A 218,197-nucleotide genomic window follows, 5' to 3' on the forward strand; every position below is an offset into this window, starting at 1 on the left:
CTCGCGTCCACTGTGTTGGTTCTGAAACCACGAACAACCCCATGCAGGTCACGCATGGTGCGGTTGTCAGTTTCATAGTGTTTCGGTGGTCATAGCGTAGGGGAAACGCCCGGTTACATTCCGAACCCGGAAGCTAAGCCTTACAGCGCCGATGGTACTGCAGGGGGGACCCTGTGGGAGAGTAGGACGCCGCCGAACAATTCTTGAAGAGAAAGCCCCCGTGCCATTCGGTACGGGGGCTTTCTGCGTTTCCGGTGCGTCCCCGGTGCGTCCTTCTACGGCTGTACCAACCCCGTTTCATACGCGCAGATCACCGCCTGGACCCGGTCCCGCGAACCCGTCTTCGCGAGGACGCGGCCCACGTGGGTCTTCACCGTTGACTCGGCGAGGTGGAGACGCGCGGCGATCTCCGTGTTCGTCCAGCCCTTTCCGATGACCGTCAGGATCTCCCGCTCGCGGTCCGTCAGCGCGGCCAGCCGGGGGTCGGGCGGCGAGGACACGGACGAGGACGCGGTGCTGCCGGCGGGGAGATGGTGGACATAGGCGTCCAGCAGGCGGCGGGTGAGGGCAGGGGCCACCACGGCGTCTCCGGAGGCGACAGCCCGTATGCCGGAGAGGAGGTCCTCCGGCTGGGCGTCCTTGACGAGGAAACCGGAGGCTCCGGCGCGGAGTCCCGCGTAGGCGTACTCGTCCAGGTCGAACGTGGTGAGGATGAGGACGCGGGTGCGGTCGCCGGAGGCGGTGATGCGTCGGGTGGCCTCGATGCCGTCCAGACCGGGCATGCGGACGTCCATCAGCACGACGTCCGGTCGGAGCTCCGCGGCCTTGCGGACCGCTTCCGTGCCGTTCGCGGCCTCGTCCAGGACCGTCATGTCGTCCTGGCTCTCCAGCAGCATGCGGAATCCGAAGCGCTGGAGCGGCTGGTCGTCGGCGATCAGGACGGTGGTCACGGGGTGGAATCCTCCGGGAGGAGAAGGTGGACGCGCCAGCCGCGTTGTGGGTGCGGGCGCGGGCCGGCTTCCAGGGTGCCGCCGTACAGCGCTGTGCGTTCCCGCATTCCGGTGAGTCCCCGGCCGCCGTTCGTCGTCGGGGCGCAGCCGCGGCCGGTGTCGGTGACGGTGAGCGTCACCGCTCCCGAGGCGGCGTAGGACAGGGCGATGTCGGCGGTGGCGTCCGGGCCGGCGTGCTTGAGGGTGTTGGTGAGGGCTTCCTGGATGACGCGGTAGAGGGTGAGCTGCCGGCCGGGGGAGATGGCCGGGTCGCCCTCGACGGTCGCCCGGACGGGCAGTCCGGCGCGTCGGACACCGTCGAGGAGGCGGTCGAGGTCGGTGAGCGCCGGCTGGGGGGTGAGGTCGGCGGGGGCGGGCTCGTCGTCGCGCAGGACGTCCAGCAGGCGGCGCAGCTCGGTGAGGGCCTGCCTGCTGGTGCCCGCGATGGCGTCCAGGGCCTGTGCGGCACGCTCGGGGGACTTGGCGGCGGCGTAGCGGCCGCCGTCGGCGAGGCCCGTGATGACGGACAGGTTGTGGCCGATGATGTCGTGCATCTCCCGGGCTATCCGGGTGCGTTCGGCGGCCGCGGCGAGGCGGGCCTGCTGGTCGCGTTCGATCTCCAGGCGGTGTGCGCGGTCCTCCAGGGCCACGGTGTGGTCGCGGCGGGTGCGGACCGTGACGCCGACGGCGACCGCGACGAGGAGGGACATCAGGTGCGGACCGAGCTCCTCGTCGGCGGGGCCCTTCGGATGGCGCAGGACCGTCAGGACGACCGGGGCCGTCGACACCGCCGCCACCCACCACAGGGAGCGCAGCGGGCGGCGCAGGGTGATGTGGAAGACGACGAGCAGGTGGAGGAGGGCCGCCTGGAGGAGGGCTCCCGTCCAGGCGTTGACCAGCAGGGCCGGCGTCATCACCAGCAGCACCGCGCGGGGGTGGGCACGGCGTCGGAGGAGAGGGACGGTCAGCGCGAGACTGAGGGCGAGGACCAGGCCGTCGGGAACGCCGGGGTTCCGGGTGATGCGGGTCCAGCCGCCGCCGTAGAAGTCGATGAGGGCGGCCGTCGTCCAGAAGGCCGTGAGGTGCAGGTCCCAGAGGAGCGGGCGGCGCCGGTCGACGGCGCGCACCCGCTGCACGGTCCGCTGGAGGTACTGGGTGATGGGCTCCGCTGTCTGGTCCTCCGGCACGCGGTCCATGGTGCTGGTCGCGCCGCTCGTGCGGAAGAGCGTCATACGTCCCGTCGCCTGAGCAGGAGGGCCGCCAGGGCGAGGCTTCCCGCCGTCCACAGGGCCATCGAGAGGAGGGCCGCGCCGGGTGAGGGCATGCCGGGCTGCGGGGTGGCGTGGGTGAGGGCTTCGACGGCCTTGGCGGGGAAGTGGCGGGCGGCGTCGTCGACGACGTCGTAGGGGATCAGGGGGAGGAGTTCCGGCAGGATCATCGTGAGCCCGATCAGGGCGCCGATGCCGGCCGGGACCGAGCGGAGCATCGAGCCGAGCGCCAGGGCGAGGACGCCGAGGAGGGCGAGCCCCGCGGCGTTGGTGACGAGGGCCCGGGCCACGCCGGGGTCGGTGAGGGACGCGGCGTGCGCGGTGTCGGCGAGGAAGGTCTGCGCGAGGGGGAAGGTGACGAGGTTGGTGGTGAGCACGGTGAGGAAGCCGGCGCAGGCCAGCACGGCGGCCTTGGACCAGAGCACCGGCAGCCTGCGGGGCACGGCGGTCATGGTGGCCCGGATCTGGCCGGTGGAGTGCTCGCCGGCGGTGGTCAGGACGCCGAGGGTGCCGAGCACGACGTAGGTGAACTGCATGCCGAGCAGGATCATCAGGACGGTGTCGATGTCGTCGTCACCGCCGCCGTCCTCGTAGCTCGCGGCGACGAGCAGGCCGGTGCCGAGGGTGAGGACGACGGTGAGGCCGAGGCCGATCCAGGTGGAGCGGAGCGTCGTCAGCTTGTGCCACTCGGAGCGCAGGACGCGGGCCGGGGTGACCCGGTGGAGGTCGGTGGTGGTCATGCGGCTGCTCCCTGAGGGCCGGTGTACTCGACGGCGTCGTGGGTGAGGGTCATGAAGGCGTCCTCCAGCGAGGACGTGGACGGGGTGAGTTCGTAGAGGGGGATGTTGTGGGCGGCGGCGGTGCGGCCGATGTGTTCGGCGGTGGTGCCGCGGATGTCCAGCGCCCCGGCGGTGTCCGTGATGTCGACGCCCGGGGCTTGGAGCAGGGCGGTGAGGGCGTTCGGGTCGGGGGTGACCACGCGGACCGAGCCCGCCCCCGAGTCCCGTACGAAGTCGGTGACCGTGGTGTCGGCGAGGAGACGGCCGCGGCCGATGACGATCAGGTGGTCGGCGGTCAGGGCCATTTCGCTCATGAGGTGGGAGGAGACCAGGACGGTGCGGCCCTCGGCGGCGAGGGACTTGAGGAGGGTGCGGATCCACCGGACGCCCTCGGGGTCGAGGCCGTTGACCGGTTCGTCGAGGACGAGGGTGGCCGGGTCGCCCAGCAGCGCGGCGGCGATGCCGAGGCGTTGGCCCATGCCGAGGGAGAAGCCCTTGACCCTGCGGTCCGCCACCTCGGTGAGACCGGTGAGGTCCAGGACCTCGTCGACGCGCCGCTTCGGCAGGCCGTGCGTGAGGGCCAGGCCGCGCAGGTGGTGGCGGGCGGTGCGGCCGGGGTGGACGGATCGGGCCTCCAGGAGGGCGCCGACCTCGGTGAGGGGCGCGGGGTGGGCGGCGTAGGAGCGGCCGGCGACGGTGACTGTGCCGGACGTCGGGGCGTCCAGGCCGAGGATCATCCGCATGGTGGTGGACTTGCCGGCGCCGTTCGGGCCGAGGAAGCCGGTCACGGTGCCGGGGCGGACGGTGAAGGTCAGGTCGTCGACGGCCGTCTTCCCGTTCCTGCCGCCGTAGCGTTTCGTGAGGTGCTGCGCCGTAATCATGGGTCGATGCTCGTCGGCGCGGGGGCGGCGGGCGTCGGACGGCGGCCTTATTCCCTTGTGGGGCCGTGGTACCCGGGTACTACCGTGGCCGCATGAGCTACAAGGTCCGTTCCCTGCATGCAGACGAGTGGCCCCGGGCCAAGGCCTTGCGGCTGGAGGCGCTGCGGGATCCCGTGGCGTCCCTCGCCTTCATGGAGACCTACGAGTCCGCCGCCGCCGAGCCCGACTCCTTCTGGCAGGGGCGGGCCGAGCGCAGTGCCGCAGGGGCGTCCGGGGCGCAGCAGATCATCGCCGAGGGGCCGGACGGGGAGTGGGTCGGGACGGTCACCGTGCTGATGGAGGAGGCCGGGGGCACGGACTGGGCCGGGCTGCCCGTCGAGCGGCTCCAGGGGCATCTGGTCGGGGTGTACGTGCAGCCGGGGCACCGGGGGATCGGGCTCACGGAGGTGCTGTTCGACGCCGGGCTCGAGTGGGCGTGGGCGCGGGGCGCCGAGCGGGTGCGGCTGCTGGTGCACGAGGACAACGCGCGGGCGCTGCGGGCCTACCGCAAGGCCGGGTTCACCGAGACCGGGGTGACGACGACGCTGGGCCCCGAGCCGGGCGAGCGGGAACTGGAGCTGGCCGTGGAGCGGCCGGACCCGGAGTCAGACGGGTAGTTCCGCGTGCGGCCAGCGGGCGCGGGCCTGTTCGCGGGAGCGGAGGAGGGCGACCGTGGGCATGCCGCGCTCGGGGCCGGCCGCGAGGAGGTCCGGGAGCTGGGGGAGGGGCGCCACCGCCGCCACGTCGTCGAGGACGAGGGTGAATGGTGGGTCGAGCCGACCGGAGGATGACCGTTCGGCCATGCGCCGGCCGTGCTCGACCACGTACGAGACGAGCGCCGTCAGCAAAGGCATGGCACCCGGGCCGGTGCGCGGATCCTCGATGGATTCGCCCACGACGTAAAGCGTTCCCCCTTCGTGGATGAAGGAATCCAAGGCGAGGGCATCACTTCGGTGCGGATTGCAGGCTTCGCGGACGTTGACCGTGGAGAGGGCCGCCAGCGCACGCGCCGTCAGCTGCTGGGCCATGTCCCGGCGTTCGGGGTGCGCGGTGAGCGTCGCCTCGAGCTCGCCCGCGGAGCCGGAGGCCGCCTTGGGGTGGGTGCGCAGGACCCGTACGGCGTCCTGGACCTGGAGGCCCTGCGCCCAGCGGTGGACGTGGCGGACGGTGCGGCCGTCGACGGCGGCCGCGTGCAGGTAGCTGCGCAGCAGCAGTTCGGCGGTGTCGGCGAGCTGCTGGTCGAGCCGTGAGGTGGGGCGTACGGGGGCGAGGAGCGCGGCCGCGCGGGCGGTGGCGGTGTCCTTGTCCTCGCAGCCGGCGGTGGGCGACCAGTGGAGGCGGGCCGGGGTGTCGCAGAGGTGCGTCGGGTCGTAGAGGTGCGTGGGGCCGAGCTTGGCGCGGGCGTCCTTGGTGTCGTACCAGAGGGTCGGGTTGGACGTGAGGACGAGGGCGGGGCCTTCGGCGTCGCGTACGGCCTGGGCGGCGGCGGTGTGGCGGGTGGCCGGGGGGCCGTAGTGGAGGCCGGGGGTGGTCGTCTCCGCGGTGGGCGGAGGGGCCGGGGCGGGTTCGGGGGGCCGCGGGGCGGGGACCTCGTGGACCGGTGCGGGCTCGGGGGCGGGTGTCGGCTGGGGCTCGGGTGCCGGTTCCGGTGCCGGTTCCGGCATCGGCTTCGGTTCGGGCATCGGCTGCGGGGAGGCGGGTGCCTCCGTCGCCCGCACCTCCGCCCGCCCCCGCGCCCGTACCGCCCGCCAGCGGGCCACCGTGCCCAGGACGAACACGGTGAGGACCACCACGATCATCAGCTGGCCGATGAGCAGGCCCCAGAAGAGGCCGTAGCCGGAGAGGTCGGCGGGCGGGGTGTCGGGCCAGGCGCCGGGGACGTCGTGCGGGCTGGCGATCAGGTGGCGCATGGCGAGCGGGGTGTGGGTGAAGGAGAGGCCGGACGGCCAGTGGCCGTGGGCGAAGAGGCCCGCGAGGCCGGTGGCCGTCCACACCATCGCCGTCATGCCGAGGAGGAACGCGAGCACCCCGACGAGCAGTCCGTCCGGGATGCCGCCGCTCTGGCCGCCGCCGTGCCCGCGCCGCTCGTCCGGTCTCACGCGTCCCCCTCCTGCCGTTCCTACGCCACCGTGGACTCGGAGTCCCCGACGTGCTGTTCCATGAAGGCCGCCGCCCGCTCCTCCGCCTCCAGCTCGGCGGCGCGCAGGGCGTCGTCGGCGAGGTCGGAGGACGACTCGGTCATCGCGCGGTCGGTGAAGACCAGGGGGCGTTCCGTCTCGGTGACCAGGTGTTTGACGACCTGGACGTTGCCGTTGACGTCCCAGACCGCGATGCCGGGGGTGAGCGTCGGGATGATCTCCACGGCCCACCGGGGCAGGCCGAGCACCCGGCCCGTGGCCCGAGCCTCGTCCGCCTTCTGGGCGTAGATGGTGCGGGTCGAGGCCATCTTCAGGATGGCCGCGGCCTCCTTGGCCGCCGCTCCGTCCACCACGTCGGACAGGTGGTGGACGACCGCGACGAAGGACAGGCCGAGGCGCCGGCCGAACTTGAGCAGCCGCTGGAACAGCTGCGCCACGAACGGGCTGTTGATGATGTGCCAGGCCTCCTCGACCAGGAAGATGCGCTTCTTCCGGTCGGGGCGGATCCAGGTGTGCTCCAGCCACACGCCCACGATCGCCATGAGGATCGGCATGGCGATGGAGTTGCGGTCGATGTGGGACAGGTCGAAGACGATGAGCGGGGCGTCCAGGTCGATGCCGACGGTCGTCGGGCCGTCGAACATGCCGCGCAGGTCACCGTCGACCAGGCGGTCCAGGACCAGCGCGACGTCCAGGCCCCACGCCCGGACGTCGTCTATGGCGACGTTCATCGCCTCGGCCGACTCCGGTTCGGGGTGGCGGAGCTGGTCGACGATGTCGGAGAGCACCGGCTGGCGTTCGACGACGGTCTCGTTGACGTAGGCGTGGGCGACCTTCAGGGCGAAGCCGGAGCGCTCGTCGAGGCTGTGCCCCATGGCGACCTCGATGATGGTGCGCAGCAGCGCCAGCTGGCCCGTCGTGGTGATGGACGGGTCGAGCGGGTTGAGCCGGATGCCGTGGTCCAGGGCGGCCATCGGGTCGAGCCGGATGGGGGTGATGCCGAGTTCCTGCGCGACGAGGTTCCACTCGCCGACGCCGTCCTCGCCCTGTGCGTCCAGGACGACGACCTGGCGGTCGCGGAAGCGCAGCTGGCGCAGGACGTACGTCTTCTCCAGCGCGGACTTGCCGTTGCCGGACTCGCCGAGGACCAGCCAGTGGGGGGCGGGGAGCTGCTGGCCGTAGAGCTGGAAGGGGTCGTAGATGTAGCCCTTCCCGGAGTAGACCTCGCGGCCGATGATGACGCCGGAGTCGCCGAGGCCGGGCGCGGCGGTCGGCAGGTACACCGCCTGCGCCTGGCCCGTGGACGTGCGTACCGGCAGCCGGGTCGTCTCGACCTTCCCGAACAGGAAGGACGTGAAGGCGTCGGTGACGACGGACAGCGGATCCCGCATCTTCAGCTCAGCCCCTACCTACGAATGCCGGTGGCGAACGGGAGAGTGTTCACGAACGCGCGGTGGTGCTCGCGGTCGCACCACTCCAGCTTCAGGTACGACTTTCCGGCCGAGGCCCGTATCGTCCGCTTGTCGCGGGCCAGGGCCTCGGGTGTGCGGGAGGAGACGGTGATGTAGCCGACCAGGTTGACGCCCGCGGCGCCGCTGGCGAGGTCCTCGCCGCGCTGGTCGAGCCTGCTGTGCGCGGCGACGTCGCGGGGGTCGACGGTGCGGTTCATCTTGGCGGCGCGGGACGCCTCCGCCTCGTCGTTGGTCTTCTCGGTCAGCATGCGCTCGATGGCGACCTCGGTGGGTTCGAGGTCCATCGTGACGGCGACCGTGCGGATCACGTCCGGGGTGTGGACGAGCAGCGGCGCGAGGAAGTTCACGCCGACCGGGGTCATCGGCCACTCCTTCACCCAGGCCGTGGCGTGGCACCAGGGGGCGCGGGTGGCGGACTCGCGGGTCTTGGCCTGGAGGTAGGTGGGTTCCGTGGCGTCCAGCTCGGCCGGCCAGGCGTTGCGCCGGGACATGGCCTGGATGTGGTCGATCGGGTGGTCCGGGTCGTACATGGAGTGGACCAGCGAGGACAGCCTGCTCTGGCCGAGCGGCTGGCGTACGCGGATGTCGGCCTCCTGGAGCCGGGAGCAGATGTCGGTCAGCTCGCGGGCCATGACGACGGCGAGGCCCGCGTCCCGGTCGACCCGGCCGCCGCCCTGGCTGCGCATGGCGCGGGCCATGGTGTTGGCCTCGGCGGCCAGTTCGCGGGTGTAGTGCATGCAGGCGACGAGGTAGGCGCGGTGCTGCTCGCTGCTGGTCGACACCATCGACTGGAGCTGGTCGTACGACTGCTGGAGCCAGGCGGGCGCCCTGTCGTCGCCGCGTACGGCGACGTCCTTGGCGTGCGCGTCGGGGTCGGCGGGCAGGGTGCGGGCGAGCATCTGGAGGCGGGTGACGAAGCCGTCGCCGTTCGCCACGTGCTTGAGCAGCGTGCCGAAGCGGTCGACGAGGGCCTCCTGGTCCTCGGAGTCGCGCAGGCCGACGCCGGGGCCCTCGATCTCGATGGCGGCGGTGACGGTCCTGCGGTCGGCGTGCAGCAGCACGGCGATCTCGTCGGGCCCGAACGGCGCGGCCAGCCAGGTGATCCTGCCGATGCCGGGCGGCGGGCCGACCTCCACCTCGCGGCCGTCGAGCCGGGTGCCGGCCTCGACGACCCCGGAGCGGTAGGTGGCGCCGCGGCGCAGGGTGCGCTTGTAACTGCGGTTGATCTCGAACCACTTGTAGAACGTGCGGTGCTTGTACGGCACGTACACGGCGGCCAGCGCGAGCATCGGCAGGCCCGCCAGCAGCACGATCCGCACGGACAGGACGGGGACGAGGAGCCCGCACATCATGCCGAGGAACGCGCCGATGACGATGAGCGCGATCTCACCGGTCTCGCGATTGCGGCCGACGATCGCGTTCGGCCGGGCGCGGCCGATCAGATACGTACGGCGGGGCGTGACCGCGGGGGACAGATGGGACTCGGTCGTCAACGCCCTTCACCTCCCGTGCGATTGGTACTGCTGTTGCGGGTGCCGGCGTGCGGTGTGTTCACCGGGCTCGCCGACCGGGGCTGGGGTGCGGCGGAGGGGACGGATCCGCCGCCGCCCGAGGGGCGGGAGCTGTGCGCGGCCACTCCCCCGGAGGCGGGGTTGGCCGGGCGGGGCGCGGAGGACTGGCCGCCGCCGTGGTTGTCGGCGCGGGTGCTGTGGGTCTTGATGCCCTGGGCGACCAGGGTGGCCGGGGAGCTGATGACGGCGGCCGCCTTGCCCTCGGCGCCCTGCATGATGCGGTTGTTGCGGGAGCCGGCGATCTCGTCGCCGAAGCCGGGGACGAAGCGGTAGATCATCGCCGAGGCGAAGATGGCGAGCAGGATGATCGCCAGTCCGGAGACCACGGCGGAGAAGGCGTCCGGGCCCTCGTCCGCGGAGAGCGCGCCGGCCAGGCCGAGCACGATCACGATGACCGGCTTCACCATGATCACGGCGATCATGATGCCCGCCCAGCGGCGGACGTGGCCCCACAGGTTCTTGTCGACCAGGCCCGCGTAGACGACGGTGCCGAGGAGGGCGCCGACGTAGAGCAGGGCGGCGCGGATCACCAGCTCCAGCCAGAGGACGCCGGCGGCGAGGATGGAGACGAGGGAGACGACGATCAGCATGATCGGGCCGCCGCCGATGTCGTCGCCCTTCTCCAGGGCGCCGGAGAACGTCCCGAAGAACGTGTCCGTCTGGTCGCCCGTCGCCTTCGCCAGCACGTCGGTGACGCCGTCGGTCGCGGAGACGACGGTGTAGAGGATCAGCGGGGTGAAGGCGGAGGCGAGCACGGTCAGCCAGAGGAAGCCGATCGCCTCGGACAGGGCGGTGGTCAGCGGCACACCGCGGACGGCCCGCTTGGCGACCGCGAGCAGCCACAGCAGCAGGGTGAGGATCGTCGACGCGGCGAAGACGACGGCGTACTGCTGGAGGAACGTGTCGTTGGTGAAGTCCACCTTCGCGGTGTCCTCGACGGCGGCGCTGAGCTGCTTGACCGTCCAGGACGCGGCGTCGGCGCAGCCGCGGGCGAGGGAGGCGAGGGGGTCGAGGGCGGAGGTGGGGTCGTTGAGGGTGGAGCGGCCTCCACCTCCTCCGGAGCCGCCTTCGTCCCGCTCGCAGTACTGCTTCGCAGGGCCGATGAGAAGGTCGCAGGGGTCGTCACTTGGCGCGGGAGTGGGCGCCGCGACGGCGCGCCCGGCCAGTCCGACGGCGGCCGCCGGGACAGCGGCGACCACTGCGGCGAGCTTGAGTACGCGACGCGGGCTACCGGGCATATGTGAACCCTCCGTACTCCTCGACAGCCTTGCTGATCTCTTCAGAGCTGGCGGCCCTGTCGTCTCCGGGGACCGGAGCAGGGCCGTCCTTCTGGGTGTCGGCGGAGATCTTCCAGTCCCCGTCGATCCACTGCAGTTCGAAGGTCCAGGTCTTCCAGGTGGTGGTCACCGGGTCGGTCGACTTCTCGCCGGACATGCCGATCAGGCCCATGTACCAGACCGCCACGCGGGCGTTGTTGTCGTCGTACTGCTCGACCCTCGTACCGACCGGAATGGTGCGCGAGACGAAGGTGCTGCCCTGCGGAGGGTTGCCGTTCGCATCGAGACCCAGCTTGCTCAGGAAGTCCGCGGAGTAGGCCTGGTCCATCGCGGGGCGGAGCTTCTCCGCGGCATCGGGGGTGTAGATGGCCCCGAGGATGGAGTGCCGGCTGTCCTCTTTGAACATGCCGTCAGAACCCAGCACTACGGAGTAGTTGGCCGCCGCACTCTCCGCCCCCTGCCGGTCGTGGGCGAAGCCCGCCGGGATGCCGGCCGCGCCCGGGGAGACCGGCTTCTCGCCCGACGCGGCCGTCGCCGCCGCCTTGGGGGAGTCCGCCCCCTCCTCCGCGTCGGAATCCCCGCCTCCACGGTTCGCGAAGGCGATGGCCGCGATGAGGAGGACCACCACGCCGACGACGGTGACCAGGCTGCGCGACGACGACCGGCCGTTTCTGCGCGCGCCGCCGTACGGGTCGCCGCTCGCCTCTGGCAGGCGGGTGCGGGTCCGGCCCGTGTCGTCTCCGAGACTCATGCCGCGTACGCCCCCTCAGCGTCGTGCGGGAACACCTCGTACTCCGTGTACTCCACGTACGACGGTAGCCGTACCGGCCGCCGCTCGGGCGTGGTGTGGTGACTGGACATCAGGGAAACGCAACCTCAGCCGGTGGGCACGACGGGCGGGTGGGATGGAGGGGATGCCGGGCGTGCCCGGTCGGGACCGATGGTGCGGGGTCAGACGGCCATGCCGTACACGATGGTGAACAGGGTGCCGAGTGAGCCGATGATGAAAACGCCCGTGAGCCCCGCGATGATGAGGCCCTTGCCCTGTTCGGCGGAGAAGGTGTCCCTCAACGCGGTGGCGCCGATGCGCTGCTTGGCCGCCCCCCAGATGGCGATGCCGAGGCAGATGAGGATGGCGACCGCCATGACCACTTCGATCATCACCTTGGCCTCGTTGCCCAGGCTGCCGAAGGGGCCCCAGTCCGGAGCGATCCCGCCGATGATGGTGTTGATGTCTCCCTCGTCGGCCGCAAAGAGCATGTAAGTCACCGCCCCTGTATGGGTAGTTCCGCATCCTCTGCGGGGGTGCAGAGGTCAGGCCTCATTGTCGCCGACGATGACGCCGTCGTATGTCGACTTGACGTCATCTGTTGGCGGGTTTCGTAGGAATAGCTTGCCACCGGCGCGCGCCGGACTCCGGGAGGGGCGCGCTCCGACGGGTGAAGAGTCGTATCGTCACTCTGTGTATCACGCTGGGTGATGCATCACAACGAACCGTGACGTCTTCCGTTCCGGCATCGGAGCGCGCCGACGGCTATGCCGTGAAGTGGTCGAACTCGCCCGCGCGTACGCCCTGGACGAAGGCGTCCCAGCGGCGGCGGTCGGTGGTGACGGCGGGGGCGCCGGGGACTCCCGGAGTGTGGAGACGGACGGTGTCGCCGTCGCCGGCGGTGGTCACTTCGAGGGCGGGAGCCTTAACGGCCTGCTGGGGTTCTCCCTTGAGGGAGTGGAGAAGGGCGCGGAAGGCGTCGGGGGTGGTGGTGAGGATCGCTCCGCCGGGGTCGGCGGACTCGGTTATGTGGATCCCGGCGGGGCCGGCGGCCACGTGCACGCAGGAGTCTCCCGAGCCGCACAGAGATGACTTCTGCCAGTTGAGTCCGGACATCGCGTTTCCTCTCACAGGTCTCGGATGAGGTGGTGGATGACGTCGCGTGACTTGTCCGGGGCGAGCGCCCTTGAGTCCAAACGGTCGAGCAGAACGCGGTACATGTCCAGTTGAGCCTCGGCATCGAGGAACACGGGCCCGTGGGACTGATCGAGATGGACGGTGTCGAGCTGGGGGATGGGGCCGTGCGAGTAGAAGATCGACTGCCCCGACCCCGGGAAACCTCCGGCGGTGAACGGCAGCACTCGGATGGTGATGTGCTCACGCTCGCTCATGTCCAGCAGGTGTTGCAGCTGCGCGCGGGCGGTCACTGGGCCGCCGAACTGCATGCGCAGCGCTGCCTCGTGGATCACGGCGTGGTACGGGACGGCGGAGTCTCGGTACAGCACGGCCTGGCGCTTGATGCGGAAGGACACCCGGTGCTCGATGTCCGGCGGTGGGAACTCGGGCACGACCTGCCGGAACAGTTCGCGTGCGTGTTCGGTGGTCTGTAGCAGGCCGGGGATGTGGACGGTCACGGCGCTACGTAGGTGAGTCGCGTGGTGCTCGACTTCGGCCAGGTTCAACAGCGCGGCGGGGAGGATTTCGCGGTACTCCTCCCACCAGCCGCGCTTGCGGTCCGCGGCCATGTCGCTGAGGGCTTGGACGAGCGCCGGATCGCCGCACTTGTAGTGGTGCGCCAGCGTACGTACCCGTTCCGGGCTCACACCGATGCGACCGGCTTCCGTATTGCTGATCTGGTTCTGCTTCACGCCGAGCAGTTGACCGGCCTCTGTGGCGGTGAGTCCCGCGCGCTCGCGCAGTTTCCGCAGCTCGGAGCCAAGTCGGAGCTGGCGGCCTGTCGGGCTGGTTCTCACGTTTCCTGACGCCCCCTCGGCGCTACGGTCACCCACTCGGGTGGAAGCTAATGCAGATCTAGAGATCTGGCTAATGCGTTAGCTGAACGCGGCTAGCTTGGTTACCAGGCGCCCCGCCCAGAAGCGCACCGATCGACGGGTCGGCATGCCACTGGGCACCTGTTCGCACGCACCCAACAGACCCCGCTGATCGGAGACTTCCATGTCCACCGTAGCCCCGCCCTGGTCCTACACCCTCCACCTCTCGCGCGATCCACGCTCACCGGGGATTGCCCGCTCGACCCTGCGGTCCGTCCTGGCCGCCTACAAGCTCGGCGGGCTCGCCCCCACGGCCGAACTGCTCGCCTCGGAGCTGCTGACCAATGCCCATCTGCACACCGGCGGCCCCTACGCGCTCCACATCAGCCCCACGGCGTCCGGGCAGCTCCGGCTGGGGGTGTGGGACAAGGACCCGACCGTCCCCTCCGGGCTGGGTGCCGGGTTCGCGCACGGCGTCATGCCGGACGAAGGCTCGGAAGGCGGACGGGGCCTGGCCCTCGTACGGGCGTACGCCGACGCCTGGGGCGCCTCGCCGCTGGGGGATACGGAAGGACCGTCCGGCGGGAAGGTGCTGTGGGCGGAATGCGGATGGCGCGGGCCGTCGTAGCGACCGCGCCAAAGTCCTCCGTGATCATCCCGAAGGGCGGGTGCCGCCTCTACACTGATGCCCGGCGGTGGACTGCCGGACGGCGAAGGGCGGTTGACGGTGCGTAAGGCATGGATCGCGGCAGGGATCGCCGTCAGCTCCACGCTCGCCTTCGTGATGCTGCTCGCCGTAGGGGTCTACGTCATCGCCGGGAATCTCGCCGGCGGAGTGGGCGGCGGTGCGGGCAAGGCGCTCGCCAAGGGGAGTGTGCCGGCCGCGTACCAGGCACTCGTGCAGAAGTGGGGCAACTACTGCCCTGCCATCAACCCGGCCCTGCTCGCCGCCCAGCTGTACCAGGAGAGCGGGTTCAACCCGAAGGCGCAGAGCCAGGCGGCGGCGCAGGGCATCGCCCAGTTCATCCCCGGCACCTGGGCCACGCACGGGATCGACGGGGACGGGGACGGGGACCGTGACGTGTGGGACCCGCAGGACGCGATCCCCTCGGCGGCGGCGTACGACTGCGCGCTCGCGTCGTATGTGAAGGACGTCGGCGGGAATCTGACCGAAAACATGCTCGCCTCGTACAACGCGGGGGCGTACGCGGTGATCAAGTACGGGGGTGTTCCGCCGTACGAGGAGACGCAGAACTACGTCAAGCGCATCCGCGCGCTGGAGGAGAGCTTCGCCGCGCCCGTGGGCCGGGTGGATCCCTCGCGGCAGGCCGCCGGGGCCATCGCGTACGCGCAGAAGAAGCTCGGGACGCTGTACCTGTGGGGCGGTAACGGCACGCCTGAGCAGGGCGGACGGTTCGACTGCTCGGGGCTGACCAAGGCCGCGTACGAGAGTGTGGGGATCGAGCTGCCCCGGGTGGCGAACGACCAGTACAACGCGGGTCCGCATCCGGACCGGGACGAGCTGCTGCCCGGTGATCTGGTGTTCTTCTCGGACGACCTGACCAATTCACGGGCCATCCGGCATGTGGGCATTTATGTCGGCGGCGGGTACATGATCGACGCGCCCCGGACCGGGGCCGTGATCCGATTCGACCCGATCGACACTCCTGACTACTTTGGTGCCACCCGGGTCACGGAAGATGGCGCGAAAGCGCTCCCCACGACGGTGTGAGCGGAACGACAAACGCCCCCCTGAACTGCGAAGACGCATCTCTCTTCGATAACGTCTGCGTGATCTTTCGGTGGAGTGTGGAACGTATCAGCGGGGACCGTGCGTTCCTGTTCTCGTAGCCGAGCGGACGAGCGGATCTACAGACCACGGGGGTGGCAGACACGGCGCGCGTCCGCGTGCCGGACGACATGACGAAGGGGCCGCAGCACCATGGCTGGACTCGCCGATTCCGGGTCGAACCCCGACGTCGACCTGCTCTACGACATCAACGGCCTGGCCAAGGCCGCCCCGACGTGGCTCGACCACGTCATGGAGTTCGTCGGTGAGTACGGGGTGCTCTTCGGCCTCGTCGCGATGGTGCTGTGGTGCTGGTGGGGCGTGCGCAAGCGCGGCGGTCCTGACGCCGCGTCATCGGTGGCGGCCCTCGTGTGGGCGCCGCTCGCGGCGGGTGTCGCGGTCCTGGTGAACGTGCCCATCCGCGGATTCGTCGAGCGGCCACGGCCGTTCAAGGACCACGAAGGGCTCGAGGTGCTCGTCGACGGCAAGGACGACTTCTCGTTCGTGAGCGACCACGCGACGCTCTGCATGGCGCTGGCGGTGGGTCTGTTCCTGGCCAACCGGCGCTTCGGCCTGGTCGCCCTGGTGCTGGGTCTGATCGGCGGTTTCATCCGCGTCTACATGGGCGTGCACTACCCGACCGACGTGGTGGGCGGCCTGGCGCTGGGCACGGCGGTCGCGCTGCTGCTGTCGCCGCTCGCGATGGCGCTGCTGACGCCGCTGATGCGGGCGGTGGAGCGGTCGCCGAAGGGCAGCTGGCTGATCGCGGCGCGGCCGCAGGGGCAGCGCCGGCGGGTGGCCGAGCGGAGCAGGGGCCGGGCCGCGGGCTCCGAGCCCGAGGAGCGGGACCTGGCGGCCTGACGACGACACGACCGCACGGCCAGGGCCCGTGATCTCCGTCCAGTGGACGGGTGGTCACGGGCCCTCGGTCTGTCCCGAAGGGCTCAGAGGGCCTGCGGGGTCGTGAAGACGCGGTCCGGGTCGTAGCGGCGCTTCAGCCGGGACAGGCGCGGGGCGGCGTCGCCGTAGTAGGCGCGGCGCCAGTCGGTGAGGCCGGGGTCGGTGTAGTTCTGGTACGCGGCGCCGGACGCGTGGGGGTGCAGGGCCCGGTGAGTGTCCGTCAGCCATGCCCGGATCGCCGCGCCGTCGCCGCTGTCGGGGTTCCAGGACGCGAGGTATTGGGCGAGCACGCGGGAGCGGCGGTGGACGAACGCCGTCGCGGTGGGCGCGACCCGGTTGACGGCGCCGCCGAGGGCGGTGAGCGCGATGCTCGCCGAGCCGCCGCGGGCCGCCCCGGTCCGGTCGAGGAGGGTCCGGATGCCGGCGTCGTCGAGGGGGCGGTCGTAGAAGTCGGAGCGGGCCGTGTACGTCTCGCGGGCCAGGGCGCCCTCGGGGCTGCGGCCGGGCGTCTCGCCGGGCAGGGCGCACCGGTCACCGGCGAACGAGGTGCAGCCGGCGTAGAGCTCCATCGACTCCTGGTAGGAGCGGCGGCGCAGCGAGACGCTGCTCGCGGAGGCGCCGATGCGGTCGGCGAGCCGGTCGACGGCGTTCTGCGCGTCGCCGTAGGTCCCGAGGGAGAAGACGGTGACGGAGACGGAGGGGCCGCCGCCGGTGTTGTCCAGGTGGAGGGCGGACCAGATCTCGTCGGGCTGGTCCGGGCCCCAGTCCTGCCAGGCCGCGACCACGGCGGCGGCCCGCTCCCACGGCCAGGTGAGGTAGCCGGTGACGGCGCTCGGGGCGGGGCGGGTGCGGAAGCGGAACTCGGTGACGACGCCGAACTGGGCGTTGCCCGCGCCGCGCAGCGCCCAGAACAGGTCCGGGTGCTCGGAGTCGGAGGCGGTGAGTTGCCGGCCGTCGGCGGTGACCACGGTGGCCTCGGTGAGGCTGTCGCAGGTCAGACCGTAGGCGCGGGAGGTGACGCCGTGGCCGCCGCCGAGCGTGAGCCCGGCGATGCCGACCGTGGGGCAGGAGCCGCCGGGGACGGTGAGCCCGCGCGCGGTGAGGGTGCGGTAGACGTCGATCAGCCGGGCGCCGGCGCCGATGACGGCGGTGTCGCCCTCGACGCGGATGTCGCGCAGCTCGGAGACGTCGACGATCAGGCGGCCGTCGCCGGAGGACCAGCCCGCGTACGAGTGGCCGCCGCTCCGCACGGCGAGCGGGACGGCGTGCTCGCGGGCGTGGGTGAGGGCGGTGCGGATGTCGTCGGCGTGCCGGACGTAGGCGACGGCGGCGGGCCGGAGGGTGTCGAAGCGGGTGTTGTACAGGCGGTGCGCGGTGGTCCAGTCGGCGTCGCCGGGACGGACCAGGCGGCCGTCGAGGTGCCCGGCCAGGGAGGTCCAGTCGGCGGGCGTCGCCGGGCGCGGGGTCCTGGACGGGCGGCGGGGCGAGGGGACGCGGGACGACGGGGCGCGTGAGGTGGGGGGCGCGGGCCGGGGCTCCGGGGAGGTGCACGCGGAGGACACGGCCGCGGTGGTGAGCGCGGCGGCGGCGCCGGCGACGAAGGTGCGGCGGTTCACGGGCGGCCTTCCGGACGTGGGGTGGGGGGTGGCCGGTCACCGGGCCCCGGTCGGGGCGGCCGGCCGGGAGACCTGGCGGGGGACCGGGTGGGGGACCGGGTGGGGGACTGGACGGGGAACCGGACGGGGGCCATTCTCGGCACCCCGCCGGGGCCGCGTCACTCCCCCGTGTGGTTTTCGGCGTCCCTGCGGGCCTGGCTCCTGGCTCTGCGGGCCGGGCCGCGCCATCCGCAGGTGCAGCGGGCCGTGCAGAAGGGCCCCTGCTCGGTGGTGGTCGTGATGTGGGGCCGGGCGTCCGGCGCGTCGTCCTGATGCGGCACGCCGCCCACGGTAACGCCCGCCGGGCCGCGTGACGGGGCCCATGACCGGTCGTTAACGCCACTGACAGCGGTCCGTGGTCGGACGGAGCGGGGGTAGGCAGGGATGGCGCGACGGCGACAGCACAGGCGGGCGCACGGTGCGACGGTCGTGGTCGGGGCCGTCTGCTGTCTCGGGCTCGGGGCCGCCGGATGCGCGCGCAGCGACGCCGTCGCGCAGGGGCCGCCGGCCGGCGATCCGGTGGAGGTGCTGCGCACGGCCGCCGACGCGCTGGTGGAGGCCGGGAGTTCCCAGACGCGCACCTCGCTGGAGATGGCCACCGGGGGCACCCGGGTCACCATCCGCGGCGAGGGCGTCTACGACTACCGCAAGCGGCTCGGGCGGCTGAAGGTGCGGCTGCCGCAGGATCCCGCGGGCGCCGCCGAGGGCCGGCCGATCACCGAACTGCTCGCCCCCGGCGCCCTCTACATGAAGAACCGGGGCGCCGGGGTGCCCGACGACAAGTGGGTGCGGGTGGACACCGCGACGCTGTCCGACGGGAACCTGGTCACCGGCGGGGCGACCGATCCGTTCGCGGCGGCCGAGGTGCTGCGCGGCACGCGCGCGGCGACGTTCGTCGGGCGGACCGAGGTGGCGGGGGCGCGCGTGCGGCACTACCGCGGCACCGCCGATTTGGAGGCGGCCTCGCAGGCGGCGTCGGAGGTCAACCGGGGGCCGTTGGGCGCGGCGGCGAAAGGGTTCGCCACCGCGCGGGTGCCGTTCGACGTGTATCTCGACGACGAGGGGCGGATCCGCAAGATCCGGCACCGGTTCAGCTTCGTGAACGGCGAGCGGAAGGAGCCCGTCGCGGTCGCCTCCACCACCCTGCTGTACGACTTCGGCGCCCCGGCCGACGTGCGGCTTCCCGCGGACGGGGACATCTACGCCGGGCGGATCGCCCAGGAGTGAGCGGCGCCGGCGGGCCGGGGACGGGGGCCGTGGTGACCGGGCCGAACTAGCCCTTCCGTGCCATGCGCGGTCCGTAGGGCGCTCCCTACTCTAGGAAGTCGGTGACGACAGAGTGAGGTGAGGCGCGTGGCTCCGCTCGGGAGGGGGACTGTTCCGGTCCAGGATCACGTGGCGCTCGCCGAGATCGAGCTGTGCGGCGAGCTGATCATCGCCGCGTCCAACGCGGAGGACCGGCTGAGCCTGGAGAGCATCGACGAGGTGCTGCGGGTGGCCGAGGCGCGCACGGACACCGCCGGGCCCTGAGCCCCCGGCCACCGCGGAAGGGTCAGGTCCGCAGCATGCGGGCGATGGCCTGTGTGGCCTCCTTGACCTTCGCGTCGATCTCGTCGCCGCCTTTGACGGCCGCGTCCGCGACGCAGTGGCGCAGGTGCTCCTCCAGCAGTTGCAGCGCGAACGACTGCAGCGCCTTGGTGGAGGCGGACACCTGGGTGAGTATGTCGATGCAGTAGACGTCCTCGTCGACCATCCGCTGAAGGCCCCGGATCTGGCCCTCGATGCGGCGCAGCCGCTTGAGGTGCTCCTGCTTCTGGTGGTGGTAGCCGTGAATCCCGCGGTCGTGATCGGTCACGATGTCCGTTACGTCCGTCACACCCGTCGCGCCCGGGGCGCCCACGGCGGGCGCGGCCCCGGCGGCGCCGTCCGCGTCCGGGGAGGAGGGCGCGTGCGCGCCGGTTCCGGTGGTGGTCATCGCGTCCTCCTGCTGTCCTGATGGGCGCTATATACCCCTGGTGGGTATATAGTACAGAACTTCGCCGTGCGAGGGACGGGCGGTCCGCGCCGCACGGCAGGTCCGCCGAGGAGCTCCTGTCGCCCCCGTACTCATCACTGTGCCCGATGGGCGACACTGGGGGGCGGCCGTTACAGGTGGCCGGATGATGCGCCTAGCATCAGCCTGACCGAAACCGACGCATACCGAGGACCCCACGTGCGCTTTCGTCTGACCCCCAGGGAGACGAGCTTCTACGACATGTTCGCCGCGTCCGCGGACAACATCGTCACGGGCTCCAAGCTCCTGATGGAACTGCTCGGGGCGGACCCCTCCGCCCGGGCCGAGATCGCAGAGCGTATGCGGGCCGCGGAACACGCAGGTGACGACGCCACGCACGCGATCTTCCACCAGCTGAACTCCTCGTTCATCACGCCGTTCGACCGCGAGGACATCTACGCCCTGGCGTCCTCCCTCGACGACATCATGGACTTCATGGAGGAGGCCGTCGACCTGGTCGTCCTCTACAACGTCGAGGAACTGCCCAAGGGCGTCGAGCAGCAGATCGAGGTCCTGGCACGGGCCGCGGAGCTCACCGCGGAGGCCATGCCGCACCTGCGCACCATGGAGAACCTCACCGAGTACTGGATCGAGGTCAACCGGCTGGAGAACCAGGCCGACCAGATCCACCGCAAGCTGCTCGCCCACCTCTTCAACGGCAAGTACGACGCCATCGAGGTGCTGAAGCTCAAGCAGATCGTGGACGTACTGGAGGAGGCGGCGGACGCCTTCGAGCACGTGGCGAACACGGTGGAGACCATCGCCGTCAAGGAGTCCTGAGCCTTTCATGGACACCTTCGCTCTGATCCTGACCGTCGGGGTCGCGCTCTTCTTCACCTACACCAACGGTTTCCACGACTCGGCCAACGCGATCGCCACGTCCGTCTCCACGCGTGCGCTGACGCCCCGCGCGGCGCTCGCGATGGCGGCCGTGATGAACCTGGCCGGCGCCTTCCTGGGGTCCGGGGTCGCCAAGACCGTCAGTGAGGGGCTGATCGAGACGCCCGAAGGGTCGAAGGGGATGGGGATCCTCTTCGCCGCCCTGATCGGCGCCATCGTCTGGAACCTGATCACCTGGTACTTCGGCCTGCCCTCGTCGTCGTCCCACGCCCTGTTCGGCGGCATGGTCGGCGCCGCACTGGCCGGCGGGACGACGGTGTACTGGCACGGCGTCGTCGACAAGATCGTCATCCCGATGTTCGTGTCGCCCGTCGTCGGCCTGATCGCCGGCTACCTGGTGATGACGGCGATCCTGTGGATGTTCCGGCGGGCCAACCCGCACAAGGCGAAGCGGGGCTTCCGCATCGCGCAGACGGTGTCCGCGGCCGGCATGGCTCTCGGCCACGGCCTCCAGGACGCGCAGAAGACCATGGGCATCGTGGTGATGGCCCTGGTCATCGCCGACGTCGAGGACTACGGCGACCCGATCCCGGTCTGGGTGAAGATCGCCTGTGCGCTGATGCTGTCCCTCGGCACCTACGCGGGCGGCTGGCGCATCATGCGCACCCTCGGCCGGAAGATCATCGAGCTGGACCCGCCGCAGGGCTTCGCCGCCGAGACCACCGGCGCGTCCATCATGTTCGGCTCCGCCTTCATCTTCCACGCGCCGATCTCCACCACCCACGTGATCACCTCCGCGATCATGGGCGTCGGCGCCACCAAGCGCGTCAACGCCGTGCGCTGGGGCGTCGCCAAGAACATCGTCCTCGGCTGGTTCATCACCATGCCGGCCGCCGCCCTGATGGCCGCGGCCTGCTTCGGAATCGTGCATCTCGTCGCCCTGTAGATCTCTCTGTAGATCTTTGCGCCGGCACGTGGAAGGGCCCGCCCCCGTTGAGTGGGGGCGGGCCCTTCCCTGCCTCGCGGCGGCACCGCCATGCAGCGTCGCGAGGAGTCCCGTGAGGAGTCCGGTCAGCCGAAGCGGCCCGAGATGTAGTCCTCGGTGGCCTGGACCGACGGGTTGGAGAAGATCCGCTCCGTGTCGTCGATCTCGATCAGCTTGCCGGGCTTGCCGACCGCCGCCAGGTTGAAGAACGCCGTGCGGTCCGAGACACGCGCCGCCTGCTGCATGTTGTGCGTCACGATGACGATCGTGAAGCGCTCCTTCAGCTCGCCGATCAGGTCCTCGATGGCGAGGGTGGAGATCGGGTCCAGGGCGGAGCAGGGCTCGTCCATCAGCAGCACGTTCGGCTCGACCGCGATCGCGCGGGCGATGCACAGACGCTGCTGCTGGCCGCCGGAGAGGCCCGAGCCGGGCTTGTTCAGCCGGTCCTTGACCTCGTTCCACAGGTTCGCGCCCCTGAGGGACTTCTCGACGACGTCGTCCAGCTGGGACTTGCGGTACTTGCCGTTCAGCCGGAGGCCCGCCGCCACGTTGTCGTACACCGACATGGTGGGGAACGGGTTCGGGCGCTGGAAGACCATGCCGACCTCGCGCCGCACGGCCACCGGGTCGATGCCCGCGCCGTACAGGTTCTCGTCGTCGAGCATGACCTTGCCGTCGACCCGGCCGCCCGGGGTCACCTCGTGCATGCGGTTCAGGGTGCGCAGGAAGGTCGACTTGCCGCAGCCGGAGGGGCCGATGAAGGCCGTCACGGAGCGGGGCTCGATGGTCATCGAGATGTCCTCGATGGCCAGGAAGGATCCGTAGTAGGCGTTGAGGCCGCTGACGTCGATGCGCTTGGCCATGGGTATCACTGCTTCTTTCGGGTCGCTGACGACTGGTGGGGGAAGCCGGTCAGCGACCGGTCTTGGGGGCCTTCCAGCGGGCTATGCCGCGGGCCACCAGGTTGAGGATCATGATGAACGCGATCAGCGTCAGGGCCGCCGCCCAGGCACGGTCGTACGCCGCCTCGGAGCCGTTGGTGTACTGGAGGTAGATGTACATCGGCAGGGAGGCCTGCGGGTCCTGGAACGGGTTGGCGTTGATGAAGTTCGTGCCCCACACCAGGAGCAGCACGGGGGCCGTCTCGCCGGTGATGCGGGCGATCGCGAGCATCACGCCGGTGGTGATGCCGCCGATGGACGTCGGCAGGACCACCTTGAGGATGGTGCGCCACTTGGGGACGCCCAGGGCGAGGGACGCCTCGCGCAGCTCGTTGGGGACGAGCTTGAGCATCTCCTCCGTGGAGCGGACCACCACGGGGATCATCAGGATGGACAGCGCCATCGAGCCGGCGAAGCCGGAGTAGCCCATGCCGAGGATCAGGATCCACAGGCTGAGGATGAACAGGCCCGCGACGATGGACGGGATGCCCGTCATCACGTCGACGAAGAAGGTCACGGCCTTCGCGAGCCGGCCCCGGCCGTACTCGACCAGGTAGATCGCGGTGAGCACGCCGACCGGCACGGAGATCGCGGTGGCGAGGCCGACCTGCTCCAGGGTGCCCAGCAGGGCGTGGTAGATGCCGCCGCCCGGCTCGGTGTCGGCGACGACGCCCATCGAGTGGCTGAGGAAGTAGCCGTCGAAGACCTCGATGCCCCGCCTGACGGTCTCCCAGGTCAGCGAGGCGAGCGGGATGACCGCCAGCAGGAACGCCACCCACACCAGGCTGGTCGCGGTGCGGTCCCGGGCCTGCCGGCGCCCCTCGACCTTGGCGGACACGGCGAACGAGCCGCCGACGAACAGCAGCGCCGCGATCAGCGCCCACTGGATGTCGCTGTCCAGCCCGGCCGCGGCGCTGATGCCGTACCCGAGCGCGGCGGAGGCGCCGGCGACGGCCCAGGGGAACCACTTCGGCAGGGTCGCCCCGCGCAGCGAGCTCGCCGGGCGGGTGTCGTGCAGTGCGTGACTCATGCGTTGGCCCCCGAGTACTCCTTGCGGCGGGCGATGATCAGCCGGGCCGCGCCGTTGACCAGCAGCGTGATGACGAACAGCACGAGACCGGAGGCGATCAGCGCGTCCCGGCCCATCTCGGTGGCCTCGTTGAACTTGCTGGCGATGTTCTGGGCGAAGGTGCCGCCGCCCGGGTCGAGCAGGCTGGCGTTGATCGTGAAGCTCGGGGAGAGCACCATGGCGACGGCCATCGTTTCGCCGAGGGCGCGGCCGAGGCCCAGCATCGACGCGGAGATCACGCCGGAGCGGCCGAACGGCAGCACCGACATGCGGATGACCTCCCAGCGGGTGGCGCCGAGGGCCAGGGCGGCCTCCTCGTGCATCCGCGGGACCTGGCGGAAGACCTCACGGCTGACGTTGGTGATGATCGGCAGGATCATCACCGCCAGCAGGATGCCGACGGTGAACAGCGAGCGCGGGGCGCCGTCGTTCCACTCCAGGATCCCGGTCCAGCCGAGGTAGTCGTCGAGCCAGCCGTACAGGCCGTCCAGGTGCGGCACCAGGACGAGGGCGCCCCACAGGCCGTAGACGATGGACGGGACGGCGGCGAGCAGGTCGATCACGTAGCCGATGGGGCCGCCGAGGCGGCGCGGGGCGTAGTGGGTGATGAACAGGGCGATCGCGACGGCGACCGGCACGGCGATGACCATGGCGATGACCGACGACACGACCGTGCCGAACGCCAGGACCGCGATGCCGAACTCCGGCGGGACGCCGCTGGGGTTCCACTCGAAGGTGGTGAAGAAGTTGGCCTCGTCCTCGGAGATGGCCAGCGTGGCGCGGTAGGTGAGGAACGCCGCGATGGCGGCCATGAGGACCAGGACGAAGATGCCGGACCCCCGGGACAGCCCGAGGAAGATCCGGTCGCCGGGGCGGGTGACGCCGCGCGCGGCGCTGCTGTCCGCGGGCGCGGCGGCCGGGCCGGGCTCCGGCGGTGCGGCGGGTTTCTGCGTGGTGATGTCCATCGGATTCTCCGGTCTGCGGAGCCGCGGGGCCCGGCCGGCTCGGTCGGAGCCGTCCGGAGCCTCACGGCTCCTGTTGGCGGTGCACCGGACGGTGCGGCCCGGCCCGGGGTCGGGCGCGGGCCGCACACTCGGGTCAGCTGAGGCCGGCGATGGTCTCGCGGACCTTGGTGATGATCTCCGTCGGCATCGGGGCGTAGCCGGCGTCCGCCAGCTGGGCCTGACCGTCCTCGGAGGCCACGTAGTTCAGGAAGGACTTGGTGGCGGGCAGGGTGTCGGCCTTGTTGCCCTTGTCGCAGACGATCTCGTACGTCACCAGGACGATCGGGTAGGCGCCCTCGGCGGTCGGGGTGTAGTCGAGCTCCAGCGCGAGGTCCTTGCCGGTGCCGACGACCTTGGCGGCGCCGATGGCGGCGGTGGCGTTCTCGATGGTCGCCTTCACCGGCTCGGTGGCCTCGGTCTTGATGTCGACGGTCTTGATGCCGTCGGCGGCGTAGGACAGCTCGAAGTACGAGATGGCGCCGTTGGTCTGCTTCACCTGCTGGGCGACACCGGAGGAGCCCTGCGCGGACTGGCCGCCCTCGGCCTCCCAGGACTTGCCCGGCTCGTACGTCCAGTCCTTGGGCGCGGCGGCCTTCAGGTACTTGGTGAAGTTGTCCGTGGTGCCGGACTCGTCGGAGCGGTGGAACGCCTGGATCTTCAGGTCGGGAAGCTCGACGCCGTTGTTCAGCTTGGCGATCGCCGGGTCGTTCCACTTGGTGATCTTGTTGTCGAAGATCTTCGCCAGGGTGGAGGCGTCCAGGGTGAGGGCGTCCACACCGGGGACGTTGTAGCCGACCGCGATCGGGCCGCCCACCATCGGCAGGTCGATGCCCTGGCCGTCGGTGCACACCTTCTTCGACGCCTCGACCTCTTCGGGCTTCAGCGCCGAGTCCGAACCGGCGAACGCCGTCTGGCCCTGCGTGAACGCGGTGATGCCGGCGCCCGAACCGGTCGGGTTGTAGTTGATCTGCACGTCCTTGCAGGCCGCGGTGTACTGCTTCACCCAGGCGTCGATGGCGTTCTTCTGGGCGGAGGAGCCGGACGCCTGGAGCTGGCCCTTGGCGTCGCCGCAGTCGATGTTGCCGGCCTGCGCGGTCGCGGAGGCGCCGCCGCCCTCGCCGCCGCCGGTGTCGTCGGAGCCGCACGCCGTGAGGGCCAGGGCGCCGGTGACGGCGAGAGCACCGAGAGCGAGGGCCCGCCGGTTCATGCGCTGAAGCTTCACTTTTGTTCCTTCCAGTGGCCGCCGTCCTGAATTCGGCGGCGTGCGAAGTGGGGTGAGGCGGGTCGCCTCGTCCGGTAAGCGTTCGTGTACGGGCGATCCGCACCGCGTAAGGCCGAAATTAGGCAGAACAGGTGAAGCGGCCGATGGGCGTACATGAACGAGGGGTGAACCCCTGAGGACGGTGCGGTGAGGCCGCGGCGCGGGCGCTGTCAGCGGGCCGGACGGAGGGTGTCGAGGAGGGCGTCCACGAGGCCGGCGTCCATCGGCGAGGTGAGGTGGCGGCGGGCCGCGTCCGGGGGCAGCCAGAGGACGCGGTCGACCTCGTCGTTGGGCGCGAACGTGCCGGAGACCGCCTCGGCCGCCCAGTAGCGGACCCGCTTGGGGTGCCCGTTCGCGAGATAGCGGGTGCTGGGCAGCTCGGCGGCCGGCACGGCGGTGTACCCCGTCTCCTCGGCGACCTCGCGCAGCGCGCCCGCGAGCGCGTCCTCGCCGCGCTTCAGCTTGCCCTTCGGCCAGGACCAGTCGTCGTACTTGGGCCGGTGGACCAGGCACAGCTCCAGCTCGGCGGTGACGGGCGAGCGGCGCCACAGGACGCAGCCGGCCGCCTCGACGGTGAGGCCGCTTCTGGCGGTTCGGGTGGTGCGCACCGGGTGCCTCCCTGTCGCGCGGCGTTCCTACGGCGTGCCGGCGGGCGGCTTCTGCCAGGCCCGCTGGAACGCGTACCGCGCCGCCTCCACCTCATGCCGCTGGTCGGCGTGGAGCACGCCCAGCGCGTACGCCGTGGCCGGGGCGATCCTCGGCGTACGGGCCGCGTGCGCGGCGGCGGCCGCGGCCTCGGCCGCGTCACGGTGCCGGTCCAGCGCCTCGCCCGCCGCGCGCAGCCGGGGGTCGTCGCCCGCGGCGGGGTGCAGCACCTCCTGGGCGTAGCGGTGCAGGCGGAGCAGGAGCCGCACCTGGTGCCAGGGGGCGTCCTGCGGGTGCGGGGCGGGATCGGGGGACAGGCCGTGCACCAGCGCCTCGGCGTTGTACGGGCTGCCGGCGGTGAGGAGGGGCAGCGCGGCGACGGCGTCCGCGAGCCGCTCACGCGCCGCGTCGGCCAGCGGGCGCAGATCGGCGCCCTCGGCCGCCGCGGCCAGCGGGACCTCGCTGGCCAGCACGGCCACCTGGTCGGCGACGGCATGGAACCGCGCCGACCCGAGCGCCTGGAGGGCGGTGGAGTGCGCCCGCGTCCGAGCGAGCGTGAGCTGCCGCTCCAGCAGGGCGCCGGCCTTGGCGGCCCCCACGGTGAGGGGCGCCCGGCCACCACGGGCGCCGTCGCGTTGAGCCCCGGCGGCGTCGCGCTGCGCCCCGGCGGCGCGGGGGCGGGTGTCGTGCGCGGCGGTCCGGGCCTCGCCCGCTGCGGTGCGGGCGTCGTCGGTGCGGGGGCGGCCGGTGGTCCCCGGCTCGCCTCCGGTGCGCGGGCGGCCGGTGGTTCCGGGCTCGTCCCCGGGGCGGGGGCGGCCGGTGGTCCCGGGCTCGCCCCCGATGCGCGGACGGTCGGTGGTCCCGGGCTCGCCTCCGGTGCGCGGGCGGCCGGTGGTCCGGGGCTCCTCCCCGGCGCGCGGGCGGTCGGTGGCGCGGCGGTCGTCCGGGGCCGGGACGGTGGCGGTCACGGTGGCGGCCCGACGTGCCACGGCGGGCCGCGCACCGGCGGCCCGGACGGGGGCCTGGGCGGCAGTCGCGGGGGCGGGACGGAGGACGTCCGACGGGGCGTCGGCGGCGGGTGCGGGTGTGGCGGGGACGGGCCGGGTGGCCGGTACGCCGGGGGTGCGGGCAGGCGCCGGGGTTTCCGGCGAGCCCTCGGCCGAGCTCGGCGGCCGGCCGCCGGGTGACGCTGCGGCTTCGCCGGTGACGCGGGACGCTGTCGCGCCGTAGTCGTCAACACGAGCGGCGCCTCGCGGCCCGGCGTCGGCCGAGGTCCCACGGCCGTCCGGGGCGGGCTGCGCCGCGACGGCCGCGGGGGCCCCGGAGGCGTCCCGAGCAGCGGGCCGGGTGGCAGTCCCCAGGCCGTCCTCGGCGGAAGCCGAAAGCCTCCCGTCGGTAGAGGCGACCGCCGACGCGGGCCCGCCCGAGGTGTGAGGGGCGGTCGTGTCGGCGCGGACGCCGGACGCGCCTCGCGGGGCGTCGGCGGGCGAGGTCGCGCGGGTGTCAGGGGCGGGCTGCGGTGCGGAGGTCGCGTGGGACCCGGTGGGGTCCGCAGCGGCGGGGCGCGTGGCGGCCGGCGCGCCCGCCGCGTGGCCACGGGCCGAGGTCTCTTGGCCGTACGCGGCCGGATTCGCCGGCTCCCCGCCAGGGGAAGCTGTGCGTCCGCCGCGGGTGCGGGACGCGCTTCGCGGCCCGGCGTCGGCCGAGGCCGGCCGCCCGGCGGGGGCGGCCCCCGCAGAGGCCGGGGCCTCGGCGGAGGCGGAGGGCCGGCGCGGCGGCCGGGCCGCGGGGGGTGTCGGGGCCGCCGGGCCCGAGAGGCGGTGGAGGGCTTCCAGGAGGCGGGTGAGGCGGGTCGTGCAGGCGTCCTCCTGGGAGAGGGTGCCCGAGACCCAGGCGAGCTCCGGGCCCAGGGTCTGGGACCAGGCCGGGTCCAGGAGCGGCTGGAAGGTGTAGAGGCCCGCGCTGATCCTGCGGGCCGCGCGCCTCAGCGCGCGGGCCGCCTCCGCGGACTCCTCCGGTGTCGCCGCGCCCCGGTGGAGGCGCAGCGCGCGGAGGAACTCGGTCGCCCGCTCCCGCAGATGCCGGGCCAGGACGTCCGCCGGGTCATGGTGCTGCTGTGCCACGCCGGCGCCTCCGGGCGTCAATGAGCGTCTCCTGGATGTTGCGCAGGGGCTGGCCGTCCGCGTCCGTGGAGTGCCGGGTCCATTCGCCGTCCGCACCGAGGTGCCAGGACGCGGTGGTGTCGGACATCCCGGTCTCCAGCAGCCGGTTGAGGGCGGCCCGGTGCGCCGGGTCGGTGACCCGTACCATCGCCTCGATCCGCCGGTCGAGGTTGCGGTGCATCATGTCGGCGCTGCCGATCCACACCTCGGGCTCGCCGCCGTTGCCGAAGGCGAACACACGGGAGTGTTCGAGGAAGCGGCCGAGGACGGACCGCACCCGCACGTTCTCCGACAGCCCCGGCACGCCGGGCCGGATCGCGCAGATGCCGCGCACCCAGATGTCGACCGGCACGCCGGCCTGGGACGCCCGGTAGCAGGCGTCGACGACGGCCTCGTCGACCATCGAGTTGACCTTGATGCGCACGTACGCGGGCCGCCCGGCGCGGTGGTGCTGCGCCTCCTTGTCGATCCGTGAGATCAGGCCGTCCCGCAGGGACTTGGGGGCGACCAGCAGCCGCCGGTAGGTCTCACGCCGGGAGTAGCCGGAGAGGCGGTTGAACAGGTCGGAGAGGTCCGCGCCGACCTGCGGGTCCGCGGTGAGCAGCCCGAGGTCCTCGTACAGCCGGGCCGTCTTCGGGTGGTAGTTGCCAGTGCCGACGTGGCTGTAGCGCCGAAGCGTCTCGCCCTCCTGACGGACCACCAGCGACAGCTTGCAGTGGGTCTTCAGGCCGACCAGGCCGTACACGACGTGGCAGCCGGCCTCCTCCAGCTTGCGCGCCCACTTGATGTTGGCGTGCTCGTCGAAGCGGGCCTTGATCTCGACCAGCACCAGGACCTGCTTGCCGGACTCGGCGGCGTCGATGAGGGCGTCCACTATCGGGGAGTCGCCGGAGGTCCGGTACAGGGTCTGCTTGATGGCCAGCACGTCCGGGTCGCCGGCCGCCTGCTCCAGGAACGCCTGCACGGAGGTCGAGAACGAGTCGTACGGGTGGTGCAGCAGCACGTCCCGGCTGCGCAGCGCGGCGAAGATGTCCGGCGCGGACGCCGACTCCACCTCGGCCAGGTCGCGGTGGGTGCCGGCGACGAACTTCGGGTACTTCAGCTCGGGCCGGTCCAGGCTGTGGATGCGGAACAGGCCGGTCAGGTCGAGCGGGCCGGGCAGCGGGTACACCTCGGCCTCGGAGATCTTCAGCTCGCGCACGAGCAGGTCCAGGACCTCGCGGTCGATGGACTCCTCGACCTCCAGCCGTACCGGCGGGCCGAAGCGGCGCCGCATGAGCTCCTTCTCCAGGGCCTGGAGCAGGTTCTCCGCGTCGTCCTCCTCGACCTCGAGGTCCTCGTTGCGGGTGAGCCGGAAGGCGTGGTGCTCCAGCACCTCCATGCCCGGGAACAGCTCCTCCAGGTGGGCGGCGATGACGTCCTCGATGGGGACGTACCGGCCGGGGGAGCACTCCAGGAAACGGGACAGCAGCGGCGGCACCTTCACCCGGGCGAAGTGCTTGTGCCCGGTGACCGGGTTGCGCACGACGACGGCCAGGTTCAGCGACAGGCCCGAGATGTACGGGAAGGGGTGCGCCGGGTCGACCGCGAGCGGGGTCAGCACCGGGAAGATCTGGTGCCGGAACAGGGTGAACAGGCGGGCCTGTTCCTTCTCCGCCAGCTCGTTCCAGCGGACCAGGTGGATGCCCTCCTCCGCGAGGGCGGGGGCGACGTCCTCGTGGTAGCAGGCGGCGTGCCGGGCCATCAGCTCACGGGAGCGGGCCCAGATCATCTCCAGCACCTCGCGCGGCTGGAGGCCGGAGGCGGAGCGGGTGGCCACGCCGGTGGCTATGCGCCGCTTGAGGCCCGCCACCCGGACCATGAAGAACTCGTCCAGGTTGCTGGCGAAGATCGCGAGGAAGTTCGCCCGCTCCAGCAGCGGGGTGTCGGGATCCTCGGCCAGTTCGAGCACCCGCTCGTTGAACGCCAGCCAACTGCGCTCGCGGTCGAGGAAACGGCCCTGGGGCAGCGGGACGGCGCCCTCCGTGAGCGCCTCCTCGTAGCCGTCCAGGTCGGCGTCGATGTCGGGTTCCAGATCGGACACCGCTCCGGCCACGGTGTGCGGCCGGTGCGCGGCGATGGAGCCCACGGAGGGCTGCGCGTGCTGGACCTGTGCCTGGGTGTTGGGCTGGCTCATGACCCCATTCTTCCGCGCGAAGGGCGTCACGGGCGCGTCGGAAAGCGCGGGTGGGAGCGGTGGGGGCCCTGAGGCGCTCCCGTACCGTCCGTTCACCCCGCGGGGTGAGGGCTCTGGCGCGGCGGGTCGCATTCACCGAGCGTCGCAAGGCCGTCTGAATCCGTGGTTACGGCGACATGACGTCCAGGGCAGCGGGCGGTGGCCCGCGGGGGTGTTCCGGCCGGGACACGGCAAGGGGGCGTGCCCGCGTGGACACACCCCCTTGTCGTGTCCCGCGCGTCAGCCCCGCGCCGTCCCCGTGGTGCGGCGCACCACCTGGAACGCCGCGTACGTCAGCAGGGCGGCGACGGCGAGCAGGATGCCGGAGGCGACCAGCTGGAGCGGCCAGAAGTGGCTCTCGGGGTGGAAGTCCCGGTAGAAGCTGACGGCGCCCAGCTCGTCCAGGGTCGCGCGGCAGCCGTGCATCGAGCCGCTGACGCAGGGCGCCGCCAGCCGGTCGCCGTCGGCGGTCAGGACGCCCTCGCCGACATGGAGGCCCGATCCGGACGGGCCGGTCGCCAGGTCGCTGACCTTGGTGACCGGGGACCACAGATGCGGCAGGGCGGTGTGCACGAGGGCCCACAGCACGCCGAGCGCGACGGCGGCCGTGGCGAGCGCGGCCATGGCCCGGCGCAGCAGCAGTCCCGCGAGGACGCCGAGGGCCAGTCCGGCGAGCGCGAGGGCCAACGGGACGGTGCCGTTGGCGTAGAAGGTGGCGGCGTCGTGCCACGGCTTGGTGTGGTCGACACGGTTCTCGCCCGCGGTCCACGCCATGCGGTGCAGCCAGGCCGTCAGGCCCGTCGCCGTGAGGGTCAGCACGGCCGGGAGGGCGAGCCGGTGGGCCAGCCAGCGGGCCGGGGAGACGCTCTGGGTCCAGGCGAGGCGGGCCGTGCCGGACTCCAGCTCGCGCCCGGTCAGCGAGCCGCCGGCCCAGGCGGCGACCAGGAACGGCAGGACGAGCACGGCGAACGTCGTGTAGTTGTACAGGTCCTTGTAGGCCAGGATCGAGTCTTGGTCGTAGGAGCAGCGCGGGGTGAAGCCGCAGGCGTCGTACTCCTTCCAGGCGGCCGCCGAGGCGTCGGTGAGCGGGCCGCCGAGCCACAGCAGTGCCGCGCCGAGCAGCAGCGTGACCGCCGCGCCGGTGACGACGGCCGGGCGGTGCAGCCGCAGCAGCCAGCGCAGCTGGCGGGACGCGGCGCCGGTGCGGGCGGCGGGAGGAGCGGCCGGCGTGGTGGTCAGGGCGGCGGTCATGCGGCGGCCTCCGTGGTCTCGGGCGCGGGGGTCAGGGCCGGGGCCGTGGGGTTGCGCAGGTAGGACAGGACGAGGTCCTCGAGGGACGGCGTGCCGGTACGCCAGTCGGCGGGCAGCGCGCCGGCCGGGCGGATCAGCGCGCCGAGCTGGCGGCCGGTGGTGCGGGACTCGACGACCTCGTGCGGCGCGAGGTCGGCCGCGGCGGGGGCGGTCACCCGGGTGTGGGCGGCCAGCAGGTCGTCGATGTCGCCGTCGAGCCGGATCCGGCCGCCGCCGACCAGCAGCAGGTGGTCGCAGGAGTCCTCCAGCTCGGCGACGACGTGCGAGGACATCACGATGGTGGTGCCGTGGGCGGCGGCCTCGCCCATCAGAAGACCCATCAGTTCGTGCCGGGCCAGCGGGTCGAGGTCGGCCATCGGCTCGTCGAGCAGCAGCAGTTCGGGCCGCTTGCCCAGGGCGAGGGCGAGCGCGACCCGGGTGCGCTGGCCGCCGGAGAGGGCGCGGATCCGCCGGTCCGGGTCCAGGTCGCCGCCGGCCACGACCCGCCGCGCGGTGTCCGCGTCCCAGCGGCCGGGGTTGAGGTCGGCGCCCATCAGCAGCGTCTCGGCCACCGTGAGCTGCGGGTACAGCGGCTTGTCCTGGTCGACGAAGCCCACCCGGGCGCGGGCGGCGGCCGGGGCGGCGCCGAGCACGCGGACGGTTCCCTCGGTGGGCGCGAGCAGCCCGGCGGCCAGCGCGAGGAGGGTGGACTTGCCGGCGCCGTTGGGGCCGACGACGGCGCACACGCGTCCGGCGGGCAGCCGGAAGGAACAGTCGCGCAGCGCCCAGGCGCGCCGGCCGAAGCGCTTGCCGAGCGCGTCCGCCTCGAGGGCCGGGACGGTCATGACGGGTCTCCCTGTGGGGTGTGCGCAGGCGCGGGGTGCGCGGCCTGCTGCGGATAGTGCGTCTCGATGACGGCGGTGAACAGCGCGGCGACGTCCTCCCGTTCCAGCCCGGACCGCCGGGCCCGGGCGGCCCAGTCCTCCAGCTCCGCGCGCAGCGGGGAGTCGGCGGGGGCCGCGCCGAGGGAGCGGCGCACGAAGGTGCCGAGGCCGCGCCGGGCCTCGACCAGGCCCTCGCGCTCCAGCTCCCGGTACGCCTTGAGCACCGTGTTCGGGTTGACGGCCGTGGCCTCCACGACCTCGCGGGCCGTGGGCAGCTTGTCGCCGGGGGCCAGCATGCCGAGCCGGATCGCCTGCTTGGTCTGCTGCACGATCTGGACGTAGGTGGCCACGCCGCTGCGCCGGTCGATGCGGTAGTCGACCACTCGACAACCACCCTTTCACTAATTGAGTAGTGAAAGGGTGGTGCAGAGGGGGTGCGAAAGTCAACCGCGGATCCGATCGCGAACCCGGCCGCGGATCCGATCGTGAATTCGGCCGCGGATCCGTGAACCGATCGGCAGGGCCCGTCCGATGAGGAGACGTGAGCGAGATGAGAAGCGACGGCGAGCTGCTGCGCGCCGTCACGGCCGACGGCGACCGGCGCGCCTTCGAGGAGCTGTACCGCAGGTACGCGCCGTGGCTGACCGCGCGCATGCGCACCCGGTGCGCCGACGCGGCCCTCGTCGACGACGTCGTGCAGGAGACCTTCCTCGCGGTGTGGCGCGGCACGGCCCGCTGGCGCGAGGACGCGGCGGGCGCGGACGCCGCCGGCTGGCTGTGGCGGATCGCCTCACGCCGGCTGGTCGACGCCCTGCGCGGGGCCGGGGCGCGGGGGCGGCTGCGGCAGACGCTGGCGCGGCTGCGCCACCGGGACGAGGTGTCGGCGGAGGAGCGCGTGCTCGCGGGGGTCGAGCACGGGGACCTCGCCGGCGCCCTGGTGCGGCTGTCGCCGGAGCTGCGCGCGGTGCTCCAGGCGACCGTGGTCGACGGGCTGACCACCCGTGAGGCCGCGGTCCTGCTCGGCATCCCGCCGGGCACGGTCAAGACGCGGGCGATGCGGGCCCGCAGGCAACTCCGGGAGGCGCTGGCATGACGTACGAGGACACGCGCTGGCACGTGCCGGAGGACGACCTGCGGGCCTACGCGCGCGGCGGGCTGGAGCCGCCCGCGCTGTGGTCGGCCGACACCCACCTGACCGCGTGCGCGCACTGCCGTACCGTCCTCGCGGGCCTCGGCGACCCCGTCGCCCTGGACGCCGGCTGGGAGCGGCTGGACGCCGAACTCGACGCGCCCCGGCCCGGACCGCTGGAGTCGCTGCTGCTGCGGCTCGGCGTCCCCGGCCACACGGCCCGGCTGCTGGTCGCCACCCCGGCGCTGCGCCGCTCCTGGCTGGGCGCGGTGACCGCCGTGCTGCTGCTCACCGCGGCCGTCACCGCCGGGCACGCCGAGGGCGGCCGGCCCACCCTCTTCCTCGCCCTCGCCCCGCTGCTGCCGCTCGCCGGGGTGGCGCTGTCGTACGGGCCGAGGACGGACCCGACGTACGAGATGGCCGTGGTCGCGCCCCTGCACGGCTTCCGGCTGCTGATGATCCGCACGGTCGCCGTGCTGACCGCCGCCCTGGGCCTGAACGGCCTGGCCACGCTCGCCCTGCCCGGGTACGGGCTGCTCGCCCTGAGCTGGCTGCTGCCCGCGCTCGCCCTCACCGCCACGGCGCTCGCCCTGTCGGCCCGGCTCGGCGCCGTCCTGGCGCCCGCGCTGACCGGCGGCGGCTGGGTCGCGCTGCTGCTCGTGGCGGACGCGGTCCGCTCCGGCGGCCAGGAGACCCTCGCCCCGTTCACCGCGGCCGGACAGGGCGTGGCCGCGGCCGTCGCCGTGCTCGCCGCCGGACTGCTGGTCCTGCTCCGGGACCGCTTCGACCTCAGCCGGGACCCCGTGGTCTGACCGCGCCCGGCTTCCCGCCGGCCGGGGCGCGACCGCCCCGGCCCCCACCACCTGTCACGGGAGTTCCCCATGTCCCCCACCGTCTCGGCCTCCGGGCTGAGCCTCCACTACGGCGCCACCCGCGCCCTGGACGACGTGTCGCTGCGGCTGTCCCCCGGCGTCACCGGGCTGCTCGGCCCCAACGGCGCGGGCAAGACCACGCTGCTGCGGGTCCTCGCCACCGCCGTGCCGGCCGACCGGGGCGCCTTCACCGTGCTCGGCCACGACCCCGGCACCTCGCGCGGCCGCCAGGAGGTCCGCCGCCGGCTCGGCTACCTGCCGCAGACGCCCGGCTTCCACCCCGACTTCACCGCCTTCGAGTTCGTCGACTACGTGGCGATCCTCAAGGAGCTGACCGACCGCGCCGCCCGCCACCGCGAGGTGCGGCGGGTGCTCGACGAGGTCGGCCTGGGCGACGTGCGCGGCAAGCGGATCCGCAAGCTGTCCGGCGGCATGCGCCAGCGGGTCGCGCTGGCGGCGGCGCTGGTCGGCGACCCGGCGTTCCTCGTCCTCGACGAGCCCACCGTCGGCCTCGACCCCGAACAGCGCATGCGGTTCCGCGAGTTGATCGCGACCGCCGGCGAGGGCCGGACGGTGCTGCTGTCCACCCACCAGACCGAGGACGTGGCGATGCTCTGCCACCGGGTCGTCGTCCTGGCCGGCGGCACCGTCCGCTTCGACGGCACCCCCGCCGAGCTGACGGCACGGGCCGCGGGACGGGTCTGGAGCAGCGAGGACCGCGACCCGGGCGCCCTGGCCGGCTGGCGCACCGGACTCGGCACCTTCCGCAACGTGGGCGACCCGCCCTCCGGCGCGGACCTCCTCGAACCGACCCTCGAGGACGGCTACCTGCTCACCCTGGACGGCGCGGGCGCGGAGGTGACCGCATGACCACGGCCACCACCACGGCCCCGGCCGCCCCGGCCCCCGTGACCTCCCCGCCCGCCGCCTCCTGGGCGGCCGTGTCGGCCCTCGCCCGCTTCGAGACGGGCAGGCTCCTCACGCGCGTGCCGGTGCTCGTCGCCCTCGCGGTGTACGTGGCGTGGACCGTGTGGCGCACCCGCGTCTCGTTCGACGGCTTCCCCGCGCTCCAGGACGCCGACCGCGCCACCCAGGGCGGGCCGCTGCTGGTCGGCCTCGCGGTGCTGCTGAGCGCCAACCAGGCCGTGCTGCGCTCCCGGCGCCACGACACCGACCGGCACCTCTCCGTGCTGGTGCTCCCGCGCTGGGGGCGCACGGTCGCGCACCTGCTGTCCGTCGGGGCGGCGGCCCTCGTCGTCGCGGTGTGCGTGGGCGGGCAGTTCGCCTGGGAGGCGCTCAAGCCGGGCGCGGTCGGGCACGGCTCGCCGGCCGAACTCCTCGTCGGCCCGCTGTCCGTGCTGCTCCTCGGCGGGTTCGGGGTGCTGCTGGCCCGGCTGGTCGGCGCGCCCTTCGCGGCGCCGCTGCTGATCGTCGTCCTGCTCTTCCTCGCCACCTTCCTCACCGGCTTCTCCGGTGACGGCTGGACGCGGTGGCTGATGCCGTCCGTCGGCACGTACAGCGTCGTCACCCTGCCCTCCGACCTGATCGGCCGCCCCGCCGCGTGGCACGCCCTCTATCTGGGCGGCTTCGCGCTGACCCTGATGGCGGCGGCGGTGCTGCTGTCCGGCGGGGCCCGGCTGCGGACCGCGCAGGCCACGGTCGCCGCGGCGGTGGCGCTGACCCTCGTCGGCGTGGTCGGCCAGTCCCGGGACGTGCCGGAGGAGATCACCGAGGCGCGCGTCCGGGCCTCGGTCACCCCGGAGAAGCTCCACACCTGCGTCGAACGGGGCGCCACGACGTACTGCGCCTTCCCCGAGTGGGTGCCGCGCACCGACGACTGGGCCGGCGCCGTCGACGACGTCCGCGCCCTGGCCGGAGGCGACGCGCAGGACCGCCCGCTGGTGGTACGGCAGCGCGTCGAGGCGCGCTACGGCCTGGACGCCGACACGATCCTCGCCCCGCTCACCCGCCCCGGCGACGTGACCGTCGGGACGGCCTGGGGCGGCAACCGGGTGCCCGAGTTCACGATCGCGGTGGCCGGGGTGCTGGTCACCGGCTCCGAGGACACGGTGGCCGAGCTGTGCGACGGCCGCATGGTCACCGTGATGTGGCTGGCCCTCGCGGGCCGCCCCGACCCGGTCGCGGACCTGCGCCGGGTGCGGATCGACGACAGCGACACCGGGTCGGCGATCGTCGTCTCGCAGACGGAGCCCCTGCGCATGACTGCCGCCCACACGGAACTGCTGCGCGAACTGCTGGAGCTGCCGCGCGAGAAGACCGCCGCGAAGGTGAAGGCCGCTTGGGCCGAGCTGACCGCCCCGAAGGTGACGACGGACCGGGTGGCGCGGGTGCTGGGCCTGGAGAAGCCGGAGGGGGAGGACGAGTGTCTGTGACCGGAACCCGGGCGCCCGGAGACACCCCGGTGCGCGAGGCCCGGCGGGGCGTCCTCGCCGTCCAGCTGATACGCCCCGTCGCCCGCGCCGTGCCCTGGCGGGCGCTCGTCGCGGGCGGGGTGCCCGGACTGCTGGCCGCCGCGCTGCCCAGGCTGGCCGGCGACGACGTCACCCCCTGGGCCGGAGTGACCGCCCTGCGGGCCGCCGCCCTGTGCGGTGCGCTGGGCGCCGCGTTCCTGCTGGACGACCCGGCCCGGCGGACCACCGCCGCCGTGCCCGTGCGCCGCGCCCTGCGGCACGCGCTCAGGTACGCGCTCCTGGTGCCGCTCGCCGCCGCGTGGTGGACGGCGGCCCTGCTGCTGGTCCCCCAGGAGGCGCGGCCCCCGGCCGGGGACGTCACGCTGGAGGCGGCGACGGCCCTCGCGCTCGCCCTGGCCGGCGCGTCCTTCGCGGTGCGCCGCCGGGGCTCCGGCCGGCCGGGTCAGGCGGTCGCCGCGGCCCTGGTGGTGGCCGCGGTCCTGGCGCCGCTGCTGAGCCCCCCGCACTGGGCGCTGTTCACCGTGCCCGACGATCCGCGCTGGGCGGACGGCCACGGTCACTGGACGCTGCTGCTGTGCGCGGCGCTCCTTGCGGTCGCGGTGTGCTGCGCCGAACCGGTCCGCCGGCGCACGCTCCGGACGCTCAGGTCTCCGTCCGGTACATCAGGTCCGTCTCGTGGGTGACGAAGCCCAGCCGCTCGTAGACCGACACCGCCGCCTTGTTGTCGGCGTCGACGTACAGCATCGCGGTGGGCAGGCCACGGTCCGCGAGGTGCCGCAGCCCGATCGTCGTCAGCGCCTTGCCGAGCCCCCCGCCCTGGGCGCCAGGGGCGACGCCGAGGACGTACACCTCGCCCAGGCCCTCGTCCGCGTGCACCTTGGTCCAGTGGAAGCCGGTCAGGTGCCCGTCACGCTCCGCGAGGAAGAAGCCCTCCGGGTCGAACCACGGCTCGGCCTTGCGGTCGTCGAGGTCCCGCTGGGTGAGGGAGCCCTGCTCGGGGTGGTGGGCGAACGCGGCGGCGTTCAGCGCGAGCCAGGCCGCGTCGTCCCGGCCGGGCTCGAAGGTGCGCACGGTCACGCCCTCGGGCAGCACCGGGTCGGGCAGGTCGAGTCCCGCCAACGGCCGCCGCATCTGCCGTAGTTCGCGGAACAGCGTCAGCCCGAGCACCTGGGCCAGGTGCCGGGCGGCGGAGTGCCCGCCGTGCGCCCACACCCGCAGCCGCTTGCCCGACGCGGCGAGCAGCGCCGTGCCGAGCGCCCGCCCGTGCCCCTGCCCCCGGTAGGAGGGGTGCACCACCAGCTCCGCGGCGGGCGGCTCCACCGGGTCGGTGTCCTCCAACTGGGCGTACCCGACGAGGTCCTCGTCGACCGTCAGCAGCAGATGCGAGACGCCCTCCCGCTCCCCGCCGCGCAGTTGCAGCCGGCCCTGCTCGGACACGGCCTGCTGGCCGTCGGCGCGCGCCGCCTCGTCGAGCAGCGCGAGAACCGCGTCGACCTGCGCCTGGTCGAGCACGGTGTACGTCTGGAGCGAACGGGGGCGGCCGGGCCGGGAGAACGCGTCGCTGGTCATGCGTACGAGGGTACGAGGACGAGGGGACGGCGCGGCGAGGGGGCGGCGGCGTGGCGCGCACGGCCCGCGACGGCGGCGGCGGGAAAGATAAACCAGGTCGTAACCCGGAAGCCCCTGTCGCGCTACGCGCGTTGACCCTAGGCTGCGCCGGTACCCACTCGCACCGACAGGGGGGCGTATGCCAGCCACATCCCCGGCGCACCCGCGCCGCAGACGCCGTACGAACCGTCTCCTCGTGACCGCCGCCGGTGTCCTCACCGTCGGCGCCCTGGCCGCCGCGGCCCTGCCCGGGGCGGCGAGCGCGGGCGAGCAGGGCGGCAAGGGCCACGGCCACGGCCACCAGCACGGCCGCTACCAGGACGTGCAGCTGCTGTCCTTCAACGACCTGCACGGCAACCTGGAGCCGCCCACCGGCTCCTCCGGCCGGGTCACCGAACTCCAGCCGGACGGCACGACGAAGACGATCGACGCGGGCGGCGCCGAGTACCTGGCGACGCACCTGCGCCAGGCCCGCAAGGGCAACGCGTACTCCATCACCGCGGCCGGCGGCGACATGGTCGGCGCGTCCCCGCTGATCTCGGGCCTGTTCCACGACGAGCCCACCATCGAGGCGCTCAACAAGCTCGACCTGGACGTCACCTCCGTCGGCAACCACGAGTTCGACGAGGGCGCCAAGGAGCTGTCCCGCCTCCAGAACGGCGGCTGCCACCCGACGGACGGCTGCTACACCGACAAGAAGTTCCAGGGCGCCGACTTCCCGTACCTGTCGGCCAACGTCCTGAACGAGAAGACCGAGAAGCCTCTCCTCAAGCCCTACTGGGTGTGGAAGAAGAGGGACGTCAAGGTCGGCTTCATCGGCGTGACCCTCGAGGGCACCCCGAACATCGTGTCCGCCGAGGGCGTCAAGGGCCTCGTCTTCAAGGACGAGGTCGAGACGATCAACAAGTACGCCAAGGAGCTGCGCCGCAAGGGCGTGAAGTCCATCGTGGCGCTGATCCACGAGGGCGGCTTCCCGGCCTCGCAGAACTACAACTACGACTGCGACGCCCCGGGCGCCGGCGACGGCATCTCCGGCCCCATCGCGGACATCGCGAAGAACGTCTCGCCCGAGGTGGACGCGCTGGTCACCGGCCACACCCACAACGCGTACGTCTGCACCATCCCCGACCCGGCGGGCAACCCCCGCATGGTCACCTCCGCCGCCTCCTTCGGCCGGCTCTACACCGACACCACGCTGACGTACGACCGCCGGACCGGCGACATCGCCCGTACGGCCGTGAAGTCCGCGAACCACGTGGTGTCCCGGGACGTCCCCAAGGCGCCCGACATGACCCGCCTGATCGACAAGTGGAACACCCTCGCCGCCCCGATCGGCAACCGCCCGATCGGCTACATCTCCGGCGACGTCGTCAAGGACGGCACCGAGTCCCCGCTGGGCGACCTCATCGCCGACGCGCAGCTGGCGTACGCCCGCACGCTCGACCCGGAGACCGACCTCGCGCTGATGAACCCGGGCGGCATCCGCGCCTCCCTCACCTACGCGGCGAGCGGCGGCGAGGGCGACGGCGTGGTGACCTTCGCGGAGGCGTTCACGGTCCAGCCGTTCGCCAACACGGTCAACCTGCAGACCTTCACCGGCGAGCAGCTGATCCAGGCGCTCAAGGAGCAGGTCGGCGGCTCCAACGAGGCGGCCCCGAAGATCCTCCAGGTGTCCGGCGGCCTCACCTACACCCTGGACCTGACGAAGTCCGGGGCCGACCGCGTGGTCACGGACTCGATCCGGCTGAACGGTGAGGCGATCGACCCGTCGGCGAGCTACCGCGTCGCGACGAACAGCTTCCTCGCGGGCGGCGGCGACGGCTTCGCCACGCTCGGCCAGGGCGCCGACGAACTGGTCGGCGACGACGACCTGAAGGCCCTGGAGCAGTACCTGACCGCCAACTCCTCGGCCGGCTCCCCGCTGGCCCCGCCGGCGGCGGACCGCATCACGATCGTCCGGTAGACCCGCGTCACGGACAGGGCCGGCGCACACCACACGGTGGGCGCCGGCCCTTTTCGTGTTCCAGCGCTCGGCGTCTTCTAGCCCTCGGCGTCCCACACCACCGCCTGGGCGACGATCACCCGCTCACCGTCGAAGGTCACGGCCGGCCCCTCGTGCAGCCGGTACCCCAGCGCCAGCGCCTCGCTGACCCGTCGGCAGAACGCGGAGTCGTCGGGCCCGGTCAGGACGCGGTAGACGGGCAGCCCGTCCGGTGGATTCGCCATGCGCCCCAGCGTTTCACGCGGCGCCGGGAACACCCGGGGGAGGGGTCGGGGCGCCCGGGAGGCGGATGGCGGCGGTGGTGCCGCCGCCCTCGGCCGGGGTGAGCGCGACCGTGCCGCCCGCCTGCTGCACCGTGCGCGCCACGATGGACAGCCCGAGTCCGGAGCCGGGCAGGGCGCGGGCGCCGGGGGAGCGCCAGAAGCGGTCGAAGACGTGCGGGAGTTCGTCGGCCGCGATGCCGGGGCCGTGGTCCCGGACGGTGAGCACGCCGTCGGCGAGCCGCACCTCGACCGTGCCGCCCGGCGGGCTGAACTTCACCGCGTTGTCCAGCACGTTGACCACCGCCCGCTCCAGCGCCGCCGGTTCGGCCCGCACGTACCAGGGACGCAGATCGGCCGTGACGGTCAGCTCCGGGCCGCGCAGCCGGGCCCGGCGCAGGGCCGCCTCCACCACGTCCTGCCAGGCGACGATCTCCACGCGGCCCGCCTGATGGCCCGGGTCCGGGCGGGACAGCTCCTGGAGGTCCCCGATCAGCGCGGCCAGCTCCGTCATCTGCGCCTTCACCGAGTCGAGCAGCGCCTTGCGGTCGGCGGGAGGAAGCGGCCGCCCGGTGTCCTCGCTGCGGGTCAGCAGCTCGATGTTGGTGCGCAGCGAGGTGAGCGGGGTGCGCAGCTCGTGCCCGGCGTCCGCGATGAGCTGCTGCTGGAGGTCGCGGGAGCTGGCGAGCGCGGACGTCATGGAGTTGAAGGAGCGCGACAGACGCGCGATCTCGTCCTCCGCCTCCTCCTCCACGGGGATGCGGACGCCCAGGTCCTCGGTGCGGGCGACGTGTTCGACGGCCTCGGTGAGCTTGTCGACCGGGCGCAGTCCGGTCCGCGCCACGGCGAGCCCCGCGGCGGCCGAGCCGAGCACCCCGACGCCGGACACCAGCAGCAGGATCAGCGCCAGGTCGTTCAGCGTGGACTGCGTGCCCTTCAGCGGGACCGCCACGATCACGGCCGCGTGGGTGCTGGTCAGCGTGGACGGGTCGTTGATGACCAGCGGCAGGGTCAGCGCCCGGACGTCGTCGCCGTCCTGGTCGGTGCCGTCACGGAAGATGCCGCTCGACCCGCCGGCCGCGTTCTCGATCACCCGGCGGTCCGACGCGGTGACCTTCACGCTCCCCACCGAGCTGGGGAACAGGCAGACCGTGCCGTCCTCCTTGACCACCTGCGAGTACGTGTACTGGAAACCGCCCGAGCCGTTGTCGCGCGGGGTGTCCGTGCAGTCGGTGAGGGCGCTGCGGATCTCGTCCACCCGCTGCGGGCCCTGGAGCACGGTCGCCTTCTTCAGATCCTCGTCGACCTGCTCGTACAGCTTGCCCTGGACGATGAACCAGCAGGTCACCGACACCGCGGCCACCGCGAACGCGACGGCGGCGGCGACCAGCAGGGACAGCCGCGCCCGGATCGGCAGGGCGCGGAAACGGCGCACCGGTCCGCTCACTCCGCGCCGCCCTGCCGCAGCACGTACCCCACCCCCCGCACCGTGTGCACCAGGCGCGGCTCGCCGCCCGCCTCGGTCTTGCGGCGCAGGTACATCACGTACACGTCCAGCGAGTTGGACGACGGCTCGAAGTCGAAGCCCCACACCGCCTTCAGGATCTGCTCCCGGGTCAGCACCTGACGCGGGTGCGCCATGAACATCTCCAGCAGCGTGAACTCCGTGCGGGTCAGCTCCACGGGGCGTGCGGCCCGGGTCACCTCCCGCGTGGCCAGGTTCATGGTCAGGTCGGCGAAGGTGAGGACGTCGTCGGTCTCCGCGGACGCGGCCACCGCCGCCGCGTACGAGCTGCGCCGCAGCAGCGCCCGGATCCGCGCGAACAGCTCGTCCAGCTCGAACGGCTTCACCAGGTAGTCGTCCGCCCCCGCGTCCAGCCCCGTCACCCGGTCGCCCACGGTGTCCCGCGCCGTCAGCATCAGGATCGGCGTGGTGTCGCCGGTGGCGCGGATACGGCGGGCGGCGGTCAGGCCGTCCATCCGGGGCATCTGGATGTCGAGCACGAGGAGGTCGGGCCGGCGGGCCGCCGTCTTCTCCAGGGCGTCCACGCCGTCGACGGCCTCCTCGGTGTCGTATCCCTCGAACGCCAGGCTGCGCCGGAGTGCTTCGCGCACCGCCGGCTCGTCGTCGACGATCAGGATGCGCTGCGGGGCACGGTCGCCGTCTGCGGGGCTCATCGGGTGGCGGGTCCTTCGTCTGCGCGCCGCGCGTCGGGCGCGGCGGGGGAGGGGAGAGGCTGAGGGATCGGTCGGGCTGTCGGAGCTGTCAGAGCTGTCGGGGTGGGTCGGGCTGTCGGGGCTGTCGGATCCTCAGCGTCGCATGTTTCCCGGTTCGCGCGTCAGCTGCCCGCACCGGCCCGCAGCTCCGGCAGGTCCGCCTTGAGCGTGTTCACCGGGATCGCGAAGCCCAGGCCCACGCTGCCCGCCGTGGACGACTCCGCGCCGCTCGGCGCGTACATCGCGGAGTTGATGCCGATGATGTTGCCGTTCATGTCGATCAGCGCGCCGCCGGAGTTGCCCGGGTTCAGCGAGGCGTCGGTCTGGATGGCCTTGTACGTGGTCGTGGAGCCGCCGGTGTCGCCGTTGAACTCCTGACCCTCGAACTCGAAGGGCCAGCCGCCGCCGCGCTGCCACTGCTGCTGCCCCTGGCTCTCGTCCGTGGACACCGTCACGTCCCGGTCGAGCGCGGAGACGATGCCGCTGGTCACCGTGCCGGTGAGACCCTCGGGCGAGCCGATCGCGACGACCTGGTCGCCGACCTGCACGCCGTCCGAGTTGCCGAGCGTGGCGGCCTTGAGACCGGAGGCGTCCTCCAGCTTGATCAGCGCCAGGTCCTTGGCGGGGTCGGTGCCGACGACCTGGGCGCTGTAGGTCTTGCCGTCGCTCGTCCGCACCTGGATCTGCGAGGCGCCGGCCACCACGTGGTTGTTGGTGACGACCTCGCCGTCCTCGGTGACGATCACCCCGGACCCGGTGGCCGAACCGGACGACGAGGCGGCCTTGATCTCCACGATGCTGGGGCTGACCGCCTTGGCGACCCCGGCGACGGTGCCCTTGAGGGAGGCCGGCACCACGTCGGTGTCCGCGGCGGAGGACGCGGCGACCCCGGTGGCGGAGCCGCCGGTCAGCTCCTGCACCCCGTAGGCGGTGGTGCCGCCGACCGCGGCGGCGACGATCGCCACGGCGACGAGCAGCTTGGCGGGGCCTCGGCTGCGTCGGTGCGCGGGAGTGGCGGGTGCTGCGAAGGCCGCGGGGGTCGCGGCGGCCGGGGGAGCCGCGGGGACGCCCGCGGGCTGCGGGGCGTGGGCCGGCGGGGGCGGCCACTCGGGGTTCACCGGGGACGGACCGTACTCGGGGACGCCACTCGGGCGGGAGTTCTCGCTCATGCCTGAGAGCGTCCCGCCGGAGGATGAGAGCTTCGTGAGGGAGGGCTGAGAAGCCCGGCAGAAGTGTGTATGCCCGATATAAGGACGTGAGGGGTCCTGCCCCTGCCCCCTAGGAACAGCCGCAGGACTGGCGGAGGACCAGGCGGGACGGGAAGACCTTCAACCGCTCCCGGCGGGAGCCGGCCACGCGGAGGCCGTCGTCCAGGACCAGGTCGACCGCCGCGCGGGCCATCGCCGAGCGGTCGGAGGCGACCGTGGTCAGCGGCGGGTCGGCCAGCGCCGCCTCCTTGATGTCGTCGAACCCGGCGACCGCCAGCTCGCCGGGCACGTCGATGCGCAGCTCACGCGCGGCGCGCAGCACACCGATGGCCTGGTCGTCGGTGGAGCAGAAGATCGCGGGCGGCCGGCGCGGCCCCGACAGGATCTCCAGCGCGACCCGGTAGGCGTCGTAGCGGTTGTACGGGGCCTCGAAGAGGCGCCCCTGAGTGGCTATCCCGGCCTCGTCCATCGCGCGCCGCCAGCCCTCGACGTGGTCGGAGACCGGGTCGCCGACGGAGGGCGTCTCCGCCGTACCGCCGACACAGGCGACGTACTCGTAGCCGTGCTCCAGCAGATGGCGCACGGCGAGCTGCGCGCCGCCGAGGTCGTCGGTGACGACGGCGACGTCGTCGATCGCCTCCGGCCGCTCGTGCAGCAGCACCAGCCGGGCGTCCCACGCCTCGATCTCCGCCGCGGCCAGGTCGTTGAGCGCGTGGCTGACCAGGATCAGGCCCGAGACCCGCATGCCGAGGAAGGCGCGCAGATAGTGGACCTCGCGCTCGGCGATGTAGTCGGAGTTCCCGACCAGCACCATTTTCCCGCGCTCGGACGCGGCCTGTTCCACCGCGTGCGCCATCTCGCCGAAGAACGGCTGACGGGCGTCCGGCACGATCAGGCCTATGAGATCCGTGCGCCGGGACGCCATCGCCTGGGCGACGCGGTCGGGCCGGTACCCCAGCTCCTTGATCGCTGCGAGCACCCGCTCGCGCGTGGCCGGGGCGACCGGCCGGGGTCCGTTGTTGATGACATAGCTGACGACCGCGGTCGACGTCCCCGCCAGTCGCGCCACATCATCCCTGGTTACCTTGGCCACGCGCGGAGTCTACGCGGATATATCCCCTCCGGGCAGGGCGTGCCGGAGGTTGTGAACAGCGGGAACGGCAGAAGAGCGGCGGATGAGCGCCGGAAGGGCGGAAGAACGGCTCGTCTGCGCGAGCGCGCCGCTCATGCGTGCGACCCTCAGGCCTTCGCCCGTGCCCCGTCGGCGTCCCGCGCGGCCGTCTCGTCCGCTTCCGCCGCCTTTTGCCGGGCGCCCTTCGCCTTGGCCTCCTCGGCCGCGCGCTCCACCTTCTCCGGCGTAACGAATCGATAACCCACGTTCCGCACGGTGCCGATCAGCGACTCGTGCTCCGGGCCGAGCTTGGCGCGCAGACGGCGTACGTGCACGTCGACCGTGCGGGTGCCGCCGAAGTAGTCGTAGCCCCAGACCTCCTGGAGCAGCTGGGCGCGGGTGAACACCCGGCCGGGGTGCTGCGCGAGATACTTCAGCAGCTCGAACTCCTTGAAGGTCAGGTCCAGGACCCGGCCCTTCAGCTTCGCGGAGTACGTCGCCTCGTCCACGGAGAGGTCGCCGTTGCGGATCTCCATCGGGGAGTCGTCGTTGACGATCTGCTGGCGGCCCATGGCGAGGCGCAGCCGCGCCTCCACCTCGGCCGGGCCGGCGGTGTCCAGGAGGACGTCGTCGATGCCCCAGTCCGCGGTGACCGCGGCGAGGCCGCCCTCGGTCACGACCAGGACGAGGGGGCAGCCGGGGCCCGTGGAGCGCAGCAGCTGGCACAGGCTGCGGACCTGCGGAAGATCACGGCGGCCGTCGATGAGGATGACGTCGGCGCCGGGGGTGTCCACCAGCGCGGGGCCCTCCGCGGGCGCGACCCGGACGTTGTGCAGGAGCAGACCGAGGGCGGGGAGCACCTCCGTCGACGGCTGGAGCGCGTTGGTCAGGAGAAGGAGAGAACTCATCGGGTCGCCTCACCTGCTCGGATCATGGCCGCCCGGATCGTGGCCGCCTGGATCACGGCCGCCTGGATCGCGGCCGGCCGGAACACGGCCGTCCTGCGTTCGTGCACGGTTCGCTCGCCCATAACGTCTGGTTCCTCCTCGGTCCCTGCGAGGACGTTTACGGCATTGCTGCGTGCGTTCGACGGCCTGTACACCGGCGGTTTCCCGCGTTCGTATACAACACTTCCGAAAGCACAAAAGGACCCGGGGGCTTCGCTGCCCGAGTCCTCTTCGCAGCAGAATAGCCGACATGGGCACCGATGGGGCAGGTCATGTGGCGCGATCCACCATTCGTCCATATTCCGAGACACGGAATGTGACACGAGGCGGGGCGCCGATACGGACGTTCTTGCACACGGCGGACGGTGTGGCGATCGATTCCGTATACGAACCGGGGGGCGTTGTATACGGCCCTGACCCGGAGAACGGTGCGGGTGAATTCCGGGATGTCTCCCAGGGGGCCGAGGGGCCCGTTCTCGTGGTCGCGCACGGGTTCACCGGGGACGTGGACCGGCCCCACGTGCGGCGCGTCGCGCGGGCCTTCGCGCGGTACGGCGCCGTCGTCACCTTCTCCTTCCGCGGTCACGGGCGGTCCGGCGGACGGTCCACCGTGGGCGACCGGGAGGTGCTCGACCTCGCGGCGGCGGTCGCGTGGGCGCGGGAGCTGGGGCACACGCGGGTGATCACCGTGGGGTTCTCCATGGGCGGCTCGGTGGTGCTGCGGCACGCGGCGCTGGACGCGGGCGCGGTGGACGCCGTCGTCTCCGTGAGCGCGCCGGCGCGGTGGTTCTACCGGGGGACCGCGCCCATGCGGCGGCTGCACTGGCTGGTGACCCGGCCCTCCGGACGGCTGGTCGGGCGCTACGGGCTGCGCACCCGTATCCACCACCGCCAGTGGGACCCCGTGCCGCTGTCCCCCGTCGAGGCCGTGCCGCGGATCGCGCCGACGCCGCTGCTGGTCGTGCACGGCGACCAGGACGCCTACTTCCCGCTCGACCACCCCCGGATGCTCGCGGACGCCGCCGGCGAGCACGGGGAGCTGTGGATCGAGCACGGCATGGGGCACGCCGAGAACGCGGCGCCCGAGCCGCTGTTGGGGCGGATCGGGGACTGGGCGGTCGCACGGGCGGGCTAGCCTGAGCGTGTTCATCGGTGTGCGTCGGTGTTCGTCGGTGTCCACCGGGTCCACCGGGTCCACCGGGTTCACCGCGTCACCGTGTTCACCGGCAACCGATCGAGGAATCAGCAGATGGCAAAGGTCACGGTGCGGTACTGGGCCGCCGCCAAGGCCGCGGCGGGGGTGGCCGAGGAGCCGTACGACGCGGGCACGCTCGCCGACGCGCTCGCCGCCGTGCGCGAGCGGCATCCCGGCGAGCTCACTCGCGTGCTGCTGAGGTGCTCGTTCCTCGTCGACGGTGATCCCGTGGGTAAGCGCGCGCATGAGACGGTACGGCTGGCCGACGGCGGCACGGTCGAGGTGCTTCCGCCGTTCGCAGGAGGGTGAGGGATGACGAACCAGCCGTATGGGGGCTACGGGGCGCAGGAACCGTATGCGCCGTACCAGCAGCCGCAGACGCAGGCGCAGGCGTGGCCCGGGCAGGGGCAGGGACTGGGGCCCGGGCAGGGGTACGACGATCCGTACGCGGATCAGCAGCACACGCAGCAGTGGCAGGGGCAGACGTGGGAGACGCAGATGCAGCCGCCGGTCGCGCCGGTGACCGCGGCTGAGGAGACGTCGTATCTGCCGCCGCAGGGGGTTGCGGAGCCTGCTCCCGTGGCTGGGGTGGAGCCGGAGCCCGGGTACGGGCCGGCCACGCTTGCCGGGAACGCCCGGGTGACCGACGCGCAGCGCGCCCGGGCCGAGGGGCGGTCGCCGATCATCGAGCCCGGGATGCAGCCCGCGGTGCTGACGGCGGTGCTGGGGCTGCTGCTGGCGGGCGGGGCCGCGCTGGGGACGTACGCGCTGCTCGTGCCGCTGGTGGTGTTGCAGGGCGTGACCGCGGCCGGGTGGTTCCGGCTCAACGGGATGTGGCCGGCGCGGCAGGGCATCGCGCTCGGGTTCCTGGGGGCGCTGGTCGCGGACGCGGCGATGCTGGTCGCGGACCGGTCGCCGGGGGTGATCCTGGGGACGCTGGGGGTGTGGGTGCTGCTGTCGCTGATGCTGCAGCTGCGGTCGCACGCGGACCCCGACGAGCGGATGTACGGCCTGATGGCGACGGTGGTCGCGGCGGCGCTGGCGATCGCGGCGGGCGGATACCTGGCGGCGGACGCGGACGCGGTGGTCGTGGGGGCGGTCGCGGTGGCGGCGGCGATGGTCGCGCGGGCGCTGCCGTTGCCGACGGCGGTGTCGGTGGTGGTCGCGCTGGCGGTGGCCGGCGGGGCCGGGTTCGCGGTCGGCGGGATGGAGACGGACGGGGCGCTGATGGGGGCCGGGGCGGCGGTCTGCGCGCTGATCGGCCACAGGGTGGCGAGCTACGACTACCCGTCCCGCTTCGTCCACTTCACCGCGGGCGTCGCGCTGCCGCTGGCCGCGGCGGGCCCGGCGGTCTACATCCTGGGCCGAGTCTTCGCCTGAGGCGCGGATGCCTGCGGCGCAGGGTTCTGTCCGGTGGGGGTTGCGGCCGGACGCCTGCGGCGCAGGGTTGCGGTCCGGTGGGGGCGGGCGTAGCGCCTACGGCCGGTGGGTGGTGCGGGGCCGCGGCGGGGGTGGACGTCCTCGGTCTGGCGCGAGAGTGCGAGTTCACGAGGTACGGGACGAGGACGCGCCAGCCGCTGCGGGCGCCCACCCCCACCCCGCCCCCTCCCCGCCGTACGCGAGCCGCGGGCAGTCGCCCGCCAACCGCGGGCATTCGTGCCGCCTGGGGCGGCACGGGTGGGCGCGGCGGCACCTCGCTGGCGCCGAGTAGCGCCAACACCCCCCGGCCCAGCACCGACGCCGGTGCCTGTCGCACCCGCCCCACAGTCCCCGCACCGACGGGCGTCCCAAGGGCATCGCCCTCGGGTCCCCGCATCGACAGGGCGTCCCAAGGGCACCGCCCTTGGAGAACCCCCTGTCACAGGTGATCCACAATCCCCGCCACTCCCACCACCCCCGCACTACGCTCCCGTGAAGACGGCCACCGGCCGCCGGCCAAGTACACGTCAGGTGGGGGACTCCGCATGCGCGCACTGCGAATACTGTTGATCATCGCCGTGATACTCGGCGCCATCTTCGTCGCCGTCGACCGCATCGCCGTCCACCTCGCCGAGGGCGAGGCCGCAGACCGCCTCCGCGCCTCCGAGGGCCTGGCCTCCACCCCCGACGTGGACATCAACGGCTTCCCCTTCCTCACCCAGGTCCTCGGCGGCTCGCTCGACGAGGTGCAGGTCGGCATCTCGGACTACGAGGCCGGCGCCGGGGAGGGCGGCAAGACCATCCGCATCGCCGACCTCCGCGCCGACCTCAAGGGCGTCGAGTTCTCCGGCGACTTCGGTTCCGCCGTCGCCGACAGCGCCACCGGCACGGCCACCCTCTCCTACGACGAGCTGCTGCGGACCGCCAAGGCCGAGCCCACGCAGGTGGCGCCGGGCATCACCGCCGAGGTGGTGGCGCTGTCCGACGGCGGGAACGGAAAGATCAAGGTCGCGCTGGAGACCACCGTGCTCGGCACGAAGCTGCCCGAGCCGGTGCCCGTCCTCAGCTCGGTGACCGTGGTCGACGGGAACACCGTGCGGGTGCGGGCCGACGCGCTGCCGGTGCTGGGCGGGGTGGAGATCGCCGAGTCGCGGGTGCGGCGGATCACCGACTTCGAGCAGAAGATCGACGGACTGCCCGGCGGGATCAGCCTGGAGAAGGTCCAGGCGGCCGAGGACGGCGTGGAGGTCACGGTGACGGGTGAGGACGTACGGCTGGCCGGATAGGCGGGTGTCCGGTGGGCGAGACGGGGGCGTCCGCTGGACAGATGGGGTGGCTCGGGCCACGGGCCGGCGAGCGCTCGGGCGGGTGGATTTGCCGCCCGTTGTATCGCGGGGTGGACGATCTCGTCTCAGAATGCGACACACCGGTGACAGGGCCGCCCGTCCCTCCCTACGATCGACCCCATGCAGTGTCAGACGAGCGTCCTCCGTCCGAGGGGACAGGCGGATCTCACGAAGCGGCGGGCAGTGGACCTGTGCCGTGTCGCCGCCATGCTCTGTCGCACCTTCTGAGCGGACGCGTCCTCCGTCCGCATTCCCGTTCCGTTCCCTGATCAGGGGACCCGTGCGCCGCCCCGGCCTGGGCGCCGCGCACCCCCGTACGCTCACGCCCCCCGCAACTGCCCCGGAGGAGAACAGCATGGCTCGCAGCGACGTCCTGGTCGACGCCGATTGGCTCCAGGAGCACCTGGACGACCCGACCATCGCGATCGTCGAGGTGGACGAGGACACGTCCGCCTACGACAAGAACCACATCAAGAACGCCGTCCGCATCGACTGGACCAAGGACCTCCAGGACCCGGTCCGCCGTGACTTCGTCGACCAGGCCGGCTTCGAGAAGCTCCTGTCCGAGAAGGGCATCGCCAACGACCACACGGTCGTCCTGTACGGCGGCAACAACAACTGGTTCGCCTCGTACGCGTACTGGTACTTCAAGCTGTACGGCCACGAGAACGTCAAGCTCCTCGACGGCGGCCGCAAGAAGTGGGAGCTCGACGCCCGCGAGCTGGTCCCCGGCGACGAGGTGCCGGAGCGCCCGAAGACCGACTACAAGGCGAAGCCGCAGGACACGTCCATCCGTGCCTTCCGCGACGACGTCGTGAACGCGATCGGCGCGCAGAACCTGGTCGACGTGCGGTCGCCCGACGAGTTCTCCGGCAAGCTGCTCGCCCCGGCCCACCTGCCGCAGGAGCAGTCGCAGCGCCCCGGCCACGTGCCGAGCGCGAAGAACATCCCGTGGTCCAAGAACGCCAACGACGACGGCACCTTCAGGTCCGACGACGAGCTCAAGGAGCTCTACGCCGGCGAGGACGTCGACCTGGCCAAGGACACCATCGCCTACTGCCGCATCGGTGAGCGCTCCGCGCTGACCTGGTTCGTGCTGCACGAGCTGCTCGGCGTGGAGAACGTCAAGAACTACGACGGCTCCTGGACCGAGTACGGCTCCCTCGTCGGCGTGCCGATCGAGCTCGGCTCCGGCAAGTAATCCCTCCCCGACCGACCTCTCAGGAGTAAGACATGTGCGGTGCGAAGGCCGGCGGCCCGGACGCCTCGACGATCAAGCCCGGTGAGACCACCATCCAGGGTCAGGTGACCCGCGACGGCGAGCCGGTGACGGGGTACGTCCGGCTGCTCGACTCGACCGGCGAGTTCACCGCGGAGGTCCCGACCTCCGCGACCGGACAGTTCCGCTTCTACGCGGCGGAGGGCACCTGGACCGTCCGCGCCCTGGTGCCCGGCGGCACCGCCGACCGCACGGTCGTCGCCCAGCAGGGCGGCCTGGCCGAGGTCGCGATCGCGGTCTGAGCAGCCGTACGAAGGGCCGCGTCCGTCGGACGCGGCCCTTCTTCATGTCCGGACCTACGCTGGAGGTATGTACGCGCGCAGGCGGCACGCCTACTTCCTGCTGATGGGCGTTTGCGTCGGGCTGTTCGTCCTGGCCTGGGGCGTCGTACGCCTCTGGTCGGTGCCCGCCGCCGTGGCGATGTGCCTGGTCGCCATGGTGATCCCGCCGGTCGCCGCGATGGTCGCCAACCGGCGCGGCCCCGACGACCGCTGGTGGGACGATCCGTCCGGCGACCCGCAGTCCGACGAGTGGTGGGACGAGCTCGACGGCAAGAAGGGGCCCCGATAGGCGACTCAGTACACGAGGGCCTGGGTGTCGTCCGCCAGGGCCTCCTGCACGAAGACCTGCGCGCCCGCGATCCGCACGCCCTCGACGACGTCCTTCTCCGTGATGTCCCGGCGCGCCGCGCACTGCGTGCACAGCGTGACCCGGCCGGCCGCGAGGACGGAGTCCAGCAGGTCCGGCAGCGGAGCGGAGTGCGGCAGCTCGAACTCGGCGGCCCGGCCCGGCAGCGCGAACCACGCCGACTCCCCGGTGAGCCACAGGGACACCTCGACGCCGCTGGCCGCCGCCACCGCGGCCACCGTGAACGCCTGAGAACAGCGCTCGGGTGCGTCGGCCCCGGCGGTCACCTTGATCACGAGCTTCTTCGCCATGACCGCATGGTAGCCAGGGGCCCACCTCGCACGACGGTGGCCGCACCCCGCCGCGTAAGCTGGGGGCCGGCCCCGTGCAACCCTCGCAACCCGCTCAAGGAGCACCCCGTGATCGCCTTCTTCGAAACCCTGCTGGTCCTGGTCTGTGTCGGCGTCCTCGCCTTCGCCGGGCTGACCGTGAAGAAGCTGTTCCAGGGCCAGCGCTGACCGCGACCAGGAAGTACCCCTCATGATCGAGATCCCGTCCGACCTGCACAAGGACCTCGTCCCGCTCGCCTTCCTCCTCGGCAACTGGGCGGGCGCCGGCGTGCACGACTTCCCCGGTGCCGAGAAGTGCAACTTCGGCCAGGAGGTCACCTTCACCCACGACGGGCGGAACTTCCTGGAGTACACCTCGCACACCTGGGTGCTCGACGGCGACGGCAACAAGGTGCGTCCGCTGGAGTCGGAGCACGGCTACTGGCGCATCGACGCCGACCGCAAGGTCGAGGTGACGATGGTCCGCGACGACGGCGTCGTCGAGGTCTGGTACGGCGAGATGGCCGACAAGAAGCCGCAGATCGACCTGGTGACGGACGCCGTGGCGCGCACCGCCGCCTCCGGCCCGTACACCGGCGGCAAGCGTCTTTACGGCTACGTCAAGAGCGACCTGATGTGGGTCGGCGAGAAGCAGACCCCCGAGGTCGAGCTGCGCCCCTACATGTCGGCGCACCTGAAGAAGGTCGTCACCCCGGAGGAGGTCGAGCGCTGGGCCAAGGCCCTGCCCGACGACATGCCGGACGACGGCATCGCGTTCTTCAAGTAGGCCGTTCGGCCCCGGGATGATCCACACGGCAGGGCCTAGACTCGTGGTGTGGTGAGCACCGACTGGAAGAGCGACCTCAGGCAGCGCGGCTACCGGCTGACGCCCCAGCGCCAGCTCGTGCTCGAAGCCGTCGACACCCTGGAGCACGCGACCCCCGACGAGATCCTCGTGGAAGTGAGGAAGACCGCGTCGGGGGTCAACATCTCCACCGTGTACCGCACGCTGGAGCTGCTGGAGGAGCTGGGCCTGGTCAGCCACGCCCACCTCGGGCACGGCGCGCCGACCTACCACCTCGCCGACCGCCACCACCACCTGCACCTGGTCTGCCGCGACTGCACCAAGGTGATCGAGGCGGACGTGGAGGTGGCCGCCGAGTTCACGGAGAAGCTGCGGGACACCTTCGGCTTCGACACGGACATGAAGCACTTCGCGATCTTCGGCCGGTGCCAGGACTGTTCCCTGAAGACTTCAACTACCGAGTCGTAGGCTAGGCGTATGAAAAGCCCCCTGCTGACCCTGCCCGGCGCCGTCCCCGCCGAGGGCGTGGACGAAGGCGTGGCCGCCCACTACGGCGACCTGTTCCGTGAGCAGCGCGCCCTCGCCGACGGCACCGGCTTCGTCGACCTGTCGCACCGCGGGGTCGTCACCGTCTCCGGCCCCGAGCGGCTCGGCTGGCTCCACCTGCTGCTCACCCAGCACGTGCAGGAGCTGCCGCCGCACCAGGCCACCGAGGCGCTGATCCTGTCCGCCAACGGCCACATCGAGCACGCGCTCTACCTGGTCGACGACGGGGAGACGACCTGGGCCCACGTCGAGCCCGGCACCCAGGAGGCGCTGGTCGCGTACCTGGAGTCGATGAAGTTCTTCTACCGGGTCGAGGTCGCCGACCGCACCGAGGACATCGCGGTGCTGCACCTGCCCGCCGGGTCCATCGCCGAGGCGCCCGAGGGCGTGGCGGTGCGCGAGACGCCGTACGGCAGGGACCTGTTCCTGCCCCGCGACGGCCTGGAGGAGTACGCGCGCACGGCCGGCCCCGCCGCCGGGCTCCTCGCCTACGAGGCGCTGCGCGTCGAGCAGCACCGGCCCCGGCTCGGCTTCGAGACGGACCACCGCACCATCCCGCACGAGCTGGGCTGGATCGGCTCCGCCGTGCATCTGCAGAAGGGCTGCTACCGGGGCCAGGAGACGGTCGCCCGGGTGCAGAACCTGGGCAAACCGCCGCGCCGGCTGGTCTTCCTGCACCTGGACGGCAGCGAGGTGCACCTGCCCGTGCCGGGCACCGAGCTGCGTCTCGCGGACGACGGCCCGGACGGCCGGAAGATCGGCTTCATCACGACCTCCGTACGCCACCACGAGCTGGGCCCGGTCGCCCTCGCCCTGGTGAAGCGGAACGTCCCGGTGGACGCCCCGCTGCTGGCCGGGGACACGGCCGCCGCGCAGGAGACCGTCGTCGAACCCTGAGCCGCGCGGCCCGGGCGGCCCGGGCGGCTCACTTCTCCGGCAGCCTCACATCTCCAGCAGCACGGTGAACGGGCCGTCGTTCGTCAGCGACACCCGCATCTGCGCGCCGAACCGGCCCGTCGCCACCGTCGCGCCCAACGCGCGCAGCCGCGCCACCACCTCGTCGACCAGGGGCTCGGCGAGGTCGCCGGGGGCGGCCGCGTTCCAGGTGGGGCGGCGGCCCTTGCGGGCGTCCCCGTAGAGGGTGAACTGGCTGATCACCAGGAGCGGGGCGCCGGTGTCGCTGCACGACCGCTCGTCCTTCAGCATCCGGATCGACCACAGCTTGCGGGCGAGCTGCGCCGCCTTCTCCTTGGTGTCCTCGTGGGTGACGCCGACCAGGACGCACAGGCCCTCGCCCGCGATCTCCCCGACGGTCTCTCCGTCCACCACGACGCTCGCGCCGTCCACCCTCTGCACCACTGCACGCATACGCCCATGATGCCGGTCGGCGAACAGACGCCCGACGGCAGCCCGCGATCCACCCCGGTCGGGCTATTTTTACTCCTTAGCGCCCATCTGGGGCGGATCGGGGCCACTCGCTCACGTTGCGGCCGCTCGGGGTGGCACGATGCTGGCACATGCCGGTCGAGGGGACGGTTGAGGCACATGAGCACACCGGGGATCGGGCAGTCGTCTGCGGCTGTCGCGTTGACCCAAGGGGGCACCGGGGAGCGGGAGTTCCGCCGGCCGCCCACGCAGCGCACGGACAGCCCCGCGCTGCCCGGGAAAGGGGCGGAGGACGATCTGACCGGGCTGAGCCTGGCCGCGCTGCGCGCGATGCGGCGGGACGCGCAGCGCGACGAGGCCGATCTCAGCTATGTACGGCGGCTGCTCCAGGGGCGGATCGACATCCTGCGCGCGGAGCTGGCCCGGCGTGACCTGCCGGAAGGGGTGCCCGCGGCTCTCACGCCGGGGGAGACCTCGGTCGTGGAGCGGCTGCCGGAAATTCTGCGGGACACGCCCGCGCGCCACCGGTCCTCCGCGCGCCATCTGACGCTGGGCACACCGCGGGGCGAGGAGTACCGGCGGCTGGCCGCCGAGATGCTCGCCGAGGTGGAGCTCTCCGACCTGGGCGCGCGCACGGACGGCGAGCTGCACACCGCGATGGGCCGGCTGGTGGGCTACGAGCAGCAGGTGTCGCGCCGCCGGCAGCGGCTCCAGCGCACCGCCGACGCGTGCGGGGCGGAGATCACCCGCCGCTACCGGGAGGGGGAGGCGCAGGTCGACGACCTGCTGATGTGACCTGAGGGGCGGGGAAAACCACGTCGACACCCGCCCGGGGGCCGACCTACCGTGAGGCCCATGACCTCCCGTGCCGACATCGACGTCCGCCCCATCGACGAGTCCGAGTTCCCCGACTGGAGCCGGGCCATGAACGTCGGGTTCCTCCGGGAACCGACCATCAGCGAGGAGTTCCTCGAGGCGCGCCGGGCGCAGTACACGCCCGGCCGCACGGTGGGCGCCTTCGACGACGGGCGGTGTGTCGCCACCTTCCGTTCCTTCGCGCAGGAGCTCACCGCGGTCGGCGGGGCGGCCGTGCCGGCCGACGCGGTCACGAACGTCACCGTCTCCCCGACCCACCGCCGGCGCGGGCTGCTGACCCGGATGATGGCCCAGGACCTGGCGGCGGCGAAGGAGCGCGGGGACGTCGTCGCCACGCTGATCGCCGCCGAGTACCCGATCTACGGGCGGTACGGCTTCGGCCCGGCCACCTGGGCCACCGAGTGGACGATCGACGTGCCGCGCGCCGGGCTCGACCCGCGCTGGGCGGGCCCGGAGGACGGCGGCCGGCTCGACCTGGTCGACGCCGAGGACATCCGCAAGCTCGGCCCCGAGCTGCACGCGCGGCTGCGCCGGTCCCAGCCGGGCGCGGTCAGCCGCGACGAGCTGTGGTGGCAGCTCACCACCGGCGCCGTGCGCTTCCTTCCCGGGTTCCGCGAGCCCTTCTACGTCGTGTACCGCTCGGCCGCCGGCGAGGTGGAGGGCATGGCCGCCTACACCACGGACGACACCTGGGGCGACGCCAAGCAGCCGCTGAACACCGCCAAGGTGAAGTGGCTGACCGGGGTGACCCCGGCCGCCGAGCGGGCGCTGTGGCGGTACCTGTGCTCGATCGACTGGGTGGTCCGGGTCAAGAGCGGCTACCGGGCGCCCGACGACCTGCTTCCGCACTTCTTGCCCGACCCGCGCGCCGCCGCCGTCACCACCCATGCCGACTTCCTGTGGGTGCGGATTCTCGACGTCGTACGGGCGATGGAGGCGCGGACGTACGGGGCCGCGGGGACGCTGGTGCTCGAGGTGGCCGACGCGGGCGGGCCGGCCGGCGGGCGGTACCGGGTGGAGGCGTCGGCCGACGGCGCGGGGACCTGCGCGCCGACGACCGAGAACCCGGATCTCTCCCTGGACGTGGCGGACCTGGCGACGCTGTGGCTGGGGGACGAGTCGGCGGTGCGGCTGGTGGCGCTGGGCCGGGCCCGGGAAGAACGAGCGGGCGCCGCCCGTGAGGCCGACGCCCTGCTGCGTACGTCCAGGCGACCGTGGTGCCCGGACATCTTCTGAGTGCTGTCGCTGTCCTGAGTGCTGAGTGCTGCTGCTTCCTCCTTCCGCCGGCGGACGGGTGGGCGTGATCGTGCATCCGTAGCGAGCTGTTCAGTTGTGGTTGTGGTTGTGGTGGTGCTGCCCGTCGGCGGGCTCCCGGCTCCCCTCCGGAAGGGAGCCCGGCCGGCGGTCCGTGCGGAGTGCCGTCAGCCGGACTGGGCGAACAGCATCACGAGGATGACCGCGCCGATGCCGCTGATCATGGTGGAGCGCGCCTTGATGCCCACGGTGAGGGCGACGAAGGCGATGATCCCCATCGGGCCGTACTTCCACTGGACGAGTTGCTCGAACCCGATGGCCAGGGCGGCGACGACGACGGCGACGAGCGGCATGGCGGTCCCCCTTTGTCCGGTGGCCTCCCCACCGCCTCCCTGGTATGCCAACCCCTCTGTGGGTCTGCCAGGTTGGGCGAGTTGGTGACCAACTTGTTCTTAGTTATCTCCACTTGGAAGAGTCCTATAACCACCCTCCTCTGAACTGCCGCAAGATGGCGAGAAGTTGTACTGTTTGGCCGTGGAGCCGGAACACGCCTCCGTCAACGGACGGAAGAAGCCACAGCGGCCACAGCGGACGCATCGTGAGGTGGCCGACGAGCTGCGCGCCCGGATCCGGTCCGGAGCGCTGCGGCCGGGCCAGCGCATGCCCACGCAGGCCCAGCTGGCCGCCGAGTTCGGCGTCGAACGGCAGGCCGTGCGGGGCGCGTTGCGCATCCTTCAGTCGGAACATCTGCTGACCAACGTCTCCAAAGGGGCGCCCGCGACGGTCGCCGACCGCGCCGACCGCGTTCCGGCGGGCCCCGCGGCGCCTCCGCAGCCCACCACCGTGGCGCTCGCACCCCGGATAGCCTCGGCCTTCGAGGCGGAGCACGTGGAGATCGACGCCGTCTGCCTCACCGCCGTCTCCCTCACCCTCGCCATCGGGGAGCCGCTGCGGCAGATCCACGCGGGGCGGCTGAAACCGGCCAAGGTCGACGTCCGTGTGCTGCTGCCCAGCCGGAACATCGACCTGGCCTTCCCGGTGCCGGTCGGCGGGCGGCAGGGGGACGAGGACCCGGTGCACGAGCGCTGGCTGGCCCAGCGCAACGCCCAGGGCCAGGTGCTCCGCCACAACCTGCGGGCCCTGCGCGCGACGCACGGGATCGACGTGCGGGTGACCTTCCGGGCACTGCCCTTCACGCCGCCGGTGAAGCTGTATCTGCTCAACAACGCCGAGGCACTGTTCGCCTACTACACGGTGACCCGCACCGAGGCGCTGATCGGCCAGGAGAGCCTGCCGACGTACGACGCGCAGGGCGTACGGTCGATGCTGTTCGCCTTCGAGCAGGGCACGGGACTGCGGGACACGACCTTCGTGGAACAGTCCCAGCTGTGGTTCAACGCACTGTGGGAGACGATCAGTTCGGAGCTGGAGCTCACGGACTGACGTCTCCCACAGGGGTCGGTACGGGCCTGCCACGGTCCCGTGGCGGCCGGGGCGGGCCGGTCACAGGGCCGGGCGGGCCACGAGCAGCGCGAGCAGCACCGCTCCGGCGGAGCTGATGCCCGGCCGGTTCGCGTGGATGCCCACGGTGACCAGCAGCAGACCGAGGAGGCCGGCCGCGCCGTACCTCCACTGGACGAGCTGCTCGGCGGTGACGGCGACGACGGCGGAGATCAGGGCGATGACGGGCATGGTGTACCCCCTTCGGGCGGTGGAGGCGGTGGAGGCGGTGGATCGTCTGGCGGGCGAGGGAGCGGAACGCTAACTTCCGCCAACTCCCCCAAGTTGGCAACCAACTCTGATTAAGTTGTCCCCACTTGGCTCCTACTCATAAACAACTTTCAAACAACTCCCCTTAGATGGATCAAAGTTGTAGCGTTTGGTCGTGGCCCAGGAGAACGTGTCAGTGAACGGCAGCAGCAGGCTCTCGGCCCAGGAGATCGCCGACATCCTGCGGGAACGCATCCGCGGGGGTGAGCTGAAGGCGGGCGACCGGCTGCCCACGCAGGCCGAGCTGGCCGAGGAGTTCGGCGTGGAGCGCGGCACCGTGCGCCAGGCCCTGCGCGCCCTCCAGGACGACGGCCTCCTCAGCAACGTCAGCAAGGGCAGCCCGCCCCGGATCGCCGCGCCCGCGCCCGCCCGGGAGGAGCCCCAGCCGACGATGGTGGGGCTGGCGCCGCGCCTGACGGAGGCGTTCTCCACGCCCCGGGTACGGATCGACGCCGTGTGCCTCACCGCGGAGAGCTTCATGCTGGCGGTGGGCGAGCCGGTCCGGCACATCCACGAGGGACGCCTGCGCCCCGAGGCGATCGACGTCCGCATCATGCTGCCGTCCCGGCGGATCAACCTCGCCTTCCCCGTGCCGGTCGACGGCCGCGACGGCGACGAGGACCCCGTGCACGAACGGTGGCTGGCCCAGCGCAACTCCCAGGCCCGCGTGCTCCAGCACAACCTCCAGGCGCTGCGCGCCACGCACGGCGTCGACGTGCACGTGACCTTCCGGGCGCTGCCCTTCACCCCGCCGGTGAAGCTGTACCTGCTCAACGGCGAGGAAGCGCTGATCGGTTACTACATGCTGACCCGGCGCGAGGAGGAGTGGGAGAGCCAGACCCTGGAGATGTACGACGCCCTCGGCTCCGCCTCCCTCCTCTTCTCCTTCGCCAAGCGGGCCGGCCGGCGGGACCAGGCGTTCGTGGAGGAATCCCAGAAGTGGTTCGACGCCCTCTGGGAAACCATCACGACGGACCTGACACTCTCCTAGTGACTTCTGAGACGCAGCAGACTGAACCGGTGACAACCGAGACCGAGACGGAACCGAACGACCTGCGGAACCTGATCGAAGGCGCCCGGGTCGTGCTGTGGGACTTCGACGGCCCCGTCTGCCGGCTGTTCGCGGGCCACTCGGCGGAACGGGTGGCCCGGGACCTGGTGGAGTGGCTGGAGGGGCAGGGCCTGCACGGCCTGCTCGCGGAGTCCGAGCGCGAGTCCCTCGACCCGCACGCCGTCCTGCGCGCCGTGGACCGCCGGCACCCCGGCAGCGACCTCGTCGCGGAACTCGAGGAACGCCTCACCCAGGAGGAGCTGAAGGCCGCGGCCTCCGCCCGGCCCACTCCTTACGCCGACCCCCTGGTCCGCACCTGGACGGCGGTGGGCGCCCGCCTGGCCATCACCACGAACAACTCGCCGCGGGTGGTGCGTGAGTACCTCACGACACGGGGCCTGCTGGAGTGCTTCGCCCCGCACATCTACGGCCGCACGCAGGAACTCCGTCACCTGAAACCGCATCCGCACTGCATCCACCGGGCCCTGAACGCGATGGGCGCCGCCCCGTCGACGGCCCTGATGATCGGGGACACCCCCTCCGACTTCCAGGCCGCGCGGGCCGCGGGGGTTCCGTTCCTCGGTTATGCCCGCAACGAGCGGAAGAACAAGGTGCTGCGGGACGCGGGGGCGGAGATGATCGTCGACTCGCTGGAACCGGTGCTGAAGCTGGTGCGGGAGCCGCGTCAGGCCTGAATCATCAGGGCGGTGAGCAGGACGGCTGTTTTCCGGCAGGACCGTGGGGAGTTGGTTCGTCGGCGGACTCGAAGCGGTACGTTGCCGGCGTGGCCGGTAGGGGTGGCGAGTCGGGCGGCGGCGGGCGGGAGGCCCAGCGGGTCGCCGACGAGTTGCGCGCGCGGATAGGACACGTTTACCCCCTCCACGCCTTCCTGCCGGCGCAGCGCGCCCTCGCCGTGGAACTGGGCGTCTCCCGTGACACGGTGCAGCGGGCGCTGCGGGAGCTGAGCAACGAGGGATGGATCGAGTCGCGGCGCGGCAGCGGCTCGCGGGTCGTCAAGGTCCAGCGCATCCAGTCGTCGACGGCCAAGGCGACACGCGTGCGCGGTCAAGTGACGCCGGCCCCCTTCATCAGCGAGGCGTTCGAGCAGCCGGAGGTCACGCTCGACGTCTACACCCTCACATCGGAGTCCCTGGACGCCCACATCCGGCTCCAGTCGGAGCGCATCCGCGGTGGCTTCATCTCGCCCCAGCGCATCACCCTCCGTATGCTCCTTCCGGACCCGTCACTTCCGCTGCCGTACCCGCGGGTGAAGGAGGACCCGGACGACTCCCGGATGCGGGCGCGGCTGCGTGCCATCACGGAGACGCACACGGCCTCTCTGGTCGGCGCGCTGAGGGACCTCCAGACCGAGGGCCTGGTCCCCTCCGTCGACGTGCGCATACGACAGGCCCCGCTCACCCCGACCTTCAAGTTCTACCTGTTCAACGCGGTCGAGGCGCTGCACGGCATGTACGAGATCATCGAGCGGCAGCTGGAGCTGGAGGACGGCGAGGTGGTGACCGCGCTGGACGTGCTGGGGCTGGGAGCCACGCTCACTCATCACGTCAAGGACCCAGCCGATCCGGGAGCGCCCGGCACCGTGTTCGTGGACACCATGCAGCAGTGATTCGACTCGGTTTGGAACCACCTCGCCCAGTGACGTGGTGCTGTACGATTCCGGCCACCGATTGAGCAAAAGCTCCACCCCCGTTCGTACCAGGGAGCACATCAGCGACCGGAACGGGCTTCCGTACCTTCGGGCACTTGGGTGACACCCCCCGTCCCGGCGCCGGACGCCATGCGGTTGACTTCCGCATGCGGATACGGAGGCCGCATGCCTACCGTCATTTGTGTCTCCCTCGTACGTCACGGAGCGGCCAGTGGGCGCACCACCTCTTCCCCGACCGGCCCTCGGGGTGCCCACCGCGCCGGACGACTGGCTGCGCGGCTTCGTGGCACGCGCCACCCGGAACGGCACGGCCACCAGCGGTCATCACAACCAGAACTATGTGCTGCCGCTGATGGAGGCGGAGGCGCGCCTGCTGGGCCGTGAGCCGGGGACGTCGGTGACGGTGCGCATCCGCCGGGCCGAGGCGCTGCCGGTGGTGATCAGGACCTGGGACAACGAGGACGAGATCCTCGGGGCGGTGAAGGACGCGCTGCCGCACGTGCCGCAATGTCTCGCCAAGGGCCCCGGTTTCGCCGTCCACAGCTATGTGGAAGGCGTGCCCCTGTCCAGCGTCTGTGGGAACGGCAAACCTCTCGACACGTTGCTCATCCGTGCTCTGGTTGGTCTGCTTGCGCAGATGGCGCAGGTCAGGCGTGCCACTCTGCCCGCGCTACCGCCCCACTGGCCGAGCAACGACACCGACAGCCAGGCGTTCCTGCGCACCCTCGCCCACCTCGCCGACCGGCAGATCCGCCGGCCCAACTGGACTGCGTTCGGTGGACTGTTCGCGGCGCTGGGCATCCCGGAGGACGCCCTGGTCCGGCTGGCCGAGCGCACCCCCGTCATGGCGAGGCGGCCGTACAGCCTGCTCCACGCCGACCTGCACCGCGACAACGTGATCGTCTCCTACGGCGAATCGCTTCCTCTGGTCTGTGTCGACTGGGAGTTGGCGACGTACGGCGACCCCCTCCACGACCTGGCGACCCACCTGGTGCGCATGCACTACCCGGAGCACCAGTGGCCTGAGGTGGTTCACGCCTGGGAGGAGGCCGTGCGCCGCATCCGCCCGGCGGCCGTCAACGGGCTGGCCAAGGACCTCCAGCACTACCTCGACTTCGAGCGCGCGCAGTCCGTGTTCCCGGACGTGATGCGGGCCGCGCGGTCCCTCGAACAGGCGTACTCGCAGAACAACCTCGACGAGGCGACGGCCGAGGTGGACCGGGCGCTGCGCGCGGCCGCGCGCCCGCTCGGCCTGCGGAGCGTGCCCGGGCCGAAGGAGATCGAGCGGGCCCTGTTCCGCTGGCTGGTGTCGCGCGGCGTGCGGCGCGCCGAGGTCGTCGGATGGCTGCCGGACCGGCGCCTCCCGCTGCCGGACTACTTCGGTGAGAGGGAGGTCCTCGACGCCCTGACGGTGGAGGGCGCGGCCCCGGCCGGCCGCGTCTTCAAGGGCACGGCTCACCTCAACACCGTGGTCCGGGTCCCGGGAGTCTGCCACCCGGTCGTCGTACGGCGCATGCTGCCCGACGTCACCCGGCGGGAACCGAACTTCCTCAGCGAGCATGCGGTGCTGCGCAGTATCGAGGAAGCAGGCATCGTCGTGAACGCGCCGAAGGTTCTGGCGCTGGGCGAGACGTACCCGAACGACCCCTTCGCGATTCACACCTACATGGGTCCGGAGGACATCGACCGGCCCCCGAACCATCCGGTGCACGGCCTTCTGCCCCACGAGGCGGACATGTTGGTGGACCAGCTCTGTGCCCTGGCCCAGGTGGACTACAAGCAGCTCGACCCGGCGGCCGGCGAGCCGGGCTTCCACCGCTGGCTCACGGGCGAACTGGTCCGCCTGGTCGCCGAGCTCCCCAGGAAGACACAGCAGCTCGCGCGGCAGCTGGGCCTCCCGGACGCGGGCCGGCTCGACCAGATCCTGTCCCGGCAGGAGGTCAGCCATCGCCGGCCCTCCCTCCTCCACGGCGACCTCAACCCGTGGAACCTGGTGCGCCGGGACGGCGGGCTGAACCTCATCGACTGGGAGATGGCCCTGATCGGCGACCCCCTGTACGACCTGGTCCGTCACATGCACCTCACCCCGACCCGCCCGGAGATCCGGGACCGCATGTTCCGCCGCTGGGAGCGCAGCCTCCCGGCCGCGTACACGCGTGACTGGCAGCAGGACTGGCAGGTGTACCGGCGTCTTGAAGCCGTTCGGTCCGCATACGTGGACCTCGACCGCATCGTCTCCCGGGATGGTCTCGACGCCCCCAACGTCCGCCGCGCGGTCGCCTCGTACGGGGTGACCCTCGCGGTCGCCACCGGCGCCTTGGGCCTTCCCGTCCGTGCCACGACGAACCCCTACCTTGCCCGCGCCCTCGTCTAGAGGGAGCATGTCAAGCCGGTAGCTCGCATGCGTGTCGGTGCGACACACGGAGGGGGGCTCGGCATGCCAGAGCGGGGGATGACCGGCGGAGGTATGGCACAGCGGTTACGCCGAACGCAGGAGCGCTTTGAGCCGCTGGTCACGCGCTTCATTCTCGGGGGAATCTTCGTTGTCGGGCTGGTCGCCCAATTCGTGCAGCCGGTAGGGGACGCGATAGAGGGCAAGGCGTACCTCGGCGGAGCTTTGCTCAGCCTGGTCGGGTACGTGCTGTACGACGCGGTGAAAGATCTCTCCAGCTCCGTGCGGCAACCTGCGCCTGCATCGGTGAACTCCAGCGATCTTGGTGAGTTCGTCAGCGAGGCGTTCAAGGCCCGCAAGGTGGAGGTCAGCTTCCTCGGTTACACGGGGGAGACCCTGCAACACGAGCTCTACAACCGACTGAGGGCCCTGGCGGTCAATCCTGGACAGACACGTGAGGTGTCGATACGGATGCTCGTGCCGGATTTCGAACAGCCCATGGCTGTCCCCGCCCGCGTCGGGCCGGACGGGCAGCATGTGGACGATCCGGCATTCCGGGACCGCCTGCTCCGACGATGTGAGGAGTACGAAGGAGTCCTTTCCGGACTCGCGGACCAGCTCAACCGGCACGGAAACCTCGCTGTCCGGTGCGAGTACCGCTTCTATCCGGGAATACCCGGCCAGAAGATCTGCATCTTCAACCGGGTGCAGGTACTGCACGGCTTCTACGACCTGTCGGTCCGCATGCGTCTCCAGCGCACCGGCCCCGAGTACTACGACCCCAAGGGCTACACCACGGACCTCAACGTCTGCTCGCCCGGCACCGCCGCCTCCGACCCCGTCGTGACGATGTGGAACAAGCATTTCGACGACCTCTGGGCGCTCGCCTCCGTGCCCGGCTGGCGGCGCAGCGCAGCCGCGTGACCAGGCCGGCCGGGCCGGCTCACGCGTCCTCGTCCTCCACCGGCGGCATCAGCGCCCGCAGCCACCGCTCCGTCTGCGCGACGTGCGCCTCCGCCGCGCCCGCCGCCGCGCCCGGGTCGCGGTCGGCGATGGCGGTGGCGAGGACGCGGTGGTCGGCGTCGCTCTTGCGGCGGAGGTCGGGGCCCTCGGGGAGGGTGAAGACCTGGTACTTGCGGGAGCGGGCGCGGAAGACCGCGAGGAGGGAGGCCAGGGTGGGGTTGCCGGCCGCGCGGGCGATCTCCGCGTGGAAGCGGTGGTCCAGCTCGGACGCCTCCGTCGGGTCCTCCGTGGCCTCCATCGCCTCGATGAGGGAGAACAGCGTCCCGATCGTCTCGGGGGTGGCCCGGGCCGCCGCCTGCGCCGCCACGTGCGCCTCCAGGACGCGGCGGATCTCGTAGACCTCCAGCAGGCCCGGCAGGGGCAGGAGTTGGAGGGTCAGGGACAGGCTGCCGATCAGGTCCTCGGGGCGCAGCTGCGAGACGTACGTGCCCGAGCCGTGGCGCGGCTCGATCACGCCCAGCGCCGCCAGCATCCGGACCGCCTCGCGCAACGAGCCCCGGGAGACGCCGAGTTCCTCGCAGAGGTCCGCCTCGGGCGGAATGCGCTCCCCGGCGCCGAGCCGCCCCGTGGCGATCATGTGGCGCAGGCCGTGGAACGCCTTGTCGACTGCCGACATCCGTTGCCTCCCCTGGCGGGCCGCGTCCGGCGCGCCCGCCCGAAGTGCACTGTAGCGGGCGGAGAGGTCAGATGACTTCGGTGCAACATTCCCGAGTCATCTGATTTCTTGTGGCTCACAGGTCTTGTCATGGCCGAAAATGCCGTGCCACCATCCCGAGTCATCATACGTCTTGGCCTTCGGGTCTCCCGTTGGTCCGATGTCCCTCGCGGATGGGAGTCATGTGAGCGAGACCGACGTCAGCACCGCGCCCCGCCCCCTGCTGCTGGCCGACGGCCGGCCCGCGGTGGACGCGTGGTCCCTGGACCCCGCTCTGCGCCACCTCAACCACGGTTCCTTCGGCGCCGTCCCCCTGGTCGCCCAGGAGCGGCAGAACGCGCTGCGGGCGGAGATGGAGCGGGCGCCGGTGGTGTGGTTCCCCGAGCTGCCGGGGCGGATCGCGGCGGCCCGGACCGGTATCGCCGCGTTCCTCGGCGCGGACGCGGGCGACCTCGCCCTGGTGCCCAACGCCAGCGCCGGCGTGAGCGTCGTGTACGCGAACCTGGAGCAGAGGGCCGGCGGCGAGATCGTCGTCACCGACCACGGCTACGGCGCCGTCACCATGGGCGCCGAACGCCTCGCCCGCCGCTGGGGCGGCCGGGTCCGCACCGCGCGGGTGCCGCTGGACGCGGACGAGGAGCAGGCGTACGAGGCGGTGATGGCCGAGGTCGGCGACGCCACCGGCCTCGTCGTCGTCGACCAGATCACCTCGGCGACCGCCCGCAGGCTCCCCGTGGAGCGGATCGGCGCGGAGGCGGCCCGGCGCGGTGTCCCGTTCCTCGTCGACGCCGCCCACGCACCCGCCCTGCTCGCCGCCCCCCTCGATGGCCTGACCTGCGACTTCTGGGCGGGCAACCTCCACAAGTGGGCCTGCGCCCCGCGCGGCACCGCCGCCCTGGTCGCCCGCGGCCCGCTCCGCGACGGCCTCCACCCGCTGATCGACTCCTGGGGCGCGCCCGACCCGTACCCGGACCGGTTCGACCAGCAGGGCACGCTCGACGCCACCAACTACCTCGCCGCGCAGACCGCGTTGGACTTCGTCGACAGCACCTGGGGCTGGGACACGGCCCGCCGCTACATGGACGAGCTGGCCTCGTACGGCGAGCGGGTGGTGGCCGCCGCCGTCACCGCGCTGACCGGCGAGGACGCCCGCGTGGACGTCGGGATGCCGGTGCCGGGCATGCGGCTGGTGCGGCTGCCGGACGGTCTGGCCGACAGCCGGGTCGCCGCGGACGCGCTGCGCGACCGGGCGGCGGCGGAGCTGGGCGTCGAGGCCGCGTTCACCGCGTTCGGCGGCACCGGCTACGTACGGCTGTCCGCGCATCTCTACAACACCGCCGAGGACTACGAGTACTTCGCCGAGCGGTGCGTGCCCCTGCTCGGCGAGTGGGCCCGCGCCGCCCGCCCCTGAGCCCCCCGATGTCCCGATCCTCCGATCCCTCCATCCTCCGCACCCCCCGTCTCTGCGCCTCCCCCCGCCCGTCGCCCCCGTCCCCGAAGGAAGAGGTCAGCACGATGAGAAGAAGGACGGCAGCTCTCGCGCTCGGCACCGCCGCCGCGATGGTCCTGACCGGCTGCTCCACCATGAGCCCCGGTGAGAGCGGAACGGTCACCCTCAACATGGTGGAGAGCCTGACCAACCCCGCCCGCACCGATCTGCTCGAGGAGCTGATCGCCGACTTCGAGAAGCAGAACCCCAAGATCAAGATCAAGCTGGTCTCGCCGCCCACCGAGCAGGCCGACCAGAAGCTTCAGCAGATGCTCCAGTCGGGCAGCGGCGTCGACGTCCTGGAGGTCCGCGACATCACCGTCGGCCCCTGGGCGAACAACGGCTGGCTGTACGACATGAAGAAGGACCTGGCCGGCTGGAAGGGCTGGGAGGCGCTGACCGACAACGCCGTCGCGGCCTCCGAGGACGACAAGGGCCGCACGTTCTTCGTGCCGTACGGCTTCTACGGGCTGAGCCTCTTCCACCGCACCGACCTGATCGAGGAGGCCGGCTTCGACAAGCCCCCGGCCACCTGGGACGAGCTGCTGGAGCAGGCGTCGAAGATCCACGACCCGTCGTCGCGCCGGTACGGCTACGCCTTCCGCGGCGGCGCCAACGCGCACAGCAACGCCACGGCCGCCATCGAGGCGTACGTCGCCGACCGGATCGACCCGGCCAACGGCTATCTGCTGAAGGACGGTACGACGATCTTCTCGGCGCCCGAGGCGCTGGACGCGATGGAGATGTACCTGAAGCTGTTCAAGGAGGCGTCGCCGAAGTCGTCGGTGGCCTGGGGCTACCCGGAGATGGTGGAGGGTTTCTCCAACGGTTCGACCGCGTTCCTGCTCCAGGACCCCGAGGTCATCGCCACCGTCTCGGAGTCGAAGTCGATCGACGCGAACCAGTGGAGCACCGCGCCGCTGATGGCCGGGCCCACCGGGAAGACCGTGCAGCCGCTGGCGACCGCCGGGTGGGGTGTCGCGGAGGGCAGCGAGCACAAGGCCGAGGCCGTGAAGCTGGTGCAGTTCCTCTCCGAGGGTGAGGCGTCGACGCGGTTCACCAAGGGGAACAGCCTGGTGCCGATCCTGAAGGCGGCGGCCGAGGACGAGTTCTACCGCACGGGTCCGTGGGCCAGCTACGTCACCATGACGGAGAACCCGGACCGGTACCTGGTCGTCACCCAGCCGCGCGGGGTCGCGTGGTGGACGGAGTGGCAGCAGCGCGCCGACACGGACGTGCAGAAGATGATCCTCGGCAAGCTCACGCCGAAGGAGCTGCTGGCCGGCTGGGACGCGTACTGGACCGAGAAGTGGAAGAAGTGACCATGTCCGGTACGTCCACGCCCACGTCCGGCGTGACCGCGGCGCCCTCCGTCCGCAAGGAGGGCGCCCGCCCGGGGCCGGGCGGCGCGGGAGGCCGCAGGCGGCGGGAGTTCACCGCCCGGCGCGGTCTGGTCGTCGCCGCGTTCATGGCGCCGGCGGCGGTCTTCGTGGCGGTGTTCACCTACTACCCGATGATCGCCGGCAGCCAGATGGCGTTCCGGAACTGGAACCTCACCGACCTCACGGACACCTCGTGGGTGGGGATCAAGAACTTCCGGGAGGTCTTCACCGACCCCGCGTGGGGCACGGTGCTGAGCAACACCGCGCTGTGGGTGGTCGGTTCGATCGTGCCGCAGCTGGTGATCGGGTTCGCGCTCGCGCTGTGGCTGCGGCGCAGGTTCCGCCTCCGCGGGCTCTACCAGGCGCTGATCTTCTTCCCGTGGGCGATCTCCGGGTTCCTCATCGGCATCCTGTTCCGCTGGATGTTCAACAGCGAGTTCGGCGTCGTCAACGACCTGCTCCAGCGGGCGGGCCTGATCGACGAGCCGGTCGCCTGGCTGGCCGACCCCGACACCGCCATGATCGCCGTGCTGGTCGCCAACGTCTGGTACGGGGTGACCTTCTTCGCGATCATGATCCTGGCCGCGCTCCAGTCGATCCCGGACGAGCTGTACGAGGCGGCGGCGCTGGACGGCGCGGGCAAGGCGCGGACGCTGTTCCGGATCACCATCCCGTACATCCGCGTGACGCTGGTGCTCACGGTGCTGCTGCGGGTCATCTGGATCTTCAACTTCCCCGACCTGATCTTCGGCATGACCGGGGGCGGGCCGAACGACGAGACGCACATCGTGACCACCTGGATGATCAAGATCACGCAGCAGGGCGACTACGGCAAGGCGTCCGCGCTGGGCCTGCTGGTGGTGGCGGTGCTGCTGGTGTTCGCCACGTTCTTCCTGACGGCGACACGGGAGCGGGGCGGCGGCCGTCGGGGCGCCGGAAGGACCGGGAAGCGAGGGGTGCGGGCATGATCGGCAAGGAAACCTCGGCCGGCCGGGCCGCGAAGTTCACCTTCCTCGGGCTCTGGCTCGTCTTCTCCCTCTTCCCGCTCTACTGGATCACCGTCACGTCCCTGAAGGACCCCGGTGACATCTTCACCTTCCCGATCGCCTACTGGCCCGAGCGGTTCTCCCTGGAGAACTACCAAGGCCTGTTCGGCAAGGCGGACTTCGGCACGTACCTGGTGAACAGCCTGGTCGTGTCGACCGTCGCGGGCGCGGTGGCCACCGCCGTCTCGACGCTCTCGGCGTACGTCCTCGCCCGGTTCGAGTTCCGCAGCAAGTCCGCGCTGCTGATGGCGTTCCTGGTCACGCAGATGATCCCGTCGTTCATCGCGCTGGGCCCGCTGTACCTGCTGATGACCGACCTCCGGCTGGTCGACAACCCGCTCGGGCTGATCCTGGTCTACATCGCCGTGTGCATCCCCTTCTGCACGGTGATGCTGCGCGGCTTCTTCGAGAACGTCCCGGACGCGCTGGAGGAGGCCGCGATGATCGACGGCCTGTCCCGGCTCGGGGCGCTGCTGCGGGTGCTGCTGCCGGTGATGCGGCCGGGGATCGTCGCCGCGTTCATCTTCAACTTCGTCAACTGCTGGAACGAGCTGTTCCTTTCGGTGACGCTGATGAACAGCGACGAGAACAAGACGGTGCCGACCGCGCTCAACGGCTTCATCTCCAGCTTCAACATCGACTGGGGTTCGATGTCCGCGGCGGCGGTGCTGACGATCCTGCCGACGATGGTGCTGTTCGCCTTCGCCAGCCGGCACATCGTGCAGGGGCTGACGGCGGGGGCGGTGAAGGGCTGATCACGGGGTGGCGCGGTCCGGGCGCTCGGCGGCCTCCCGCGCCGCCCGGTCCAGCCGGGCGCGGTAGGCCGCCCACCAGGCGGGATCGGCCGACGGCAGGCTGGTGGCTCCCGGCCGCTCGCCCGTCGCGCCGTCCAGGTGCTCTCGCAGGATGTCGGCGTGGCCCGCGTGCCGGCTGGTGTCGGCGATGACGCGGACCACGGCGTGGTGCAGGGTCAGCCCGGCGCGGTCCTCCGGCCACCACGGCACCGTGCCGGTGGTGTCCAACGGCAGCGCCGCGATCGTGGCGTCCGCGTGCGCCCAGGCCCGCCGGTACAGCCCGACGACGTCGCCGCGCGTCTCGTCCGGGCCGGCCCACATGTCCGCGTTGACCTCCGCCCCCTCCGCGAGCCACGGCAGCGGCTCCCCGGAGGGCCGCCCGAACGTGTCCCCGAGGTACCCGAGTTCGACCCCGGCCGCGTGCTTCACCAGCCCGAGCAGATTGGTCCCGGTCGGCGTCAGCGGCCGCCGGACGTCGTACTCGGACAGCCCTTCCAGCTTCCACAGCAGCGCGTCCCGCGCCTCCTGGAGATAGCGGTGCAGGTCGGCCTTGGCGGCATCAGAGAGCGTCGTCATGGGGCCAGTGTGTCGGCAAGCGGCTCCTCGGTCCCTCCAGTCGCTTCGAGAATCGCCGCGAGGCGGCTGCGGCACTCCCGCGCGAACTCCGGGAAGGTGTGCCAGTAGTACGGGATGCCGGCGACGGCGACCGCGATCGCCCAGGCGCGGGCGCGGAGCCAGGTCGGGGTGTCGAGAGCCAGGGCGTCCCAGTAGGCGCGGCGGGCCTCGGGCGGGAGGTCCCAGACGGGGGCGTGCTCGGCGTCGGGGAGGCCGACGGAGAGCGCGCCGAAGTCGATCACGGCGTGGAGCGCGCCGTCGCGGGCCAGGAGGTTGGCCGGTCTGAGGTCGCCGTGGAGCCAGACGTGCGGTCCGGCGGGGTCGGGCAGGGCGAGCGCCTCCCGCCACAGCCGCTCCAGCGTGTCGACGTCGAGGTCTAGCCCCTCGACGCCCCGGCACGCGTCGAAGCACGGCCGGACCCACTCGTCGCACGGCGCCAGGGTGCCCCCGCGATACCAGGACAGGCCGTCCTCCCGCGTCGCCCCCATCAGGTCGACGCGGTGCAACTCCCGTACGAACTCCGCCAGGTCCGCGCCGAAGGCGTCCCAGTCGCGGACCGTGTCCGGGCCGACGTCCTCGCCGTCGATCCAGCGGTGGACGGCCCAGGGGACCGGGTAGGCGTCGGTGGGCGTCCCGGCGTGCACGGGTTCCGGCACCCGGCGGGGGAGACGGGGCGCGAGAAGGGGCAGCCATCGCTGCTCCTTGCGCAGCGACGGCCCGCCGTCCGCCGTGCGGGGCAGGCGGACCAGCAGGTCGTCGCCCAGCCGGTACATGGTGTTGTCCGTGCCCGCGCCGGCGGCCCGCAGCGGCAGGTCCGCCCATCGCGGGCACTGCGCCCGCAGCAGCGACCGGACGAGGTCCTCGTCGACGGCGATCTCGTTCTCGTGCAGCGACGTCACCCGGGAAGTCTGGTCCCCACGCCGAGCGGGAGGCCACCGCTTTTCGGGGGTGCCGTCCGCGCCACCGCCCCTAGCCGGCAGTCTGCCCGTCGTACCCGAAGTCGTACGTGAACCGGTACCCCGCGCAGTCCGTGAGACGGACGTAACCGAGGCGCTGGTACAGGGCGTTGCTGGTCGGGTTGGCCGGGTCCGCGTACAGGACGACGTCCGTGGCGCCCGCGTGGAGTGCCGCCCGGCTCACGGCGGCCGTCACCGCGCCCGCGTGGCCGTGGCCCCGGTGGCGGGCCGGGGTGTAGACGGGGTCGACGCGGACCATGCCGCCGGTGACCGGGGTGACGGCCGCCATGGAGACGGGGGTGCCGTCCTGGGTCCGCCAGAAGGTGAAGTGCCGGTCGCCGAAGCGGGAGCGGGTCCAGTCGCCGGCGTCGATCAGGTCGATCGACGGCTGTTCGCCGACCTCGACGCAGAACTCCCGGCACCAGTCCACCACGAGGTCGCGCTCCGCCGCCCCCGCGGCCTGGGCCCGGCCCTCCGGGTGCGGGCGGGGCGGGGTGAGCGTGCCGAGGCGGTAGAGGTGCGTGTGCCAGAACAGCTCGGGCGTCGCGCCGGTGTGTTTCCGCCAGGCCGAGGCGAAGGCGTCGGCGGTGTCCTGGTCGGCGACGACCTGGGCGGGGGAGTGGCCGTCGGCCGCCAGGCGGGCGGCGAGGGCGCCGGCGTCGTCGGGGGTCAGCGGGGTGAGGCCGAGACGGCCGCGCGGGGTGAGGTAGCAGACCGCGCGGACCTCGCCCCCCGTCTCCAGCCGGCCGAGGACGCAGGGGCCCGCGCCGGGGAGGCGGAGCTGGCGGAGCTTCTCGACGTCCGTCAGCGGTGTGGTGTGCAGGGCGGGCCGTGAGCGCAGGAGGTCGCCGGCCCGGGTGAGGAAGTCCTCGACGTCGGTGGTGAGATGCCAGTGGTCCGGGAGCATGCCTCATCGTGCCGGACGCGGGACCGGGCGAGCGGGGGTTCGCGCCGATCCCGCCGACGGGTGACCGGAATGCCTACGGCTGTTCCACCACGTCCGCGACCACACAGCTCACGTTGTCCGGGCCGCCCGACGCGTTGGCCAGGTCGACGAGCGCGCGGACGGCCGCCTCGGGCTCGGGCGTGCCGGAGAGCACGCGGTGGACGTCCCCGGCGGGCACGACCGTGGACAGGCCGTCGGAGCAGAGGAGGTAGCGGTCGCCGGCGCGGGCGTCGTGCAGGCGCAGGTCGGGCGTGGAGTCGGCGCCCCGGCCCAGGGCGCGCATCAGCAGGGACCGCTGCGGGTGCGAGGCGGCCTCCTCGGGGGTGAGGCGCCCCTCGTCGATCAGCGACTGCACCACCGTGTGGTCGTGGGTGATCTGGAACAGCTCCCCGTCGCGCAGGAGATGGACGCGGGAGTCGCCGATGTGGACGAGGGCGAGCTGCGAGCCGGTCCACAGCATCGCGGTGAGGGTGGTGCCGGCGTCGGTGTCGTCGTCGCCGGGCGCGGAGACGCCGTGCACGGCCTGTTCGGCGCGGCCGAGGGCGTCCTCGAGGGCGCCCAGCAGGTCGCCCGCCGGGACGGTCTCCGTCTCGAGACTGCGCAGGGCTTCGACGGCGGCCGCGCCGGCGGGGGCGCCGCCGCTGCCGTAGCCGTCGGCGACGGCGAGCAGGCGGGAGCTCGCGTAGGCGGTGTCCTGGTTGCTCGCGCGGACGCGCCCGGTGTCGGACAGGGCGGCGTAACGGAGCGCGAGGGGTGCGGTGGTGCGGGACATGGTGGGGTCCTTCCCGGTCAGATGGTCGACGAGGAAGGCCGCCAGGTCCCGCCGCGCGGCCGTGTCGGCCTCGACCCGCGCCCAGTACGCCCGGATCTCGCCGGCCGCCTCGCCCGCCTCCAGGGCGCAGACCCGCCGGATACGGGCGAGCGGCATGCCCAGCCGCCGGAGCCAGGCGACCAGCCGGGCCTGCTCCAGCTGCTGTGGCGCGTAACGGCGGTACCCGGTGTCCGGGTCGACGCGGGCGGGAGTCAGCAGACCGAGCTCGTCGTACAGCCGCAGCGCCTTCGGCGACAGCCGGGACGCCTTCGCGAACGCCCCGATGGTCAGCAGCTCCATGCGTGTCCCTCCTCGTACCGGGCCCGTCGCCCGGCACCTCGATGCTGGGCGCTCCCCTTGGGTGAAGGTCAACAGCGGGCTCGACGCGTGGCCGATCCGGTCCCACGTCAGGTCCGGCACCCGGACGGAACCGGTGCACCGACCGGCAACCGGTGACCCTCACCTGCGGCTGTGAGGGTGGCCGGCAGTTGCCTAGAAGCCTCCGTGAGGCCGTGCTGGGGAGAAAGTACGTCAAATGCTGCGCCAGGACCGCTCCAGCCGCCGAGGATGGTCGGATGACGACCACTTCGCAGGCTCGTTCCTTCGACAAGGCCGCTGCCGGCTATGCGGCGAACCGTCCTTCGTATCCGCCCACCTTGCTCGACGCGGTCGAGGAACTCGCCGGCCGCCCCTTGAAAGACGCCCGCGTCGCGGACATCGGCGCCGGTACGGGGCTGGCGACCGCGCTCCTCCATGCCCGTGGTGCCCACGTCGTCGCGGTCGAGCCCGGCCCCGCGATGGCCACCCAGTTCCGTCTCGCACTGCCCGACGTCCCGGTCGTGCTCGGTGACGGCGACACTCTGCCACTGGCTTCGGAGTCCGTCGACGTCCTCACCTATGCCCAGGCCTGGCATTGGACCGACCCGCACAAGTCCGTCCCCGAAGCCCTTCGAGTACTGCGCCCCGGCGGCGCACTCGCTCTCTGGTGGAACGACGCGGACAGCACTGTGGGCTGGATCGCCGCCCAGGACGCCCGCCTGCGCCGCCTCTTCGGCGCCGAGGACGGCGAACCGGACCCCATGGCGCGATTCCGCCGCCTGCCGCCCGAACTGACCTTCCTCACCCGGCAGGTGTCGTGGACAAGGAGCGTCCCGCTCGAAACGCATCTCGCGAATCTCGCCAGCTACTCCGACTTCCTCGTCCTCGGCGAAGACGCCACCGAGACGTTCCTGGCCGCGGAGAGGGACATCCTGACCGAGACCTTCCCGGACGGGACGGTCGAGGAGTGCTACGTGGTCAGCCTGGCCGTCACCACCCGTTGACACCGGAGCAGGCCAACGGGCGGGTCCGTTCCGCGCCGGCGCCCTGACGACTGCGAGCCCCGCGCAACCGCTCGGACGACGATCTCGCGGCGCAGCCCGCCTCACCCGGAGCTGACCAGCTGGAACGCGAGACCGGCCCGCCCTCGGCGCGGATCACGTTGGCGAAGTACTCGCGTGCGGTCGTCCGCGACGGACTGATGACCAATACCCGAAGTGGGCTCAACGGCCTTACCCGTCGTCCCGCATCACTCGTCAGAACACGAAGGAGTTGTGCGGTTCCGGATCGGTCCGGAACAACCGGGCCAGCTGCCCGATCGCGCCGTCGGCGTGCGGGGTGATGTGGCCCGCATACGCCAGGTCGTGCGCCGACATGCCGCCGAAGTAGAGCGAACCGAGCGCCTGGACCGTGATGGTCATGTCCGCCACCCGGTTGGTCGGAACACACGTCACCGCAGCACCGTCTGCCCGGAGATGCCAAGTCCGGTTGTTCGCCGGGCACATCCGGTCGCCGTCGATGGTGAACCTCAGCTCGCCAGATGTGTCGTACGACCGTTGTGTCAAGGCGAGGGGGACGTCGAGAAGACGCGCCCACAGGTTGTCCGATTGGCGGGTGATGCGCATCGCGCGTGGGTTCGTGAGCATCCACCGCAAGGGTTCGTCGCGTGGACGGCCGGGTGCCACGATGGTCTTGGTGAGATCGAAGTCGATCAGCACACTCCACAGGGCGCGGTAGGCCGTCGGATTCGTCGCCTCCAGGGCTTCCACGACGAGCGTTCCCGCGTTGTCCGCCGTCGAGGACCACGGCAGTCGGAAGTTGGCGATGCCGTCTGCCTCGCCGCGCTGGTCACGGTGGACGAGATACCGCATGGGTCCGTTCGTGCCGTCTGCTTCGTCGGACAGCCCGTCCCAGCGTCCGGGGCGGGGAGTGAGCTCACCGACGCGGTATGCACGCACGCCCGCGTGCACCACGGGCCATGCCGCCCTCGCCTGCCTGGCGTCGATCAGCTCCAGCGACCCGGGATCGGTCTTTGCTGGAAGGAGGGTGGCTTCGTGACGGGCCAACTCCCACCGGACGCGGTAGGTCGCCGGCGAGAATCCGTACCGCCCGTAAATGCTGCCTTCGCTCGCGCTGAGCATCGCCAACGGCTCGCCTCGGTCCAAGGCCGATGCGAACATGGCCTGCATCATCTGCCGCAAGTAACCGCGTCGGCGGTGGGTCGCGATCACCCCGGTGGCAGTGACGCCGGCCATCCTGACCGTCCCCCCGCCGGAGACGGTCACCTCGAAGGAGAGGGTGGCCGACGCGCCGACGCATGTGCCATCGACGAACGTCGCGATCGGGTGGAAGGACTCATCTTCGACATCGGCCTCTGCCCACTCATCGAGCTGCTCTGCGGTCGCGGGGGCGCGCTGCGGGGGCCACGGCTCGGGACCACCATGCCACGCAGCGTCTGCCGGCTCCCACTTCGGCAGCCCGTTCGCGAACGGCAATACCCGGTAGTACGCGGCCATTTCATCTGGTCGTGGCGGGCGGACCTGAGTCACCATGCCGGACATTGCATCCGCCACCCCGCCGACCGGCAACCGAATATCTGCCCATGAGCAACGAGAGTTCATCGGTAGATCCCGCGACGCGAATCGCACCGAGGAGACGAGTTGATCACGGAGTACCAGCAGAAGCGGCGCGAGCGCTACCTCGCCGCCCCCGTCCTGCCGACCCCGGAGCCGTGGCAGCCGGTGCTGGACCGCGGAACGCCCATCGGGGGCCTCCTCGGTATCGGATTCGCCGTTCATCCCGACAGCGGACACGACCTCGTCATGGTCGTGTCCAGCGACGGCCACGGACTCTTCGACGCGGTCACCGGCGAGAAGATCGCCCGCGACAGGGACCCCGACCTCGAAACGAGCACGCCCGATGCCCACCCGGACCTCGTCTGCCCCGGGCTCGGCCCGATCGCAGGCGCCCCGGTGCGCATCGCCGGTCTCTTCGGCGGCGGCCTGCACAGCACCACACCGGACGGCTGGACCCTGGACGTCGTCAGCCCCGACTGGCCGCACGACCGCGTCATCCTCTCCGCCGACGGCGGGTCCCACACAGGCCCGGCAGGAGGAACGTGGTGGCACATCTTCCACTCCGAGTACTCGGAACTCCGCGCGGCCGGGTTCTCTCCCTCCGGCCTGACCCTGGCGGTCGCCACCAGCAGTGACCTCACCCTCTGGACCCGACCTGAGCTCCACTCCAACGACTGAGACAACGGGACCGCACGCGAGGACGACAGATGGACCGGCGTGGGCCTTCACGCTCTTCCTCGCCGACGACGCCGGCGCGGTCCTCGCCTGCACGGGAGTCCGCCAAGCCGAGCGGTGACAGTTGTCCTGCTCAGGTGACCACTGTCTTGCTCGGTCACAGCGGATCGCGCGGAGAGGTAGCGCACTCTTGCAAGCAGGGTGCTTGCAATTGTTAGCGCGGTGCGTCATGGTGGAGGGCATGGCATCCCTGAACGTCGGCGGTCTCGGTGAGTATCTGCGCGAGCAGCGGCGCAACGCGCAGTTGTCGCTGCGGCAGCTCGCCGACGCCGCCGGGGTGTCCAATCCGTACCTGAGCCAGATCGAGCGCGGGCTGCGCAAGCCCAGCGCGGAGGTGCTCCAGCAGGTCGCCAAGGCGCTGCGCATCTCCGCCGAGACGCTGTACGTCCGTGCCGGGATCCTCGACGCGGAGCGTGACCGGGACGAGGTCGAGACGCGCGCCGTGATCCTCGCCGATCCCACCCTGACCGAGCGCCAGAAGCAGGTGCTCCTGCAGATCTACGAGTCCTTCCGCAAGGAGAACGGATTCGGGGGCACCGAAGACGGTGAGGTGGATCCCGTCGGGTCCCAGCCGGGCACGGAGGCCTCCACCAGCAAGGGCGGCAGACCCGCCGAGCGCCCCGGCCCCGAGGCCGGCGGCGACGACAGCGGTCCGCGACGGACGGCCGGCTGAGCCGGCCAGGGCACCGGCCGCCCGCCGCGGACCACACAGACCCTCAGCCGAAACGACATCCGGGAGGACCATCACCATGGCCATCACCGACGACCTGCGCAAGACCTTCAGCGACCCCAAGCCGCTCTACTTCGCCGCCGGCACCGCCGACCTGGCGCTGCAGCAGGCCAGGAAGGTGCCGGCCCTGGTGGAGCAGCTGCGCACCGAGGCCCCGGCCCGTATCGAGGCCGTGCGCGGCACCGACCCCAAGGCCGTCCAGGAGCGGGTGACCGTCCGCGTCCGGGAGACGCAGGAGACCCTTCAGGCCAAGGCCAACGAGCTGTTCGGGACGATCGACACCGACCTGAAGAAGCTCGGCGAGACCGCCCAGGACCTGGCGCTGCGCAGCGTGGGCGTGGCCGCCGAGTACGCGGTCAAGGCCCGCGAGACCTACGAGAAGCTCGCCGAGCACGGTGAGCAGGCCGTGAAGACCTGGCGCGGCGACGCCGCCGAGGGCATCGAGGACATCGCGGTGGCCGTCGAGCCGTCGGCCGAGCCGAAGCCGGCGGCCGCCCCGAAGCCGGCGGCCGCCCCGGCCGGGGCCAAGGCGGCCGAGAAGCCTGTCGAGGCCAAGCCGGCGGAGGTCACGCCGGCCGAGGCCGCTGCGAAGAAGCCCGCCGCCCCGAAGAAGGCCCCGGCCGCCCGCAAGGCCACGGCGAAGAAGACCACGCCGCCCGCCAAGTGAGCGGCGCCGGACCGCGCTGAGCGGTACGGACGGGGAGGAACGGTACGGGCCGGGCACTTACGCGGTGCCCGGCCCGTTCTTCCGGGTAGCCGACCGGCGTATGCGGGTACGGTGACGGCGGGAAGACGACGTGGCGCCCGTCGGCGGCGCGGCAAGGACGACGGCGCGGTGGACGAGCCGATTACGGGTGGTGGACGTAGTGCTGATGCAGGGCTTCGCTAACTTCATGTGGCTGTTGAGCATGGCTCTGATCCTGTTCAGCGGTTTCGCGCTGATCGACGCCGCCGTCCGCCGTGAGGACGCCTACCGCGCGGCGGACAAGAAGACCAAGCCGTTCTGGCTGATCATCCTGGGGCTCGCCTTCGTGGTGAACCTGATCTTCAACATCCTGTCGTTCCTGCCGATCATCGGCCTGATCGCGACGATCGTGTACATGGTGGACGTGCGGCCCGCGCTGCGTGGCCTGCCGGGTGGCGGCCGGTCCCGCCGGGGCTCCAGCAGTGACGGCCCGTACGGGCCCTACAACGGCGGGCGCTGACCCCTGAAGGCGCTGCTGTGACCGCGCCCGAAGGGGCGCGGGCACCTGCGCGAACGGCCCCGGACGGCCCGCGGCCGTCCCGATGCCTCAGCGGGTCCGGTCCAGCAGCAGTACCGCCACGTCGTCCGTCAGCTCGCCGCCGTTGAGGTCGCGGACCTCGTTGACGGCCGTGCGCAGCAGCTCCTCACCGCTCAGGCCCTCGGCGAGCCTGCGGCGGATCATCTCCACCATGCCGTCCTGGCCCAGCCGCTCGCCGGTGTCGCCGACCCGGCCCTCGATCAGACCGTCGGTGTAGAGCATGAGGCTCCACTCGGCGCCCAGCTCCACCTGCATCCGCGGCCAGCGGGCGCCCGGCAGCAGCCCGAGCGCCGGGCCGTTGTTGTCGTACGGCAGCAGCCGCGCCGGCACGCCGGGGCGGGCCAGCAGCGGTGACGGGTGGCCGGCCAGGCACAGGCCCGCCCGGCGGCCGTCCGGGGCGATGTCCACCGTGCACAGCGTCGCGAAGATCTCGTCGTCCGGACGCTCGTGCTCCAGCACCTGCTGGAGCGTGCTCAGCAGCTGGTCCCCGCACAGCCCGGCCAGGGTCAGCGCCCGCCAGGCGATGCGCAGCTCCACGCCGAGCGCCGCCTCGTCCGGGCCGTGCCCGCAGACGTCGCCGATCATGGCGTGCACGGTCCCGTCGGGCGTGCGGACCACGTCGTAGAAGTCGCCGCCGAGCAGGGCGCGCGAGCGGCCGGGCCGGTAGCGGGCGGCGAACCGCAGCGGGGAGCCGTCCAGCAGCGGCGTCGGCAGCAGGCCGCGCTCGAGGCGGCGGTTCTCCTGGGCGCGCAGCCGGCCCTCGGCGAGCCGCCGCTCCGCGGAGTCGGACCGCTTGCGCTCCACCGCGTAGCGGATGGCGCGGCTCAGCAGTCGGCCGTCCAGCTCGTCGCGGACCAGGTAGTCCTGTGCGCCGACCCGTACGGCCTCGGCGCCGCGCTCGGTGTCGTCCGCGCCGGTGAGGGCGAGGACGGCGTGCCGGGGCGCCAGTTCCAGGACGTGCCGCAGGACGGCCAGCTCGTCGCCGTCGTCCGCCCGGCCGGGCGCGGGCAGTGCCAGGTCCAGCAGGATGCAGTGGACGTCGTCGGTCAGCAGCCGCTCGGCCTCGGTGAGGTTGCGGGCGGTGCGGATGCGAATCGGCCGCCCGGCCTGGTCGGTCAGGTCGGGCACGATCGGCGTGCCGCCGGGGTCGTTCTCGATGAGCAGCAGTGTGAGCTGCGCGGGTGTGGTGGCGGTCGCGGTCGTCGCCGTGGCGGACGGGGCGGCCGCGCCGGGGGCCGCCGTCCGGTTCTCGGGCGACTCCTGTGCGGACTCGTTCGGTGCGGCGACCGGCCCCTGACCACCTTCCGCGGCCGGGATCGCTCTCTGCCGCGGTACGGGTGCGGGCATTGTTCCGGGTTCCTTCCCTCCCCCCGAGGGCATGGCGGGGGCGACGGATCTCGGCCCTGTCCCCCGCGTGTGTCCGGCGTGAGCGGGCGGGGGATGCCCCTTCGAACGGGGACCATAGCGGGTGACCGCGCCGCAGCGGAATGGTGTGAACCACGCCGCCCGGCCAACGGCCGCTGTCATATGCCGCGTTTGCTACCGCAGTTGGACAGGCCGGAGATGCCGCCGGAATGACGAACGTCACGTCCACGGCGCGTTGACCCCGAGATCCACGTGTGGTGGGTCACGTGGCCCGTGTCACCGGGTCGTTGGGGCCGTCGGACAAGGCCCTGAGCCCGGCGCCGGCGCCCCTGAGACCTCACTCCGTGCCCGGGTCGGGCCGTACGACGCCCAGGATCGGCATGGAGCCGGCGCCGGCGAGCGTCACCGTGCGCCCGGGACGGGGCGCGTGGACGATCGTCCCGTCGCCCACGTACATCCCGACGTGGCTGGCGTCGGCCCAGTAGATGACGAGGTCGCCGGGCCGCATGTCCTTGACGTCGACGCGCTTCAGCTGCTGCCACTGCATCTGCGACGTGCGCGGGATGGTCTTCCCGGCGGCCAGCCACGCCTGCGAGGTCAGCCCGGAGCAGTCGAACGTGTTCGGACCCTCCGCGCCCCACTGGTACGGCTTGCCGATCTGCGCCGTGGCGTACGCCACGGCCTTGCGGCCCTGCGCGGTCGCCTTCGAGGTGAGCTCGTCGAGCACGCCGGAGCTCAGCCAGGTGGCCTGGGCGCGGGCGGCGGCCTGCCGCTCCAGCCGGGCCAGCCGCTCCTTCTCCTCCTGCTCGAGCGCGGCCTCCAGCTTCTCGGCCGCCTTGATCTGCCGCTCGATCCGCTTCTGCGCGGCGGCCTTGACCTTGCGGCCCGCCTCCAGCTTCCGCATCTGTTCCCGCGCGTCCTCGGCGTACTCTTCCAAGTCCGCCTGCGTGCGCGTCATTTCGCCGATCAGGCCCTTGGCCGCGTGCTGGCCCTGGCGGACCCGGCCCGCGCCGTCGAGGAACTCCTGCGGGTCGTCGCTCAGCACCAGATGGGCCTCGGGCGGCAGCCCGCCGCCCCGGTACTGGGCGGCCGCCGCGGCGCCCGCGCGGGTCTTCAGGTCGGCCAGCTTCTCCCGGCCCTCGACGATCTTCTTCGCCAGCCGGACGACCTGCGCGGTCTGCTGCCGGGCCTTCTCCTCGGCCGCGTTGTACGCGTCGGTGGCCTTGGCGGCCGCGCGGTAGAGCGCGTCGAGCTTCTTGCGGACGGCCTCCAGCTCCTCGTCGCTGGTGACCACGGTGACGCTCGCCTGCGCGCCCGGGCCCGGGCCCGGCGGGGGAGTGGGCGCCGCGAACGCCGTTCCCGGCACGGCCAGTACGGTGACCGCGCAGACCACGGTCACGGCCGCCGTCAGCATCCCGCGCTTGCCTGCCCCCATGCGTGCACCCCCGCCTGGTTAATCGTCAGTAACTTTCCGCTGTCGAAGGGATGCTGCCATGCACGGGCCCGAAACGACAGGGGCTGTGGACAACGCCCCTTCCGTCCCGCTGTTCCCCGTACGGCCGTTCGCCCCGCCGGTGTGACGAACGGCCGGGGGAGATCGTTCCCGGACGGAGACGCGGAGGCCGGGCCTCCGGTGTCGGCACCACCCGCGCGGCTGTCGTCACCACCTGTGCCGAGCCGACGTCACCACCCGCGCGGCGCCAACGCCCCCCACCGCACGGTGACTTCGCCCTGCCGCCACCGTGCCGGACCGTCCGTCACGGGCCAGTCGGCCGTGAGGTCCCGCACGGCCCGGATCCAGCGCTGCCGCGCGCCGTACGAGGCGTAGGGCGCGGCGGCGGCCCAGGCGCGGTCGAAGTCGCGCAGGAAGGCGTGCACCGGCTCGCCGGGGACGTTGCGGTGGATGAGCGCCTTGGGCAGGCGTTCGGCCAGGTCGGACGGGCGGTCCAGGGAGCCGAGCCGGGTCGCGAAGGTGACGGTGCGCGGTCCCTCGGGGCCGAGCGCGACCCACACGTGCCGGCGTCCGATCTCGTCGCAGGTCCCCTCGACCAGCAGCCCGCCACGCGAGCCGGCCGCCGGGTCGGCCGGGGCGAGCCGCGCGCACAGCCGCCGCCACACGCCGGCGACCTCCCCCTCGTCGTACTGGCGCAGCACGTTCGCCGCGCGCACCAGGACCGGGCTGCCCGGCACCGGGATCTCGAAGCCTCCGCGCAGGAACACCAGCCCCTCCCGCTCGTACGGCCGCGCCGAGGCGACCCGGGCCGGGTCGATCTCCACGCCTGCCACCCGGGTGCGGGGCGCCGTGGTGCGCAGCCTGTGCAGCAGTTCGAGCGCGGTCCAGGGCGCCGCGCCGTAGCCGAGGTCGACGGCGAGCGGGTCGGCGGCGCGGCGCAGCTCGGCGCCGTGCGCGGCCGCGATCCAGCGGTCCATGCGGCGCAGCCGGTTGGGGTTGGTGGTGCCGCGCGTCACCGTGCCCACGGGGGCGGAGGCGGGACGCGGTGTCATGAGGACGAGGGTACGGGGGTACTCGCCCCCGGATCGCGGGCGAGGGTACGGGGGTACTCGCCCCCGGACCGCGGGCGAGGGTACGGGGGTACCCGCCCCCGGACCGCGGACGGCCGTACGGGACACCTGGCCCCGGACCACGGACGAGGTTACGGGGACACCCACCCCCGGATCGCGGACGACCGTACGGGGGCACCCGCCCCCGGACCGCCGCGCGTGCGCCCCCACCGGCACGCACCCCGCACTCGAACGGTTGAGCTAGACAAGGCAATGTTTCGGCAAAGACCGCCACCGACGGCGCCGCGCGGAAATGGGAACGCGGCGTTCCGATGTTGACGTCCCCGAGGGTCCTACGCCCTCTCCCAGCCGTGCCCGCAGCGAGGAGGAACGCCACGTGAGCCAGTACATCGCGAGGCTCGGGCGGCGCTCCCCCGCCGCACCGCCGCGGCTGCGGCTGCACCGCAGGCCCCGCCGCGTGGCGATGCTCTCCGTGCACACCTCACCGCTGCACCAGCCGGGCACCGGCGACGCGGGCGGCATGAACGTCTACATCGTGGAGCTGGCCCAGCGCCTCGCCGCGATCAACATCGAGGTGGAGATCTTCACCCGAGCCACCGCGGCCGCCCTCCCGCCCGTCGTCGAGCTCGCGCCCGGCGTCCTCGTCCGGCACGTCGACGCGGGCCCCTACGAGGGACTGGCCAAGGAGGACCTGCCGGCCCAGCTGTGCGCCTTCACCCACGGCGTGATGCAGGCCTGGGCCGGACACCGCCCCGGCCACTACGACCTGGTCCACTCCCACTACTGGCTCTCCGGCCACGTCGGCTGGCTGGCCGCCCAGCGCTGGGGCGTGCCCCTGGTGCACGCCATGCACACCATGGCCAAGGTCAAGAACGCCAACCTCGCCGACGGCGACACGCCCGAGCCCGCCGCACGCGTCATCGGCGAGACCCAGATCGTCGCCGCCGCCGACCGGCTGATCGCCAACACCTCCGAGGAGGCGGGCGAACTCGTTCACCACTACGCCGCCGACCCCGCCAAGGTCGCCGTCGTCCACCCCGGGGTGAATCTCGGCCGCTTCCGCCCCGCCGACGGCCGCGCCGCCGCCCGCGCCCGCCTGGGCCTGCCGAGAGACGCGCTCATCCCGCTCTTCGCCGGCCGCATCCAGCCCCTCAAGGCCCCCGACGTGCTGCTGCGCGCGGTGGCCGTGCTGCTCGCCGACCGCCCCGAGCTGCGCTCCCGGCTGTGCGTGCCCGTGGTCGGCGGCCCCAGCGGCAGCGGCCTCGCCAAGCCCGAAGGGCTCCAGAAGCTCGCCGCCCGGCTCGGCATCGCCGACGTCGTCCACTTCCACCCGCCGGTCGGGCAGGAGGAGCTCGCGGACTGGTTCCGCGCCGCGTCCGTGCTGGTCATGCCGTCGTACAGCGAGTCGTTCGGGCTGGTCGCCATAGAGGCGCAGGCGTCCGGCACCCCGGTGCTCGCCGCGGAGGTCGGCGGCCTCCCGGTCGCCGTGCGCGACGGGGAGACCGGCTTCCTGATCCGGGGCCACGACCCGGCCGCCTACGCGCGCGTCCTGCGCGAGTTCGCCGAGCGGCCGGAGCTCGCCGCCCGGATGGGCGAGGCCGCCGCCCGGCACGCCCTGTCCTTCGGCTGGGACGCCGCGGCCGCCGCCACGGCCGACGTCTACACGGCCGCGACCCACGCCCACCGCCGTCACGTACGCTCCCACCATGGCTGACACGGAAGCGGAGCAGCGGGCGGCACAGATCGTCGAGGGCGTGCTGAAGGACGCCGAGCTGGAGTGGGAGAGCCCGGACCCCGGGACCTACGTGGTGAAACTCCCCGGCACCCGCAAGCTGTCCACGACGGTCTCCCTGATCGTCGGCAGGCACACCCTGTCCCTCAACGCCTTCGTCATCCGCCACCCCGACGAGAACGAGGCGGGCGTCCACCGCTGGCTCCTGGAGCGCAACCTCAAGCTGTTCGGCGTGAGTTACGCCGTCGACCCGCTCGGCGACATCTACGTCACCGGCCGCCTGCCGCTGCCCGCGATCACCCCCGAGGAGCTCGACCGGCTGCTCGGGCAGGTCCTGGAGGCCGCCGACGGCAGCTTCAACACCCTGCTGGAACTGGGCTTCGCCTCCGCGATCCGCAAGGAGTACGCCTGGCGCGTGTCACGCGGCGAGTCCACCCGCAACCTGGACGCCTTCACCCACCTGCTGCGCCCGTCGCCCGGTAGCGTCCCGGAGTGACCCCCACCAGCCGGCGGAAGTGCCGGGTGAGGTGGGCCTGGTCGTAGAAGCCGACGGCGGCCGCGACCGCGCTCGGCGGCCACCCCTGAAGCAGCAGCCCCCGGGCCCGCCCGACCCGCCGCGACATCAGGTACTGGTGCGGCGGGATGCCGTACGCCGTGCTGAACGCCCGTACCAGATGGGCGGGATGCGCGGACAGCTCGGCGCCCGCCTCCGCCAGCGTGACCCCGTCGGCCACCCGCTCGTCGAGCAACTCCCGCAGCCGCCGCGCCAGTACGGGATCCGAGCGGCGGTGCTCGGCCGGCTCGAGCGACCGCAGATGCTCCCGCAGCCGCTGCCCGACCAGCGTCAGCCGGCTTTCCGCCTCCAGTTCGTCCCCCGGCCGCACCAGCGCGGCGTGCACCTGCCCGACGCGCCGGCGCAGCAGGGGATCACGCAGGTCGGGGCGGTCCACGGCGGCCCCGATGAGGTCGTCGCCGAGCCGGCTGGAGTCCAGGTACAGCACCCGCTTGCGGAAGCCCTCGGCGGTGGCGGGCTCCCCGTTGTGCGGCACGTGCGGCGGCAGCAGGGTCACGGTGTCGTCCGGGGTGCCGTGCTCGTGCCGGTCCAGGTCGTACCGCACGGCCCCGGAGTCGACGATCAGCAGCGTCCAGGCGTCGTGCACGTGCATCGGGTAGGCGTACTCGGTGAACCGGGCGTGGAACACCTCGACGACACCGGGGACGGAGGGCCGCCAGGCGGAGACGGTCGCCGGTGGCCCTGAGACGGGAGACTCCGGGGAGACAGACGCCGGGGAGGGCATGCAAACAACGTACAAGACGGCGAAGGGCCCCGGTCGGCAGTCTCGGGGCATGAGCACGAGCACCCGTTTCGACACGAAGATCGCCGTCCTGCTGCGCGAGGACCTGGAGCCCTGGCAGCGCCTCAACGTCACCGCGTTCCTGGTCAGCGGCCTGGGCACGCAGATCCCCGAGCTGATCGGGCAGCCGTACGAGGACGCGGACGGCGTGCCGTACCTGCCGATGTTCCGCCAGCCCGTGCTGGTCTTCCAGGGCACCAAGGAGGTCCTGAAGGCGTCCCACGAGCGCGCCCTGTCCCGCGCCCTGCCCCGCGCGGTCTTCACCTCCGACCTCTTCGCGACCGGCCACGACGACGCCAACCGCGCGGCCGTCCGCGCCGTCCGCACCACCGACCTGGACCTGGTCGGCCTCGCGGTCCACGGCCCGCGCAACGCGGTGGACAAGGTGCTGAAGGGGGCGCGGATGCATCCGTGAGGGGTGAGGGTGCGCGGCGTAGGCTTTCCGCGTGCCCGCCGCCCGCCTCCACCGCGTCGCCGTCCTGGTGCTCGAGGGCGCGAAGCCGCTCGACGTCGGGATTCCCGCGCAGGTCTTCACGACCCGCGCGAGCATGCCGTACGAGGTGCGGGTGTGCGGGGCGGCGCCCGGCCTGGTGACCGGCGGGGACGGCCTCGCGTACGCCGTCTCGCACGGCCTCGACGCGCTGGAGTGGGCCGACATCGTCTTCGTGCCCGGATACCGCTTCCCCGACCGTGACGATCCGCCGCCGGCCGTCGTCGACGCGCTGGTCGCCGCGCACGCGCGGGGCGCGCGGCTCGCCGCGATCTCCACGGGCGCGTTCGCGCTGGCCGCCACCGGCCTGCTGGACGGGCGGCGCGCCACCACGCACTGGCACTACACGCGCGCCCTCATGGCCCGGCATCCGCGCGTCAAGGTCGACGAGAACGTGCTGTTCGTCGACGAGGGCAGCGTGCTCACCTCGGCGGGCGCCGCCTCCGGGATCGACCTGTGCCTGCACATCCTGCGCGGCGATCTCGGGGTGGCCGCGTCCAACCACGCGGCCCGGCGGCTGGTCGCGGCGCCCTACCGCAGCGGGGGCCAGGCCCAGTACGTGCCGCGCAGCGTGCCCGAGCCGCTGGGCGAGCGGTTCGCGGCGACGCGGGAGTGGGCGCTGCACCGGCTGGACGAGCCGCTCACCCTGGAGGTGCTGGCGCGGCAGGCGGGGGTGTCGCCGCGGACGTTCTCCCGGCGGTTCGTGGAGGAGACCGGCTACACGCCGATGCAGTGGGTGATGCGGGCCCGCGTCGACCTGGCCCGTGAGCTGCTGGAACGCTCGCAGCGCAGCGTCGAGCAGATCGCCGCCGACACGGGACTGGGCACGGGGGCGAACCTGCGGCTGCACTTCCAGCGGATCCTCGGTACGACGCCGAGCGAGTACCGGCGGACCTTCACGCGGGGGGAGTAGGCGGGGCCCTCTGCGGACCCTCTCTGCTGGACCTTTCCGCTGTGTGGCGGGTGTGGCGGGATCCTTGTGAACCCTGGCAATCACGCCACTGTCAGCGGCGCCGACGGCGCGCGAGCCTGGGTGAGGAGAGGAAGGGACACCACTCATGACTCGCATCGCCATCAACGGATTCGGCCGCATCGGACGCAATGTGCTGCGCGCCCTGCTGGAGCGGGAGACCGGCCTGGAGGTCGTCGCCGTCAACGACCTGACGGAGCCGACCGCCCTCGCCCGGCTGCTCGCCTTCGACAGCACCGCGGGACGCCTCGGGCGCCCGGTGAGCGTGGACGGCGACACCCTCGTCGTGGACGGCCACCGGATCAAGGTGCTGGCTGAGCGCGAGCCGGCGCAGCTGCCGTGGGCCGACCTGGACGTCGACCTCGTGCTGGAGGCCACCGGCCGCTTCACCTCGGCCAAGGCCGCCCGCGCCCACCTCGACGCGGGCGCCCGGAAGGTCCTGGTCAGCGCGCCCTCGGACGGCGCGGACGTGACGCTGGCGTACGGCGTGAACACCGACGCGTACGACGCGGAGCTGCACACGATCGTCTCCAACGCGTCCTGCACCACCAACGCGCTCGCGCCGCTGGCCGCGGTGCTCGACGACCTGGCGGGCATCGAGCACGGGTTCATGACGACCGTGCACGCCTACACGCAGGAGCAGAACCTCCAGGACGGCCCGCACCGCGACCCGCGCCGCGCCCGCGCCGCCGGCGTCAACATCGTGCCGACCACGACGGGCGCCGCGAAGGCGATCGGCCTGGTCCTGCCGAACCTCGACGGCAAGCTGTCCGGCGACTCGATCCGCGTGCCGGTGCCGGTCGGCTCCATCGTCGAGCTGAACACGACGGTCGCCCGCGACGTGACGCGCGACGAGGTGCTGGCCGCGTACCGCACGGCCGCGGAGGGCCCGCTGGCCGGCGTCCTGGAGTACTCGGAGGATCCGCTGGTGTCCTCGGACATCACCGGCAACCCGGCGTCGTCCATCTTCGACTCGGCGCTCACCCGCGTCGACGGCCGCCACGTCAAGGTGGTCGCCTGGTACGACAACGAGTGGGGCTTCTCGAACCGGGTGATCGACACGCTGGAGCTGCTGGCTCGCGGCTGACCTTCCGCCGCGTACGTGGGCGTGCCTGTGGACAACGGGCACGCCCACGTCGGCGTTCGGCGGTCAGGTACAGCCTGCTGTACCGCGAACAGGGGTGCTCGCCGGGCCGACGCGGCAGGTCCCGCTCCCTAGCGTGGAAACCACTGAACCGCGAAGCCCGAACTCCCGCCAGGAGCACCCACCATGACGATCACGCACCCCAAGACGCCCGAAACCTCCGCGACCCGCACGGCCGCCCTGTGGACCCTCGCGGCCGTCGCCGCCACGGCCAACCTCGTCACCTCCCTCGCCCACGAGGGCCTGGCGGCGAACCTCACCACCGGCCTCATCACCTTGGCCGCTTTGACGACCTTGGGCGCGCGCCACCGGCGGGGGCGGCGGGGGCGCGTCTGACCTGCGCCGGGCGGAAGTTGATGACGGTGCCATGACCCGCGATCCCCTCCGACTCAACGAGGGACATGAGGTTGCCGAGCCGAGAGCGGCGTAGGACGCCTTCCGGGTGAAGTGCCCCCTGTTCTCCCTGCATGGTCAGTTGTGTACTTCTAGCGTGCGGCTCGCTTTGTACACCCATTGCACGGAGGGAGTCGGTTCAGCATGACGACAACACCTGACCAGCAGCCAGCCCAGACTCAGGGGCAGCCTTCGACGATCATCATCAACAACTCCGCGTCAGCGTCAGCGTCAGCCGCGGCCGTTGTCGCCGGAGCCGGCTTGCGCCGTCGACGGCAGTCGCTGTGGGCTCATTTCTGGCTGTTGCTGCTGACGGGAGGCATCGGCAACATCTTCTATGCCGTGCATGTGAGCCGGTGGAACCGAGACAGAGGCCTCTGACCCGTTGACCTGCCCGGCCGGAAAGCCTGACGGCTGCCGCCGAGTCGCGGTGCGCGGGGGTGAGCCGTTCCGCGGGGGGACCGTTGTCTCCTTCGTATTGGCCGACGCCTGGTTGCCTGAGCCGTGACCAGGCGTCAGCCCTGGCATTTACCCGACCGCGCGCCTACGCCCCGAACTTCCTCCATCGCCCCTCGGAGATCACCTCGACCGTGCCGTCGACGACCTGGATGGCCGTCTGTTCGTCGATGGCGTAGGCCGGGCCGCCGATGTCGGCGGCCCACCGCTCGGCGTCGGCCATGGTGTTCTGCGGGAACAGGTCCAGGTGCGGGAAGATCGAGAAGTCGACGACTCCCAAGGTGCGGTCGTCCGGTGCGGACGGCCACTCGACGAAGTCCGAGCCGATCCGAGGCGTCATCACCATGCTTCCGGCACTCACTCCCACCCAGACCGTGTCGGACAGCGACGGCAGCAGATCGACCAGCCCGGACTCCCGCATCCAGTGGCACAGGTAGGTGGCGTCACCGCCGTCGACGAGGAGTACGTCGGCCTCCCGGATCCAGGGGACGTACCGCTCGGCGCCGATGGTGGGCAGCGCGGTGAGCTCGAGGACGCCGAGCGACCCCCAACCCAGGCCCGACGAGTACTGCCAGAGGGGCTCGGCTGCCGCGAAGCCCCGTACCGACGTCGGAGTGCACATCGGATGACCCCACTGTGCTGTCGGGATACAGAGCGCACGGCACTCGTCGATCGGCCTGCCGAGAAGCCGCAGGAGTGCGGAGCGGATGCTCGCGTTGGTGACGCCGCCTGAGGTGAGCAAGAGCTTCAAGGGTGTGCCTCCAGATGTGCGCGGAAGGTGGTTCCGCCTGGAGACTCCGGACCCTGCTGGAACTCATCGGGCGTGTGCCGATCGGGGTGCCGTCGCGGTGGTGACCTCACGGTTGTCCGCGAAAGAGCGCACGGTTACAGCTATTGCAGATGCGCTCGCCGGGGGACAATGATTGGAGGAGACCATGGCTCGTACGAGCGTCCTTGCCCGTGCCGAAAAGGTCGAACCGAATCCCTCACACCACGGCGCCCTCGCCGCGACTGCGCGAATGGAGCCGGAGCAGGTTCAGCTCCTTGTGCGCACCCCGGACGGTGGCGAACTGGCGCTGCCACGGGAACTGGTGCGCATTCTCCTTGCCTCCGCCGACGAGCTGGCCCGAGGGCACGCGGTGACGATACTGGCCTCCGAGGTTCAACTGTCACCCGCAGAGACCGCTGAGCTTCTGGGCTTGTCCCGGCCGTTTGTCACCCGTCTCCTCGATGCCGGTGACATCCCGTCGATGAATCTGCCCGGAAGTAGGCATCGCGTGGTGCGCCTTGCCGATGTGCTGGCGTTCCAGCAGCGGCGCGAGCGCCGCAGGGAGGGGCGACGTCAGATCGCCGACGTGTTGGACGACACCGAATCGGGCATCTGATTCGGTTCTCACTGTCGGCGGCAAAGGAGCAGGGGGAAGCGTGGCACGTGTGGTCCGAGCGGCTCCTGGCAGAGTGGGAGCGGGTCATCGTCCGGGAAGGCAGGCGTTCAGCGAAGTCGGCCACCGCTGTCGGCCATGCCGTTCGACGCTTCTTCGCCGATTGTGAAATCGAGGCAGCGTCCTACGAGCACCTGGTGGACGAAATGCCTGGCGTTGATCCCGACGACCGGCACCATGCGGCGGCAGCGGTGGCTGCCGGCGCCGCCGCGCTGGTTACCTGGAATCTTGCCGACTTCCCGGCGGGTGACCTGGCTGCCCGTGGAGTGCGGGTGGTCGACCCGGATGCGTACTTGTGCGGGCTGTATGGCGAGGTTCCGGATGAGGTGGTGGATACGGTCGTCAGGCTTGCCGCAGAGAAGCGCAACCCGCCCGTCACCATCACTGATGCCATTGCCCGACTCGCGAAGGCCGGACTACCGGGTTTCGCTGACGTCTTGACGCGGCATCTCGGGCACTGACGCCGGGAGTTGCGACAGCGGCTCGTGCAGTCGTGGCCGCCCTCTTCGGCGGCGCCTACGCTCCCGAACACCGAGGCAGTAGAGCGCGATGTCCGACGAGGGAGCCACCGAGTACTGCACGTTGGTCTGCGACGACCCGCCCCACGAAGTGGTGCTCGTCGACTGTGGGTCCCGCGAGATGGATGTGATCCTGGCTCTGACGACGGCGAGGCCCGTCGAGCCGTTGAGATCGTCAAGTTGCTCCGCGGAAGCCTGACGCGGATCCGGCGGTAAGACCTGTTCCGTTCACTGTGCTGTCCTCTGAGGGAGGATGTCAGTCCCCGTTCATAGGATCACGGCATGTCTGATGCCTTCACCGTCTTGTGGACCCACGACACGTGCCGTGCGCTGCGCAAGGCGGGGCGTGTGGGAGAGCGACCGCCGGTCGCCTTCAGCGGCATTCACTCCTCCCTTCCCGCATGGACGGGTGCTCGTGCCGGGGACGAGGTGTACGCGCTGCATGTCAATCGGCGCGAGGTTTTCGTGGTGAGTCAGCTGCGGGTGATCGACATGGAACGACGCGACTGTTGCGGCGTGGCTCCCGCAACGTGGGAGGACCCTGCGTATCCCGGGCACGGTGACTGGTCGATGCTCGGCGCCGGCGGCTGCGGTGCCATGGCGGTGCATGTGGACGCGACGCCCGTACGCTTCGATGTGGCCCTCCCCGGTGACCTGCTTGCGAGACTTGCCTGGCGCAACCGCCGCGGTCAGACCCGCGGTCTGAAGCACCTGGTGGACGGTCGTCTTGAGAGCTCGGTCAGCCTCCAGGGGTTCTACCGTCTGACCCCTGAGGCCGCCGGCGAGTTGGCGGACGTCGTCGGCAGCTCTGCCCTTTGACGGTGAAGGACGACCGAGGCGTGAGCACCCGGCACGCGTCGACCCCTCTGCGGTGCCTCACGAAGTGGCGACCACGGCCTCAGCCGGCAGAGGCAGCCCGCCACTGCGCGGTGATGCACCCTTCTTCCATGTCCCACCACTCCCTGCCTTGCCGCGCCGGCCGCAGGGGGGTGACGGCTGCTCAGCGTCGGATACGGGCTCGTCCGTGCCTCAGCCGGCGACAGCCGGCCAGGACGGCGGGCACGCAGGCTCGTACGGTCGGAGTTGGAGAAGGGCGGGGACAGAGATGGCGGACACGTACTTCTGGCTGGTGTGCGACGACGTGCCCCACGACGTGGTGCTCACCCACCCGGGCGTCCGCGTGCTGGACGTCGTCCAGGTCGTGCGTCGGCTGACAGGACTGAGTCTCTGGCGCAGCAAGGTCCTGGCAACGCAGGTTCCCACGGTCCTTCTCGCCGGCGTGCCCGAAGAAGACGCGGCGGCGGCCGTCTCGGCCCTGCGCGGCGCGGGAGCCCGGGCGGAGACGAGAAAACGGCTGGAGCCGGAGCTTCCGAAAACTGAGCACGGCCGAACAACGGGTTGACGGCCCAGAGGCGGGCCCGAGCGGAAGGAAAGCCCCCTCCCGGCGGGAAACCGCAGGCAGGGGGCTTGATCCGTACCGCTTACTTCTTCTTGCCCTGGTTCTTCACAGCCTCGATCGCCGCGGCCGCCGCCTCCGGGTCGAGGTAGGTGCCGCCCGGGTTGACCGGCTTGAAGTCGGCGTCGAGTTCGTAGGACAGGGGGATGCCCGTGGGGATGTTGAGGCCCGCGATGTCGGCGTCCGAGATGCCGTCCAGGTGCTTGACCAGCGCGCGGAGGCTGTTGCCGTGGGCGGCGACCAGGACCGTGCGGCCGGAGAGGAGGTCCGGGACGATCGAGTCGAACCAGTACGGCAGCATGCGGACGACGACGTCCTTCAGGCACTCCGTCTGCGGACGCAGCTCCGGCGGGAGGGTCGCGTAGCGCGGGTCCGAGAACTGGGAGTACTCGGCGTCACGGTCGAGCGGCGGCGGCGGGGTGTCGTAGGAGCGGCGCCAGAGCATGAACTGCTCCTCGCCGAACTCCGCGAGCGTCTGCGCCTTGTCCTTGCCCTGGAGGGCGCCGTAGTGACGCTCGTTCAGGCGCCAGCTGCGGCTGACCGGGATCCACAGGCGGTCCGCGGCCTCCAGCGCCAGCTGGGCCGTGCGGATCGCGCGCTTCTGGAGCGAGGTGTGGAGCACGTCGGGCAGCAGGCCGGCTTCCTTGAGCAGCTCGCCGCCGCGCGTGGCCTCCTTCTCGCCCTTCGCGGTGAGGTTGACGTCCACCCAGCCGGTGAACAGGTTCTTCTCGTTCCACTCGCTCTCGCCGTGGCGGAGGAGGATCAGCTTGTACGGTGCGTCGGCCATGTGCCCGAGCGTAATCGACGCCCCGCACGCCCCGCGCCCCCTGCCCGCCTGGCGGACGGTTGACGGGATCTGTTAATCGAGTGGCCGCCGGAAGGCCCGCCTTCGTAATGTGTGCTGGCCGTCCAAGGCGCTTACACGTCGGCGGCAGTCACCTACACTCATCCCGGGCCGCGCCCGGGCGCCAGGGGGGCCACCCATGTCAGTCACCGGAGTCAGACGTGCCCTGAGCGAGTCCGTCTCGGGACTTCCCCGCGCCTTCTGGTGGCTGTGGACCAGCACCCTGGTCAACCGGCTCGGCGCCTTCGTCGCCACCTTCATGGCGCTCTACCTCACCCTCGACCGCGGCTACTCCGCCTCCTACGCCGGTCTCGTCGTCGCCCTCCACGGCCTCGGCGGGGTGATCTCCTCCCTCGGCGCCGGCGTCATGACCGACCGGCTCGGGCGGCGGCCCACCCTGCTGGTCGCCCAGACCGCGACCGCCCTGTCCGTCGCCCTGCTCGGCTTCGTGCGCGACCCCGTCGCCATCGCGGCCGTCGCCTTCCTCGTCGGCATGGCGTCCAACGCCTCCCGGCCCGCCGTGCAGGCGATGATGGCGGACATCGTGCGGCCCGAGGACCGTATCCGCGCCTTCTCGCTCAACTACTGGGCCATCAACCTCGGCTTCGCGGTCTCCTCCATGGGCGCCGGCTTCATCGCCGAGGTCAGCTACCTCGCCGGCTTCCTCATCGAGGCCGGGATGACCCTCCTGTGCGCCGTGCTCGTCTTCGTCAAGCTGCCCGAGTCCCGCCCGGAGCGGCAGGCCGCAGGACCCGGCGGGACGAAGGAGGAGTCCGTCTCCCTCGGCACCGTGCTGCGCGACGGCCGGTTCATGGGCGTCGTCGGGCTGTCCTTCCTCATCGCCCTCGTCTTCCAGCAGGGCTACCTCGGACTCCCGGTCGCCATGGGCGAGGCCGGCTTCACGCCCGCCGACTTCGGCATGGCCATCGCCGTCAACGGCGTCCTGATCGTCGTCCTCCAGCTGCCCGTCACACGGCTGATCGAGCACCGCGACCCGCGCCGGATGCTCGTCGTCTCCTCGCTGCTCGCCGGGTACGGCTTCGGCCTCACCGCCTTCGCCGGGTCCGTGGGCGTCTTCGCCCTCACCGTCTGCGTGTGGACGCTCGCCGAGATCGTCAACGCGCCCGTCCAGACCGGCCTGGTCGTACGGCTCTCCCCGGTGCAGGGGCGCGGGCGCTACCAGGGCGTGTACACCTCGTCCTGGGCGGTCGCCGCCCTCGTCGCCCCGCTGATGTCCGGCTTCGTCATCGACCGGTGGGGCGCGGCCTGGCTGTGGGGGACCTGCGCCGTCGTCGGCACGGTGGCCGGCCTCGGGTACGGGCTGCTCATGCGGCGGCTGCCGGACGGTACTGACAGCGACGCCGACGCCACGACCGACATCGGCACCCACACCGAGCCCGTGAAGCAGACCGCCTAGCGCGCCCGCACGCCGAAGGCCCCGCTCGCCGTCACCGGTGTGCGGGGCCTCCGTACGTTCGTCATGCCGGCCGTTCGTCATGCCGTACGTTCGTCATGCCGTACGTTCGTCATGCCGGCCGTTCGTCATGCCGGCCGTACCGGCTACGCTCGGCGCGTCACCCGCACTGGCAGGGGCTGCCCGACTGGCACCCGCAGCCGCAGCCCGAACCGCAGCCGCAGGCGGCGATCAGGGTGAGGTTCCTGACCTCGGCGGGTTGCTCGGTCTCGCGCTCCTGCGTGGGGTCGGGCGTCGTGCCGGGGGATTCGGCCATGGGTCCCTCCTCGGGCTGGGGCCTGCGCACACCTGCTCCCCATTGGACGCCCGCCCGGCCGGGCGCATCAACGGCGCATCGGGGGCGGCGGAAGCACCCCCGCGCCTCCACTGACCGCCCGCGCCCCCGACCGCCGCTCGCGCCCCCGACCGCCGCCCGCGCCCCCGACCACCGCCCGCACGCCGCCCCCGGAGCGAGCCTCAGCTGCCCTCCACCGGCGCTATCTCCGGCTGGATGTCCGCCTGGATCTCGTCCGCGTGCTCGCCGGTGACCAGGTAGACCACCCGCTTGGCGACCGACACCGCGTGGTCCGCGAACCGCTCGTAGTAGCGGCCCAGCAGGGTGACGTCCACCGCCGTCTCGATGCCGTGCTTCCAGCGGTCGTCCATCAGGTGCTGGAAGAGGGTGCGGTGGAGCAGGTCCATCGCGTCGTCGTCCTGCTCCAGCTGGAGCGCCAGGTCGACGTCCTTGGTGATGATCACCTCGGCCGCCTTGGCCATCAGGCGCTGGGCGAGCTGGCCCATCTCCAGAATCGTGGCGTGCAGGTCCCGCGGCACCCCGCGGTCCGGGTAGCGCAGCCGCGCCAGCTTCGCCACGTGCTGGGCGAGGTCGCCGGACCGCTCCAGGTCCGCGGACATCCGCAGCGAGGTGACGACGATCCGCAGGTCGGTCGCCACCGGCTGCTGCCGGGCCAGCAGGGCGATGGCCCGCGCCTCCAGGTCATGCTGGAGCTCGTCGACCTTCTGGTCCGCCTCGATCACGCTCTCGGCGAGCTTCAGATCGGCGTCGAGAATGGCGGTCGTGGCGCGCCCGATCGCCGATCCGACCAGCCGGGCCATCTCCACCAGACCGTCGCCGATCGAATCCAGTTCCTCGTGGTACGCGTCCCGCATCGGAAATCCTCTCGTGCGTCTTGGTCCGGGCAGCCCCGGTCCGGGCTCTGCGGGGACCGGTGTCCCACCCACGCTCCCACGTTCGGTCCCCCACGCGTCCGGTTCCGTCACCTCGCGTGAACCGGTACTGGCCTGTAGGTGAACTCTGGGCGACGAGTGTCCGAGGTCGCCCGCCGACCGCTGTGGGCAGCGCTCGCCGCATGCCTAACCTGGACGCATGGACGTGAACGCGGCGGTCGCCGCAGCGGCAGCGATCGCCGGACTGCTCACCGGTGTCATCGCCATGCTGGCGTTCCGCGTCAGTGAACGCGAGCAGCGGCGCCCCACGCGCACCTCGCTGCACACCGACGCCGTGCTCCCGCCCGGCGTCGACACCGTGCTGTCCGTGCTGCGCTCCTCCGCCGTGGTCCTCGACGAGAACGACGGCGTGGTGAAGGCCAGCTCGGCCGCGTACGCCCTCGGCCTGGTCCGCGGCGGCAAGCTGGCCGTGGAGCCGATGCTGAAGATGACCCGCGACACCCGGCGGGACGGCGAGATACGGCAGGTCGAGCTGGACCTGCCCCGCCGGGGGACCGGACGCGGCGAGGCCCTCGCGGTGTCCGCGCGGGTGGCGCCGCTCGGCTCCCGGCTGGTGCTGCTGCTGGTGGAGGACCTCACCGAGGCCCGCCGCATCGAGGCCGTACGGCGCGACTTCGTCGCCAACGTCAGCCACGAGCTCAAGACGCCCGTCGGAGCGCTGTCCCTGCTGTCCGAGGCCGTGATGGACGCCTCCGACGACCCCGAGGCCGTGCAGCGGTTCGCCGGGCGCATGCAGATCGAGGCGACCCGGCTGACCAACCTGGTGCAGGAGCTGATCGACCTTTCCCGGGTGCAGAACGACGACCCGCTGGAGGACGCCGAACCGGTCCCCGTCGGCGAACTGGTCGCCGAGGCCATCGACCGCTGCCGGCACCAGGCGGGCACCAAGGAGATCACCATGGCCGCCGCGGGAGCCGCCGGCCTGCGGGTCTGGGGCAACCGTGGACAGCTCGCCGCCGCGCTCGGCAACCTGGTCGAGAACGCGGTCAACTACTCGCCCGCCCGCACCCGCGTGGGCATCGCGGTCCGCTCGGTCGCGCAGCCCGGCGGGGACCTGATCGAGATCGCCGTGACCGACCAGGGCATCGGCATCTCCGACAAGGACAAGGAGCGCATCTTCGAGCGCTTCTACCGCGTCGACCCCGCCCGCTCCCGTGCCACCGGCGGCACGGGGCTGGGCCTCGCGATCGTGAAACACGTGGCCGCCTCGCACGGCGGGGAGGTCACGGTGTGGAGCGCCGAGGGCCAGGGCTCCACCTTCACCCTGCGGCTTCCCGAGGCCCGTGCGGCCCGCGGCCGCCGGGCGTCCGAGCGGGACGGCTCCGAGAGTCTCGACGAAGAGGCCGGAGGAACGTCCCACCCCTCCCCCCACACGTCCGATCCATCCGCGTACGCAACGCTTCCCTCCCCGGAGGTCCTTCCGTGACCCGAGTGCTCGTCGTCGAGGACGAGGAGTCCTTCTCCGACGCCCTGTCGTACATGCTCCGCAAGGAGGGCTTCGAGGTCGCGGTCGCGACCACCGGGCCCGACGGACTCGACGAGTTCGAGCGCAACGGCGCCGACCTCGTCCTTCTCGACCTGATGCTGCCCGGGCTGCCGGGCACCGAGGTGTGCCGCCAGCTGCGCGGCCGCTCCAACGTCCCCGTGATCATGGTGACCGCCAAGGACAGCGAGATCGACAAGGTGGTCGGCCTGGAGATAGGCGCCGACGACTACGTCACCAAGCCCTTCTCCTCGCGTGAGCTGGTGGCCCGGATCCGCGCGGTGCTGCGCCGGCGCGGCGAGCCGGAGGAGACCACGCCGGCGGCCCTGGAGGCGGGCCCGGTACGGATGGACGTCGACCGGCACGTGGTGACCGTCGGCGGCACCAAGATCGACCTGCCGCTGAAGGAGTTCGACCTGCTGGAGATGCTGCTGCGCAACGCGGGCCGGGTGCTGACCCGGATGCAGCTCATCGACCGGGTGTGGGGCGCGGACTACGTGGGGGACACCAAGACCCTCGACGTCCACGTCAAGCGCCTGCGCGCCAAGATCGAGCCGGACCCGGGAGCGCCCCGCTACCTGGTGACCGTGCGCGGGCTCGGCTACAAGTTCGAGCCGTAGGCCGCGGGCCGGCACGAAGACGCCGAAGGGCGGGACCCGGTGGGGTCCCGCCCTTCGGCGTGCGTGCGGTGCGTGTACGGCCTCAGGCGTACGTGCACGGATGTACGTACACGGACCGGTCGGGCGCGTGTACCGCCGGTCGGGCGCCTGTACGGCCGTTCAGGTGCGCGTACGGCCGGTCAGTGGCCGGAGGTGTTCTGGCTGGCGGAGGCCGCGTCGGACGGGGTGCCCGACGGGGCGCCGGTGTTCTCGCCGCCGGAGGTCTCCTCGCCCGACGGCTCGCCCTCGCCCTGGCCCTCACTCTCACCCTGGCCCTCGCCGGTGGCCTCGTCGGCCGGCTCGCCGGAGGCGTCCGCCGACGGCGACGAGGAGGCGCCCGCGGCGGGGGCCTCGCTCGGGCCCCAGCTCTCGAAGAAGTGCTCGGCCGGGAAGACGATGGCCTGGAGGCTCACGTCGCCGGTCTCGCTGAAGGTGAAGGTGATCTTCTGGGCGTTGCCGTCCTGGACGGCCTCGCGGCTGCTGGGCAGCACGGCGGAGGCGTTGCCCTCGCCGCCGAGGATCAGGCTGCCGCCGGCCGGGACGACCAGGTCGCCGCCGCCCTCGGCGGGGGACAGCTCGGCGGTCTTGCCGGTGCCGGGGACGGTGACCGACTCCAGGGTCTGGTCCTTGTCGCCCGAGTTGAAGAGGGTGGCGGAGACGACGGCGGGGCCGGTCGACTCCAGGTCGGGCTGGGTGATGACGGTGGCGTTCTGCACCTGGATGTCGCCGACCGTCGTCGCCGCGTTGTCCGGCTGGATCTGCAGGGTCTGGGCGTTGTTGCCGGCCGCGCACGCGGAGAGCGAGGCGAGGGAGATTGCGATGGCGGCGGCGGCGAGGGCGCCGCGTCGAAGGCTGCTGCTCACGGCGGCGGCAACTCCTTGACTCGAGCGTGTGTGGCGACCGGGTGAAGCCGCCCTAAGTGTCTGTCAGCGGCCTCAGATTACCGAGCCTCCCGCAGGCCGCTGCACCCGACCCTCCCCACGCCTACCCAGGTCGCGCCCGTCAGGCGTGGCCCTACGGAGGATGTCACCCGATCACGCCGCGACCGGTCGGCCGCTCACCTCATCGGTCACGCGGACCACAAGTGACTCGTCGGTAAACATCCGCCACTTCCGTCCGGAGCGCCCCCGCATTCACGCGCCCGCGCATTTCGGTGAAGGAATGAGGGGGATCCCGGTAATGGATCACCGGGCGCTGATCCTCACACCGTGTGATCAATTCCGGATTCGGCCGGAACCGGCTCGGCTCACCGAACGGAGTAGCGGAAGTCGTGCATCTGGAACCGGACATTTGGGGAGGTTCGACCGCTCGTGTGGGGCTCCGGAAGGGTGTAACGTGCGCGTTTCGCTTGCCCCGGAGAGCCGCTCCGACCTGCGAATACCTGCTTCCGCTCGGCGTCCGAAGCACGTTCCTGTTGCTGTTGTCAAGCCCCGAGAATGGCCCTGACCTGCGAAAACGCCATTCAGAAGACGCCGTATCCGTGTTACCCTGGATAGCCACGGAAGGGGTACCTGTCACATGACGTTCAAGGTTGGCGACACCGTGGTCTATCCCCATCATGGGGCCGCGCTGATCGAGGCAATCGAAACTCGCCAGATCAAAGGCGTGGACAAGACCTACTTGGTGCTGAAGGTCGCCCAGGGTGACCTGACGGTACGTGTGCCAGCGGACAATGCGGAGTTCGTCGGCGTGCGTGATGTGGTCGGTCAGGACGGGCTGGACCGGGTCTTCGAGGTGCTGCGCGCGCCGTACGCCGAGGAGCCCACGAACTGGTCCCGTCGGTACAAGGCAAATCTCGAGAAGCTCGCCTCGGGCGATGTCATCAAGGTCGCGGAAGTCGTGCGTGACCTGTGGCGCCGGGAGCGGGAGCGCGGTCTCTCCGCCGGTGAGAAGCGCATGCTCGCGAAGGCGCGTCAGATCCTGGTCAGCGAGCTGGCCCTCGCCGAGAACACCAACGAGGACAAGGCCGAGGCCCTGCTCGACGAGGTTCTCGCCTCCTGAGTTCTCCGAGTCGTGGCTCCGCCCGTCGCGTGCCGTTCACGCCGGCCGTCGGAGCAGCACTCAGAGCACTCAGCGCATCGAAATGCCGCGGTGCCCGATGACGTCCAGGACGTCGCCGGGCGCTGCGGCATGTTCGTACCCGGACACCTACGTAGGCTGCACTTGCGCCGAAACGGGGAATGTGTCATCACTCACGTCCCCACCCCTGGCGTGCCGGGCCCGGGCGGTCGGACTCGACCAGAGTCACGGAAGGGGCTGGTCAAGGCGGAACGCCCGGCACTTCCCCCGCTCCGTGCGGGGGCACGCCCAGGCCATACCCACGTAGGCCGAGCCCACAAACCTGACAGGAACCATGTCTGACGATCCGCTCCCGCCGTCCTCGCCGACCCCCGCATCCGGCCGTCCGACGGCCCGGACAGCGGCCGTCATCCCGGCCGCGGGCCGGGGTGTGCGGCTCGGCCCCGGTGCCCCCAAGGCGCTGCGCGCGCTCGGCGGCACGCCCATGCTCGTCCACGCGGTGCGCGCGATGGCCGACTCCCGCGCCGTCTCCCTGGTCGTCGTGGTCGCGCCGCCCGACGGCGCCGGCGAGGTCAAGTCGCTGCTCGACGCGAACGCCGTGCCCGAGCGGACCGACGTCCTCGTCGTCCCCGGCGGCGAGACCCGCCAGGAGTCCGTGAAGCTCGGCCTGGACGCGCTGCCGCCCGGCTACGACATCGTCCTGGTGCACGACGCCGCCCGCCCGCTGGTCCCCGTGGACACCGTCGACGCGGTCGTCGAGGCCGTACGCGACGGAGCGCCGGCCGTCGTCCCCGCGCTGCCGCTCGCCGACACCGTCAAGCAGGTCGAGCCGGCCGCCGCGCCCGGCGCACCGGAGCCCGTGGTCGCCACCCCCGACCGCTCCCTGCTGCGGGCGGTGCAGACCCCGCAGGGCTTCGACCGGGCCACCCTGGTCCGCGCCCACGAGACCGTCACGGACGACGTCACCGACGACGCGAGCATGGTCGAGCAGCTCGGCCTCACCGTCGTCACCGTCCCCGGGCACGAGGAGGCCTTCAAGGTCACCCGCCCCCTCGACCTGGTCCTCGCCGAAGCGGTCCTGGCGCGCAGGAGGCTCAACGATGGCTTCTGAGACGTATCCCCTGCCGCGGGTCGGCATCGGCACCGACATCCACGCCTTCGAGGACGGCCGCGAGCTGTGGTGCGCCGGCCTCAAGTGGGAGGGGGAGGGCCCCGGACTCGCGGGACACTCCGACGCGGACGTCGTCGCGCACGCAGCCTGCAACGCCCTGTTCTCCGCCGCGGGCCTCGGCGACCTCGGACAGCACTTCGGCACCGGCCGCCCCGAGTGGTCCGGCGCCTCCGGCGTCACCCTGCTCACCGAGGCCGCCCGCATCGTCCGCGAGGCCGGCTTCCGCATCGGCAACGTCGCCGTCCAGGTCGTCGGCCCCCGCCCCAAGATCGGCAAGCGCCGCGAGGAGGCCCAGAAACTTCTCTCCGAGGCAGCGGGCGCCCCGGTCTCGGTCTCGGGCGCCACCACGGACGGGTTGGGCTTCCCGGGCCGAGACGAGGGCTTGATGGCAGTGGCAACAGCCCTGGTGATTCAACAGGCGTGACCGTCACACGCCCCAGGGGCGCGGGGAACTGCGCGATCAACCCCCACCGGGCCCGCACGTGACATGCGCCGTGGAAACCGCCGGAGGCACACCGCACACCCTCGCGCCTACTACCCTGGACCCCGTGACCATTCGCCTGTACGACACCAGCGCCCGGCAGATCCGTGACTTCACCCCGCTCCGGCCGGGTTGCGTCTCGATCTACCTGTGCGGTGCCACCGTGCAGGCGGCACCGCACATCGGGCACATCCGCTCGGGGCTGAACTTCGACATCATGCGCCGCTGGTTCGAGTACCGCGGCCTGGACGTGACGTTCGTCCGGAACGTCACGGACATCGACGACAAGATCATCGCCAAGTCCGCCGAGCAGGGCCGCCCCTGGTGGGCCATCGGGTACGAGAACGAGCGCGCGTTCAGCGACGGCTACCGCGTGCTCGGCTGCATGCCCCCGACCTACGAGCCGCGCGCCACCGGCCACATCACCGAGATGGTCGAGATGATGCGCGGCCTGATCGAGCGCGGGCACGCGTACGAGGCCGAAGGCAACGTGTACTTCGCCGTCACCTCGTTCCCCGACTATCTTCAGCTGTCCAACCAGGAGCTGGACAACCTGCTCCAGCCGTCCGGCGACGGCGAGACCGGCAAGCGGGACCCGCGCGACTTCGCGATGTGGAAGGCCGCCAAGCCGGGCGAGCCCAGCTGGGAGACGCCGTGGGGCCGCGGGCGCCCGGGCTGGCACCTGGAGTGCTCGGCGATGGCGCACAAGTACCTCGGCAGCGCCTTCGACATCCACGGCGGCGGCCTCGACCTGATCTTCCCGCACCACGAGAACGAGATCGCCCAGGCCAAGGCCTACGGCGACGAGTTCGCCCGGTACTGGGTGCACAACGCCTGGGTCACCATGAGCGGCGAGAAGATGTCGAAGTCGCTCGGCAACAGCGTGCTGGTCAGCGAGATGGTCAAGCGCTGGCGGCCCATCGTGCTCCGCTATTACCTGGGCACCCCGCACTACCGGTCGATGATCGAGTACAGCGAGGAGGCCCTGCGCGAGGCGGAGTCCGCGTTCGCGCGGATCGAGGGCTTCGTGCAGCGCGTGGTGGAGAAGGCCGGGGGCGTCGTCCCGCCGGCCGCCGAGGTGCCGCCCGCGTTCGCCGAGGCGATGGACGACGACCTGGGCGTCCCGCAGGCGCTCGCCGTCGTGCACACCGCCGTCCGGCAGGGCAACAGCGCGCTGGCCGCCGACGACAAGGAGGAGGCGGTCGCCCGCCTCGCCGAGGTGCGCGCCATGCTCGGCGTGCTCGGCCTCGACCCGCTGGACCCGCATTGGGCCGGCGACGGCGGCCGCGGGGACGACCTGCACGGCGTCGTCGACACCCTGGTCCGCATGGTCCTCGACCAGCGCGAGGCCGCCCGGGCCCGCAAGGACTGGCCCACCGCGGACGCCATCCGCGACCAGCTCAACCAGTCCGGGCTGGTCGTCGAGGACAGCCCGCAGGGCCCGCGCTGGAGCCTCGGCCCCCGCTGACGGCCCCAGCGGGGACCCGGCGCCCGCAAGATCGAGTGTGCCGTCCGGGCCTCCGGACGGCACACTGCACAGGCACACCCACAGACACACACGCAGGCGCGCCCACAGACAGGACGCACCGCACACGACTTCACGGAGACGGATACCTCATGGCCGCGAACAACCGCCGCATGTCCGGCAAGAAGGGCGCGCAGGTCGGCAGTGGCGGCCAGCGGCGCCGGGGCCTGGAAGGCAAGGGCCCGACCCCGCCCGCCGAGATGCGCAAGGGGCACGCCAAGCAGCGCGCCGCCCAGGCGAAGGCGCGCCGCGCCCAGGGCCGCACCACGCAGCGGCGCGGCGGCCGGTCGGCCTCCGAGCTGGTCGTCGGCCGCAACCCGGTCGTCGAGGCGCTGCGCGAGGGCGTGCCCGCCTCCACGCTGTACGTCCAGCAGTTCATCGACAACGACGAGCGGGTGCGCGAGGCGCTCCAGCTCGCGGCCGAGCGCGGCGGCATCAACCTCATGGAGGCGCCCCGCCCCGAGCTGGACCGCATGACCAACGGCCTCAACCACCAGGGCCTGGTCCTCCAGGTCCCGCCGTACGAGTACGCGCACCCCGAGGACCTGGTCGCCGCCGCGCACGACGAGGGCCAGGACCCGCTGATCGTCGCCCTCGACGGGGTCACCGACCCGCGCAACCTCGGCGCGGTCGTCCGGTCCGTCTCCGCGTTCGGCGGGCACGGCGTGGTCGTGCCCGAGCGGCGCGCGGCGGGGATGACCGCCGGTGCCTGGAAGACGTCGGCCGGCACGGCCGCCCGTACGCCCGTCGCCCGGGCCACCAACCTGACGCGGGCGCTGGAGGCGTACAAGAAGGCGGGCGTCGTCGTGGTCGGTCTGGCCGCCGACGGGGAGGCCGAGCTGGGCGATGTGGCGGCACTGGACGGGCCGGTCGTCATCGTCGTCGGCAGCGAGGGCAAAGGGCTGTCCCGGCTGGTCGGCGAGACCTGTGACGTGCGGGTGCGGATCCCGATGCCGGGCGGCGCGGAGTCGCTCAACGCCGGTGTGGCGGCGGGCATCGTGCTGTACGAGGCGGCACGCCGCCGCGCCTGAACACATGTGCGGGCACGTCACCCACTTGGTGGATTCCGGACGGTCCGGACCGGCTTGACGCGGTCCGGACACATCTGGCCGGTCAAGGCAGTGTCCTAACGCCGTGTCACTCGGTTAGATGAGTGTGGACACCAGAACACCACCCCGCACTCCCACGGGGGCCCGCTCGTCGGGACTCGACGACGCTCCCGCGCTGAGCATGGTGAAGGTGCCGAGCGATCCGGCGCAGGTCATCGTCAACCACGCCAGCTTCCGCGTGCAGCTGGGCGGCTCGGCGCGGCGCGTCCAGTCGCCGCGGATCGCACGGCATCTGAGCGGGGCCGCGGACACCGCGCGGATCCCCGTCGTCACCACCGTGGGCGCGGGACCGGCCGCGCCGCGCCGCCGCCCCGTCGTGTGGAGCGGCAGGTCCGCCCCGGACGACACCGGCGCCCACCGCCTCCTCCAGGCCGTACGCCACCAGGGCCTGCACCACGCCGACGAGTCGCTCGCCGACTCCGGGGCCACCCGGGTCGTCCCGCACCCGGGCGGCGGCGGGTACGGCGGGTACGACGACGACACCCAGCCGCTGGAGAGCCCGTTCGTCGGCGCCCAGCGCGGCCACTCCGACGGACCGCTGCTGCCCCCGATGCGCACGGTCGGCAGCGCCTACGACGAGGACGACCCGGCGGCCCTCGACGAGACCGGGCCCGGGTACGACGGCGCGTACGAGTCGGAGTACGAGCCCGAGTACGAGATCGAGGCGCGGCACGAGGGCGGCGGCCGGCGCGCCCGGCGGCACGGGGACGACCCGGCGCGCCACGCGTACTACCCCGGGCGCCGGATGAACCTGGGCGTGGTGCTGCTCCCGCTGCGCGTCTTCCTCGGCGGGATCTCCGTCTACGCCGGCATGAGCAAGCTGTGCGACCCGCTGTACTTCGACGGCGGGCCGCGCGGGTCCATGGTCACGTGGCTGCACAGCCTGCACCCGTGGGACGTCGCCGAGCCGCTGCGGCAGTTCGCGCTCGCCCACCCCGTCGGCACCGGGCTCGCCGTCGCCTTCGCTCAGGTCGTCGTCGGTGTCCTCACCGTCCTCGGCTGCTGGCAGCGGGTGGCCGCCGGCATCGGGGCGCTGCTGTCGGCGGCGCTGCTGGTCAGCGTCAGCTGGAAGAGCGTCCCCGTCTACGAGACGCCCGACATCATCTACCTCGCCGCCTGGTCGCCGCTGATCATCGCGGGCGCGCCCGTCTACTCCGTCGACGGCAGCCTCGCCGGCCGGGCCTGGCGGCGGCTCGGGCCGCGCGCGGACATCTGGGACCTGCGCCGCTACGTGCTGCGCCGCGGGGCGCTCGTCACGTTCGTGGTGTGCGGGTTCAGCATGCTGGTGGGGGCGCTGCTCGGCGGGGCCGTCCGGGACGCGGACCGGGTGGTCGTGCCCGGCCCCGGCGAGGCGCCGCGCAACAACCTGCCCGGATCGCCGCTGCCGGAGGAGTCCGGCGAGCGGAAGGACAAGGGGGAGAAGGGGACGCCGTCCGCCTCCGACTCGCCCAAGGAGTCCGCCTCCCGTTCGGCGAGCCCCTCCGCCGGGGCCGACGGCACCCCCGGCGCCACCCAGGGCGCGGGCGCCGCCACCGGGGCGCCCACCCAGACCCAGGGCAGCACCGGTCAAGCCCCGGCCCAGGAGTCCTCGCCGGAGGACCGGACGCCGAGCACCACCGCGGGCCCGACCTCGGGCGGCTCCGGCGGCAGCGGGGGCGGCACGCCGGGCGGCGACGACGGCGGCTCCTCGGACCGGCCCGGCCTGGTGGGCGGCCTGCTGGGGTAGCGGACGCCTGGCGGAGACGACGGCGGGGTCCGTACGCGAGAGCGTACGGACCCCGTCTCCTTGTCTGTGGTGGGTCTCAACGACCGTGGGAGGCGAGCTCCTTGGCGGCCTCGGTGAGGTCCTTGGCGGTGTCGATGGCGCGCCAGTAGGAGCCCTGCGGGATCGTGAACCCGGCGAGCCGGCGCTCGCGCGCGAGATGCGGGAACGTGGTGCGCTCGTGGTCACCGCGCTCCGGGAGCAGCCCGGCGAACTCGGAGGAGAAGACGTAGACGCCCGCGTTGATCTCGAAGGTGGACGGCGGGGCCTCGATGAAGTCGCTGATCAGCCCGAACCCGTCGGTGCGGACGGCGCCCCACGGCAGGCGCGGACGGGCCAGCGCGACGGTGGCGACGGCGTCCCGCTCGGCGTGGAAGTCGGCCATGTCGCGCAGCGAGAAGCGGGTCCAGATGTCGCCGTTGGTGGCGAACCAGGGCCGGTCCGGGTGCGGCAGCCGGGCGGCGGCGTACTTCAGTCCGCCACCGCGGCCGAGGGGTTCCGGCTCGACGACCGTGGTGACGGAGACGGGCAGGTCGGTGCTCTCCAGCCACTTCTGGAGCACCTCGGCGAGATGGCCGCAGGAGACGACGACGTCGGTCACGCCCTCCTCGGCGAGCCAGGTCAGCTGGTGGCCGATGATCGGGGTTCCCGTGCCGGGGATCTCGACCATCGGCTTGGGCCGGTCGTCGGTGTACGGACGGAGCCGGGATCCCTGGCCGCCGGCCAGGACTACGGCTTGCGTGGGACGGGACACGGCACGCGGATCGGTCATGCCCGCACTGTACGCGGCCGGGGGCCGCGAATTGCGGGCGGTCCCGGGGCACGAGGGGTGTTTGCCGGGGCTCGGCCTCGGGCGGACCGGGGCGGTGTGGCCGGGCCTGGCTCCGGATCCCCGGGCGGTGTGGCTGAGCCTCGGGACCTTCGCGCCCGGGGCGGTGTGGCTGGGCGCGGGCCCGGATGCCCCGGGCGGCGGGGGCGAGGGCGAGTGCGGCAGGGTGCCGCGGGCGTGGGGCGGACCGGGTCCGCCCAGCGGGGAGCGGCGGCCCGCTGGGCTCGCTCGGAACGCCTGCGGGGGCGGGGTGGGCGCGGCAGGTTGCCGGGCGGCGTGTGGTGTGGGCGCGGCACGGAGCGGCGGTGCCGGGGTCGCCCCGGACGCTTCCGTGGCGAGGGCGCATGCGGACGCGGGGGCCGCAGGGTGAGGGTGCGGCGGGGGCGGGTGGTGCGGTCGGGGTCGCCTGGCGAGGGGCGGCGGTCGGCGGGTGGTGCGGGGCCTGGCCGACGGGGAGCGGCGGCCCGCTGGGCTTGCCTGGGTCGCCTGCGGGGGCGGGGTGGGCGCGGCAGGTTGCCGGGCGGCGTGTGGTGTGGGCGCGGCACGGAGCGGCGGTGCCGGGCTCGCCCTGGACGCTTCCGTGGCGAGGGCGCATGCGGACGCGGGGGCCGCAGGGTGAAGGAGCGGCGGGGGGCGAGGGTGGGCGCGGCAGGTTGCCGGGCGGCGTGTGGTGTGTGGTGTGGGGTTGGCGCGGAGCGGCGTGCCGGGCTCGCCACACACAGGTGGTCGCTGCGCGGCTGTGTCGCGGGCGCGCAGCGGACGTTCGTGAGTGCCCGACGGCGGAGGACCGTGGCCGTCGGGTGAGGCCCCGCCGCCGCGGGGTGCGGCGGGGGCGTGTCGCTGGTGCGGTGCCGGTGCCCGAACGGGGGTATGCGCGACGCCCGTTGAGCGGCCCCGGTCGCGGGCCAGGGTGACAGGGGCCGGCGCGGGGGCGGCCGTTATGGCAATGCGCGGGCGCGTCAGCTGTTCGCGGCGACCACTCCCGTGGCGAACGACGTGTCGCAGACCGGGCGGGCGTAGGACTGGGCCTTGGTGGGGCCGTAGACGCGGACGGCGGCCTTGCCGAGGGAGCGGGCGATGGAGGCGCAGTGCTTGGCGAGCGACGGGCGGTCGTTCACCGCCTGCTGGAGCTGGGTCAGGGCGGCGCCCGGGTCCTTCTTCTGGAGTTCCATCAGCAGCTGGTCCCGCAGGACGTCCTGCGGGGCACGGGCGGTGTTCCGCGACGAGGCGCCGGCGGCGGACGTGTCCGCGGCGGTGAGCACCGGACTCTGCGGGTTCCCCGACCAGTTGACCCGCGCGACCGCGAGGGTGCCGGAGAGCACCATGACGACGGGCAGGACGAGGGCGAGGGAGCGGCCGATCCGGCGGGCGGGGCCCCGGCCGCGTCGCGTCTGAGGGTGAATGGAGTGCGTCACGCGTGTGAGGGTAGCGTCAGGTAGCCGAGGTGAAACATTCCGTCACCGTTACGAGGGACGTGGAACGTCGACTTCCGCGCCGCGTGTTGACGAGCTGGGGTAATTTGCCGGGATTGCCGGGGTATTTGTCGACAACGTGAGACGGCACGAGACCACGCGAGGGGCCCCGCAGCACGCTGCGGGGCCCCTCGGCGTCAACGCGTTCAGTCGGACAGGCGCGCGCCCGTCGACGTGGAGAACACGTGGGTCTCGCCGGAGCGCGGCACGACGTGCAGCGTGCTGCCCTTCTCCGGGACCTCACGGCCGCCGACGCGGACCACGAGGTCCTTCGCCTCGCCACCGATCTGCGCGGTGCCGTAGACGAAGGCGTCGGAGCCCAGCTCCTCCACGACGTTCACGGTGACCGCGACGCCCTGGTCGGAGTCGGCGCCGGCGACGTCGAAGTGCTCGGGGCGGACGCCCACGGTCACGGTCTTGTCGCTGGTGGCGGAGAGCGCGTCACGCTGCACCTGGACCACCGAGTTGCCGAACTTCACACCGCCGTCGGTGACCGGGACCTCGACCAGGTTCATGGCCGGGGAGCCGATGAAGCCGGCGACGAAGAGGTTCGCGGGCTTGTCGTACATGTTGCGCGGGGTGTCGACCTGCTGGAGCAGACCGTCCTTGAGCACCGCGACGCGGTCGCCCATGGTGAGGGCCTCGACCTGGTCGTGGGTGACGTAGACGGTGGTGATGCCCAGGCGGCGCTGGAGCGACGCGATCTGCGTACGGGTGGACACACGGAGCTTGGCGTCCAGGTTGGACAGCGGCTCGTCCATGAGGAACACCTGCGGCTCACGCACGATGGCGCGGCCCATCGCCACACGCTGGCGCTGACCGCCGGAGAGCGCCTTCGGCTTGCGGTCGAGGTACTCGGTGAGGTCGAGGATCTTCGCGGCCTCCTCGACCTTCTTGCGGATCTCCGCCTTGTTGACGCCGGCGATCTTGAGCGCGAAGCCCATGTTGTCGGCCACCGTCATGTGCGGGTAGAGCGCGTAGTTCTGGAACACCATGGCGATGTCCCGGTCCTTCGGCGGCAGGTGCGTGACGTCGCGGTCGCCGATGCGGATGGCGCCGCCGTTGACGTCCTCGAGGCCCGCGAGCATGCGGAGCGAGGTGGACTTGCCGCAGCCGGACGGGCCGACCAGGACGAGGAACTCGCCGTCCGCGATCTCGATGTCCAGGGCGTCGACGGCGGGCTTGGTCGAACCCGGGTAGATCCGGGTCGCCTTGTCGAACGTGACAGTGGCCATGTGAATGGTCCCCTTCTACCGGCAGGAACGTGCCGGACGATCCGAGTAGGAAGGTGGTGCCACGACGGGTGTTCCGTTGTGGTGTGGTCCACACGAGTGAACTGGCTCAGGACGGTACCTGGCGTTCACCTGCTTGTCAGCAGGTATCGGGCTGTGAATTTCGCGGAAACTTTCGATCGTTCGCGTACCGGCCGGCCAGGACCGCGACCGCCTCGGCGACCGCCCGCCGCAGCCCCGGCGGGCCCAGCACCTCCGCCTCCACGCCGAGGCGCAGCAGATCGCCGGTGGCCACCGACTCCGACTCGACCGGCAGCTCCACCTCCACCCAGCCGTCCGCGTCCGGCGGACCCGCCTCCGCCAGCGCCCGCGCGCCCGCCGCCCCGAACTGCATCGGCAGCAGCTTCCGTCCGCGCGGGGACAGCCGCAGCCGGGCGGTGTCCTGCCGCAGCGCCGCCTCCAGCCGCCGCGAGGTCTCCGTCCAGTACGCGGCCAGGTCGAACCCGGCGGGCCGGGTGAACTCCTCGCCGGTCTCCTCCACCTCCCGGAACCGCGAGACCCGGTAGGTGCGCACCGCGTCGTCCGCGAGGGCGATCAGGTACCAGATGCCGCCCTTCAGCACGAGCCCCAGCGGCCGCACCTCCCGCCGCACCTCGCCGCGCCAGCGCGCGTACCGGGTCCGCAGCACCCGCCGCTCCCACACCGCCCGCGCGACCACCGCCAGGTGCGGTACCGGGTCGGCGTCCCGGAACCAGGCCGGCGCGTCCAGGTGGAACCGCTCGCGCACCCGCCGCGCCTGGTCCGCCAGCCCGTCCGGCAGGGCGGCCTCCACCTTGAGCTGGGCGCTCGCCAGGACCGCCCCGAGCCCCAGCTCCCCGGCCGGCCCCGGCAGCCCCGCGAGGACGAGCGAACCGGCCTCCGCGTCGGTCAGCCCGGTGAGCCGCGTCCGGTAGCCCTCCACCAGACGGAAGCCGCCCTGCGGTCCCCGCTCGGTGCGCACCGGCACCCCGGAGGCGCCGAGCGCCTCGACGTCCCGGTAGACGGTGCGCACCGACACCTCCAGTTCGGCGGCGAGTTGGGGCGCGGTCATCCGGCCGCGGTTCTGCAGCAGCAGGAGCAGGGTGAGGAGCCGGTCGGCGCGCATGCGGCCCATTGTCGGACCGTGCCGCCGTACCTGACAGAGGGTGTCAGGTACGGCCGGAAAGGTGGGCGGCACAGCGTCCGACGCCCCTGGAAGGGATCCGCCATGCCCGTCACCGAGACCACCGGCCACTTCACCTTCGCCGACTGGAAGGAGAACCCCGTCTCGCCGGAGGACGCCTTCCCCCGGCTCGCGCACGCCACCGTCGTCAACGCCTTCTCCGGCGGCATCGAGGCCGAGGCCACCGTCTGCGACTACGCCATCGCGTACGACACCGCCGTCACCGGAGCCTTCGCCGGGATGGAGCTCGTCACCGGCCGGGTCGACGGCCGCTCCGGCGCCTTCGTGCTTCAGGAGCGGGGCCGGTTCGAGAGCGACGGCACCGTGCACTGCACGTTCGAGGTGGCCGAGGGCTCGGGCACCGGGGAGCTGGCCGGGCTGCGCGGCTCGGGCGGGTTCACCTGCCGGCACGGCGAGGCGAAGGTGCCGTACACCTTCGCCTACGAGGTGGGGCGCGGCTGAATCAAGTGCGTGGCTCGGCGAAACCGGCACTGTGTACAGTGGACCGCGCTTCGCGCGCGCCGCGCGCGCTGCCTCCTTAGCTCAGATGGTCAGAGCAGCTGTCTTGTAAACAGCAGGTCGTCGGTTCGAATCCGACAGGGGGCTCCACCGCCTCCCCCGGGCCGGACCGTCTCCGGCCCGGGTTTCTCATGTCGCCCCGTCACCCCGTCACCCCGTCACCCCGTACGGCCGCGCAGGCGGCGGGCGATCTCCAGGTCGGCCTCGCCGAGCGGGCGGCCCTCCTCGGTCTCCCACAGGCAGTTCTGGAGCACCCGCCCGCACGTCCACGCCCGGGCCCGCGCGCGGTCCAGGCCGAGCACGTCGGTCATCGCGTCGAAGCGCCACAGCACGTCGCCGGGGTCGAAGTTGTTGGCGAGGGCGGGCCACAGGTCGAAGCCGGGGTCGCCGGCGAGCGGCTTGGGGTCGATGGCCAGCCAGGGCGCGCGGTCGGCGGCGAGGACGTTCTCGTCGTGCAGGTCCCAGTGGAGCAGCCGGTCGCCCGGCTGGTCCGCGACCTCGCGCACGGCGGCCGCGCAGTCGGCGACCAGGCGCCGCGCCTCGGGGTCGGGAACGCGCTCCAGCACGGCGGGCGTGCGTTCCAGCATGGACGCGGCGATGTCGCCGAGGCGGCGCATCCCCGGGGGAGCGGTGGTGGCGTGGAGGTGGGCGAGGAGGCGGGCGATCACCAGGACGCCCTCGTGGACGTCCGGCCGGTGGGCGAGCATCCGGGAGGAGTCGAGGCGTTCCAGCAGCATGGTGCCGGTCGGCTCGTCGTGGTCGAGCAGGCGGACCGCCCCGTCGCCGTCCCACAGGCGCAGGGCGACCGGCTCGCCCTCGCTCTCGTGGTCACGGATCTGGAGCTTGAGCACCGCCGGGGTGCCGTCGGCGCGGTCGACGGGGAGGACCAGGGCGCTGACGCCGTGCATGGGCGTCCCGGCGAGGCGCAGCTCCCAGCGGTCCAGGAACCGCTCGGCGAGGTCCGGGAGGGCGGCGATGAAGGCCCGCCCGGCCTCCTTGTTGAACTTGACCTGCGCCTCGGCGAGTTCCGCGGGGATGTCGATCACGCCTGGCACGGTAGCGGCGTACGGGGGCGGGGCGCGCCCGGTTTCCCGGGCCGCATGGCCGCCACGGCTCCGGACATGACCGCTACGGCTCCAGGACGACCTTGCCGGTCGTCCCCCGGCTCTCCAGGGCCCGGTGGGCGTCGGCGGCCCGGGACAGCGGGAAGCGCTGCACGGCGGGGGTCAGCCGGCCCTCGGCCGCCTCGGCGAGGGCGCGCGTCTCCAGCGTGCGCATCGGGTCGGGGCCGCCGGCCCGGCGCAGCATCTCCGGGCCGAGGACGCTCACCGAGACGCCGTCGACGAGGTACGGGCGGTCGCCGGCGATGCCCTGCGAGGACCAGCCGAACACCAGGTGCCGCCCGCCCGGCCCGAGCAGGCCGACCAGGGTACGGGCGACGTCCCCGCCCACCCCGTCGTACACGACGGTGACCTTGCCCCGGTACGCCTCGAGCCGCTCGGCCCAGTCGGGGGCGGTGTAGTCGACGGCGGGTGCGGCGCCGGCGCGCGCGGCCAGGGCCGTCTTCGCGGGGCCGCCGGCGAGGCCGATCACGGTCGCGCCCGCGTTCCGGGCGTACTGCACGAGGAGGTTGCCGATGCCGCCCGCCGCGGCCGGGACGGCGACCACGTCGCCGGGGCCCGGCTCGGCGAACCGCACGATCCCCATCGTCGTACGGCCCGTGCCGATCATGGCGACGGCCTCGGCGAAGTCCAGGCGCTCCGGGATCTCGTGCAGCCGTCCGGCGTCGGTGACCGCCAGTTCGGCGTACCCGCCGGGGACGAAGCCGAGGTGGGCGACGACCCGCCTGCCGAGCCAGTCGGCGGGGGTGTCCGGGCCGAGCGCGTCGACCACCCCGGCGATCTCCCGGCCGGGCACGGTCGGCAGCTCGGCCGGGGCCGGGCCGGGGCCGCGCAGGCCCTCGCGCAGGGCCGTGTCGAGGAGGTGGACCCCGGCCGCCCGGACGGCGACCCGGACCTGGCCGGGACCCGGCACCGGGTCCTCGACCCGCTCGTACGTGAGGTTCTCGGCGGGGCCGAAGGCGTGCAGTCGGACGGCGTGCATGGTGGTCCCCCTGGGCGGGTGCGCGGGGCGCCTCGTGCGCCCCACGCACCCACCGTGTGACCTCAAGCGCGCTTGAGGTCAAGTGCGTCCCGGCCGAGGGCGAGGGAGACGGCCGTCAGGGCGCTGGTGAAGGACACCTCCGACAGCACGCCCGGCGCGGCGACCCGGTCCCCGGCCAGGTAGACCCCGTCCCCGCGGTCCACGGCGGGCCGGTCGCGCCAGGTGGCGCCGGGCGGGTCGACGGCCCCGGTACGGCCGTCCGCCAGCGCCTCGCGCCGCCAGGTGAGCCGCTCCCGCCAGCCGGGGAAGCCCAGGTCCAGCAGCTCGTCCGCGCGGGCGGCGCCCTCCGCCTTCGACGCGCCCGGACCGACCGGGATCTGACCCTGGATCAGCTCCTCGCCGGCCGGGGCGAGGGTGCGGTCCTGCGCGGTGAACCGCTCCAGCCAGCCGGGCGCGTCCAGGTCGGACACGACGAACGGGTCGCCGCGCCGGGTGCGCAGTGCCAGGTCGACCAGGACGGTCCGGCCGCTCGGCCAGGTCAGCGAGGGGTCGCCGAGGAGGCGTCGGGCGGCCTCCAGGGAGGTGGCGACGACCACCGGGGCGCCGGTGGGCAGGGTGTCGACGCGGGACAGGGTCTCGACCCGCACGCCCAGGTTCCAGGCGTGGGCGGCCATCCGGTCGATCAGCGCGCCCCAGCCGCCCCGCGGGTAGTGGGCCTCCGGCGGCAGCTTGGTGGCCCGGCGCAGCCGCTCGTGCACGAACGCGGCGGACAGGGAGCCGGGGTCGTGGTGGAACAGCGCGACGGCCGAGAAGTGCGCGGCGGCCCGGGCGCCCTCCGCGCCGGCGACGGAGCCGGCCCAGGTGCGGAAGTCGGTGTCGACGGGCGCCCGCAGGCCGGGGCGCAGCAGCTTGAGCATCGCGGGCGGCGGGGTGCGGCGCAGGGCGCCCCGGTGGCGCAGCCGCAGCCGGGCCGCCTCCCGCAGCGGCAGCGGGGCGAGCGGGCCGAGCAGGCCCCGTTCGCGCAGCCAGGTCCAGTGCGGTCCGCCGTTGTAGAGGGCGTGCGGGCCCTCGTTGGTGCGGTACGGGGCGTCGGCGGTGCGGGCACGGCCGCCCAGGGTGTGGTGGGCCTCGTACAGGGTGACCTTGGCGCCCGCCTCGGCGGCGGAGACGGCCGCGGTGAGTCCGGCGAATCCGCCGCCGACGACGGTGATGCGGTGCATGACTGGGCTTCTCCCTCGGTCGGGCTCGGTCGGGCTCGGTCGGGCGCCGGAGGTGGTGTCCGGCGGCACACAACCAGGACGTGGGGCCGCGCCGGGATGTGACACGCGGGGTGTTTCCGCAGGCCGGGGTGGGTTGTCGGTGGCGGGGTGCAGCATGGGCGCATGGTGCGTGGAGCGGCGGGGAGACCGGGTGTGCGGGCGGCGAGGCGGCCGATGCTGCGGCTGCCGCCGCTGGAGCGGTACGAGGGAGGCGGACTGGAGCCGGACGGGGACTACGACGGGCTGGAGTTCGCCGGCGCGGACCTCGCCGGGCAGGACGGGGCGGGGGCGCGCTTCATGGACTGCGCGCTGCGGGGGTGCGCGCTGGACGAGACGCGGCTGCCGAGGGCGCGGCTGCTGGACTCGGCGCTCGACGGGGTGCGGGGCGTGGGCACGGACCTGGCGGGGGCGACCCTGCGCGACGTCGAGCTGACCGACGCGCGCCTCGGCGGGACCCAACTGCACGGGGCGGCGCTGGAACGGGTGCGGATCAGGGGCGGGAAGATCGACTTCCTGAACCTGCGCGCGGCCGCGCTCAAGGACGTCGCCTTCGAGGGCTGCGTGCTGGTGGAGCCGGACTTCGGCGGGGCCCGCCTGGAGCGCGTCGAGTTCGTCGACTGCACGCTGAAGGGCGTGGACCTGTCGGGGGCCACGCTGAAGGACGTGGACCTGCGGGGCGCCGCGTCACTGGAGATCGCCAGGGGGGTGGACCGGCTGTCGGGGGCGGTGATCAGCACGGCCCAGCTGCTTGATCTGGCGCCCGCGCTGGCGGGGGAGCTCGGGATCAGGGTGGAGGGGTGAGGGGGGTGTCCGCACCAAAAGCTGTCGAACAGCAGCGCGAATTCCGTATGCTCCGCGCATGAGGATCTTCCGGCCGCGCGGCCGTCTCGACGCCGTGTCGTCGCCCACCTCCCCGCTGGCTCAGGCAGCCGCCCTGCACGTCGCCGGGCGCTACGCCGACGCGGAGCGGGAGGCGCGGGACGTGGCCGCGTCCCGCGCCCGGCGACGCGACGACAAGTGGCTGCCCCTGGCGCTCGGCGTCGCCGCGCTCGCCGTCGGCGCGCAGGGGCGTCATGCCGAGGCCGTCGCCCTCTACGACGAGGCGCTGCCGCTCTTCACCAGGATCTACGGGGACGGCCATCTCCAGACGCTGAAGGCGCGCTCCGACCGCGCCCAGACGCTGACCTCGCTCGGCCGGCACGCCGAGTGCGAGGCGGAGTGCGCGGCCGTCGTGTCGGCCGCGGCCGGCAGCCGCGAGCCGGAGGCGGAGATGGTGGCGCTGGCCGCCCGCAACGGCCGGATGTTCGCCCTCAACGCACTGGGACGCCACGCGGAGGCCGAGGCGCTCGCCCGCGAGGCACTGACCGCCGTCCGGCGCCTGCCGGAGCGGTTCGTTCTGGTCCTGCGGCTCAACCTGGTCCGCAGCCTCAACGGCCAGTCCCGCCATGCGGAGGCCCTCGCCGAGCTGGAGCCGGCCGAGCGGTCGCACCGCGCTTCCGCCGCGCCGCACCGGCACCAGGAAGCCGGTGCCGTCGATCTGGCCGTGGCCACCGCGCTGCTCGGGCTGGGCCGGCGCGACGAGGCACGGATCCGGGCGACGGCCGGTCACGACGCCTGTCTGGCCGTCCTCGGCCCGGACCACAGCCGCACCGCGGAGGCCCGGGAACTGATCGGACGCATCGACGCCGCCTGACCGGACAGCGCCGCACCGAGTATCGGGGCCGTCAGCTCACGCGGGGAAAGCGGGCCTGGAGGCTCCAGATCGCCGGGTTCTCGCCGAGGTCGTCGTGCAGGTCGATCAGGTCGGCCAGCAGGTCGTGCAGGAAGTCGCGGGCCTCGCGGCGCAGTTCGGCGTGCGGGAAGGTCAGCGGCGGCTCGGCGGCCGGCAGCCACTCCGCCTCGATGTCCACCCAGCCGAACCGCCGCTCGAACAGCAGCCGGTCCGTGGACTCGGTGAAGTCCAGCTCCGCGTGCTGCGGCCGTGAGGCGCGCGAGCCCGCCGGGTCCCGGTCGACGCGCTCCACGATGTCGCACAGCGCCCACGCGAAGTCGAGCACCGGCACCCATCCCCAGGCCGTGGAGATCTCCCGGTCCGCCTTGGTGTCGGCGAGATAGACGTCGCCGCAGAACAGGTCGTGCCGCAGGGCGTGGACGTCCGCGCGGCGGTAGTCGGTCTGAGGGGGATCGGGGAAGCGGTTGGAGAGGGCGTAACCGATGTCGAGCACGTGGGTGATGGTGTCACGGTCCGGCGCCCCCGCCGCCATAGGATCCCGGCGTGCGCACCCCCCGCCCCCTGAGCCGCGGAGCCGCCGCCCTGCTGGCGGTGGTGCTCGCCGCGTGCGGGCCCGGCTCCGGGGCCGAGGGCGCCGGTGACGTCGGCGCGGGCGACCCGTACTTCCCGAAGGCGGGCAACGGCGGCTACGACGTCACCCACTACGACCTCGCCCTCGCCTACGACCCCGCCGACCGCCGCCTCACCGGGACCGCGACGATCGACGCCCGCGCCACCGAGGACCTCACCGCCCTGAACCTCGACCTCCAGGGCCTCGACGTGGACGCCGTCACCGTCGACGGCGCCGGCGCCCGCTTCGGCCGCGAGGGCCAGGAGCTGACCGTCCGGCCGCGCCGCGCCCTCGACCGGGACGCGCCCTTCCAGGTCGTCGTCCGCTACTCGGGGCGCCCGGAGACGGTCACCGACCCCGACGGCTCCCAGGAGGGCTGGCTGCGCACCGCGGACGGGGCGCTGGCGCTGGGCCAGCCGGTGGGATCCATGGCCTGGTTCCCGGGCAGCCACCACCCCTCCGACAAGGCGTCCTACACCCTCTCCGTCACCGTGCCCGAGGGGCTGCGGGCGGTCTCCAACGGCGAACCGGCCGGCGAGGAGACGAAGGGCGGCCGCACGACGTACCGCTGGCACACGGCCGAGCCGATGGCGAGCTACCTGGCGACGGTCGCGATCGGCCGGTACGACGTCCACCGCGGGAAGACCGCCGGCGGGCTGCCGCTGTTCACCGCCGTCGACCCGCGGCAGCGGGCCGCGAGCCGCGCGACGGTGCGGCTGCTGCCCGACGTCGTGGAGTGGGGGGAGCGGCGGTTCGGGCCGTACCCCTTCTCCTCCGCGGGCGCGATCGTCGAACGTCCCGGGGACGCCGGGTACGCCCTGGAGACGCAGAACCGCCCCGTCTTCGCGGGCGCCCCCGACACGGCCCTGCTGGTCCACGAGATCGCCCACCAGTGGTACGGCGACTCCGTCACCCCGCGGACCTGGCGGGACATGTGGCTCAACGAGGGCTTCGCCACGTACGCGCAGTGGCTGTACGAGGAGGACCACGGCGGCGCCAGCGCGCAGCGCACCTTCGACCGCCTGTACGCCGGGTCCTACTTCCCGGACGCGGGGACCAACGCGGCGCTGTGGTCCTTCCCGCCCGCCGACCCGCCGGACGCGGCGCACATCTCCGCCACGCCCGTGTACTGGCGCGGCGCGATGGTCCTCCACATGGTCCGCAGGACGGCCGGCGACGAGGCCTTCGCGCGGCTGCTGCGCGGCTGGGCGGCGGAGCACCGGCACGGGAACGCGAGCACGGACGACTTCACCGCGTACGTCGAGAAGACGGTGCCGGGGAAGGACTTCTCGCGGGTCTGGGAGGAGTGGCTGTACGGGGAGGGGCGGCCGGCGACAGCGTCCTAGGGCCTTTCGTTTGGATCAGGCCGGCCGTGAGGCGCGGTGCCTCTTCGGCCGACCCGAGCGGGGTCAGATGTGCGTGCCAGGCCCCGCGACGCCGGGGTGATCCAAACGAGAGGCCCTAAGCGGGGTCCGGGGTCTGCTCGGGCGCGGTGAGGGGCTTGCGCAGGACCCGGCAGGGGCGGCCGAGGTCACGGTCGCGGCGGCGGGCGATCTCCGTGTAGCCGAGAGCGGTCCAGAAGGCGAGGCCACGGGTGTTGTCCTCCAGCACGGCGAGACGCACGGCGGTACGGCCGGCCGAGCGCAGACGGTCCTCGACAAGCCCGGCGAGGCGGCGGCCGTGGCCCTGGCCGTGCAGGCTCGCGTCCACCATCAGCAGGCCGATCCACGGGTCGGGGTCGGCGGGGTCGGGGTGCACGGCGAGCGTGACGGCGATGCCGACGAGCAGGCCCCGGTCACGGGCCAGGAGGACCTCCGTGTGCGGGTCGGCCAGTTCCCGGGCGAGCTCGGCCGCGACCTGCTCGGGCCGGATGTCGTACGGGTCCGGGAAGTCGCCGCTGAGGGCGTGGAAGGCGTGGTTGGAGGCGTACAGGGCGGTGACCTCGGTCAGTACGGGGCCGGGGAGGTCGCCGTCCGGGGAGAGGCGCAGCGGGTCGAGGAACACGGAGGCAACCTAGCGCGGGGTCACCGGGCGGGCGCGGCGGAGCCCCCGCCCGGTGAAACGCGGGCGGGGGCTCCGGCAGGGTCGGTCGCGGTGCGTCCGTCAGACGCTCACGCCGAAGTCCTGGGCGATGCCGACGAGGCCCGAGGCGTAGCCCTGGCCGACCGCGCGGAACTTCCACTCCGCGCCGTTGCGGTACAGCTCGCCGAAGACCATCGCGGTCTCGGTGGCGGCGTCCTCCGACAGGTCGTAGCGGGCGATCTCGGCGCCGCCGGCCTGGTTGACGATGCGGATGTACGCGTTGCGCACCTGGCCGAAGTTCTGGCTGCGGTTCTCGGCGTCGTAGATCGAGACCGGGAAGACGATCTTGTCGATGTCGGCCGGGAGGGCCGCCAGGTTGACGTTGATCGCCTCGTCGTCGCCCTCGCCCGCACCGGTGCGGTTGTCGCCGGTGTGGACGATGGTGTTGTCCGGGGTCTGCTTGTTGTTGAAGAACACGAAGTGGGCGTCCGAGTAGACCTTGCCCTGCGTGTTGACCGCGATCGCCGAGGCGTCGAGGTCGAAGTCCGTGCCGGTGGTGGTGCGGACGTCCCAGCCGAGGCCCACGGTGACGGCGGTCAGGCCCGGAGCCTCCTTGGTGAGCGAGACGTTGCCACCCTTGGACAGGCTTACAGCCATTGTTGGGAGTCCCTTCCCTCGTTTGCGTAACGGCTACGAAGCTACAGCTACCACCTTGAACGCCGAGAGGGGTCCGTCAGGTTCCAGGTCGCTTTACTTTCTTTACCCGGATGCCGGTCGGACACGGATCCGACGCGGATATTCGGGTGACGTGGGCGGTGCGGGCGCGGGAACCTGTATGTCATGTCCGGTCCCCTTGTCGTACGCGGCTCCGTCTCCCTGCCCGAGGCCGAGCTCATGTGGCGTTTCTCGCGGTCGTCCGGGCCGGGCGGGCAGCACGTCAACACCAGCGACACCCAGGTCGAGCTGCGGTTCGACCTCGCCGCGACCGAGTCGCTGCCCGAGGTGTGGAAGCGGCGGGCCCTGGAGCGGCTCGCCGGGCGGCTGACCGACGGGGTGCTCACCGTACGGGCGTCCGAGCATCGGTCGCAGTGGCGGAACCGGGAGGCGGCGGCGGTGCGTCTGGCGGCGGTGCTGGCGGAGGCGACGGCGCCTCCGCCGAAGCCGCGGAGGCCTACGCGGGTGCCGCGGGGGATCAACGAGCGGCGGCTTCGGGAGAAGAAGCGGCGGTCGGAGACCAAGCGGGGGCGCTCCGCGCGGGACTGGTGAGGCGGGGGTGGGCTGCGCCCTTGTTGTGTGCCTGCGGGCCGGTGGGGGGCGGTCGCGCAGTTCCCCGCGCCCCTGGAGGTGCGGGCCGGTGGGGGCTGGTCGCGCAGTTCCCCGCGCCCCTTCAGGGCGTTTCTACAGGCGCAGGACTCCTACGTGCTCCTCGTTGACCCTCTCGTCCGTCTTCTCGAAGCCCAGGGTGAGGTAGAAGTTCTCCGGACCGTGCGGGCCCGGGTGCCAGGTGACGTGGAGGTGCTTCGTGCCGCGGCGGCGCAGTTCGTCCGCGACCGACGTCACCGCGAAGCGGCCGTAGCCCTTGCCTTGTTCGTCCGCCGCGATGTTCAGGCGCCACAGGCCGGAGCGGAGGTCGGTGCCGTCGTCGCGCCAGTCGATGCCGAGGAACGCCATCACGAAGCCGACCACGCGGCCGTCGTCGACGATCACGCGGGGCCATGCCTTGTCGGGGCGGACGTAGGCCTCGGCGAGGGAGTGGGCCACCGGGTCGACGGCGTACTCCTGTTCCGGGCGGACGCGGAGGGCGAGGGCGGCCTCGAGGTTCGCCGGAGTGATCTTTTCGAGGCGCGGGGCCCTGGCGGTCGTCATGCGGGGAGGGTAGGCGGGTGAAACGGCGGCGGTAAAAGGGATTTCGGGGGCGCTCAGCCCAACTGGCGGTAACGGCCGCGGAAATAGGTGAGCGGGCCGCCTTCCGCGCTCGGCACGGCGGCCGTCATCACGCGGCCGATGACGAGGGTGTGGTCGCCGGCCTCCACGCGTTGTTCCGTGCGGCATTCCAGGGTCGCCAGCGCGCCGCCGACCAAGGGCGCCCCGGTGTACTCGCCGCGCCGGAAGGGAATGTCCGCGAACAGCAGACGGTCGCTGACCCGGCCCTTCATCGAGAAGCGGCCCGCGATGTGCCGCTGGCTCTCGGACAGCACGGACACCGCCCACAGCGGCTGCTCCTCGAGCAGTTCGTCCATGCGGGACCCGGTGCGCAGGCTGACCAGCACCAACGGCGGGTCCAGGGAGACCGACAGGAACGCGGTCGCGGTCATGCCGACGTCCTCGCCGGCCGGCGCCCCGGGGTCGTCCGGGTCCAGCGGCGGCTCCACGGCGGTCACCAGGACCACGCCGGCGGCCAGACGGGACATGGCGGCACGGAACTCGTCGTTGCTCACCCCCTCAGCATGCCGGGCGGCGGGCGGAACGGTGATCGAGGCCGGGGCGGCGGGAGTGTTCAGCACACCGAAACGCTAATCTCCGCCTCACGGGCACCGCATCGGACCGTGGCCCGAACCGGGACCTAGGACCAGCGGCCGATCCGGGCACGTTTCATGCACAATCGCCACACAATCCGTGTCGCGGAAAAGGGCCGGGAAACCGCGCGCAGACCACGCAATTGTTCACGTTTAGCTGTGACTTGAGTCACAAGGGGCAAGAATTGTTGACCCTGTGTACCGGGTGAGCAGCGCGCTGTGATTCAGTGGCGGGGAAGCTGCTGCGACGATACGCCGATGATGACCCTTGATGCGCTGTGAGGTCTCGGGGGGAGGGCGAGGATGGAGACCGAGTCGGAACCCTACGTCCGTCTGGCATCCCTGCGGCAACTCCACCGGGCCATGGCCGACATGAACACGGCGCGCAGTCTGGCGGACACGTTGCAGACGGTCGCCGACGGCGTCGTGGGCGCCCTCGGGTACGAGCTGGCCTGCGTCAATCTCGTACGCCCGGACGGCGATCTCGTGGTCGCCGCCCTGTCCGGGAACGCGGCGGCGGAGGCCCTCATCACCGGCCGGGTCGGCTCCCGTGACTCGTGGGACCGCCGGCTCGCCATGGGCGAGCGCTGGGGCGACCTGGTGTTCATACCGCACACCGAGGGCTGGGTCCTCGACGACGACGACGTCCCGCAGTGGTACACCGACGGGCCCGCTCCCCGCTTCGAGGACGAGTGGCACCCCTCCGACCGGCTCTTCGCCCCTATGTACGCGCCCGGACCGCAGGGCGGCGGCACCTCCGGCGAGCTGATCGGCGTGCTCTCCGTCGACCGCCCGCGCAACGGCCGCCGGCCCGGCGCCTGGGGCCGCGAGGCCCTCCAGATGTACGCCTTCCAGGCCGCCATCGCGATCAGCAACGCCCGGCTGCGCTCCAACATGCAGCGCGCCCTGGTCCGCCTGGAGCGCGAGCAGCAGGCGCTGCGGGCCAGCGAGGAGAGCTTCCGGCAGGCCTTCGAGTACGCGCCCTCCGGCATGGCCATCGCCGAGATGGGCGGCGACCAGCACGGCAGGATCCTGCGCACCAACGACGCCCTGTGCCGGCTGCTCGGCCGGCCCGCCTCCGCGATGCGCCGCTACTCCTTCTCCGACCTGGTCCACCCCGAGGACATAGGCACCCTGCTGCGCACCTCCGCCGAGGGCGGCCGGGCGGAGCTGCGGCTGTGCCGCCGCGACGGCACCTACGTGTGGGTCTCCCTGCGCAACTCGGTCGTCGCCGACGCCGCCGACGGGCCGCGCTTCCTGCTCACCCACGTCGAGGACATCGAGGAGCGCAAGCGCCGCGAGCTCCAGCTCGCCCACCGCGCCTCCCACGACTCGCTCACCGGCCTGCCGAACTCCGCCGAGCTGCGCTCCCGGCTCTCCGCCCGGCTGTGCAGCCAGCAGCCGCAGCACGCCCTGCCGGCGGCCGTGGACTCCATGGAGCCCTACGAGTCCTTCGACTCCCACGACGCCGCCTTCGGCCCGCCCGCCTTCGACCGCGGCCACGACTTCGACTTCCCGCCCGGCAGCGACGCGTACGACGGCTTCGACCACCACGTGCACACGGTCGCGCCCGCCGCGGGCGCCGACGACGGCACCAAGGGGCTCGCGGTGCTCTTCTGCGACCTCGACGGCTTCAAGTCGATCAACGACCGGTTCGGGCACAACGCGGGCGACGCGGTCCTCATCGAGGTCGCCCGGCGGCTCAGCAACGGCGTGCGCGACGGCGACACCGTGGCCCGGCTCGGGGGTGACGAATTCGTCATCCTCGCCGACGGGCTCGGCCGGGCCGACGCCCAGGACCTCGCCGTGCGGCTGCGCAACGAGATCATCCAGCCCATCCGGGCCGAGGGACGGGCCGTGCGGGTGGGCGCCAGCTTCGGCATCGGGTGGGCCCACTGCGGCATGACGGCCGACGAAGTGCTGAAGTCGGCCGACGAACGGATGTACGTGGAGAAACGATCTCGTCCCAAACAGCACAGACGTGCCGGATGACGCCCAGGTCAGCGAGTTGATGCGGTCCGGGTCACCCTTTCGGGTCAAGGGAACCGGGTAGGCTCGGCATCTCCGCACACGTACGCACCCGATCCGCAGCTAGGAGCACAGGGGATGACGCCCGGCAACAACGGCGCGAGCACGCCCGAGGACGACGACCCGTTCGGCTATCTGTACGCCGACGGGCAGGCCAACGGAGCCCAGCCGCCGTCCGGGGGTTACGGCTATCCGAACTCGGTGAACCGGGTGCGGCCGGTCGGTTCCCGCCAGTACGGCCAGCAGGGGCCCGCCCCGCAGGCACCGCCCCAGCAGGGCGCCTTCGGCCAGCCCAGCGCGCACTACGCCGCCCCCGAGACGCTGCCCGGGGGCGCGCCCACCGCGCGCACCCCCCAGCCCTCCCGCGGCGGGCGCGGCGGCGGCCCCAACACCAAGGGGCTGCTCATCGGCGCGATCGCCGTGGTCGCGGCGGTCGTGATCGGCATCGGCGTCGCCATGATCAGCGGTGACGACGACGACAAGGGCGGCAACGAGGCGGGAGCCACGCCGACCGCCACCCAGGACAGCGGCGAGCCGAGCCCGTCCTCCTCCGAGGAGGACAAGGACAAGGACGAGGTGAAGCTCCCCACCATCGACGCGAAGGCCCTCCGCCTGGACGGCGGCGCGACCCTTGCCTCGGAGTTCAAGGGCGCGAAGGCCGACGGCGGCGTCTACGTCACCGGCTTCAACCAGGTCGGCGCGAAGGTCACCTGGACCGTCGACGGTGTGAAGGCCGGCAGCTACCGCTTCTACGTCCAGTACGGCATCCCCGGCGAGGACGCCGACGCGACCATCGTGGTCAACGGCAAGCCCGAGAGCCGCCCGCTGAACATGAAGAACTTCGGCAACACTCCCAAGGGCGACTGGGAGAAGGGCTGGAAGGAAACCTGGGCCAACGTGAACCTCAACGACGGCACCAACACCATCGAGCTGACCTGCGCCCAGGGCAACAAGTGCAACGCCGTCCTCGACCAGTTCTGGCTCGCGGAGCCGTAGAAGCCGTAGCAGCCGCAGGACGGGAGCACGCCCCTCAGGCCGCCGTGGCCTCGCCCGTGACGGTGATCGTGGTCAGGAGCTGTTCGTAGACCGCCGTGTCGAACTCCCCGGCGACCGGGGAGAGGACCGTGGCGGCCGAGAGGGCCGTGGCGCGGATCAGGCGGTCCGGCCAGGGGCGGTGTTCCACCAGGGCGGACAGCAGGCCCGCGACGGCCGCGTCGCCCGCGCCCGTGGGGTTGCCGGCCAGGCGGGCCGGCGGGGCCGCGCGCCAGCGGCCCTCCGGGGTCACCGCGAGCAGGCCGTCCGCGCCCAGGGACGCGACCACCGTGCCGGCGCCCCGGCGGCGGGCGTCCTGCGTGGCGCGCAACGGCTCGTGGGAGCCGGTGAGTTCGGCCAGCTCCTCGGCGTTGGGCTTGAGGAGGTCGGGCCGCGCGGCCACGCCCCGGCGCAGCGCCGCCCCGCTGGTGTCGAGCAGCACCGGGACCTGGGCCGCGCGGGCGGTGCGGACGAGATTGGCGTACGCGCCGACCGGGACGCCCGGGGGCAGGCTGCCGCACAGGGCCACCGCCGAGGCGGACGCCAGCAGGTCCTCGTAGACCTCCTGGAAGGCGGACCACTCGGCGTGGGTGATGTCCGGGCCGGGCTCGTTCAGGTGGGTGGTGACGCCGGAGCGGTCGTCGACGAGGGTCACCGTGCGGCGGGTGGCGCCGGCGACCGGGACCAGGGCGTCCGTGAGGCGCGGCACCCCGGTGAGGCGGTCGCGCAGGACGCGTCCGGTGGGGCCGCCCGAGAAACCAGTGACGGTGACCTCGTGGCCGAGCGCGGCCAGCACCCGGGCCACGTTGACGCCCTTGCCGCCGGGGCGTTCCAGCACCTCGGAGACCCGGTGGGAGGCTCCCGCCCGCAGGGACGGCACGCGATAGGTGATGTCGAGAGCGGTGTTCAGTGTGACCGTGAGAATCACCGGGCCGACCTCCCCCTCTTGCCTGCCTTCCGTGGCCCCGGGGTCACGATCATGCCAAAAGGAAGGCGGTCGGCCCACCCCCGGGACCGGCCGCCGTCGGCCGATCCCGGGGACGGATCAGGCCAGTTGGGGAGCGACCGCCCATTCCCCCTTGCGCATCACGCCGACCAGCTCGAACGCGTCGTCCAGGACGACCAGGTCGGCGTCCTTGCCGGGCTCCAGCGAGCCGATGCGGTCGTCCAGGCCGAGCAGCCGCGCCGGGTTGGCGGAGACCGCCGCGACGACGTCCTCGACGGGCAGCCCGTCCACCGTCACCGCCCGCTTGAACGCGCGGTCCAGGGTGAGCGTGGAGCCGGCGATCGAACCGCCCTCCACCAGCCGGGCCACGCCGTCGGCGACCTCGACCTCCAGCGGGCCGAGCATGTAGCGGCCGTCGCCGAAGCCGGCCGCGTCCATCGCGTCGGTGATGAAGGCGACCCGGTCACGGCCCGCGTGGTGGAAGGCGAACTGGAGCGCCGCCGGGTGCAGATGCGTGCCGTCGTTGATCAGCTCGACGGTGACCCGCTCGTCCTCCAGCAGCGCGGCGATCGGGCCGGGGGCGCGGTGGCCGAGCGGCGGCATCGCGTTGAACAGGTGGGTGGCGACCCGCGCGCCCGCGTCGACGGCGGCGACCGTCTGCTCGTAGGTGGCGTCGGTGTGGCCGACGGCGGCGATCACGCCGTGCTCGACGAGCAGCCGTACGGAGTCCAGGCCGCCGGGGAGTTCGGTGGCGAGCGTCATCATCCGGGCGTGGCCGTGCGCCGCGTCGATCAGCTTGCGCACCTCCGCCGGGTCGGGGTCGCGCAGCAGGGTCTCGTCGTGCGCGCCCTTGCGGCAGGGGGAGATGAACGGACCCTCGAAGTGGATGCCGGCGATGTCGCCCTGCTGGGCCAGCTCCGCGAGCATCCCCGCGTGCCGGGCGAGGAAGTCCAGGTCGCCGGTGACGGCGGAGGCGACCACGGTGGTCGTGCCGTGGTGCAGGTGGGTGCGGACGCCCTGGAGGACGTCCTCGGCGGTGCCGCCGGCGAAGGAGACCCCGCCGCCGCCGTGGTTGTGGATGTCGACGAAGCCGGGGACCAGCCAGTGGCCCCGCAGATCGACCGTGCCGCCCTCGGGGGAGGGGGACGGGGAGGCGCCGGGCGCCGTGGCCGCGATGCGCGTGCCCTCGACGGTCACGCTCGCGCCGTCCACGGTCCCGGTGGGCAGGACCACCCGGGCACCGGTGAGAACCTTGGTGGGGGCCATCAGGTGGTTACCTCCGGGAGGTCGGTGGTCTCGATCAGGTCCCAGGCGAGAAGGCCCGCGCCCAGGCATCCTGCGGTGTCCCCGAGGGCCGCGGGGACCAGGGACGGCAGCTTCTGGAAGGTGACCCGCCGCCGGACGGCCTCCCGCAGCGGTGTGAACAAGGTTTCCCCCGCCTCGGCGAGCCCGCCACCGATGATCAGCGTGCGCGGGTCCAGCAGGGTGAGCGCGGTGACCAGCCCGTCGGCGAGCGCGTCCACCGCGTCCTGCCACACCCGCACGGCCCGCTCGTCGCCCGAGACGACGGCCTTGGCGCAGTCCGCCGCGTCCGCGTCCGGGTCGCCGCTCGCCTCGGCCCACGCCCGGCTCACGGCCGACGCGGACGCGTACCGCTCCAGGCAGCCACGCTGCCCGCAGGGACACTCCGTGCCGCCGGGCCGTACGACGACATGGCCGATCTCGCCCGCGAAGCCGTGCGCGCCGGCCTCGACCCTGCCGGCGATGCCGATGGCGCCCGCGATGCCGGTGCCGAGCGGGACGAACAGGAAGCGGTCGGCGCCGCGCCCGGCGCCGACGCGGCCCTCGGCGAGTCCGCCGGTGCGCACGTCGTGGCCGAGGGCCACGGGCACGCCGCCGAGTCGCTCGGCGAGCAGGGCGCGCAGCGGGACGTCCCGCCAGCCGAGGTTGGCGGCGTAGGCGGCGACTCCCTCCGCCTCGTCGACGATGCCGGGGACGGCGACGCCGGCGGCCGAGGCCGCCTCGCCGTGGGCGCGGATGCCGTGGGCGCGGAGCTCCGCCGCGAAGTCGAGGATGTCCTCGACCACCGCGTCCGGGCCGCGCTCGCGGCCGGTGGGGCGGCGGGCCCGGTGGAGCAGCTCGCCGTCCGCCCCGACCAGGGCGGCCTTCATCCCGGTGCCGCCCACGTCGAGGGCGATGACATGTCTCACGGGGAACAGTGTGGCCCGCCGACCCGCGAGAGGTCTAGTCCACTCACGTGGTGTAGACCTTAATCCGATAATCGGGACTACGGACGGCGCTGGGCGCCGGATCAGGGGAGAGCACGTGCGACGGCGGGTCAGGACAAGGACGATCGCGACGATGTCCGCGCTGGGACTGGCAGCGGTCCTCGGCGGATGCGGGGTCGGCGGCGTTTCCTCCGACGTGACCCTCACGCTGGTCGCCGCCGACTACGGCAACGGCGCGGCCGACAGCAGCGAGAAGTACTGGGCCGACCTGGTCGAGCGGTACGAGGCGGACCACCCCGACGTGGACGTCGAGGTCAGCGTGTACTCGTGGAACGACGTCGACCGCAAGGTCAAGGAGATGGTCGACGCCGGCAGCCCGCCGGACATGGCGCAGATCGGCGCCTACGCCGACTACGCCTCCCAGGGCCTGCTCTACCGGGCCGGCGACCTGCTCTCCATCCCCGTCCAGGCGGACTTCCTCTCGCAGCTCTCCGAAGCGGGCGAGGTCAGCAGCGTGCAGTACGGCATGCCGTTCGCGGCGTCCACCCGGCTGCTGTTCTACAACAAGTCGCTGTTCGCCGACGCCGGGCTCACCCCGCCCACGACCTGGGACGAACTGGTCGAGTGCGCCGAGGAACTCAAGGCGCGCGGCGTGAAGTACCCGTACGCGCTGCCCCTCGGCCCGGAGGAGGCGCAGGCCGAGACCCTCCAGTGGCTGCTGAGCGGCGACGGCGGCTACACCGACATCGGCGGTACCTACGGCATCGACTCCACGGAGAACATCGAGACCTTCAGCTGGCTGCGGGACGAACTGGTCGGCAAGGGCCTCACCGGGCCCGTCGCGCCCGGCAAGCTCGACCGCGCCAAGGCGTTCGAGGCGTTCGCCGCCGGGGACGTCGGCATGCTCAACGGGCATCCCTCGCTGATGGACCTGGCGCGCAAGAAGGGCGTGAAGTTCGGCATGGTACCGATCCCCGGCGCCGACGGCGCGACCTCGTCCACGCTCGGCGTGGCCGACTGGATGATGGCCTTCGAGAAGAACGGCCACCGCGACGAGATCGGCGACTTCCTCGACTTCGTCTACAGCGAGGAGAACGTGCTGGGCTTCTCCCGCGAGTACGACCTGCTGCCGGTCACCAACTCCGCGTCCCGGGCGATGGCGGCGTCGGGGCAGGACAAGGAACTCAAGCCGTTCCTGGACCAGTTGCCGCTGTCGGAGCTGTACCCGGTGGGCAAGACGTCGTGGGCGGCGGTGAACGCGGCGATCAAGCAGAAGATCGGCCGGGCCGTGGAGCCGGGTGGCAGCCCCGCGGGCGTCCTCGGCGAGCTCCAGGCGGCGGCCGTACGGGCGGACAACGCGGAGTAGCGGCTAGCCTGCCCGGCATGGGTGACGGTGAGGAACTGGGGCGACTCGAGCGGGACGTGCTCGCGCTGGAGCGGCGGGGGGCCGTGTCGCCGGGGGTGAAGGAGCGGGTGATCCGCGAGGAACTGGGGCTGGCGCCGGTGCGGTACTACCAGCTGCTGAACGCGCTGCTGGATGATCCGCGGGCGTTGGCCCACGACCCCGTGACGGTCAACCGCCTGCGGCGGGTACGGGAGGCGCGGCGGGCGGAGCGGTGAGGTTGTCCTCCGGGGCTCCGCCCCGGACCCCGCTCCTCGAACGCCGGAGGGGCTGACTCCCAGCCCGTCCGGCGTTTGAGGACGAGGCCCGCCAGGGCCGATGGGGGTCTGGGGCGTAGCCCCAGGGACGGGAAGGGAAAGGGCGGCGGGGGCGAGAGACTCGCTCAGGCGAGCCGCTCCGCCAACGCCCGCAGGAGTCCCACCACCCCCGACGGTCCGTCGACCACCAGGTCGGCCCGTTCACGGAGTTCCGTGACCTCCTCGCTGCCACTGCACACCAGCACCCCCGGCGTCCCGGACCCCCGCAACTTGTCCACCGCCGTGAACGCCGCCAGATCCCCCAGATCGTCCCCGGCGTACAGCACCGACTCCGCCCCGATCTCCCGCGCGTACCTCAGCAGCGCGACTCCCTTGTCCATCCCCGGCGGCCGCAGCTCCAGCACCATCCGCCCCGGCTCCACGACCAGCCCGTGCCGCGTCGCGAGGTCCGTCAGCGGCTCGTGCAGCGCCTCGAAGGCGGCCTGCGGGTCGGACGCCCTGCGGGTGTGGACGGCGACCGCCCGCCCCTTCTCCTCGATCCACGTGCCCTGCCACGCTCCCACCCGGTCCAGCAGCCCGGGCAGCTCCGCGCGGGCGGCGGCGACGCCGGGGTGCGGGGCGGGTGCGGTGACGGAACCCGTGACCGCCTCCCAGCGCTCGGCGCCGTAGTGGCCGAGCACCACCAGGTGCTCGAGACCGGGGACGCCGGCGAAACCACCGTGGCGGACGGCCACGCCCGGCGGGCGGCCGGTGACGACGGCCACGGAGGCGACCTTCGGGGCGAGCGCGGCGAGTGCGGGGACGGCGTCCGGGTGGGCGCGGGCCTGTTCCGGGTCGGGCACGATCGGGGCGAGGGTTCCGTCGAAGTCGAGGCCGATCAGGGCTTTGCCCGGGTGGGCCAGGAGGGCGTCCAGGCCGTCGCGCCCGGCCTGCGTGGTGGGCGCCGGCAGGGCGCCGGGGTCGGTGGAGTCCGTATGACTGGCCATAGCCTCAACCTATCCACGCACCCGGGATGTCACGCCTACGGGGCGCGCCGCCGCCTGCGGGCAGTCGTGCCGCTTGGGGCGGCACGGGTGGGCGCAGGCGGCACCCTCCAGCGGGCCTGCACTTCGCGCCCGTGCGGCCACTGGGGTGCCGGGGGCTGTTGCATGCCGGGTGCGGGGCGTGCGGGGCTGGGCGCGCAGTTCCCCGCGCCCCTAGGCGCGGAGTGCCTCCAGTTGGTCCAGGAACCACCGTGCCGGAGGCAACGCCGTCGCCGCCGCCGCAAGCCGCTTGCACCGCTCCGTCCGCTCCTCCGCCCCCAGCGACAGCGCCTCGTGCAGCGCCTCCCCCGTCTGCACCACGTCGTACGGGTTGACGGTGATCGCGTCCTCGCCCAGCTCCTCGTGCGCCCCCGCCTCCCGCGACAGCACCAGCGCGCAGCCCGTGTCGGAGACCAGCGGGACCTCCTTGGCGACCAGGTTCATGCCGTCGCGGATGGGGTTGACGAGGGCCACGTCGGCCAGCCGGTACGCGGCGAGGGAGCGGGCGAAGTCGTCCTTGAGGTGGAGCAGGACCGGGCGCCAGCCCGGGGTGCCGTACCGCTCGTTGATCTCCTCCGCGACCCGCTCCACCTCCGCCATGTAGTCGCGGTACACCGCGAGGTCCTGCCGGGACGGATAGGCGAAGGCGACGTGCACGACGCGTTCGCGCCACTCCGGGTGGTCGTCGAGCAGCTGCCGGTACGCCAGCAGGCCCCGCACGATGTTCTTGGACAGCTCGGTGCGGTCCACCCGGACGATCGTCCGGCGGCCCTCGCCGATCTCCTCCCGCAGAGCGACGATCCGCTCCTCGACGTCCTGTTCGTGGGAACGGGCGCGCAGGAGGTCCGCGTCGGCGCCCAGACCGTGCACCCCGACACGCGTGTCGCCGAGCCCGCCGGCGAACCGCTCGCAGCACGCGGTGAACGCGTCCGCCCAGCGGCGGGTGAGGAAGCCGAGCCGGTCGGCGCCGAGCATCCCGCGCAGCACCTGCCGCGCGATGTCGTCGGGCAGCATCGCGAAGTACTCGGGCGGCGCCCATGGCGTGTGCGAGAAGTGCCCGATGCGCAGGTCGGGACGGAGTTCGCGGAGCATGCCGGGGACCAGGGTCAGGTGGTAGTCCTGCACCAGGACGGCCGCGCCCTCGGCGGCCTCCTCGGCCAGCGCCTCGGCGAACGCGCGGTTGTACGTCTCGTAGGAGGCCCACCGGCGGCGGAACTCCGCGTCGAAGACCGGCTCCAGCGGCGTCTGGTACAGCATGTGGTGGACGAACCACAGCACCGAGTTCGCGATCCCGTTGTACGCGTCCGCGTGCACGCCCGCCGGGATGTCCAGCATCCGCACGCCGTCCTCGCCGACCCCGCGCCGCACCGCCTCGCGGTCGCCGTCGGACAGCGCCGAGCACACCCACAGGGCGCCCGACTCGGGGCCGATGGCCGAGAGGCCGGAGACCAGTCCCCCGCCGCCCCGCTTGCTCCTCAGCGAACCGTCGTCCGCCACCGCGTACGACACCGGCCCCCGGTTGGAGGCGACCAGCACCTGAGCTGCACCGAAGCTTGAAGCCATACGCCTCAACCTAGCCCGGCCCCCCGGGCCTCAAACGTGCCGGTGCGTCACACCGGCCGGCGGCGGTCGCGGTCAGGCCACCTGGCGCGCCTGGTACTCCGCGATCTCCGCCATCGGCGGCCGCTCCTCGGTGTCCACCGAGTACGTGCGCGGCTCGAAGGCGTCCCCGGCGCGCTCGAACTGGGTCAGCGACGGCCGCAGCATGTGCGCGCGGGCCAGCCGCAGCTGCGCGGTGCGGTAGATCGCGGCGGCCATCCGGCCCAGCGCCTGCCCGTCCTGGTGCCGGTGCTTGCGCACGCCCACGTCCACCTGCGCCAGCGCGTCCAGGCCCACCAGGTGCAGGGCGTCGACCAGCATGCCCAGCTCGACGCCGTACCCGACGGGGAACGGGAGCCGTTCGAGGAGGCCCCGGCGGGCCGCGTACTCGCCGCCCAGCGGCTGCACGAACCCGGCGAGCTGCGGCCAGTGCATGTTGAGCAGCGGGCGCGCCATCAGCTCCGTGACCCGGCCGCCCTGCCCGGCGCCCGCGCCCGTGGTGCTCCCGTCGGCCCGGGTCAGCGGGCGGTCGTACATGGCCTTGACCAGCTGGAGGTGGGGGTCCGTGAGCAGCGGGCCGACGATGCCGGTGACGAAGTCGGAGGAGAAGTCCCTGAGGTCGGCGTCGACGAAGCACACGATGTCGCCGCGGGTCACGAGCAGCGACCGCCACAGCACCTCGCCCTTGCCGGGCACGGCCGGTATGCGGGGCAGGATCACGTCCCGGTGCACCACCCGCGCGCCCGCCGCCGCGGCCGCCTCGGAGGTGCGGTCGGTGGAGCCGGAGTCGATCACCACGACCTCGTCGACCAGCGGCACCTGGTGCACCAGGTCGTGCCGGATGACGGAGACGATGTCCCCGACCGTGGCCTCCTCGTTCAGCGCGGGCAGCACCACGCTCACCGTCTGCCCCGAGGCCCGTTTCGCCGCCAGGATCCGGTGCAGGGGACGGTCGGCCACCGACCAGGAGCGCTCGATCAGCCAGCGCTCGACTTCTTCCAGCACAGTCCGGGCTCCTCACTGGCCGGTGATCCATCTCGGGGTTCGGACTGCTCTCTCCGCCGTCCGGGCCTTCGGTTACAGTCTTGAGCAACGCCGAGGGACCCCGCATCTTGGGGTCGTGGCGCACAACTGAACACCGCTCATCCAGAGGGGCAGAGGGACACGGCCCGATGAAGCCCCGGCAACCCTCCAGTCGGTTCCTGTCACGCGGACGTGGCGAGGCTCCCGGCTAGGGAAGGTGCCAAATCCGTCTCACGGCGAAGTGCGTCGTGAGGAAGATGAGGAGAAAGGGCCTCGCCTCCATGGCTGTGCAGACCGCTGCAAGCACCACCGACAGCACCACCGACACCGCGAACTCCGTCGACCTGGGTCCGGCCGCCGCGCTGTCCTGCCGCGAGTGCGGCCACCGTGTGCCCCTCGGCCCCGTCTTCGCCTGCGAGGAGTGTTTCGGCCCGCTGGAGATCGCCTACGACTTCTCCGGGTACGACACCGAAGAGCTCCGCAAGCGCATCGAGGCGGGTCCCGCGAACATCTGGCGCTACGCGCCCCTGCTGCCCGTCCCGGCCGACGTGGCCGACAAGCCGAACATCAACCCCGGCTGGACCAAGCTCGTCCACGCCGACAACCTCGCCCGTGAACTGGGCGTCGACGCCGGCAAGCTGTTCGTCAAGGACGACTCCGGCAACCCCACGCACTCCTTCAAGGACCGGGTCGTCGCCCAGGCCCTGGAGGCCGCGCGCGCCTTCGGCTTCACCACCCTGTCCTGCTCCTCCACCGGCAACCTGGCCGGCGCGGTCGGCGCCGCCGCCGCCCGGGCCGGCTTCCGCTCCTGCGTGTTCATCCCGCACGACCTGGAGCAGGGCAAGATCGTCATGGCCGCCGTCTACGGCGGCGAGCTCGTCGGCATCGAGGGCAACTACGACGACGTGAACCGCTTCTGCTCCGAGCTGATCGGCGACCCGGCCGGCGAGGGCTGGGGCTTCGTCAACGTCAACCTGCGGCCGTACTACGCCGAGGGCTCCAAGACCCTCGCGTACGAGATCTGCGAGCAGCTCGGCTGGCGTCTTCCCGACCAGCTGGTCGTCCCGATCGCCTCCGGCTCCCAGCTCACGAAGATCGACAAGGGGCTCCAGGAGCTGATCAAGCTCGGGCTCGTCGAGGACAGGCCGTACAAGATCTTCGGCGCCCAGGCCGAGGGGTGCTCGCCGGTGTCCACCGCCTTCAAGGCCGGGCACGACGTGGTCCGCCCGCAGAAGCCGGACACGATCGCCAAGTCGCTGGCGATCGGGAACCCGGCGGACGGGCCGTACGTGCTGGACATCGCCCGGCGGACCGGTGGGGCGGTGGAGGACGTCACGGACGCGCAGGTGGTCGAGGCGATCAAGTTGCTGGCGCGGACGGAGGGGATCTTCGCGGAGACCGCGGGTGGGGTCACGGTCGGCGTGACGAAGAAACTGATCGAGGACGGGGTGCTGGATCCGTCCCTCACGACCGTGGTGCTCAACACCGGGGACGGGCTCAAGACGTTGGACGCGGTGGCGGGGACCGGGTTGACCGCGACGATCCGTCCCAGCCTGGAGTCTTTCCGGGAAGCCGGGCTTGTCTGAGTCGTTCGTCCGCGGGCCGGTGGGGGTTGTTCGCGCCCACGCGGCGGTAGCCGCAAATCGAACACCGCCCCGCGCCCCTGGGGTTGTCACCTGACCGGAGGTTCAAAGTGAGCGTTACCGTTCGTATCCCTACCATTCTGCGCACCTACACCGGTGGCAAGGCCGAGGTCACCGCCGAGGGGGCCACCCTCGGCGAGGTCATCCAGGACCTGGAGAAGAACCACACCGGCATCGCCGCCCGTGTCCTGGACGACCAGGGCAAGCTGCGCCGGTTCGTCAACGTCTACGTCAACGACGACGACGTGCGCTTCGAGCAGGGGCTGGAGACGGCCACCCCGGCGGGTGCCGGCGTCTCGATCATTCCGGCGGTCGCCGGCGGCTGATCATTACCTTCGGTAATGACCGTTACCGAGCGTTTACGGCGTTGCCCCCTCCGTGAGAGATGCGGAGGGGGCAATTCCATGGGGTTGAGCGCGGTAGAGTTGGGGAACGCGCTCCTGATCCTTGAATCAGGAACTGTGAATTCCTGCCGCGGACCCGACTGGATGTAGCCAAAGTGCGGGCTTCTTTCGCGGCTTTTGTCTTCTTTGCCCGGCCCGACTTGCCCTGAATTCTGGCGAATTTTTGCCACATTCCGGATCGCTGGCGTCCAGATTTCTCGTCCGATTGACCTGTTGCAGACGGCAGTTGGACAGATACATTCAGCCGCGGTCGACGCGTTCCGGCGCACGCCCCCAACCGTTGGGGGGTGAGGTCTGACCCGGGTCCGCGAAGTGTGGATCTGTGCAAGGGCCAGTAATAGGGGAGTTAGGCATGGCTCAGGGCACCGTCAAGTGGTTCAACGCGGAGAAGGGGTACGGCTTCATCGCGGTCGACGGTGGTGCGGATGTTTTCGTCCACTACAGCGCGATCCAGATGGACGGCTACCGCACCCTTGAAGAGGGCCAGCGGGTCGAGTTCGAGATCTCGCAGGGTCAGAAGGGCCCGCAGGCCGACATGGTTCGCGTCACCGCCTGAACGCGCTACCAGCAGCACGCGACATCTTCTGCCGGCGACAGGGCCCGCACCTTCCGGGGTGCGGGCCCTTCGTCATGCCGCCAGGCGCACGCGCCGTGCGCGCCGTGTTCGCCCCCGGCTGAGCGCGGGCGCGAACCCTTGGCGCGTCTGGCCCGTACGGCCTTGCGAGCCTCTTCTGTCGTGGCGCCGCTCCGTGGGTGTGCCTTGCACTCTCGGGGGTCGAGTGCTAATCATTGGCGTTAGCACTCTGAAGGTGAGAGTGACAACGAAGGACCGGGTCGGTGAGGCCCGCCAGGCCGGGTGGGGCAAGGAACCACACGGCGGGCGAGCCGTCCGTCGCGGGCGCGGGCGCGGTCCGAAGGAATCACCCCCAGTCCTGGAGGGACCACTTCACATGGCCAAGATCATCGCGTTCGACGAGGAGGCGCGGCGCGGCCTCGAGCGCGGCATGAACCAGCTCGCGGACGCCGTGAAGGTGACGCTCGGCCCCAAGGGCCGCAACGTCGTCCTCGAGAAGAAGTGGGGCGCCCCCACGATCACCAACGACGGTGTCTCCATCGCCAAGGAGATCGAGCTCGAGGACCCGTACGAGAAGATCGGCGCCGAGCTGGTCAAGGAAGTCGCCAAGAAGACGGACGACGTCGCCGGTGACGGTACGACCACCGCGACCGTTCTCGCCCAGGCCCTGGTCAAGGAGGGCCTGCGCAACGTCGCCGCCGGCGCCAACCCGATGGCCCTGAAGCGCGGTATCGAGAAGGCCGTCGAGGCCGTCTCCGCCGCCCTGCTCGAGCAGGCCAAGGACGTCGAGACCAAGGAGCAGATTGCCTCCACGGCCTCCATCTCCGCCGCCGACGTCCAGATCGGCGAGCTCATCGCCGAGGCCATGGACAAGGTCGGCAAGGAAGGCGTCATCACCGTCGAGGAGTCCCAGACCTTCGGTCTGGAGCTGGAGCTCACCGAGGGTATGCGCTTCGACAAGGGCTACATCTCGGCGTACTTCGCCACCGACATGGAGCGTATGGAGGCCGTCCTCGACGACCCGTACATCCTGATCGCCAACTCCAAGATCTCCAACGTCAAGGACCTGCTCCCGCTCCTGGAGAAGGTCATGCAGTCGGGCAAGCCGCTGCTGATCATCGCCGAGGACGTCGAGGGCGAGGCCCTGTCGACCCTGGTGGTCAACAAGATCCGCGGCACCTTCAAGTCCGTCGCCGTCAAGGCCCCGGGCTTCGGCGACCGCCGCAAGGCCATGCTCGGCGACATCGCCATCCTCACGGGCGGCGAGGTCATCTCCGAGGAGGTCGGCCTCAAGCTGGAGAACGCCACCCTCGACCTGCTGGGCAAGGCCCGCAAGGTGGTCATCACCAAGGACGAGACCACCATCGTGGACGGCGCCGGCTCCGCCGACCAGGTCCAGGGCCGCGTGAACCAGATCCGCGCCGAGATCGAGAACAGCGACTCGGACTACGACCGCGAGAAGCTGCAGGAGCGCCTGGCGAAGCTCGCCGGCGGTGTGGCCGTCATCAAGGCCGGCGCCGCCACCGAGGTGGAGCTCAAGGAGCGCAAGCACCGCATCGAGGACGCCGTGCGCAACGCCAAGGCGGCCGTCGAGGAGGGCATCGTCGCCGGTGGTGGCGTGGCCCTGCTCCAGGCCTCCCAGGTGTTCGAGAAGCTGGAGCTCGAGGGTGACGAGGCGACCGGCGCCCAGGCCGTGAAGCTCGCGCTCGAGGCCCCGCTGAAGCAGATCGCCGTGAACGCCGGCCTCGAGGGCGGTGTCGTGGTGGAGAAGGTGCGCAACCTGACCCCGGGCCACGGCCTGAACGCCGCGACCGGCGAGTACGTCGACCTGGTCAAGGAAGGCATCATCGACCCGGCCAAGGTGACGCGCTCCGCGCTGCAGAACGCCGCGTCGATCGCCGCGCTGTTCCTCACCACCGAGGCCGTCATCGCCGACAAGCCGGAGAAGGCCGCGGCCCCGGCCGGCGGCGGCATGCCGGGCGGTGACATGGACTTCTGAGCCTGATCCGTCAGGTTCGGACCCGTCCGAGGTCCGGAGGGCGGCACTCCCCGCACAGGGGGTGCCGCCCTTCGGCGTGTCCGGGTGCGCGCCGCGGGGAGTGACGGGCGTCACGGGTGTCGGCGGGGGAGCGACGGAATGCCTGCCTCCTCACGCGGGTTCGACGAAGAGTGCGATCCATGCACGTACACATACCGTCGAGTATCCCGAGTATCCCCGAGGAGTCCCCCTGATGACCGTCGCCGCCTCCGAGGCCACCGGACGTGCCGCCGAGATCCTGGCCCGGCCCGTCGCCCTGAACGGGCTGACCGTGCCCAACCGCATCGTCATGGCGCCCATGACCCGCCAGTTCTCGCCGGGCGGCGTGCCGGGGGAGGACGTCGCGTCGTACTACGCCCGCCGGGCCGCCGCCGGGGTCGGACTGATCGTCACCGAGGGCACCTACGTCGGCCACCCGTCCGCCGGCATCAGTGACCGCGTCCCCCGGTTCCACGGGGAGGAGCAGCTGGCCGGCTGGGCGAAGGTCGCGGAGGCGGTGCACGCCGCCGGGGGCCGCATCTTCCCGCAGCTGTGGCACGTCGGCATGGTCCGGCAGCAGGGGAAGCCGCCGTTCCCGGAGGCGCTGGCGGTCGGCCCGTCGGGGCTGCGCCTGGACGGCACCGAGGGCGGCAAGGCGATGACCCAGTCCGACATCGACGACGTCGTGGCCGCGTTCGCCAGCGCGGCGGCCGACGCCGAGCGCATCGGCTTCGACGGCGTGGAGCTGCACGGCGCCCACGGCTACCTCATCGACCAGTTCTTGTGGGCGGGCACCAACCGCCGCACCGACGCCTACGGCGGCGACCCGGTGGCCCGCACCCGGTTCGCGGTCGAGATCGTGCAGGCGGTGCGCTCGGCCGTGTCGCCCGGGTTCCCGGTCGTCTTCCGGTTCTCGCAGTGGAAGGCCGACCACTACGACGCCCGGCTCGCCGAGACCCCCGAGGAGCTGGAGGCGATCCTCACCCCGCTCGCCACGGCCGGCGTCGACGCCTTCCACGCGTCCACGCGCCGATACTGGCTGCCCGAGTTCGACGGCTCCGACCTCAACCTGGCCGGCTGGACCCGCAAGCTGACCGGCCGGCCCGCGATCACCGTCGGCTCGGTCGGCCTGGACGGCGAGTTCGGCCGCGCCTTCCTGGGCGAGGGCGCCCCGCTGCGCGGCATCGACGACCTCCTCGACCGTCTGGAGCGCGACGAGTTCGACATGGTCGCGGTGGGCCGCGCGGTCCTTCAGGACCCGGAGTGGGCGGCCAAGGTGCTGGCCGGGCGCTTCGGTGAGCTGACGTCGTACGACGCGGCGTCGCTGACGTCGCTGAGCTGAGGCCGGCTGTGAGTCTCTGAGTCCGAGGCGCGGCGCCCTGGGGTACCTGGGGCGCCGCGCCCTTGCGTGCGCGGTGACCGAGGTGCGGCTGTCCCTGTCATGCGGGTGTCACGCAGTTTTCATTTGCTTGCGTCAATCAAGGGATATAAAGTTGCCTGAGTCAAGTAGAACTGACTCATCCGGAGACCTTCCTCATGTCCGACGCACCCGAACAGTCCGCCACGACCGGCACCGCCGCGCCGCCGAGGACGGGTGCCGTGGTACCCGTGCTGGCGCTCAGCGGGATCGTCGTCTCGCTGATGCAGACGCTGGTGATCCCGATCGTGGGGCAGCTGCCCCAGTATTTGAACGCCTCGCCGTCGGACGCCGCCTGGGCCGTCACCGCGACCCTGCTGGCCGCCGCCGTCGCCACCCCCGTGATGGGCCGGCTCGGCGACATGTACGGCAAGCGGCGCATGCTGCTGGTCAGCATGGCCATGCTGGTCGTCGGCTCCGTCGTCGCCGGACTCAGCGACAGCCTCACCCCGATGATCGTGGGCCGCGCCCTCCAGGGCCTGTCGTCCGGCGTCATCCCGCTGGGCATCAGCATCCTGCGTGACGAGCTGCCCGCGGAGCGGCTCGGCTCCGCCACCGCGATGATCAGCGCCTCGCTCGGCGTCGGCGGCGCGCTCGGACTGCCGCTGGCCGCGCTGATCGCCGACAACTTCGACTGGCACGCGCTGTTCTGGACCTCCGCCGCGCTCGGCGTCGTCGCCCTCGGGCTGGTCCTCGCGCTGGTGCCCGAGTCGAAGGTGCGGACCGGCGGGCGGTTCGACGTGGTGGGCGCGGCCGGTATGGCGGCCGGGCTGATCTGTCTGCTGCTGGCGATCTCCAAGGGCGGCGACTGGGGCTGGACCAGCGGCACCACGCTGGGCCTGTTCGCCGCGGCCGTCGTCGTCCTGGTCGGCTGGGGCTTCTTCGAGCTGCGCACCGAGGGGCCGCTGGTGGACCTGCGCACCACCGTCCGCCCGCAGGTGCTGATCACGAACCTCGCCTCCGTGGCGATCGGCTTCGCGATGTTCTCCATGTCGCTGGTCATCCCGCAGGTGCTCCAGCTGCCGGAGCAGACCGGCTACGGCCTGGGCCAGTCGCTGCTGAGCGCCGGTCTGGTGATGGCGCCGTCCGGCCTGGTGATGATGGCACTGGCCCCGGTCTCCGCGCTGGTCACCCGCGCGCGGGGGCCGAAGGTGACGCTGATGATCGGCGCGCTGATCGTGGCCGCGGGCTACGGGCTGAACGTCGCGCTGATGAGCGAGGTCTGGCACTTCGTGCTGGCGTCCTGCGTCATCGGCGCGGGCATCGGCTTCTGCTACGGGGCCATGCCGACCCTGATCATGGGCGCCGTGCCCGCCTCCGAGACGGGCGCCGCGAACAGCCTCAACACCCTGATGCGCTCCATCGGCACGTCCGTGGCGAGCGCGGTCGCCGGTGTGGTGCTGGCGCAGATGACGACGCGGTTCGGCCCGTACGCGCTGCCGTCCGAGGACGCCTTCCGTACGGTCCTCGCCCTGGGCGCGGGCGCGGCGCTGCTGGGCTTCGTGGTGGCGGCGTTCATCCCGAAGCAGAGGGGCACCGCCGGGGCGGAGTCGCTCGTCACCGAGGGCGCGGGACAGGCGGCGGAGCCGGCGAAGGCGTGAGGCCTGCAGGAGCGTGAGCGAAACGACGGCGGCCGCCGCCCCGGAAACACCGGGACGACGGCCGCTGTTCGCTGTCCGCGCGCGATGGGACTCGGTCGCCTCGGAGCAGCGGGGCGCCGCCCAGACGTGGCCGCCGCCGTCACGCGGCCGAACGGCGGCCGCCGTTGGTCGTCCGGTTCGAGAGGGCTCGGTCGCTTCGACGTAGCGGGGCGCCGCCCGGGCGGGGCCGGCCGTCGCCGACGGGACGGGGCAGGCCGCCGAGTCGGCCAAGGCGTGACGCCCGTCGCCCACGCGGGCCGATCGGCCGCCGTACCGGGCCGGCGCCCGCCCGTTGATCGTCCGGTTCGAGGGGGCTCAGCCGCCTCGGAGCATGGGAGGTGCCGCCCAGGCGATGTCGGCGTCCGGCCGCCGCGCGGCGCCGGTGGCTCAGAGGTTGCCCATCGGTTCGATGTCCACGCGGACCGGGGTGCCCCAGATGCGGAGGACCTCGTAGTCGGTGAACTCGTGGACGACGCGGTAGGCCATCGCCGGGTGCGGGGCGCGGAGTTGGGCCTTGACGAAGAGTTCCGCCTCGCGGCGGTCGCGGCGAGGCGTGCCGCACAGCTGCCACGCCTGGCCGTTCCACATCTCCGGCAGCCAGCGCTGCTGCGGCTGCGGGCGGTCGCCCCGCACCCCGTACCGGGAGGGGGTCGGATCGGCGGGGCGGGCCTGCGGGGCCGGACCGTTGAACTCGGCGCGGCGGGCGGCGCGGCGCCGGGTCTCGCAGAGCAGGCACAGGTCCGGGGCGCTCTCGTCGACCGGTCCTGTGGGGTGCTCGGCGCAGCGGGTGCTGGGCGGCGCCGTGGTCACGGTGTCCTCCAGCAGGTCCAGCGCCCGCCGCAGGTCGCCCCGCACCTCGTGCAGCCGGGCGTCCGGGGTGTCGGCGGACAGGGCCTCGCCGTGCTCACCGAGCACACGCAGGGCCCGGCCGAGGGCGGTGAGCTGTGCGTGGTTCATGGTGGAATCTCCGACGTGGGGGACCGCTCCAGTATCCCAGCCCGTACGGTCAGCTTCCCGCGGCCGCCAGCGCCGCCCGCAGATGCCCGTCGGCCTCGTCGAGCAGCCGGGCCGCCGTCGGCCCGTCCACCCCGGCCAGCAGTACCAGGATCGCGTGCTTGACCTCGCCGTCCGTGGCCGCGAGGGCGCGCTCCACGTCCTCGTCGCCGGCGCCCGTCACCTGGGCGACGATCCGGCGTGAGCGGGCGCGCAGCTTCTCGTTGGAGGCGCGCACGTCGACCATCAGGTTCCCGTAGGTCTTGCCCAGCCGGATCATCGTGATCGTCGACAGCATGTTCAGCACGAGCTTCTGCGCCGTGCCGGCCTTGAGGCGGGTGGAGCCGGTGAGGAACTCCGGGCCCACGACCACCTCGATGCCGTGCTCGGCCGCCGCCGCGAGCGCGCTGTCCCGGTTGCACGACAGCCCCACGGTGAGCGCCCCGCGCGCGCGGGCGTACGCGACGGCGCCGACCGCGTACGGGGTGCGGCCGGAGGCGGAGACCCCGACCACCGTGTCGTCCGGGGTGAGGCCGAGCGCGGCGAGGTCGGACTCGGCCAGCTCGGGGGAGTCCTCGGCGCCCTCGACGGAGGTGACCATGGCGTCCGGGCCGCCCGCGATCAGGCCGACGACCCGCGCCGGGTCGGTGTTGAAGGTGGGCGGGCACTCGGAGGCGTCCAGCACGCCCAGCCGCCCCGCCGTGCCCGCGCCCGCGTAGACGAACCGCCCGCCGCGCGCCATCCGCGCGGCGATGGCGTCGATCGCGGCGGCGATCGCCGGGACCTGCTCGGCGACGGCGCCCGCGACCGTGGCGTCCTCGGCGTTCATCAGCCGCGCGATCTCGAGCGTGGGCAGCCGGTCGACGTCCGCCAGCTCCGGCCGGAACGCCTCGGTGGTCAGGGTCTCGAGCTGGGAGCGCAGATCACGGTCGCGGGAGGTGGAGGTCATGGGCGGTGTTCTTTCGGTCGGGGCCGGCGGCTCGGAAGGGGGTACGGCGTCGCTTCTCACGAGCCCCTGCGGGTCGCCCGGTGCCGGTGCGCCAGCGCCTCGTACGACGCCGACAGGGCGGGCGCGGCGGCGTCGTAGGTGCGCTGGGCGACACCCACGAACAGGCAGTCCACGACCAGCAGTTGGCCCGTACGGGAGGACATCGCGGCCGGGCGCAGCTCGCTCTCGCGGGCCGTGGACGTGGTCAGGACGTGGTCGGCGTACTGCGTGACGGGGCTGTCGGGGCGGCCGGTGACGGCGACCGTCGTCGCGCCGCGCTCGAAGGCCACCCGGAGCGGCTCGATGACGTCCCCGGTGGTGCCGGAGTGGGTGATGGCGATCGCCACGTCGCCGGAGCGCAGCTGCACGGCGTTGGTGACGGCCAGGTGCGGGTCGCTGTGGGCGTGCGCCATCAGGCCTATGCGCAGCAGCTTCTGGGTGAGATCCTGGGCGACCAGCCCCGACGCGCCGACGCCGTACACATCGGTGCGGCGGGCGCCCGCGAGGGCGGTCACGGCGGCGGCGAGCTGGACGGTGTCCAGCCCGGCGGCGGTGTCGGCGAGGGTCTGCTGCTCGTCGTAGGCGAGCTTGGCGACCACGTCGGCGATGGGGTCGTCCACGGCGATGTCGGTGGTGATCGCGGGGGCGCGCCCGGACTGCTGCTGGGCGGCCAGGCCGGCCAGGGCGAGCCGCAGGTCGCGGTAGCCCGGGTAGCCGAGCAGGCGGGCCGTGCGGACGACGGTGGCCTCGCTGGTGCCGGTCAGCTCGGCGAGGCCGGTGACCGTGAGTGCCGCGCAGCCTGCCGGGTCGTCGGCGACGGCCTCGGCGACGCGCTGCATGGAGCGCGTCATCGACGGGGCCAGCGTCCGCACCTTGGCCGCGAGGGCGGCGGGCGCGGGCGGAGCGGGTGGGGCGCCGGCGCTCCCGAAAATTTCCTTCACGTCATTGGTCACGAAATGAAAGATATTTTCGCCCCGGGCTCCCGGTCAAGAGTGCGCACAATGGGGACATGGACCCCGAGCGTGACCCTGGCCCTCCCCCGCCCCTGGAACAAGCGTTGCACGCGGCGCGCGCCCTCGTGCTGGCCGACCTCGTCGCGCGCGGGGTCGCCGAGGCGGACGTCGTGTCCCTCGTCGAGGACTCCGTCGCGCACCGCCGCTGGTGGGTCGAACAGTGGCCGGAGGGTGTCGGCTTCCTGGCCGGTCTGGTCGCGCAGGACGTGCAGGACGCCCTGCTGGAGCGGTACGGACGCTGGCCGCTGTGCCCGGTGTGCGGCAGCGGCGACCCGCACGCGCTGGAGGTGGAGCCGGAGCTGGGACCCGACCCGCACTGGGTGTGCCACAAGGCGGGTGTGAAGGTCGCGGCGGTCGGCGGACTGGGTGAGGCGAGCCCCTCGTGACGGTCTACATCGACCCGCCCGCCTGGCCCGGGCACGGCCGCCTGTGGTCCCACCTGGTGAGCGACGTCTCGTTCGCCGAGCTGCACCTGTTCGCCGCCGGCCTGGGCGTGCCCCGCCGCGCCTTCGAACGCGACCACTACGACATCCCCTCGCACCGGTACGCGGACGCGGTGCGCGCGGGCGCGGTCGAGGTCAGCAGCCGCGAGGTGGTGCGGCTGCTGCACGGGGCGGGACTGCGGCGGCGCAAGGGGGCGGCCGGGCGGACGGGCGGTACGCAGTAGATCAGGCGGCGCGCAGCTCGTAGGTGATGTGCCCCTCCCGCCGCGACACCTCGGTGAACCCGGCCCGCGTGACGACCTTCTGCGACGGCACGTTCGTCTCCTCGACGACGGCCACCACGGTGTGCACGGCGTCCTGGCCGAGCGCCCACGCCGACAGGGTGCGCAGCGCCTCGGTCGCGTAGCCGTTCCCGCGTGCCTCCACCACCAGGTCGTAGCCGATCTCCACCCGGCCCTCGGCGCCGGGCGGGCCGTGGAAGCCCATCGCGCCCACCGCGCGGTCGTCCTCCCGGCGCACCAGCACGTACATGCCCCACTCCGGGACGAACGCGCCCTCCTCGTACTGCGCGACCCCGATCCCCGCGCCCACCCGCGTGCCCTCCGCGGGGGCGCCGCCGACCCATGTGAAGCCGCCGTCGCCCGCGACGGACAGGCTCGCGCCGACCGCCGGCGTGACGCCCTCCAGGTCGAGCCGCTCGGAGCGCAGCACCGGGTTGTTGCACCAGCGCCAGGCGGTCACCGGCTCCCGCCCCGGCAGCTCGCCGCGGCCGGTCGCCCACAGTAGCGTCGGCCAGGGCGCCGGCCCCGGCCGGACGCGCGGGAAGATCCGCGTCAGCACGAACTCGCAGAGCTCTGCGGGCGGTTCGTACGCCACGCCCAGCCCCTCGGCCATGTCGTGCGTGTGCAGCAGCACCTCGGCGACGCCCATCGCGGCGAAGCCCTCGCGGTTCGCGTGCCGGAACGGGTACGGGTGGAAGGCGCGCACGGAGCGGGGGGTGGTGCGGACGGCGGCGGCGAGGAGGGCGCCGGTGGTGGTGATCACGTGGAGGATGCCGGCGTTGTCGGCGTCCCCGTCGAGCGCGATGTCGAAGGGCACGTACGCGTCCTGCGCCCGCCCGGCGAGCTGTCCCGCGTACGCGACGAGATCGCTCGCGACGTGCGCGGCCGTCTCGCGGCAGCTCCACTCCAGCCGTCCCGCCCGGACCGCCGTCCAGTCGCGGTCGGTGACCGCCCCCAGGGCCGCCATGCTGTGCGCGACGGCCTGCTCCACCTGTTCCGCTCCTGATGCATGCATGACGGGGAGGCTATGCGGAGGGCGACGGCGGGGGCGACAGCATTTCCAGTTCGCCGCGCAGGTTGTACCGGGCGGTGGCCTCCCAGTGCTCCTGCCCGTACGGGGTGCGGAACAGGCGGCGCAGACCGAGGAGTTGGCGCAGGACGTCGGCGCGGCCCTCGCGGAAGGCGTCGCTGGGCACGAAGTGGTACTCCTCGCGGACGGCGGCGGTGTAGGCGGCGTACGCCGACGGCGCGGCGGCGAGGATCGCGAGGTCGGCGTCGCACAGCACCTGGCCGTTCCGGTCGCCGTCGGCGGGGTCGTGCGTCACGGTGAGCCGCACCAGCCGGGCGACCTCCTCGGTCTTCTCCGCGGACACCCCGGCCTCCGGCAGCGCGCGCTCGGCGAGCCGGGCGGACCGCTCCTCGTTCTCGGACCGGTCCGGCAGGTAGACGGCGTCGTGGAACCACGCGGCGAGCCGTACGGCGTCGGGGTCGTCGGCGTGGCCCGCCAGCTCGTCGACGCGGTCGAGGACCGCGGTGAGGTGATCCACGGTGTGGTACCGCCGCTGCGGCTCCCGCCAGCGCGCGATCAGATTCTCCGCGTACGGCACGGGGTCCGGCCCCTCCACGGCTCCCCGGGCCCCTTCGAGGGCGCGGACGAAACGGGCACGCAGGTCTTGGGTGTCGGCCATGCGCCCATTGTTTCCGGTGCGCGCCCCGACGTCACAGCGGCAGCTCCGCCCGCACGGTCTTGCCGGGTCCGCCGTCCGCGCGCGGCACGACACGGACCCGGGTCGCAAGGCCGCGACCTCCGGGGCTCCCTCGCCGTGTCCCCCGCCTCCTGGTCCGCCTTCGTCGACCACACCAGCCGCTGCCACTGACCGGAAACGGACGTCAACGGGGCACAACGGTCGGTTTGACCGTCGCAGGAGTGCCTTGGCAGCATCGGCCGTAGCAAACACACAAGGTGCATTCGGCTGCACCAGGTCCTGGGGCCGCTCCTTCGGGGGCGGCCCGAGTGCTGTCCGGGCCTCGCCGGCACCCGTCACCGGCCGGTGGACGTCCCGGTCCTCGTCAGCAGGCTGCTGGGGATCGGGCCCGGGTGGGTCCACAGGAGGGAGCCGCCGGCTTCCGGGACGACGTGGCGGCGGGCGCCGGGGATGCCGGAGGCCAGGCGGTGGCCGTGGTCCGGTGAGTGGCTGGTGTCGTGCTCGCCGTACCAGACGTCGACCGGGACCGTGATGTCCGCCAACGCGAACGGCCAGCGCCCCATCGCCAGGACCGTGTCGCGGGCGTAACCGGCCGCCGCGCCCTGGGCGAAGCCCTCCTCCAGCGAGCGGCGGTAGGCGTCGGCGAAGCCGGGTTCCTGATAGACCGCCAGGTCACAGGCGACGCCCGTGGTCGTCACCATCGCCCGCATCGCCTCCGCGTCGAATCCCGCGAAGAACTCCTCCGCCCCGGCCGGATCGGCGGCGACCCTGTCGACGAGCCCCCGCACCTCCGCCGGCAGCGCGTCGGCGAACTCCTCGGCCGCGATCTCGTCCGCGCCGGAGACGACCGCCACCCCGGAGACGACGCCTTCCGCCGCGCACGCGAGGGAGAACGGCGCGCCCTGCGAGTTGCCGACGACGGCCGGGCGTCCCAGCTCCCGCACCTCGGTGAGGTGTCGGATGTCCTGGGCGAAGTCGGCGAACGTCCGGCCCGGCGCCGGCGTCGACGCGCCGAGTCCCGGGCGGTCCACGGAGATCAGCCGCACCCCGAGCGCCCTGACGGCGTCCGGACCGAAGCCGAGCCGTCTGCTGGTGGCCGCGCCCGGACACAGCAGCACCGGCGTGCCGTCCGGCGGCCCCCACTCGGCCCACCCGAGGAGGCGTCCGTCGGGCAGGCGGGTCTCACCGAGCCGGGCCGGATCCTCGACGTACGCCGTCACGGCAGTGGCCTCTCCACCCTGGCCACCCCGCCCGACTCCAGGGCCGTCCACAGTGCGCCGTCCGGGCCCACGGTGATGCCGTGGGGTTCGCAGGACGGGTCCGGGAGGGCGTGTTCGGTGATCTCGCCGGTCCCCGTGATGCGGCCGACGCGGCCCGTGCCCCATTCCGTGAACCAGCACTCGCCGTCGGCCGCCGCGACGACGGCGTGCGGTTTGGCCGCGGGGTCGGGGAGGGGGAACTCCGTGATCCGGCCGTCCGCCGAGATCCTGCCGATCCGGCCCGCGAGGATCTCCGTGAACCAGACGGCCCCGCCGTCCGACGCGATCCCGACCGGCCCGGCGGCGTCGGTGGGCAGGGGGTGCACGGCGGTGTCGCCGTCAGGCGTGAGGCGGCCGATCGCGTTCGCGCCGTTCAGCGTGAACCACAGCGCCCCGTCCGGCCCCGTCGTGATCGCGGAGGGGAAGCCGCCCTCGACCGGGAGGGCGAACTCGGTGACCTCCCCGTCGACGGTGATCCGGCCGATGCGGTCGCCGGTCGTCTCCGTGAACCACAGCGCGCCGTCCGGTCCCGCCGTGATGCCGTACGGACCGCCGTCGGGCGTCGGCAGGGCGAAGGACGTCACCTGGCCGTCGACCGTGACCCGCCCGATCCGGTGGTCCTGGAAGCGGGTGAACCACAGCGCGCCGTCCGGTCCGGGCGCGATGACCGTGGGACGGCAGTCGGCCGGGTCCAGGGCGTACTCCTCGTACGCGCCGTCCGGACCGAGCCGGGCGACACCGCCGCGGTGGACCAGGGTGAGCCAGAGCGCGCCGTCGGGGCCGGCCGTGATGCCGTACGGCCCGGCCTTGTCGTCCGTGAGGCGGAACTCCCTGACGGAGGGGGTGTGAGGGGACGGCACATCAACTCCCGGGGGGACGGTCATCCCGGCACCCTGTCCGGGCGGGACACCCGGCGCAACCGCATTTCGAACGGAGGGCTGTTAACCGCTGGTGCCGGTGATCTTCCGCTGAGTAGTGTGACCCGCCGGAGCGCGAACCGCGCCGTCCTGCCGCGCGCTGCTCCGGCGGCCGCCGACCCCCACCCGAAGGAGACCGGACGCAGTGAGCAGCCAGCTGCAACCGACGTACGTCCTCGTCCACGGCGCCTTCGCCAACTCCTTCTCCTTCGCGCCGCTCCAGGCCGAACTCGGCCTCCTCGGCCACCGTTCCGTCGCCGTCGACCTGCCCGGCCACGGCTTCGCGGCCACCTACACCCGCGCCTACCAGGCGCCGCAGCACCCCGAAGGGCTCGCCACCGCGCCCGGCGCGATCAAGGGCGTCACGCTCGCCGACAACGCCGCGCACCTGATCGGGGTCCTGGAGCGGGCGAAGCGGAACGGCCCGGTGATCCTCGTCTCGCACAGCCGGGGCGGCATCACCGCCACCGCCGCGGCCAACGCGCGCCCCGACCTGATCGACCGCATCGTCTACGTCTCCGCCTGGTGCCCGGTCGCGCTGGACGTGGGCGCCTACTACGCCGAGCCCGAGATGGCCGAGGTCGACGCCGCCTCGCTGGCGCTCGCCGCGGCCGGGAACCCCGCCGAACTCGGCCTGCTCCGCGTCAACTTCCGCACCGCGGACCCGGCCGCCCTCGCGGCGTTCAAGGCGGCCTTCCTCGCCGACGGCACCGACGAGGAGTTCCTGACCTTCCTGAACACCTTCCAGCCCGACGAGAACCTGGACGTCGGCACCTCCGCCGACCGGGCGCAGGCGGCGACCTGGGGCACGATCCCGAGGACGTACGTCCGCCTGGCCGACGACGCGAGCCTGCCGCCCGCCCTCCAGGACCGGCTGATCCGCGAGGGCGACGAGCTGACGCCGGACAACCCCTACGACGTCCGCACCCTCCCGGGCAGTCACCTGAAATGGCTGGTCGACCCGGCGCCGGCGGCCCGCCTCCTCGCCGGCCTCGCGGACCTCACCGCCCCCTCCGCCCGGCCGTGACGCCCCTCCGCCGGGGGTGACTCCCGCGTCCGTTCCGGTGCGATGACCGTCCCGCCGGCCGCCCAGGCCCTAGCGTGGACGGCATGACGACTCCTGCGGATGTGCACGAGGTACGGGACCCCGAGCTGCCGGGACGGCTGCTGTCCGTCGAGCGGGACGCGCTGCTCCCGCTGTTGCGGGCGCGCGGCGAGGGCGACTTCGCGTCGCCGGTGGCGGCGTGTCCGGGCTGGACGGTGCGGGACGTGCTGGCGCACTGCTCGGCGGCGCTGTCGCGGGTGGTGGAGAGCCGGTACGACAAGGACGTGTTCTCGCCCGCGAGCAATCAGCGGGACATCGACGAGCGGGCCGGCTGGACGATCACGGAGATCCTCGACGAACTGGACCGCGGCATGACCGAGGCCGGTCCGGTCATCGCGAAGGCGGGCGGGCCGCTGGACGGGGTGGCGCTCGGCGAGTGGGTGCACGCCGGGGACGTGCGCGTCGCACTCGGGGAGCCGGGCGCGTACGCGGGCGCGGGGCTGCCGTTCGCGCTCGCCCTGCTGGCGCAGGTCACCAGCGCGCGGGGGCATCTGCCGCTGCACGCCGACCTGGACGACGCGGACGAGCCGGTACGGCTGGGCGACGTCTCCGGGGAGCGGCCCCCGGCGCGCTTCATCGGCGACGGGCCGACCCTGGTACGGCTGTACGCGGGGCGCCCGGTGGACGGGGTCTCGTACGAGCTGGCCGGGGCGGACGCGGCGGAGCTGAACATCTTCGGCTGACCGGCGGGCGGGGAGCCGCGGGCCCCTGGCCAGGCGTAGTCTTGGATTGGACTAGACCTGTAGGAGCCGTTCCGAGCCGACGAATGGGGCCCCATGAGCAAGCGTGCAGTCCTGGAGGTGATCGCCCTCGACGTCGAGGACGCCGTCGCCGCCCAGGCCGGAGGTGCGGACCGCCTCGAACTGGTCACCGACATGGCCGCGGACGGGCTGACCCCGGCGGTGGCGACGGTGACGGGGATCCGCGCGGCCGTGGACATCCCGGTCCGGGTCATGCTCCGCCTCACGGACGGCTTCGCGGCGGGCGCGCTGGAACGGCTGGCCGCCGCCGCGTGCGAGATGCGGGAGGCGGGGGCGGAGGAGTTCGTCCTCGGCTTCCTCGACACGGACGGCCAGGTGGACCTGGCGGCGGTGGAGCGGGTCGCGGCCGAGCTGGAGGGCTGCCGGTGGACGTTCCACCGCGCCATCGACCACGCGGCGGACCGCGACGCCCTGCGCAAGCAGCTCGCGGACCTCCCCGGCCTGGACACCTACCTGACCGCGGGCGCGGCGGCCGGCGTGGACGAGGGCCTCCCGGTCCTCCTCACGGAGGCGGCCCGGCGCGGAGAGCCCGGCTACGGCCAGCACCTCCTGGTGGGCGGCGGCCTCCGCCTGGACCACGTACCGGCCCTGCGGGACGCGGGCGTGGACGCCTTCCACATCGGCGGAGCGGCCCGCCCGGGGGGCTGGACCACCCCGGTCTCGGCGGCCGCGGTGGCCCGGTGGCGGGGGGTTCTGGGGGAGTAGGGCACCCTGACGCGTAAGGCGGGCCGGGACGGTTGAGGGGGCGGGCGGTATGGCAGGGCCTGTGGTCGGGCTGTGGCTGTGCGAGGAGCGTGCGTTCGAGGACGTCCTGGCCGAGGTGGTCCCGTGGGTGGAGCGCTTCTGCGAGCCGGTCGAGAGCGGGGGCGGCGGAGACCTGGACTTCTGGGTGCGGGACGGCTCGGCCGTCGGACTGCCCGGGTGGGACCCCGCCGACGGCTCCGTGTTCTTCCTGACGGAGGACGACGAGGTACCGGCGGCGGACGAGGATTACTCGGCGTTCCCGCGGCCGCCGGTCCGGGGGCTGGTGCTCGGTGCCGGCTGTTCGGGACCGGCGCACCACCGGATGCTCGGGCACCTGGCCCTCGCGCTCGCCGAACGCCTCAACGCCCTGATCGACTTCGACGGCGTCCTGGGGTACCCCGCGCCCCGTGACGACGTGGACGACGGCGCGGCTCTGGAGCGGGCGAGAGCCCTGGTCGCCTCCCTCCCGGGGGAGGTCGCGGAGGTCGGCTACGACACCGCGGGCGGTGGCCGGTGGTTCCGGCACGTCGGTGACGTGGAGTTCCTGCGGGCCTGGCTGCGGCACCCGGAGTTCCGCCTGGTGAAGTGACCTGGTGAAGTGACGCCCGCCGCAGCCAGGGGCGGCGAATCAGCCCAGCTGTGCCGGCAGCGGAGCCGAATGGGTGATGATCAGGCCCGACACCGCTCGGGTCAGGGTGACGTACAGGCGGCGCAGGCCCGTGCGTTCGTCCGGTTCCGCGTCCACGACCGCCTGGGGTTCGTCCAGGAGGACGTGGTCGTACTCCAGGCCCTTCGCCAGGGAGGCCGGGACCAGGGTGAGGCGGGTCGAGTCCGTCGTCTCCTCGCCGGGGGCGACGTGGGGCAGGCCCGCCGAGGCGAGCGCCTGTGTCAGTTTCGGGATGCGCGGGTCCGCCGCGATCAGGCCCACCGAGCCCTCACGGGACAGCAGTTCGCGGCACGCGGCGATCACGTCGTCCGGGCCTGAGGAGCCGCGCACCTCGAAGAAGCCCGGGTTCTCGCGGATCGACGCGACCGGGGTGAGACCCGGGGCGATGTCCGGGAGCAGCCGGGACGCGTACGTGATGACGTCCGTGGGGACACGGAAACCCGCCGTCAGCTCCTCGACCACCGCGTCCGGCTTGCCCAGGTGGGACAGGGCCTCCTCCCAACTGCGCGTCGCCCACGGCGTGGTGCCCTGCGCCAGGTCGCCGAGGACGGTCGCCGAGCCGGTGGTGCAGCGGCGGCCCACCGCCCGGTACTGCATGGGCGAGAGGTCCTGCGCCTCGTCGAGGACGACATGGCCGAGCGACGGCGTGCGCTGGATCAGGTCCGCCGCCTCGTCGATCAGCACCGCGTCCGCCGCCGACCACTTCGCCGACTTCACCGAGCGGGCCGGCTTCGCCCAGAGGACCGCCTTCCGCTCCTGCTCGTCGAGCAGCCCCTCCGCGTGCTCCGCCAGGAACTCCGCGTCGCCCAGCAGCCGCAGCACCAGCTTCGCCGGGTCCACGGCCGGCCACACCGCCTTCACCGCGGCCTTCACCGCCGCGTTGCGCGCCACCGCGTCCTGCACCCGGTCGTCCGGCGCCTCGCCCGCCCGCTCCATCTGCACCAGCACCGCGTGCGCGATGCGCTGCGGCAGGGCGTCGCGGGCGGCCCCGTAGCGGATGTCGCGGTCAAGCAACTGCCGGACGATCTCCTCCAGTTCGTACGCCGGGACGCGCCAGCGCCGGGAGCCGCGCACGACGACGACCGGCTCGGTGGGCATCGTGACGTGGGAGTAGAGGGCCCGGCGCAGCACTTCCGCCATGCGCGCGTCGCCCTTGACCGTCGCCGCCGTCGCGTCGTCCGTCCCGCGCACCTCCACGTGCGCCACCAGGTCGTCCACCGTGGCCTGGGCGACGGTGAGCTCACCCAGGGCCGGGAGCACCTGCTCGATGTAATGGAGGAAGGAGCGGTTCGGGCCGACGACCAGCGTGCCCGTGCGGGCCAGCCGCTCGCGGTGGGCGTACAGGAGGTACGCGACCCGGTGCAGGCCGACGGCCGTCTTTCCGGTGCCGGGACCGCCCTGCACGCACACGCTGCCCGACAGCCCCGACCGTACGATCTCGTCCTGCTCGGGCTGGATCGTCGCGACGATGTCCCGCATCGGGCCGACGCGCGGACGCTCGATCTCCTGCTGGAGCAGCTTGCTGGTGGTCGCCGCCTCGGCGGGGTCGGAGAGGTGCTCGTCCTCGTACGCGGTGAGGTCGCCGCCGGTGTAGCCGAAGCGGCGGCGCAGCCCGACGTCCATCGGGTCCTTCTTGGACGCCCGGTAGAACGGCTGCGACACCGGCGCACGCCAGTCGATCACCATCGGGTCGCCGTCCGCGTCGTGCACATGCCGGCGCCCGATGTAGAAGCGTTCACCCTCCGCGCCCTCCGCCTGCTCGGCGCCCGGCGCGTGCAGGTAGTCGAGGCGCCCGAAGAACAGCGGGGTGTCGCTGAGGTCGGCCAGCGCCTTGATGCGCTCCTCGATCTGGCGCTGGAGCACCTCCGCGTTCACCCAGTTGGCGGTGACGTCACGGATGTCGAGCGCCTCCACGTCCTCCCGCATGGCACGCAGGGCGGCACGGGACGCGGAGAGGTGGGAGCGTTCGCGGGCGAGAGGGTCGTCGGCGGGGGCGGCGGGGTCGTTCACGGGCTCGTCTACGGGCGTGGACGCGGACAAGGGGGAGCCTCCGGGGTACCTGCTGCGGGTGTGCTGCGCGGAAGGAATGCCGGCCGGTTTCCGTCCGGACGGCGGCGCTCCGTGAGGGAGGCGGGAAGAGCGGGATTCTAGGTCGTGCGGCGAGGGCGGTCCAAACGGTTTTCCGGGCGGCCCGTGCGCGGGTCCGCGCCGGACGCCTCACGCCGCACCGGCTCCGCCCTCCGCGCCGACTCCGCCCTCCGCGCCGACTCCGCCCTCCGCGCCGACTCCGCCCTCCGTGCCGGCCCCGTCGTCGTCAGGGACGCCAGCAGCGCCAGCCGCTCCGCGTCCTCACTGCCCGGCGCCGCGTGGTACGCCGCGAGCGCCAGCCCGTCCGGGCCGTCGACGTCCAGCTTGGACAGCGTGAGGCTCAGCTCGCCGACCTGCGGGTGGTTCATCCGGATCGGCTTGTCCACGACCGGCCGCACGTCGTGCCGGGCCCACACCTTCCGGAACTCCGCGCTCGCCAGCGACAGTTCGCCGACCAGCCGCACCACCCGGGGATCGTCCACGTCCGTCCCCAGCCGCCGCCGGAACACGGCGACGCACTGCACGGCCGTCGCGGACCAGTCCGCGTGCAGATCCCGCTCGGCGGGGTCGAGGAAGAACGACCGCAGCCGGTTCTCACCCACCCGCACGGTCGGCACCAGCGCCGTGGCCAGCGGGTTCACCGCGATCACGTCGAGGGTCCGGTCCGTCACGAACGCCGGCAGCCCCACCGACTCCAGCAGCTGCGCCGTGGCCGGCGGGACGACGGGCCGCCGCGACGGGCGGCGGCGGGTACGCGGCCGGGGCGCGGCCAGCTGGTGGAGGTACGCCGTGGCGGTGTCGTCCAGCAGCAGCACCCGGGCGAGCGCGTCGAGCACCTGCGCCGACGGATTGCGGTCGCGGCCCTGCTCCAGCCGCAGGTAGTAGTCGGAGCTGATGCCGGCGAGCAGGGCGACCTCCTCACGGCGCAGTCCCGGCACCCGGCGCACACCGTGGGACGGCAGGCCCAGGTCGTCCGGCGTCACCAGCTCCCGGCGCGCCCGGAGGTAGTCGCCGAGCCGGTTCTCCTCAGCCATGCGTTCCAGCCATGCGTTCCAGCGTAAGCGCGCGGGGCGCCTTCCTCCCTGGTCCTGTCACTCCCAGGATCGGCGGGGAACTGGGCGGACCGCCGCCCCCGCCGGACCGTGGGGGACATGACCACACCACGCACCACGACCACGCCCACGACCTCGACGAACACCACCCCCACCCTCCCCGGCGGCACCTGGACGATGGGCGACCTGACCGTCACCCGCTTCGGCTACGGCGCCATGCAGCTCGCCGGACCCGGCGTCATGGGCCCGCCGGCCGACCACGAGGGCGCCCTCGCCGTGCTGCGTGAGGCCGTACGCCTCGGCATCACCCACATCGACACCGCCGACGCCTACGGCCCGCACGTCACCAACCGGCTCATCCACGAGGCCCTGCACCCCTACCCGGACACCCTGCACCTCGTCACCAAGGTCGGCGCGCGCCGGGACGCCGACGGCGGCTGGCCCCCGGCCCGTGAACCCGACGACCTGCGCCGCGCCGTCCACGACAACCTCCAGACCCTCGGCGTCGACACCCTCGACCTGGTCAACCTGCGCCTGGGCGACGCCACGGGACCCCGGCCGGGCTCGCTCGCCACCGCGTACGAGACGCTCGTCGAGCTCCAGCGGGAGGGCCTGATCCGGCACCTCGGCCTCAGCAATGCGACCCCCGAGCAGATCGCCGAGGCGGAGACCATCGCGCCGTTCGTCTGCGTCCAGAACCTCTACAACCTCGCCCACCGCCAGGACGACGCCCTCGTCGACCGGCTCGCCGAACAGGGCGTCGCGTACGTGCCGTTCTTCCCGCTCGGCGGGTTCACGCCGCTCCAGTCCGCCACGCTGGCGCAGGTGGCCGAGCGGCACGGCGTGCGGCCGACGGCGGTCGCGCTCGCCTGGCTGCTGCACCGCTCGCCGAACATCCTGCTGATCCCCGGCACGTCGTCGGTGGCGCACCTGCGGGAGAACGTCGCCGGTGCGGGCCTCACCCTGACCGAGGAGGACCTGGCCGCGCTCGACACGATCGGGGGCGACCAGGCGCCCACCCCCTAGGGGACACCTCGTCCTGCCTGAGAGGGACGGCTCGTTCCGCAGGTGTACGCGGCGGCCCCGGGGCTCGGTCCCGTGGGCCGATGCCGGTACCGGGGCCGGAGCGCAACCATGGAGGTATGAGCGCAGCGACCCTCCATCCCACCACGCCGCCAGCCCGCCCGGCCGGCGCGACCCCGGTCCAGGGAAGTCACCCGCACCGCCTCGGTGATGCCCTGCGCGCCGTCAAGGTCTTCCTCGGCGCCGCCTTCGACGTGGTCCTCCTCGGCGAGTACGGCGAGGAGGCGGGCGTCCGCCACCGGTAGGCGGCGCCGGGCGGCTACCCCTGGTCCGGGCGCGGCCCGGCGCGGTCGTCCGGGACCGCGTCGGCCTTGTCGCCCGGAGCCGTCGCGGGGTTCGCGAAAAGAACCTCACGCGCCTGTTCGGACGCGCGGAGCATCGTCTCGGCCACGAAGTCGAGGAAGCGGGCGGCGTTTTCCAGCCGTACGGCGGCCGGTGTGCCGCGCCCCATGACGGCGACGCCCTGCCGCGAGGTCTCGGCGACCTGGGCGGTGGACCGGGCGCTGGCCACCATCGACCGGTACCAGATGTCCTCGTCGAAGCCGTAGCGCTCACGGCGCCCCTCGTCCCGGAACCGGCGCACGAGGTCCTGGCTCTCCAGGAACGTGATCGCCTTGGAGATGGACGCCGGGCTGACCTCGAGGCGCTCGGCGAGCTCGGCGGCGGTGAGGCTCCCGCTGTCGGAGAGGGTCAGGCAGGCCATCACCCGGGCCATCATCTTGGGCGTGCCCGACGCTATGAAGACGGTGGTCAGCGTCTCCTCGTACGCGCGCACCGCCTCCGCGTCGCGCCCGTAGTCCTCGGTGAGCGTCTTCGACCCCCGGGGCGTGGCCCGTTTGCGCCGGTGCGCCCGGCGTTCGGTCGCGCGGTGGGCCAGGTCCGCGCGGTAGCCGGCGGGTCCGCCGTTGCGCATCACCTCGCGCGTGATCGTCGAGGTGGGGCGGTCCAGGCGCCTGGCGATCTCCGCGTAGGCGAGCCCGTCGGCCAGCCCCGTCGCGATCTGCTGGCGTTCCTGCTGCGTGAGCCTGCCTCCTGGCAACGCGGCCTCCTTCGTGGTCCGTGACGCCGCCCAGCATAGCCTTTCACTTCATTCCATTGCAACGACCCTCCCTGGTGTTGTTGCGTTATCTTCCATCCTGTTGCAACAATTTCAAAGCTGTGAGCTGCGTAAACCTAAATTAGACGCAACGAACTGGTTGCCGCACCTATGAATGCAACGTAGCGTTTCCGGTGTCAGAAAAAACCACGCACCGAAGGAGCGCACCATGCGATTCGACACCCCCGCCCCCGTCTCCGTCCGCTTCGACGTCCCCGCCGGCCACATCCGGTTCATCGCCGCCGACCGGGCCGACACCGTCGTCGAGGTCCTGCCCGCCGACGCCAAGAAGAGCCGCGACACCAAGGCGGCGGAGCAGACCACGGTCCACTACGGCGACGGCGTCCTGCGGATCCAGGGCCCGTCCGCCGCCAACTCGCTCATCGGCCCGTCCGGCGCCGTCGAGATCACCGTCAAGCTGCCCGCCGGCTCCCACGTCGAGGGGAAGGCCGCCGGCGCGGAGCTCCGGGGCGTCGGACGGCTCGGCGACGTCACCTTCGAGGGCGCGCAGGGCCCGGTCAAGCTCGACGAGACCGCGAGCGCCCTCCTCACCGTCCTCGACGGCGACATCTCGGTCGGCCGGCTCGGCGGCTCCGCCGAGATCAGCACCCAGAAGGGCGACATCCGCGTCACCGAGGCCGCGCGCGGCACGGTCACCCTGCGCACCGAGCACGGCGACATCTCCGTCGGCGCCGCCCCGGGCGTCTCCGCCTCCCTGGACGCCGGCACCGGTTACGGCCGCATCCGCAACACGCTCAACAACACCGACGGCGCCGCCGCCGCCCTCACCGTCCACGCGACCACCGCCTACGGCGACATCACCGCCCGCAGCCTGTGATCCGCCACAACCGCAAGCACCTCAAGCACCTGAAGCGTCCCAAGGAGACCCCCTCATGACCGGTTTGGCCATCGCGGCGAACGGGCTGCGCAAGTCCTACGGCGACAAGACCGTCCTCGACGGCGTCGACCTCGCCGTCCCGGAAGGCACGATCTTCTCCCTGCTCGGCCCGAACGGCGCCGGCAAGACCACCGCCGTCAAGATCCTCTCCACGCTCGTCACCGCCGACGCCGGCGACCTGCGCGTCGCCGGCCACGACCTCGCCGCCGACCCGCAGGCCGTACGCGCCGCGATCGGCGTCACCGGGCAGTTCTCCGCCGTCGACGGGCTGATCACCGGCGAGGAGAACATGCTCCTGATGGCGGACCTGAACCACCTCTCCAAGGCCGAGGGGCGGCGGGTGGCCGCCGAGCTGCTGGAGCGGTTCGACCTCGCCGACGCGGCGAAGAAGCCCGCCTCCACCTACTCCGGCGGCATGAAGCGCCGCCTCGACATCGCCATGACCCTGGTCGGCGACCCGCGGATCATCTTCCTGGACGAGCCGACCACCGGCCTCGACCCCCGCTCCCGCCACACCATGTGGCAGATCATCCGCGAACTCGTCACCGGCGGCGTCACCGTCTTCCTCACCACCCAGTACCTGGAGGAGGCCGACGAACTCGCCGACCGCATCGCGGTGCTGCACGACGGCAAAATCGCGGCCGAGGGCACCGCCGAGCAGCTCAAGCGGATCGTCCCCGGCGGCCACGTCCGCCTCCGCTTCACCGACCCGACCGCCTACCGCACCGCCGCCGCCGCGCTGACCGAGGCGTCCCGCGACGACGACGCCCTCGCCCTCCAGCTCCCCAGCGACGGCACCCAGCGCGAACTGCGCGCCGTCCTCGACCACTTGGACGCCGCCGGCATCGAGGCCGACGAGCTGACCGTGCACACCCCCGACCTCGACGACGTGTTCTTCGCCCTGACCGAAGCCGCCGCCGTCCCCGCCCCGTCCGCCGCCCCCTCGAAGGAGACCGTCCGATGAGCGCCGTCCGGACCGCCGCCCGCGCCAGCCGCCTTCCCCTCGCCCTGCGCGACTCGACCACGATGGTGCGCCGCAACCTGCTGCACGCGCGCCGCTACCCGTCCCTCACGCTCAACCTGCTGCTCACCCCGGTCATGCTGCTCCTGCTCTTCGTGTACGTCTTCGGTGACGTGATGAGCGCGGGGCTGGGCGGCGGCGGCCGGTCCGCGTACGTCGCCTACCTGGTGCCGGGGCTGCTGCTGATGACCATCGGCTCCACCGCCATCGGCACCGCGGTGTCGGTGTCGATGGACATGACCGAGGGCATCGTGGCCCGCTTCCGCACGATGGCCATCCACCGCGGGTCGGTGCTCGTCGGGCACGTCGTCGGCAGCGTGCTGAAGGCCGTCCTCAGCGTGGTCGTGGTGGGCGCGGTCGCCGTGGCGATCGGCTTCCGCTCGACGGACGCCACGGCGCTGGAGTGGCTGGCCGCCTTCGGCCTGCTGGTGCTGTTCGCGACGGCGCTCACCTGGATCGCGGTCGGCATGGGGCTCGGCGCCCCGAACGCCGAGGCCGCCAGCAACAACGCGACCCCGCTGATCCTGCTGCCGCTGCTGTCCAGCGCCTTCGTGCCGGTCGAGGGGATGCCGGGCTGGTTCCAGCCGGTCGCCGAGTACCAGCCGTTCACGCCGGCCATCGAGACCCTGCGCGGGCTGCTGCTCGGCAGCGGGATCGGCCACGACGGGTGGCTGGCCGTGGGCTGGTGCGTGGCCCTGACGGTGCTCGGCTGGTTCTGGTCGACCGCGTCCTTCGCCCGCGACCCGAAGTGAGGCGAACGCCCCTCGACATGAGTACGAGTACACCCGCCCAGATGAGCAGCGGCCCCGGTGCGACAGTCGCCCGGGGCCGCTTCACTGGCCGTATGAGCCACGACGACGCCCCCGCCCACGCCCCGCCGGCCCGGCGGGACGGATCCGAACGGCCCGGATCCGAACGGCCCGGATCCGAACGGGACCCCCACGCCCGCCTGGCACCCGCCGTCGCCACCGTGCTCGGCCTGCTGCTCGCACCGCCCGCGCTGTTCTTCTGGGGACTGTCCGACATGGCGACGGACAGCTGCGGCCCCGACGACTGCTCCCCGGAGCTGACGAGCGCCCTGGACGTCGTGGACGGCGCCCTGCTGCTCGGCGGGCCGCTCGGGGTGGCCGCCTGCGTCGCCGCGTGGCTGCTGCCCCGGACCCGCCGCTGGGCCGTGCCGCGCCTCTGGCTGGCGGGACTGTCGCTGCTGCCCTGGCCGCTCGTGATCGCGCTGGTGGCCGGCCTGCCCCAGGGGTGACGACCGCCCCGCGGGGCCCTCAGCTCTCCGCGAGCAGCTCGTCCGCGTCGACGATCCGGTAGGCGTAACCCTGCTCGGCCAGGAACCGCTGGCGGTGCGCCGCGAAATCCTGGTCGATGGTGTCGCGGGCGACCACCGAGTAGAAGTGCGCCTGGTGGCCGTCCGCCTTCGGCCGCAGCACCCGGCCGAGCCGCTGCGCCTCCTCCTGCCGGGAGCCGAAGGTGCCGGACACCTGGACGGCGACGGTCGCCTCCGGCAGGTCGATGGAGAAGTTCGCGACCTTCGACACCACCAGCACGCTCAGCTCACCCTGCCGGAACGCCTCGAACAGCTTCTCCCGCTGCGCGTTGGACGTCTCACCCTTGATGACCGGCGCGTCCAGATGCTCGCCGAGCTCGTCGAGCTGGTCGATGTACTGCCCGATGACGAGGATCTGCTGCCCCGCGAACCGCCGGACGATCGCCTCCGTCACCTTCTGCTTGGTGGCGGTCGTCGAACAGAACCGGTACTTCTCCTCCTGCTCGGCCGTCGCGTACGCCAGCCGCTCGGAGTCCGTGAGGTTGACGCGGACCTCCACGCAGTCGGCCGGGGCGATGTAGCCCTGCGCCTCGATCTCCTTCCACGGCGCGTCGAACCGCTTCGGGCCGATCAGCGAGAACACGTCCGACTCGCGGCCGTCCTCCCGCACCAGGGTCGCGGTCAGGCCGAGCCGGCGCCGGGCCTGGAGGTCGGCGGTGAACTTGAAGACGGGCGCGGGCAGCAGATGCACCTCGTCGTAGACGATCAGACCCCAGTCGCGGGAGTCGAACAGCTCCAGGTGCGGGTAGACACCCTTCCGCTTCGTCGTCAGCACCTGGTACGTGGCGATCGTGACGGGCCGGATCTCCTTGCGCGTCCCGCTGTACTCGCCGATCTCGTCCTCGGTCAGCGACGTCCGCTTCACCAGCTCGTGCTTCCACTGGCGGGCCGAGACGGTGTTCGTCACCAGGATCAGCGTGGTCGACTTCGCCTGCGCCATCGCGCCCGCCCCGACCAGCGTCTTGCCCGCGCCGCAGGGCAGGACGACGACACCGGAGCCGCCGTGCCAGAAGTTCTCCACGGCCTGCTTCTGGTACGGGCGCAGCGCCCAGCCGTCCTCGGCCAGCTCGATCGGGTGCGCCTCGCCGTCCACGTACCCGGCGAGGTCCTCGGCCGGCCAGCCCAGCTTCAGCAGGGTCTGCTTGATCTGGCCGCGCTCCGAGGGATGCACGGCGACGGTGTCCGGGTCGATGCGGGCGCCGACCAGCGGGGCGATGCGCTTGGAGCGCAGCACCTCCTCCAGGACCGGGCGGTCGGTGGTGGTGAGGACGAGACCGTGCGCCGGGTGCTTGACCAGGCTCAGCCGGCCGTAGCGGTCCATGGTCTCGGCGATGTCGACGAGCAGCGCGTGCGGCACGGGGTAGCGGCTGTACTGCACCAGCGCGTCGACGACCTGCTCGGCGTCGTGGCCGGCCGCACGGGCGTTCCACAGGCCCAGCGGGGTCACCCGGTAGGTGTGGATGTGCTCCGGGGCCCGCTCCAGCTCGGCGAACGGCGCGATGACGCGACGGCAGTCGTCGGCCTGCTCGTGGTCGACCTCGAGGAGCAGGGTCTTGTCGGACTGGACGATGAGCGGACCATTCACGCGCGGCTGCCTTTCTGCGACGGGCTCGGCACGGGCCGGGCACTGCACGGCCAAACGTCCAGTTTGCCTGATGACATTCCACGCCGTCCCCACACCGGCGGCACCCGGCCCCCGTGACCTTCACCACCGGCGTCAGTCCGCCAGCTCCGCCACCCCCGTGATCCGGTGCAGCGGATACGTCCGCACCTCGTCCGCCGTGTGGTCGTACGCCGTCATGAACCCGCCCTCGACCCGGATCGGCGCGATGACCCGCTGACTGGCGGCCCCCTCCGCGTTGACGTACCCGATCCACACCGTGTCGTTGGTGAGCACGGCGGCCTGAAGGGTGGCCAGGGTGTCCGCGGCGGAGGTGCGGGGCAGCTCACCCGGCGCCGCGCCCGCCGCCTCCCCGCCCACCGGCCTGCGCGGCGCCGTGGACGCGAGATCACCCGCCCGGACCGCCCGGATCGCCGCCGCGAGCAGCGTGTCGTCCGGCACGGGCGGCCCGTCCGGCACCGGCTCGGGAGGCGTACGCGGAGGCGTGCGGTACGCGTCCGCGCGCGCGATCAGCACATCGCCCTCCGCGGACTCCGCGGCCGGCGCGAACCCCATCGCGCGCAGCCCCTCCAGCAGCGCCGCCGGGTCGGTCCGCGCGGCCAGCACCGTCGGGGCGAGCCGCCGCAGACCCAGCCCCGCCGCCCGCTTGTCGGCCAGGATCTCGTTCAGCACCGCGTCGTCGTCGCACCGCACGTACGACGAGGCGGCCCCCACCCGCAGATGCCCGTGCCGCCGGGCCACGTCGTCGATCAGATACGCCAGCGGCTGCGGCACCGGCGTCCGCGAGTGCGCGGAGAGAAAGGCGTGCAGGTCGGCGGCGGACCGGCCGGCATCCAGGGCACGCCGTACCGACCCGGGCGTGAACCGGTAGACGGTCGCCCCGCCCTTCGACTCCACGTCCGCCAGCACACCCAGCATGTCCGCGAGCGGCCGCTCCAGCGGGCCGGGCGCGACCGCCGTCAGATCCGCCTGGAGCAGCACATGGTCCAGCGGCTCGGGCAGCAGCGGCTCCAGCAGCCGCGCGGCCGCCGCCGCGGCGGCCGCCCGCTCGGCGGGGGAAAGGGCCGGAGGCGCCGGCGCCTGCCGGTGATGCACGGGCAGCTTGTCGCCCGGCCCCGTCGGCTCCGCCTCCGCCTCCGCGTGCCGGGGCGCCGGCGCGCCGATCAGCGCCCGCCCGTGCGAGGACAGCGCGCCGCGCCCGGTGACACCGAGCATCTCGGCCTCCGCCAGCGTCCAGCGCGCCAGCCGCGACCGCAGATCGTCCTCCCCGCCCGCCCGGTTGTCCTCCGCATACCCCGGCGCCTCAGCACGCGCCGCAGCCCCCCCCGCCCCCTCGGCGGGCTGCGCCGGAGTCCGCCGGGCGTACGGCGACGGCCCACCGCCCCCCGCGCGCACCACACGCGGCGGCCGCTCCCACCGCAGCCGCGCCAGCAGCGACTCGCCGTCCGGCGCCGCCCCCTCCGGCAGCCCCGCCAGCAGGGCCAGCACCCGGTGCCGCACCTCCGGGGCCGCCGAACGGTCCAGACCCGGCCCGAGCGCCGACAACGTACGGTCCTTCGCGTCCCGCTCCCCGACCACCCCCGGCGTCCGGGTCGCCGCCAGCCACGCCGTCGCCAGCCGCGCCCACCGCTCACCGGCAGGCCGCTCCAGCCACTCGTCGTACTCCGGAGTCGCCGCGTACCGCTCGTCCGCCTCCCCGTCGGACGCCAGCAGCCCGGCCGCATAGGCCAGTTCCACCCAGAACGCGGCCACCGGCTCGGGCACGTCCAGCGCCACCGCGGTCCGCTTCAGATCCCGCACGCTCAGCCCCCCGGCCCGCAGCACCGCGGGCCCGCCCTCGTGCCAGTCCTTCAGCAGCTCCTCGACCGTCGCCAGCGCCGTGTACGCCTGCCCGGCCGCCGTCGCGTCCACGATCCGCGGCGCGTGCGCGGCGGCCGCCTCCACCGGCGGCGGCACCGGCTCCGTCGTCCGGTGCGCCCGCCCCGCCCGCAGCCGCAGCGCCACCTCACGCGGCAGCACGACCGTCCCCGGCGCCGTCGGCAGCAACAGCCCCCGGTCCAGAAGCCACCGCAGCCGGGGCGCCGGATCCGCGGTCACCTGCCCGTACGGAGGCCCCCACACCAGCCGCTCCAGCACCTCCACGGACTCGCTCGGCGCCTGGTCGAGCAGCGCCGACATCCGCTCCGGATCGTCGAAAAGCCCCGCCAGCGCCTCCAGCGCGGACACGGAGTCGTGCGTCGACGGCAGCCCGGCCGTCGCCACGATCTCCTGGATCCGGCCAGGCGACATCCCCGCGCCCGCCTCGCGCACGGTCGGGCCCAGACCCGTCGGCGACGGATGCTGCGGCGACGGCGCCAACAGCTCACGGGCGGTGCGGACCAGCCGCAGCCGCTCGTCACCGCCCCACACCAGAGCCTGCTCGCGCAGCGTGCCGAGCGCGTGCGGCAACGCGGCCGACACCGCCGGATCGCCGTCGTCCCCCGCCATCAGCCCCAGCAACTCCCCGTACGTCGCCGGGTCCGACGCCACCGCCAGCGCCTGCGCGGTCTGAAGCGTGAACCGGTCCAGCCGCTCCAGCGCCCGCACCACCGAGGCACGCGTCCCCGCACGGGTCGCGAGCTGCGTCAGGTCCGTGGGCACAGGCGTGATGAGATCCGGCCGGCTGCGCAGGAGCGCGGCCAGGGAGACGTCGTCCCGTCCCCGGAGCGCCTCGGCGAGGGATCGGGGGGCCGCCGCGGGGTTCTCCTCGGTGCTCATCCGCCTCACGTTAGCGGGTGGGTACGACCGTGGCGTGCCGGGAGTTGGGTCGGCCCGCCGCAGTCGCGGTACCGTCGGGCGACGGTGTCCCGACGCATCCGTCCCGGAGGGGACTTCGTGGGTATCGAGAGTGACCAGGTCGTCTACGAGTATCTGAGCCGCGTCGGCGACGTGGCGCAGCAACGGCAGTTGCCCTCGGCGGCCCGGATACGGCTGGTCGCGGAGCTGCGCGACGAGATCGACCGGCGCCGCGCCAAGGCCGTGGTGGACTCGCCGGCGGCCGTCCGCCGCATCATCGCCCGCATCGGCACGCCGACGGAGGTCGTCACCAAGGCGGAAGACTCCACTCCGCGCTCCGCGCCGGGCGCGTCGGAGGCGGCCGCACCCGCCGTGCCGGTGCAACGGGAGCCGGAACGGGGGGCCAGGTCCGGCGGCTCGGTGGGCGGCATGCTCCGCAAGGTGGTCCCACGCCCCCGCCCGTCGACACCCGCGCCCGCGCCGGCGCCGGACAACGTACCGGCGCCCCCGCACCGGGCCGGCTCGGACGAACTGGGCGACAGCGCGGGCCAGCCGGACTGGTGGCGGGTGGACAGCGGCCCGTTCGGCGTGGGCGACGAGGTGCCGGGCTTCGTGGGCGGGGTGGAAATCCCGGAACTGCTGAAGCAGCCGCAGCAGAAGGAAACGAGCCCCGAAACCGCCGCTGCGGAGCCGACGGAGACCACCGACGCGACCGATGCGGCCCCCGCCCCCACACGCCGCCGCCTGCTACGCCTGCCGTCCCGGCGCTGGAGCAACCCGCTGCTGCTGATCGCCGCGGCCTCCCTGGTCGTGGGCGCGGTGCTGGGCAACTGGTTCGCCCTGATCCTGGGCTGGCTGATCGCGTACGCCTCCCGCCGCCTGACCCCCGGCGAGGTCAAGGCGGCGGTGATGGTCCTGCCGGGCCTCTCCCTCGTCGGAGGCATCGTCTGGCTCTGGGGCCGCACGACGGGCCGCTGGGGCACCCCGATCGCCGAGGGCCAACTGAACACGGCACTGACGGAAACGTGGCCGTGGATCATCCGCACGGCGGCCATCACATCGGCGCTGTTCCTGATCTGGCGCTCCCAACGCCAACGCTGAGGGTTCCCACCGGGCCGGGGACGCCCACACCCCGGCCCTGACGGGGCGCGCCACGCCCACGTCCCCGACGCCCTACCGCAGCCCGCGAGCGCGCACCGCGACTCGCCCCAACCCCGACGGCCGGTGCGCCCTCCCGATCGGGCCGGGTGCTCGCGCCTCACGCCGGCCCCTCCCGGCGCTCCACCGCAGCCCACGAGCGCGCGCCGCGACGTGCCCCGGACCCCGGCGGGCCAGCCAGGCGGCCGGTGAGCCGTACCGCCCTCCGCATCGGGGCACGTGAAGCCTCCCGGCCACCGACCCGCGCGTCCCGGCCACAGGCCCGCAGACGTCGAGCGCTCCCGTACTCGCGCCCCGGCGGGCGTACCGAGCCGGGCCACGCGGCCGGTGCGCAAGCCGTATCGCCCTCCCGATCGGGCCGCATGCCCGTGCCCCACGCCGGCCGGTCCCGGCGCCCCACCGCAGCCCGCGAGCGCGCGCCGCGACGCGCCCCGGCCTCGACGGGCCCACCGGGCCGACCCACGCGGCCGGTGCGCAAGCCGTATCGCCCTCCCCGAGCGGGCCGGTGACCGCGCCCCGCGCCCCAGCCACAGGACCGCAGGCTCCGAGCGCGCCTGCGCTCGCGCGTCACGCCACCGGGCTGGAGCTGAGCCGTATCGCCCTGCGGGGCCGTTCCGCGTGAGCGCGTCGCGCGACGCCGGGTCGGGTGACGCCCGCGCGGGGGCCCCCTCCGGGCACCGGGCCAGGCCCGGTGCCCGGTGTCGCACAATGGCGCATATGGCTTCCACGACCCCGCCCGCCCAGCCGTCCCCCTCCACTCCCCCCACTCCTCCCACCCCTCCCACCGTCGGGTTCGACCTCGACATGACGCTCATCGACTCGCGGCCCGGGATCCGGGCCTGCTACGTGGCCCTCGCCGAGCGGACCGGGACGTACGTCGACGCCGATCTCGCGGTCAGCCGGCTGGGGCCGCCGCTGGCGGAGGAGCTGGTCAACTGGTTCCCGGCGGAGCGGGTGGCGGAGACGGCGGAGCTGTACCGGGCGATGTACCCGGAGTACGCGATCACGCCGACGCTCGCCCTGCCCGGCGCGCGTGACGCGATAGCCGCCGTGCAGGCACGGGGCGGGCGGGCGATCGTGGTCACCGCGAAGTACGAGCCCAACGCCAAGCTGCACCTGGCGCACCTCGGCATCGAGCCGGACGCCGTGATCGGCGACCTGTGGGCCGAGCAGAAGGCGCTGGCGCTGCGCGAGCACGGCGCGTCCGTGTACGTCGGCGACCACACCGGCGACGTGCGCGGGGCGCGCACCGCGGGCGCGGTGTCGGTCGCGGTCGCCACCGGCCCGTGCGACGCGGCGGAACTCAAGGAGGCCGGCGCGGACACCGTCCTCACGGATCTGACGGAATTCCCCCGCTGGTTTTCGGACTACTGCTCGGACAACTGACCGGAAACCGCGCCCGCGGCCCGAGCCCGCCGCCGCCCCGCGGCGGCGGAACGCAGCACTCCCGCACCCGCGACGGCAAATCCGACACCCATGAGCATGCTCAATCCGAACATGTACGTGGGAAAGGGCGTCGTCCCGAGGAAGAGCGGGGCGACCGTGACCAGAGTGGCCACGGCGCCGACGAAGAAGACGATGGCGCCAGCACGGACCAGACCGTCACCGGGCGCAGCGGAATTCGCTTGGGTTTTGTCACGCACCGGACCAGGGTAGTTCCCTGCGCGGCTCCGGTACCGGCGGGCGGTCGGGCCCACCCGAGTGCTGTGTGCGGCGCTCCCAGGCGCAGTCTCGCCAACAGGCACGAGGACGAAGAGGGGCGTGCCTGCCTGTTCAAGTAAATTGCCCACTAAGGCACACAGACTTCCCTAACCTTCCTTTATGACACCCGGCCTCCGCTACCTCGCCTGTCTCCGCCTCTCCGCCGACTCGGACGGCTCCACCTCCATCGAGTGGCAGCGCGGCGTGATCCGACACCACGTCAGCTCTCCCCACCTTTCCGGCGTCGTGGTGGGGGAGGCGGAGGACACGGACGTGTCAGGCTCGATGAGTCCCTTCAAGCGTCCCAAGCTCGGACGCTGGCTCACGGCCAAGGCCGACGAGTTCGATGTGGTCATCGCCGCCAGGATGGACAGGCTCACGCGTCGGTCGATGCACTTCAACGAACTCCTGGAGTGGGCGCAGGAGAACGGCAAGTACATCGTCTGCGTGGAAGAGGGGTTCGACCTGAGCACCCCTCAGGGGAAGATGACGGCCCGCATGACCGCCGTGTTCGCCGAGGCCGAGTGGGACACCATTCAGGCGCGCATCCTCAACGGCGTGCAGAGCCGCCTCGAGAACCGTTCATGGCTCACGGGTGCGCCGCCCACCGGCTATCGCATCAAGACCGTGGAGGGCGGGAGGAGGAAGGTTCTGGAGATCGACCAGGACTTCCACCCCTACGTGGAGGAGATCTTCACCCGCGTCCGTGAGGGGCAGTCCACCCACCGGATCGCCCGGGACTTCAACCGTCGTGGCGTACTCACCTGGGGCGACCACCTCAGAAAGGTCAAGGGGGAGGAAACCAAGGGGACGCAATGGCAGGCGACCGTCATCAACAAGTTTCTCCGCTCCTCCTGGGTGCCCGGTATTTACACGTACAAGGGGGAAGCCGTTCTGGACGACCGGGGAGAGCCGGTCATTCTCCCTGAGAAGCCACTGGCGTCCATGGAGGAATGGGCGGACCTGGTCGACCGGATCAAACCGGCTCCCAGGCCGGTGGGGACGGGAAACCGCACCGGAGGCAAGAGCCTGCTCGCCGGCATCGCTCGCTGTGGGAACTGTGGGGCACCTGTTACTTCCCTCCTGAACTCCGGGCACACCAGAAAGGACGGTACGAGGGTTCCCGGTCACCGCTACTATCGCTGCTCGAACAAATTCAAGGGCGGTGATTGCGCCACTGGTCTGTACATCCGCGCCGATGTGCTCGATGCATGGGTCGACCGTGAGATCCGCAAGAGCGTCGGTACGTGGGAGATGTACGAGCGAGGGGGTAAGGGGCCTTCTCAGGCAAAGGAACTTCAGGCGGCCAGGGCGCGTCTGGAAAAGCTGGAAGCCGACTTCCTGGCGGGGGAGTACGACGGGGACGGTCAGGAGGGATCGTACCGGCGTATGCACAAGGGGCTGTCGGCGAAGGTGGCTCTCCTGGCCAAGCGGGAAGAGGAGAGGGCCCACCCGATCATCAAGGCGACAGGCAAGAAGTACGGGGAAGTCTGGGATTCCAAGGGTCAGGAAGACCGCAGGGAATTCCTTCGTACGTACGATGTGAAAGTGTGGGCTTGGAACAACGGGCAGGATCAGAGTGAGAGGGGAATGGTCATGGACCTGGGCGATATCCAGGCCATGGCCGATGAGCTTGCCCTCGCCCGCCCTGTAGGGAAGGGCGACATGGCGAGAATGGTCATCGGCTGCAACGTGACCGAGGTTCACCGATCGAAGGTGTTGGGGTTCGCTCGATAAAGGCCGGCCCGCGCCATGACGGATGTCGTTGAGCGTGGGACAAGTTCGAGGTTCCCCGCGCCACCCTCCACCGGCACATCGGGTAACCCCTCACACTCGTCCACCACTTCAAGCCGCCGCCGGGCGCAAGCAGGGGCTCGGTGCCGTTTTAAGGCGTGTTCCGGTGGAGAGACCCCCGGTAGGCTGTCTCAACGGCAGATCAAGGGTGTCCGGCCAGTCCGGGAGCGATCGAGGGAGCGTGTGCTTTGCCGACTGGCAAGGTCAAGTGGTTCAACAGTGAGAAGGGCTTCGGCTTTCTCTCCCGTGACGACGGCGGCGACGTCTTCGTGCATTCCTCGGTCCTCCCCGCCGGAGTCGAGGCCCTGAAGCCGGGGCAGCGTGTGGAGTTCGGCGTGGTCGCCGGGCAGCGTGGCGACCAGGCGCTCTCCCTGACCATCCTGGATCCGACCCCGTCGGTCGCGGCCGCCCAGCGCAAGAAGCCCGACGAACTGGCCTCGATCGTGCAGGACCTCACGACGCTGCTGGAGAACATCACGCCGTCGCTGGAGCGGGGCCGCTACCCCGACCGCGCGGCCGGCAAGAAGATCGCCGGGCTGCTCCGCGCGGTCGCCGACCAGCTCGACGTCTGAGCAGGTCGGAGTACGGCCGACCCGCCGGGCCGCCCGTCCTACGGGAAGCGCAGCGCGTCCGGGCCGAGGGGCGGGACCAGTCCCTCGGCCGCCGCGCGGGTGAGCAGGCCGCGTACGGCCGCGTAGCCGTCCTCGCCGAGGTCGGCGGTGAACTCGTTGACGTACAGCCCGATGTGCTGGTCGGCGACGGCCGGGTCCATCTCCTGGGCGTGCTCCATGACGTACGGGCGGGAGGCCTCCGGGTCGTCCCAGGCGGCCCGCACGGAGGTGCGGATCGCGTCCGCGAGCCGGGTCAGCGTCTCCTCGCCGAGCGCGCGGCGGGCGAGGATCGCGCCGAGCGGGATCGGCAGGCCGGTGGTGTGCTCCCAGTGCTCGCCCATGTCGGCGAGCTTGTGCAGCCCGTAGTTCTGGTACGTGAAGCGCGCCTCGTGGATGACCAGGCCCGCGTCGACCTTCCCGTCCCGTACGGCGGGCATGATCTCGTGGAAGGGCATGACCACGATCTCGCCGACCCCGCCGGGCACGGTGTCCGCCGCCCACAGCCGGAACAGCAGGTACGCGGTCGACTTCTCGCTGGGTACGGCGACGGTCCGCCCGGTGAGGTCCACCCCGGCCTCGCGGGTGAGCACCAGCGGCCCGCAGCCCCGTCCCAGCGCGCCTCCGCAGGGCAGCAGGGCGTACTCGTCCAGGACGTACGGCAGCACCGCGTAGGACACCTTGAGCACGTCGAGTTCGCCGCGTTCGGCCATGCCGTTGGTGATGTCGATGTCGGCGAAGGTGACGTCGAGGGCGGGTGCGCCGGGGACGCGGCCGTGGGCGAGGGCGTCGAAGACGAAGGTGTCGTTGGGGCAGGGCGAGTACGCGATGGTCAGGGGCTCACTGGTCATGCTGGTTCCAACTCTCCAATACGGGCGCGAGCTTCCCGAAGCCCTCGCTGAGGGCGGCCAGGGCGTCGCCGATGCGCCAGGCGGCGCGGTCGCGCGGGCCGACGGGGTTCGACACCGCCCGTATCTCCAGGACGGGGACGCCCTGGGCGGCGGCGGCCTCGGCGACGCCGAAGCCCTCCATGCCTTCGGCGAGGGCGCGGGGGTGGCGGGCGCGCAGGGTGTCGGCGCGGGCGGCGGTGCCGGTCACGGTGGACACGGTGAGGACGGTGCCGGTGCGGGCGCCGGACGCGGCGGCGGCCGCCGCGGCGAGGGAGGCGGGCGGGTGGTGGGTGACGGTGCCGAAGCCGAGCTCGGTGACCGGCAGGAAGCCTTCGGCGGTCTCGGCGCCGAGGTCGGCCGCGGTGATCGCGTCGGCGACGACGAGGGAGCCGAGGGGGGCGTCCGGGGTGAAGCCGCCGCCGATGCCGGCGCAGACGACGAGTGCGTAGGGCCGGCCGTCGAGGGCGGCGGCGGTGAGCGCGGCGGCCGTGGACGCGGCGGCGAGGGCCGGGCCGACGCCGGCGGCGAGCAGGTCGGGCCCGCCGGCGGTGCGGTGCACGAGGGCGCCGGGCAGGGTGCGTTCCCGTACCGGTCCCGGGAACGCCTCGGCCACCGCGTCCCGCTCGGCGGGGACCGCGGTGGCCACGAGGACGTGTGTGAGGGACGTGGTCAGTCCTCGTCCTTCTTCAGGCGGAAGGACCACAGTCCGGTGGCCTCGTCCTCGCCCTCCTTGATGGACACCAGGGTGGAGTCGCCCTGCGCGCCGTACTGGGCGTTGAAGAACACGCTGCCGGGGATGGACTGGTAGGTCTTCTTGGTGGGGTCGACGAGCGGCTGGCCGTTCAGCAGGATCGTCCAGCTGTGGTCGGCGATGTCGGGGTCGACGCCGAAGCGGACGGGCTTGGTGGGGTCGACCTTGATCTCGTCGATGTCCTTGTCCTGGAGACACTCGTTGAGGGTCTCGGTGGTCAGGGCCTTGTCCTCGCCACCGCAGGTCGCCTCGGAGCTCACCGAGTCGCTGCCCACCGTGATGGTGGAGATCGCCGTGGGCTTGTCGCAGGCGGACAGGACGAGCAGGCCTGCGGATACGGCGCCGGCGGCTGCGACGGCACGGCGGCGTCGCACAGCGCGGTGTGTCGTGGCGGCTGCGCCGCGGGGCAACGTGGTCATGGGCGAAGGCTATCGGGCAGGTGTGCCCCGTTCCCCACGTGGGGTACGGCGTGGCCCCGCGTTACGCCACTCGCGGGCGTCCTGGGTGGCTCTGCGTCACGCCACTCGCGGGCGTCCCGCGTGGCTCCGTGTTACGCCACGCGCGGGCGTCCCGCGTGTCCCTGGCGGGCCGAACGGAGCAGTCCGCGGACGGTGGTCAGCCAGCCCGCGCCGACGATCGCGGCGCCCACCGCGAGGCCGAGGGTGCCGATCAGCGGCATCGCGATGCCGATCGCGCCGCCCAGCACCCACGCCATCTGGAGCAGCGTCTCCGACCGGGCGAACGCGGACGTCCGCACCTGTTCGGGCACGTCCCGCTGGATCAGCGCGTCCAGGGACAGCTTGGCCAGCGCCTGCGCGAAGCCGGCGACGGCCGCGAGGATCGCCACCAGCACGGCGCCGAAGAAAACCGCCGCGGTGATCGCGGCCCCCAGCACCACCGCCACCACCGTCACGATGATGATCTCCGGGGCGCGGGAGCGCAGTCCGGCCCCGACCGCCGTGCCGAGCGCGTTGCCGGCGCCCGCGGCCACGCCGACGATGCCGAGCGAGACGGCCGCGCTCTGGCCGGTCATGGGGTGCTCGCGGAGCAGGAACGCGAGGAAGAAGATGAGGAAGCCGGTGAGGCAGCGGATGGCGGCGTTGGCGGCCAGCGCGTGGGTGACCGCCGGGCCGACGGTGCGCAGGCCGGGTTTCTCGGTCTTGCGGTGCGGGCCGTGCAGGTGCTGCTCGTCGGCGGCGAGCAGGGCCACGGACTCGCCCTTGGCGGAGTCCACCTTCGCCGGCAGCCGGAACGACAGCAGCATGCCGGTCACGAACAGGACGAACGCCCCGTAGAGCGGCCAGCGCGGGCCGATCTGCTGGAGTCCCGCGCCGATCGGGGCGGCGATGCCGGTGGCGAGGAGCCCGCCGAGGGTCACCCGCGAGTTGGCCTTCACCAGGGAGAAGGCGGGCGGCAGCAGCCTGGGCACGACGGCGCTTCTGACCACCCCGTACGCCTTGGACGCCACCATGACGCCCAGCGCGGCCGGGTACAGCTCCAGGCCGCCGCTGACGACCGCGCCGGACAGCACCAGGGCGAGCAGCGCGCGGGCGAGCATGGCGCCCGCCATGGCGGCCCTGCGGCCGTGCGGGACCTTGTCGAGGAGCGGGCCGACGACGGGGGCGAGGAGCGTGAACGGCGCCATCGTGATGGCGAGGTAGAGGGCGACGCGGCCGCGCGCCTCGTCGGTGGGGACGGAGAAGAACACGGTGGAGGCGAGCGCGACCGTGATCATCATGTCGCCCGCGCCGTTCACGCCGTGCAGTTCGATCAGCTTGCCGAGGCCGGACTCGCCGGCGCCGTGCGCGTGGGTCGCCTTGCGGATGCCGCGGGCGGTTCTGCTGACGGGGAAGTGCAGGGCCCGGCCGAACGCGCGGAGGCGGCCGTCCGCCCGGGCCGAGCCGAGGCGCCGGCCGCGTCCCTTGCCCTCTGAGGGGCCACCGGTTCCGGTGGCGCCCTGGGGTGTCCTCGCGGTGGCCACGACGTCATAGTGCCCCGAGATGGCGGTGCGTAGTGCGGTAACACCGGGGACCGGGCTTTTCGGTGCCTCTGTACGGCCGAACGGGCTCGGGCGTCTTCGGCCGCTCGCGGCGGCCCTTCCCGGCCCGACAACCGGCGCGCGCCGTTCCGTAACGACCGTCGGTGTAGGCCCAGCGCACGCGAACAGGTAGCGTGCGTATCTCAGCCATCCCGCAGAATGGATGGTGGGCGCGCCCGAGCACGATGCGGCGCGGACGTCGACGCGGTCCCCCGGTCCGCTCCGTCCGCCCCCCGCGCTGGGAGTGGCGCACTCGTGAGACGGCGTAGGAGAGAAGCGATACCTGTGAGCGCAGCGACAACGCGAAGCCGCACCCCCGACCGTCTGTGCGCCGAGGCCGTCGACCTCGCCCGTGCCGCAGCCGAGGAGGCCGCCGCGCCCGGGGTCGTGGGCGAGCACGAGGGGTCGGTCTCCGAGGGCGACCGCGTCGTCACGCACTTCTTCGGGTGCCGTGAGCTCGGCTACCGCGGCTGGCGGTGGGCCGTCACCGTCGCCCGCGCCTCCCGCGCCAAGATCGTCACGGTGGACGAGGTCGTCCTGCTGCCCGGCCCCGACGCGGTCCTGGCACCCGAGTGGGTGCCGTGGAGCGAGCGGCTGCGCCCCGGCGACCTGGGCCCCGGCGACCTGCTGCCCACCGAGGCGGACGATCTGCGTCTGGAGCCCGGTTACACGGGTGCGGACGAGCCGCCGCCGAACTCGGCGCTGAGGCCGTCGCTGACGGAGGACCTGGCGGACCTCGCGGAGGCGGAGGACGCGGAGGTCACCGGCGGCACGCCGGCCGAGCAAACCGTCACCCCGTCCCGTGGTTCGATCGCCGCGGTCGCCGAGGAACTGGGCATGCGCCGCGCCCGCGTCCTCTCCCGCTACGGGCTGCACGCCGCCGCCGACCGCTGGGAGGAGGCGTTCGGCCCGAAGACCCCGATGGCGCAGGCCGCGCCCGCCTCCTGCATGTCCTGCGGCTTCCTCGCCCCGATCGGCGGCTCGCTGGGCCAGGCGTTCGGGGTGTGCGCGAACGAGTTCTCCCCGGCGGACGGCCGGGTGGTCTCCCTCGCCTACGGCTGCGGCGGCCACTCGGAGGCCGCGGTCATGCCGAAGCCCCCGCAGCCGGCCCCGCCGGTCATCGACGAGACCCGCGTCGACCCCTTCCCACTCCGCCCGTCCCCCGACTCGGGCTCGGTCCCGGCGACGGAGGACGCGTCGTCGGCGGAGCTGGGGCACTCGTAGGGCGCCGGCGGGTGGCGCCGCCGCTCACCGGTGACGCCACCCGCCTGTCATCTCACGCGCCGACGAAGACGTCTTCGGCCCTCGAGGCGGTGACGGCACGGGCGAGCCAGTGGCGCAGCAACTCGGGGTCCTGGCACTCGGCGACGCGCTCGCGGACGTCCCTGGGAAGGTTGAACCCGCGGCTGCCGAGGACGATCAGAAGGCTTTCCCGCGCGGAGTCCGCACCGCCCTCGACACGGCCTCGCCCGCGCTCCCACTCCCTGATGGCCGGCAGCACCAGCTCACGCCACGCCCGCCCGGCCGGGTGGAGCTGAAGGCTGATCGCCGTGAGGTCGATCAGCGGGCGGGCGATCGCTTCCGGTCGGTCCCGCAGGGCGGCGGACAGGGCCTCCATCGTGGTTCCGACGTGTGCATCCGTGGGATGCAGCATGACCGACAGCGCGGCCAGTTCCGGGTCGGCGCGCACTTCGTCCGGGTCGGTGACCAGGGGCAGGTTGTGCGGGCCCGCCACGAAGGGGTGCAGCGTGAGTGCCGGTGGCTGGGCGGGCGCGCTCGACACCGGCTGTTCGGCCCACCGGGCGGTGTCCTCGTCGGCACACACGATCAGCAGACACGTGGGGAGCCGGCGCTGGGTCCAGATGTATGCCACGTGGTGTGCCCAGTGGGCGGGCCTGGCGGGGTCCCGTCGGTCCTGTGCCTCGATCAGCAGCTGGAACTCCTCCTGCCCTGCCGTCCGCACATGGAGCTGAGTGTTCCGCGAGCACGCCACGGGACTCGATCCGTCCACGGCCGAGAGCAGCGGCGTCGTTTCGACGATGGGGGGCACAGCGATCCCGAGCCGAGGGGCCAGGCGGCCGAAGAGGTCGGGGTCGTGTCGGAAGATGCGGTGCATCGCCTCGTGCGGCGGACTGACCATGTCTCTCCTTGTGGGCGTCAGGGGTGGACGGCGGACGCGATGCGGCAGTCGCGGCAATGGGTTCCCGGTTCCGGGGCGCGGAAGGCGCGGTCGCGGGCGCCCCAGGTGTGACGTCCGTTGCGGGCGGCCGGGATGACGCGTGATGCGGTGGATCCTCAAAAACCCAGGTACGTGATCTGGACGACGTAGACGCGCTCGCTGCGTACGACGGTCTGGTAGCTGAACATTCCGCCGGGAACGACGATGTCGTCGCCCTTCGGGTCGCCTTCGCCGTGCGTGGGGCCGTGCAGGTACTGCGCCTCGGCGGCCCTCACCAGTTCGTCGGCCTTGCGCTCGATCTCGGCGAGGAAGGCGGGTGGGGCAGTGCGGGCGGCTTCGTCCGCGCCGAAGACGTACTCCCAGGTCCAGCTCAAGCGCGAACTGCCTTCATCGCTTCGTCGAGTACGGCGCTCAGCTCCCGCAGGGCTTCCTGAGCGGTCGCCGCGTCCTCGTGTTCCAGGTTGCTCCTGGCGCGGGCGTGACGGGCGGCGAGGTCGGGACGGCGGGCGATCTCGATGTCCCGTGCCCAGGCCAGTACCCAGCTCCGTACCGGGCTGAGGGACTGCCACTCCACGGCCTTGGCGAAGGCCTCGTCCTTCGTCCGCTGCATCTCGGGCAGGCGCTGCGGGTCGACCACGGCGAGGGCGGCCCGTAGGGCGTCGGGGGTCTGTTCGGGGCGGGGAACCAGCTCGTGTCCGTGGTCGGCCTGCGTGCTCATGGAGTCCTCCCGGGAGTGCACGGGCCAGGGTAGTCGTCCGGGGCGGCCGAGGTACTCGTACGCGAACATCGCGGTGTCTTTCTCCTGCTCAACGGGTGAAGGGTGTGGTCGTGCGGCAGTCGCGGCAGTGGGTTTCTGTTTCCGGGGCGCGGAATGCGCGCTCGCAGCCCTCGCAGGTGCGGAGGGGGTGGCGGACGGGGGGCGGGGTTTCCGGGGCTCGGTACGGGGGTGGGGGCGGGAGCAGCGCGGTGAGGCGGTGGGCCAGGAGGGCCGCGGGGCGGCGGAGGGGGTCGTCGGGGAGGTCGGCGGTGAGGGCGTGCCGTACGGCGGTGGGGGTGACCTCGCGTTCCAGCCAGGCGATGACACCGGGGACCAGGTGCGCGGTGTCCGCGGCTGAGAGCAGCAGGCGGGAGTCGAGGCGGCGGAGGGTGGTGAGGAGGTCCGCGGCCTGCTGGTGAAGGGCGGTGGCCGCGGCCTGGGTGGGCTGGGGGACGGCCGGGAGCGCCTTACGGGGGCGCCGCTGAGGCGCACGGTCGGACGCGGCCGGCCGGGGCGGTGGTGCGGGGCAGTCCGTGTTCGCCGGCTCGCGCCGGTGGCCGGGCTGGTTGCAGGACGTCGTCCGGGTGATGATCCGCCCGGTGGCGGTCCGTACGCGCTCGCGGCGCAGGTAGCCGTGGGCCTCCAGTTCCCGCAGCGCGGCGGCGATGCGGGTGGTGCCCTCCTTGAAGCGGGCGGCCAGCGACTTGATGTCGGCCGGAGCGCCGGTGGGCAGCGACTGGATGTGGCAGCCGAGCCCGATCGCCAGCAGGGAGAGCTCCGGGTGCTGGGTGAGGTGGTTGCCGATCACCGTGAAGCGGGTGGTGTGGCGGGTGTTTTCGTGGACGATGCCGCCCGTGCGGTGACGCGATCGGGTCGGATTGCGGTCGGCGGCTGACTGGGCGCGCGGGGGCGCGCTAGGGTTTTCGGTATCCATCAGGAAGCCCTACTTCCTTGGTGGTCAGGCCCTCGCCTTGGGACGGCAATCCCGGCGGGGGCCGAAGTCTTTATCGGGTTGTGCTGCGCTGAGCGTAGAGGTGTCGAGGGCTCGAAAATCCAGCTGAGCGGCCGATGTTCACCCGCCCGAGTGATCGACTGCCTCGGGCGGAAAGGTGGGGCTTGGTGAGGTTCTTTTCCCCCGAGTACTCATGGGAAAAGGCGCCGAGGGCACCGGAGCTTCAGATCTCGGGTTCCGGTGACGTAAGGCGCAGTTCCGCCCAGACGGTTTTGCGCGGGAAGCGGTCCTCGGACACGCCCCAGCGGTCCGCGAGCGCCTCCACGAGAAGGAGGCCGCGGCCCGACTCGGCGTCGGTGGCGGGCGGTTGATGCCGGGGCAGTCGGTCGGACCGGGTGTCGGTGACCTCGATACGGAGCGTGTCGCCCACCACGTAGAACGCGAGACGGAAGTCCCGTCCCGGCACGCGGCCGTGGGTGACGGCGTTGGCGGCCAGCTCGGCCACGACGTGGCATCCGGCGTCCGGGTCGTACCCCCAGTCACGGAGGTGAGCGTCCAGGAGGAGCCGGGCGAGGCGGGCACTGCGGGGGGTCGCGGACAGCAGCACGCTGAAGTTCCTGACGGGGGCGGCTGGTTCGGCACTTCGCTGATTCACATCACTCAGCGTGGCGGGAGGTGCGTACCGTGGAGTGTCACTCTGTGCGTGCGTACGGTCACTGTCCGGTGGTTGTCCGGTGCTGTCGTGGCTGTGCCGACGGTTGATGCGGGTAGGGCGCGGGGTGCGTCACGCGTCACGGACGGTTCCGAGGGAGAGGTGCGGCATGACGGCGGTCGAGACGGAGGCGGGTCGGCTCAAGGAAGAGGCGGACGAGCCCGGTTGGGAGGTCGACCCGGACGACGAGTGGGGCGTCGCGGTCATCACCACGGTGGGGCGGCAACTGAAGCTGCGGCGCGAGGCGGTGGGCATGCGGGCCGCCGAGTTCGGCCGGGTGGTGGGCTACGGCGAGGACATGATCTACAAGATCGAGGGCGGCAAGCGGATTCCTCGCCAGGAGTTCCTGGACAAGGCGGACGAGGTGTTGGGAGCCGGCGGGCTCATCTCGGCGGCGTGGGAGGACGTGAAAAAGGTCCGGTATCCGAAGAAGGTTCGGGCGCTGGGCAAGTTGGAAGGCAAGGCGGTCGAGATCGGCCTGTATGAGTGCAACATCATCCCGGGCCTTTTGCAGACGCCGGAGCATGTGCGAGCCCTGATCACAGCAGCGCAGCCGCCGTACTCGCCCGATGACGTGGAACGCATGGTGGCCGCTCGACTGGCTCGGCAGGGGGTCTTCGAACGTGATCCTGCCCCCTCTATCCACTTCGTGGTGGAAGAGGCGCCGCTGCGCCGACGGATTGCGGGCACAATGGCATGGCGACGGCAACTCGAACATCTGCTGGAGGTGGGGCGGTTGAACCACGTCACGCTTCAGATCATGCCGACCAACACCGAGGCCCACCCGGGCTTGGATGGCAGGATCGAGCTGCTGAAGTTCCCGGATGGCACGGCTGTGGGGCGTGCCGACGGCCTGTTCAACGGTCGCCCAGTCTCTGACCCCAGGCAGCTTCGTATCTTGGAGCTGCAATATGGCACCATCCGCGCACAAGCCCTCTCGCCGAGGGAGTCGTTCACCTTTATCGAGAACCTGCTGGGAGAGACATGACGCGCAAGGCCTCCGCCAGGGAAGACTCCGAACTGGCGTGGTTCAAGAGCAGCTACAGCGGTGGTACCAACGGCGAGTCCTGCGTCGAGATTGCCACCGTCCCCGGCACCGTCCATGTCCGTGACTCGAAGGACGGGGCGGGCCCCACCCTCACCTTCGCCCCCGACACCTGGGCGCGCTTCGTCCCGTACGCGTCCGGGGAGTGATCGCGCGGCCGGTTCCCCCTGCCGCTCCACGAGCGGGCGGACCGGCTGGTCGACTGCCGAACTGTTGGGGGAGACGTGAACCGCAAGACCACTGTCGAGGCGTCCGATCTGGTGTGGTTCAAGAGCAGCTACAGCGACGGCACCGACGGCAACTCCTGCGTCGAACTCGCCCTCACGCCCCGCACGATCCACGTCCGTGACTCCAAGGACGTAACAGGCCTGAGCCTGACCTTCACCCCGCCCACCTGGGCGCACTTCATCCCGTACGCGTCGGAGGCGCGGTGACGCGGCCTGGTACGCCTGGCGCTCGCCACACGAGCTGGACGGTGTCGGCGGAGCATCGTGAGGATCCCGCGTACCGCGCTGCGGGGCGGCGTATGGACTTCGCCCAGGCTGTCTACGACCGGCGCTCCGCCCTCGGCTGGTCCACCGCGGAGCTCGCCCGGCGGGCCGGGCTCTCCGAGGAGGACGTCGAGGCCATCGAGGAGAGCGGTGTCGAGCCCACGCCGGAACTGGTCGAACGGCTGGCCACCGCCCTGGAGGCTGGGGGCTGATCCGGCACCCCGCCGCTGAAAAGCACGAACACCCCGAGGCAAGCCTCGGGGTGTTCGAAAAACCGCGTGCGCGTCAGAGGGACACGCCATGCGCCCGCAGGAACGTCGCCGGGTTGACGGCGGAGCCGTAGTTCGGGGTCGTGCGGATCTCGAAGTGGAGGTGCGGGCCGCTGGAGTTGCCGGTGTTGCCGGACAGGGCGATCTTCTGGCCGGTCTTGACGACCTGGCCGACCTTCACGTTCACGGACGACAGGTGGGCGTACTGGGAGTACGTCTTGTTGCCGTGCTTGATCACGATGGCGTTGCCGTACGCCGGGCCGTCGCCGGCGCCGTTGCCGCCGGCCTTGACGACGGTGCCGCCGTGGGCGGCCTTCACCGGGGTGCCGGTCGGGACCGCGTAGTCCTGGCCGGAGTGCTTGTGGGCCCACATGCCGCCGTTCGCCGCGAAGCTCGCGGACAGCGTGTAGTTCTTGACCGGGGAGACCCAGGACGGGGTGGACTTCTTGGCGGCCTGGGTCGCCTTCTTCACTGCCGAGGCCTTCACGGCCTGCGTCTTCGCGGCCTCCGCCTTCGCGGCGGCCTGCGCCGGGGCCGATGCGGCCGGGGCGGAGTTGCCGGTGGAGGCGACCGCGACCCCGGCTCCCAGGACGGCCGTGGAGCCCAGACCGGCTGCCAGGACGGCGGCGCGGGTGCGAGTGACGGTCGTACGGGGGAAACGGGAAATGACGCGCTCGAACATTGAAACCTCATGGGGGAGGGGACGGGGGATGCCATCGGCGGAACGGGTCCGTGCCGTGCTGGCTGTTCCTTGGTAACCGGGACCGCCCAAAAGCCGCAAAGGTGTGACCTACGACGAAACCTCGTAGATACGGCATGAGATGCACGTCTCTTGACGGAGCACCCTCTACGGGGCGAAACCCCCCATTTCAAGCTGATCGATCAGGCTTGTGCGGCAAATGTCCGATTTCGAAACGGGCGTTTCGCCACTATTCCGGGTAGTACGCCTGGCGGGGCCTGTGGAGCATGTCACCGAGGGCCCTCTTCGAATGTGGCGTGGGTCTCCGCAATCGCCGCGGAACCGCCCGGGCCGGGCTCACGTGCCGAACAGTTCCAGCGACAGCCACAGCGCCGCCGTCGACGCCACGAGCGCGGCCGGCACGGTGGCCAGTCCGAGCAGGGTGAAGCGCCGCAGGCTCACCTCGTGGTCGTGGTGGTGGACGATGCGACGCCACAGCAGGGTGGCCAGGGAGCCCGCGTAGGTGAGGTTCGGGCCGATGTTCACGCCCAGCAGGACCGCGAGGACCGCGCCCGGGCCGGACGGCGCGGCCAGCGGGACCAGGGCGAGCACGGCGGGCAGGTTGTTGATCAGGTTGGCCAGCAGGGCCGCGAGAGCGGCGACGGCCAGCAGGGAGAGCAGGCCCGTGCCGTCGGGCAGGACGGAGTCGAGCGCGTCGCCGAGGCCCTGATCCAGCACCGCCCGCACGACCACGCCCAGCGCCAGCACGAACGCCAGGAACGGCAGGTCCACGGCGCGCAGCAGCCGTACGGCGCTGGTGCGGCGGCGGGTCAGCGCCCGCACCGCCATCACGCCCGCCCCGGCCGCCGCCGCCCACGCCGGGTCGACGCCGACGGCGGACGCCACGGCGAACCCGGCGAGCGTCGCCGCCACCGTCACCAGCGCGAACACCGGCACCTCCACCGGCCCGTCCGCCGTGTCCGGCGCGGTCGGCTCCGCGTCGAGGTCGGCGGCGAAGAAGCGGCGGAAGACGGCGTACTCCACGGCGATCGCCGCCAGCCACGGCAGCAGCATCAGCAGGGCGAAACGGGTGAAGGTCAGGCCGGTGGCGGTGAAGGCGAGCAGGTTCGTCAGGTTGGACACCGGCAGCAGCAGGGACGCCGTGTTCGACAGGTGCGCGCCCGCGTAGACGTTCGGGGCGGGACGGGCGCCCATGCGGGTCGCCGTCGCGAACACCACCGGCGTCAGCAGCACCACCGTCGCGTCCAGGCTGAGCACGGCCGTGATCAGCGAGGCGAGCGCGAACACCGCGCCGAGCAGCCGGCGCGGCCGGTGGCGCGACCAGCGGGCCATCCAGGTGCCGCACGCGTGGAAGAGGCCCTCCTCGTCGCAGAGCTTCGCCAGCACCAGCACGGCGGCGAGGAACCCGATGACCGGGCCGAGCCGCTCCGCCTCCTCCCGCACGGCGTCCGTGGTGATCGCGCCCGTCGCGATCACCACGCCGGCGGCGGGCACCGCGAACGCGGCCTCCGGCCAGCGGAAGGGACGGACGACGGCACACACCAGCACCACGGCCAGCGCGGCGACGGACAGCGATTCGAGCAGCAGCACACCGCTGATCATCCACAGGGCGCGGGCCCGGCGGACACCGCGTCCCCCGGATGTCGCGGAGCGGTACCTTCGACCTCACGCAGATCAGGGCCCGATGAGGAGAGTCAACGTGAGCAAGTTCGTGCGGCCCGCCGCCGAGGGTGCCGACCCGTTCGGTACGGCGCGCCTGCGGCGAGGGGTCCTGGACGCCTGGGCCACCAGCCCCGCCCGGTTCCGCGAGGACGCCAACGCCGAGGAGGACCTCGTCCTCGGCGGCTACCGGGACCGGCTCGTCGTCGAACTCGCGCAGAACGCCGCCGACGCCGCCGCCCGCTCCGGCGTGCCCGGCCGCCTCCGGCTCACCCTGCGCGACGGGGTCCTCGTCGCCGCGAACACCGGCGCCCCGCTGGACGCGGCCGGCGTCGAGTCGCTGTCCACGCTGCGCGCCTCCGCCAAGCGGGACGCGCCCGACCGGGCCGTCGGACGGTTCGGCGTCGGCTTCGCCGCCGTGCTCGCCGTCACCGACGAGCCCGCCGTCGTCGGCCGGCACGGCGGGGTGCGCTGGTCGCTGGCCGAGGCGCGGGACCTCGCGCGGGACACCGCCCGGCACAGCCCCGGCCTCGGCGACGAGATCCGCCGCCGCGACGGGCACGTACCGCTGCTGCGGCTCCCCTTCGCCGCCGAGGGCACCGCCCCCGACCCGTACGACACCGCCGTCATCCTGCCGCTGCGCGACACCGCCGCCGCCGACCTCGCCGAGCGGCTGCTGGGCGCCGTCGACGACGCCCTGCTGCTCGCCCTGCCCGGCCTGGAGGAGGTCGTCGTCGAGATCGGCGACGGGGACGCCCGGACCGTGCGCCGCGGCACCGACGGCGAGCTGACCGTCGTCACGGACTCCCGCGACGGCACCACCCGCTGGCGCACCGCCACCGCGCACGGCGAACTCGCCCCCGAGCTGCTCGCCGACCGGCCCGTCGAGGAGCGGCTGCGCCCGCACTGGTCGGTCACCTGGGCCGTCCCCGTCGACGCCGACGGCGGACCCGCCCGGCCGCGCACCGCCCCCGTCGTGCACGCGCCCACCCCCAGCGACGAGCCGCTCGGCGTGCCCGCCCTGCTCATCGCCTCCCTGCCGCTGGACTCCACCCGCCGGCACGCCGCCCCCGGCCCGCTCACCGACTTCCTCGTGCAGCGCGCCGCCGACGCCTACGCCGGACTCCTCGCCGACTGGCGTCCCGTGACCGCCGGCGCCGTCGACCTGGTGCCGGGCCCGCTCGGCAAGGGCGAGCTGGACGGCGCCCTGCGCGCGGCGATCCTCGAACGGCTGCCCCGCACCGCCTTCCTGCCGCCCGCCGTCACCCCCGACGCCGCGCCCGTCGCCGACGACGACACCGGGCTGCCCGAGGCGCTGCGCCCCCGCGACGCCGAGATCGTCGAGGGCGCGGGCGCCGACACCGTACGGGTGCTCGCGGAGGTGCTGCCCACCCTGCTGCCCGCCGGGCTCGAACGGCGCGTGGAGCTGCGCACCCTCGGCGTCGCCCGGGTGCCGCTGACCGACGCGATCGACCGGCTGGCCGGCCTGGAGAAGTCCCCCGACTGGTGGCGGCGGCTCTACGACAGCCTCGCCGGCGTCGACCCCGACCGGCTCAGCGGACTCCCGGTGCCGCTCGCCGACGGGCGTACGACCATCGGGCCCCGGCAGGTGCTGCTGCCCACCCCGGACGCCACCCTCGACGCCGAGCTGCTGGCCCGGCTCGGCCTGAAGGTCGCCCACCCGGACGCCGCGCACCCGCTGCTGGAGAAGCTGGGCGCGCTGCCCGCGACCCCGCGCGCCGTGCTCACCACCCCGCAGGTGCGGGCCGCCGTCGCCGCCTCCCTCGACGACGAGGGCGCGGTGAACTGGGAGGAGGACACCCCGGACGCGGAGGAACTCGCCGACACCGTGCTCGCCCTGGTCCGCGACGCCGGACTGGAACCGGGCGACGAGCCCTGGCTGGGCGCGCTCGCCCTGCCCGACGAGGACGGCGAACTCTCCCCGGCCTGCGAACTCGTCTTCCCCGGCGGCCCCTTCGCCCGCGTCATGCGGGAGGGCGAGCTGGCCGCCGTGGACGCGGAGACCGCCGGGAAGTGGGGCGAGCAGCCGCTGGCCGCGTGCGGGGTGCTGGTCGACTTCGCGCTGGTGCGGGCGACGGACGTCGTCCTCGACCCGGACGAGCTGGAGCCCCGCGAGAGCGACTACGCCGAACCGGACGACCCCGGGCTGCTCGACGCCGTCGACGTGTGGGCCGAGGACATCCTCGACCGCTTCCCCGACGCGCCCGTGCCGCCCGTCGCCACCGAGATCGTCGCCGTGCGCGACCTGGACCTCGTGGACGACGACCGCTGGCCGCAGGCGCTCGCCCTGCTCTCCCGGCCCCCGCTGCGGGACGCGCTGGTCGAGCCGGTGCGGATCCTGCTGCACGACGGCACCCACGAGACCGTACGGCCGTACACCGCGTGGTGGCTGCGCGGGCACCCCGTGCTCGGCGGACGCCGCCCGGCCGGACTGCGCGCGGCCGGCGGCGACCCGCTGCTGCGCGGCCTGTACGAGGAGGCCGACGCGACCGGCTTCGACGACGAGCAGGTGCTGCGCGCGCTGGGCGTGCGCACGTCGGTCGCCGCGCTCCTCGACGAGCCGGGCGGGGCGGCGGAGCTGCTGGAGCGGCTCGCCGACCCCGAGCGGCCGGTCACCGCGGCCCAGCTGCACGGGCTGTACGGGGCGCTGGCGGAGCTGGACCCGGAGCAGGTGACCCTGCCGGACGAGCTGCGCGCGGTGGTCGACGGGCGGGTGGAGGTGGTGGACGCCTCCGAGGCGGTGGTCGTCGACTCGCCCGACCTGCTGCCGTTCACCTCCGGGGTGCCGTTGCTGCCGGTGCGGCCGGCGCGGGCCGCCGAGCTGGCGGAGCTGTTCCAGGTGCGGCGGCTGAGTGAGTCCGTGACCGGGCGGGTGGACTCGGAGGGCGTGGAGCACGAGGTGCCGGAGGCGGTGCGGGTGCTGCTGGGGGCGCGGACGCCGGCGTCGTACGTGGAGCACGAGGAGCTGGTCGTGGACGGGGTGTCCGTCGACTGGCGGCTCGCCGAGGACGGGGTGGTGCACGCGGCGACGTTGGAGGGGGTGGCGGCGGGGCTGGCCTGGGTGGCGGGGCAGTGGCCTCGGCGGTTCGAGGTGGGGGCGCTTTTGGAGGACGCGTCGCGGACGGAGGAGCTGGCGCGGGACCGGTGGTTCGACTGACGGGGGTTTTCTCGCCCCCGCCGCCCCTTCCCTTCCCGTCCCTGGGGCTGCGCCCCAGACCCCTTTCGGCCCTGGCGGGCCTCGTCCTCAAACGCCGGACGGGCTGATAGTCAGCCCCTCCGGCGTTTGAGGAGCGGGGTCCGGGGCGGAGCCCCGGGGAAGGGACACACCGTCACGGTTGCGTCGGAGTGGCGCCCGAGCCTTCGGACTCGAGCTGCTCCAGCTCACGCGCCAAGCTCTCCGCGTCGTACGGGCCCGTGTGCCTGCGGTTGCCGATGAAGAACGTCGGGGCGCCCTGGACGCCGCTCGCCTCCGCGCTGCGGGCGTCCCGGCGGACGCGTTCGGCCGCCCAGTCGGACTCGATGTCCTTCAGGAACTTCTCCATGTCGAGGCCGAGGTCGATGGCGTAGACGACGGTGTCCTCGTACTCCATCTCGGACTGGTGGCGGTACAGCAGGTCGTGCATGTCCCAGAAGCGGCCCTGGGCGTCCGCGGCGACCGCCGCCCGCGCGGCCAGCTCGGCGTGCGGGTGGACGTCGGGCAGCGGCAGGTGCCGAAAGACATAGCGGAACCGGTCGCCGAAACGGTTCCGCAGCTCCTTGGTGACGCCGGTGGCGCGGGCGCAGAAGGGGCACTCGAAGTCGCCGTACTCCACCAGCGTCAGCGGCGCGTCGACCGGGCCGAGGATGTGGTCCGTCTCCGGGTCGACCAGCCGGTCCAGGTAGCGGGGCAGGTCCGCGTCCGTCTTCCCGCCGAGCAGGGTGGAGAGCCGGAACACCAGCCAGCCCGTCAGGGTGGCGATCACCGCCGCGAGCAGCACGCCGACGGTCGCCCGGGCGAGCAGCTCCGGCTCGTCGTCGTAGGCGAGTCCGGCGATCAGCAGGGACACGGTGAACCCGATGCCCGACAGGGCCGCGCCGCCCAGCACATGGCCCTGGCCCACCCCGCCGGGCAGCTCGCCCAGACCGAAGCGGGTGCCGAAGCGCGTGCCGCCGTAGATGCCGATCAGCTTGCCCGCGACGAGGCCGGCCACCACGGCCCAGGTCAGCGCGGAGCCCAGCGCGTCGGTCAGCACGCCGCCGCGCAGATCGACGCCCGCGTTGGCCAGGGCGAACACCGGGACGACGACATAGCTGGACCAGGGGTGCAGATACATCTGGAGCCGCTCGTTGACCGACACGGCCTTCTGGAGGCCCTTGCGCGCGGTCAGCCCCACGTCCGCCCGGGGCGACTGACGGAACGCGCGGAACAGCCGCGCCGCCTGCTCGACGCCCTCGCGGGACGGCTCGCGGGCGGGGATGAGCAGGCCGCCGAGCATGCCGGCGATGGACGCGTGCAGCCCGGCGTTCAGGGTCAGGTACCACATCACCAGCACGGTCAGCACGTACGGGACGGCCCGCCACACGTCGAAGCGGGACAGCGACGACAGGACCGCGCCCAGGACCAGGGCGACGACCAGCGCCGGCACCTGGATCGAACCGGAGTAGACGACGCCGATCACGGTGACCGCGACGATGTCGTCGATGACGGTGATGGCCAGCAGGAAGATCCGCAGCTGGGTGACGAAGCGGGGGCCCACCACGGCGAGCGCGCCCAGCAGGAACGCCGTGTCGGTGCCGATGACGATGCCCCAGCCGTCCGCGGCCTCCGAGCCGGGCGCGATCAGCAGGTACAACGCGACCGGCACGAGCATGCCGCCGATGCCGGCCAGCCCCGGGATCATGATCCGGCGGCGGTCGTTCAGCGAGCCGACGGACAGCTCGTAGCGGACCTCCAGGCCGATGACGAAGAAGAACAGGGCCATCAGCCCGTCGTTGACCCAGTGCCCCAGGTCCATCGCCAGCTCCGCGTCGCCCACCGAGACCGACGCCTCGGTGTGCCACAGCGAGAAGTACGACTCCGACCAGGGCGAGTTCGCCCAGATCAGCGCGGCCGCCACCGCGAACAGCATCAGCCCGGAGCTGCCCGCCTCCGTCGCCAGGAACCTGCGCACCGGCGCGGCCAGCTGGGCCGCGAGCTCACCCCTGCTCGACCGGGACTGGGACTCCGCGGACTTCTTCCGGGGCAGCAGCTTCATGAGGTCTTCCGTCTCCGATCACCTGCGGCGGGAGACTCCATCGTCACTCACATACCGGGCATACGGGGTGAGCGGCGCACAAGGCGCCCCGTCGGCAGGTCAGACGGTGAACCTGCGGTCCACCCACCGCCACAGGAACTCCAGGACCACCGCCGTGACCGCCGCGATGCCGACCGCGATCCACGGCATCGTCATCCCGACCAGGCGCAGGGCGAAGAAGTCCTGGAGCCAGGGCACGGCCAGGACCAGGAGGAAGGCGCCGGCCATCGCCGCGACCAGGGCGACGCGCCACCAGGTGTAGGGGCGGGCGATGATCGCCAGCACCCAGATGGAGATCAGGAACAGGGTCAGCGTCGCCGCGCTGGTCTCCGCGCCCAGCGAGCCCGGGCCGCTGTAGTGGCTGCGGGCCAGCAGATACGTGGCGAAGGTGGCCAGCGCCGCCAGCACCCCGCCCGGCACGGCGTACCGCATCACCCGCCGGACGAAGTGCGGCCGCGCCCGCTCCTTGTTGGGGGCGAGGGCGAGGAAGAAGGCGGGGACGCCGATGGTCAGCGTGGACAGCAGGGTCAGATGGCGCGGCAGGAACGGGTATTCCACCTGCGACAGCACCACCAGCACGGCCAGCAGCACCGAGTACACCGTCTTCACCAGGAACAGCGTGGCGACCCGCGTGATGTTGCCGATCACCCGCCGGCCCTCGGCCACCACCGACGGCAGCGTGGCGAAGCTGTTGTTCAGCAGCACGATCTGTGCGACCGCCCGGGTGGCCTCCGACCCGGAGCCCATCGCCACGCCGATGTCCGCGTCCTTCAGCGCCAGCACGTCGTTCACGCCGTCGCCGGTCATCGCGACCGTGTGGCCCTTCGACTGGAGCGCGCCCACCATGGTCCGCTTCTGCTGGGGGGTGACCCGCCCGAAGACCGTGCCGGCCTCCAGCTCCTCCGCCATGGCCTCCGGCTCGGCGGACAGCCGGCGCGCGTCCACCGTCGTGCCGGACAGGCCGAGCTTGCCGGCGACCGCCCCGACCGACACCGCGTTGTCACCGGAGATCACCTTCGCGCTGACGTCCTGCTCCGCGAAGTAGCGCAGGGTGTCGGCGGCGTCGGGCCGCAGCCGCTGCTCCAGCACCACCAGCGCCACCGCCCGTACGCCGTCCACGGCGGCCGGGTCGGCCAGGTCGCCGGCCGTCACGCCGTCGGCTGCGCGGGCCAGCAGCAGCACCCGCAGGCCCTCGCGGTTCATCCGCTCGGTCTCGCCCAGCGCCGGGTCGTCGTGGGGGAGGAGCACGTCCGGGGCGCCCAGCAGCCAGGTGACCGGCCGGCCGTCGCCGTCGCCGAGCGTCGCGCCGCTGTACTTGCGGGCCGAGGAGAAGGGCAGCGTGTCGGTGAGCCGCCGGCCGGTGGTGTCCGGGTAGGCCGCGACGATCGCCTGGAGGGAGGTGTTGGGACGCGGGTCCGCCGAGCCCAGCTCGCCCAGCACCGTGCGGACGTACGTCTCGTCGGCGTCGCCCAGGACCCGCAGCTCGGTGACGTCCATGCCGCCCTCGGTGAGCGTGCCGGTCTTGTCCAGGCACACCGTGTCCACGCGGGCCAGGCCCTCGATCGCCGGCAGCTCCTGCACCAGGCACTGCTTGCGCCCCAGCCGGATCACCCCGATCGCGAAGGCGATGGAGGTGAGCAGCACCAGCCCCTCCGGCACCATCGGCACGATCCCGCCGACCGTGCGCGCGATCGAGCCCTTCAGCTCGTTGTCCTTCACCACCAGCTGGCTGATGATCAGGCCGATCGCGGTCGGCACCATCATCCACGTGACGTACTTGAGGATCGTGGAGATGCCGCTGCGCAGCTCGGAGTGGACCAGGGTGAACCGGGACGCCTCCTCGGCGAGCTGCGCCGCGTAGGCCTCGCGGCCCACCCGGGTCGCCTGGAAGGAGCCGCCGCCCGCGACGACGAAGCTGCCGGACATCACCGGGTCGCCGGGCTGCTTCACCACCGGGTCGGCCTCACCGGTGAGCAGCGACTCGTCGATCTCCAGGCCGTCCGCCTCGACGACCACCCCGTCGACGACGACCTTGTCCCCCGGTCCGATCTCGATGAGGTCGTCCAGCACGATCCCGGAGGTGCCGATCTCGGCGGCCACCCCGTCCCGGCGCACCGTGGGCCGCACCTCGCCGATCAGGGCGAGCGAGTCCAGCGTCTTCTTCGCCCGCCACTCCTGGACGATGCCGATGCCGGTGTTGGCGAGGATGACGTAGCCGAACAGGCTGTCCTGGAACGGCGCGACGATCAGCATGATCACCCAGAGCACGCCGATGATCGCGTTGAACCGGGTGAAGACGTTCGCGCGGACGATCTCCGTGACCGACCGGCTGCTGCGCACGGGTACGTCGTTGACCTGCCCGCGCGCCACCCGCTCGGCCACTTCCGCCGAGGTCAGACCGGTCACCGGCGACGTCGCCGTGACGGGCCGGACGGTGTCGGTCCGGTCGTCCGCATCGAGATGCGTCATGCATTCGACAGTACGTGCGGATCCGGTGCTGTACCCACCGGAGCGGCGAGGATCAGACCAGGGGAGGACGGCCGCGGTACCGGGGTACTACCACCGGGGTAGTTCCGCCAACTGTGTCCCGTACGGGAGCAGTTGAGGTCATTCAGTCGGTGTGCGCGGCCGAGGCGCGGCCCGGTTCGGCGCCGGCCTCCTCGGCCCGCGCCCGCTTGATCGCCGCGTCGCGTCTGCGGACGTACCAGATGCCGATGAGGCCGAGACCGCCGCCGGCCAGGCAGGTCCACACCCACCAGGTGTGCCCGCGGTCGTCGAACCAGCCGTAGAACGGCAGCTGCACCAGGAAGAGGACGAACCACACGATCGTGCCGCCGGTGATGGTGGCGACCACGGGGCCCTCCAGGGGCTCCGGCGCCTCGTGCTTGGGGGTCCACTTCGCCATGCGGACAGCTTACGAGGAGCACCGGCGGCGTGGCGCCCCGCATGGGACGGCCCTGGTGGTGGAGCGTGCATCACACCGGCCGGGGCGGCCCGGGCGGGGTCTACGCGCGGAGATGGTGTCCACGGCGTTATATGTTCATACTGAATCCGTTTGGCTCTGACCACTTTTATTCGTAGAAAACACCAAAGGCGTGGCTCCGGGGGAGTCCGCCGGTGATGAGGTCCCCGCACATGTCCACGTCGGCCCCCGCCAAGGCGCCCACCCCCGAGCAGCCGGGGTCCGGTGCCGCGTCCGGCGCCCTCGACCGCTACTTCCGGATCACCGAGCGCGGCAGCACGCTGTCCCGCGAGATCCGGGGCGGTCTCGCCACCTTCTTCGCGATGGCGTACATCATCGTGCTGAACCCGATCATCCTCGGCAGCGCGAAGGACATGTACGGCAACCAGCTGGACAACGGCCAGCTGGTCACCGCGACCGCCCTCACCGCCGCGTTCACCACGCTGCTCATGGGCGTCATCGGCAACGTCCCGATCGCCCTGGCCGCCGGCCTCGGCGTGAACTCCGTGGTCGCGCTCCAGCTCGCGCCCCGCATGTCCTGGCCGGACGCCATGGGCATGGTGGTGCTGGCCGGTTTCATCGTGATGCTCCTGGTCGCCACCGGCCTGCGCGAGCGCGTGATGAACGCCGTGCCCTACGGGCTGCGCAAGGCCATCGCCATCGGCATCGGCCTGTTCATCATGCTGATCGGCCTGGTCGACTCCGGCTTCGTCTCCCGCATCCCGGACGCCGCCCAGACCACCGTCCCGCTCCAGCTCGGCGCGGACGGCCACCTCAACGGCTGGCCGGTGCTGGTCTTCGTGCTCGGCGCGCTGCTCACGCTGGCGCTGATCGTGCGCAAGGTGCCCGGTGCGATCCTCGTCTCGATCGTCGTGATGACCGTCGTCGCCGTCGTCATCAACGCCGTCGCCGACGTGCCCTCCTGGGGCCTGACCACGCCCGAGTGGCCCGGCAACCCGGTCGCCAGCCCCGACTTCGGCCTGATCGGCCAGGTCAGCCTGTTCGGCGGATTCTCCAAGGTCGGCGTGCTGACCGGCATCCTGTTCGTCTTCACCGTGCTGCTGTCGTGCTTCTTCGACGCGATGGGCACGATCATGGGCGTCTCCGACGAGGCCAAGCTCACCGACGGCGAGGGCCAGATGCCCGGCATCAACAAGGTGCTGTTCATCGACGGCGTCGCCGTCGCGGCGGGCGGGGCCAGCTCCTCCTCCGCCACCACCGCCTTCGTGGAGTCCACGGCCGGCGTCGGCGAGGGCGCGCGCACCGGCTTCGCCAACGTCGTCACCGGCGGCCTGTTCGCCGTCGCGCTGTTCCTCACGCCGATCGCCACCATGGTCCCGTCCCAGGCGGCCACCCCCGCGCTGCTCGCGGTGGGCTTCCTGATCCTGGCCAACGGGATCAGGGAGATCGACTGGGCGGACCACACGATCGCCATCCCCGCCTTCGTGACGATGGTGATGATGCCGTTCACCTACTCGATCACCAACGGCATCGGGATGGGCTTCCTCACCTTCGTGGCGCTGCGTCTCGCGGCGGGCCGCGGCCGGGAGGTCCCGACGGCGATGTACGTGGTGGCGGCGGTCTTCGCCTTCTACTACCTGATGCCGGCGCTGGGTCTGACCTGATCCCCGGCCTGTCCGATCCCGCCGGGGGACGGGGCCGGGATCAGGTGACCCCGTAGAACTTCTCCGTCTCCTCGACGGCGGTGCGGAACCGCTGGTCGAAGTCATCGCGCATGAGCGTCCGGACGACATAGTCCTGGACGCTCATGCCGCGTTTGGCGGCGTGGTCGCGGAGCCGTTCGAGCAGTTCATGGTCTATCCGCAGGCTGAGCACATCGGTCCCCATGGGCATGAGCGTTGCCGCACCTCACGGTGCGGTGCGTGGCATTTCGTGCATCGATCACTCATTTGGGTGATCTCGGCCGGTGGCCGTCTTGATTTCGGCCGGCTTCTGGGGTCCGCGGTCCTGGGGGTCCGTTCCCCTGGGGCGGGAGTGGCGCGACTCACGGGCGGGACACGGCGTACCGAGTGGTCTTTAGCGAGAGTAATGAGTTACGCTAAAGAACATGCCGGACCTCAGCCATGGCGACGACGCCGCCGTGAACGCCCTCCGCTCCGCCGTGATGCGGCTGTCCCGTCGGCTCAAGCACCAGCGGGTCGACGAGTCGCTCAGCCCCACCGAGATGTCGGTGCTCGGCACCCTGGCCCGCTGCGGCAGTGCCACCCCGGGCGAGCTCGCCCGCAAGGAACACGTCCAGCCGCCGTCGATGACCCGCATCGTGGCGCTGCTGGAGGCCAAGGGCCTCGTCAGACTCGAGCCGCACCCCGACGACCGGCGCCAGAAGGTCGTCACGCAGACCGAGCGGGCCGAGGCGATGCTCGAGGAGAGCCGACGCAAGCGGAACGCGTTCCTCGCCTCGCTGGCCGAGGGGCTCGACGAGGACGAGTGGGCGACCCTGCGCGCCGCCGCCCCCGTGCTGGAGAAGCTGGCGCACATCTGAACCACCCCCGGCAGCCACAGGAGGCGAACCTTTTGAGTACGGGATCCGGAGCAGCTTCCGCCCCCGCACCTGACCCCTACGACACCAAGACCGCCCTCGACCCGAGGACCGCCCTCGGCGCCCCCGTCCGCAGGAACTCGATGTTCTCCTCGCTGAGGATCAGGAACTACCGCCTCTTCTTCCTCGGCCAGGTCGTCTCCAACATCGGCACCTGGATGCAGCGCATCGCCCAGGACTGGCTGGTGCTCAGCCTCACCGGCTCCTCCGCCGCCGTCGGCATCACCACGGCGCTCCAGTTCCTGCCGATGCTGCTGTTCGGCCTCTACGGAGGCGTCCTCGTCGACCGGCTGCGCAAGCGGCCCACCCTGATGGTGACCCAGACCGCGATGGCGCTCACGTCGATCGCGCTCGCCGTCCTCACCCTGACCGGCCTCGTCCAGGTGTGGCACATCTACGTCGCCGCCCTCGCCCTCGGTCTCGCGACCGTCGTCGACAACCCCGCCCGCCAGTCGTTCGTGTCCGAGCTGGTCGGCCCCGGACAGCTGCAGAACGCGGTCAGCCTGAACTCCGCGAACTTCCAGTCCGCCCGGCTGGTCGGCCCCGCCGTCGCGGGCCTGCTGATCACCGGCGTCGGCACCGGATGGGCGTTCCTGCTGAACGGCCTGTCCTTCGTCGCGCCGCTGACCGGCCTGCTGCTGATGCGCGCCCGCGAGCTGCACCCCGTGGAGCGCGCCCCGCGCGGCAAGGGACAGCTCCGCGAGGGCCTGCGCTATGTCGCCGGACGGCCCGACCTGCTGTGGCCCATCGTGCTGGTCGGCTTCATGGGCACGTTCGCCTTCAACTTCCCGGTCTACCTGTCGGCCTTCGCCGACGACGTGTTCCAGGGGGACGCGGGCGTCTACAGCATGTTCAACACGCTGATGGCGGTCGGCTCCGTCTCCGGCGCCCTGCTCGCCGCCCGGCGCGGCACCGCCCGGCTGCGGCTGCTGATCATGGCCGCGCTGGCCTTCGGCGCGCTGGAGATCCTCGCCGCCGCGTCGCCCGAGCTGTGGATGTTCGCGCTGATCATGGTGCCGCTGGGCCTGGTGTCGATGACGGTCAACGTCACCACCAACACCAGCCTCCAGATGTCCACCGACCCGGCGGTGCGGGGCCGCGTCATGGCCCTGTACATGATGGTGTTCCTCGGCGGCGCCCCCGTCGGCGCCCCGATCGTCGGCTGGGTCACCGACACCTACGGCGCCCGCGTCGGCTTCGCGGCGGGAGGCGCGATCGCCATGACCGCGGCGGCCGTCATCGGCCTGGTCCTGGCCCGCGCCGGCGGCCTGCGCCTCGCGGTCCGCTGGCACCACGGCCATCCGACCGTCCGCTTCGTCCCCCGCGACCACGCGAAGGCCCTGGCCCCGGCGGCCTAGCCGCCGGGCCGGGCGCGCGGCCCGGCGCAGTCAGTCCCGGGGGAACTCGTCGGTTCTGAGCACCAGTCCGACGGACGTCCCGGTCAGGTCGATCTCCTCGCCGAAGGGGAAGCCGACGACCGCGTGGTAGGCGCCGTCCTTGGGCAGCGTGTGCAGATGCCACTCGGCGGTGTACGGATCGACGATCAGGTACACCGGCACGCCGGCGGCGGCGTACGTGTCCTTCTTGGGCCCGTAGTCGTTCGCGGCGGTGTCCCGTGAGATGACCTCGGTGACGAACTCGACGTCCCGGTACTGCCAGTGGCCCCTGGCGTCCTTCACCGAGCGCTCGGCGAACGCCGCGACGTCACAGGCGAAGCCGTTCAGCCGTCCGGGGAAGTCGATCCGTACGTCCGAGGCCAGGCGCTTGCGCGGGTATGCGGCGCGCAACTGTTCCAGGATGTCGAAGATGATCTGGAAGTGGGTGTCCCGCTGCGGCGTCATGAAGACGTGCCCCCCGACGATCTCGGCCTTGTAACCCTCGGGGACGGGCATCTTCTCAAGCCACTCGAACATCATGTCGAGCGTGAGTTCTTCGCCGCTCTCGGCCATCTCGATCCTGTCTTCGAGGACGGTCATCGTGGCGCTCCTCCCCGGCTGCCGCTCGATGCGCACAGCCGCGCAGTACAACGATACGCACGGTGACCGGGACACGCGGGACACTGGAGGCATGAGACTCTTCGCCGCCGTGCTGCCGCCCGAGGACGTGATCGGGGCGCTGGCCGACGAGGTGGACGCGCTGCGCGCGCTGGACGGGGCCGACGGGCTGCGGTGGACCGAGCGGTCCGGGTGGCACTTCACGCTCGCGTTCTACGGCGAGGTGGACGAGGACACCGTGCCCGAGCTGACCGCGCGGCTGGGGAAGGCCGCCGCGCGGACCGAGCCGTTCCTGCTGGCGCTCTCCGGCGGCGGCCAGTTCGGCCGGGGACGCGCGCTCTGGACGGGCGCGTCGGGCGACCTGCGGACCATGCGGCTGCTTGCCGAGCGGTCCGAGGCGGCCGGGCGCAAGGCGGGCGTGGACATGGAGGAGCACCGGCGCTACACGGCCCACCTGACCGTGGCGCGCAGCCGGGACGCCGTGGACGTACGGCCGTACCTCGCGGCGCTGGAGGAGTTCCGCAGCCGCACCTGGACCGTGGCGGAGCTGGTGCTGGTGCGCAGCCACCTGCCCAGGTCGGGCGTACCGGGCGAGCAGCCCCGTTACGAGGCGGTCGCCCGCCGGGCGCTCGGCGCGGCCGGTTAGGCTCGACGGTGTGGACCCCAAAACCCGGAACCGGATCATGGCCGGTGCGCTCGTGCTGATGTTCGTCCTGGTGGCCCTGGCGGCGGCGCTCGGGAAGTAGCGCCGCCGCCGGGCCGTCAGGGCGTGCCCGCCGTCACCAGGCGAAGGCCTCCGGGGACGGACCCGGGCCCGGGAAGATCTCGTCCAGCGAGGTCAGCAGCTCCTCGCCCAGCTCCAGCTCCAGCGCGCGCAGCGCCGAGTCGAGCTGCTCGCGCGTGCGCGGACCGACGATCGGGCCGGTCACGCCGGGACGGGTGAGCAGCCAGGCCAGCGCCGTCTCGCCCGGCTCCACGCCGTGCTTCTCCAGCAGGTCCTCGTACGCCTGGATCTGCTTGCGCGCAGCCGGGTCGGCCAGGGTGTCCGCGGCCCGCCCGGAGGCGCGGCGGCCGCCCTCGGCCTCCTTCTTGATGACCCCGCCCAGCAGCCCGCCGTGCAGCGGCGACCAGGGGATGACCCCGAGCCCGTACTCCTGCGCGGCCGGGATCACCTCCATCTCGGCGCGCCGCTCGGCGAGGTTGTACAGGCACTGCTCGCTGACCAGACCGATGGTCCCGCCGCGCCGGGCGGCGGTCTCGTTGGCCTGGGCGATCTTGTAGCCGGGGAAGTTCGACGAGCCGGCGTAGAGGATCTTGCCCTGCTGGATCAGGACGTCGATCGCCTGCCAGATCTCCTCGAACGGGGTGGCCCGGTCGATGTGGTGGAACTGGTAGAGGTCGATGTGGTCGGTCCCCAGCCGCTTCAGCGAGGCGTCCACCGCGCGCCGGATGTTCACCGCGGACAGCTTGTCGTGGTTGGGCCACGCCTCGCCGTCCGGGCCCATGTTGCCGTACACCTTCGTCGCGAGGACGACCTTGTCGCGACGGCCGCCGCCCTTCGCGAACCAGCTGCCGATGATCTCCTCGGTGCGGCCCTTGTTCTCACCCCACCCGTAGACGTTGGCGGTGTCGAAGAAGTTGATGCCGGCGTCGAGCGCCGCGTCCATGATGGCGTGGCTGTCGCCCTCGTCGGTCTGCGGACCGAAGTTCATCGTCCCGAGGACGAGCCGGCTGACCTTGAGTCCCGTGCGTCCGAGCTGCGTGTACTTCATGGTCTCCAAGCCAACGTCTTGGAGCGCGCTCTATGCAAGGGGAGGGGGATCAGTCGCGGGGGAAGGCGCTGGTGTTCACGGTCAGGTCGGCCACGGTGCCCGTCAGATCGATGTCGTCGCCGAAGTCCACCCGCGTCCGCGTGACGTAGTCGCCGTTCTTCGGGTCGGTGTAGACGAAGCAGCGGCCCTGGTAGGGGTCGACGATGACGTAGAGAGGGAGCTCGGCGGTCGCGTAGGCGGCCTTCTTCGGGCCGTAGTCGTTGGCGGCGGTGCCCTCGGAGATGACCTCGAAGACGAACTGGACGTCCTCGTAGCGCCAGTGGCCTCCTTCGTCCTTCTCGGCGGAATCCCGGAGCACGGCCACGTCGGGGCAGAGACCGTTCTCGTGGCCCGGGAAGTCGATGCGGACGTCCGAGAACACCTTCACGTCCATCCCGAACCTGTCCTCGACGGCCCGCACGATGCGAAGGATGATCTCCCAGTGCGTGGCCCGCTGCGGGGTGATGAAGACGCTGCCTCCGACGATCTCGACCCTGAATCCTTCGGGGACGGGCATCCGCTCCAGCCGCTCGAACCACTCGTCCAAGCGCTGCGTGTCGACGTCGGCCATGGCGATCCTGTCTTCAAGGACGGTCATCGTGGCGCTCCTCCCCGGCCGCCCACGGACGAGTGCGGCCGCGCGGTACAACGATACGCACGGTGACCAGGACACGCGGCCGCTGCGCAGGCCCCGGGCGGTCACGCCTGCTCGTACGGGCCGCCCAGGTCCCACTCGCGCCACAGGGCCTCCGCGAACGCCCCCGCGATCCTGTGCTCGCCGCTCTCGTTGGGGTGCGTGCCGTCGTAGGTGTCCGTGTGGAAGTCGTACGACGGTGGGGGCGGGACCAGGAGGAGGGGGGAGGCCGGGGTGTCCAGGTCGGCGACCGTCTTCGCCAGGAGTTCGTTGAAGTGGGCGACCTGGTCGGCGAAGGCCGGGTCGGCCTCCACGCGGATGTTGCGGATCACCGGCATGACGGCCGTGCGGATGCGCGGCCTCGCGGCCCTCGCCTCCGCGACGAACGCGCGCACGTTGTCCGCGGTCTGCTCGGCGTTGGTGTAGAAGCCGAGGTCGATCAGGCCCAGCGAGACCAGCAGCACGTCCGCGCGGCAGGACCGCACCGCGTCGCCGATCAGCGGCGCCATGTGGCACCAGCCCTCGCCCCAGCCGGCCAGATGCGCGCGGGGGAAGTCCGGGTCGGCGTACGCGTACGAGGTGGGCTCGTCGGTGGACGGGTCGTGGAGCGTCTCGCGCGGGCCGACCAGCGTGAAGGGGCCGCCGTACGCGCCGCACAGGTGCTGCCACAGGCGGTAGCGCCAGGTGTGTTCACCCGCGCTCCCGATCGTCATCGAGTCACCTACGGGCATGAACCTGAGCACCCGGTCATCATCGTGGATCAGCGCGTTCACCGCGATGTGAGCCCCGACACCCGCACCCGGGGGGTCCGCGCTGATGGCAGTCTTGGGTCATGCGCCGACCCTTCGCCCTGCTCGCCGCGACCCTGCTGACGGCCGCGCTCGCCGTGCCCGCCTCCGCCGCCGACAACGACGACGGGGACGAGGGGTTCACCATCAACGACCCGCGCATCACCGAGTCCAGCGGTCTGGCCGCCTCCCGGCAGCACCCCGGCGTCTACTGGACCCACAACGACAGCGACGACGGCCCCTACCTCTACGCCGTCGACGGCGCCACCGGCGACACGGTCGCCCGACTCACCCTCACCGGCGTCGGCACGCCCCGGGACGTCGAGGCGATCTCCGTCGGCCCGGGCAACCGCCTCTTCGTCGCCGACGTGGGCGACAACCTCGGCGGCTCCTGGCCGTACGTGTGGATCTACGAACTCCCCGAGCCGCAGCGGCTCGAGGACGCGACCGTGCGGGCCACCCAGTACGTGGTGAAGTACGCCGACGGCCCGCGCGACGCCGAGGCGATGGTCGTCCACCCGAGGACCGGGCGGGTGTACCTCATCGACAAGCACGAGGACGGCGGGCACCTCTACGAGGGACCGGAGAAGCTCTCGGCGGAAGGCGACAACGTCTTTAAGCCGATCGCGCCCGTCGAGCTGTGGACCACCGATGCCGCGCTCTCCCCGGACGGTCAGGACCTCGCGGTGCGCGGTTACTTCGGCGGCATCCACTACGCGTGGAACGGCGGCAAGTTGAAGCGAGAGGGCCGGCTGAGCGTGCCGCTCCAGGGGCAGGGGGAGTCGGTGACCTACTCGGCCGACGGCTCCCGGCTGCTGTTCGGCAGCGAGGGAGAGCAGAGCGGGGTGGTGAGCCGCCCGGCGCCCGGCGCGGACGAGGACGCGTCCAGCGGCGGCCCCGGCTCCCGCGCGGACGGTGGCAAGGGCGCCTCCGGCGACGGGGACGGCGACTCCGTGAAGGTGGGGGGAGCCGTGGTGGTCGCCGTGGTGCTCGCGGCCCTGTTCGGGCTGGGCAGGCGCCGGCGCAAGGGGTGAGGGGGGAAGGGGCCTGCCGACGGCCCCTGTCAGCGCCCCTGTTCGGCCGCGCGCCGGGCGACGTGGAGCTCCAGGCCGTCCAGGATGCGCTGGAGCCCGAACTCGAAGTGGTCGAACCCGGAGTCGAAGGTGTCCGCGGACAGCCCGGCCATGACGGGATACCGCCCGCTGCTCATCGCCTTCTCCAGGGCGGGCCGCTGCGCCTCCCAGAACTCCGCGTCCGTCAGCCCCGAGCTGTGCTCGGCCTGCACCTGGTACAGCTGCGTCCGGGCGGCCCCGACCACGTACCCGTCGACCATGACGATCACCGACAGCAGTTCGGGGTCGGACAGGCCCATCGGCTTGATCCGGGAGAACACCTTCTCCATGCCGTCCAGGGCGCTCGGGCCGAGGATCGGGCGTGACTGGTTGACCTCCAGCAGCCAGGGGTGGCGCCGGTAGAGGGCGAGGGTGGCCCGGGCCAGCGCCTCCAGGGCGGAGCGCCAGGTGCCGTCGCCGAGGGTCGCGGGGTTCTCCGACGGGCGCTGCACCCGGTCCAGCATCAGGTCGAGCAGTTCGGCCTTGCCGGGGACGTACCGGTACAGGGACATCGTGCCGGTGCCCAGCTCCGTGGCGATGCGGCGCATGGACAGCGCGCCGAGGCCGTCCCGGTCGGCGACCTCGATCGCCGCCTCCACGATCCGCTCCAGGGTCAGCCCCGGCTTCGGGCCCCGGCTGGGCCGCTGCCCGGTGCCCCAGAGCAGGTCGAGGGTGCGCGCGATGTCGCCGCTGCCGCTGGTCTCCGTACCGCTTGCGCCGCTGCTCATGCAGGCAGTCTAGGACCGCGCCCGAAAACTGAGTACGTTGTACGCGTAATCGGGTACGGTGTACTCGGTTTCTGGAAGGGGGACCCATGAAGGACGACGGGTACGCGGTGCTGGCCGAGGGGCTGGAGAAGCGGTACGGCGAGAAGCGCGCCCTGGACGGCTTCGACCTCACCGTGCGGGCGGGCACGGTGCACGGACTGCTGGGACCGAACGGCGCGGGCAAGACCACCGCCGTGCGGATCCTGTCCACGCTGGTCCGGCTCGACGGCGGCCGGGCGACGGTGGCCGGGCTCGACGTGGCGCGTGAGCCCCGCGAGGTACGGGCGCGGATCGGGCTCACCGGGCAGTACGCGGCGGTGGACGAGGTGCTCACCGGGCGGCAGAACCTGGAGATGTTCGGCAGGCTGTTCCACCTCGGCGGGCGGCGCGCCAGTGCGCGGGCGGCCGAGCTGCTGGACCAGTTCGACCTGACCGACGCCGCCGACAAGGGCGTCGGCGACTACAGCGGCGGCATGCGGCGCCGGCTGGACCTGGCGGCGTCGATGATCCTCACGCCGGCCGTGCTGTTCCTGGACGAGCCGACGACGGGGCTCGACCCGCGCAGCCGGGGCGAGGTCTGGGACTCCGTACGGGCGCTGGTGGCGGGCGGCACGACCGTGCTGCTGACCACGCAGTACCTGGAGGAGGCCGACCGGCTGGCCTCCCGCATCACCGTCATCGACCGGGGCCGGTCCATCGCCGACGACACCCCGGACGGGCTGAAGAACCGCGTCGGCGGCGACCGCGTCGAGGTCGTGGTGGCCGAACGCGCCGACATCCCCCGCGTGGTGAAGGTGGTCGCCCGGGTCGCCGACGGCGAACCGGAGGCGGACGAGACCGAGTTGCGGGTGCACGCCCCCGTGACCGACCGGGTGACCGCGCTGACGGACGTCGCCCGCACCCTCCAGGACGAGGGCGTCCGGGTCGAGGACATCGGGCTGCGCAGGCCCAGCCTCGACGACGTGTTCCTGCGCCTGACCGGCCACCGCACGGAGACGACGGAGAAGGAGACGGCGGCATGAGCGCGCTCGAGGTGACCGGACCGGCCGCGCGCGGCCGGGTGTACTGGGCGCTCGCGGACTGCTGGAACGTCGTCCGCCGGGGCCTGACCCACTACCGGCGCCAGCCCGTCAACATCGCCTGGCAGCTGGGCTTCCCGATCCTGTCCGTCCTCCTGTACGGCTATGTCTTCGGCAGCGCGATGCGGGTGCCCGGCGGCGGGGACTACAAGGACTTCCTGATGCCGGGCATGTTCGTGATGACCATGGCGTTCGGCTTCATCAACACCGCGACGGTGGTGGTGTACGACTCCACCAAGGGCGTCATCGACCGCTTCCGCTCGATGCCGATGGCCTCCTCGGCGGTGGTGGCCGGGCGCGGGGTGACAGATCTGATCGTCGCCTGCGCCGAGCTGGCCATCCTGATGCTGACGGCGCTGGTGATGGGCTGGCGGCCGGCCGGCGGCTGGGAGTTCCTCGCCGCGTTCGGGCTGCTGCTGTGGCTGCGGTTCGCGCTGATCTGGCTCGGCGTCTGGCTGGGACTCCTCGTCCCCAACCCGGAGGCGGCGGGCGGCCTGTTCGCGGTGGCCTTCCCGCTGACGATGATCTCCAGCATCTTCGTCGCCCCGCAGCTCATGCCCGACTGGCTGGGGCGGGTCGCCGCCTGGAACCCGATCTCCTCCACGGCCGCGGCGACCCGCGAGCTCTTCGGCACCCCGGTCGGCGGCGGCGACTCCTGGGTGGAGCGGCACGCGCTGCTGATGGCGGGGGTGTGGCCGGTGATCCTGACGGCGGTCTTCCTGCCGCTGGCGGTACGCAGGTTCCAGCGGCTGAGCAGGTGAGGCGGCGGCGCCGCTAGCATGCGGCGGCATGGAACCGTACAGGCGTCCGATCGAGGAACTGCCGGGTGATCCTCGGCGGTTGTCGCTGGAGTACTCCCTCCGCGAGCCCCTGAGCGGTCGGGACGACTCGGCCGCTCCCGACGAGTGGACCGTGTCCGTCCGGGTGGAGCGGATCAGGAACCGTACCGTCGGCGGGGTCGTCGGCTCGCTGACCCTGTACCGGCTGCGGCAGGACGAGCGGTTCGGCCCGCACCCCTGGGCGGGGGCGGAGCAGTACGACCCGGAGCTCTTCCACACCGTCCTCGGCTGCTACGACCTCGGCAAGGGCGGTTACCGGCAGGAGTTCCGGGACACCGTGACGTCCCCCGACGGCGACCTGCTGGCCCTGACGCACGTCCGGCTGGACCCGGAGTGGCGCGGGTTCGGACTCGGTCCCGTGCTCGCCTCCCAGGCCCTGTGGACGCTGGCCGGCGGGTGCGGTGCCGTGGCCGTCGACCTCAGGGAGGCAGGGCTCACGGCCCTGTGCGAGGCCCTGGGCTTCCGGCGGCGTCCCCGGCCGTTGGGCCACCTCCTCGACCCCGCCTCCGAGGCGGCGCGGGACGCGCGGGAGGAACAGCGCCGGCGGTACGACGCGCTGGTGGACGCCTGGCGTGCCGCGCACGGCGGGTGAGGCGGACGGCGAAGGGCGCCCGGCGGAGAACCGCCGGGCGCCCTTCGCGTGTCGAGGATGTGACTACAGCTGCTCGATGACGTAGTCGACGCACTTCGTCAGGGCCTCGACGTCCGCCGGGTCGATCGCCGGGAACATCGCGACGCGGAGCTGGTTGCGGCCCAGCTTGCGGTACGGCTCGGTGTCGACGACGCCGTTGGCACGCAGCACCTTGGCGACGGCGGCGGCGTCCACCTCGTCGGTGAAGTCGATCGTGCCGATGACGGCCGAGCGCTTCGCCGGGTCGGTGACGAACGGGTTGGCGTACTTGATGTCCTCCGCCCAGCCGTACAGGGTGCGCGCGGAGGTCGCGGTGCGGCGGACCGCCCAGTCCAGGCCGCCCTGGCCGTTGAGCCACTCCAGCTGCTGGTTCAGCAGGAACAGGGTGGACAGCGCCGGGGTGTTGTACGTCTGGTTCTTGCGGGAGTTGTCGATCGCCGTCGGCAGCGAGAAGAACTCCGGGACGTGCCGTCCGCTCGCGTGGATCCGCTCGGCGCGCTCGATCGCGGCCGGGGAGAACACGCCGATCCACAGGCCGCCGTCGGAGGCGAAGGACTTCTGCGGGGCGAAGTAGTAGACGTCCGTCTCGGCGACGTCGACCGGCAGGCCGCCCGCGCCGGAGGTGGCGTCCACCAGGACCAGCGCGCCCTCGTCGGCGCCGGCCACGCGCTGGATCGGCATGGCGACGCCGGTGGAGGTTTCGTTGTGGGTCAGGGCGTACACGTCGACGCCCGCCTCGGCGACCGCCTCCGGGTGCGTGCCCGGGTCGGCGGAGATGACGTCGGGGTCGGCAAGCCAGGGCGCGAGCTTGGCGGCCTTGGCGAACTTGGAGCTGAACTCGCCGAAGCTGAGGTGCTGCGACCTGTTCTCGATCAGGCCGTGGGTCGCGATGTCCCAGAACGCGGTCGATCCGCCGTTGCCGAGGATCACCTCGTAGCCGTCGGGGAGCTGGAACAGCTCACGGATGCCCTCCCGCACCTGGCCGACCAGGTTCTTCACCGGCGCCTGGCGGTGGGAGGTGCCCAGCAGGGACGTGCCGGTCGCGGCCAGCGCGTCCAGCGCTTCCGTCCGCACCTTGGAGGGACCCGCACCGAAACGACCGTCGGCGGGCTTGATGTCAGCAGGAATCCGGATCTCAGCCACGACGGGAGCCTAGCGGCTGGGGGAAACGCGGGCGCAACATCGTCCGTCCGCTGAGACGCGCCGCTGAGACACATCACCGGGACGGGCGGCGCGGGACGGGCGGCGGAGGACGGGCGGCGGAGGACGGGCGGCGGACGGACCGGGGGGAGGTCCGCCCGCCACCCGCGTCGTTCACCCGCCGAGCGTCACGGGCAGCTCGTACAGGTCGTTCTGGGTGACCACCGGCTTGTTGCGCAGCTCGGCCGCCGGGACCGCCAGGTCCAGCCCCGGGAAGCGCGCGTACAGGGCCGGGAGGGCCACGCCCGCCTCCAGGCGGGACAGCGCGGCGCCGGGGCAGACGTGCGGGCCGTGCCCGAAGGAGATGTGCCGGTGGGGACTCTCCCGGGTGATGTCGAAGTCGCCGGCCGTCGGCCCGTGCTCCCGCTCGTCCCGCCCGATCGCCGCGTACGACACGATCAGCGCGTCCCCGGCGGGCAGCACCGTGTCCCCGACGGGCACGTCCTCGGTGGCGAACCGGATCAGCACGTGCGAGGTCGGCGTGGACCAGCGCAGCGTCTCCTCGACCACCGCGGACCAGTCCGCCTTCCCGGACAGCACCAGCGCCCGCTGGTCCGGGTGGGTGGAGAGGTTGACCACCGCGTTGACGATCAGGGAGATCGTGGTCTCGTGCCCGGCGGCCACCATCAGCTGGAGTGTGGCGACGATCTCCTCGTCGGTGAGCCGGTCGCCGTCCTCCGACGCCTGGATCAGCGCCGACGTCAGGTCGTCGCCCGGGTTCTCCCGCTTGGCCGCCACCGTCTCGGCCATGATCCCGGCCAGCTCGGTGAGCGTCGCGACGACCTCCTCCGGCGGGGTCTGCGTGGAGAAGAACTTCTCGAACAGCTCCTTCAGCCGCGGCAACCGCTCCTGAGCCAGCCCCATCAGGTCGGCGATCACGTACATCGGCAGCGGGTAGGCGAACACCGCCTTCAGGTCGACGGTGTCACCGGGCTCGGCGGCCACCTGGTCCAGCAGGGACCCGGTCAGCTCCGTGATCCGCTCCCTCATCCGCTCCACCCGTCTCGGGGTGAGCGCCTGGGCGACCAGGGTGCGCAGCCGCCGGTGGTCGTCGCCGTCCACGGTGAGCATGGAGCGGGGCGGGTTGGCCAGCCCGATCAGCGGCCAGTCGGGGGCGATCTCCCCGCGCTGCCAGGCGGTCCAGACGTTGATGTCCTTCACCAGCCGCGGGTCGGTCAGCAGCCTCTTCGCCTCGGCGTGGTGCGTGACCGCCCATACGTTCACGCCGCCCGGCAGGGTCACGGCGGCCAGCGGTCCGGCGGCCCGCAGCGCGGCGCTCTCGGCGTCCAGGTCGGAGACGAACGGGTCGAGGGGGATGCGGGTGGCTTCGGTGTCGGTCGCGGTGAGGTCCGTACGAGCGGTCATACGAGCGAGCCTCCAAGGGCCGGGGTGGGTGTGAAGGTGACCGGAAGCTCGGACAGGCCGCGCAGCCAGGGCGACGGGCGGCGGGTCAGGGAGGCGGCCGGCACGGCCAGGTCGATGTCCGGCAGCCGGTCCAGGACCACCTCGATGCCGGTCCGGGCGATCACCTCGGCGATCTCCTGTGCCGGGAACGGACAGCGGTGCTCGCCGTGACCGAAGGAGAAGTGCGCGCCGTTGCCGCCGGTGAACGCCGAGCCGTCGGTGCGCACCTGCGGGTCGGAGTTGGCGCCCTGGAGGCCCAGCAGCACCATGTCGCCCGCCCGGACGCGGCGCCCGCCGAGCTGCGTGTCGCGCGACGCCCACCGCGCCGCCACGTTCTGCGTCGGGGTGTCCTCCCACAGCACCTCGTTCATCGCCTCGGCGACGCTGTTGCGGCCGCCGAACAGCGAGGCCGCGAACCGGTCGTCGGTGAGCATCAGGTGCAGCGAGTTGCCGATCCAGTCGGCGGTCGGCTGGTGCCCGGCCGCCAGCATCACCATCAGGTCCTGGACGATCTCCTCGTCGGTGAAGCCCGAGGGGTCGGCGAGCATCCGGGAGGCGACGTCCTCGCCCGGCTCCTTGCGCCGCCGGGCCACCAGCTCCGTCATCGACGTGAACAGATGCGTCTGCCCGGCGAGCGCCCGCTCCCGCCCGTCGATCATGTCGTTGAGCGCGGTCACCAGCGCGGGACCCTCGTCGTCCGGGAACCCGTACAGCCGGGCCAGCACGCGCACCGGCAGCAGCATCGCGAACTCGGCGACCACGTCGGCGGACCCGCGCGGGCAGATCGCGTCGATCAGCTCGTCCGCGAACCGCTCGGCGTGGCCGCGCAGTTCGGTCGGGCCGACCGCCTCCAGCGCGTTCCCCAGCATCGCGGCCCGCTCCCGGTGCCGCTCGCCGACGGTGTAGAGGATGGACGGCTGGCGGCGGCCGATCATCGGCAGCAGCGGCCAGTCGTCGGGGATGTTCTCCCACTGGTTCCACAGCTCGGAGTCGCGGCTGAACAGCACCGGGTCGCCGGTGACCTGGTGCAGCTCGCGGTAGCCGAGGACCAGCCAGGCCGGGGCGTCCCCGTCCAGCACGACCGGCACCACACTGCCGTGCTCGCGGCGCAGCTCGCGGTAGACGCGGGACGGGTCGTCCTGAAGCAGCGGGCCGCTGAAGCGGACGGCGCCGGGGACGGAGGCGGGACTCACACCAGCTCCTGACGGGGGGCTCGGGCCTGATCGGCGTACAGCTCCTTGACGTGCTCCACCAGCGTGATCAGCACGGTCCTGCCGGACTCGCGGGAGCGCGCGTCGCAGCTGACCAGCGGCACGTGCGGGTCCAGGTCGAGCGCCTCGCGGACCGCCTGAGGGGTGAAGGCGGGCCCGCCGAAGTCGTTGCAGGCCACGATGAACGGCGTGCCGTGCCGCTCCAGCCGGTCGATGGCGTACCAGGAGTCGTCGATGCGCCGGGTGTCGACCAGTACGACCGCGCCGAGCGTGCCGGAGAACAGCCGGTCCCACAGGAACCAGAACCGCTCCTGGCCCGGCGCGCCGAACAGGTACAGCACGTTGCGCGCGTCCAGCGTGATGCGGCCGAAGTCGAAGGCGACGGTGGTCGCGGTCTTGCCGCGCACCCCGCTGACGTCGTCGACGCCCTCGCCGGCCTGTGTCATCGTCTCCTCGGTGGTCAGGGGACGGATCTCGCTGACGGAGCGGACCAGCGTCGTCTTGCCGGCGCCGAAGCCGCCCACGACCACGATCTTCAGGCCGTTGTCGGCCGACGCGCCCAGCGGCGCGCGCGTCCCGGACGCCGTGGGCGTCTCAGAGGTTGCGGAGTCCAACGAGCACCTGCTCCAGGATGTCGGGGTCGGGTACGGCGGCCCTGCGGGGGTGACGGGCGCTGACCCGGCCCGCCGCGAGGAGGTCGGACAGCAGGATCCGGACGATGCTCACCGGCAGCCCCAGCTCCGCCGCGATCTCCACGACCGCCGTGGGCCGTTCGGTGAGGCGCAGGATCGCCGCGTGCTCGGACTGCATCCCGGGCACCGGATCGCACTCGGCGACGACCAGGGTCACCAGGTCGAACGGGTTGCCGGGCCCGGACCGGCTGCGTCCCCCGGTGAGGGTGTACAGCCGGTCGGGTGCGTCGTCCCTGCCGGGCCGGCTCATGAGCTGCGCGGCAGGGCCGTCAGGTGCTCGCCGAGCTGCTCCACCAGCTCGCTCATGTTGTGCCCGACGAGCCCGGCGTCCGCGTCCTCGGCGGTGATCACGGCCAGGTGCGCGCCCTGGCCGGCCTCCACGATGAACAGCACGCCGCCGTAGAACTCGGTCATCGCCGAGCGCACCCCGCCGGTGCCGTCGCCGAACTCGACGGACGCGCCGTGCGACAGCGACTGGATGCCGGCCGCGATGGCGGCGAGCTGGTCGGCCTGGTCGTCGGAGAGCCCGGCCGTGCGGCACAGTTTCAGGCCGTCACGGGAGAGCACGAGCGCGTGCCGCGCGCCCGGCGTGCGCTCCAGCAGGCCCTCGATGAGCCAGGTGAGCTTCTCGTCCGCGGTGGTCGTGCCGGTCATGAGGTGGTGTCGCCTTCCGAAGTCACGGGGGTGGGCCGGAGGGTGGTGCTGGGGTCGGGGGTGGTCGCGCGGGGAGGGGTGGCGCGGGGCGGGGTGGCGCCCGCGTCCGGGTCGGCCGTGTCGTCCGGGGTGGGGGTGCGGACGGCCTGGCGGAAGCTGGTGAAACGGGCGGTGCGGGCCCGGGTCTCCTCGGCGGTGGGGGCCGTGGGGGGCGTGGGGGGCGTGGGGGTGGGCCGGGTCTCGGGGGCACGGGCGGCGACGCCGGAGCGTCGCTCCGCCTCGGCGAGGGTGCGGCCGCGGCGCCTGCGGGGGAGGACGAGGGGCGGGGCGTCGGCGTCGGCTTCGGCGGACGCGTGGGCCGGTACGGGGTCGGCGTCGACGTCGCCTCCGGAGCGGGCGGCGGCGTAGGAGGGGGCGGGGAGGACGGGTGCGGGCACGGGGATGGCTGGGCGCACCGTCTCCGGCGAGTCGGTGTCGTCGGTGGCGCCGTGGAGGGGCTCGGGCTCGGTCATGGGGCGGCGCGGAGGGAGGTCCTGCGCGTCGTCCTGCGTGGCGGACGGTTCCGCGTCCTGCGTCGCGGCAGGCTGGTCGTCTGTCGAGTCGGCCGACCGGTCGTCGCCCGTGCCGGACGAGCCCCCGTCCCTCACCCCGGCCGCCTCGGCCTCCTCCCTCACGGCAGCCGTGAGAACCTGCGGCACCGGCTTCACGGGCGCCGCGTCCCCCGCCACGAGGATGTCCCGCGGCAGCAGCACCAGCACGCCCGTGCCGCCGCGCGCGGAGGGCCGGTACGACACCCGCAGCCCGTACCGCCGGGCCAGCCGGCCGACGACCGCGAGTCCCAGCCGGGTGCCGGTGAGGCCGCCCAGCTCGGCGGACGCGCCGGAGACGGCCCGCTCCGCGCGCCGCTGCTGCGCCTCGCCCATCACCAGGCCGCTGTCCTCGACGGACACGATGACGCCCGCCGGGACCTCCTCCACGTAGACGTGGACCTCGGCGGTCGGGGGCGAGAAGTTGGCCGCGTTGTCGAGGAGTTCGGCGAGCGCGTGCATCACGCCCTCGGCGGCGTGCCCGGCGACGGAGGTGTCGCTCGCGGAGTGGACGCGGACCCGCTGGTAGCCGGCGATGCGGCCCATCGCGCCGCGCAGGATCGACTCCATGGGGATGGGGCGGGCCCAGCGGCGGCCGGAGCGGGCGCCGGTGAGGACGGCGACGGAGTCGGCGACGCGGCCCGCCTGGGCGGTGCGGTGGTCGAGGTGGAGGAGATCGGCGAGGACCTCCTCGTCGTGGTGCCTCTCCTCCATCGCGCGCAGGTCGGCGAGCATGCCGGTGGCCAGGGCCTGCATCCGGCCGGCCGCGTTGGCGGTGGCGGCCAGGGCGGCCGAGCGGGCGCCCTCGGCCTCCCGCAGCCGGGTGGCCAGCCGCGCGTTCTCCCCGGAGAGGCGGGTCCGTTCGCGCGTCAGGCGGTCGCGCTCCTCGCGCAGCCGGTCCCGTTCCTCGGTGTGCTCCTCGGCCAACGTGCGCAGCTCGGCGTTGTGTTGGGCGGTGAGCCGGTCCAGCTCGGCGGTGTGCCGTTCGGCGGCCCTGGCCAGCTCCGCCGTGTGCGCGTCGTCCGTCCGGGTGCGCTCCTCGGCCCGCTCGTGCGCCAGCCGGGCCAGTTCGGCCGCGTGCTGCTCGGTGAGCCGGTCGCGCTCGTCGGCCAAAGCCTCGGCGAGACGGGCGCGTTCCTGGTCCAGCTCGGCGGTCAACCGGGCCCGCTCACGGGTGAGTTCGCCGGTCAGCAGCTCGTGCCGGCGGCGGGCCTCCTCGGTCGTCCGGGACCGCTCCTGGAGCAGCCGCCCGACGTCCTGGGTCACGGCCTCCAGCCGCTCCCGGGCGGCGCGCGCCGACAGATGGCCGTACGCGGCCACCGTCACGGCGGCGCACAGCAGCACGGACGCGACCACGCCGGTCACCAGGACCGCGTCGATCGCGGCGTCCGGGACGAGGAAGAAGGCGGCCACGACGGCGACCGCGCAGAACGCGGCGGTGAGCACGGGGGCGGACAGCAGGCTGCGGGGGGCGGGGCGGTCGCCGGGGAGCAGGGGGGAGGTCATCAGTCGGGTCCTCGGTCAGGTCCTCGGTCGGGTCCGCGGGCGTGCACCGTCGTGGCTGCGTGGCCCCCGGGCGGTTCGATGGGACACCGGACCTGATGCTGGGGTCGCTTCGCGAACGAGGTCCGACAACTGCGCGCAACTCGCGGTCACTATAGGCGAGTTCGTGATCGACTTGGGATGGTTGCGCGTCCGTTCTTGATTGAACGATCCGCGCCCCGCGTCCCGGTCCGGCCCCGCGGCGGGTGTGCCGCGGCCCGCGCCGTACCCGGGCGGAGGCATCCTGGGGGCATGACGGACCAGCGGGAACTGGCGGCGGCGCTGCGCGCGGCGGTACGCGGCGAGGTGGACCTCGGCGTCACCGCGCGGGCGCTGACCACGATGGACGCGTCCAACTACCGCCGGATCCCGCTCGGCGTGTGCGCGCCACGGGACGCCGACGACGTCGCGGCGGCGCTGGCGGTGTGCCGGGAGCACGGGGTGCCCGTGGTGCCGCGCGGCGGCGGCACGTCGATCGCGGGACAGGCGACCGGCACGGGCCTCGTGCTCGACTTCACCCGCCACATGAACCGTCTGCTGTCCCTCGACCCGGAGGCGGGCACCGCCGTCGTCCAGCCCGGCCTGGTCCTCGACCGGCTCCAGCAGGCCGCCGCCCCGCACGGCCTCCGCTTCGGACCCGACCCGTCCACGCACAGCCGCTGCACCCTCGGCGGCATGATCGGCAACAACTCCTGCGGCTCCCACTCGGTCGCCTGGGGCACCACCGCCGACAACGTGCGCACCCTGTCGGTGATCACCGCGCGCGGCGAACGGCTGCGCCCCGGACCCGGCTGGGCGGGCGCCCCGGCGGGCCTGCGCGCGCTGGTGGACGGGGAGCTGGCCCGGCTGCGTACGGGCTTCCCCGATCTGCCACGCCGCATCTCCGGGTACGCGGTGGACGCCCTGCTGCCCGAGCACCGCGCCGACGTCGCCCGCTCCCTCTGCGGCTCGGAAGGCACCCTCGCCGTGCTCACCGAGGCGGAGCTGACCCTCGTACGGGCGCCCCGCGCGCGGGCGCTGGCCGTGCTGGCGTACGCCGACGAGAGCGGGGCCGCGCAGGCGGCGGCGGGCCTGCTGCCGTACCGGCCGCTGACGGTGGAGGGCATGGCGGCCGACCTGGTGCCGTCCGGCGCGGACCTGCCGCGCGGCGGGGCGTGGCTGTTCGTCGAGGCCGGCGGGGACACCGAGGCGGAGGCGCGCGAGGCCGCCGAGGCGATCGTGCGGGCGGCGGACGTCGTGGACGCGCTGGTGGTCACCGACCCGGCGCGGCAGCGCGCGCTGTGGCGCATCCGGGAGGACGCGAGCGGCACCGCGACCCGGATGCCGGACGGCAGTGAGGCGTGGCCCGGCTGGGAGGACTGCGCGGTGCCGCCGGCCCGGCTCGGCGCGTACCTGCGGGACTTCCGGGCGCTGCTCGCCGAACACGGCCTGCGCGGCACCCCGTACGGGCACTTCGGGGACGGCTGCATCCACGTGCGCATCGACTTCGACCTGCTGTCGGACGCCGGGGTGGCCCGTTTCCGGCGCTTCTCGGAGGAGCTGGCCGACCTGGTCGTGGCGCACGGCGGCTCCCTCTCCGGCGAGCACGGCGACGGGCAGGCGCGGGCGGAGCTGCTGCCGAGGATGTACGGCGCGGAGACGGTCGCCCTGTTCGAGCGGGTGAAGGGCGTGTGGGACCCGGACGGCCTGCTCAACCCCGGCATGCTGGTCCGCCCGGCGCCGCTCGACGCGAACCTCCGCTTCTCCGTCCTGCCGCGCGAGCCGGTGGACGTGAAGTTCGGCTACCCGTCCGACGGCGGCGACTTCTCGGCCGCGGTGCGGCGCTGCGTCGGGGTCGCCAAGTGCCGTACGACGTCGGTGGCGGGGGCGTCGGTGATGTGTCCGTCCTTCCGGGCGACGGGGGACGAGGCGCACTCGACGCGCGGCCGGGCGCGGCTGCTGCACGAGATGCTCGCGGGCGAGCTGGTGACGGACGGCTGGCGGTCGACGGAGGTCCGGGACGCCCTGGACCTGTGCCTGTCCTGCAAGGGCTGCCGCTCCGACTGCCCGGTGGGCGTCGACATGGCCACGTACAAGGCGGAGTTCCTGCACCACCACTACGCGGGCCGCCGCCGCCCCGCCGCCCACTACGCGATGGGGTGGCTGCCGGTGTGGCTGAGCTGGGCCGCGCGGACCCGGACGGCGGGGGCGGCGAACGCGCTCGCCTCGGTACGGCCGCTCGCGCGCCTGGCGAAACGGCTGGGAGGGATCGCGGACGAACGGCGGATCCCGCGGCTGTCGGGGGAGCCGTTCACCCGCTGGTGGCGGCGAAGGCGGCCGTCCACCACGGGCGAAGGCCCGCTGGTGATCCTCTGGCCGGACACCTTCACCGAGCACCTCTCGCCCGCCGTCGGCCGGGCGGCGGTACGGGTGCTGGAGGCGGCGGGCCTGCGGGTGGCGCTGCCCCCGACCGTGCGCCTGCCGTCCGGCGGGCGGCGGGTGGGCGACGCCCGCTCACGCTCCCCCTTGTCCCTGCTGACGGCGCGGCGCGGGCGGGTCTGCTGCGGTCTGACCTACCTCTCCACGGGGCAGCTCGACCGCGCCCGTGCGGTGCTGGGACGCACCCTCGACCTGCTGGAACCGGTCCTCGCCACGGACGCGCCGCTGGTGGTGCCGGAACCGAGCTGCGCGGCCGCCCTGCGCACGGACGCCCCGGAACTCCTCCACGACGACCCACGCGCGGCACGGCTCGCGTCCCGCGTGGTGACGTTCGCGGAGGCCCTGGAGACGTACGCCCCCGACTGGACCCCGCCCGCCGTGAACCGCCCGGTCACCGGCCAGACCCACTGCCACCAGCACGCGGTCCTGGGCGACGGCCCCGACCGCAGGCTCCGGGAGGCGGCCGGTCTCACGGGGGAGCTGAGCGGAGGCTGCTGCGGCCTGGCGGGCAACTTCGGCTTCGAGCGGGGGCATTACGACGTCTCGCGCGCCTGCGCCGAGGAGCAGCTGCTCCCTGCGGTGCGGGAGGCGCCTCAGGGCGCGGTGGTCCAGGCGGACGGCTTCTCCTGCCGCACGCAGCTGGAGCAGCTGGGGGGTGTGCGGGGCCGTCACCTGGCGGAGATCCTGGCGGAGGCGCTGGACCGGCGGCCGTGACCGGGGGCTGTTGACGAGGGCCGGTGCACGGGGGGCGTGAACGGGGGCAGTGAGCGGGGGCAGTGAGCGGGGGGGGGCCTCAGTCGAGGCAGAACTCGTTGCCCTCGATGTCCTGCATGACGATGCACGAGTCGGTGCCGTCGTACAGCAGCCGCTGCCGGACCGCGCCGAGGGCGACCAGCCGCGTGCACTCGGCCTCCAGCGCGGCGAGCCGCTCCTCACCGGTCATCCCGGTGCCGACGCGCACGTCGAGGTGGACGCGGTTCTTGACGCTCTTGCCCTCGGGCACCCGCTGGAAGAACAGCCGCGGCCCGGCCCCGGTCGGATCAGCGCACGCACACCACGCGCCGTCCCCCTCGGGGAACCGCCCGCGGTTGAACTCCTCCCACGAGGCGAACCCCTTGGGCGGCACCACGGCGTACCCCAGCACCTCGCACCAGAACCGAGCCAGCCGCTCGGGCTCCGCACAGTCGAACGTGATTTGCACCTGCCGGATCACTGCCACGGGCGCACCCTAACGACGGGGCGCCGGGTGGGAAACACCTTTACGCCCGGTGGTGGCGATTACGCCTGGTGGTGGCGATCCGGCGCGGCCAGGAAGAGGTCCTTGTGCCGGAGCGCCAACTGGAGAAGTCCGGCCGCAGGGGACGACATACGACCCGCGGGAAGAGCGGCGATGCCGGCCTCGGTCAGCGGCAGCCCTTTGGTGACCCCGTGGGCACGTGAACCGGCGATCACTGTGCCCTCCTGGTTGTGCTCGACCGCACCGGCGAAGATCCTGTCGAACGTGTCCGCCTCGAACACGGCCACGGTCAGGACGCACACGGCGAGATTCAGCGGTTCGACGGCCATGCCGAGGCACCAGACCCGCAGTGAGCCGTCGGCCACGGCCGCGTCGAGCAGGCTGTAGGGCAGCTGGTCGTAGTCGACCTCCGTGCCCGAGTCCCCTTGTGCCTCGGGCGCCCCCAGCAGTTCCTCGTTGTACTCGCGCATGACCGTGCGCCACAGATTCAGGTCCTGCAGATGGGCCAAGGGCGAGAGCGAGGCGGGCTGGATCATGCCGGCGGGCAGGGGGCCGTAGACGTTCTCCCCCGTGGCGACGTGGTCGGCTCCTCGCAACAGCAGGAAGAAGGTCCCTTCCCCGTCGGGCGTACGGCGCACGGTCAGCGTGCCGATCGACGGCAGTACGGCACGTTCGGTGAGGGACAGCGGATCACGAGCCAGCAGGCTGCGCAGAGGCAGCGCCTTCCAGCGGGGGCGGGTCTCGGGCCTTCGGTTCGTGGCGGCCGCCAGTTCATGCGCGACCGCCTCGTTCTGGTCGATGAGGTCGAAGTACTGACCTGTGCCGAACACCAGGCGCGGCCCTTCCGGGTCCGACCAGTCGGCGTGGATGAGGCGGAACGACGGCCGGTTCTCGTACAGGGCGGGGCGTGCCAGTTCCCCCATGGCGGCGGAATACCGTTCGTACCGGCGTCGCTTCGACTCCTTCGGCAGACAGCGTCGTGCCGCCGCGAGCAGCCGGGGGTTGACCGGCGGCGGCGCGTCCGACCACTGGAGCCTCACCGAGGACAGGGGCACGGGAGCAGGCGGGTGCATGGCCGGTTCCCACAGCAGGGAGCTTCCGCCGATGCGCTCCAGCCCGGGGCGGGCCCGGACATGAAGGTCGGCAGCGGTCTCGCAGAGAAGTGCATGGCGTTGGCGCAGATCTGCCCGCTGTTTGACGAACACGTTCCGGGACTCGGCGACCACGGTCTGGTCCAGCGCGCGCCACGCGAAGTACGCCCCGCCGGCACCGATCACCGCGCCCAGCATGCCCAGCCACAGTTCCGCGTCCATGCGTCTCCCACCCCCGGCCGACCGCGCACCCGGTGCCAGCACTACCCGTGCGACCGCCACCGCAGTCCAGACGCCTCGCCGAGACCCGGCGCCGGCCTGTGTCAAGTCGATGCCCGATCCATCGGAAGCTGGTTAAAGTCGTGCGTCACACCTGGTTGTGGGGACAACCGGAGTGTCTTGGGGGAGGGCCCGCAGCGCATGAGTCGTCGTTCCACCGGTTTTGTCGGCGTCTGGGCCGAGATGCAGCGGCAGCAGCAGCGTCAGCAGGAGGCGGACGCCAGGCGGCGCCGGCAGGAGGAGCAACGGGCGCGGGCCCATCAGCGGCGCGTCGAGCGCGACCACCGCGAGTACCGGAAGGCGGAGGCCCTCCGGCGCACGGAGGAACTGGACGCGCAAGTGGAGTCGCTGCGGGCGCTCCTCGCGTCGGGGTGCCGGGCACAGCCGTTCCGGGCGGCCACGCTGCTGCGGCCGGAGACCGTGCAGCCGTTCGCGCCGGGCCCGCTCGCCCAGCCGGTGCCCCTGCCGGACGAGCGGTACTACCAGCCGCAGGGCGGATGCTGGACCGCGAACCGCCGGGCGCAGGCGCAGGCGGAGGCGCGGGCGCGGTTCGAACGGGACTGGCACGCCGCCCAGGCCGCCGAGGCGCAGCGGCAGCAGCAGCTCGCCGCGTACCAGCGGCAGTACCAGGAGTGGGCCGACGCCCAGCTGGCCGAGGTGCGCCGGCACAACGCCGGGGTCACCGCGACCGTCGAGGGCGTGCGACGGCGGGAGCCCGACGCCGTGATCGAGTACTTCTCCGCCGCCCTGTACTCCTCCACGGCCTGGCCGGAGGGGTTCCCGCGTCAGGTGGCCGCGGCCTACGACCCGGCGGCGGGGCAGCTCGTCCTGGACTGGGAGCTGCCCGCCTGCGACGTGGTGCCGGAGGTGAAGGCGGTCCGGTACATGGCGAGCGTCGACCAGGACAAGGAGACGCCCCGCCCCGTGGGCCAGCGGCGCGCGCTGTACCGGGAGGTCCTGGTCCAGTGCATGCTGCTCGTGCTGCACGAGCTGTTCGCCGCGGACGAGCAGGGCGCCCTGGAATCGGTGGCGCTGAACGGCTTCGTCGACGGGCACGACCCGACGACGGGCCGCCCCGGGCAGATCTTCCTCGCCACCGTCATGGCCGAGCGCGCCGCGTTCCAGGAGCTGCACCTGGCCCAGGTGGACCCGGAGAGCTGCTTCACCGACGCGCTGCGCGGACAGGTCTCGGCACGCCCCGACCAGCTCGCCGCCGTACGGCCCGGCAGACGGCCGCAGGACGTCGGCAACCGGGTCGTCGCCCACGGCGGCGACGAGGACCCCGACCTGTTCGCCATGGACCCGGTGGCCTTCGAGAACCTGGTCGCCGACCTCTTCCGCGCCATGGGCATGCAGGCGGTGACCACGCAGCGCTCCAACGACGGCGGCGTGGACGTCGACGCGCTGGACCCGACGCCGATCCGGGGCGGCACGATCGTCGTCCAGGTGAAGCGCTACCGGAACACGGTGCCGCCCACCGCCGTCCGCGACCTCTACGGCACCGTGCAGGACGCCGGCGCCAACAAGGGCGTCCTCGTGACGACGTCCGGCTTCGGCCCCGGCTCGCACACCTTCGCCA

Annotated in this window: 221 protein-coding genes, 1 tRNA gene, 1 rRNA gene, 1 pseudogene and 1 riboswitch (1 of these 225 cut by a window edge); of the genes and pseudogenes, 111 read left to right on the forward strand and 113 right to left on the reverse strand. The window is 72.6% G+C overall.

Going from position 1 to position 218,197, the window contains the following annotated elements; genetic code table 11:
- Window positions 1–81 precede the first annotated feature (81 nt).
- A 5S ribosomal RNA gene (gene rrf, locus ACFOSY_RS00005) occupies window positions 82–198 on the forward strand.
- Between the two features lie 77 nt (window positions 199–275).
- Here the strand turns inward: rrf and ACFOSY_RS00010 are convergent.
- Genes ACFOSY_RS00010 through ACFOSY_RS00025 form a run of 4 tightly spaced genes read right to left on the reverse strand, consistent with a single transcriptional unit; the run spans window position 276 to window position 3,917 of the window.
- On the reverse strand, window positions 276–950 hold the full coding sequence (locus ACFOSY_RS00010) for a response regulator (protein WP_394304663.1): 675 nt from the start codon (window positions 948–950) through the stop codon (window positions 276–278).
- Window positions 947–2,221, reverse strand: coding sequence for a sensor histidine kinase (locus ACFOSY_RS00015; protein ID WP_394304664.1), 1,275 nt, complete (start codon window positions 2,219–2,221; stop codon window positions 947–949). Before ACFOSY_RS00015 ends, ACFOSY_RS00010 begins: the two co-directional genes overlap by 4 nt.
- A complete protein-coding gene (locus ACFOSY_RS00020; RefSeq protein ID WP_394304665.1) occupies window positions 2,218–2,997 on the reverse strand; it encodes an ABC transporter permease in 780 nt (259 codons plus the stop codon). The genes ACFOSY_RS00015 and ACFOSY_RS00020 overlap by 4 nt, the downstream gene beginning before the upstream one ends.
- Window positions 2,994–3,917, reverse strand: coding sequence for an ABC transporter ATP-binding protein (locus ACFOSY_RS00025; protein WP_394304666.1), 924 nt, complete (start codon window positions 3,915–3,917; stop codon window positions 2,994–2,996). The genes ACFOSY_RS00020 and ACFOSY_RS00025 overlap by 4 nt, the downstream gene beginning before the upstream one ends.
- A 92-nt stretch (window positions 3,918–4,009) precedes the next feature.
- Between ACFOSY_RS00025 and ACFOSY_RS00030 the strand changes: the two genes are divergently transcribed.
- The gene (locus ACFOSY_RS00030; RefSeq protein WP_394304667.1) at window positions 4,010–4,573 is read left to right on the forward strand and encodes a GNAT family N-acetyltransferase; all 564 of its coding nucleotides are present in this window, start codon (window positions 4,010–4,012) and stop codon (window positions 4,571–4,573) included.
- Here ACFOSY_RS00030 and ACFOSY_RS00035 read toward each other — a convergent pair.
- From ACFOSY_RS00035 to ACFOSY_RS00070, 8 genes are all read right to left on the reverse strand, one after another.
- Window positions 4,562–6,055 (reverse strand): type IV secretory system conjugative DNA transfer family protein, encoded by a 1,494-nt coding sequence (locus ACFOSY_RS00035; RefSeq protein WP_394304668.1) that lies wholly within the window; start codon window positions 6,053–6,055, stop codon window positions 4,562–4,564. The genes ACFOSY_RS00030 and ACFOSY_RS00035 overlap by 12 nt on opposite strands.
- Before the next feature lie 20 nt (window positions 6,056–6,075).
- A complete protein-coding gene (locus ACFOSY_RS00040) occupies window positions 6,076–7,485 on the reverse strand; it encodes an ATP-binding protein (protein WP_394304669.1) in 1,410 nt (469 codons plus the stop codon).
- A 14-nt stretch (window positions 7,486–7,499) separates the two neighbouring features.
- Entirely contained in the window at window positions 7,500–9,059 is a 1,560-nt protein-coding gene (locus tag ACFOSY_RS00045) for an SCO6880 family protein (protein WP_394304670.1), read from the reverse strand.
- On the reverse strand, window positions 9,056–10,375 hold the full coding sequence (locus tag ACFOSY_RS00050) for a hypothetical protein (RefSeq protein ID WP_394304671.1): 1,320 nt from the start codon (window positions 10,373–10,375) through the stop codon (window positions 9,056–9,058). Before ACFOSY_RS00050 ends, ACFOSY_RS00045 begins: the two co-directional genes overlap by 4 nt.
- Window positions 10,365–11,165: a hypothetical protein gene (locus ACFOSY_RS00055; protein WP_394304672.1), complete on the reverse strand. Its 801-nt coding sequence runs from the start codon at window positions 11,163–11,165 to the stop codon at window positions 10,365–10,367. Before ACFOSY_RS00055 ends, ACFOSY_RS00050 begins: the two co-directional genes overlap by 11 nt.
- Before the next feature lie 200 nt (window positions 11,166–11,365).
- Window positions 11,366–11,674, reverse strand: a complete 309-nt coding sequence (locus ACFOSY_RS00060) for a hypothetical protein (RefSeq protein WP_006136301.1) — start codon at window positions 11,672–11,674, stop codon at window positions 11,366–11,368.
- A gap of 274 nt (window positions 11,675–11,948) precedes the next feature.
- Window positions 11,949–12,299: a DUF397 domain-containing protein gene (locus ACFOSY_RS00065; RefSeq protein ID WP_394304673.1), complete on the reverse strand. Its 351-nt coding sequence runs from the start codon at window positions 12,297–12,299 to the stop codon at window positions 11,949–11,951.
- 11 nt (window positions 12,300–12,310) lie between these two features.
- The gene (locus ACFOSY_RS00070) at window positions 12,311–13,156 is read right to left on the reverse strand and encodes a helix-turn-helix domain-containing protein (RefSeq protein ID WP_394304674.1); all 846 of its coding nucleotides are present in this window, start codon (window positions 13,154–13,156) and stop codon (window positions 12,311–12,313) included.
- 202 nt (window positions 13,157–13,358) lie between these two features.
- Between ACFOSY_RS00070 and ACFOSY_RS00075 the strand changes: the two genes are divergently transcribed.
- The 3 genes from ACFOSY_RS00075 (at window position 13,359) to ACFOSY_RS00085 (ending at window position 15,824) form a co-directional block, all read left to right on the forward strand.
- Entirely contained in the window at window positions 13,359–13,802 is a 444-nt protein-coding gene (locus ACFOSY_RS00075; RefSeq protein WP_394304675.1) for an ATP-binding protein, read from the forward strand.
- A gap of 57 nt (window positions 13,803–13,859) precedes the next feature.
- The gene (locus ACFOSY_RS00080; RefSeq protein WP_394304676.1) at window positions 13,860–14,906 is read left to right on the forward strand and encodes a C40 family peptidase; all 1,047 of its coding nucleotides are present in this window, start codon (window positions 13,860–13,862) and stop codon (window positions 14,904–14,906) included.
- 210 nt (window positions 14,907–15,116) lie between these two features.
- Window positions 15,117–15,824: a phosphatase PAP2 family protein gene (locus ACFOSY_RS00085; RefSeq protein ID WP_394304677.1), complete on the forward strand. Its 708-nt coding sequence runs from the start codon at window positions 15,117–15,119 to the stop codon at window positions 15,822–15,824.
- A gap of 83 nt (window positions 15,825–15,907) precedes the next feature.
- On the opposite strand, the gene ACFOSY_RS00090 is transcribed toward ACFOSY_RS00085, so the two are convergent.
- Both ACFOSY_RS00090 and ACFOSY_RS00095 read right to left on the reverse strand, forming a co-directional pair.
- Entirely contained in the window at window positions 15,908–17,479 is a 1,572-nt protein-coding gene (locus ACFOSY_RS00090) for an FAD-binding oxidoreductase (RefSeq protein WP_394304678.1), read from the reverse strand.
- Window positions 17,480–17,637: 158 nt separating this feature from the next.
- Window positions 17,638–17,799, reverse strand: a complete 162-nt coding sequence (locus tag ACFOSY_RS00095) for a hypothetical protein (RefSeq protein ID WP_225655689.1) — start codon at window positions 17,797–17,799, stop codon at window positions 17,638–17,640.
- 103 nt (window positions 17,800–17,902) lie between these two features.
- On the opposite strand from ACFOSY_RS00095, the gene ACFOSY_RS00100 reads away from it, so the two are divergent.
- On the forward strand, window positions 17,903–18,745 hold the full coding sequence (locus tag ACFOSY_RS00100; protein ID WP_394304679.1) for a hypothetical protein: 843 nt from the start codon (window positions 17,903–17,905) through the stop codon (window positions 18,743–18,745).
- 117 nt (window positions 18,746–18,862) lie between these two features.
- The gene (locus tag ACFOSY_RS00105; protein WP_189408818.1) at window positions 18,863–19,048 is read left to right on the forward strand and encodes a hypothetical protein; all 186 of its coding nucleotides are present in this window, start codon (window positions 18,863–18,865) and stop codon (window positions 19,046–19,048) included.
- A gap of 22 nt (window positions 19,049–19,070) precedes the next feature.
- Here the strand turns inward: ACFOSY_RS00105 and ACFOSY_RS00110 are convergent, their stop codons facing one another.
- The gene (locus tag ACFOSY_RS00110; RefSeq protein ID WP_394304680.1) at window positions 19,071–19,493 is read right to left on the reverse strand and encodes a metal-sensitive transcriptional regulator; all 423 of its coding nucleotides are present in this window, start codon (window positions 19,491–19,493) and stop codon (window positions 19,071–19,073) included.
- A 237-nt stretch (window positions 19,494–19,730) separates the two neighbouring features.
- On the opposite strand from ACFOSY_RS00110, the gene ACFOSY_RS00115 reads away from it, so the two are divergent.
- Both ACFOSY_RS00115 and ACFOSY_RS00120 read left to right on the forward strand, forming a co-directional pair.
- A complete protein-coding gene (locus ACFOSY_RS00115; protein ID WP_290001794.1) occupies window positions 19,731–20,351 on the forward strand; it encodes a DUF47 domain-containing protein in 621 nt (206 codons plus the stop codon).
- A 7-nt stretch (window positions 20,352–20,358) separates the two neighbouring features.
- Window positions 20,359–21,357 (forward strand): inorganic phosphate transporter, encoded by a 999-nt coding sequence (locus ACFOSY_RS00120; RefSeq protein WP_394304681.1) that lies wholly within the window; start codon window positions 20,359–20,361, stop codon window positions 21,355–21,357.
- Between the two features lie 125 nt (window positions 21,358–21,482).
- Here the strand turns inward: ACFOSY_RS00120 and pstB are convergent, their stop codons facing one another.
- The 11 genes and pseudogenes from pstB to ACFOSY_RS00175 form a co-directional block, all read right to left on the reverse strand.
- Entirely contained in the window at window positions 21,483–22,259 is a 777-nt protein-coding gene (gene pstB, locus ACFOSY_RS00125) for a phosphate ABC transporter ATP-binding protein PstB (RefSeq protein WP_006136313.1), read from the reverse strand.
- Between the two features lie 49 nt (window positions 22,260–22,308).
- Window positions 22,309–23,367, reverse strand: a complete 1,059-nt coding sequence (pstA, locus tag ACFOSY_RS00130; RefSeq protein WP_394304682.1) for a phosphate ABC transporter permease PstA — start codon at window positions 23,365–23,367, stop codon at window positions 22,309–22,311.
- Window positions 23,364–24,371 (reverse strand): phosphate ABC transporter permease subunit PstC, encoded by a 1,008-nt coding sequence (gene pstC / locus ACFOSY_RS00135; protein WP_394304683.1) that lies wholly within the window; start codon window positions 24,369–24,371, stop codon window positions 23,364–23,366. Before pstC ends, pstA begins: the two co-directional genes overlap by 4 nt.
- Window positions 24,372–24,504: 133 nt before the next feature.
- Entirely contained in the window at window positions 24,505–25,632 is a 1,128-nt protein-coding gene (pstS, locus tag ACFOSY_RS00140) for a phosphate ABC transporter substrate-binding protein PstS (protein ID WP_394304684.1), read from the reverse strand.
- A gap of 209 nt (window positions 25,633–25,841) precedes the next feature.
- Entirely contained in the window at window positions 25,842–26,279 is a 438-nt protein-coding gene (locus ACFOSY_RS00145; protein WP_394304685.1) for an NUDIX hydrolase, read from the reverse strand.
- 27 nt (window positions 26,280–26,306) lie between these two features.
- Window positions 26,307–27,305 (reverse strand): CHAD domain-containing protein, encoded by a 999-nt coding sequence (locus ACFOSY_RS00150; RefSeq protein ID WP_394304890.1) that lies wholly within the window; start codon window positions 27,303–27,305, stop codon window positions 26,307–26,309.
- An 801-nt stretch (window positions 27,306–28,106) separates the two neighbouring features.
- A pseudogene (locus ACFOSY_RS00155) lies at window positions 28,107–28,535 on the reverse strand (CHAD domain-containing protein); the annotation flags it as partial.
- The gene (locus ACFOSY_RS00160; protein ID WP_394304686.1) at window positions 28,420–30,786 is read right to left on the reverse strand and encodes an RNA degradosome polyphosphate kinase; all 2,367 of its coding nucleotides are present in this window, start codon (window positions 30,784–30,786) and stop codon (window positions 28,420–28,422) included. The pseudogene ACFOSY_RS00155 and the gene ACFOSY_RS00160, both read right to left, overlap by 116 nt.
- A gap of 147 nt (window positions 30,787–30,933) precedes the next feature.
- Window positions 30,934–31,944, reverse strand: coding sequence for an ABC transporter permease (locus ACFOSY_RS00165; protein WP_394304687.1), 1,011 nt, complete (start codon window positions 31,942–31,944; stop codon window positions 30,934–30,936).
- Window positions 31,941–32,828, reverse strand: coding sequence for an ABC transporter ATP-binding protein (locus ACFOSY_RS00170; protein ID WP_394304688.1), 888 nt, complete (start codon window positions 32,826–32,828; stop codon window positions 31,941–31,943). Before ACFOSY_RS00170 ends, ACFOSY_RS00165 begins: the two co-directional genes overlap by 4 nt.
- Entirely contained in the window at window positions 32,825–33,250 is a 426-nt protein-coding gene (locus tag ACFOSY_RS00175; protein ID WP_394304689.1) for a GntR family transcriptional regulator, read from the reverse strand. The genes ACFOSY_RS00170 and ACFOSY_RS00175 overlap by 4 nt, the downstream gene beginning before the upstream one ends.
- A gap of 158 nt (window positions 33,251–33,408) precedes the next feature.
- On the opposite strand from ACFOSY_RS00175, the gene ACFOSY_RS00180 reads away from it, so the two are divergent.
- From ACFOSY_RS00180 to ACFOSY_RS00200, 5 genes are all read left to right on the forward strand, one after another.
- On the forward strand, window positions 33,409–33,960 hold the full coding sequence (locus ACFOSY_RS00180; RefSeq protein ID WP_367459699.1) for an RNA polymerase sigma factor: 552 nt from the start codon (window positions 33,409–33,411) through the stop codon (window positions 33,958–33,960).
- Window positions 33,957–34,808 (forward strand): zf-HC2 domain-containing protein, encoded by an 852-nt coding sequence (locus ACFOSY_RS00185; protein WP_394304690.1) that lies wholly within the window; start codon window positions 33,957–33,959, stop codon window positions 34,806–34,808. The genes ACFOSY_RS00180 and ACFOSY_RS00185 overlap by 4 nt, the downstream gene beginning before the upstream one ends.
- 69 nt (window positions 34,809–34,877) lie before the next feature.
- Entirely contained in the window at window positions 34,878–35,738 is an 861-nt protein-coding gene (locus ACFOSY_RS00190; protein ID WP_394304691.1) for an ABC transporter ATP-binding protein, read from the forward strand.
- The gene (locus ACFOSY_RS00195) at window positions 35,735–37,261 is read left to right on the forward strand and encodes an ABC transporter permease (RefSeq protein WP_394304692.1); all 1,527 of its coding nucleotides are present in this window, start codon (window positions 35,735–35,737) and stop codon (window positions 37,259–37,261) included. The genes ACFOSY_RS00190 and ACFOSY_RS00195 overlap by 4 nt, the downstream gene beginning before the upstream one ends.
- On the forward strand, window positions 37,258–37,983 hold the full coding sequence (locus ACFOSY_RS00200; protein WP_394304693.1) for an ABC transporter: 726 nt from the start codon (window positions 37,258–37,260) through the stop codon (window positions 37,981–37,983). Before ACFOSY_RS00195 ends, ACFOSY_RS00200 begins: the two co-directional genes overlap by 4 nt.
- On the opposite strand, the gene mshD is transcribed toward ACFOSY_RS00200, so the two are convergent.
- Window positions 37,943–38,869, reverse strand: a complete 927-nt coding sequence (gene mshD, locus ACFOSY_RS00205) for a mycothiol synthase (protein ID WP_394304694.1) — start codon at window positions 38,867–38,869, stop codon at window positions 37,943–37,945. The genes ACFOSY_RS00200 and mshD overlap by 41 nt on opposite strands.
- Before the next feature lie 178 nt (window positions 38,870–39,047).
- Between mshD and ACFOSY_RS00210 the strand changes: the two genes are divergently transcribed.
- Window positions 39,048–40,871, forward strand: a complete 1,824-nt coding sequence (locus ACFOSY_RS00210) for a bifunctional metallophosphatase/5'-nucleotidase (protein ID WP_394304695.1) — start codon at window positions 39,048–39,050, stop codon at window positions 40,869–40,871.
- 77 nt (window positions 40,872–40,948) lie between these two features.
- Here ACFOSY_RS00210 and ACFOSY_RS00215 read toward each other — a convergent pair whose 3' ends face one another.
- From ACFOSY_RS00215 to ACFOSY_RS00245, 7 genes are all read right to left on the reverse strand, one after another.
- Window positions 40,949–41,134: a DUF1737 domain-containing protein gene (locus ACFOSY_RS00215; RefSeq protein ID WP_031023659.1), complete on the reverse strand. Its 186-nt coding sequence runs from the start codon at window positions 41,132–41,134 to the stop codon at window positions 40,949–40,951.
- Between the two features lie 13 nt (window positions 41,135–41,147).
- Window positions 41,148–42,617 carry a HAMP domain-containing sensor histidine kinase gene (locus ACFOSY_RS00220; protein ID WP_394304696.1) on the reverse strand — a complete coding sequence of 490 codons (1,470 nt, stop codon included), beginning with the start codon at window positions 42,615–42,617 and terminating at the stop codon, window positions 41,148–41,150.
- Complete coding sequence (locus tag ACFOSY_RS00225) at window positions 42,614–43,348, reverse strand: response regulator transcription factor (protein WP_394304697.1); 735 nt, start codon at window positions 43,346–43,348, stop codon at window positions 42,614–42,616. Before ACFOSY_RS00225 ends, ACFOSY_RS00220 begins: the two co-directional genes overlap by 4 nt.
- Window positions 43,349–43,509: 161 nt before the next feature.
- Entirely contained in the window at window positions 43,510–44,556 is a 1,047-nt protein-coding gene (locus ACFOSY_RS00230; protein ID WP_394304698.1) for a S1C family serine protease, read from the reverse strand.
- Between the two features lie 109 nt (window positions 44,557–44,665).
- Entirely contained in the window at window positions 44,666–45,688 is a 1,023-nt protein-coding gene (locus ACFOSY_RS00235) for a LacI family DNA-binding transcriptional regulator (protein WP_006133971.1), read from the reverse strand.
- Between the two features lie 146 nt (window positions 45,689–45,834).
- Window positions 45,835–46,614 carry a response regulator transcription factor gene (locus tag ACFOSY_RS00240; RefSeq protein ID WP_394304699.1) on the reverse strand — a complete coding sequence of 260 codons (780 nt, stop codon included), beginning with the start codon at window positions 46,612–46,614 and terminating at the stop codon, window positions 45,835–45,837.
- Window positions 46,611–46,736 (reverse strand): hypothetical protein, encoded by a 126-nt coding sequence (locus ACFOSY_RS00245; protein ID WP_394304700.1) that lies wholly within the window; start codon window positions 46,734–46,736, stop codon window positions 46,611–46,613. Before ACFOSY_RS00245 ends, ACFOSY_RS00240 begins: the two co-directional genes overlap by 4 nt.
- Window positions 46,737–46,903: 167 nt before the next feature.
- Between ACFOSY_RS00245 and ACFOSY_RS00250 the strand changes: the two genes are divergently transcribed.
- From ACFOSY_RS00250 to ACFOSY_RS00285, 8 genes are all read left to right on the forward strand, one after another.
- Window positions 46,904–47,788, forward strand: a complete 885-nt coding sequence (locus ACFOSY_RS00250) for an alpha/beta hydrolase (RefSeq protein ID WP_394304701.1) — start codon at window positions 46,904–46,906, stop codon at window positions 47,786–47,788.
- 114 nt (window positions 47,789–47,902) lie between these two features.
- Complete coding sequence (locus ACFOSY_RS00255) at window positions 47,903–48,157, forward strand: MoaD/ThiS family protein (protein ID WP_006133968.1); 255 nt, start codon at window positions 47,903–47,905, stop codon at window positions 48,155–48,157.
- Window positions 48,158–48,160: 3 nt separating this feature from the next.
- On the forward strand, window positions 48,161–49,228 hold the full coding sequence (locus ACFOSY_RS00260) for a hypothetical protein (protein WP_394304702.1): 1,068 nt from the start codon (window positions 48,161–48,163) through the stop codon (window positions 49,226–49,228).
- Between the two features lie 584 nt (window positions 49,229–49,812).
- Window positions 49,813–50,553, forward strand: a complete 741-nt coding sequence (locus ACFOSY_RS00265; protein ID WP_394304703.1) for an LmeA family phospholipid-binding protein — start codon at window positions 49,813–49,815, stop codon at window positions 50,551–50,553.
- 180 nt (window positions 50,554–50,733) lie between these two features.
- Window positions 50,734–50,841 carry a putative leader peptide gene (locus ACFOSY_RS00270; protein WP_350328463.1) on the forward strand — a complete coding sequence of 36 codons (108 nt, stop codon included), beginning with the start codon at window positions 50,734–50,736 and terminating at the stop codon, window positions 50,839–50,841.
- A 127-nt stretch (window positions 50,842–50,968) separates the two neighbouring features.
- Window positions 50,969–51,814: a sulfurtransferase gene (locus ACFOSY_RS00275; RefSeq protein WP_394304704.1), complete on the forward strand. Its 846-nt coding sequence runs from the start codon at window positions 50,969–50,971 to the stop codon at window positions 51,812–51,814.
- Between the two features lie 32 nt (window positions 51,815–51,846).
- Window positions 51,847–52,134: a DUF1416 domain-containing protein gene (locus tag ACFOSY_RS00280; protein WP_004986406.1), complete on the forward strand. Its 288-nt coding sequence runs from the start codon at window positions 51,847–51,849 to the stop codon at window positions 52,132–52,134.
- Between the two features lie 67 nt (window positions 52,135–52,201).
- The gene (locus ACFOSY_RS00285) at window positions 52,202–52,462 is read left to right on the forward strand and encodes a DUF3099 domain-containing protein (protein ID WP_394304705.1); all 261 of its coding nucleotides are present in this window, start codon (window positions 52,202–52,204) and stop codon (window positions 52,460–52,462) included.
- Between the two features lie 5 nt (window positions 52,463–52,467).
- On the opposite strand, the gene ACFOSY_RS00290 is transcribed toward ACFOSY_RS00285, so the two are convergent.
- Window positions 52,468–52,830 carry a DsrE family protein gene (locus tag ACFOSY_RS00290; RefSeq protein ID WP_006133963.1) on the reverse strand — a complete coding sequence of 121 codons (363 nt, stop codon included), beginning with the start codon at window positions 52,828–52,830 and terminating at the stop codon, window positions 52,468–52,470.
- A gap of 229 nt (window positions 52,831–53,059) precedes the next feature.
- Between ACFOSY_RS00290 and ACFOSY_RS00295 the strand changes: the two genes are divergently transcribed.
- From ACFOSY_RS00295 to ygfZ, 3 genes are read left to right on the forward strand one after another with little or no spacing between them, the layout of a single operon-like run.
- A complete protein-coding gene (locus tag ACFOSY_RS00295; protein WP_225655656.1) occupies window positions 53,060–53,635 on the forward strand; it encodes an FABP family protein in 576 nt (191 codons plus the stop codon).
- A gap of 48 nt (window positions 53,636–53,683) precedes the next feature.
- Window positions 53,684–54,121 carry a Fur family transcriptional regulator gene (locus tag ACFOSY_RS00300; protein WP_394304706.1) on the forward strand — a complete coding sequence of 146 codons (438 nt, stop codon included), beginning with the start codon at window positions 53,684–53,686 and terminating at the stop codon, window positions 54,119–54,121.
- Between the two features lie 9 nt (window positions 54,122–54,130).
- Complete coding sequence (gene ygfZ, locus ACFOSY_RS00305; protein ID WP_031020168.1) at window positions 54,131–55,096, forward strand: CAF17-like 4Fe-4S cluster assembly/insertion protein YgfZ; 966 nt, start codon at window positions 54,131–54,133, stop codon at window positions 55,094–55,096.
- Window positions 55,097–55,141: 45 nt separating this feature from the next.
- Here the strand turns inward: ygfZ and dtd are convergent, their stop codons facing one another.
- Window positions 55,142–55,567 carry a D-aminoacyl-tRNA deacylase gene (gene dtd, locus ACFOSY_RS00310; RefSeq protein ID WP_394304707.1) on the reverse strand — a complete coding sequence of 142 codons (426 nt, stop codon included), beginning with the start codon at window positions 55,565–55,567 and terminating at the stop codon, window positions 55,142–55,144.
- A 177-nt stretch (window positions 55,568–55,744) separates the two neighbouring features.
- On the opposite strand from dtd, the gene ACFOSY_RS00315 reads away from it, so the two are divergent.
- Window positions 55,745–56,380 carry an RsiG family protein gene (locus ACFOSY_RS00315; RefSeq protein WP_394304708.1) on the forward strand — a complete coding sequence of 212 codons (636 nt, stop codon included), beginning with the start codon at window positions 55,745–55,747 and terminating at the stop codon, window positions 56,378–56,380.
- A 60-nt stretch (window positions 56,381–56,440) separates the two neighbouring features.
- Entirely contained in the window at window positions 56,441–57,697 is a 1,257-nt protein-coding gene (locus ACFOSY_RS00320) for a GNAT family N-acetyltransferase (RefSeq protein WP_394304709.1), read from the forward strand.
- 185 nt (window positions 57,698–57,882) lie between these two features.
- Here the strand turns inward: ACFOSY_RS00320 and ACFOSY_RS00325 are convergent, their stop codons facing one another.
- The gene (locus ACFOSY_RS00325) at window positions 57,883–58,068 is read right to left on the reverse strand and encodes a hypothetical protein (RefSeq protein WP_006133952.1); all 186 of its coding nucleotides are present in this window, start codon (window positions 58,066–58,068) and stop codon (window positions 57,883–57,885) included.
- A gap of 175 nt (window positions 58,069–58,243) precedes the next feature.
- Here ACFOSY_RS00325 and ACFOSY_RS00330 point away from each other — a divergent pair, with 175 nt between their 5' ends.
- Window positions 58,244–59,158: a winged helix-turn-helix domain-containing protein gene (locus tag ACFOSY_RS00330; RefSeq protein ID WP_006133951.1), complete on the forward strand. Its 915-nt coding sequence runs from the start codon at window positions 58,244–58,246 to the stop codon at window positions 59,156–59,158.
- 60 nt (window positions 59,159–59,218) lie between these two features.
- On the opposite strand, the gene ACFOSY_RS00335 is transcribed toward ACFOSY_RS00330, so the two are convergent.
- Window positions 59,219–59,407 carry a hypothetical protein gene (locus ACFOSY_RS00335; protein WP_394304710.1) on the reverse strand — a complete coding sequence of 63 codons (189 nt, stop codon included), beginning with the start codon at window positions 59,405–59,407 and terminating at the stop codon, window positions 59,219–59,221.
- 187 nt (window positions 59,408–59,594) lie between these two features.
- On the opposite strand from ACFOSY_RS00335, the gene ACFOSY_RS00340 reads away from it, so the two are divergent.
- The 5 genes from ACFOSY_RS00340 to ACFOSY_RS00360 all read left to right on the forward strand — a co-directional run bounded on the left by ACFOSY_RS00340 (window position 59,595) and on the right by ACFOSY_RS00360 (window position 65,521).
- A complete protein-coding gene (locus ACFOSY_RS00340) occupies window positions 59,595–60,476 on the forward strand; it encodes a GntR family transcriptional regulator (RefSeq protein WP_394304711.1) in 882 nt (293 codons plus the stop codon).
- A gap of 29 nt (window positions 60,477–60,505) precedes the next feature.
- The gene (locus tag ACFOSY_RS00345; RefSeq protein WP_394304712.1) at window positions 60,506–61,231 is read left to right on the forward strand and encodes an HAD family hydrolase; all 726 of its coding nucleotides are present in this window, start codon (window positions 60,506–60,508) and stop codon (window positions 61,229–61,231) included.
- A gap of 89 nt (window positions 61,232–61,320) precedes the next feature.
- Entirely contained in the window at window positions 61,321–62,163 is an 843-nt protein-coding gene (locus ACFOSY_RS00350) for a winged helix-turn-helix domain-containing protein (RefSeq protein WP_394304713.1), read from the forward strand.
- 253 nt (window positions 62,164–62,416) lie between these two features.
- Window positions 62,417–64,579 carry an aminoglycoside phosphotransferase family protein gene (locus ACFOSY_RS00355; protein WP_394304714.1) on the forward strand — a complete coding sequence of 721 codons (2,163 nt, stop codon included), beginning with the start codon at window positions 62,417–62,419 and terminating at the stop codon, window positions 64,577–64,579.
- 93 nt (window positions 64,580–64,672) lie between these two features.
- Entirely contained in the window at window positions 64,673–65,521 is an 849-nt protein-coding gene (locus ACFOSY_RS00360) for a hypothetical protein (RefSeq protein WP_394304715.1), read from the forward strand.
- Window positions 65,522–65,540: 19 nt separating this feature from the next.
- Here the strand turns inward: ACFOSY_RS00360 and ACFOSY_RS00365 are convergent, their stop codons facing one another.
- Window positions 65,541–66,236: a FadR/GntR family transcriptional regulator gene (locus tag ACFOSY_RS00365; protein WP_394304716.1), complete on the reverse strand. Its 696-nt coding sequence runs from the start codon at window positions 66,234–66,236 to the stop codon at window positions 65,541–65,543.
- A 223-nt stretch (window positions 66,237–66,459) separates the two neighbouring features.
- Here ACFOSY_RS00365 and ACFOSY_RS00370 point away from each other — a divergent pair, with 223 nt between their 5' ends.
- The 4 genes from ACFOSY_RS00370 to ACFOSY_RS00385 all read left to right on the forward strand — a co-directional run bounded on the left by ACFOSY_RS00370 (window position 66,460) and on the right by ACFOSY_RS00385 (window position 70,947).
- Window positions 66,460–67,686 (forward strand): aminotransferase class V-fold PLP-dependent enzyme, encoded by a 1,227-nt coding sequence (locus ACFOSY_RS00370; RefSeq protein WP_394304717.1) that lies wholly within the window; start codon window positions 66,460–66,462, stop codon window positions 67,684–67,686.
- 104 nt (window positions 67,687–67,790) lie between these two features.
- Window positions 67,791–69,086, forward strand: a complete 1,296-nt coding sequence (locus ACFOSY_RS00375) for an ABC transporter substrate-binding protein (RefSeq protein ID WP_394304718.1) — start codon at window positions 67,791–67,793, stop codon at window positions 69,084–69,086.
- The gene (locus ACFOSY_RS00380) at window positions 69,083–70,114 is read left to right on the forward strand and encodes a carbohydrate ABC transporter permease (RefSeq protein WP_394304719.1); all 1,032 of its coding nucleotides are present in this window, start codon (window positions 69,083–69,085) and stop codon (window positions 70,112–70,114) included. The genes ACFOSY_RS00375 and ACFOSY_RS00380 overlap by 4 nt, the downstream gene beginning before the upstream one ends.
- The gene (locus ACFOSY_RS00385; protein WP_086680144.1) at window positions 70,111–70,947 is read left to right on the forward strand and encodes a carbohydrate ABC transporter permease; all 837 of its coding nucleotides are present in this window, start codon (window positions 70,111–70,113) and stop codon (window positions 70,945–70,947) included. The genes ACFOSY_RS00380 and ACFOSY_RS00385 overlap by 4 nt, the downstream gene beginning before the upstream one ends.
- Here the strand turns inward: ACFOSY_RS00385 and ACFOSY_RS00390 are convergent, their stop codons facing one another.
- The 4 genes from ACFOSY_RS00390 to ACFOSY_RS00405 form a co-directional block, all read right to left on the reverse strand.
- Window positions 70,948–71,562 (reverse strand): DinB family protein, encoded by a 615-nt coding sequence (locus tag ACFOSY_RS00390; RefSeq protein WP_394304720.1) that lies wholly within the window; start codon window positions 71,560–71,562, stop codon window positions 70,948–70,950.
- On the reverse strand, window positions 71,559–72,500 hold the full coding sequence (locus ACFOSY_RS00395) for an aminoglycoside phosphotransferase family protein (RefSeq protein WP_394304721.1): 942 nt from the start codon (window positions 72,498–72,500) through the stop codon (window positions 71,559–71,561). Before ACFOSY_RS00395 ends, ACFOSY_RS00390 begins: the two co-directional genes overlap by 4 nt.
- A 70-nt stretch (window positions 72,501–72,570) precedes the next feature.
- Window positions 72,571–73,464, reverse strand: a complete 894-nt coding sequence (locus tag ACFOSY_RS00400) for a GNAT family N-acetyltransferase (RefSeq protein ID WP_394304722.1) — start codon at window positions 73,462–73,464, stop codon at window positions 72,571–72,573.
- A gap of 73 nt (window positions 73,465–73,537) precedes the next feature.
- On the reverse strand, window positions 73,538–74,614 hold the full coding sequence (locus ACFOSY_RS00405) for a MerR family transcriptional regulator (protein WP_394304723.1): 1,077 nt from the start codon (window positions 74,612–74,614) through the stop codon (window positions 73,538–73,540).
- A gap of 275 nt (window positions 74,615–74,889) precedes the next feature.
- Here ACFOSY_RS00405 and ACFOSY_RS00410 point away from each other — a divergent pair, with 275 nt between their 5' ends.
- A complete protein-coding gene (locus ACFOSY_RS00410; protein WP_394304724.1) occupies window positions 74,890–75,636 on the forward strand; it encodes a class I SAM-dependent methyltransferase in 747 nt (248 codons plus the stop codon).
- A gap of 252 nt (window positions 75,637–75,888) precedes the next feature.
- Here the strand turns inward: ACFOSY_RS00410 and ACFOSY_RS00415 are convergent, their stop codons facing one another.
- Complete coding sequence (locus ACFOSY_RS00415) at window positions 75,889–77,184, reverse strand: GNAT family N-acetyltransferase (protein WP_394304725.1); 1,296 nt, start codon at window positions 77,182–77,184, stop codon at window positions 75,889–75,891.
- A gap of 108 nt (window positions 77,185–77,292) precedes the next feature.
- On the opposite strand from ACFOSY_RS00415, the gene ACFOSY_RS00420 reads away from it, so the two are divergent.
- The 4 genes from ACFOSY_RS00420 (at window position 77,293) to ACFOSY_RS00435 (ending at window position 79,878) form a co-directional block, all read left to right on the forward strand.
- Entirely contained in the window at window positions 77,293–77,886 is a 594-nt protein-coding gene (locus tag ACFOSY_RS00420; protein ID WP_394304726.1) for a hypothetical protein, read from the forward strand.
- A gap of 238 nt (window positions 77,887–78,124) precedes the next feature.
- Window positions 78,125–78,616: a helix-turn-helix domain-containing protein gene (locus ACFOSY_RS00425; protein WP_394304727.1), complete on the forward strand. Its 492-nt coding sequence runs from the start codon at window positions 78,125–78,127 to the stop codon at window positions 78,614–78,616.
- A gap of 76 nt (window positions 78,617–78,692) precedes the next feature.
- The gene (locus ACFOSY_RS00430; protein ID WP_394304728.1) at window positions 78,693–79,340 is read left to right on the forward strand and encodes a hypothetical protein; all 648 of its coding nucleotides are present in this window, start codon (window positions 78,693–78,695) and stop codon (window positions 79,338–79,340) included.
- A 205-nt stretch (window positions 79,341–79,545) separates the two neighbouring features.
- Complete coding sequence (locus ACFOSY_RS00435) at window positions 79,546–79,878, forward strand: DUF2516 family protein (RefSeq protein WP_031020197.1); 333 nt, start codon at window positions 79,546–79,548, stop codon at window positions 79,876–79,878.
- A gap of 87 nt (window positions 79,879–79,965) precedes the next feature.
- Here the strand turns inward: ACFOSY_RS00435 and ACFOSY_RS00440 are convergent, their stop codons facing one another.
- The 3 genes from ACFOSY_RS00440 to ACFOSY_RS00450 form a co-directional block, all read right to left on the reverse strand.
- Window positions 79,966–81,303, reverse strand: coding sequence for a PP2C family protein-serine/threonine phosphatase (locus ACFOSY_RS00440; protein WP_394304729.1), 1,338 nt, complete (start codon window positions 81,301–81,303; stop codon window positions 79,966–79,968).
- A gap of 355 nt (window positions 81,304–81,658) precedes the next feature.
- Window positions 81,659–82,756 carry a C40 family peptidase gene (locus ACFOSY_RS00445; protein ID WP_394304730.1) on the reverse strand — a complete coding sequence of 366 codons (1,098 nt, stop codon included), beginning with the start codon at window positions 82,754–82,756 and terminating at the stop codon, window positions 81,659–81,661.
- Between the two features lie 248 nt (window positions 82,757–83,004).
- Complete coding sequence (locus ACFOSY_RS00450) at window positions 83,005–83,826, reverse strand: class I SAM-dependent methyltransferase (RefSeq protein WP_394304731.1); 822 nt, start codon at window positions 83,824–83,826, stop codon at window positions 83,005–83,007.
- A 394-nt stretch (window positions 83,827–84,220) separates the two neighbouring features.
- Between ACFOSY_RS00450 and mshA the strand changes: the two genes are divergently transcribed.
- Both mshA and ACFOSY_RS00460 read left to right on the forward strand, forming a co-directional pair.
- Complete coding sequence (gene mshA, locus ACFOSY_RS00455; protein ID WP_394304732.1) at window positions 84,221–85,558, forward strand: D-inositol-3-phosphate glycosyltransferase; 1,338 nt, start codon at window positions 84,221–84,223, stop codon at window positions 85,556–85,558.
- The gene (locus tag ACFOSY_RS00460; RefSeq protein WP_394304733.1) at window positions 85,551–86,072 is read left to right on the forward strand and encodes a type III secretion system chaperone family protein; all 522 of its coding nucleotides are present in this window, start codon (window positions 85,551–85,553) and stop codon (window positions 86,070–86,072) included. The genes mshA and ACFOSY_RS00460 overlap by 8 nt, the downstream gene beginning before the upstream one ends.
- Here ACFOSY_RS00460 and ACFOSY_RS00465 read toward each other — a convergent pair.
- On the reverse strand, window positions 86,029–86,874 hold the full coding sequence (locus ACFOSY_RS00465) for a helix-turn-helix domain-containing protein (RefSeq protein WP_394304734.1): 846 nt from the start codon (window positions 86,872–86,874) through the stop codon (window positions 86,029–86,031). The two genes, ACFOSY_RS00460 and ACFOSY_RS00465, sit on opposite strands and share 44 nt — an antisense overlap.
- 49 nt (window positions 86,875–86,923) lie before the next feature.
- Here ACFOSY_RS00465 and ACFOSY_RS00470 point away from each other — a divergent pair, with 49 nt between their 5' ends.
- The 5 genes from ACFOSY_RS00470 to ACFOSY_RS00490 all read left to right on the forward strand — a co-directional run bounded on the left by ACFOSY_RS00470 (window position 86,924) and on the right by ACFOSY_RS00490 (window position 90,309).
- A complete protein-coding gene (locus ACFOSY_RS00470) occupies window positions 86,924–87,346 on the forward strand; it encodes a DUF2000 family protein (protein ID WP_394304735.1) in 423 nt (140 codons plus the stop codon).
- A 31-nt stretch (window positions 87,347–87,377) separates the two neighbouring features.
- Window positions 87,378–88,334 carry a GlxA family transcriptional regulator gene (locus tag ACFOSY_RS00475; RefSeq protein WP_394304736.1) on the forward strand — a complete coding sequence of 319 codons (957 nt, stop codon included), beginning with the start codon at window positions 87,378–87,380 and terminating at the stop codon, window positions 88,332–88,334.
- Window positions 88,335–88,479: 145 nt separating this feature from the next.
- Window positions 88,480–89,478, forward strand: a complete 999-nt coding sequence (gap, locus tag ACFOSY_RS00480; RefSeq protein ID WP_394304737.1) for a type I glyceraldehyde-3-phosphate dehydrogenase — start codon at window positions 88,480–88,482, stop codon at window positions 89,476–89,478.
- A gap of 183 nt (window positions 89,479–89,661) precedes the next feature.
- A complete protein-coding gene (locus ACFOSY_RS00485; RefSeq protein WP_394304738.1) occupies window positions 89,662–89,871 on the forward strand; it encodes a hypothetical protein in 210 nt (69 codons plus the stop codon).
- Between the two features lie 201 nt (window positions 89,872–90,072).
- Window positions 90,073–90,309, forward strand: coding sequence for a hypothetical protein (locus tag ACFOSY_RS00490; protein WP_394304739.1), 237 nt, complete (start codon window positions 90,073–90,075; stop codon window positions 90,307–90,309).
- A 163-nt stretch (window positions 90,310–90,472) separates the two neighbouring features.
- On the opposite strand, the gene ACFOSY_RS00495 is transcribed toward ACFOSY_RS00490, so the two are convergent.
- Window positions 90,473–91,135 (reverse strand): Type 1 glutamine amidotransferase-like domain-containing protein, encoded by a 663-nt coding sequence (locus tag ACFOSY_RS00495; RefSeq protein WP_394304740.1) that lies wholly within the window; start codon window positions 91,133–91,135, stop codon window positions 90,473–90,475.
- A 184-nt stretch (window positions 91,136–91,319) separates the two neighbouring features.
- On the opposite strand from ACFOSY_RS00495, the gene ACFOSY_RS00500 reads away from it, so the two are divergent.
- The 4 genes from ACFOSY_RS00500 (at window position 91,320) to ACFOSY_RS00515 (ending at window position 93,746) form a co-directional block, all read left to right on the forward strand.
- Entirely contained in the window at window positions 91,320–91,769 is a 450-nt protein-coding gene (locus tag ACFOSY_RS00500; RefSeq protein WP_394304741.1) for a helix-turn-helix domain-containing protein, read from the forward strand.
- An 11-nt stretch (window positions 91,770–91,780) separates the two neighbouring features.
- Window positions 91,781–92,287: a PIN domain-containing protein gene (locus ACFOSY_RS00505; RefSeq protein WP_394304891.1), complete on the forward strand. Its 507-nt coding sequence runs from the start codon at window positions 91,781–91,783 to the stop codon at window positions 92,285–92,287.
- A 339-nt stretch (window positions 92,288–92,626) separates the two neighbouring features.
- The gene (locus tag ACFOSY_RS00510) at window positions 92,627–93,163 is read left to right on the forward strand and encodes a hypothetical protein (protein WP_394304742.1); all 537 of its coding nucleotides are present in this window, start codon (window positions 92,627–92,629) and stop codon (window positions 93,161–93,163) included.
- A gap of 286 nt (window positions 93,164–93,449) precedes the next feature.
- Window positions 93,450–93,746, forward strand: coding sequence for a ribosomal protein L7/L12 (locus ACFOSY_RS00515; protein WP_394304743.1), 297 nt, complete (start codon window positions 93,450–93,452; stop codon window positions 93,744–93,746).
- Window positions 93,747–93,825: 79 nt separating this feature from the next.
- Here the strand turns inward: ACFOSY_RS00515 and ACFOSY_RS00520 are convergent, their stop codons facing one another.
- Window positions 93,826–94,587 carry a phosphoglyceromutase gene (locus ACFOSY_RS00520; protein WP_225653819.1) on the reverse strand — a complete coding sequence of 254 codons (762 nt, stop codon included), beginning with the start codon at window positions 94,585–94,587 and terminating at the stop codon, window positions 93,826–93,828.
- A gap of 196 nt (window positions 94,588–94,783) precedes the next feature.
- Here ACFOSY_RS00520 and ACFOSY_RS00525 point away from each other — a divergent pair, with 196 nt between their 5' ends.
- The gene (locus tag ACFOSY_RS00525) at window positions 94,784–96,061 is read left to right on the forward strand and encodes an MDR family MFS transporter (protein WP_394304744.1); all 1,278 of its coding nucleotides are present in this window, start codon (window positions 94,784–94,786) and stop codon (window positions 96,059–96,061) included.
- 157 nt (window positions 96,062–96,218) lie between these two features.
- Here the strand turns inward: ACFOSY_RS00525 and ACFOSY_RS00530 are convergent, their stop codons facing one another.
- Both ACFOSY_RS00530 and phoU read right to left on the reverse strand, forming a co-directional pair.
- Entirely contained in the window at window positions 96,219–96,374 is a 156-nt protein-coding gene (locus tag ACFOSY_RS00530; RefSeq protein ID WP_006133908.1) for a hypothetical protein, read from the reverse strand.
- A 200-nt stretch (window positions 96,375–96,574) separates the two neighbouring features.
- On the reverse strand, window positions 96,575–97,267 hold the full coding sequence (gene phoU, locus ACFOSY_RS00535; RefSeq protein ID WP_369156575.1) for a phosphate signaling complex protein PhoU: 693 nt from the start codon (window positions 97,265–97,267) through the stop codon (window positions 96,575–96,577).
- A 217-nt stretch (window positions 97,268–97,484) separates the two neighbouring features.
- Between phoU and ACFOSY_RS00540 the strand changes: the two genes are divergently transcribed.
- Entirely contained in the window at window positions 97,485–98,771 is a 1,287-nt protein-coding gene (locus ACFOSY_RS00540) for a sensor histidine kinase (RefSeq protein WP_394304745.1), read from the forward strand.
- Window positions 98,768–99,448, forward strand: a complete 681-nt coding sequence (locus tag ACFOSY_RS00545; protein ID WP_006133905.1) for a response regulator transcription factor — start codon at window positions 98,768–98,770, stop codon at window positions 99,446–99,448. The genes ACFOSY_RS00540 and ACFOSY_RS00545 overlap by 4 nt, the downstream gene beginning before the upstream one ends.
- A gap of 179 nt (window positions 99,449–99,627) precedes the next feature.
- Here the strand turns inward: ACFOSY_RS00545 and ACFOSY_RS00550 are convergent, their stop codons facing one another.
- On the reverse strand, window positions 99,628–100,350 hold the full coding sequence (locus tag ACFOSY_RS00550) for a DUF461 domain-containing protein (protein ID WP_394304746.1): 723 nt from the start codon (window positions 100,348–100,350) through the stop codon (window positions 99,628–99,630).
- A gap of 655 nt (window positions 100,351–101,005) precedes the next feature.
- On the opposite strand from ACFOSY_RS00550, the gene ACFOSY_RS00555 reads away from it, so the two are divergent.
- The 6 genes from ACFOSY_RS00555 (at window position 101,006) to ACFOSY_RS00580 (ending at window position 107,518) form a co-directional block, all read left to right on the forward strand.
- Window positions 101,006–101,488: a CarD family transcriptional regulator gene (locus ACFOSY_RS00555; RefSeq protein WP_003953493.1), complete on the forward strand. Its 483-nt coding sequence runs from the start codon at window positions 101,006–101,008 to the stop codon at window positions 101,486–101,488.
- Window positions 101,489–101,840: 352 nt separating this feature from the next.
- Complete coding sequence (gene ispD, locus ACFOSY_RS00560) at window positions 101,841–102,617, forward strand: 2-C-methyl-D-erythritol 4-phosphate cytidylyltransferase (protein ID WP_394304747.1); 777 nt, start codon at window positions 101,841–101,843, stop codon at window positions 102,615–102,617.
- Window positions 102,607–103,101 carry a 2-C-methyl-D-erythritol 2,4-cyclodiphosphate synthase gene (gene ispF / locus ACFOSY_RS00565; RefSeq protein ID WP_394304748.1) on the forward strand — a complete coding sequence of 165 codons (495 nt, stop codon included), beginning with the start codon at window positions 102,607–102,609 and terminating at the stop codon, window positions 103,099–103,101. The genes ispD and ispF overlap by 11 nt, the downstream gene beginning before the upstream one ends.
- 124 nt (window positions 103,102–103,225) lie before the next feature.
- A complete protein-coding gene (gene cysS / locus ACFOSY_RS00570) occupies window positions 103,226–104,626 on the forward strand; it encodes a cysteine--tRNA ligase (protein ID WP_394304749.1) in 1,401 nt (466 codons plus the stop codon).
- Between the two features lie 149 nt (window positions 104,627–104,775).
- Entirely contained in the window at window positions 104,776–105,714 is a 939-nt protein-coding gene (rlmB, locus tag ACFOSY_RS00575) for a 23S rRNA (guanosine(2251)-2'-O)-methyltransferase RlmB (protein ID WP_394304750.1), read from the forward strand.
- A 199-nt stretch (window positions 105,715–105,913) separates the two neighbouring features.
- Window positions 105,914–107,518 carry a DoxX family membrane protein gene (locus ACFOSY_RS00580; RefSeq protein WP_394304892.1) on the forward strand — a complete coding sequence of 535 codons (1,605 nt, stop codon included), beginning with the start codon at window positions 105,914–105,916 and terminating at the stop codon, window positions 107,516–107,518.
- A 76-nt stretch (window positions 107,519–107,594) separates the two neighbouring features.
- Here the strand turns inward: ACFOSY_RS00580 and ACFOSY_RS00585 are convergent, their stop codons facing one another.
- The 4 genes from ACFOSY_RS00585 to ACFOSY_RS00600 all read right to left on the reverse strand — a co-directional run bounded on the left by ACFOSY_RS00585 (window position 107,595) and on the right by ACFOSY_RS00600 (window position 112,231).
- Entirely contained in the window at window positions 107,595–108,326 is a 732-nt protein-coding gene (locus tag ACFOSY_RS00585; protein WP_394304751.1) for a nucleotidyltransferase family protein, read from the reverse strand.
- A 1,016-nt stretch (window positions 108,327–109,342) separates the two neighbouring features.
- Window positions 109,343–109,798, reverse strand: a complete 456-nt coding sequence (locus ACFOSY_RS00590) for a hypothetical protein (RefSeq protein ID WP_394304752.1) — start codon at window positions 109,796–109,798, stop codon at window positions 109,343–109,345.
- A gap of 203 nt (window positions 109,799–110,001) precedes the next feature.
- Window positions 110,002–111,090 (reverse strand): ABC transporter ATP-binding protein, encoded by a 1,089-nt coding sequence (locus ACFOSY_RS00595; protein ID WP_163088166.1) that lies wholly within the window; start codon window positions 111,088–111,090, stop codon window positions 110,002–110,004.
- Window positions 111,091–111,226: 136 nt separating this feature from the next.
- The gene (locus tag ACFOSY_RS00600) at window positions 111,227–112,231 is read right to left on the reverse strand and encodes a helix-turn-helix transcriptional regulator (protein ID WP_394304753.1); all 1,005 of its coding nucleotides are present in this window, start codon (window positions 112,229–112,231) and stop codon (window positions 111,227–111,229) included.
- A 102-nt stretch (window positions 112,232–112,333) separates the two neighbouring features.
- Between ACFOSY_RS00600 and ACFOSY_RS00605 the strand changes: the two genes are divergently transcribed.
- Window positions 112,334–112,750 (forward strand): DUF3224 domain-containing protein, encoded by a 417-nt coding sequence (locus ACFOSY_RS00605; RefSeq protein ID WP_394304754.1) that lies wholly within the window; start codon window positions 112,334–112,336, stop codon window positions 112,748–112,750.
- A gap of 70 nt (window positions 112,751–112,820) precedes the next feature.
- Window positions 112,821–112,897, forward strand: a tRNA-Thr gene (locus tag ACFOSY_RS00610).
- Window positions 112,898–112,965: 68 nt separating this feature from the next.
- Here ACFOSY_RS00610 and ACFOSY_RS00615 read toward each other — a convergent pair.
- From ACFOSY_RS00615 to ACFOSY_RS00625, 3 genes are all read right to left on the reverse strand, one after another.
- Window positions 112,966–113,862: an aminoglycoside phosphotransferase family protein gene (locus ACFOSY_RS00615; RefSeq protein ID WP_394304755.1), complete on the reverse strand. Its 897-nt coding sequence runs from the start codon at window positions 113,860–113,862 to the stop codon at window positions 112,966–112,968.
- Window positions 113,863–113,935: 73 nt separating this feature from the next.
- Window positions 113,936–114,910, reverse strand: a complete 975-nt coding sequence (locus tag ACFOSY_RS00620) for a zinc-binding dehydrogenase (RefSeq protein ID WP_394304756.1) — start codon at window positions 114,908–114,910, stop codon at window positions 113,936–113,938.
- Between the two features lie 62 nt (window positions 114,911–114,972).
- Window positions 114,973–116,130, reverse strand: coding sequence for an NAD(P)-binding protein (locus tag ACFOSY_RS00625; RefSeq protein ID WP_394304757.1), 1,158 nt, complete (start codon window positions 116,128–116,130; stop codon window positions 114,973–114,975).
- 162 nt (window positions 116,131–116,292) lie between these two features.
- Here ACFOSY_RS00625 and ACFOSY_RS00630 point away from each other — a divergent pair, with 162 nt between their 5' ends.
- Together ACFOSY_RS00630 and ACFOSY_RS00635 are read left to right on the forward strand one after the other, a co-directional pair.
- Window positions 116,293–116,970: a pentapeptide repeat-containing protein gene (locus tag ACFOSY_RS00630; RefSeq protein ID WP_394304758.1), complete on the forward strand. Its 678-nt coding sequence runs from the start codon at window positions 116,293–116,295 to the stop codon at window positions 116,968–116,970.
- Between the two features lie 58 nt (window positions 116,971–117,028).
- Window positions 117,029–117,862, forward strand: coding sequence for a tetratricopeptide repeat protein (locus ACFOSY_RS00635; protein WP_394304759.1), 834 nt, complete (start codon window positions 117,029–117,031; stop codon window positions 117,860–117,862).
- Window positions 117,863–117,893: 31 nt separating this feature from the next.
- Here ACFOSY_RS00635 and ACFOSY_RS00640 read toward each other — a convergent pair whose 3' ends face one another.
- Window positions 117,894–118,394, reverse strand: coding sequence for a hypothetical protein (locus ACFOSY_RS00640; protein ID WP_394304760.1), 501 nt, complete (start codon window positions 118,392–118,394; stop codon window positions 117,894–117,896).
- 50 nt (window positions 118,395–118,444) lie between these two features.
- Here ACFOSY_RS00640 and ACFOSY_RS00645 point away from each other — a divergent pair, with 50 nt between their 5' ends.
- Window positions 118,445–119,857 (forward strand): M1 family metallopeptidase, encoded by a 1,413-nt coding sequence (locus tag ACFOSY_RS00645; protein WP_394304761.1) that lies wholly within the window; start codon window positions 118,445–118,447, stop codon window positions 119,855–119,857.
- 115 nt (window positions 119,858–119,972) lie between these two features.
- Here ACFOSY_RS00645 and ACFOSY_RS00650 read toward each other — a convergent pair whose 3' ends face one another.
- Both ACFOSY_RS00650 and ACFOSY_RS00655 read right to left on the reverse strand, forming a co-directional pair.
- Window positions 119,973–120,515 carry a GNAT family N-acetyltransferase gene (locus tag ACFOSY_RS00650; protein WP_394304762.1) on the reverse strand — a complete coding sequence of 181 codons (543 nt, stop codon included), beginning with the start codon at window positions 120,513–120,515 and terminating at the stop codon, window positions 119,973–119,975.
- A 99-nt stretch (window positions 120,516–120,614) separates the two neighbouring features.
- Window positions 120,615–121,190, reverse strand: coding sequence for a TerD family protein (locus ACFOSY_RS00655; protein WP_394304763.1), 576 nt, complete (start codon window positions 121,188–121,190; stop codon window positions 120,615–120,617).
- Between the two features lie 183 nt (window positions 121,191–121,373).
- Here ACFOSY_RS00655 and arfB point away from each other — a divergent pair, with 183 nt between their 5' ends.
- The gene (gene arfB / locus ACFOSY_RS00660) at window positions 121,374–121,799 is read left to right on the forward strand and encodes an alternative ribosome rescue aminoacyl-tRNA hydrolase ArfB (protein WP_394304764.1); all 426 of its coding nucleotides are present in this window, start codon (window positions 121,374–121,376) and stop codon (window positions 121,797–121,799) included.
- A gap of 132 nt (window positions 121,800–121,931) precedes the next feature.
- Here the strand turns inward: arfB and ACFOSY_RS00665 are convergent, their stop codons facing one another.
- Both ACFOSY_RS00665 and ACFOSY_RS00670 read right to left on the reverse strand, forming a co-directional pair.
- Entirely contained in the window at window positions 121,932–122,399 is a 468-nt protein-coding gene (locus tag ACFOSY_RS00665) for a GNAT family N-acetyltransferase (protein WP_394304765.1), read from the reverse strand.
- A gap of 53 nt (window positions 122,400–122,452) precedes the next feature.
- The gene (locus ACFOSY_RS00670) at window positions 122,453–123,037 is read right to left on the reverse strand and encodes a flavin reductase family protein (protein WP_394304766.1); all 585 of its coding nucleotides are present in this window, start codon (window positions 123,035–123,037) and stop codon (window positions 122,453–122,455) included.
- Between the two features lie 315 nt (window positions 123,038–123,352).
- On the opposite strand from ACFOSY_RS00670, the gene cdgB reads away from it, so the two are divergent.
- Window positions 123,353–125,041 carry a diguanylate cyclase CdgB gene (gene cdgB / locus ACFOSY_RS00675; RefSeq protein WP_394304767.1) on the forward strand — a complete coding sequence of 563 codons (1,689 nt, stop codon included), beginning with the start codon at window positions 123,353–123,355 and terminating at the stop codon, window positions 125,039–125,041.
- A gap of 114 nt (window positions 125,042–125,155) precedes the next feature.
- Window positions 125,156–126,073 carry a carbohydrate-binding protein gene (locus ACFOSY_RS00680; protein WP_394304768.1) on the forward strand — a complete coding sequence of 306 codons (918 nt, stop codon included), beginning with the start codon at window positions 125,156–125,158 and terminating at the stop codon, window positions 126,071–126,073.
- A gap of 34 nt (window positions 126,074–126,107) precedes the next feature.
- Here the strand turns inward: ACFOSY_RS00680 and ACFOSY_RS00685 are convergent, their stop codons facing one another.
- From ACFOSY_RS00685 to ACFOSY_RS00695, 3 genes are all read right to left on the reverse strand, one after another.
- Complete coding sequence (locus ACFOSY_RS00685) at window positions 126,108–127,037, reverse strand: 1-phosphofructokinase family hexose kinase (protein ID WP_394304769.1); 930 nt, start codon at window positions 127,035–127,037, stop codon at window positions 126,108–126,110.
- Between the two features lie 117 nt (window positions 127,038–127,154).
- Complete coding sequence (gene nagA, locus ACFOSY_RS00690; RefSeq protein ID WP_394304770.1) at window positions 127,155–128,321, reverse strand: N-acetylglucosamine-6-phosphate deacetylase; 1,167 nt, start codon at window positions 128,319–128,321, stop codon at window positions 127,155–127,157.
- Window positions 128,321–129,265 (reverse strand): ROK family protein, encoded by a 945-nt coding sequence (locus tag ACFOSY_RS00695; protein WP_394304771.1) that lies wholly within the window; start codon window positions 129,263–129,265, stop codon window positions 128,321–128,323. The genes nagA and ACFOSY_RS00695 overlap by 1 nt, the downstream gene beginning before the upstream one ends.
- 151 nt (window positions 129,266–129,416) lie before the next feature.
- Here ACFOSY_RS00695 and ACFOSY_RS00700 point away from each other — a divergent pair, with 151 nt between their 5' ends.
- A complete protein-coding gene (locus ACFOSY_RS00700; protein ID WP_394304772.1) occupies window positions 129,417–130,649 on the forward strand; it encodes an extracellular solute-binding protein in 1,233 nt (410 codons plus the stop codon).
- Between the two features lie 17 nt (window positions 130,650–130,666).
- Window positions 130,667–130,903, forward strand: a complete 237-nt coding sequence (locus ACFOSY_RS00705) for a DUF3263 domain-containing protein (protein WP_006133876.1) — start codon at window positions 130,667–130,669, stop codon at window positions 130,901–130,903.
- Between the two features lie 164 nt (window positions 130,904–131,067).
- Here the strand turns inward: ACFOSY_RS00705 and otsB are convergent, their stop codons facing one another.
- The 3 genes from otsB to ACFOSY_RS00720 form a co-directional block, all read right to left on the reverse strand.
- Window positions 131,068–131,928 carry a trehalose-phosphatase gene (otsB, locus tag ACFOSY_RS00710; RefSeq protein WP_394304773.1) on the reverse strand — a complete coding sequence of 287 codons (861 nt, stop codon included), beginning with the start codon at window positions 131,926–131,928 and terminating at the stop codon, window positions 131,068–131,070.
- Between the two features lie 210 nt (window positions 131,929–132,138).
- The gene (locus ACFOSY_RS00715; protein WP_394304774.1) at window positions 132,139–133,527 is read right to left on the reverse strand and encodes an alpha,alpha-trehalose-phosphate synthase (UDP-forming); all 1,389 of its coding nucleotides are present in this window, start codon (window positions 133,525–133,527) and stop codon (window positions 132,139–132,141) included.
- 72 nt (window positions 133,528–133,599) lie between these two features.
- Window positions 133,600–134,568 (reverse strand): glucosyl-3-phosphoglycerate synthase, encoded by a 969-nt coding sequence (locus tag ACFOSY_RS00720; protein WP_394304775.1) that lies wholly within the window; start codon window positions 134,566–134,568, stop codon window positions 133,600–133,602.
- A 134-nt stretch (window positions 134,569–134,702) separates the two neighbouring features.
- A riboswitch (SAM riboswitch) is annotated at window positions 134,703–134,850 on the forward strand.
- A gap of 17 nt (window positions 134,851–134,867) precedes the next feature.
- On the opposite strand from ACFOSY_RS00720, the gene thrC reads away from it, so the two are divergent.
- The 6 genes from thrC (at window position 134,868) to ACFOSY_RS00750 (ending at window position 142,242) form a co-directional block, all read left to right on the forward strand.
- The gene (gene thrC, locus ACFOSY_RS00725; protein ID WP_394304776.1) at window positions 134,868–136,172 is read left to right on the forward strand and encodes a threonine synthase; all 1,305 of its coding nucleotides are present in this window, start codon (window positions 134,868–134,870) and stop codon (window positions 136,170–136,172) included.
- A 107-nt stretch (window positions 136,173–136,279) separates the two neighbouring features.
- Complete coding sequence (locus ACFOSY_RS00730) at window positions 136,280–136,555, forward strand: ubiquitin-like small modifier protein 1 (protein WP_006133871.1); 276 nt, start codon at window positions 136,280–136,282, stop codon at window positions 136,553–136,555.
- 430 nt (window positions 136,556–136,985) lie between these two features.
- Window positions 136,986–137,189 carry a cold-shock protein gene (locus ACFOSY_RS00735; protein WP_004986573.1) on the forward strand — a complete coding sequence of 68 codons (204 nt, stop codon included), beginning with the start codon at window positions 136,986–136,988 and terminating at the stop codon, window positions 137,187–137,189.
- A 394-nt stretch (window positions 137,190–137,583) separates the two neighbouring features.
- Window positions 137,584–139,206 (forward strand): chaperonin GroEL, encoded by a 1,623-nt coding sequence (gene groL, locus ACFOSY_RS00740; protein WP_225653786.1) that lies wholly within the window; start codon window positions 137,584–137,586, stop codon window positions 139,204–139,206.
- Between the two features lie 232 nt (window positions 139,207–139,438).
- A complete protein-coding gene (locus tag ACFOSY_RS00745; RefSeq protein WP_394304777.1) occupies window positions 139,439–140,566 on the forward strand; it encodes an NADH:flavin oxidoreductase in 1,128 nt (375 codons plus the stop codon).
- Between the two features lie 194 nt (window positions 140,567–140,760).
- Window positions 140,761–142,242: an MFS transporter gene (locus ACFOSY_RS00750; RefSeq protein ID WP_394304778.1), complete on the forward strand. Its 1,482-nt coding sequence runs from the start codon at window positions 140,761–140,763 to the stop codon at window positions 142,240–142,242.
- Between the two features lie 426 nt (window positions 142,243–142,668).
- On the opposite strand, the gene ACFOSY_RS00755 is transcribed toward ACFOSY_RS00750, so the two are convergent.
- The 3 genes from ACFOSY_RS00755 to ACFOSY_RS00765 are packed head-to-tail and all read right to left on the reverse strand — an operon-like array spanning window position 142,669 to window position 145,215.
- Window positions 142,669–143,238 carry a hypothetical protein gene (locus ACFOSY_RS00755; protein ID WP_394304779.1) on the reverse strand — a complete coding sequence of 190 codons (570 nt, stop codon included), beginning with the start codon at window positions 143,236–143,238 and terminating at the stop codon, window positions 142,669–142,671.
- Between the two features lie 49 nt (window positions 143,239–143,287).
- The gene (gene murQ / locus ACFOSY_RS00760) at window positions 143,288–144,223 is read right to left on the reverse strand and encodes an N-acetylmuramic acid 6-phosphate etherase (protein ID WP_394304780.1); all 936 of its coding nucleotides are present in this window, start codon (window positions 144,221–144,223) and stop codon (window positions 143,288–143,290) included.
- 56 nt (window positions 144,224–144,279) lie between these two features.
- The gene (locus ACFOSY_RS00765) at window positions 144,280–145,215 is read right to left on the reverse strand and encodes a MurR/RpiR family transcriptional regulator (protein ID WP_394304781.1); all 936 of its coding nucleotides are present in this window, start codon (window positions 145,213–145,215) and stop codon (window positions 144,280–144,282) included.
- A 56-nt stretch (window positions 145,216–145,271) separates the two neighbouring features.
- Between ACFOSY_RS00765 and ACFOSY_RS00770 the strand changes: the two genes are divergently transcribed.
- Both ACFOSY_RS00770 and ACFOSY_RS00775 read left to right on the forward strand, forming a co-directional pair.
- The gene (locus tag ACFOSY_RS00770; protein WP_394304782.1) at window positions 145,272–145,661 is read left to right on the forward strand and encodes a hypothetical protein; all 390 of its coding nucleotides are present in this window, start codon (window positions 145,272–145,274) and stop codon (window positions 145,659–145,661) included.
- On the forward strand, window positions 145,658–145,942 hold the full coding sequence (locus tag ACFOSY_RS00775; RefSeq protein WP_394304783.1) for a DUF4031 domain-containing protein: 285 nt from the start codon (window positions 145,658–145,660) through the stop codon (window positions 145,940–145,942). Before ACFOSY_RS00770 ends, ACFOSY_RS00775 begins: the two co-directional genes overlap by 4 nt.
- Window position 145,943: 1 nt before the next feature.
- Here the strand turns inward: ACFOSY_RS00775 and ACFOSY_RS00780 are convergent, their stop codons facing one another.
- From ACFOSY_RS00780 to ACFOSY_RS00795, 4 genes are all read right to left on the reverse strand, one after another.
- Complete coding sequence (locus ACFOSY_RS00780) at window positions 145,944–146,990, reverse strand: GNAT family N-acetyltransferase (RefSeq protein WP_394304893.1); 1,047 nt, start codon at window positions 146,988–146,990, stop codon at window positions 145,944–145,946.
- 34 nt (window positions 146,991–147,024) lie between these two features.
- Entirely contained in the window at window positions 147,025–147,687 is a 663-nt protein-coding gene (locus ACFOSY_RS00785) for an HD domain-containing protein (protein ID WP_394304784.1), read from the reverse strand.
- A 353-nt stretch (window positions 147,688–148,040) separates the two neighbouring features.
- Window positions 148,041–148,925: an alpha/beta fold hydrolase gene (locus ACFOSY_RS00790; protein WP_394304785.1), complete on the reverse strand. Its 885-nt coding sequence runs from the start codon at window positions 148,923–148,925 to the stop codon at window positions 148,041–148,043.
- Complete coding sequence (locus ACFOSY_RS00795; RefSeq protein WP_394304786.1) at window positions 148,922–149,848, reverse strand: Vgb family protein; 927 nt, start codon at window positions 149,846–149,848, stop codon at window positions 148,922–148,924. The genes ACFOSY_RS00790 and ACFOSY_RS00795 overlap by 4 nt, the downstream gene beginning before the upstream one ends.
- A 178-nt stretch (window positions 149,849–150,026) precedes the next feature.
- Here ACFOSY_RS00795 and ACFOSY_RS00800 point away from each other — a divergent pair, with 178 nt between their 5' ends.
- The 4 genes from ACFOSY_RS00800 to ACFOSY_RS00815 all read left to right on the forward strand — a co-directional run bounded on the left by ACFOSY_RS00800 (window position 150,027) and on the right by ACFOSY_RS00815 (window position 153,080).
- Window positions 150,027–150,908: an alpha/beta fold hydrolase gene (locus ACFOSY_RS00800; RefSeq protein ID WP_394304787.1), complete on the forward strand. Its 882-nt coding sequence runs from the start codon at window positions 150,027–150,029 to the stop codon at window positions 150,906–150,908.
- 83 nt (window positions 150,909–150,991) lie between these two features.
- Window positions 150,992–151,669, forward strand: a complete 678-nt coding sequence (locus ACFOSY_RS00805) for a maleylpyruvate isomerase family mycothiol-dependent enzyme (protein WP_394304788.1) — start codon at window positions 150,992–150,994, stop codon at window positions 151,667–151,669.
- Window positions 151,670–151,762: 93 nt separating this feature from the next.
- Window positions 151,763–152,452 carry a copper homeostasis protein CutC gene (locus ACFOSY_RS00810; RefSeq protein WP_394304789.1) on the forward strand — a complete coding sequence of 230 codons (690 nt, stop codon included), beginning with the start codon at window positions 151,763–151,765 and terminating at the stop codon, window positions 152,450–152,452.
- A 49-nt stretch (window positions 152,453–152,501) separates the two neighbouring features.
- Window positions 152,502–153,080 carry a DUF6368 family protein gene (locus tag ACFOSY_RS00815; protein WP_394304790.1) on the forward strand — a complete coding sequence of 193 codons (579 nt, stop codon included), beginning with the start codon at window positions 152,502–152,504 and terminating at the stop codon, window positions 153,078–153,080.
- A 39-nt stretch (window positions 153,081–153,119) separates the two neighbouring features.
- On the opposite strand, the gene ACFOSY_RS00820 is transcribed toward ACFOSY_RS00815, so the two are convergent.
- Both ACFOSY_RS00820 and ACFOSY_RS00825 read right to left on the reverse strand, forming a co-directional pair.
- Window positions 153,120–155,168 (reverse strand): HelD family protein, encoded by a 2,049-nt coding sequence (locus ACFOSY_RS00820; protein WP_394304791.1) that lies wholly within the window; start codon window positions 155,166–155,168, stop codon window positions 153,120–153,122.
- Window positions 155,169–155,305: 137 nt separating this feature from the next.
- Window positions 155,306–156,280 (reverse strand): helix-turn-helix domain-containing protein, encoded by a 975-nt coding sequence (locus ACFOSY_RS00825; protein WP_394304792.1) that lies wholly within the window; start codon window positions 156,278–156,280, stop codon window positions 155,306–155,308.
- 117 nt (window positions 156,281–156,397) lie between these two features.
- On the opposite strand from ACFOSY_RS00825, the gene ACFOSY_RS00830 reads away from it, so the two are divergent.
- Window positions 156,398–157,324, forward strand: coding sequence for an aldo/keto reductase family oxidoreductase (locus ACFOSY_RS00830; protein WP_394304793.1), 927 nt, complete (start codon window positions 156,398–156,400; stop codon window positions 157,322–157,324).
- Between the two features lie 116 nt (window positions 157,325–157,440).
- Complete coding sequence (locus ACFOSY_RS00835; protein ID WP_394304794.1) at window positions 157,441–157,626, forward strand: hypothetical protein; 186 nt, start codon at window positions 157,441–157,443, stop codon at window positions 157,624–157,626.
- A gap of 14 nt (window positions 157,627–157,640) precedes the next feature.
- On the opposite strand, the gene ACFOSY_RS00840 is transcribed toward ACFOSY_RS00835, so the two are convergent.
- A complete protein-coding gene (locus ACFOSY_RS00840) occupies window positions 157,641–158,420 on the reverse strand; it encodes a GbsR/MarR family transcriptional regulator (protein WP_394304795.1) in 780 nt (259 codons plus the stop codon).
- A 226-nt stretch (window positions 158,421–158,646) separates the two neighbouring features.
- On the opposite strand from ACFOSY_RS00840, the gene ACFOSY_RS00845 reads away from it, so the two are divergent.
- The 4 genes from ACFOSY_RS00845 (at window position 158,647) to ACFOSY_RS00860 (ending at window position 161,654) form a co-directional block, all read left to right on the forward strand.
- Window positions 158,647–159,315: a DUF4097 family beta strand repeat-containing protein gene (locus ACFOSY_RS00845; RefSeq protein WP_394304796.1), complete on the forward strand. Its 669-nt coding sequence runs from the start codon at window positions 158,647–158,649 to the stop codon at window positions 159,313–159,315.
- Between the two features lie 55 nt (window positions 159,316–159,370).
- Window positions 159,371–160,339: an ATP-binding cassette domain-containing protein gene (locus ACFOSY_RS00850; RefSeq protein ID WP_394304797.1), complete on the forward strand. Its 969-nt coding sequence runs from the start codon at window positions 159,371–159,373 to the stop codon at window positions 160,337–160,339.
- Window positions 160,336–161,148 carry an ABC transporter permease gene (locus ACFOSY_RS00855; RefSeq protein WP_394304798.1) on the forward strand — a complete coding sequence of 271 codons (813 nt, stop codon included), beginning with the start codon at window positions 160,336–160,338 and terminating at the stop codon, window positions 161,146–161,148. The genes ACFOSY_RS00850 and ACFOSY_RS00855 overlap by 4 nt, the downstream gene beginning before the upstream one ends.
- Window positions 161,149–161,240: 92 nt before the next feature.
- Complete coding sequence (locus ACFOSY_RS00860) at window positions 161,241–161,654, forward strand: hypothetical protein (protein WP_394304799.1); 414 nt, start codon at window positions 161,241–161,243, stop codon at window positions 161,652–161,654.
- A 19-nt stretch (window positions 161,655–161,673) separates the two neighbouring features.
- Here the strand turns inward: ACFOSY_RS00860 and ACFOSY_RS00865 are convergent, their stop codons facing one another.
- The gene (locus tag ACFOSY_RS00865) at window positions 161,674–163,317 is read right to left on the reverse strand and encodes a DNA repair helicase XPB (protein WP_006133846.1); all 1,644 of its coding nucleotides are present in this window, start codon (window positions 163,315–163,317) and stop codon (window positions 161,674–161,676) included.
- A gap of 132 nt (window positions 163,318–163,449) precedes the next feature.
- Window positions 163,450–166,110, reverse strand: a complete 2,661-nt coding sequence (locus ACFOSY_RS00870) for a helicase-associated domain-containing protein (RefSeq protein WP_394304800.1) — start codon at window positions 166,108–166,110, stop codon at window positions 163,450–163,452.
- A gap of 117 nt (window positions 166,111–166,227) precedes the next feature.
- Between ACFOSY_RS00870 and ACFOSY_RS00875 the strand changes: the two genes are divergently transcribed.
- On the forward strand, window positions 166,228–167,229 hold the full coding sequence (locus ACFOSY_RS00875) for a hypothetical protein (protein ID WP_394304801.1): 1,002 nt from the start codon (window positions 166,228–166,230) through the stop codon (window positions 167,227–167,229).
- Between the two features lie 774 nt (window positions 167,230–168,003).
- On the forward strand, window positions 168,004–168,672 hold the full coding sequence (locus ACFOSY_RS00880; protein ID WP_394304802.1) for an HAD family hydrolase: 669 nt from the start codon (window positions 168,004–168,006) through the stop codon (window positions 168,670–168,672).
- Here ACFOSY_RS00880 and ACFOSY_RS00885 read toward each other — a convergent pair.
- A complete protein-coding gene (locus tag ACFOSY_RS00885; RefSeq protein WP_006134201.1) occupies window positions 168,654–168,929 on the reverse strand; it encodes a hypothetical protein in 276 nt (91 codons plus the stop codon). The genes ACFOSY_RS00880 and ACFOSY_RS00885 overlap by 19 nt on opposite strands.
- Before the next feature lie 178 nt (window positions 168,930–169,107).
- On the opposite strand from ACFOSY_RS00885, the gene ACFOSY_RS00890 reads away from it, so the two are divergent.
- Together ACFOSY_RS00890 and ACFOSY_RS00895 are read left to right on the forward strand one after the other, a co-directional pair.
- Window positions 169,108–170,724, forward strand: coding sequence for a recombinase family protein (locus tag ACFOSY_RS00890; protein ID WP_394304803.1), 1,617 nt, complete (start codon window positions 169,108–169,110; stop codon window positions 170,722–170,724).
- A gap of 245 nt (window positions 170,725–170,969) precedes the next feature.
- Entirely contained in the window at window positions 170,970–171,353 is a 384-nt protein-coding gene (locus ACFOSY_RS00895) for a cold-shock protein (protein ID WP_019523900.1), read from the forward strand.
- Window positions 171,354–171,391: 38 nt separating this feature from the next.
- Here ACFOSY_RS00895 and ACFOSY_RS00900 read toward each other — a convergent pair whose 3' ends face one another.
- From ACFOSY_RS00900 to ACFOSY_RS00915, 4 genes are all read right to left on the reverse strand, one after another.
- Window positions 171,392–172,240, reverse strand: a complete 849-nt coding sequence (locus ACFOSY_RS00900) for a 1,4-dihydroxy-6-naphthoate synthase (RefSeq protein WP_086685757.1) — start codon at window positions 172,238–172,240, stop codon at window positions 171,392–171,394.
- Complete coding sequence (locus ACFOSY_RS00905; RefSeq protein ID WP_394304804.1) at window positions 172,230–172,925, reverse strand: futalosine hydrolase; 696 nt, start codon at window positions 172,923–172,925, stop codon at window positions 172,230–172,232. Before ACFOSY_RS00905 ends, ACFOSY_RS00900 begins: the two co-directional genes overlap by 11 nt.
- A 23-nt stretch (window positions 172,926–172,948) precedes the next feature.
- Window positions 172,949–173,449, reverse strand: coding sequence for a DUF2771 domain-containing protein (locus ACFOSY_RS00910; RefSeq protein WP_394304805.1), 501 nt, complete (start codon window positions 173,447–173,449; stop codon window positions 172,949–172,951).
- A gap of 131 nt (window positions 173,450–173,580) precedes the next feature.
- The gene (locus ACFOSY_RS00915; RefSeq protein WP_394304806.1) at window positions 173,581–175,011 is read right to left on the reverse strand and encodes an MFS transporter; all 1,431 of its coding nucleotides are present in this window, start codon (window positions 175,009–175,011) and stop codon (window positions 173,581–173,583) included.
- A 342-nt stretch (window positions 175,012–175,353) separates the two neighbouring features.
- Here ACFOSY_RS00915 and ACFOSY_RS00920 point away from each other — a divergent pair, with 342 nt between their 5' ends.
- Complete coding sequence (locus ACFOSY_RS00920) at window positions 175,354–176,292, forward strand: DUF3027 domain-containing protein (RefSeq protein WP_006134207.1); 939 nt, start codon at window positions 175,354–175,356, stop codon at window positions 176,290–176,292.
- A gap of 52 nt (window positions 176,293–176,344) precedes the next feature.
- On the opposite strand, the gene ACFOSY_RS00925 is transcribed toward ACFOSY_RS00920, so the two are convergent.
- From ACFOSY_RS00925 to ACFOSY_RS00945, 5 genes are all read right to left on the reverse strand, one after another.
- Window positions 176,345–177,208, reverse strand: coding sequence for a hypothetical protein (locus ACFOSY_RS00925; RefSeq protein ID WP_394304807.1), 864 nt, complete (start codon window positions 177,206–177,208; stop codon window positions 176,345–176,347).
- Window positions 177,209–177,363: 155 nt separating this feature from the next.
- On the reverse strand, window positions 177,364–177,621 hold the full coding sequence (locus ACFOSY_RS00930; protein ID WP_394304808.1) for a hypothetical protein: 258 nt from the start codon (window positions 177,619–177,621) through the stop codon (window positions 177,364–177,366).
- Window positions 177,618–177,965 (reverse strand): hypothetical protein, encoded by a 348-nt coding sequence (locus ACFOSY_RS00935; protein ID WP_242592759.1) that lies wholly within the window; start codon window positions 177,963–177,965, stop codon window positions 177,618–177,620. The genes ACFOSY_RS00930 and ACFOSY_RS00935 overlap by 4 nt, the downstream gene beginning before the upstream one ends.
- 88 nt (window positions 177,966–178,053) lie before the next feature.
- Entirely contained in the window at window positions 178,054–178,938 is an 885-nt protein-coding gene (locus ACFOSY_RS00940) for a helix-turn-helix domain-containing protein (RefSeq protein WP_394304809.1), read from the reverse strand.
- A gap of 241 nt (window positions 178,939–179,179) precedes the next feature.
- Window positions 179,180–179,611, reverse strand: a complete 432-nt coding sequence (locus tag ACFOSY_RS00945; protein ID WP_394304810.1) for an ATP-binding protein — start codon at window positions 179,609–179,611, stop codon at window positions 179,180–179,182.
- Between the two features lie 166 nt (window positions 179,612–179,777).
- On the opposite strand from ACFOSY_RS00945, the gene ACFOSY_RS00950 reads away from it, so the two are divergent.
- The 4 genes from ACFOSY_RS00950 (at window position 179,778) to ACFOSY_RS00965 (ending at window position 181,416) form a co-directional block, all read left to right on the forward strand.
- Window positions 179,778–180,656 carry a helix-turn-helix domain-containing protein gene (locus ACFOSY_RS00950; RefSeq protein WP_394304811.1) on the forward strand — a complete coding sequence of 293 codons (879 nt, stop codon included), beginning with the start codon at window positions 179,778–179,780 and terminating at the stop codon, window positions 180,654–180,656.
- Window positions 180,653–180,862: a DUF397 domain-containing protein gene (locus ACFOSY_RS00955; RefSeq protein WP_394304812.1), complete on the forward strand. Its 210-nt coding sequence runs from the start codon at window positions 180,653–180,655 to the stop codon at window positions 180,860–180,862. The genes ACFOSY_RS00950 and ACFOSY_RS00955 overlap by 4 nt, the downstream gene beginning before the upstream one ends.
- Before the next feature lie 75 nt (window positions 180,863–180,937).
- A complete protein-coding gene (locus ACFOSY_RS00960) occupies window positions 180,938–181,147 on the forward strand; it encodes a DUF397 domain-containing protein (protein WP_394304813.1) in 210 nt (69 codons plus the stop codon).
- Window positions 181,148–181,239: 92 nt separating this feature from the next.
- A complete protein-coding gene (locus ACFOSY_RS00965) occupies window positions 181,240–181,416 on the forward strand; it encodes a helix-turn-helix domain-containing protein (protein ID WP_394304814.1) in 177 nt (58 codons plus the stop codon).
- A gap of 73 nt (window positions 181,417–181,489) precedes the next feature.
- On the opposite strand, the gene ACFOSY_RS00970 is transcribed toward ACFOSY_RS00965, so the two are convergent.
- Both ACFOSY_RS00970 and ACFOSY_RS00975 read right to left on the reverse strand, forming a co-directional pair.
- Window positions 181,490–182,155, reverse strand: coding sequence for a M23 family metallopeptidase (locus ACFOSY_RS00970; protein WP_394304815.1), 666 nt, complete (start codon window positions 182,153–182,155; stop codon window positions 181,490–181,492).
- Window positions 182,156–182,509: 354 nt separating this feature from the next.
- On the reverse strand, window positions 182,510–183,775 hold the full coding sequence (locus ACFOSY_RS00975) for an SLC13 family permease (RefSeq protein ID WP_394304816.1): 1,266 nt from the start codon (window positions 183,773–183,775) through the stop codon (window positions 182,510–182,512).
- A gap of 97 nt (window positions 183,776–183,872) precedes the next feature.
- Here ACFOSY_RS00975 and ACFOSY_RS00980 point away from each other — a divergent pair, with 97 nt between their 5' ends.
- On the forward strand, window positions 183,873–187,010 hold the full coding sequence (locus ACFOSY_RS00980; RefSeq protein WP_394304817.1) for a sacsin N-terminal ATP-binding-like domain-containing protein: 3,138 nt from the start codon (window positions 183,873–183,875) through the stop codon (window positions 187,008–187,010).
- Between the two features lie 172 nt (window positions 187,011–187,182).
- On the opposite strand, the gene nhaA is transcribed toward ACFOSY_RS00980, so the two are convergent.
- From nhaA to ACFOSY_RS00995, 3 genes are all read right to left on the reverse strand, one after another.
- Window positions 187,183–189,087 (reverse strand): Na+/H+ antiporter NhaA, encoded by a 1,905-nt coding sequence (gene nhaA, locus ACFOSY_RS00985; RefSeq protein ID WP_394304818.1) that lies wholly within the window; start codon window positions 189,085–189,087, stop codon window positions 187,183–187,185.
- A 99-nt stretch (window positions 189,088–189,186) separates the two neighbouring features.
- Entirely contained in the window at window positions 189,187–191,595 is a 2,409-nt protein-coding gene (locus ACFOSY_RS00990; RefSeq protein ID WP_394304819.1) for a cation-translocating P-type ATPase, read from the reverse strand.
- A gap of 142 nt (window positions 191,596–191,737) precedes the next feature.
- Entirely contained in the window at window positions 191,738–192,031 is a 294-nt protein-coding gene (locus tag ACFOSY_RS00995) for a DUF2530 domain-containing protein (protein WP_394304820.1), read from the reverse strand.
- A gap of 230 nt (window positions 192,032–192,261) precedes the next feature.
- On the opposite strand from ACFOSY_RS00995, the gene ACFOSY_RS01000 reads away from it, so the two are divergent.
- Window positions 192,262–193,713, forward strand: a complete 1,452-nt coding sequence (locus ACFOSY_RS01000; protein ID WP_394304821.1) for an NCS2 family permease — start codon at window positions 192,262–192,264, stop codon at window positions 193,711–193,713.
- Between the two features lie 40 nt (window positions 193,714–193,753).
- On the opposite strand, the gene ACFOSY_RS01005 is transcribed toward ACFOSY_RS01000, so the two are convergent.
- Window positions 193,754–193,936, reverse strand: a complete 183-nt coding sequence (locus tag ACFOSY_RS01005) for a hypothetical protein (protein ID WP_033276586.1) — start codon at window positions 193,934–193,936, stop codon at window positions 193,754–193,756.
- Window positions 193,937–194,156: 220 nt separating this feature from the next.
- Here ACFOSY_RS01005 and ACFOSY_RS01010 point away from each other — a divergent pair, with 220 nt between their 5' ends.
- Both ACFOSY_RS01010 and ACFOSY_RS01015 read left to right on the forward strand, forming a co-directional pair.
- On the forward strand, window positions 194,157–194,591 hold the full coding sequence (locus tag ACFOSY_RS01010) for a MarR family winged helix-turn-helix transcriptional regulator (protein ID WP_394304822.1): 435 nt from the start codon (window positions 194,157–194,159) through the stop codon (window positions 194,589–194,591).
- A 32-nt stretch (window positions 194,592–194,623) separates the two neighbouring features.
- A complete protein-coding gene (locus ACFOSY_RS01015) occupies window positions 194,624–196,006 on the forward strand; it encodes an MFS transporter (RefSeq protein ID WP_394304823.1) in 1,383 nt (460 codons plus the stop codon).
- Between the two features lie 30 nt (window positions 196,007–196,036).
- Here the strand turns inward: ACFOSY_RS01015 and ACFOSY_RS01020 are convergent, their stop codons facing one another.
- The gene (locus tag ACFOSY_RS01020) at window positions 196,037–196,624 is read right to left on the reverse strand and encodes a Uma2 family endonuclease (protein ID WP_394304824.1); all 588 of its coding nucleotides are present in this window, start codon (window positions 196,622–196,624) and stop codon (window positions 196,037–196,039) included.
- 91 nt (window positions 196,625–196,715) lie between these two features.
- Between ACFOSY_RS01020 and thpR the strand changes: the two genes are divergently transcribed.
- On the forward strand, window positions 196,716–197,288 hold the full coding sequence (gene thpR / locus ACFOSY_RS01025) for an RNA 2',3'-cyclic phosphodiesterase (RefSeq protein ID WP_394304825.1): 573 nt from the start codon (window positions 196,716–196,718) through the stop codon (window positions 197,286–197,288).
- Window positions 197,289–197,421: 133 nt separating this feature from the next.
- Here thpR and ACFOSY_RS01030 read toward each other — a convergent pair whose 3' ends face one another.
- The 3 genes from ACFOSY_RS01030 to ACFOSY_RS01040 all read right to left on the reverse strand — a co-directional run bounded on the left by ACFOSY_RS01030 (window position 197,422) and on the right by ACFOSY_RS01040 (window position 199,830).
- Complete coding sequence (locus ACFOSY_RS01030) at window positions 197,422–198,414, reverse strand: aldo/keto reductase (protein WP_394304826.1); 993 nt, start codon at window positions 198,412–198,414, stop codon at window positions 197,422–197,424.
- 49 nt (window positions 198,415–198,463) lie between these two features.
- On the reverse strand, window positions 198,464–199,051 hold the full coding sequence (locus tag ACFOSY_RS01035; protein WP_394304827.1) for a Uma2 family endonuclease: 588 nt from the start codon (window positions 199,049–199,051) through the stop codon (window positions 198,464–198,466).
- A 101-nt stretch (window positions 199,052–199,152) separates the two neighbouring features.
- Entirely contained in the window at window positions 199,153–199,830 is a 678-nt protein-coding gene (locus ACFOSY_RS01040) for a GDSL-type esterase/lipase family protein (protein ID WP_394304828.1), read from the reverse strand.
- Between the two features lie 89 nt (window positions 199,831–199,919).
- Here ACFOSY_RS01040 and ACFOSY_RS01045 point away from each other — a divergent pair, with 89 nt between their 5' ends.
- On the forward strand, window positions 199,920–200,909 hold the full coding sequence (locus ACFOSY_RS01045; RefSeq protein ID WP_394304829.1) for a WD40 repeat domain-containing protein: 990 nt from the start codon (window positions 199,920–199,922) through the stop codon (window positions 200,907–200,909).
- Between the two features lie 29 nt (window positions 200,910–200,938).
- Here ACFOSY_RS01045 and ACFOSY_RS01050 read toward each other — a convergent pair whose 3' ends face one another.
- The gene (locus ACFOSY_RS01050) at window positions 200,939–201,715 is read right to left on the reverse strand and encodes a TetR/AcrR family transcriptional regulator (RefSeq protein ID WP_394304830.1); all 777 of its coding nucleotides are present in this window, start codon (window positions 201,713–201,715) and stop codon (window positions 200,939–200,941) included.
- A gap of 86 nt (window positions 201,716–201,801) precedes the next feature.
- Here ACFOSY_RS01050 and ACFOSY_RS01055 point away from each other — a divergent pair, with 86 nt between their 5' ends.
- From ACFOSY_RS01055 to ACFOSY_RS01065, 3 genes are read left to right on the forward strand one after another with little or no spacing between them, the layout of a single operon-like run.
- Window positions 201,802–202,776, forward strand: coding sequence for an ATP-binding cassette domain-containing protein (locus ACFOSY_RS01055; protein ID WP_394304831.1), 975 nt, complete (start codon window positions 201,802–201,804; stop codon window positions 202,774–202,776).
- Entirely contained in the window at window positions 202,773–203,594 is an 822-nt protein-coding gene (locus ACFOSY_RS01060; RefSeq protein WP_394304832.1) for an ABC transporter permease, read from the forward strand. Before ACFOSY_RS01055 ends, ACFOSY_RS01060 begins: the two co-directional genes overlap by 4 nt.
- 28 nt (window positions 203,595–203,622) lie before the next feature.
- Complete coding sequence (locus ACFOSY_RS01065; protein WP_394304833.1) at window positions 203,623–204,264, forward strand: hypothetical protein; 642 nt, start codon at window positions 203,623–203,625, stop codon at window positions 204,262–204,264.
- A 63-nt stretch (window positions 204,265–204,327) separates the two neighbouring features.
- Here ACFOSY_RS01065 and serC read toward each other — a convergent pair whose 3' ends face one another.
- From serC to ACFOSY_RS01100, 7 genes are all read right to left on the reverse strand, one after another.
- Window positions 204,328–205,446: a phosphoserine transaminase gene (serC, locus tag ACFOSY_RS01070; protein WP_394304834.1), complete on the reverse strand. Its 1,119-nt coding sequence runs from the start codon at window positions 205,444–205,446 to the stop codon at window positions 204,328–204,330.
- A gap of 171 nt (window positions 205,447–205,617) precedes the next feature.
- On the reverse strand, window positions 205,618–206,868 hold the full coding sequence (locus tag ACFOSY_RS01075; protein ID WP_394304835.1) for a cytochrome P450 family protein: 1,251 nt from the start codon (window positions 206,866–206,868) through the stop codon (window positions 205,618–205,620).
- Window positions 206,865–208,100 carry a cytochrome P450 gene (locus tag ACFOSY_RS01080; protein ID WP_394304836.1) on the reverse strand — a complete coding sequence of 412 codons (1,236 nt, stop codon included), beginning with the start codon at window positions 208,098–208,100 and terminating at the stop codon, window positions 206,865–206,867. The genes ACFOSY_RS01075 and ACFOSY_RS01080 overlap by 4 nt, the downstream gene beginning before the upstream one ends.
- Complete coding sequence (locus ACFOSY_RS01085; RefSeq protein ID WP_394304837.1) at window positions 208,097–208,732, reverse strand: GTP-binding protein; 636 nt, start codon at window positions 208,730–208,732, stop codon at window positions 208,097–208,099. The genes ACFOSY_RS01080 and ACFOSY_RS01085 overlap by 4 nt, the downstream gene beginning before the upstream one ends.
- Window positions 208,713–209,060, reverse strand: a complete 348-nt coding sequence (locus tag ACFOSY_RS01090) for a DUF742 domain-containing protein (protein ID WP_394304838.1) — start codon at window positions 209,058–209,060, stop codon at window positions 208,713–208,715. Before ACFOSY_RS01090 ends, ACFOSY_RS01085 begins: the two co-directional genes overlap by 20 nt.
- The gene (locus tag ACFOSY_RS01095) at window positions 209,057–209,464 is read right to left on the reverse strand and encodes a roadblock/LC7 domain-containing protein (protein WP_369156481.1); all 408 of its coding nucleotides are present in this window, start codon (window positions 209,462–209,464) and stop codon (window positions 209,057–209,059) included. The genes ACFOSY_RS01090 and ACFOSY_RS01095 overlap by 4 nt, the downstream gene beginning before the upstream one ends.
- Entirely contained in the window at window positions 209,461–211,557 is a 2,097-nt protein-coding gene (locus ACFOSY_RS01100) for an ATP-binding protein (protein WP_394304839.1), read from the reverse strand. Before ACFOSY_RS01100 ends, ACFOSY_RS01095 begins: the two co-directional genes overlap by 4 nt.
- 288 nt (window positions 211,558–211,845) lie before the next feature.
- Between ACFOSY_RS01100 and ACFOSY_RS01105 the strand changes: the two genes are divergently transcribed.
- Window positions 211,846–214,725, forward strand: coding sequence for an FAD-binding and (Fe-S)-binding domain-containing protein (locus tag ACFOSY_RS01105; RefSeq protein ID WP_394304840.1), 2,880 nt, complete (start codon window positions 211,846–211,848; stop codon window positions 214,723–214,725).
- A gap of 79 nt (window positions 214,726–214,804) precedes the next feature.
- Here ACFOSY_RS01105 and ACFOSY_RS01110 read toward each other — a convergent pair whose 3' ends face one another.
- Both ACFOSY_RS01110 and ACFOSY_RS01115 read right to left on the reverse strand, forming a co-directional pair.
- Window positions 214,805–215,230, reverse strand: coding sequence for a VOC family protein (locus ACFOSY_RS01110; RefSeq protein WP_394304841.1), 426 nt, complete (start codon window positions 215,228–215,230; stop codon window positions 214,805–214,807).
- A gap of 59 nt (window positions 215,231–215,289) precedes the next feature.
- Entirely contained in the window at window positions 215,290–216,561 is a 1,272-nt protein-coding gene (locus ACFOSY_RS01115) for a transcriptional regulator (protein WP_394304842.1), read from the reverse strand.
- 198 nt (window positions 216,562–216,759) lie between these two features.
- Here ACFOSY_RS01115 and ACFOSY_RS01120 point away from each other — a divergent pair, with 198 nt between their 5' ends.
- Window positions 216,760–218,197, forward strand: the 5' portion of a protein-coding gene (locus ACFOSY_RS01120) for a restriction endonuclease (protein WP_394304843.1). It continues 623 nt past the right edge of the window; 1,438 of the gene's 2,061 nt are visible here — the first part of the coding sequence; it begins with the start codon at window positions 216,760–216,762; its stop codon lies off the right edge, out of view.

The organism is Streptomyces lusitanus (assembly GCF_042647945.1).
In the GTDB taxonomy this organism is placed as follows: domain Bacteria; phylum Actinomycetota; class Actinomycetes; order Streptomycetales; family Streptomycetaceae; genus Streptomyces; species Streptomyces pseudogriseolus.

What these genes read in the sequence shown, in the direction of transcription:
- ACFOSY_RS00880 (WP_394304802.1), top strand. Translation starts at nt 168,004, where the DNA reads ATGGCTTCCACGACCCCGCCCGCCCAGCCGTCCCCCTCCACTCCCCCC.
- ACFOSY_RS00735 (WP_004986573.1), top strand. Translation starts at nt 136,986, where the DNA reads ATGGCTCAGGGCACCGTCAAGTGGTTCAACGCGGAGAAGGGGTACGGC.
- ACFOSY_RS00375 (WP_394304718.1), top strand. Translation starts at nt 67,791, where the DNA reads ATGAGAAGAAGGACGGCAGCTCTCGCGCTCGGCACCGCCGCCGCGATG.
- ACFOSY_RS00595 (WP_163088166.1), bottom strand. Translation starts at nt 111,090, where the DNA reads ATGGCCACTGTCACGTTCGACAAGGCGACCCGGATCTACCCGGGTTCG.
- ACFOSY_RS01045 (WP_394304829.1), top strand. Translation starts at nt 199,920, where the DNA reads ATGCGCCGACCCTTCGCCCTGCTCGCCGCGACCCTGCTGACGGCCGCG.
- ACFOSY_RS00530 (WP_006133908.1), bottom strand. Translation starts at nt 96,374, where the DNA reads ATGGCCGAATCCCCCGGCACGACGCCCGACCCCACGCAGGAGCGCGAG.
- ACFOSY_RS00605 (WP_394304754.1), top strand. Translation starts at nt 112,334, where the DNA reads ATGCCCGTCACCGAGACCACCGGCCACTTCACCTTCGCCGACTGGAAG.
- ACFOSY_RS00795 (WP_394304786.1), bottom strand. Translation starts at nt 149,848, where the DNA reads ATGACCGTCCCCCCGGGAGTTGATGTGCCGTCCCCTCACACCCCCTCC.
- ACFOSY_RS00555 (WP_003953493.1), top strand. Translation starts at nt 101,006, where the DNA reads ATGACGTTCAAGGTTGGCGACACCGTGGTCTATCCCCATCATGGGGCC.
- ACFOSY_RS00860 (WP_394304799.1), top strand. Translation starts at nt 161,241, where the DNA reads ATGAGCCACGACGACGCCCCCGCCCACGCCCCGCCGGCCCGGCGGGAC.
- ACFOSY_RS00040 (WP_394304669.1), bottom strand. Translation starts at nt 7,485, where the DNA reads ATGCGGGATCCGCTGTCCGTCGTCACCGACGCCTTCACGTCCTTCCTG.
- ACFOSY_RS00510 (WP_394304742.1), top strand. Translation starts at nt 92,627, where the DNA reads ATGTCTGATGCCTTCACCGTCTTGTGGACCCACGACACGTGCCGTGCG.
- ACFOSY_RS00830 (WP_394304793.1), top strand. Translation starts at nt 156,398, where the DNA reads ATGACCACACCACGCACCACGACCACGCCCACGACCTCGACGAACACC.
- ACFOSY_RS00440 (WP_394304729.1), bottom strand. Translation starts at nt 81,303, where the DNA reads ATGCCCGCACCCGTACCGCGGCAGAGAGCGATCCCGGCCGCGGAAGGT.
- ACFOSY_RS00520 (WP_225653819.1), bottom strand. Translation starts at nt 94,587, where the DNA reads ATGGCCGACGCACCGTACAAGCTGATCCTCCTCCGCCACGGCGAGAGC.
- ACFOSY_RS01090 (WP_394304838.1), bottom strand. Translation starts at nt 209,060, where the DNA reads ATGAGCCGGCCCGGCAGGGACGACGCACCCGACCGGCTGTACACCCTC.
- ACFOSY_RS01055 (WP_394304831.1), top strand. Translation starts at nt 201,802, where the DNA reads ATGAAGGACGACGGGTACGCGGTGCTGGCCGAGGGGCTGGAGAAGCGG.
- ACFOSY_RS00120 (WP_394304681.1), top strand. Translation starts at nt 20,359, where the DNA reads ATGGACACCTTCGCTCTGATCCTGACCGTCGGGGTCGCGCTCTTCTTC.
- ACFOSY_RS00750 (WP_394304778.1), top strand. Translation starts at nt 140,761, where the DNA reads ATGTCCGACGCACCCGAACAGTCCGCCACGACCGGCACCGCCGCGCCG.
- ACFOSY_RS00245 (WP_394304700.1), bottom strand. Translation starts at nt 46,736, where the DNA reads ATGGGCGAGCGAACCGTGCACGAACGCAGGACGGCCGTGTTCCGGCCG.
- ACFOSY_RS00970 (WP_394304815.1), bottom strand. Translation starts at nt 182,155, where the DNA reads ATGTTCGAGCGCGTCATTTCCCGTTTCCCCCGTACGACCGTCACTCGC.
- ACFOSY_RS00620 (WP_394304756.1), bottom strand. Translation starts at nt 114,910, where the DNA reads ATGCACGCCGTCCGACTGCACGCCTTCGGCCCCGCCGAGAACCTCACG.
- cdgB (WP_394304767.1), top strand. Translation starts at nt 123,353, where the DNA reads ATGGAGACCGAGTCGGAACCCTACGTCCGTCTGGCATCCCTGCGGCAA.
- ACFOSY_RS00635 (WP_394304759.1), top strand. Translation starts at nt 117,029, where the DNA reads ATGAGGATCTTCCGGCCGCGCGGCCGTCTCGACGCCGTGTCGTCGCCC.
- rlmB (WP_394304750.1), top strand. Translation starts at nt 104,776, where the DNA reads ATGGCCGCGAACAACCGCCGCATGTCCGGCAAGAAGGGCGCGCAGGTC.
- ACFOSY_RS01095 (WP_369156481.1), bottom strand. Translation starts at nt 209,464, where the DNA reads ATGACCGGCACGACCACCGCGGACGAGAAGCTCACCTGGCTCATCGAG.
- ACFOSY_RS00655 (WP_394304763.1), bottom strand. Translation starts at nt 121,190, where the DNA reads ATGGCTGTAAGCCTGTCCAAGGGTGGCAACGTCTCGCTCACCAAGGAG.
- murQ (WP_394304780.1), bottom strand. Translation starts at nt 144,223, where the DNA reads ATGACCTCCACCTCCCGCGACCGTGATCTGCGCTCCCAGCTCGAGACC.
- ACFOSY_RS00315 (WP_394304708.1), top strand. Translation starts at nt 55,745, where the DNA reads ATGAGCACACCGGGGATCGGGCAGTCGTCTGCGGCTGTCGCGTTGACC.
- nhaA (WP_394304818.1), bottom strand. Translation starts at nt 189,087, where the DNA reads ATGAAGCTGCTGCCCCGGAAGAAGTCCGCGGAGTCCCAGTCCCGGTCG.
- ACFOSY_RS00810 (WP_394304789.1), top strand. Translation starts at nt 151,763, where the DNA reads ATGAGCAAGCGTGCAGTCCTGGAGGTGATCGCCCTCGACGTCGAGGAC.
- ACFOSY_RS01030 (WP_394304826.1), bottom strand. Translation starts at nt 198,414, where the DNA reads ATGAAGTACACGCAGCTCGGACGCACGGGACTCAAGGTCAGCCGGCTC.
- ACFOSY_RS00975 (WP_394304816.1), bottom strand. Translation starts at nt 183,775, where the DNA reads ATGATCAGCGGTGTGCTGCTGCTCGAATCGCTGTCCGTCGCCGCGCTG.
- ACFOSY_RS00490 (WP_394304739.1), top strand. Translation starts at nt 90,073, where the DNA reads ATGACGACAACACCTGACCAGCAGCCAGCCCAGACTCAGGGGCAGCCT.
- ACFOSY_RS00030 (WP_394304667.1), top strand. Translation starts at nt 4,010, where the DNA reads ATGAGCTACAAGGTCCGTTCCCTGCATGCAGACGAGTGGCCCCGGGCC.
- thrC (WP_394304776.1), top strand. Translation starts at nt 134,868, where the DNA reads ATGGCTGTGCAGACCGCTGCAAGCACCACCGACAGCACCACCGACACC.
- ACFOSY_RS00100 (WP_394304679.1), top strand. Translation starts at nt 17,903, where the DNA reads ATGGCGCGACGGCGACAGCACAGGCGGGCGCACGGTGCGACGGTCGTG.
- otsB (WP_394304773.1), bottom strand. Translation starts at nt 131,928, where the DNA reads ATGGCCAGTCATACGGACTCCACCGACCCCGGCGCCCTGCCGGCGCCC.
- arfB (WP_394304764.1), top strand. Translation starts at nt 121,374, where the DNA reads ATGTCCGGTCCCCTTGTCGTACGCGGCTCCGTCTCCCTGCCCGAGGCC.
- ACFOSY_RS00625 (WP_394304757.1), bottom strand. Translation starts at nt 116,130, where the DNA reads ATGCACCGCATCACCGTCGTCGGCGGCGGATTCGCCGGACTCACCGCG.
- ACFOSY_RS00325 (WP_006133952.1), bottom strand. Translation starts at nt 58,068, where the DNA reads ATGCCGCTCGTCGCCGTCGTCGTCGCCGCCCTGGCCATCGGGTTCGAG.
- ACFOSY_RS00295 (WP_225655656.1), top strand. Translation starts at nt 53,060, where the DNA reads ATGATCGAGATCCCGTCCGACCTGCACAAGGACCTCGTCCCGCTCGCC.
- ACFOSY_RS00755 (WP_394304779.1), bottom strand. Translation starts at nt 143,238, where the DNA reads ATGAACCACGCACAGCTCACCGCCCTCGGCCGGGCCCTGCGTGTGCTC.
- ACFOSY_RS00855 (WP_394304798.1), top strand. Translation starts at nt 160,336, where the DNA reads ATGAGCGCCGTCCGGACCGCCGCCCGCGCCAGCCGCCTTCCCCTCGCC.
- ACFOSY_RS01050 (WP_394304830.1), bottom strand. Translation starts at nt 201,715, where the DNA reads ATGAGCAGCGGCGCAAGCGGTACGGAGACCAGCGGCAGCGGCGACATC.
- ACFOSY_RS00965 (WP_394304814.1), top strand. Translation starts at nt 181,240, where the DNA reads ATGGACTTCGCCCAGGCTGTCTACGACCGGCGCTCCGCCCTCGGCTGG.
- ACFOSY_RS00525 (WP_394304744.1), top strand. Translation starts at nt 94,784, where the DNA reads ATGTCAGTCACCGGAGTCAGACGTGCCCTGAGCGAGTCCGTCTCGGGA.
- ACFOSY_RS00410 (WP_394304724.1), top strand. Translation starts at nt 74,890, where the DNA reads ATGACGACCACTTCGCAGGCTCGTTCCTTCGACAAGGCCGCTGCCGGC.
- ACFOSY_RS00075 (WP_394304675.1), top strand. Translation starts at nt 13,359, where the DNA reads ATGTCCACCGTAGCCCCGCCCTGGTCCTACACCCTCCACCTCTCGCGC.
- ACFOSY_RS00825 (WP_394304792.1), bottom strand. Translation starts at nt 156,280, where the DNA reads ATGGCTGAGGAGAACCGGCTCGGCGACTACCTCCGGGCGCGCCGGGAG.
- ACFOSY_RS00935 (WP_242592759.1), bottom strand. Translation starts at nt 177,965, where the DNA reads ATGAGCACGCAGGCCGACCACGGACACGAGCTGGTTCCCCGCCCCGAA.
- thpR (WP_394304825.1), top strand. Translation starts at nt 196,716, where the DNA reads ATGAGACTCTTCGCCGCCGTGCTGCCGCCCGAGGACGTGATCGGGGCG.
- ACFOSY_RS00705 (WP_006133876.1), top strand. Translation starts at nt 130,667, where the DNA reads ATGGGTGACGGTGAGGAACTGGGGCGACTCGAGCGGGACGTGCTCGCG.
- ACFOSY_RS00435 (WP_031020197.1), top strand. Translation starts at nt 79,546, where the DNA reads ATGCAGGGCTTCGCTAACTTCATGTGGCTGTTGAGCATGGCTCTGATC.
- gap (WP_394304737.1), top strand. Translation starts at nt 88,480, where the DNA reads ATGACTCGCATCGCCATCAACGGATTCGGCCGCATCGGACGCAATGTG.
- ACFOSY_RS00360 (WP_394304715.1), top strand. Translation starts at nt 64,673, where the DNA reads ATGGCACAGCGGTTACGCCGAACGCAGGAGCGCTTTGAGCCGCTGGTC.
- ACFOSY_RS00280 (WP_004986406.1), top strand. Translation starts at nt 51,847, where the DNA reads ATGTGCGGTGCGAAGGCCGGCGGCCCGGACGCCTCGACGATCAAGCCC.
- pstC (WP_394304683.1), bottom strand. Translation starts at nt 24,371, where the DNA reads ATGGACATCACCACGCAGAAACCCGCCGCACCGCCGGAGCCCGGCCCG.
- ACFOSY_RS00515 (WP_394304743.1), top strand. Translation starts at nt 93,450, where the DNA reads ATGGCGGACACGTACTTCTGGCTGGTGTGCGACGACGTGCCCCACGAC.
- ygfZ (WP_031020168.1), top strand. Translation starts at nt 54,131, where the DNA reads ATGAAAAGCCCCCTGCTGACCCTGCCCGGCGCCGTCCCCGCCGAGGGC.
- phoU (WP_369156575.1), bottom strand. Translation starts at nt 97,267, where the DNA reads ATGCGGGACGCGTACCACGAGGAACTGGATTCGATCGGCGACGGTCTG.
- ACFOSY_RS00890 (WP_394304803.1), top strand. Translation starts at nt 169,108, where the DNA reads ATGACACCCGGCCTCCGCTACCTCGCCTGTCTCCGCCTCTCCGCCGAC.
- ACFOSY_RS00940 (WP_394304809.1), bottom strand. Translation starts at nt 178,938, where the DNA reads ATGGATACCGAAAACCCTAGCGCGCCCCCGCGCGCCCAGTCAGCCGCC.
- ACFOSY_RS00225 (WP_394304697.1), bottom strand. Translation starts at nt 43,348, where the DNA reads ATGAGCCCCGCAGACGGCGACCGTGCCCCGCAGCGCATCCTGATCGTC.
- ACFOSY_RS00415 (WP_394304725.1), bottom strand. Translation starts at nt 77,184, where the DNA reads ATGGTGACTCAGGTCCGCCCGCCACGACCAGATGAAATGGCCGCGTAC.
- ACFOSY_RS00485 (WP_394304738.1), top strand. Translation starts at nt 89,662, where the DNA reads ATGACGATCACGCACCCCAAGACGCCCGAAACCTCCGCGACCCGCACG.
- ACFOSY_RS00230 (WP_394304698.1), bottom strand. Translation starts at nt 44,556, where the DNA reads ATGAGCGAGAACTCCCGCCCGAGTGGCGTCCCCGAGTACGGTCCGTCC.
- ACFOSY_RS00585 (WP_394304751.1), bottom strand. Translation starts at nt 108,326, where the DNA reads ATGACCGATCCGCGTGCCGTGTCCCGTCCCACGCAAGCCGTAGTCCTG.
- ACFOSY_RS00580 (WP_394304892.1), top strand. Translation starts at nt 105,914, where the DNA reads ATGGTGAAGGTGCCGAGCGATCCGGCGCAGGTCATCGTCAACCACGCC.
- ACFOSY_RS01020 (WP_394304824.1), bottom strand. Translation starts at nt 196,624, where the DNA reads ATGACCGTCCTCGAAGACAGGATCGAGATGGCCGAGAGCGGCGAAGAA.
- ACFOSY_RS00715 (WP_394304774.1), bottom strand. Translation starts at nt 133,527, where the DNA reads ATGGCTTCAAGCTTCGGTGCAGCTCAGGTGCTGGTCGCCTCCAACCGG.
- ACFOSY_RS00390 (WP_394304720.1), bottom strand. Translation starts at nt 71,562, where the DNA reads ATGACGACGCTCTCTGATGCCGCCAAGGCCGACCTGCACCGCTATCTC.
- ACFOSY_RS00400 (WP_394304722.1), bottom strand. Translation starts at nt 73,464, where the DNA reads ATGCTCCCGGACCACTGGCATCTCACCACCGACGTCGAGGACTTCCTC.
- ACFOSY_RS00665 (WP_394304765.1), bottom strand. Translation starts at nt 122,399, where the DNA reads ATGACGACCGCCAGGGCCCCGCGCCTCGAAAAGATCACTCCGGCGAAC.
- ACFOSY_RS00470 (WP_394304735.1), top strand. Translation starts at nt 86,924, where the DNA reads ATGAGCACGAGCACCCGTTTCGACACGAAGATCGCCGTCCTGCTGCGC.
- ACFOSY_RS00385 (WP_086680144.1), top strand. Translation starts at nt 70,111, where the DNA reads ATGATCGGCAAGGAAACCTCGGCCGGCCGGGCCGCGAAGTTCACCTTC.
- ACFOSY_RS01105 (WP_394304840.1), top strand. Translation starts at nt 211,846, where the DNA reads ATGACGGACCAGCGGGAACTGGCGGCGGCGCTGCGCGCGGCGGTACGC.
- ACFOSY_RS01100 (WP_394304839.1), bottom strand. Translation starts at nt 211,557, where the DNA reads ATGACCTCCCCCCTGCTCCCCGGCGACCGCCCCGCCCCCCGCAGCCTG.
- ACFOSY_RS00600 (WP_394304753.1), bottom strand. Translation starts at nt 112,231, where the DNA reads ATGCGCGCCGACCGGCTCCTCACCCTGCTCCTGCTGCTGCAGAACCGC.
- ACFOSY_RS00995 (WP_394304820.1), bottom strand. Translation starts at nt 192,031, where the DNA reads ATGGCGAAGTGGACCCCCAAGCACGAGGCGCCGGAGCCCCTGGAGGGC.
- ACFOSY_RS00080 (WP_394304676.1), top strand. Translation starts at nt 13,860, where the DNA reads ATGCCCGGCGGTGGACTGCCGGACGGCGAAGGGCGGTTGACGGTGCGT.
- ACFOSY_RS00055 (WP_394304672.1), bottom strand. Translation starts at nt 11,165, where the DNA reads ATGAGTCTCGGAGACGACACGGGCCGGACCCGCACCCGCCTGCCAGAG.
- ACFOSY_RS00950 (WP_394304811.1), top strand. Translation starts at nt 179,778, where the DNA reads ATGACGGCGGTCGAGACGGAGGCGGGTCGGCTCAAGGAAGAGGCGGAC.
- ACFOSY_RS00270 (WP_350328463.1), top strand. Translation starts at nt 50,734, where the DNA reads ATGCAGTGTCAGACGAGCGTCCTCCGTCCGAGGGGACAGGCGGATCTC.
- ACFOSY_RS00020 (WP_394304665.1), bottom strand. Translation starts at nt 2,997, where the DNA reads ATGACCACCACCGACCTCCACCGGGTCACCCCGGCCCGCGTCCTGCGC.
- nagA (WP_394304770.1), bottom strand. Translation starts at nt 128,321, where the DNA reads ATGGCCCCCACCAAGGTTCTCACCGGTGCCCGGGTGGTCCTGCCCACC.
- ACFOSY_RS00335 (WP_394304710.1), bottom strand. Translation starts at nt 59,407, where the DNA reads ATGCCCGTCATCGCCCTGATCTCCGCCGTCGTCGCCGTCACCGCCGAG.
- ACFOSY_RS00430 (WP_394304728.1), top strand. Translation starts at nt 78,693, where the DNA reads ATGGCCATCACCGACGACCTGCGCAAGACCTTCAGCGACCCCAAGCCG.
- ACFOSY_RS00050 (WP_394304671.1), bottom strand. Translation starts at nt 10,375, where the DNA reads ATGCCCGGTAGCCCGCGTCGCGTACTCAAGCTCGCCGCAGTGGTCGCC.
- ACFOSY_RS00460 (WP_394304733.1), top strand. Translation starts at nt 85,551, where the DNA reads ATGGCTGACACGGAAGCGGAGCAGCGGGCGGCACAGATCGTCGAGGGC.
- ACFOSY_RS00170 (WP_394304688.1), bottom strand. Translation starts at nt 32,828, where the DNA reads ATGACCGTCCCGGCCCTCGAGGCGGACGCGCTCGGCAAGCGCTTCGGC.
- ispD (WP_394304747.1), top strand. Translation starts at nt 101,841, where the DNA reads ATGTCTGACGATCCGCTCCCGCCGTCCTCGCCGACCCCCGCATCCGGC.
- ACFOSY_RS01060 (WP_394304832.1), top strand. Translation starts at nt 202,773, where the DNA reads ATGAGCGCGCTCGAGGTGACCGGACCGGCCGCGCGCGGCCGGGTGTAC.
- mshD (WP_394304694.1), bottom strand. Translation starts at nt 38,869, where the DNA reads ATGACCAGCGACGCGTTCTCCCGGCCCGGCCGCCCCCGTTCGCTCCAG.
- ACFOSY_RS00785 (WP_394304784.1), bottom strand. Translation starts at nt 147,687, where the DNA reads ATGGCCGACACCCAAGACCTGCGTGCCCGTTTCGTCCGCGCCCTCGAA.
- ACFOSY_RS00745 (WP_394304777.1), top strand. Translation starts at nt 139,439, where the DNA reads ATGACCGTCGCCGCCTCCGAGGCCACCGGACGTGCCGCCGAGATCCTG.
- ACFOSY_RS00290 (WP_006133963.1), bottom strand. Translation starts at nt 52,830, where the DNA reads ATGGCGAAGAAGCTCGTGATCAAGGTGACCGCCGGGGCCGACGCACCC.
- ACFOSY_RS00835 (WP_394304794.1), top strand. Translation starts at nt 157,441, where the DNA reads ATGAGCGCAGCGACCCTCCATCCCACCACGCCGCCAGCCCGCCCGGCC.
- ACFOSY_RS00910 (WP_394304805.1), bottom strand. Translation starts at nt 173,449, where the DNA reads ATGACCACGTTGCCCCGCGGCGCAGCCGCCACGACACACCGCGCTGTG.
- pstA (WP_394304682.1), bottom strand. Translation starts at nt 23,367, where the DNA reads ATGAGTCACGCACTGCACGACACCCGCCCGGCGAGCTCGCTGCGCGGG.
- ACFOSY_RS01035 (WP_394304827.1), bottom strand. Translation starts at nt 199,051, where the DNA reads ATGACCGTCCTTGAAGACAGGATCGCCATGGCCGACGTCGACACGCAG.
- ACFOSY_RS00085 (WP_394304677.1), top strand. Translation starts at nt 15,117, where the DNA reads ATGGCTGGACTCGCCGATTCCGGGTCGAACCCCGACGTCGACCTGCTC.
- ACFOSY_RS00365 (WP_394304716.1), bottom strand. Translation starts at nt 66,236, where the DNA reads ATGTCGGCAGTCGACAAGGCGTTCCACGGCCTGCGCCACATGATCGCC.
- ACFOSY_RS00405 (WP_394304723.1), bottom strand. Translation starts at nt 74,614, where the DNA reads ATGGAGCTGCTGACCATCGGGGCGTTCGCGAAGGCGTCCCGGCTGTCG.
- ACFOSY_RS00275 (WP_394304704.1), top strand. Translation starts at nt 50,969, where the DNA reads ATGGCTCGCAGCGACGTCCTGGTCGACGCCGATTGGCTCCAGGAGCAC.
- ACFOSY_RS00190 (WP_394304691.1), top strand. Translation starts at nt 34,878, where the DNA reads ATGTCCCCCACCGTCTCGGCCTCCGGGCTGAGCCTCCACTACGGCGCC.
- ACFOSY_RS00925 (WP_394304807.1), bottom strand. Translation starts at nt 177,208, where the DNA reads ATGGTCAGTCCGCCGCACGAGGCGATGCACCGCATCTTCCGACACGAC.
- ACFOSY_RS01075 (WP_394304835.1), bottom strand. Translation starts at nt 206,868, where the DNA reads ATGACCGCTCGTACGGACCTCACCGCGACCGACACCGAAGCCACCCGC.
- ispF (WP_394304748.1), top strand. Translation starts at nt 102,607, where the DNA reads ATGGCTTCTGAGACGTATCCCCTGCCGCGGGTCGGCATCGGCACCGAC.
- ACFOSY_RS00185 (WP_394304690.1), top strand. Translation starts at nt 33,957, where the DNA reads ATGACGTACGAGGACACGCGCTGGCACGTGCCGGAGGACGACCTGCGG.
- pstB (WP_006136313.1), bottom strand. Translation starts at nt 22,259, where the DNA reads ATGGCCAAGCGCATCGACGTCAGCGGCCTCAACGCCTACTACGGATCC.
- ACFOSY_RS00870 (WP_394304800.1), bottom strand. Translation starts at nt 166,110, where the DNA reads ATGAGCACCGAGGAGAACCCCGCGGCGGCCCCCCGATCCCTCGCCGAG.
- ACFOSY_RS00250 (WP_394304701.1), top strand. Translation starts at nt 46,904, where the DNA reads ATGGGCACCGATGGGGCAGGTCATGTGGCGCGATCCACCATTCGTCCA.
- ACFOSY_RS01010 (WP_394304822.1), top strand. Translation starts at nt 194,157, where the DNA reads ATGCCGGACCTCAGCCATGGCGACGACGCCGCCGTGAACGCCCTCCGC.
- ACFOSY_RS00025 (WP_394304666.1), bottom strand. Translation starts at nt 3,917, where the DNA reads ATGATTACGGCGCAGCACCTCACGAAACGCTACGGCGGCAGGAACGGG.
- ACFOSY_RS00850 (WP_394304797.1), top strand. Translation starts at nt 159,371, where the DNA reads ATGACCGGTTTGGCCATCGCGGCGAACGGGCTGCGCAAGTCCTACGGC.
- ACFOSY_RS00425 (WP_394304727.1), top strand. Translation starts at nt 78,125, where the DNA reads ATGGCATCCCTGAACGTCGGCGGTCTCGGTGAGTATCTGCGCGAGCAG.
- ACFOSY_RS00160 (WP_394304686.1), bottom strand. Translation starts at nt 30,786, where the DNA reads ATGCGACCCGCCGCGCCAGAGCCCTCACCCCGCGGGGTGAACGGACGG.
- ACFOSY_RS00700 (WP_394304772.1), top strand. Translation starts at nt 129,417, where the DNA reads ATGTCCGCGCTGGGACTGGCAGCGGTCCTCGGCGGATGCGGGGTCGGC.
- ACFOSY_RS00110 (WP_394304680.1), bottom strand. Translation starts at nt 19,493, where the DNA reads ATGACCACCACCGGAACCGGCGCGCACGCGCCCTCCTCCCCGGACGCG.
- ACFOSY_RS00815 (WP_394304790.1), top strand. Translation starts at nt 152,502, where the DNA reads ATGGCAGGGCCTGTGGTCGGGCTGTGGCTGTGCGAGGAGCGTGCGTTC.
- ACFOSY_RS01000 (WP_394304821.1), top strand. Translation starts at nt 192,262, where the DNA reads ATGTCCACGTCGGCCCCCGCCAAGGCGCCCACCCCCGAGCAGCCGGGG.
- ACFOSY_RS00805 (WP_394304788.1), top strand. Translation starts at nt 150,992, where the DNA reads ATGACGACTCCTGCGGATGTGCACGAGGTACGGGACCCCGAGCTGCCG.
- ACFOSY_RS00900 (WP_086685757.1), bottom strand. Translation starts at nt 172,240, where the DNA reads ATGACCAGTGAGCCCCTGACCATCGCGTACTCGCCCTGCCCCAACGAC.
- ACFOSY_RS00240 (WP_394304699.1), bottom strand. Translation starts at nt 46,614, where the DNA reads ATGAGTTCTCTCCTTCTCCTGACCAACGCGCTCCAGCCGTCGACGGAG.
- ACFOSY_RS00990 (WP_394304819.1), bottom strand. Translation starts at nt 191,595, where the DNA reads ATGACGCATCTCGATGCGGACGACCGGACCGACACCGTCCGGCCCGTC.
- ACFOSY_RS00260 (WP_394304702.1), top strand. Translation starts at nt 48,161, where the DNA reads ATGACGAACCAGCCGTATGGGGGCTACGGGGCGCAGGAACCGTATGCG.
- ACFOSY_RS00955 (WP_394304812.1), top strand. Translation starts at nt 180,653, where the DNA reads ATGACGCGCAAGGCCTCCGCCAGGGAAGACTCCGAACTGGCGTGGTTC.
- groL (WP_225653786.1), top strand. Translation starts at nt 137,584, where the DNA reads ATGGCCAAGATCATCGCGTTCGACGAGGAGGCGCGGCGCGGCCTCGAG.
- ACFOSY_RS00450 (WP_394304731.1), bottom strand. Translation starts at nt 83,826, where the DNA reads ATGACACCGCGTCCCGCCTCCGCCCCCGTGGGCACGGTGACGCGCGGC.
- ACFOSY_RS01005 (WP_033276586.1), bottom strand. Translation starts at nt 193,936, where the DNA reads ATGGGGACCGATGTGCTCAGCCTGCGGATAGACCATGAACTGCTCGAA.
- dtd (WP_394304707.1), bottom strand. Translation starts at nt 55,567, where the DNA reads ATGCGTGCAGTGGTGCAGAGGGTGGACGGCGCGAGCGTCGTGGTGGAC.
- ACFOSY_RS00845 (WP_394304796.1), top strand. Translation starts at nt 158,647, where the DNA reads ATGCGATTCGACACCCCCGCCCCCGTCTCCGTCCGCTTCGACGTCCCC.
- ACFOSY_RS01065 (WP_394304833.1), top strand. Translation starts at nt 203,623, where the DNA reads ATGGAACCGTACAGGCGTCCGATCGAGGAACTGCCGGGTGATCCTCGG.
- ACFOSY_RS00500 (WP_394304741.1), top strand. Translation starts at nt 91,320, where the DNA reads ATGGCTCGTACGAGCGTCCTTGCCCGTGCCGAAAAGGTCGAACCGAAT.
- ACFOSY_RS00255 (WP_006133968.1), top strand. Translation starts at nt 47,903, where the DNA reads ATGGCAAAGGTCACGGTGCGGTACTGGGCCGCCGCCAAGGCCGCGGCG.
- ACFOSY_RS01115 (WP_394304842.1), bottom strand. Translation starts at nt 216,561, where the DNA reads ATGGACGCGGAACTGTGGCTGGGCATGCTGGGCGCGGTGATCGGTGCC.
- ACFOSY_RS00285 (WP_394304705.1), top strand. Translation starts at nt 52,202, where the DNA reads ATGTACGCGCGCAGGCGGCACGCCTACTTCCTGCTGATGGGCGTTTGC.
- ACFOSY_RS00065 (WP_394304673.1), bottom strand. Translation starts at nt 12,299, where the DNA reads ATGTCCGGACTCAACTGGCAGAAGTCATCTCTGTGCGGCTCGGGAGAC.
- ACFOSY_RS00320 (WP_394304709.1), top strand. Translation starts at nt 56,441, where the DNA reads ATGACCTCCCGTGCCGACATCGACGTCCGCCCCATCGACGAGTCCGAG.
- ACFOSY_RS00770 (WP_394304782.1), top strand. Translation starts at nt 145,272, where the DNA reads ATGGACCCCGAGCGTGACCCTGGCCCTCCCCCGCCCCTGGAACAAGCG.
- ACFOSY_RS00165 (WP_394304687.1), bottom strand. Translation starts at nt 31,944, where the DNA reads ATGACCGCCGCCCTGACCACCACGCCGGCCGCTCCTCCCGCCGCCCGC.
- ACFOSY_RS00215 (WP_031023659.1), bottom strand. Translation starts at nt 41,134, where the DNA reads ATGGCGAATCCACCGGACGGGCTGCCCGTCTACCGCGTCCTGACCGGG.
- ACFOSY_RS00465 (WP_394304734.1), bottom strand. Translation starts at nt 86,874, where the DNA reads ATGCCCTCCCCGGCGTCTGTCTCCCCGGAGTCTCCCGTCTCAGGGCCA.
- ACFOSY_RS00015 (WP_394304664.1), bottom strand. Translation starts at nt 2,221, where the DNA reads ATGACGCTCTTCCGCACGAGCGGCGCGACCAGCACCATGGACCGCGTG.
- ACFOSY_RS00265 (WP_394304703.1), top strand. Translation starts at nt 49,813, where the DNA reads ATGCGCGCACTGCGAATACTGTTGATCATCGCCGTGATACTCGGCGCC.
- ACFOSY_RS00540 (WP_394304745.1), top strand. Translation starts at nt 97,485, where the DNA reads ATGGACGTGAACGCGGCGGTCGCCGCAGCGGCAGCGATCGCCGGACTG.
- ACFOSY_RS00680 (WP_394304768.1), top strand. Translation starts at nt 125,156, where the DNA reads ATGACGCCCGGCAACAACGGCGCGAGCACGCCCGAGGACGACGACCCG.
- ACFOSY_RS00060 (WP_006136301.1), bottom strand. Translation starts at nt 11,674, where the DNA reads ATGCTCTTTGCGGCCGACGAGGGAGACATCAACACCATCATCGGCGGG.
- ACFOSY_RS00195 (WP_394304692.1), top strand. Translation starts at nt 35,735, where the DNA reads ATGACCACGGCCACCACCACGGCCCCGGCCGCCCCGGCCCCCGTGACC.
- ACFOSY_RS00445 (WP_394304730.1), bottom strand. Translation starts at nt 82,756, where the DNA reads ATGGGGGCAGGCAAGCGCGGGATGCTGACGGCGGCCGTGACCGTGGTC.
- ACFOSY_RS00210 (WP_394304695.1), top strand. Translation starts at nt 39,048, where the DNA reads ATGCCAGCCACATCCCCGGCGCACCCGCGCCGCAGACGCCGTACGAAC.
- ACFOSY_RS00630 (WP_394304758.1), top strand. Translation starts at nt 116,293, where the DNA reads ATGGTGCGTGGAGCGGCGGGGAGACCGGGTGTGCGGGCGGCGAGGCGG.